Below are 226,224 nucleotides of genomic sequence, written 5' to 3' on the forward strand. Positions count from 1 at the left end.
GGCACGGAAGCCAGCGCCGCCAGCTTGCCGGGGCGCTGCACGCCTGCCGCCCAGCCCGGCAAGGCGGCACCGGCCGAACCTGCGGCCAGGTACTGCAGCCAGGCCCGGCGCTGCAGGTAGCTCGCCCGGGGCGTGATTTCGCTGCCTTGCGGATGTTGGAAGCCGTTGTCGTGGGAGCGGATCAGCATGGGAATCTCCGAAAGTGCCTGCTGCGGCAGGGGCGCCGGGCGGCATGACGATTGGGAGCCTTGCAGGCCCGCGCAAGTTCCATGCTACGCCCCAGCCTCAACTGCCATGAAAAAGAGCCGGATACAAAAAGGGCTGCATGCGCGCCGGCGCATGCAGCCCTTTGTTCGGCGGCGGTCCGAATCAGCAGCGGATCACAGCTCGCCGTAGCTGTGCAGTCCCGACAGGAACATGTTCACGCCCAGGAAGGCGAAGGTGGTGATGGCCAGCCCGCCCAGCGCCCACCAGGCGGACACGGTGCCGCGCAGCCCCTTGACCAGGCGCATGTGCAGCCAGGCCGCGTAGTTGAGCCAGACGATCAGCGCCCAGGTCTCCTTGGGGTCCCAGCTCCAGTAGCCGCCCCAGGCCTCGGCCGCCCACAGCGCGCCCAGCACGGTGGCGATGGTGAAGAAGGCAAAGCCCACGGCGATGGACTTGTACATCACATCGTCCAGCAGCTCGAAGCTGGGCAGCCGCTCGGCGATGCGCTTGCGCGCCAGCAGGATGCCGGCCACGATCAGCGCCGAGACGCCGAAGTACACCATCCAGTAGCTGCCGCCGTTGTCGGTCGCACCCTTGCGGAAAACGATGGGCTCGAAGCACAGCACCACGCCCAGCATCCACAGCGGCGCGAGCTTGTACCAGCGCGTCTCCGTGGCCTGCTGCTTGATCAGGTAGGCGAAGGAGACCATGGCCGCCAGCGCGAAGGTGCCGTAGCCGATGAAGTTGGCCGGCACATGCAGCTTCATCCACCAGCTCTTGAGCGCCGGCACCAGGGGCTGGATCTCGTGCGCCTCGCGCACCAGCGTGTACCACAGCAAAAAGCCCACGGCCGCGCTGACCACCAGCATCACGAAGCCACCCAGGGCGCGCGTGTCGTAGTGCTGTTCGTAGTACAGATAGAACAGCGCCGTCATCCAGCAGAACATGACGAACACTTCATAGAGATTGCTGACCGGGATGTGGCCCACATCGGGGCCGATCAGATAGCTCTCGTACCAGCGCACCATGGTGCCCACCAGCGCCAGCGTCACGGCCAGCCAGGCCAGGCGCGAGCCCAGCAGCGACAGCGCCGTGCCCTCGCCCCGCGCAAACATGCCGATCCAGTAGAAGACGGTGCTGATGAAGAACACCATGCTCATCCAGAGGATGGCCGACTGGCTGGACAGGAAGTACTTGAGGCCGAACACCGTGTCCGAGCGCGCCAGCTGCGCCCCCTCCGGCCCCTGGTACAGCGCAATGGCCAGCAGCGACAGCCCGGCCACCACCAGCATCAGCGCCCGCAGCGAGCGCCAGAACCAGCCCAGCCAGATGGCCGCGGGAATGGTGCCGACCAGGATGCACTTCTCGTAGACATCCATGTACTCGCCATAGCGCTGCAGCGCATAGAGCAGCCCCGCCGCCACGAGGGCCGCGAACACCCAGTCGAACCAGTTGCGGCGGGCGAAGAAGCCCTCGTTGAGCGTCAAAGTCGTCGTGGTGGCGGTGTTCATGCGGAACCTCCGGGGGGTTTCTTGTGGATGGGCTCGGCGCCTATCAGCTTGCCGGCCAGCATGGCGAATTCTCTATCACCATCGAGCGTTTTGCGATTGGTGGACAAGGCCATTTCGGCATGGCTTTGGCCATCGCGAGGCGTGAGCCAGATCCAGATGCGGCGGTCGCGCACGTACAGCATGCAGAACACGCCGATGATGAGGAACAGGCAGCCCAGATACACCACGTTCTTGCCCGGCGCACGCGCCACCTGGAACACGCTGGCCTGCACCTGCTTGAAGTCCTGCAGCATGAAGACCATGGGCACGGGGTAGAACTGCGAGTCGCTGAGCGAGAACACGGCCTGTGTCATGAAGGACTGCGTCTGCTCGCTGGGCTCCAGCGGTGCCTGGCCGGCCTGGGCCCGCACGATCTGGGCCATCTCGAACAGCACGCCATTGAGAATGCGCACCAGCACCTCGCCCGCGCGTTCACGCTCGGCCGCGGGCACATTGCTTTCCATGAAATCGGAGATGGCCTGCAGCCCGCCCAGCGGCTTGCCATCGGGACCCTTCTTGTCGGTCTGTCCCGCGAACAGCTCCAGCGCCTTGGTGGCCGACTGCGCCAGCGCACCGCTCAGCTCGGAGCGCGAGGAATCGATGGCCTTGGCCACATAGGCCCGGGCCGCCTGCTCGCGCAGTTTGGGATCCTGCAGCGCGCTGCGCAGGCGCAGGAAGGTGTCCATTTCGCTTTCGGGGTCGGCGGGAATGCGCAGATAGCGCATGGCGTCGGCCTGGTTGTCGCGCACGCCCAGCAGGAACACGCGCTGGCCGTCGCCCGTGTCCACGGGCAGCATGTAGTTCTGGAACTCGCGCGCCTGGCCCGCGGCATCGCGCAGCTTGTAGCGGATGCTGGGGCCGATGTTGCGCAGTTCCTTCTTGGTCACGGTCTTGTGGGCCGCGCCCAGGCGCTCGTCGATGGCCTGCTTCAGGTCCACCTTGCGCACATCGGTGGCGCTGCCACTGGCGCCGCCCGCACCGCCGAAGTTCTCGACGTTGATGGTGCGCAGCTCGGCAAACTCCAGCGTCAGCGCCTCGTCCTTGCCGTCGGCGAGCTTGCGCGTGAACTGGCTGGAGCCGCCAATCACGCCTTCGACATCGAAGGGCTTGGTCCCGGCCTCCAGCGGCACGGCATGCAGCTTCACCGACGAGCCGCCGTCATCAAAGCTGGACTGGTAGATCTCGATGCCGCGGTAGCTGGCCGGGTGGTTGACCTCGATGCGCTTTTCCAGCTTCTCGCCCGTGGCCTTGTCGTGGATGACGACCTCGCTGGCAAACAGCTTGGGCATGCCCGTGGAGTAGTACTCGACGATGAACTTCTTGAGCTCCACCGCAAAGGGCAGCTCCTGCAGCAGCACGCCATCGGACTGCGACAGGATGGCCGTGCCCGCCGTGCCGCCCTCGGTCACCAGCAGGTTGCCGCGGAAGGTGGGGTTGCGTTCGCTCAGCCGGTGCTGCTCGGACACCTCGGAGATCAGGCCACCGCCGGTATAAGGTGTTTTGCCTCCCAGCCACATCTGCGCACGCACGATGAGGTCACCGTCGAACAGCCCCCCCAGGCAGATCAGCACGATGGCGCCATGGGCGGCGATGTAGCCCAGCTTGTGGGCCGCGCCCGCCTTGGCGGCCAGCATCCAGCCCGTGCCGGGACCGGCCGCCGTATCGCGCTGCTGCAGCCGCACCTTCCAGCCGCCCGACACCAGCTGCTGACCCAGGCGCCTGGCGGCTTCCTCGGTGCTGCCGGGCACCACGTTCTGCGCACGGTGGCCGAAGGCCTTGAGGCTTTGTTCGCGAACGTTTTCCTTGTAGCTGCGCAGATCGGCCAGGTACTTGGGCGCATGGCGTGCCACGCACAGCGAGGTGCTGATCACCAGAAAGGCCAGGATCAGCAGGAACCACCAGGCGCTGTAGACCGCATTGAGCTTGAGCGCAAGAAACAGCTGGGCCCAGAACGGTCCGAACTGGTTGACGTAGTTGCCCACCGGCTCATGCTGCTTGAGCACGGTGCCGATCACCGAGGCAATGCAGATGACCGTCAGCAGCGAGATCGCAAAGCGCATCGATGCCAGCAGCTCCAGCATCGCGCGCGCGGCCTGCGGGCGGGGAGAGGCAAGAGCGGCACCGGAAGAGTTGTCTGACATGAAGAGCGAAAAACCAAAACCCGAATGAAAAAAGCGGGACCATCTGCATTCATGCGATGGACCCGCCTGGCTTGGGGCGTCTATAGGGCAATAGGTTCCCGGTGATTACCCTGGGAACCGCATCGGTTCCGGGAGCACATCAACGCAGGCCAGCGATGTAGTCTGCCACGGCCTTGATTTCGCGATCGTTAAGCTTGGCAGCAACCTGCGTCATCTGAATGCTATTGCCGCGCTTGCCGTCACGGAAGGCCGTGAGCTGGGTGGTGGTGTAGTCGGCGTGCTGGCCGGCCAGACGCGGGTACTGGGCCGGGATGCCGGCGCCGTTGGGGCTGTGGCAGCCTGCGCAGGCGGCGATGTTGCGCTCCTGGATGCCGCCACGGTAGATGCGCTCGCCCATGGCCACCAGGTCCTTGTCCTTGGCAAAGCCGTCCTTGGGCTTTTGCGCATGCAGCCAGGCGGCGATGTTCTTCATGTCAGGCTCGCTGAGCATGCTGGCAAAGCCCTTCATCACCGGGTCCTTGCGCTTGTCGTCCTTGAACTCCAGCAACTGCTTGACCAGGTACTCGGGATGCTGGCCGGCCAGCTTGGGCTGGATGGGCACCGTCGAATTGCCGTCGGCCGCATGGCATGCCGCGCAGACGGCGGTGTAGCTGGCCTCGCCCTTCGCCAGATCGGCCTTGGCCGCCTTCGGCTGAGCCGGGGCAGCAGGTGCCTCGCCAGCGGAGAAAGCGGGAAAGGCGGGGGCTGCAGCAAGAATGGCAGCCGTCAGCAAAGAGGCAAGCAACTTCATATCGAGGGCGTGGTTCTGTTGTTGAAAGCGCAAAATTCGGCGGATTCTACAATGGGGCCCCCTGTGATTGATATCGTCAGGAACCCTGCTTTCGCCCCTGCGCGCAGAGGAAGACACATTCCTTGATCGTGGTCACAAACTGGCCACGGATCCGGTGCGGAACATGTGTTTTTCGCAACCCAGCATATCGATCTGTGCCAGCGCGGCAATAAGGGCTCTACCCATGTGGCGCGCAATACCACACCCCTTCTTTCCCGGATTCCAGGTCCCTCGCCCGCCTCAGCCCGCGCCGAAGCGGCTTTCGGCCTGCCTGCGGAATTCCGAGGGCGTCATCCCCTTGATTTCAAGGAAGCGCCGGTTGAAGTTGGCCAGATTGCTGAAGCCGACCTGAAAACAGATATCGGCGATGAAGCAATCGGTCTGCATGAGCAGATGGCAGGCACTGTTGATGCGCACGCGGCTGACAAAGTCGGTGAAGCTGTTGCCTGTGGCACGGCGAAAGAAACGGCTGAAGCGGCTTTCGCTCATGCCCAGTTCGGCCGCCACGTCCGCCAGGCTCAGCGGCTCGTTCACGCGCGCCATGATGCGGTTGACCACCTCGTTGATCTGGTCCACCTGGGCCTCGGCCTGCACGCCCTGCATCTGCACGGCCGACAGCAGCCGGTAGTCGGTGCATTCGGAAAGATCGGACAGCAGATCACAAAAGGCCGCGAAGCGGCGCATGCCGCGCGCACCCCGGACCGCCTCCCAGTGCACGCGCGCTGCCTCGGCCATGCCGAAGAACTCGATGCCGTGGCGCGCGCGGTCCAGCAGCTGCAGCACCTCGCGCATCTCGGGGATCTGCTCGGCCGCACGGGCAATGGGATCGTGGTTGAACAGGATGACGAGATCGCGTTCGGGCGCGCCGGCCTCGGGCACGTCGAACGATATCCAGTTGTGCGGCAGGCGCGGCCCGCACAGCACGAGGTGGCCCGGCTCGAACGGCCCTATCCAGTCACCCACGAAGGCACGGCCCGAGGTGTGGGTGATGAGATGCAGCTCGTACTCGTCATGGAAATGCCAGCGCACCAGCGGACTCGGGAAACCATGCGCCAGGCAGCGCACCAGGCCACTGCCCTCCACGTCTTCATAGCCCAGGGCGGGCGTGCGGACAAAGTCGCGCTCCAGTTCGGGATGGCGCTGGCGCGGCGGGCGGCGGCGTGTGCTGGGCATGGCAGTCGGTCAATCAGGGACGATGGAGACGGGCACAGGGCGCACGGTAACACCGGCGGCCGCTACGCCCTGTGGTGCTGCTGCGCCTGCGCAGCATCCAGGCCCGCAAGCGCGGCATCCAGCTCCGCACGCCAGGGCGGCTGGGCGCCGGCGCGCGTGCAGTTGAGCGCGGCAGCCGTGGCCGCAAAGCGCAGCACCTCGCGCCACGCGGCATCTGGCAGGGACTGCAACTGCTGCGCCTGCTCCACGCCGCGCTCGAGCAACGCCACGGACAGTGCCGCGCCAAAGGTGTCGCCCGCGCCGATGGTGTCCGCCAGCGGCACTGCAGGCGGGCGCACCGACAGCGGAGCGCGGCCTGCACGCAGCAAGGTGGCGCCCTCGGCCCCCTGCGTGAGCACCACGGCCCTGGGCCCGCGCGACAGCCAGCTCCCGGCAGCCTCCAGCACCGGCTGACCGGGCGCGATGAAGGCCGCATCCTCGTCGCTGAGCTTGACCAGGTCGGCCAGGGCCAGCCAGGCCAGGCAGTCGCGCCGGAAGGCCTGCGCATCGCGGATCAGCGTGGGGCGCACATTGGGGTCGAAGACGATGAGGCGCCGACCGCGCTGCGCGGCCACCAGATCCAGGATGCGCGGCCCCGCCGGCGCATGCAGCAGCGCGATGGAGCCGAACTGCAGGATGCGGCATTCGTCCGGCAACTTCGGCAGCTCGGCAGGCGCCCACAGCGTGTCGGCCGTGCCCTGCATGTAGAAGGCATAGCGGTTGGTGTGTTCGCCGCGCTCCACAAAGGCCAGCGTGCTGGGCGCGCTGCAGCGCTGCACCAGGCGCATGTCCACGCCGTTGCGCTGCAGGTGCGCGAACAGGCGCTCGCCAAATAGGTCCTCCGAGAGCTGCGAGACAAGGCCCGTGGCCTGCCCCAGCCGTGCCGCCGCGATGGCGCCATTGGCGGGCGCCCCGCCCTCATGGCCCTGGAAGGCCAGGCCACCCGTGGCGGTGAAATCGATCAGGGCCTCGCCCACGATGGCTATGCGCATGTCAGCTCCGCCTTGTGCATGTTTCGGTTCTGTCCACAAATGCCCGTACCCGCTCCGAGGCCCGGCGCACCGACTCCACCAGCTGCGGATGGCCTGCCACCTCGCCCCACAGCAGCGGCTCGGCGCACAGCGAGGCCACGGGATCGGGCGCCGCGCAGATGGCATGCGCCACCGCCGGGTCCATGGCCTGGTCCTGGTACGCATAGGGCAGTGTGCCCCGGTGCCAGCGCTGCAGGAAGGCCAGGAACAGCGCTGGCAGCATGGCCGCGGCATCGATGGCGGCGTTGTCCTCCAGCCGCTCGCGCAGCGTGGGCGCGATGAAGCCGGGGATCTTGGCAAACCCATCGGCCGCCACGCGCTGGTTGGTGTCGCGCAGGGCCGCATTGCCAAAGCGCTCCAGCACCGTGTCACGGTAGGCCGGCAGGTCCAGCGGGCTGGGCCGGCCCGGTGCGCAAAGGCAGGCGATCACATCCCGGGTCACGTAGTCCCAGGCCATCTGGCGTATCGCGGGCACGGCGCAGCCTTCGTGGATATGCTCCAGGCCCGCCAGCGTCCCGGCCCAGGCGATGCAGCTGTGGCTGGCGTTGAGGATGCGGATCTTGGCCTCTTCGTAAGGCGCCACCGAGGGCACCAGCTCCACGCCCACGGTCTGCCAGGCGGGGCGCCCGGCAATGAAGCGGTCCTCGATCACCCATTGCGTGAAGCGCTCGGCCATCACCGCGGCCTCGTCGTCGCGGCCGGTGGCGGCCAGCACGCGCGCGCGCAGCTCCGGTGGCGGGCGGGGAGTGATGCGATCGACCATGGCGTTGGGGCAGCTGGTATGCCGCTGTGCCCAGTCGGCCAGCCCATGCAGCTGTGCCTGGCGCATGAAGGCCAGCAGGCCGGCGCGCAGGCGGTCGCCGTTGTGGCGCAGGTTGTCGCAGCTCAGCAGCGTGACGGGGCCGGCATCGGTGGCGCGGCGCGCCTGCAGGATGGCGCAGAGCACGCCATAGAGGGTGGTCCCCGCCTCGCCCCGGCGTGCGCGCTCCAGGTCCTGCGCCAGATCGGGATGCGCGGCGTCGAGCGCTCCCTGACCATCCAGGCAGTAACCGGCCTCGGTGACCGTGAAGGAGATGATGCGGGTGGCCGGCCAGGCGCCCCGCTGCACGACGGCGGCCAGCCCGGGCGCGTACGGAATCACCTCGCTCAAGGCATCCATCCACTGGTAGTGCACCGTGCCGTTGGGCGCAATCGTCTCCAGCGTGTAGGCACCGCCTTGGCGCACCAGGGCGTGCAGCGTCTGCGCCATGTCAGGGCGCAGATTGGCGCCCACCAGCGCCCACTGCGTGTCGCCCGCATCCATCAATCGCTGCTGGTAGGCAGCCTGGTGCGCGCGATGGAAAGAGCCCAGTCCCAGGTGCAGCACCGTGGGGCGGGAAAGGGAGGAGGCAGTCGCGTTCATGGTGTCCCGGACAAAGGGATGGGAAGAGACGGAAAGAAGAAGGCAGGGCTCGGCCGCCAGGCTCAGCAGGCCGCCAGCGCACGGCCATCGCGGTCGAACAGATGGAGCATGCAGCCCGGGTCGAGGCACACCCTCACCCCATCGCCCACGGCCAGCGGCATGCGCTCGGTCTGGCGCGCCACCAGCGGCACGCCGGCCACGTCCACATGGACCAGCGTGTCGGCACCTAAGGCTTCGATCAGGTCCACGCGCCCCTGGACGCCAGCCCCATCACTGGGACCTGCATCTGCCCGGGACAGGCGCAGCGCCTCGGGGCGTATGCCCAGCGTGCCGTCCCGCGGCAAGCGCCCCTGCGTGCTGGCCGACAGGCCCGGCACGGCATGGGCCGCCAGCAGGTTCATCGGCGGCATGCCGATGAACTGCGCGACAAAGCGGTTGGCCGGGCGGTCATAGAGCTCCAGAGGAGAGCCCACCTGCTCGATGGCGCCGTCGCGCATCACCACCACGCGGTCGGCCAGGGTCATGGCCTCCACCTGGTCGTGCGTCACATAGATGGTGGTGGCGCCCAATGCACGATGCAGCTTGAGGATTTCCACGCGCGTGTTGCCGCGCAGCGCCGCATCCAGATTGGACAGCGGCTCGTCGAACAGGAAGACCTTGGGCTCGCGCACGATGGCGCGTCCGATGGCCACGCGCTGGCGCTGCCCGCCCGACAGATCGCCCGGGCGGCGCTCCAGGCAGGCCGTGAGATTGAGCGTTTCTGCCGCCCGGCCGACCTTGCGCAATATCTCCTTGCGCGGCACGCCCGCCAAGCGCAGCGCAAAGGACATGTTGTCGTACACGCTCATGTGCGGGTACAGCGCATAGCTCTGGAACACCATGGCCAGATCGCGCCGGCCCGAGGGCGCGTGCGTGATGTCGCGCCCATCGAGCAGCAGATGGCCCGCGCTGACGGACTCCAGCCCCGCGATCAGGCGCAGCAGCGTGGATTTTCCGCAGCCCGAGGGGCCGACGAAGACGATGAACTCGCCGCGCTCGATGGCGAGGTCCACGCCACGGATGATGTGCGCCTCGCCAAAGCTCTTGCGCATGTCTTGCAGTTGCAGATAGGCCATGGTTTTCTTGGTTTGAAGAGCGGCTACTTGACGGCGCCGAAGGTCATGCCCTGCACCAGTTGCTTCTGACTGAACCAGCCGAATACCACGATGGGCGCGATGGCCAAAAGCGAGGCGGCCGAAAGACGGGCCCAGAACAGCCCCTCGGGGCTGGAGTAGGAGGCGATCAGCGTGGCCAGCGTGCCGGCGCGCGCGCTGCTGAGGTTGAGCGACCAGAAGGCCTCGTTCCAGCTCAGCACCAGACACAGCAGGCCCGTGGAGGCAATGCCGCCCAGCGCCAGCGGCAGCACCACATGGCGGAACTCGGCCCACAGGCCGGCGCCATCCATGCGCGCGGCTTCGAGGATCTCGTGCGGGATGTCCTTGAACGCGCTGTAGAGCATCCACACCATGATGGGCAGGTTGGACAGCGTGAACACCACGGTCAGCACCGTGAGCGTGTCCAGCAGGCCGGCGCCCTGGGCCAGCACGTAGATGGGCAGCAATGCGCCCACGGCGGGCATCATCTTGGTGGACAGCATCCACATCAGCACATCGCGTGTGCGCCGCGTGCGAAAGAAGGCCATCGAGTAGGCGGCGGGCACGGCGATGGCCAGGCCCGCCAGGGTGGACCCCAGGCTGGTGACCAAGGAGTTGCGCGCGTGCAGCAGGTAGTTGCTGCGCTGCTGCACCTCGCCGAAGTTGGCCAGCGTGGGCTCGAACACGAACAGCGGCGGCACGGCAATGGCCTGCAGCTCGGTCTTGAACGCGGTCAGGAACAGCCAGCCCAGCGGAAAGAACAGCAGCAGCGCCAGCGCCCAGGCCGCGGCGGCACGCAAGGCGGTGGAAAGTGAAGGGGCCGTCATGCGCTCAGTCCAGGCTCTTGCCGACGATGCGGATCAGGAAGACGGCAACGATGTTGGCCAGCACCACGGCGAACAATGCCCCCGCAGAGGCCACGCCCACGTCGAAATGCATCAGCGACTGCTTGTAGATGAGATAGGTGAGGTTGGTGCTCTCGTTGCCCGGGCCGCCCGCCGTGGTGATGGCGATCTCCGCAAACACGCCCAGCAGGAAGATCATCTCGATCATCACCACCACCGCCATCGGTCGGGCCAGATGGGGCAGCGTGAGGTGGTGGAAACGTTGCAGGGCATTGGCGCCGTCCATGCGCGCCGCCTCCATCTGCTCGCGGTCCAGCGACTGCAGCGAGGTGATGAAGATCAGGCAGGCAAAAGGCAGCCACTGCCAGGACACCATGATGACCACGGACAGCAGCGGCACCTCGGTCAGCCAGTCCACAGGCTCCAGGCCCAGCGCCCTGCACAGGCTGGCCAGCACGCCGTAGATGGGATTCATCATCATGTGCTTCCACAGCAGCGCGTTGACGGCGGGCATCACGAAGAAGGGCGAGATCAGCAGCACGCGCACCATGCCGCGGCCCGGAAATGGCTCGTTGACCAGCAGCGCCAGCAGCACGCCCAGCACCACGGTGATCGACACCACGCTGGCCAGGAACACCAGGGTCTGGCGCACGGCGGGCATGAAGTCCGGGTCGGTGACGAAGAACTCGTAGTTGCGCAGGCCCACGAAGGGGTGGCCGCCCGGCTGCATGAGGTTGTAGTCGACGAACGAGAAATACACCGTCATCAGCAGCGGCACCAGCATCCAGCACAGCAGCACGGCCACGGCGGGAGCCATGAGCGCGCGGGGCAGCAGGCGCGTCATGGGCGCGGGGCTTGGTCGAAGCATCGAGGCAGCCATCACTTGTAGTAGCCGCTTTTCCTCATCTCGCGGTCCGCCAGGGTCTGCGAGGTCTTGAGCGCCTGCTCCACCGTGGCCTTGCCCGACAGCGCCGCACTGACTTGCTGCCCCACGGCAATGCCTATGGCCTGGAACTCGGGGATGGCCACGTACTGCACGCCGATGTAGGGTGAGCGCGGCTCGGTCGCATCGCTCAGGCTCACGCTGTCGATGGCGCTTTTCTCGGCGCCGGCAAAGTCCGCGACCTTCTGGAACTCGGCGCTCGCATAGGTGGACTGCCGCGTGCCCGTGGGAACGGCGCGCCAGCCATGCTCGCGCGCCACCAACTGCACATACTCCTTGGAAGTGGCCCATTTGATGAAGGCCTGGGCCGCATCCACCTTCCTGGAGCTGGCGGGAATGGCCAGGTTCCAGGTCCACAGCCACGTCGCCCCCTTGGGCGTGGAGGCCACGGGAGCGGCCGCATACGCCACCTTGGACTGCCGTGGATCGCCCACGAACGAGGCCGCAATGCTGGCATCGACCCAGGCCGCGCACTTGCCCTCGTTGAACAGCGCCAGGTTCTCGTTGAAGCTGTTGGCCGATGCGCCGGGCGGCCCGTAGGCCTTCAGCAGCTCCACATAGAAACCCACCGCCTTCTTCCAGGCCGGTGTGTCCAGCTGCGGCTTCCATTGCATGTCGAACCACTGGCCACCGTGGGTGTTGACCATGGTGGTGACCAGGGCCATGTTGTCACCCCAGCCCGGCTTGCCGCGCAGGCAGATGCCGTAGACGCCAGCCTTGGGATCATGGGCCTTGGCGGCAAATTCCCGCACCTGCTCCCAGCTCGGCTGCGCGGGCATGGTGAAACCCGCCTTTTCGGCCAGATCACGGCGGTACATGAGCATCGATGCCTCGCCATAGAACGGCAGGGCGTGGAGCCTGCCTTCGTGCGACAGGCCCTTGCGGATGGAAGGCAGCAAGTCGTCTGCGTCATAGGCGGCATCGGTGGCAATCGGCAGCAGCCAGCCATTCCTCGACCAGATCGGCACCTCGTACAGGCCCACCGTCATCACGTCGAACTGGCCGCCCTTGGTGGCGATGTCGGTGGTCACGCGCTGGCGCAGCATGCCCTCTTCCAGCGTGACCCATTTGAGCGTGATGCCGGGATGGGCCTGCTCGAAGCGGGCAGAGAGTTTCTGCATCTCGATCATGTGGCCGTTGTTCACGGTCGCAATCACGAGTTCGGTGTCGGCCTGTGCGCCGGCGGCCGATGCGGCCACCGCCAGCGCCGCCCCCGCCCTGAGCAAGCTGTGCATGTCTGTCTCCTTCGCAATGAATGCTGTGGTCTTCGCGGCCCATCCCTGCCGCTGGTGACCGATTGTGGGGACAGGCCTGCGGGTGCATTGGTACGGGCAGCCCGGCCGCTGATACTTCTATGCACATGCCTGGCTAGAGATATCCCTGATCTGCGCAACACACTATCTGCGAGCAGCGGTCTGGCGGGAGCCGCTCCTAGAATGCTGGCCATGACTTCCAGCGAGCAGACCATGGCCATGCAGATCGCCCCGGTTCCTCCCAGCGCCCTGGGCGAATCGCCCTTCTGGCACCCCGCTGATCGCCGGCTCTACTGGTGCGATATCCAGGGCCTGCGCATCCATGCCTGGGACCCGGCCAGCGGCCAGCAGCAAAGCTGGGCCACGCCCAGCGAGCCCGGCTGCTGCGCGCCTACGGACCAGGGCCGCATCGTCATCGGCCTGCGAGACGGCTTCGGCCTGCTGGATCCGGCCACCGGCCACATCACCATGCTGGCCGGCCTGGACCACGATCCACGCCAGTTCCGCCTCAACGACGGCCGCTGCGACCGAGCCGGCCGCTTCTGGGCCGGCTCCCTGTTCGCACCCAAGACCGCGCCCGAGGCGGCACTGTGGTGCCTGCGCGCGGTGGACAACGGCGGCTACGCGGTCCAGCGCATGGCAGGCGACTGCACCACGGCCAACGGGCTGGCCTTCAGCCCCGACGACGCATGGCTGTACTGGGCCGACACGCCCGCACACCGCATAGACCGCTTTGCCTTCGACCTGGATACCGGCACGCTGGGGGCCCGCGCACTGTGGAAGGCCTTCGCGCCCCGCACGCAAGGGCGCCTGTACGGCGGCCGGCCCGATGGTGCCTGCGTCGACACCCGGGGCCACTACTGGGTGGCCATGTACGAAGGCGGCTGCGTGCTGCGGCTGGACCCGCAGGGCGAAGTCGTGCAGCGCATCGAGACGCCCGTGCGCTGCCCCACCATGGTCTGCCTGGGCGGAGAAGACCTGCGCACGCTCTATATCACCTCCGCCTCGCACGGCCGCCCCGAGGAAGAACGCCGGGCCGCCGTGCCTGCCGGGGCGCTGATGCATTGCCGCGTCGAGGTGCCAGGGCTGCCGGTCAACTGCTTCCGGGAGGCGTAGAGCGGGGCCAGGCCATCAGGCCCGCAGCCGCTGCAGCAGGCCGGCGGTGGAGGCGTCCAGCCCCGCCATGTCGCCATTGCCCAGGCGCAGCTGAAGGTCACGCGCCAGCAGCTTGCCCAGCTCCACCCCCCATTGGTCGAAGCTGTTGATGCCCCACAGCGCGCCGGCCACGAACACGCGGTGCTCCTGCAGCGCAACCAGCGCGCCCAGCGCCGCAGGCGTGAGCGCGTCCAGCAGCAGGAAGCTGCTGGGACGGTTGCCGGGGAAATGGCGGTGCCCGTCCTCGCTGGCGCGCCCCTGCATCAGGGCCTGGGCCTGGGCCAGCGCGTTGGCCAGCAACTGTTCCTGGTGGCCTGGCAAGGTGTGCGAAGCCTGCTTCACCGCAATGATCTCCAGCGGCACGATGTCGCTGCCCTGGTGCAGCATCTGGAAGAAGGCATGCTGCCCATCCGTGCCGGGCTCACCCCAGAGCACGGGTGCCGAGCCCAGCGCCAGCGGCCGGCCCTGCCGGTCCACGCGCTTGCCGTTGCTCTCCATCTCCAGTTGCTGCAGATAGGCCGGCAGGCGCCGCAGGCCTGCGTGGTAGGGCGCGATGCAGCGGCTGCCAAAGCCCAGCAGATTGCGGTACCAGACGTCGAGCAGGCCCAGGCGCACGGGCAGATTGGCCTGCAGCGGCGACGTGCGGAAATGCATGTCCATGGCGTGCGCACCGGCCAGCATGGCGCGAAACGCGGCAGCGCCTACGGCAACGGCCACCGGCAGTCCGATGGACGACCACAGCGAATAGCGCCCGCCCACCCAGTCCCAGAAGCCGAAGGTGGTGGTGATGCCCATCTGCGCCGCCGCAGCGGCATGGGTGGTCAGCGCGACGAAATGGCGGGACACCTCGCTGCCGCCGTTTGCGTGGAACCAGTCGAGTGCGCTGCGCGCATTGGTCAGCGTCTCCTGCGTGTTGAACACCTTGGAGGCCACGATGAACAGCGTGCTGCGCGGCTGCAGGCCCACGAGCACGGCCTGCAGCGCGTGGCCATCCACATTCGAGACGAAGTGCATGCGCCGGCGCGCATCGCCCAGGCCTTGCAGCGCCTGGACCGCCATCTGCGGACCCAGACCCGATCCGCCTATGCCCATGCACACCACGTCGGTGATGTCCTCGTCCGCACGTACGCGCTCGGCATAGGCCAGCATGGCATCCAGCGTCTCATGCACCTGGGCCAGCGCCCAGGCCAGGCCCGGCGGCGCATTGCCGGGCGGATGGCGCAGCAGCGTGTGCAGCACCGCACGCCCCTCGGTGGAGTTGACGGCCTCGCCCGCGAACATGGCGTCGCGCTGGCGCTCCACCTCGCAATCGCGGGCCAGCTGCAGCAGCAGGTCTTCGGCCTGCGCGTCCCACAGATTCTTGGACAGGTCCGCAAAGCAGTGCGGAGCCTCCTGGCTGAAGCGCGCGAACCGGGCGGGGTCAGAGGCGAAGGCACCGCGCAGGTCGAAATCGGGCATCACGGCCCGGGCGTGGTTTTGCAAAAGAGGCCAGGCGAGGGCGTGATCGCAACGGATAAGCATGGGGTTCACCGACAGGGCTGCTTGCAGAGAAGTAATCAAATTACAACAATCATCATCTGAAGCTTCAATCAAATGACGTGGTGCCTCTATAATTTATTCGATTCCCTCAAAAATTGGTAACTCAGTTACCAAAATATTCACCTCGGGAGGCAACATGAGTTTCGATCTGGTCTTGTTTGGCGGCACGGGCGATCTGGCATGGCGCAAGCTCATGCCGGCGCTGTTCCAGGCGTTTCGCCACGGCACCCTGCCCGAGGGCGGCCGCATCCTGTGCGTGGCCCGCGATGACCTGAGCGACGACCAGTACCGCGCCCTCATCCAGTCGCGCTTTGACGGCGTCGAGCTGTCCAAGCGCCCCAGCCCCGAGGAATTCGCCCGCTTCGCAGACCTGCTGCACTACCTGCGCATGGACCTGTCGCAGCCCGCCGACTACGGGAAGCTGGCACAGGCGCTGGCCGCGCGCGACGCAGAAACGGTGGTGATGTACGTGGCCACCGCCCCCAGCCTGTTCACCACGGTCTGCGAGCAGATCGCCGCCGTGGGCCTGAACGGCCCGCGCACCCGCGTGGTGCTGGAAAAGCCTCTGGGCCACGACCTGGCCTCCAACCAGGCCATCAATGCCACGCTGCGCAAGGTGCTGCGCGAAGAGCAGGTGTTCCGCATAGACCACTACCTGGGCAAGCCCTCTGTGCAGAACCTTCTGGCGCTGCGCTTTGGCAATGCGCTGTTCGAGCCGCTGTGGCGGCGCGAGACCATTGCCAACATCCAGATCACCATCGCCGAGGAACTGGGCGTGGAAAGCCGGGGCGCGTTCTACGACCAGACCGGCGCGCTGCGCGACATGGTGCAAAACCATGCGCTGCAGCTGCTGTGCGCCATCGGCATGGAGCCGCCGATCAACGCATCGGCCCATGCCATCCGCGACGAAAAGCTCAAGGTGCTGCAGTCGCTCAGGCCCTGGACGCCGGAAACCCTGAGCCAGCACGTGGTGCGCGGCCAGTACCTGGCCGGCGCCAGCCAGGGCCAGCCCGTGCCGGCCTACCAGCAGGAAAAAGGCGTGGCGGCGGGCAGCCAGACCGAGACCTTCGTCGCCCTGCGCACCGAGATCTGCAACTGGCGCTGGGCCGGCGTGCCCTTCTACATCCGCACCGGCAAGCGGCTGGCAGGAAGGGACGCGCGCATCGTCGTGAACTTCCGGCCCGTGCCCCACCCGATCTTCCGCTCACCCCTGTCCGAAGCCAATCGCCTGGTGATCAATCTGCAGCCCAAGGACGGGCTGGAGCTGCACCTGCTGGCACAGGGCGCCACCCAGCAGCAGGCCGAGCCTTCGCTGGCCCCCGTGCACCTGAACCTGGACTTCGACCAGCGCTTCGGTGCCAAGCGCGTGGGCGCCTACGAGCGTCTGCTGCTGGACGTGATCGCCGGCAGGCTGAACCTCTTTGTGCGCAGCGACGAGCAGGAGCAGGCCTGGCGCTGGGTGGAACCCATCCTCCAGCACTGGCGCAGCGACACCTCGGGGCCGCGCGGCTATGCGGCGGGCAGCTGGGGGCCCAGCGCAGCCAGCGCCATGATTGCGAGGGATGGTTTTTGCTGGAGCGAAGAGGTTTAGGCTCCCCCTGAGGCGCTTCGCGCCTTCCCCCTCTCTGCCCGCTTCGCGGGGAGGGGGATGACAGCTTCGCGGCGGGGCGGCCCTTGCTCGCTGTCTCCGACTTTGGAGTGCGCCAGTTTCATGCGCCACGCTTTGTCAGCACCGTTGCCTATAGCCCGCTGGGCGCGCCGGTTCCATGGGGGAACCTACAATGAGGCCCCGAGAGACTGACCACACCATGAACCCTGCTGCGCCGGCTGGCGATGCCGCCCCCACTTCCTCCCTGATCGATCCCAAGCTGGCCATGGGCTGGATGCACACGGCGCGCTTTTTGACGACAGCTGCGCAATTGCACCATCTTCCCAAGGTCGATGTGCCCGAGATCGCGTTCGTGGGCCGCTCCAACGCCGGCAAGTCCACCTGCATCAATACGCTGACGCAGCAAAAGCAGCTGGCCTTCGCCTCCAAGAAGCCTGGCCGCACGCAGCACATCAACCTGTTTTCCCTGGGCAAGCAGGGCGTGACCGACGCCGTGCTGGCCGACCTGCCCGGCTACGGCTATGCCGCCGTCTCGCGCACGGACAAGCAGCGCTGGCAGCGCGTGATGCTGAACTATCTGGTCAGCCGCGAGAGCCTGTCGGCCATCGTGCTGCTGTGCGATCCGCGCCTGGGCCTGACGGAGCTGGACGAAGCCCTGCTCGACGCCATGCGCCCGCGCGTGCAGGAAGGCCTGAAATTCCTCGTGCTGCTGACCAAGGCCGACAAGCTCACGCGCGCCGAGCAGGCCAAGGTGCTGTCCATCACGCGGCTCAACGCCGGTGGTGGCGAAGTGCGCATGTTCTCCGCGCTCAAGAAGCAGGGCGTGGACGAGGTGGCCCAGCTGCTGTGGCACTGGAGCCATCCCGAAGGCCTGAATCCGCCGGCGGCCACGGACGAGCCCGCCGACGTCGCGAACGTCGCAACTGCGACGCCCGCCGCGACCGACAGCCCCCAAGATTAGCGCCTGGAGGCGCTCGTGTAGCCAGCGCCCCGCAAGGAGCGCAACATGGTGAACACCTGCATTCGCGAGCTGCCTCACGGCATCCATCTGCACTGCCGCGTCAGCGGCGAACCCGGCCAGCCACTGCTGCTGTTCCTGCACGGCTTTCCTGAAGGCAGCTTCATCTGGGAAGGCATGCTGGAGCAGTTCGGCACGCAATGGCGTTGCGTCGCACCCGATCTGCGAGGCTTTGGCCGTTCCAGCCAGCCGGCCGGCGTGGAGCAGTACAAGGCCAAGCACCTGCTGCAGGATCTGGCGGCGCTGATCGCCATCGAAAGCCCTGGCGCACCCGCAGCCTGCGTGATCGCCCACGACTGGGGCGGTGCCCTGGCCTGGGGCCTGGCCAACCGCCATCCCGGGCTGATGCAGCGGCTGATGATCCTCAACGCCCCGCATCCGGGCGCCTTTCTGCGCGAGTTGCTGCACAACCCCGTGCAGCAGGCCGCAAGCCAGTACATGCATTTTCTGCGCCGACCTGATGCGCCCGCCCTGCTGGCCGAGAACGACTGGCAGCGCATGCTGGGCTTTTTCCGCACGCCGCAGGGCGAGTTGCCCGGATGGCTCACGCCGCAGTTGCAGCAGCGCTACCGCGAGCACTGGGACCTGGGAGTGCAAGGCTCCTGCCACTACTACGGCGCCAGTCCCCTGGTGCCGCCCCGGCCCGAAGATCCGGACTCAGCCGACGCACTGCGCAACCTGAGGCTGCCGCCCGAGATGCTGGACATCGGCGTGCCCACGCATGTGCTCTGGGGCGACAGCGACCCGGCGCTGCAGCCTGCCCTGGTCGAAGGCCTGGAGCCGTGGGTGCCGCGCCTGACGGTGCAGCACCTGGCCGGCACCTCGCACTGGGTCGTGCACGAGCAGCCCGATGCGGTGCGGCAAGCGCTGGAGCAGTTCCTGTCCCGCCCCCTTCAGTAGACCGAGGGCTCGCCCTCGGGCCGGGTCTTGAAGCGCCTGTGCACCCAGTAGTACTGGTCGGGCATGGTGCGGATGGCCGCCTCCAGCTCACGGTTCATGCGGGCCGTATCGGCCTCGACATCGTCGGTGGGGAAATCCGTCCAGGCCGGCGTGATCTCGGCCACATAGCCCGTGGGCGTCATGCGCGTGTACATGCCCAGCACCTTGGCCCGGCCCAGGCGCGCGAAGCGCGACAGCGAGGGAATGGTGGCCGCATTCACGCCGAAGAAAGGCACGAAGACCGAGTCGTTGCGACCGAAGTCCATGTCGGGCAAAAGGTACAGCAAACCGCCCTTGCGCAGGCTGGAGATGATGGGCTTGACCCCGTCGGCGCGGTTGAGCATGCGCACGTCGCCAAAGCGCTGCCGCCCCGACATGAACCACTCATCGACCGCCGGGTCCGGATGGGTGGAGAAGATCGAGGTGAAGGGCCGCGTGGTGTGCAGCGGCAAGGCCAGCCCGCCCGCGTCCATGCTGTAGAAATGCGGCGCGAACAGGATGGTCGGGGTGTCGCCATCGAGCTCATGCACGGCGCCCTGCAGCTTCACGCGCTCGGCCACCACCTCGCGCGGCGCCGCCCACAGCCAGCTGCGGTCCAGCCAGGTCTGGCAAAAGACGATGAAGTTGCGGCGCGCCAGATCCACGCGCTGCGCCTCGGTCAGCTCGGGAAAGCACATCGCCAGATTGCGCAGCGCCACCTTGCGGCGCGGCGCTGCCAGCACGAACAGCAGCCGCCCCAGAAACGCACCCAGCCCCCGCAGCCACGGCAGCGGCATCCACGCCAGCGACCGCATCAGCCACACGCCGATGCGCCCGCTCATGCACCCACCTCGCCGGCAGCTGCTTCACGGCGCGGCTGCTTGTAGCGCGCATAGCCCCACAGGTACTGCTGCGGGCATTGGCGGATGGTGTGTTCCATCGCCTCGTTGATCTGCTGCACCGCAGCTTCCAGATTCTCGGACAAGGGCACGGGCAACTCCTCAAGATACAGCGCATAGCCCCGCCCCCAGGACAAGCGCTCACAACGGGCCACGATCACCGCGGCCCCCGTCTGCAACGCCAGGCGCGCCGCCAGCGTCATCGTATAGGCATCACGGCCGAAGAACGGCGACCAGACGCCCTGCCCCTCGGGCGGAACCTGGTCGGGCAGCAGCCCCACGGCCATGCCCTTGCGCAACGCCTTGATCATCTGGCGCACGCCAGCCAGCGTGGTCGGCACGGCCTGCACGCCGGGGCGGTTGCGCGCCGTCTCCATGACGCGGGCCAGCCAGGGCTGGCGCGCGGGCCGGTAGAGAATGGTGATCGCGCCATGCTCGGCCGACCATTGCCGTGCCGCATGCTGCACCGACAGCTCGAAGCAGCCCAGGTGGGGCGTCAGAAAGATGATGCCGCGCCCGGCAGCGTAGGCCCGGTGCACGCATTCCTCGTTGTGCATCTGGCAGCTCGGCTGCCTGCCCATCCACATGCGCGGCAGCTCCGCCACCATGCGCCCCGCGTGCCCCACGGCCGGCGCCACGGCGCCGAAGCCGTAGCCGGCCTGGCGGGCATTGGCCAGAAAGCGGCGCCGGTACGTGCCGGAGGCCACGAAAGCCACCCAGCCCATGAGCGCGCCAAGGGGGTGCAATAGCCACAAAGGCAGTGCAGCAAACAGTCGGAACAAGGAAGGCATTAAAATGTGCGGGTCGCTGAGTTAACTGAGCAACTTGCAGAGCGACGTAAAACAAGTCTGCTAAAGCGTTCGCCAGGGCTCCTGCAGCTTGGGCAACGCCCATCAAAAAAAGCTGCAACCAAGGAGTTTATTCACATGGCGAACGATTTTCTTTTCACCTCGGAATCCGTCTCTGAAGGCCATCCGGACAAGGTGGCCGACCAGATCTCTGACGCGATCCTGGACGCCATTTTCGCCCAAGACCCGTACAGCCGCGTGGCGGCCGAGACACTGACCAACACGGGCCTGGTGGTTTTGGCAGGTGAGATCACCACGGGCGCCAACGTCGACTACATCCAGGTCGCACGCGACACCATCAAGCGCATCGGCTACGACAACACCGACTACGGCATCGATTACAAGGGCTGCGCCGTGCTCGTGGCCTACGACAAGCAGAGCCAGGACATCGCCCAGGGCGTGGACAAGGCCAGCGATGACGAGCTCAACACCGGCGCCGGCGACCAGGGCCTGATGTTCGGCTACGCCTGCGACGAGACACCCGAGCTGATGCCCGCGCCCATCTACTACGCGCACCGCCTCGTCGAGCGCCAGGCCCAGCTGCGCAAGGACGGCCGCCTGCCCTTCCTGCGCCCCGACGCCAAGAGCCAGGTGACCATGCGCTACGTGGACGGCAAGCCCCACAGCATCGACACCGTGGTGCTGTCCACCCAGCACAGCCCAGACCAGTCGGAATCGGCCACCAGGATGAAGTCCAGCTTCACCGAAGCCATCATCGAGGAAATCATCAAGCCCGTGCTGCCCTCCGAGTGGCTGCAGGACACCAAGTACCTGATCAACCCCACGGGCCGCTTCGTCGTGGGCGGCCCCCAGGGTGACTGCGGCCTGACCGGCCGCAAGATCATCGTCGACACCTACGGCGGTGCCTGCCCCCACGGCGGCGGCGCCTTCAGCGGCAAGGACCCAACCAAGGTGGACCGCAGCGCCGCCTACGCCGCGCGCTACGTGGCCAAGAACATCGTGGCCGCCGGCCTGGCGCGCCAGTGCCAGATCCAGGTGGCCTACGCCATCGGCGTGGCACGCCCGATGAACATCACGGTCTACACCGAAGGCACGGGCGTCATCCCCGACGCCCAGATTGCCAAGCTGGTGGCCGCACATTTCGACCTGCGTCCCAAGGGCATCATCCAGATGCTGGACCTGCTGCGCCCGATCTACAGCAAGACCGCCGCCTACGGCCACTTCGGCCGCGAAGAGCCCGAGTTCACCTGGGAGCGGACGGACAAGGCAGCGGCGCTGCGTGCTGCGGCTGGCCTGTAGGCAAAATGCCAGGGGCGTTCACGCGCCCATCTAACGAACGGCCTCCGGCCCCATGTTGCGCTATGCCGCAGCGTGGGGCTTTTTTCATTACAGCCTTCTCACAACACTCACGCCAAACTGGCGCAGCAGGCAAAGCAACTGGCTCTATCGGCCGATAAACTGAATCCACCTCTCCCCCAGAGAGGCCATTTGCAAGGCGACCTCAAGCTCTGCCACATCCAAGACAAGGCAAAAAGCGATGTCTGCCTCCTACAAAGCGATTTACTGCTTCAGTGCCCTTCTTTTGCTGGCCATATTGGGGGTGTATCTGCCCGGCCTGAACAACGGGCTGCTGTTCGACGATATGCGCCTGACGGATGGAACGATTTTCGGCAACTACGGCAGCCTGCTGGACTTCAAGCAGCGCACGCTGTCGTATGGCAGCTTCGTCTGGATCGAACAGATTTTCGGAGACGGCTGGTGGAAGCAGCGCGTCTTCAATATCGCCTTGCATCTCGCGACCGTGGCGGCGCTCTATGCCTTGTTCAAGGCACTGCTGACACAGACGCGCTTTCCGCACGACATCGAGGAGCAACCCCACTTCCACGCGTCGCGCGATGCAGCCCTGCAACTGGGCCTGGTCCTTTTCGCGCTCAACCCCGTCGCGGTCTACGCCGTTGGATACCTGGTGCAGCGATCCATCGTCATGGCAACGCTCTTTGCCGTTCTGGCATGCTGGGCCTTTGTGCGCGGGCTTCAGAGCGGGCGAGCCCTCTGGCATATCGCGGCATTGATCTGCTATGTGCTTGCCGTACTGTCCAAGGAGCATGCCTTTCTGACGGTCGCCATGGTGGTGCCGCTCTATATCTTTGTGCGGCGCCCCGGCCTGAAGGCTGCCATGGTCATTGTGGGAATGGCCTTGCTGCTGCTGGCCGTTGCCTCGGCGGCAGTCTTTCATTTCTTCGGCAGTCTGGTGGGCCAGATTTTCGATGAGCAATCCCAGGGCTATGCAAGGCAATTGGAAGCCCTTGAGCCTGGCATCACCTCTTGGATCTATCCCCTGAGCATCCTCAACGAGGCAGCCCTTTTCTTTGCCTATGGTTTCCTGTGGATCGTTCCCTATGTGGGCTGGATGTCCATCGATCTCAGACCGGCATTCCCTCTCAGCTACGGATCAATCTGGCATCTAGCCGGCGCGCTCGGTTACCTGGCCTTGCTGGCCTGCTCGCTCTGGGCCTTGCTCAAGCGCCCCGGTGTGATCGGCCTGGTCGCGCTCTGCCTCCTGTTTCCCCTGCTCTGGTATGCGACCGAATTCGCCACGGTCTGGCTGCAGGACCCCTTCGTGCTGTATCGCAGCTACCTGTGGGCTGTGGCCATCCCGGGATTGGTGGCCATTGCGCTGACGGGGGTCAAGCCACGCACCCTCTACATCGTCGGCATCGTCATCGGCATGGTGTTCGGGGCCCTCGCTTTCGAACGCGTGCTCTCTCTTCAGGATGTAGGCACATCCTGGGCCGATGCCGCTGAAAAAATCGACAAAAAAGCCCCCGCCAATGCCGTGGGACGTGGCCGTGCCTTCCTGAACGTAGGAACAGCACACGCAGACAAGGGCATGCTCGACCAGGCGCTGCAAGACTTCTCCACGGCCAACGCACTTGGAGACTTGGGCGGTAATGCGCTGTTCAATATGGGTGCCGTTCTGTCCCAGCAAAAGAAATTCCCCGAAGCCCTCAATGCCTTTGCCGCAGCCCAGGCCAAAGGCTTCAATGGCCAAGCCCTGTACTACCAGAAAGCCGAAGCGTTGATGGCCACAGGCCAGTTGCGCGCAGCATTCGAGGAATACTCGCGCGCCCTGGGCGAGCCCACTGAAGACAGTGCCAACGCCGAGCAAATGGAGCAGACCCTGCGCCTGAAACGCGCAGAGGCGGCCATAGGTGCGCAGCAATACAAAGTTGCAGCTGACGACTTCCGAACTCTGCTGCAGACCTCGCCAAACGCTCCCCGCCTGATCGTCGGATTGGGGCTGGCCCTTGTAGGCCAGGGCGAAAGCGCTCAAGCCAAGGAACTGCTGGACCCGCTGGTTGCCCGCAGCCCCAGCGCGCCCGCTTTCTACGGGCGTGCAATGGCCTATCACGGCCTGGGCAACCTGCCGGAAGCACTGAAGAGTCTGGACCAGGCCATACGCCTGGAGCCGCAGAATCCGCAGTATCTGCAGGTCCGCAATCAGCTGAGCCCGGCTACCGCAAAGCCTCAGACGACGAAGTAGGCGCTGTCCGCCATGACCCTGCGCATACTTCACGTCGGTAAATTCTTCCCTCCCTACCGGGGCGGCATGGAAGTCTTTCTGGCCGACCTGATACACGAGCAACGACGCCAGGGTGTCGATGCCCATGCCCTGGTCCATGGTGATCCGGAGCCGGATGATCCCGCCTGGCTGGAACGCGTACCCGTTCAATTCAATCTGGTCTATGCCCCCATGGCCATGGGATTCCGGCGCGCACTGGGCCGCGCCATCGAACGCATTCAGCCCGACGTACTGCACCTGCATCTGCCCAACAACTCGGCGCTTTGGGCGCTCACCTTGCCCATCGCCCGGCGCGTGCCCTGGGTCATCCACTGGCACTCCGATGTGGTGGTGTCCAACATCAAGTGGTCCGTGGCATTGGCCTACATGCTGTACCGGCCGTTCGAGCAGGCCTTGCTGGAACGCGCCCAACAGGTATTCGCAACGTCGCCGCCCTATCTTGAGGCCAGCAATGCCCTGCGTACCTGGCGCAGCAAATGCGAGATCGTTCCGCTGGGCCTGAACCTCGAAACCATTCCTGCACCAGCACCGCTGCAGCACGGCCAAGGCTGGCGCCCCGACACCCGGCTGCGCCTGTTGTCCATCGGTCGGTTGACCTACTACAAAGGCTTCGAAACCTTGATCCGAGCTGTCTCGGCCATGCCTGGCGTGGAGTTGCTGATTGCGGGAGAAGGCGAGCTGCGTGCATCCCTTGAAGAGTTGATACGCCAATGCACTCCTGAGGGCAGACAGGCCAGTGTGCGACTGGTGGGCGCGGTGTCGGACGAGGAAAAACATGCCTTGTTTGCAGGGTGCGACATCTTCTGCCTTGCCTCACGCGAACGCACGGAAGCTTTCGGCATCGTATTGCTGGAGGCCATGCTGCACGGCAAGCCCTGCCTGGTCACCGACCTTCCCGGTTCGGGCATGCCCTGGGTGGTCGCCCACTCGCACGCTGGCCTGCATGTACCGTTTGAAGACATTGATGCCTGGCGCAGCAGCATTGCTCGCCTGCAGCACGACACGTCCCTCAGGCAACGGCTGGGCCAATCGGGTCACAAGGCCTTGCATCGGTTTTTCAGCATTGGCCCCTGTGAACGCAGCGTGGCGCGCCACTACCGCAGCCTGGCTCCCGACACCCGCCCGGCAAGAGCACGCCAGGACTTGCTGATTGTCATTTCCACGCGCAACAACGAAGCCGAGATTGCGCACCTCATACGCCGTGTGCATGCATTGGTCGAGGCCAGCGTGCTCGTCGTGGACAACAGAAGCACGGATGCCACCTGCCATGAAGCCGAGCAATGGGGCGCAAGGGTACTGCGCCCCTTGCTGGCTATGACCAATTGGGGCAGCCTGCAGACCGGCCTGCGCTACGCGCAGACCCATGGGTTCCAGACCGTCGTCACCATCGACGCTGAGGGTCGCTATGAGGTGGAAGAGCTGCCCACGCTGCTGGCACAACGGCAGCAGGCGGACATGGTCATAGCCTACTTCGCCGAGCGCAACAGTCTGGTGCGCCGCATCGCGTGGCAATGGTTTCGCTGGTTGACGGGTTTTGGCCTGCGCGATTTTGTGTCCGGGTTCCGGTTGTACAACCGTCCAGCATTGGAGGTCGCAGCCTCTACGGAGGCCACCATGCTTGACTATCAAGACGTCGGCACGCTGCTGCTTATGCGCAGACAGGGACTACAGGTTGCAGAGGTCGCTCTGCCACTACATACTGCGAAATTCAATCGATCAAAAATCTTCAGATCATGGGGCAATGCAGTGAGATATGTAGCTGTATCTTCATTACTGAGTATTGCACATGGCAGGGATACGTGAAATCCACTTCATCCCTCCCGCTGATTTATTGAACCAATTGAGCCACCTTGGCATAGATTTCTATTGTTCGCTCAGAGCATTGAGCCCAAGACATTTGACCAGATCGCGCCAACCCTAAGGTTCGCGCCTGCCTTTGCCAGTGTTCATCAGTCAGGCAGGCCTGAAGGCCAAATAACATTTCTTCCAGATTCAAGGGATTCACCAGTCTAGCGGCACCTCCGGCAATCTCTGGCATGCAGGAAACGTTGGATGTGAGCACTGGGGTGCCACTCGCCATTGCCTCCACAATAGGTAATCCAAAACCCTCATAAAGTGATGGATAGACCATCAATCGCGCCCCAGCATACAATGCCGGAAGCCAACTTTGGTCAACATAAGATATGTATTGCAACCAACCCTGGGCCCGTGCTTTTGCAAGGCACAAGTGAATCGCACTAGAGTTCCAGCCACTGCCCCCCGCAATCACCAAAGGCCAATTGTGCCGCACCTCTTTGGGTAGCATTCCATACGCCTCAACAAGGCGTTGGATATTTTTCCGTGGCTCTATGGTACCGACAAATAGGCTATACCTCCCAGACTTAAGCCCCAACGCATTCAGTACAGAGTCTAGCATCTCTGATGTATAAGGTCGAAAATCACTACCCGCCGCCAAATGTATAGCGGTCACTTGTTCTGGTGACATCAGTCCATGCGCCAGCACTTCCTGGCGAACAGTCTCGGATACCGTAATTACATGATCTGTCCTCGCCAAACTTTCACCCAAAGCAATATTCATATATTCAACACGAGCCTGGGGATGAAAATTCGGATAAAGGATATGAGATAGATCGTGTATCGTGCTTACAGTCCTACCACTGAAATTCGGAACAATATAATTAGGCGAATGATATACACACCCCTCATTTCCACGCAGCCGCCATCCAAAAAGGGCAGGAGTGATCCTTTTGTGTAAACGAACAGCCAATCTACTTCCCGCAACCCTATCCCGCAGCGCCGCTTTGGTCTTAATCAAGGACAATTTCAAAGGGGCGAGGGTTTCTAAAGCGGCCATGGGATCATCAACCCACCGCCCGGAAGAAAAATACCGTAATCTATCAATACCCTCATGACAACTCAGCCGCTTCGCCAGCTCATAGGTATATCGCCCTATACCAGTCAGTGGTGGGCGAAGCGCATCAGTAGCAAAAATTACATCAAGTCCCATAAGAGCATTATCTGACGCCAGAATATATTAAAAATCCATTACCCCATCAGAGCAATCAGTGTCAATGCAATATTTCTTTCAATAGTTCCTCACAGGTGCGAGCTCGATGACTCCAAGAATGAGCCTTAATAACATCTTCTTTTCGCCCATCAGTCAGTTGCTCTGGATTATCCGTCCATTGCCTATACATATCTCTTAGCACAGCCTCAATTTGGCTGCTGCAATTTTTCACAACAATCCCTGAACCTGTCTCTTCCAAAAGTTCGACACCAGGGTCAAAATCTTCAGCAGTCTTTATGTGTAGTATGGCCTTCTCAGCACCCAGATATTCATATATTTTTCCTGGAATCTGGTAGCTTTGGACATTTCCAATATTCACTAGTACATCTGCCTGTCTTTGCAACTCAAGACACTCAAAATGACTTTTTTTCCCGACAAATTCAACACCGGAAATCCTTTGAAACATGGGCTCAAATTCAGAATTATCCCCAGCAATTAAAAAAGATATTGCCAGATCCTGTAATCCAAAAAGCGCCTTTGCCAACTCTATCGGATTCCTGAAATCTCTGTAGAAATTTCCTGTAAACACCAGAAGAAAGCGTTGTTCATCCTCTTTAGTTTTCCGACCTACTCGCCTATACGAAAAACCCTGAGGCAATACCGATATTTTTCTCTCGACACTGGCACCATGACGACTTATCAACAAGTCCAACACACTGCCAGCCGTAACCCAGATGGAAGAGGCTGAGTGAATAACCTTTCGCTCCACTTTCAGATCAATTCCTCGCCTCCATTTTGGCGAGTATGGGGTTAGCAATGGATCACCCATGTCAATAACCCAAGGAATCCCCAATTTACGGGCATAATTTCCAACAAAAATATCAACACCCGGCTCATGTGAGCTTATTACGGCATCGAATTTCTCATCCCTCAACAACTTCTTTATCTTTCGAAGTGCGAAAGGATACCATTCAGACCTCACATCCGGATAAAAAATAGCATTCAAAATCGATCGGACTATTCGATAAACCTGAAATAGCCGAGATGGCTTTGATTCATTTCGGCCATTCCCAGCTTTACTATTTCTCCAGACATTTCCTGCCAATCTCTGGCTAAATCCGATAAAAGGCCCTGGCCAGACTCGATGGATAGTAATACGCGCATCCATATCCATGGGAAACGCGTTTTCTGTCGAAATATCTGGACATACGACATGGATGTCTACACCAATATCGACTAGCTCATTAGACAAATAAAACCAGCGCAATGCCTGGGCAGCCAATATTGGAGGAAACTCATATGCAATAAGCAATACTTTCACTAAGCTTGCTCTCTCAGAACGGCAACTATTCTTGCAGCGGCCTTTCCATCCCCGTATGGAGAAACACCTCGCGCCATTTTCTTGTATTCCGTTTCATCATCCAGCAAGCGCTGTACTCTTTGAACAATATATTCACTATCCGATCCCACCAATTCCACAACTCCTTCAGCAACGGCTTCTGGGCGTTCTGTTTCCTCACGCAATACAAGTACAGGCTTGCCAAGTGCAGGAGCCTCTTCCTGAACACCTCCGGAATCGGTCAAGATCAGCACTGACCTCTTCATTGCCGCAACAAAAGGTGCGTAGTCCAATGGCTCGCAAAGAAGGAAGTTGGGTTCTTGACCCAAAAACTCGTAAGCAATATCTTTTACGTTTGGATTTGGATGAACAGGAAAAAGGAATTGAACCTCAGGATTTCTTCGAGCCAATATCTTCAAGGCACGACAAATACCCCTAAATGGTTCACCAAAATTTTCTCTGCGATGCGAAGTAACAAGCACAACACGTTTCTCAGGATCTACAGGTAAACCCATCTCCAATTTCTTTTCAGCGGTCTCCAACAGTGCATCGATGACCGTATTGCCTGTCACGATAATATCGTTATACGCGATCCCGTCCCTAAGAAGATTCCGTCTTGATTCTTCTGTTGGAGCGAAATGCCAGCGGGCAAGTTTTCCAGCAATTATACGATTTGCTTCTTCTGGGAAGGGGCTCCGAATATCCCATGTACGCAGACCGGCCTCAACATGTCCAATTGAAATTCCATGATAAAAACAAGCCAGGGAAACAGTCATTACCGTAGTAGTATCCCCTTGGACCAGTACGACGTCGGGCTTCTCTTCTTTTAGCACTACATCCAACTCCAAAAGCAAACGCCCCGTGAGTTCTGTTAGCGCTTGATTTGGCCGCATAATATTCAAATCAATATCAGGCTTCACCCCGAAAAAATCCAATACCTGATCTAGCATCTGGCGGTGCTGTGCCGTAGCCAATACGCGGACCCGTGCCCACGGCTCTTTTTTAAGAGCAATGATAACTGGGGCCATCTTAATAGCTTCCGGACGAGTTCCTACGACACAAAGAATATTCTTTTTTGACGCATTAATATTAGACAATCTCACTCGATGTAATCAATAAAAAAATCGCTTCGATGCTTCCACTTCTCTCTGAAATAGTCAGCATTTCTTTTAAAGAGATTTGCATAAAAATCAGAGCTAGCACTGGCATTGGTAGTTTGATGGGGTTGATGACGAATGCCCGTCAGGTCGCGATAACAAATATCCAGACCCAGTTGCTTTATTTGGAGTGAAATGTCTGTATCTTCAAAGCAAGTTGGGTCGTAAGCGGTATCAAACCCTTGGGTAGATCTAATCACAGCCGTTCGCGTAAAAAATCCTCCAGTACCCAAATATGCAACATCTGATCGATAGCCTTCACGAATAGCCTTCTCATTCATGGCACGATTCGGGCAGTAGTCCGTGATCATGCCACCAAAATCCGTTCGACTAGCATCAAACCAACCTGCAGCCCATCCAACAGCACCAATATTGGCGTCACGATTCAGAATAGAGAGCGCCTCTTCAAAGCAGCTTGACGACGTAAACCACTGATCAGAATCAAAGAAGGAAATATACTTTCCGCTCGCAGCCGCGACTCCTAAATTACGTCCGGATGCACAACCATTCACTGGGTTCGGAATGACTCGTATCGAGGGGAATTTTTCTCGAACAAATTCAGCTCCATTGTCAGTACTGCAGTTGTCTACAACAATCAATTCTTTGATATATGCAGAGCAATGGTATAGCAAAGAAGTTAGTGTCCGTTCGATGATTTTTCGATTGTTATGTATAAGAATGACAACGCTAACTGAATGCCGAAATTTTGTAACTTCCGGCTTTGCAGTGATGGCATCAAGCCGAGAAAACCATGAATTCTCCCAAACAAACCGATCCCCATGCTCCTTGAACACACATTCATCCAGATGCATGACTTTAGCGCAAGCCAGGGCAAAATCTTCTGGATTTTTCTCAATCATCAATCCAGGGTATCCATTTATTTCCGGTAAATCAGTGGAAATAACAGGCTTACCCGCAAACAAATACTCAAAGACTTTAATAGGAGATACAGCATCAGAGATCTTCCCCGGAGTAAATGGAAGCAAGCAGAAATCCGAGTACGCCAAATATGCAGGCAAATCCTCAATGCGCTTAGAACCCAAAAGGTAAATGTTTTCTGGAAGATTCTCTCTTTGTGGACGATCACCGATCAGCACAAAGTTGATACTGGGGTTTTTGCGCGCCGCTTCTTCAAGGAAATCCCAAGCAAACCACTCACCATAAAGCGATCCAAAATATAGTCCTACACCTCCATTTCTAGGAAGATCATCAGGGCATGCATAATTTTTATACCGGTCGAAAATATATTCATTCGCAGCGTTGGGCAGATACAAGGCATCGCCACGACCCAGATTATTGAGGCGATAAACCAAGAGCTTTGCAGTACCAACCACAATTTGAGATTTATTTACAAAATCGCAGTAAACATCCCGATTAAACCAATCACCGCCAAGACTTGTCTCCCAATCATCTATTAATTCAAATACGGTGCGCATACCGCAGATGTTGAATGTATTAAGATATTCCAAAGCAGCATAGTGAGGCAACTCCACCAAAAGAGTTGCATTACTGGAAATATTTTTAAGCAATGCATCTGGAGAAATGTCTTCTATGTGCACATGATTCAATCCATAAAGAGAAATATCGGATTCAACATAGGCATTGAATTCAAAGTCAAACTTCTTATAGATATATATATAGGTGACTCGGCGCCCAGTTTTCAAAGCACAGCGAGCCAGTTGTGCTGAACGCTGCCCGCCACCGATATCATCAAAAGGCACCCCAGCAATGATAACCAAATCATCCTCTAAAAGGGCTTGATCTGCTATATAACACCCCTTGTGGTTCTGCTTTGGATACCTTGAAAGAACTGACGTGGATGCCGTTGCGAACGATATCTGCTGCTGTTGATCAATAGGGTGCGCTGTTGGATTGATCTTATGCAAGATATTGCGCCTGATATCCGGAGGTAACTTGAGAAGAAATGGCGTCCCTAGTTTGCTAATATTTGAATAAATCGCTCGTAATGGCCGGGTAATACGCCAAGAAGCAGATGTCCTGAAATTTCGGAGTTCCTTTTGCAGTTTCTCAATTTCGGCATCACATGAAACAAGACACTTTTGCAATTCATCATTGGCTTGGCGCATCGCTTGATGCGTCTCCTCTGCAGCTAAGGCTGTGGAATTTATCTCTATTTCATGATTCGCAACTATTTTTTGATATTTCTCAGATTGATCTAAGTGTTCAACGATGGATTTTTCAAGTATTTCGATAGTAGCTTGTGCACTTTTACTGGTATGGGTCGCATTCATTAACCGCCTCTCAAGTTCAGCTTGTGCTTCTTGACTGATGTGGATGACATCAGCCAATCGCCTTTCAGCTTCGGCCTGTGCGCGTTGGCTACTTTCTTCAAGATTTTTTAAACGCTGCTTCAGTTCAGCAATTTCTTCGTAATGGCGGTATATTTCATCGTTTGGATTATTTACATTATTCTTATCTATAAAAACATCATGTAGCGTCAGCTTCTGCTCGGCAATCCATTGGTCTTGCCCGTAAATTAATAGTATTTGTTCCCCTGCCCAAAATTGATGAGGACCAGAAACCTTACTCCACACCAGCGAGAAATCGTTAGGCAGCTTATTTGGGATATTTTTCGCAAGAAAAGTGAACTCATGCTCTTCAATCCTATGGACCTCCTGGTAAGGAAGTAACAGCACCACAGCTTTTCTGGCTCTCTCAGTTAGACGCCGCAATACATCATAGGGATCCGAGAAATGCTCCAGCGTATTCGATGAAAAAACGATATCGTAAGTTTCGAAAGAGTCTTGGTTCGAGCTGAGCCAGTTCTCGCATTTAAAATTGATGGAAGGATATCTCTTGCATGCCTGTTCTATCGCGATAGCAGAAAAATCCACTCCGCAGATATTTGCCACCGGCATATGGCTCGCCCATACATCAGTACCATCTCCTTGTGCACACCCCCAATCTACAAATGTCATAGCATCTCGGTGCAAGGCAAGAAAAATCCATTCCGGTATTTTTTTTACAGCAAGCCAAGAAAACTCTCTTGATTGGGCAGGACCGCTCATTTGTTCCCAGTCAGTGGAAAAACGTATATCCCAATAAGGTTGAGAATTTATTTTCTCATCTGTAGTCATGGTGCTAGCTGGATGGACGATTGTGTAACAGATGGCTGAAATACCCCAAATAGGCGCCGATCCGATTCGGAGGCAAAGTACTGCACTCCCTCTATATATTCATAGTAGTGAATATCTTTGTTTTCCCTATCTTCCACGGCCACAACCAAGAGATACTTTCCCGCGGTAAGGTGATTGATAAAATCAAAAGATACCCTAAAGCTTTCTCCTGTTGAGAAATCAAGCTTGGTGAAATCATGCGTGGTAGACACGATCAAGTCTGTTCCTTTCAGATCCTTGATCGAAAATGCCAAGCTGATATTATTTTTAGGCAAATGAGAAGGTAGCGCTATTTCTATAACAACCTTGAGTGACTCGCCCCAGGTATAAACATTCTTTCTTACTTGACTGGCACCTAGAAGTTCTGCGTATTTCACAATACCGACCTCGGAACCCCAATGGTTGATGGGCTTTAGACACTCATCTTTATTGAACCCTGGAAGGTCTATCTGATTTGATAATTTAGCCATGCCTGCAGAAACACCTTCATCCTGCATTTTTTTTTGTTCTTCAGTCACATCATCGCGAAACATGTAGGCCATATACTGGCCAGTAACTGAAAAAACATCACCTTCATCTATCAGCTTACCCTGGTTGATCCAAATAGCTCGCTGGCACAGGTTTCGAACAGAGCCAACATCGTGGCTGACAAACAAGATGGAAGCGCCTTGCTCTTGTATATCTTTGATGCGACGAATGCATTTAGCAATGAAGCGGGCATCGCCCACAGCCAACGCCTCGTCGACAATCAAGATTTCAGGATCCACATGGATAGCAACGGCAAAGGCCAAGCGTGCGTACATGCCACTGGAGTAGGTTTTGACTGGTTGCTCAAGGAAATCCCCTAGTTCCGAGAATTCCAGAACATCTTGCATTCGCGACTCCATGGCCTCACGAGGGATTCCCAGAATTGCCGCATTCAAATATGCATTCTCGCGCCCAGTAAACTCCGGGTTAAATCCGGCACCCAGTTCCAACAGCGCAGCAATTCGGCCATTTACTTTAATGCGGCCACTGGTTGGTTTTAATGTGCCGCAAATCAGTTGCAACAAGGTAGATTTTCCACTGCCATTCTGACCAATAATACCAACCGTTTCACCTTTGCCAATTTTAAAAGAAACATCTTTCAGAGCCCAAAACTCACGATAATGTTTTTTGGCAGGACATAGGCTAATAGCCTCCATTCCTAATGCGGCATATTGCTTCAACCGATCAACTGGTTTCTTATAGATCTCGTAGCACTTGCTGACATTTTCAATTTCGATGATGGATTCAAAGGACATCAGAGAATCCTCCCTTGGTTTTCTGAAACCAAGCAAATCCCAACCAAAACAAGAATGCTGACACCAAAGTTTGCTGAATCCATGTCACCCATTTAATGGATTTACCCCACAGCATCACGTCACGAGCAGTTTCTATTGAGAACGTCAGCGGATTTATTTCTAGTAATTTCCTATACTCAGCGGGAATTGAAGCAGTCGAATAAAAAACAGGAGATAGGAACATTAATACAGTAACCATGACGACAACAAACTGCGGCGTGTCTCGGATATAGACCCCTAGTGATGCAAGCGTCCACGAGACCCCTAAAGTGAGAAATATCAATGGCAAAAGAGCAATGGGCAACAGCAAAATACTTGCGTGCGGAACTCCCAAGAAAAGCACATAAAATATCAGCCAAACCAAAGTGCTCACCAAAAATTGAAAAAATGCCGAGACCAAAGCAATATATGGCAATATCTCAATTGGAAAAATTATCTTCTTTACGTAATTTATATTTCCAACAATAAGCACTGGTGCACGACTGATCACTTCCGAGAATAAACCAAATATTATCAACCCAGCAAACAGCACCAATGCAAACTCTGTTTTTGTACCATTACCGCCTGGCCATTTAGATTGAAATACCATGCCAAATACAAAGGTGTAGACAGCCAGCATCAATAGTGGATTCAGAAAAGACCAAAGCAAGCCTGCAATCGACCCTTTGTAACGACCAACCACCTCCCTCTTAGCCAGATCCACAATAAGCGCTCGATTATTTAATAGTATTTTTATGGGGGCTAGCATATCGATATTTTCTGTACGCATATATTGCCAAGTCAATTTTCTATTGCCAGGCTAATATTCGCTTTGAATACGAACAATATCGTCTTCGTCCAAATAGGCGCCCGATTGTACTTCGATGATTTCAAGCGGTAGTTTCCCTGGATTTGCTAGAAGGTGAACCTTGCCAAGAGGGATGAAGGTAGACTCGTTTTCTCCCAACAAGAAAGTCTTGTCTCCATTGGTCACTTCGGCAGTCCCCTTCACTACGATCCAATGCTCAGCCCGGTGATAGTGCATCTGAAGACTGAGCCTGGCTCCTGGGTTGACAACGATGCGCTTGACTTGAAAACGCTCACCGCGGTCTATGCTGCCGTACCAACCCCAAGGACGATGCACCTTACGCCGCGAGGTGCCGAGCTGACGCTTCTGGGCCTTCAATTCTGTGGCGATCTTTTTCACATCCTGACTCCTGCGCTTGTCAGCCACTAGGATGGCATCTGGAGTCTCTACAACGATAAGGTTGTCCACTCCAACGGTAGTCACGAGGCAGCTCTCCGAGAAGAGAAGGCTGTCATGAGTATCAATGGCCAGCGTGTGGCCTACATGGGCATTGCCGCACGCATCACGAGGCAACGCGTCCCATAAAGAGTCCCAGGCCCCCAGGTCGGACCAGCCCGCATCCATCGGAACCACCGAAGCAAGAATCCCCAGAGCTTTGTTGCCTGGTAGATGTTCCATTACTGCGTAGTCGATCGATTTGGAAGGGCAACTGGCGAAGAGCTCGCCATGGGGACGGATAAAGTCCATATCTTGGCTGCTCTGGATTAACGAGGCTTGGCAAGCATGCAGCATCTGCGGCTGCAGCTCTGCGACAGCCTTGAGCCATTGGTCTGCCCGCACCATGAAAAGGCCGCTGTTCCAAAGATAGTCGCCGCTTCGCAGATAATTTTCGGCCAATTCACGGCTGGGCTTTTCAGTAAAGCTGCGTATCGCGAACGCGCCGCAATCGACGGCTTCTGCTTTCTGTATATAGCCATACCCAGTCTCTGGACGGCTGGGTGTAATGCCAAACGTGACCATGGCGCCATCCTTGGCAAGTTGCCAAGCCACAGCCACGGCCTTGTGAAAGTCCGATAGCCTGGCAATGACGTGATCTACAGGCATGGCCAGCATGACGGTTTCAGGCTCTGCGACCAGTGCCGCCAGGGTCAAGGCCGGGGCAGTGTTTCGACCAACGGGCTCCAACACCAGCTTGGAGCCTTCTATTCCGGCCTCCTGCAGCTGTTGCGCCGCCAAAAAGCGGTGCTCGTTATTGCATATCACGACGGGAGCAGCCTTCGGGATATGTTCGGCCATGCCATCCAAGCGCCTGGCAGTTTTCTGCAACATGGAGATTCCGTCCCCGTGGAGCGCCAGATATTGCTTTGGGTGGCTCTCACGGGACAGTGGCCACAGGCGGGTTCCAGATCCGCCACAAAAGATGACGGGAAGCAAGGGTGTGCTCATGACGGGGTCTTGTTGGAAAGAGGCTGGTGCAAATCCTCAGCATCAGCCTCCACCATCGCCAACCGCTGATTCAACCGCCGCACATCGCGCTCAATGCGGGTGTTGACCATGTCGGCATGCAGGGCCTTGATGAGCAGGACGATGCTGACCAGCAGCAGCAGCATGGCTGGTGGATAGCTGATGCCCAGCACCGCTGCCAGGCGGTTGATCATCCCGGGCCAGACGCCCAGCACGACGGCAGCCACGGCAACGACCACCCAGAGCAGCCCGTGCATGAGGTAGAGATGGTCGCGCCGGATCAGGTACAGAATCAGCGCAGCCAAACCCATACCCATAAAAGTTGTTGTTACCTGAAGGGATGCCATATTGATAATCAAGAGCCACCGAATGAGTCTGTTCGGTTGAAGCAGGGCACGCCTGAAAGCAGCGCAGTGGCGGTCTGAGACAAGCCAAACCATTCGCGAAATACGTGAAACCTCCTATTGCAGCTCTCTGCATCATGTTCGGAACAAACGGGCCCTGCTTGCCCCGCCTTGCCCCATGACAGGGAATCGCGGCATTCCTTCGCCAAAAAACCAGACATCCAGGATCACAGCCTTGAATGCAGACGGGGTTCTGGCAGCACTACACTGAAGCACTCACCTGATACATGTCCGCGCTGTTGCTTTCGTGCACTCACCCATGCCATCTGCCACCACCCAGCTCCTGGTCATAGACCCCCAGAACGACTTCTGCGATCTGCCTGAGGACTGGTGTCCTGGCGGGCAACGTCCCAGCCTGCCCGTGGCGGGCGCCCATGCCGACATGCAGCGGCTTGCCGGTTGGATACGGCGCGACGGGGCGAGAATTGACGCCATCACGGTGACGCTGGACTCGCACCAGCGCTACGACATCGCCCATCCGGCTTTCTGGCAACAGGGTGACGGCGGCGATGTGGCACCGTTCACCGCGATCACGGCGGCGCAGGTGCGGGCGGGGGTGTTCCGGCCGCGCAACGCCGGGGCGCTGGAGCGCTGCCTGGCCTATCTGGATGCGCTGGAGGCCCACAGCCGCTACACGCTGATGGTCTGGCCCGTGCACTGCGAGGTGGGCAGTTGGGGCCACGGTATCCATGCCGATGTGCTGGCGGCCTGCGGCGACTGGCAGCAGCAGCGCCAGCGCGCCGTGTACAACGTTTTCAAGGGGCTCAATCCCTGGACCGAGCACTACAGCGCGCTGCAGGCCGAGGTGCCGGACCCTGCCGACCCGGCGACCCTGCTGAACACCGGCTTGCTGGAGCGGCTGGGCCAGGCAGACATATTGGTGGTCGCGGGCGAGGCGAGCAGTCACTGCGTGCGCTCCACGGTCGAGCATCTGGTCGAGCACCTTCCCCATCCTGAACGCATCGTGCTGATGCATGACGCCATGAGCCCGGTGCCGGGCTTCGAGTCTGCGCACCATGATTTCCTGGCAGCCATGCAGGCCCGCGGATTGCGGCTGGCCTCCAGCCAAGAACTCCACCTGTAGGGGCCAGGCCTCCTTCCTGCGCGCAGCCCCCTTTCCTGTTTCCCCAGCATCGCACCATGGCTCCCATCATCACCAGCCTGCTCGACACCGATCTCTACAAATTCACGATGTGGCAGGCCATGCTGCACCGCAATCCCCAGACCGAGGCCGAATACGAATTCGTCTGCCGCACGAAGACGGCCTTCCCGCTGGCCGAGCTGCTGCCCGAGGTGGAGCGCGAGCTGGACGCCCTGTGCGCGCTGCGCTTCACGCCCGAAGACCTGGCCTACCTGGGCGGGCTGCGCTTCATGAAGAGCGACTTCATCGACTTTCTGCGCATCTTCCAGTTCCAGCGCGCCTTCATCCGTGCCTGGGCCGATGGCGACACCCTGCACATCGAGGCCAAGGGCCCCCAGGTCCATGTGATGGGCTTCGAGATCTATGTGCTGGCCATCGTCAACGAGCTGTATTTCCGGCGTTTCGACGCCGAGGCGGCGCTGGCCGAAGGCCGAAGGCGCCTGGCCGGCAAGATCGAGCGCCTGCGCCACCTGGCCTGCGAGGCCAGGCTGCGCAATCCCTTCGAGCTGTTCGACTTCGGCGTGCGCCGGCGCTTCTCGGGCGCCTGGCAGCGCGAGGTGGTCCAGGCCTTTGCCACGCAGACGGCGCAGTGGTTCAAGGGAACGTCCAACGTGCTGCTGGCGCGCGACTTCGGCATCGTGCCCATAGGCACCATGGCCCATGAGTACCTGCAGAGCTACCAGGCCCAGGGCGTGCGCCTGCGCGACTTCCAGATCGCCGCGCTGGAGGACTGGGTGCAGGAGTACCGGGGCGACCTGGGCGTGGCCCTGACCGACACCGTGGGCATGGATGCCTTCCTGGCCGATTTCGACATGTATTTCGCCAAGCTCTTCGACGGGCTGCGGCACGACTCGGGCGACCCGTATGCCTGGGGCGAGAAGGCCATCGCCCACTACCAGAAGCTGCGCATAGACCCGCAGGCCAAGCGCCTGGTGTTCTCCGACGGGCTGGACCTGGACACGGCCCTGGCCCTGTACCAGCGCTTTGCCGACCGCATACAGCTGGGCTTCGGCATCGGCACGCGGCTGACCAACGACATGGGGCTGGAGACCATCAACATCGTGATGAAGCTCACCCATGCCAACGGCCAGCCCGTGGCCAAGATCTCGGACTCGCCGGGCAAGACGCTGTGCAACGACGAAACCTATCTGGCCTATCTGCGCCAGGTCTTCGGCCTGGCCCAGCCTGTCGCCGTCTGACACCGCCTGACACCGCCAAGGCTCCATTCATGCTGCGCATCACCATCGCCCAACTCAACCCCACCGTCGGCGACATCGCCGGCAACGTGGCCCGCATGGCCGAGGCCGCTGCCCGCGCCGCGCACGCGCAGGCCGACCTGCTGGTCTTTCCCGAGCTGTCGCTGTGCGGCTACTACCCTGGCGACCTGCTGGACGAGCCCGCCTTTCGCGAGCGCCTGGAGCAAGGCTTGCAGCAGCTGCTGCAGGCCACGCGCCAGTGGCCGCAATTGCACTGGGTCATCGGCGCGCCTACGCGCGCCAGCGGGCCGGGCAAGCCGCTGCACAACAGCCTGCTGGTGCTCAAGGACGGCGCCGTGCGCCTGCGCTACGACAAGCAGCTGCTGCCCACCTACAACATCTTCGACGAGCGCCGCCACTTCGAGCCCGGCCCCGACGCGGCCAAGGTGCTGCGCATAGGCCAGGCCCAGGTGGGCTTTCTGGTGTGCGAGGACGGCTGGAACGACGCCGGTGCCGACTACGCCACCAACCCCTTCGCGCGCATGGCCGACGCCGCGCCCGACCTGGTGGTCAGCATCAACGCCAGCCCCAGCCACCTGGGCAAGCGCGAGCAGCGCCACGAGATCTTCGGCCAGGCGGCCACGCGCCACGGCCTGCCCATCCTCTACGTGAACCAGATCGGCGGCCAGGACCAGATCGTGTTCGACGGCGCCTCGTTCGCGGTGGAGCCCGGGCGCGGCGTGGTCTTCGAGGCCGAGCGCTTTGTCGAAGACCTGCGCACGCTGCAGTTCGACGACGGGCGCTTCCTCGACGCAGCCGGCCAGCCCTGCATGAGCGTGACGGCCGAAGGCCTGCCCACCATGGAGTTCTACCGCCGCCAGATCGTGCTGGGCCTGCGCGACTATGCGCGCCGCTGCGGCTTCACGCGCGCCGTCGTCGGCAGCTCGGGCGGCATCGACAGCGCGCTGACACTGGCCCTGGCGGCCGAGGCCCTGGGCGCGGACAACGTGGTGGCAGTCACCATGCCCTCGCGCTTTTCGTCAAGCGGCTCGGTCGATGACTCGGTGGAACTGTGCCGCAACCTGGGCATCACGCTGCATGAGCACCCGATCCGCGAGCTGGTCGACGGCTATGCGCGCCAGTTCGAGTCCAGCTTCGGCCAGCCGCTGCAGGGCCTGCCGCTGGAGAACTTGCAGGCACGCATCCGCGGCACCACGCTGATGGAGTACTCCAACGCCTTCGGCCACCTGCTGCTGACCACGGGCAACAAGTCCGAGATCTCGGTGGGCTACTGCACGCTGTATGGCGACACCAACGGCGGCCTGGGCCTGCTGGGCGATCTGTACAAGACCGAGGTCTTCGAGCTGTCGCGCCACATCAACCACAGTGCGGGCCGAGAGCTGATTCCCCAGGCCATCATCGACAAGCCGCCCTCGGCCGAGCTGGCGCCCGACCAGAAGGACGAGGACAGCCTGCCGCCCTATGCGGTGCTGGACGAAATCCTCAAATACGCCATCGAGGGCCGGCACCTGTCCACCGCCGAATACGGCACGGCCGAGCGCTTTGTGACCCAGCTGCTGGGCCAGCCCGGCGGGGCCGAGCTGGTTGACCGCGTCAAGCGCATGATCTTCCGCAGCGAGTACAAGCGCCGGCAGGCCCCGCCCATACTGCGCGTGCGCCCGCGCGCCTTCGGTACCGGGCGCCAAATGCCCATTGCCGCCCACTACGAATGAAGCCAGAGTGAAGCCACCGAGCCTGTTTATGCAAGAGACTGCCGCCATGGACGCCCCCACCGAAACCCCGGCCACCAGCGAGCGCGTGCACACCGCCGTGCTGATCGGGCGCTTCCAGCCGCTGCACAACGGCCACATGGCCCTGCTGCGCGCGGCGCTGGGGCGTGCCGAGCAGATCGTCGTCGTGCTGGGCAGCGCCTGGCAGGCGCCCAATCCCAAGAATCCCTTCAGCTGGCAGGAACGCGCGCAGATGCTGCGCGAGGCGCTGCCGCCGGCCGACGCGGCCCGCCTGCACTGCGTGCCCGTGCGCGACTACTACAACGAGCCGCTGTGGGTACAGGCCGTGCAGCAGGCCGTGCAGTCCTGCGTGCCCGAAGGCGCCAGCGTGGCCCTGGTCGGCCATTTCAAGGACGCGACCAGCGGCTACCTTGCGCGCTTTCCGCGCTGGCAGCTGATCAGCCTGCCGCGCCTGGGCCAGTTCGACGCCACGCCGCTGCGCGACATCTACTTCGGCGAATCCGGCGTGGACTTCGAGGCCCTGGCCGCCCAGGTGCCGCCCGCCACCCTGCAGTTCCTGCGGCATTGGGCCACCACGCCCGCCCATGCGCAGATGTGCGAGGAATGGCGCATGCTGGCCCGGTACCGCCAGGCCTGGGCCGCGGCGCCCTACCCGCCCGTCTTCGTGACCGTGGACGCACTGCTGCGCTGCCGTGTGCCGCACGAAGACGCGCAACAGGACCACATCCTGCTGATACGCCGCGCACATGCCCCGGGCCTGGGCCTGTGGGCGCTGCCGGGCGGCTTCCTGGAGCCGCGCGACACGCTGTGGCAGTCCTGCCTGCGCGAGCTGCGCGAGGAGACCTGCTCCACGCTCAGCGAGGCCGACCTGCAGGCCGCCCTGCAGTCCGTGCAGGTCTTCGACCACCCCGACCGCAGCCTGCGCGGGCGCACCATCACCCATGTGCACTATCTGGACCTGGGCGTGCTGCCCTCGCTGCCGCCCGTGCAGGGCGGCGACGATGCGGCACTGGCGCGCTGGGTGGCCGTCTGCGACCTGCCTGCCATGGAAAGTGCGTTCTTCGAGGACCACTTCCAGATCCTGCGCCAGTTCCTGCCCCTTCCGGTGCAACAGCCCCTGGCGGACACGGCCGTGAAAATCGGCTAAAACCGGAGATTGCGGCGCCATCTTGCGCCGCAATACCGTTTTTCCGGGCTCCCCGTGTCCCCCCGCGTTTGAATGACTACCACCCTACAGATCCGACCCGCCACCCCCGATGACGCCGAGCTCATCGTCCGCTTCGTGCGCGAACTCGCCGTCTATGAAAAAGCCGAGCATGAAGTCCTGGCCACGCCAGAGCATGTGAAGCGCACCCTGTTCAGCGACAACCCCGCCGTCTTCGGCCTGATCTGCCTGCATGGCGACCAGCCCGTGGGCTTTGCGGTCTACTTCTTCAATTACTCGACCTGGCAGGGCCGCCACGGCCTGTACCTCGAAGACCTCTACGTCACGCCCGAAGCGCGCGGCCTGGGCGCTGGCACGGCGCTGCTGCGCCGCCTGGCGCAGATCGCCGTCGAGAAGGACTGCGGCCGCTTCGAGTGGAGCGTGCTCGACTGGAACCTGCCCTCCATCGAGTTCTACGACCGCCTGGGCGCCCTGCCCCAGACCGAGTGGATCCGCTACCGCGTGACCGGCGACACCCTGCTGGAGATGGCGCGCGAGCCGGCCTGAGGCCGGCCCCCTTCGTCTGCCTACTCGGGCTCCACGCCCTGGCGCACGGCCTGCTCGACCACCTCGCGCGTCAGCGTGGGCACGAAGGTCTCGATGAAGGCATAGGCATAGCCGCGCAGCCAGGCGCCCTTGCGCAGGCCCAGCCGCGTGGTGTTGACCTCGAACAGGTGGCCGGCGTCCAGCGTGCGCAGGCCCTGGTCGCGCTCGGCATCCAGCGCCACCGAGGCGACGATGCCCACGCCCATGTCCAGCTCCACATAGGTCTTGATCACGTCGGCGTCCATGGCCGTGAGCACCACGTCGGGCTCCAGGCCCTCGCGCGCAAAGGCCTCGTCGATGTGGGCGCGGCCCGTGTAGCCCTGCTCGTAGGTGATGATGGGAAAGCGCGACAGCGCCTCCAGCGTCAGCGCCTGCTGCGACTGCAGCAGCGGGTGGCCCGGCGGCACGACCACGCCGTGCGTCCAGCGGTAGCAGGGCAGCGCCACCAGGCCTTCATAGCCGGCCAGCGCCTCGGTGGCCACGCCGATGTCGGCCTCGCCGCTGCGCAGCATCTGCGCCACCTGCTCGGGCGAGCCCTGGTGCAGGTGCAGGCGCACCTGCGGATAGCGCTGGCGGAAGTCGCGCACCACATGGGGCAGCGCATAGCGAGCCTGGGAGTGGGTGGCGGCAATCGACAGCCGGCCCTGCTCGCTGGCGCTGAAGTCGGCGCCCACGCGGCGCAGGTTGTCGGCCTCCAGCATCAGGCGCTCAACGATGGGCAGCAGCGCCTCGCCGGGCGGCGTCAGTCCGGTCAGCCGCTTGCCTGCGCGGATGAAGATCTCCACGCCCAGCTCTTCCTCCAGTTCGCGGATCTGACGGCTCACGCCGGGCTGGGAGGTGTGCAGCGTGTGGGCCACCTCGGTCAGGCTGTAGCCGCGGCGCACGGTTTCGCGCACATAGCGCAGTTGCTGGAAGTTCATGGGCAAGGCTCCGCCCGGGGCCGGTGCGGCCCGGGCCTGTGGAATGCAAAAGCAGGAAGGAAAGAGAGAGGGGGACGGCGAGAGGCTTCAGGCCGAACAGGCCACGGCCGGCTCATCCGGGGCATCGGCCGCTGCCTCGCGGGGCAGCTCCAGCAGCTCGATCAGATTGCCTGCGGGGTCGCGCGCATAGCAGCGCCGGCCCTCGCTCACGGGCGCCACCTCCAGCGCCAGGCCGCCGTGCACCAGCAACTGCTGGCGCAGCGCATCCACGTCGCTGACCGTCAGCGCCAAGTGCACAAGATTGCCCGCAGCGCGCTCGGTGCCGCCGGACTGCCCCTTGTAGGGCACCAGATCGATGCGCTGCCCGCCGGCCAGAAAGCTCAGGCCCGGACGCCCGGCAACGGTCAAGGCAGACAGGCCCAGCACTTCGCCATAAAAGCGCTCCATGGCCGCCTGGGCGCGCGCCGGGAAGGACAGCTGGACATGGTGGACGCCACAGACGATGGCCACGCCCGGCTTCATGGCAGTGCGGCCGGCAAGAGGGGAAGGCCAGGCGGGGCGTGTGGTGTGGGTCATCGAAGCGTCTCGGAAAAGAATCAGCAGACCGAATGCTGCTGCAGGCCATTGTCGAGACAAGTCGAAAAAACCAAAAATAATAAAAATTCAGTCTGTTATTTCCAAATCATCTCAAGAGATCGAACGCCGGTGGTCGGCACGGCGCGCCAGCCATTCGCCGCCGAACTGCAGCACCGACACCAGGGCCACCAGGATGACGATGACCTCGAACATCACGCGCGTCTCATAGCGCTCGTAGCCGTAGCGGATGGCCAGGTCGCCCAGGCCGCCCGCCCCCACGGCGCCCGCCATGGCCGAGGCATTGACCATGGCGATCACGCTCACGGTCATGCCGCCGATCAGGCCCGGCAGCGCCTCGGGCAGCAGCACCTGGCGCACGATCTGCGGGCGGCGCAGGCCCATGGCGCGCGCCGCCTCCACCAGGCCGCCGTCCACTTCGCCCAGGCTCACCTGGGCGATGCGCGCAAAGAACGGAATCAGGTTGGCCGACAGCGGCACCACCGCCGCCCAGGTGCCCAGCGTGGTGCCCACGATGGCGCGCGTCACCGGCAGCAAGGCCACCAGCAGGATGATGAAGGGAATGGCCCGGCCGATGTTCACCGCCGCCGACAGCCCCCGGTACAGCCGCGGCCTGGCGTAGAGCCCGCCCGGCGCCGTGGTGTGCAGCACGATGGCCAGCGCCAGCCCGGCAACGATGGCGATCAGCGAGGACGCGCCCGCCATCAGCAGGGTTTCCAGAAAGGCCTGCAGGTATTTATCGAGCGGGGGCAGGGACATGGCCAAGCAGTTGCAGTGAATCGGCGCCCAGCGCCTGTTGAAGGGAAGACAGCGCGGCCGGCGAGAGCGGGGAGAGCGACGAGGGCAGATCCTGCACCGGCACGCCCACCAGCAGGCGGCCCTGCGAACGCCCGCGCATGCAGTCCAGCCCGCCCTGCAGCAAGCGGGCACGCGGGCCCAGCACCTGGAGCTGCGCCAGCGGCAGGCCCTGCTGGCTGCCGCCGTCGGCCCATCCGATGGCCAGCACGGCAACGGCCTCCGGGCCATCGGCCTCTGCCACCAGTTCCAGGTCGGCCGCCAAGGCCTGCCGCAGCGGCCGCAGCAGCGCACGCGCAGCCTCCGAGCGCGGCGCCGCAAACAGCTTCCAGACCTCGCCGATCTCCTGCAGCCGGCCCTGGTCCAGCACCAGCACGCGGTCGCAGACCTCGCGGATCACGGCCATGTCGTGCGTGATGAGCACGATGGTCAGCCGCAGCTTGCGGTTGATCTCGCGCAGCAGCTCCAGGATGGACTGCGTGGTCTCGGGGTCCAGGGCCGAGGTGGCCTCGTCGCACAGCAGGATTTCGGGCTCGTGCACCAGCGCGCGCGCAATGCCCACGCGCTGCTTTTGCCCGCCCGAGAGCTGGGCCGGATAGGCGCCGCTCTTGTCCGCCAGCCCCACCAGGGCCAGCAGCTCGTCCACCCGCGCGCGCACGAGCGCGGGCCGCCAGCCCGCGGCCTGCAGCGGCAGGGCCACGTTCTCGTACACCGTGCGCGAGGACAGGAGGTTGAAGTGCTGGAAGATCATGCCGATGCGCCGGCGCAGCGCCACCAGCGCGTCCTCGTCCAGCGTGGCGACATCGGTGCCGTCCACCAGCACGCGGCCGCTGCTGGGCCGCTCCAGCGCATTGATGGTGCGCAGCAGCGTGGATTTGCCGGCGCCGCTGCGGCCGATGATGCCGAACACCTCGGCACGCGCCACCTCGAAGCTCAGCGCCTGCAGCGCGTGCACGGGCTCGCCCGCGCCCCTTCCCGTGCCCCTTCCCGTTCCCGGGTAGTGCTTGCGCACGCCCTCGAAGACGATGTGCGGCCGCTGCAGCGCATCGATTGCATGGGGCTCGCCGGCCGCCGCCTGTTCCACCTTCATTGCCTTACACGCCTCAGAAGGCCGGCAGCACCGAGCCCTGGTACCTGCTCACGATGAACTGGCGCACGGGCTCGGACTGGTAGGCGCGCAGCAGGGCCGCGACCCAGGGTGCAGCGCGGTCGCGCTCGTGCACGGCAATGATGTTCACGTAGGGATTGCGCTCGCGCCTTTCGACGGCAATGCCATCGCGCGTGGCGATCAGCCCGGCCTGGTAGGCAAAGCTGTTGACGATGGCCGAGGCATCGAGATCGTCCAGCGAGCGCGCCAGCACCACCGAAGCGGCCTCCACCAGCTGCACCTTCTTCTGGTAGCTGGCGATGTCGGCCAGGCCCGCCGTGCCCTTGAAGGGGTCGAAGCCCTCGCGCAGCTTCAGGATGCCCTGGTCCTGCAGCACCACCAGCGCGCGCGTCTGGTTGCTGGGATCGTTGGGAATGCCCAGGCGCGCGCCAGCGGGCAGGTCGGCCAGGCGTTTGTGCTTTTTCGAATAGAAGGCGATGGGCGAGATGTAGGTGTCGCCGGCCGCCACCAGCCGGTAGCCGCGCTGCTGGTTCTGGTCGCGCAGGAACGGCACATGCTGGAAGGAGTTGGCCTCGATGTCGCCGTTGTTCAGCGCCTCGTTGGGGCTGGCCGCGCCGCTGATGACCACGGGCTTGACCTGCAGCCCCTGCTCGCGTGCCACGCGGGTCACCACCTCCCAGATTTCCTCGTCCACGCCGCCGCGCACGCCCACGCGCAGCGGGCCGGCCTGCGCGGCGCGGATGGCGCCTGACATCGCCGCCACCGAGGCCCCCGCCGCCAGTCCCCGCAGAAATACTCGCTTGTCCATCGCACAGTCCTTTCAAGAATCAACAGGCACCGATCAACAGGAATCGATCAATAGGCACCGGGGTGCAACTCACGGCCGGCCGCGCGGGCCTGGGCCTGCAGGCGGGCGAAATGCTCGGGATAGAAGCGCTGGGCCACATCCAGGTGGGAGCGCACGCGGCCCTTGAGCGCGTTCTCGCCCACATGGCTGAACAGCGGGTTGTCCGGGTCGCTCTGCGGCCCCGTGGCCAGCACGGCCAGCTCGGGCGGCAGGGTCAGCAGCGGAACCTGGCCCAGGTCCAGGCGCGGCGCCAGGAAGTAGGCGATGGAGTAGCGCTGCACGCCCGCGCGCGGCACCAGCACGCGATGCACGTTGGCGCGCAGATAGCCGTTGGTGGCCAGCTCCAGCATCTCGCCGATGTTGATGACGAAGGCCCCGTCGCGCGGCGGCACATCGACCCAGCCGGCCGGCGTCTCCACCTGCAGCCCGCCCACCTCGTCCTGCAGCAGCAGGGTCAGCAGGCCGCCGTCCTTGTGCGCGCCCACGCCCTGGCCTGCTGCGCCCAGCTCGCTGCCCGGGTAGTGGATGATCTTGATGCGGTGCGCAGGCAGGCCGCTGACCAGAGCGTCCAGCGCGCCCTCGGGCAGCTGCAGCGCGGCCACGAAGTGGCGCAGCAGCTCCAGCGCCACGCCATGCGCTGCCGCCTGCCAGGCCAGCACCTCCTCGCGGAACCCGGGCAGGGCCTGCGGCCATTGGTTGGGGCCTTGCAGCCCCTTCCAGTCCGGCACGCCGGGGCCTGCGGGAATCTCGGGCGATTCCTCGCCCAGGTCGATCTGCTCGCGCTGGTCGGGCCGTTGGCGCGTGATCTCCATGCCCACGGCCGTATAGCCCCGGAAGTGCCGCGTGTTGGCAATGGCCAGCGCCTGCTTGTCGGCCAGCGGCTGCGCAAAGAATTCGCGGGCGCGCCGCTGTATGCCCTGCCATGCGTCCCGGCCTATGCCGTGCCCTTCCAGGTAGAAGAAGCCGGTGTCGCGTGCCGTGCGCGCCAGCTGGCGCAGCGCCTGGGCCTGCGTGGCCGGGTCGCGCAGGGCCTGCAGATCGATGACGGGCAGGGCCGGGGTTGCCGCTGTAGCGGCGGGCGCGTCGAGGGTGGATGCTGTCAAGGTGCTCATGCTGTGCTGCCAGGGAAGGGGGAAGGAAGGGGCGCTCAGGCCGCCAGGCGCTGATCGCGGTCTTGCTCGTGGTCTTGCTCGCGGTTTTGTTCGCGTTCGGCAGCCAACACCGCATGGCCCTGCGCCTGCTCCAGCGCCTGCGCCAGGTCGGCCAGCAGGTCCTGCGGGTGCTCAATGCCGATGGACAGGCGCACCAGCCCGGGCGCAATGCCCACGCGTGCCAGCTCCTCGTCGCTGAGCAGGCTGTGCGTGGTCTCGGCAGGAATGGCGGCCAGCGACTTGCTGTCGCCGATGTTGACCAGGCGCAGGAACAGGCGCAGCGCGTCATAGAAGGCGCGCGCCGCCGGCCGGCCGCCGCGCAGCTCGAAGCCCAGCAGCGCCGGCACATGCCCGCCGCGCAGCTGGCGCAGGGCCAGCGCGTGGTCGGCGTGGCTGCTCTGGCTGGCGTGGTGTATGCGCTCCACCAGCGGATGGCGCTGCAGGAAATCGATCACGGCCAGCGTGTTGCGGCTGGCGCGCTCCTGGCGCAGGCCCAGCGTCTCCAGGCCCTGCAGCAGCAGGAAGGCGCTGTGCGGCGCCAGCGCCGCGCCGCAGTTGCGCAGCAGCACGGCACGGGCCCGCGCGATGAAGGCGCGGTCGGGAAATTTCTCGGTGAAGACAAAGCCCTGGTAGGCCGGCTCGGGCGCGCTGAACTGCGGGTAGCGCCCCGCGTGCGCCACCCAGTCGAAGCGGCCGCTGTCCACGATCAGCCCGCCCAGCACATTGCCGTGTCCGCCAATGGCCTTGGTGGCCGAATGCACGACGATGTCGGCGCCCCAGTCGAAGGGCCGCAGCAGCAGCGGCGAAGCCACGGTGTTGTCCACCACCAGGGCCACGCCCGCCGCATGGCTGATATCGGCCAGCTGGCGCAGGTCGGCAATGCCGCCCGATGGATTGCCCACGGACTCCACGAACACGGCCTTGGTGCGCGGCCCTATCGCCCGGCGCAACGCCTGGAAATCATCCTTGGCCACGGCCGTGCTCTGCACGCCGCGCGAGGCCAGCACATGGGCGATGAAGTTGTGCGTGCCGCCATACAGCTGCGAGGCCACGACCACATGGTCGCCCGCACTGGCCAGCGTGGCCAGAGCCACGTCGATGGCGGCCATGCCCGAGGCCAGGGCCAGCGCGGCCACGCCGCCTTCGAGAGCCGCAATGCGCTGCTCCAGCACCGCCAGCGTGGGGTTGGCCGTGCGCGAGTACACATCGCCCTCCTCCACCAGGCCGAACAGGTTGGCGCCGTGCTGGGCGCTGTCGAACACGAAGGAAGTGCTCTGGTAGATGGGCACGGCAGCGCTGCGCTGCTGCTCTCGCCCCCGGTAGCCGGCGTGCAGGGCCTGGGTGTCCTGCTGCCACAGCGCATCGCTGGCTGCGTCGTGCGGGGCGGACTCGGTGCCGGTCGCTGAGGTCATGCATGGACTCCGTATGAGTGGTCGATGCAGCCCATTATTCGAAGCCCGCGCCCTGCGCACTACGAAGAAAAACGCGTTCGCTTATTCGGTTTGCGCATGTCGCCGGGCCGCGCCCTTCCTAGTTGCCACGCACATATGGATGCGCGTTCTGCGTCGTTGAAAACACGGCACTCAGCGGACAGCATCGGCAGTCCCGAAACTGCTTTGGAGGGAGTTCCATGACCCGCAAGACCCAGACCGAGATCGACAGGACCCAGGACAGCCGCTGCGCCCATGGCGCCGATTGCGGTGCTTTCGGGGCGCTCGATGCTCCCGAGGCATCCGAGCCCTCGCTCTCGCGCCGCGCCCTGATCCGCGCCGGCGCCGCAGCCGGCGCGCTGGGCTCGGCCGCCTGGTTCAGCGGCCGCGCCGGGGCGCAGCCGCGCAAGAAGATCACCTTTGCCTGGAGCCAGGCCAGCTTCTGCCATTCGCCCATTCCCGTGGCGCTGGAGCGCGGCTTCTTCGAGCGCAACGGCCTGGACGTGGAGCTGCTGAACTGGGGCGGCTCGGCCGACCAGTTGCTGGAGGCGCTGGCCACGGGCAAGGCCGATGCGGGCGCGGGCCTGATCCACCGCTGGATCAAGCCGCTGGAGGCGGGGCTGGATGTCAAGCTCATCGGCAGCGTGCACGGCGGCTGCCTGCGCCTGGTCGGCCTGAAGTCGGCCGGCGTCACGCTGGACCCCAGCACGCTCAAGGGCAAGACCATCGGCGTGGCCGATCTCAACAGCCCGGCCAAGCAGTTCTATTCCATCCACCTGGCCAAGCGCGGCCTGGATGTGGACAAGGACATCGAATGGCGCGTCTACCCGGCCGACCTGCTGGATGTGGCCGCCAAGAAGGGCGAGATCCAGGCCATTGCCGACGGCGACCCCAATCTCTACCTGATCGAGAAACGCAATCCCGGCACCTTCCTCGAACTGGGCAACAGCGCCAAGAACGAGTACGCCGAAAGCATTTGCTGCGTGATCGGCGCAGGCGCAAAGTTCGCCCGGGCCAACAAGCCCGCAGCGGCCAGCGTGGTGCGCGCGCTGACCCAGGCCTCGGACTACATCGCCGAGAACCCCAACGAAACGGCGAAGATCTTTGCCAAGTACTCGCCCAAGGTTCCCGTCGAGGACCTGCAGCGCCTGCTGGCCGAGCTGACCTTCAAGCACCATCCGCACGGCAAGCCGCTGCGCGACGAGGTCCAGGCCTTTGCGGCCGACTTCCGCACGGCCGGCGTGCTCAAGAAGCAGACCGACCCTGGCCGCTTTGCCAGCCACATCACGCTGGACGTCCTCGCATGAGCACCGCAAGACCACGCTGGCGCCTGGGCGCCACGGATGCCGCACCCGGCCTGGAACGGGAACAGGCGCAGGGCACGCGCAAGGCCGGCCCCTGGCGCACCGGCCTGCTGGCCGCCGCCGCCTGGGCCGGCCTGGGCATGCTGACCCTGTTGTGGCCCAACAAGGAGATCGGCTTCAGCGAATGGGCATTCACGCAGGAATTCGGCATTGCCGCCCTGGCCGTGGCCCTTTTGCTGCTGGCCTCGGCCGCGCTGCCTGTGCGACCCGTACGGGCAGCACGGCGCATCGACCGCTGGCTGCGCCCGGCCGGTGCCTGGCTGGTGGCGGCACCACTGCTACTGGCGCTGTGGGAGACGCTGACGGCCAAGCTCGGCGCGCTGCCGCCGCCGTTCTTCGCGCCACCGCAAAGCCTGATCGACGTGGTGCACGAGGACTGGCAGCGCCTGGGCCTGTCCACGCTGTATTCGCTGCGGCTGCTGCTCAACGGCATCGTGTTCGGCGCGGTGATCGGCTTTCTCACGGGCGTGTGGATAGGCTGGTCGCGCATCGCGGGCTACTGGGTGCATCCGCTGCTGCGCTTCCTGGGGCCGGTGCCGGCCTCGGCCCTGCTGCCGCTGGCCTTTTTCTTCGCGCCGTCGAGCTACTCGGCAGCCGTGTTCCTGGTGGCGCTGGCCACGTTCTTTCCGGTGGCCGTGCTGACCTGGTCGGGCGTGGCATCGGTCAGCAAGAGCTACTACGACGTGGCGCGCACGCTGGGCGCATCGCCCTGGTTCCTGGTGCTGCGCGTGGCCATCCCGGCCGCCCTGCCCCAGGTCTTCGTGGGCCTGTTCATGGGGCTGGGCGCCTCGTTCTCGGTGCTGATCACGGCCGAGATGATGGGCGTGAAGGCCGGCCTGGGCTGGTATCTGCAGTGGGCCCAGGGCTGGGCAGCCTACGCCAACATGTACACGGCGCTGCTGGTCATGGCCGTGCTGTGCTCGGGCCTGATCACGCTGCTGTTCACCGTGCGCGACCGCACGCTGTCGTGGCAGAAGGGAACCGTCAAATGGTGATTGCCGCAGAACACGCCGCCAACGCCGCAGCCACGCCCGCCATCGCAGGGGCGGCCCTAGCAGGGGCGGCCCTAGCAGGGGCGGCCCTAGCCGGCGCGGCCATCGATGTGCAGGCCGTCAGCCACTGGTTCGGCCAGGGACAGGGCGCGCTGCAGGTGCTCGACGAGGTCAGCCTGCAGGTGCGGCCTGGCGAGTTCGTGGCCCTGCTGGGCCCCAGCGGCTGCGGCAAGTCCACGCTGCTGCGCCTGGTGGCCGGGCTGGACGCGCCCACGGCCGGTGCCGTGGCGCAGGACGGCACGGCCATCACCGAGCCCGATCCCTCGCGCATCGTCGTCTTCCAGGACCCCACGCTGTTTCCCTGGCGCACGGTGCGCGGCAACGTGGCCCTGGGCCTGCAGGCACGCGGCCTGCTGGACAGCCAGGCCCACCGCATCGACGAGGCCCTGCGCCTGGTGGGGCTGGAGGATTTCGCGGACAGCCATCCCCACCAGCTGTCGGGCGGCATGGCCCAGCGCGCGGCCCTGGCGCGCGCCCTGGTCAACGACCCGCGCCTGCTGATCCTGGACGAGCCGCTGGGCAAGCTCGACTCGCTGACGCGGCTGGCCATGCAAAGCGAGATCCTCAAGATCTGGCAGCGCGCAGGCTTTTCCGTGCTGCTGGTCACCCACGATGTGGAAGAGGCCCTGTTCCTGGCCCACCGCGTGCTGGTCTTCAGCCAGCGGCCCGCCCGCATCGTGGCCGAGATCGATGTGGACCTGCCCTACCCGCGCCAGCGCGGCCATGCCCGCCTGTCCGAGCTGCGCCACGAGGCCCTGCGCCACCTGGGCCTGGACCAGACCTGGTAGCGCCCGCCTCCGATGCAACGCAGCGACTCCCCCGACTGGCTCAACCCCTTGATCGGCGCCATGCAGCAGGCCCAGGTCGGCCTGCTGCAGCTGCTGCATGGCCTGGGCCTGGCCGGCACGGTGGACGGCCAGCCTGCCTGGCCCTGGGCCCTGCGCCTGTCCGGCGAAAACCTGGTGATCGACCTGGGCCAGGCCCGGGGCCTGCTGTGGTCGCTGGCGGCCGTGGCCACCGCCATCGTTTTGCTGTTGCTGGCCCTGGCGCTGGCCCTGGTTCTGCGCCGCATCCGCCTGCCGGCCCTGGTGCTGACCGCGCTGGCCGCGCTCGCCCTGCTGCTGGCCCCCTGGCCGCGTGCCGACCTGATCCTGGTGCCCGCGCATGCCACCAGCTTCCATGCCTCGCCCACGGGCTTCAGCGTGGAGAGCATTGCGCGCGGCGGCGCGGTCTATGCCCAGCACTGCACGGCCTGCCACGGTGCCGATGGCCGGGGCCACGGCCCGCTGGCCGCCAGCCAGCCGGTCTGGCCCCCCAACTTCACCAGCCCGCTGCTGTGGCGCCGCGCCGATGGGGAATTGCTCTGGGCCATCCTTCATGACCGCCGCCCCGTGGAGTCTGGCGACGGCGCACGGGCACACGGCCAAGCCGACCGGCTGTCCAGCGACGACGCCTGGGCCCTGATCGACTTCATGAAGGCCCGCGCCGCAGGCCAGATGCTGCAGATCGCCGGCAGCTGGCCCTATCCCGTGGGACTTCCCGACATGGCCGTGCAGTGCGCAGGCCAGCCCGCACGCCGCCTTAGCACCTGGCAAAGCCGCCAGCAGCGGCTGAGAGTGGTGGCAGGCAGCGGCCCGGTGCAGGAAGACCCGCGCCTGGTCAGCCTGCAGCTGTCGCCCGATGGCGGCAACCGCGCCGCCAGCGCCCTGGACTGCACCGTCAACGACCCGCGCGCCTGGCAGGCCATGGCGCTGCTCAGCGGCTCGGAGCAGCTGCAGGGCATGCAATGGCTGGGCGACCGCAGCGGCTGGCTGCGCGCGCTATCGCGTCCGGGCGCCCAGGGCTGGTCGGAGGACGACCTGGTCTGCCGCACGGACACGGCGGCCAAGACCACCTCCGGCGCTGGCGCCGTGGCCGACGGCCTGGGCGCGCTGATTGCACGCATGGACGCCGAGCCCGTGCGGTTCATCAAGGGTGGGTTTGTGCATTGAGTTGTGCATTGATCAGGGCCATCCCGGCCTGGCATGCAGTTATCGTCACCGCGCTGGCGGCCACTGGCGCGCGGTGTGCACCAGGGCCAGCACCCAGACCGTCGTGCCATCGATCTCATAGACAAGGCGATAGCTTTCATGGGGGATCAGCTCGCGCGTGCCGGCAATCCTGCCCGCTTTGCCCATCTTGGGATACGCGGCCAACCGGGCCGCTGCGTCGCTGAAAAGCAGGTCCATGCGCAAGGCTGCGCGAGGATTGTCAGCTGCGATGTAGTCCCAGATATCGGCGCGATCCTGCTGCGCCTGCGGCGTCCAGATGACTTTCACGCACGGTCTGCCGCAACCTGACGGCGCCGGGCAGCGAACTCGGCCTCGACTTCCTCATTCGAGCGGCCAAGTCCAGCGCGCATGGAGGCACGTCCCTCCTCGACCTTGCGCTGAAGATAGCCGTCATATTCGCGGGCCTTGCGGCGCTGCTCAATGTAGCCGCGCATCAACTCCCGCATGACCTGGGATGCGGGCCGGTCCTCGCCTGCGGCTTCGGCCATGAAGTCTTCGCGCAGCTCGGCTTCCAGTTTCATGGTGAAAACGGCTTCCTTGGGCATGATCCACTCCTGTGAAGATACCAACAAAGTATATACAACGTCAGTACCAAACACTCCAGAAACTCAACCGCTCCGCCCCATTCGCAACTTGCACTTGCCAATGCATCAATCAAATCAGGACTAGTTGCAAGCAAGGCCTCTTTCTATATTCGCGCCTCGACGGCGCCCGGCTTCCATGGGCCGCAGCTGCGCACGACACTACTGCGGGGACCCCACCCCTGCCTGACTGACCCACAACAAGGAGAGACTGCGATGACCGATCTCACCATCAACGGCAAGACCGTTTCCATGGACCTGGACCCCGAGACGCCCATTCTGTGGGCCCTGCGCGACACGCTGGAGATGACCGGCACCAAGTTCGGCTGCGGCGCGGCGCTGTGCGGCGCCTGCACGGTGCACATGAACGGCCAGGCCATACGTTCCTGCGTGACGCCGATCTCGGCGGCCGCGGGCCAGAAGATCACCACCATCGAGGCCATGACCTCGGGCTCCGATCGCGTGGGCACCGCCGTGCGCGATGCCTGGGTACGCCATGACGTGGCCCAGTGCGGCTACTGCCAGAGCGGGCAGATCATGAGCGCCACGGCCTTCCTCAAGTCGCTGCCCAAGGGCAAGAAGCCCAGCGGCGAGGAGATAGACGCGGCCATGGCCGGCAACATCTGCCGCTGTGGAACCTATGCACGCATCCGCACGGCCGTGGCCGATGCCGCGCGCACCCTGGGCTGAACGGAGAACGCCGCATGCTGACCACCTTCAACCCCGCCGAACTGCCGCGCGCCCTGCAGCACATCCTGGACCGTGACGAGGCCACCGCTGCCATCGCCGACGCGCCCACCCTTGCACAGATCCCCCGCCGCAGCTTCCTCAAGATCGCCGGTGCCGGTTCGCTGGCCCTGGGCGTGTTTCCCGCCATGGCGCAGGCGCCGGGCAAGGGCGAGGCCGCCGGCCTCAAGCCCACCGAGCAGCCCGCCTCCTTCGTGGAGATCTCGCCCAGCGGCGAAGTCACCGTGGCCATCAACCGCCTGGAGTTCGGCCAGGGCGTGCACACCGCCTTGCCCCTGGTGCTGGCCGAGGAGCTGGACGCCGACTGGAGCAAGGTCCGCGCCCGCCTGGGCGGCAACGATGCGGCCTATGCCGATCCGCGCTACGGAATCCAGATGACGGGCGGCTCCACCGCCCTCAAGCACAGCTACACCCAGTACCGCGAGCTGGGCGCCCGTGCGCGCGCCATGCTGGTGGCCGCCGCCGCCGCGCAGTGGAAGGTGGACGCCGCCACGCTGCGCACGCGCGAGGGCTTCGTGCTCGGCCCCAACGGCAAGAAGCTGTCGTATGGCGAGCTGGCCCAGGCCGCCATGGCCCAGCCCGTGCCGGCCACCGTCGTGCTGAAGAATCCCAAGGACTTCCGCCTGATCGGCAAGCCCACGGGCCGCATCGACGCCCGGGCCAAGAGCAGCGGCCAGCAGAGCTTCGGCATCGACATGCACCTGCCGGGCCAGCTGACGGCGGTGATTGCACACCCGCCCGTGTTCAAGGCGCAGCTGGCCTCGCTGGACGACGCTGCGGCGCGTGCCGTGCCCGGCGTCAAGGCCGTGCTGCGCGTGCCCGTGGACGGTGGCGGCGAAGGCGTGGCCGTGATCGCCACCGGCTACTGGCCAGCGCGCAAGGGCCGCGAGGCGCTGAAGGCGCAATGGAACACCGACGCCGTGGAGAAGGTGGACAGCGAACGCCAGCTGGCCCAGTACCGCGAGCTGGCCACGCAGCCCGGCGCACGCCACTTCGACGCCGATATCTCGGCGCTGGACAAGGCGCCGCGCCATATCGAGGCCGAGTTCAGCTTCCCCTACCTGGCCCATGCGCCCATGGAGCCGCTCAACTGCACGGTGCAGATGGGCGAGACCGGCGAGGCGGGTGCCGACCTCTACCTGGGCACGCAGTTCGCGGGCGTGGACGGCATGGCCGCCGCGCGTGTGCTGGGCCTCAAGCCCGAGCAGGTGCGCGTGCACGTGCAGATGGCCGGCGGCGGCTTTGGCCGCCGGGGCGTGGGCACCAGCGACTACGTGGTTGAGGCCTGCCAGGTGGCGCTGGCCGCGCGCCGCGCCGGCCTGAGCGCCCCCGTGCGCATGGTCTGGAGCCGCGAGGACGACATCAAGGGCGGCTACTACCGCCCCATGCACCTGCACCGCGCCAGGATCGGCTTCGACGAACGCGGCAAGGTGCTGGCCTGGGACCACGCCATCGTGGGCCAGTCCATCACGGCGGGCACCATGTTCGAGGGCGGCATGATCAAGAACGGCATCGACGCCACGGCCGTGGAGGGCATGCGCGAGCCCTATCCGCTGCCCATGCGCCTGACCGTGCACCACCCCAAGGTCAACGTGCCCGTGCTGTGGTGGCGCAGCGTGGGATCGACCCACACGGCCTTCGTCATGGAAACGCTGATCGACGAGATCGCGCGCAGCAGCCGCCAGGACCCCGTGGCCTACCGCATGCAGATGTTCGGTGACAAGCACCCGCGCCATCGCCTGGCCCTGCAGCTGGCCGTGGACAAGAGCGGCTACGGCAAGCGCCAGCTGCGCGCGGGCCGCGCCTGGGGCGTGGCCGTGCACGAGTCTTTCGACACGGTGGTGGCCTATGTGGTGGAGGCCTCGGTCAAGGACGGCCGCCCGGTGCTGCACAAGGCCACGGCCGGCGTTCACTGCAATCTGGCCGTGAACCCGCGCACCATCGAGGCGCAGGTGCAGGGCGCGGCGCTGATGGGCCTGTCCATGTGCCTGCCCGGCGCGGCGATCACGCTCAAGGACGGCGTGGTGGAGCAGAGCAACTTCGGCGACTTCGCCGTGCCGCGCATCACCGACATGCCCGAGATCGCCGTCCACGTCGTGCCCAGCGCCGAGCCGCCGACGGGCATGGGCGAGCCCGGCCTGCCGCCGCTGGCCCCGGCCTTCGCCAACGCCGTGGCGCAGCTCACGGGCAAGCCCGTGCGCAAGCTGCCGTTCGACCTGGCGTGATCGATCTGGCGTGATCGATCTGGCCTGAACGGCCGGACCTGATCCCGGTCAGCCCCCGGAAAGGGCGGCGGCACCTGCGGCCGCCGCCCTTTCCAGTTCTTCCATGGTCAGCAGATAGTCCGGGCAGTCCTGCAGCCGCTGCACGGCCAGGTCGATGAAGGCACGCACGCGCCGGGGCAGCGCGTCGCGGCTGCCGTAGTAGACATGCAGGCCGATGTGCTCGCTGACATGCTCCAGCAGCACGGGCACCAGGCGCCCCGCGCGGATGTGCGCGGCCGCGCAGATGTTGGACAGCTGGCCCAGCACCTGGCCGGCCAGCACGGCATGCAGCTCCAGCTCGGCATCGTTGGTGGACAGGGCCGGCTGCAGGTAGCGGTGCGTGAGCTCGCCATCGACCGGCAGGTACCAGGGCATCACCGTGTCCGTGGCCGCATGGCGGAACATGCTGCAGCGGTGCGCGGCCAGCTCGTCCAGCGACCGGGGCACGCCATGGCGCTGCAGGTACTGCGGCGCCGCGCAGACGATGAGCTGCACGGGAAACAGCCGCCGCCCGATCACGCTTTCATCGGGCGAGGCGCCGATGCGAAACCCCGCATCGACCCGGTCCAGCACCCAGTTGCCTATGCCGTCGTCCAGCCGCACATCGGGGACGATGCCCGGGTGCAGGCGGCAGAACTCATCGAGCAGCGGCATCAGCACGGGCGCAAAGCAGGACTTGGGGCCCACGATCCGCAACGGCCCCGCAATGCCCTCGCGGCTGTCGCGTGCCAGGTTCAGTGCGCGGTCCAGCGCGGCCAGCGCCGGCTGGGTGTCCTGCAGGAAACGCTGGCCCTCCTCGGTCAGCGCCAGGCTGCGCGTGGTCCGGTGCAGCAGGCGCACGCCCAGGTGCTGCTCCAGATGGGCCACCGCCTGGCTGGCGGCCTGGGGGCTCACGCCCTGGGACAGCGCCGCCTGGCGCAGGCTGCCCAGCTCGACCGCCTTGGCAAAGGTGGCGATGGCGCGCAGTTCATTGATGGGCATGGTGCGGGAATCCGGTATTCGAGGGCTGACAGTGCCGCAGTATCCCGCCTTTGCGCATGCCCTGCCCGCGGCTTGCGGGGCAAGCTAGCGCCCCTGGCGCGCCAGCCACACGCCGGCTGCCGTCAAGGCCATGCCCGCCAGCGCCAGGCCGCCCAGCGTCTCGCCGAACATGGCCCAGGCGATCAGGGCCGTGGCCGGTGGCGTCAGGTAGAACAGGCTGGCCACGTGCACGGCGCCGCCCCGGCGTATCAGCAGGTTGAGCAGGCTGACTGCGCCCACGGACAGCACCAGCACCAGCCAGCCCAGCGCGAACAGGAACTCGCCGCTCCAGCGCACCTGCATGGTTTCGGTGGCCAGGGCCAGCGCCCCCGTCGCCACCAGGCAGGGCAGGTACTGGATGACCGAGCCCGTGCGCAGATCAAACGATGGGCAGAACCGCTTCTGGTACAGCGTGCCGGCCGTGATGCCGGCCAGCGCCACCACGGCCGGCACCAGCATGGCCAGCAGGGCATGGACCGGCACCGAGGCGATCTTGCCCGCCACCACCAGGGCCACGCCCGTGAAGCCCAGCGCCAGCCCGGCCCACTGCCGGGGCCGCACGGACTCGCCCAGCAAGGTGCCGGCCACCAGCGCCGTGATCAGCGGCTGCAGCCCCACCACCAGGGCCGTCACGCCCGAAGGCAGTCCATGGGCGATGGCCGTGAACACGCCGGCCAGGTACACGCCATGCACGAACAGCCCTGACACGCCAATGTGCAGCCTCTGGCGTGCCGACCGTGGCCAGGGCGCGCGCAGCACCAGGGCCACCGCCGCCATCAGCACCAGGACGATGGCATAGCGCAGCGTCAGAAAGGTCAGCGGCTCCACATAGGGCAGGCCGAACTTGGCGCCGATGAAGCCCGTGCTCCACAGCAGCACGAACAGCCAGGGAAGCAAGGCGGCCGCCATGGCGGGCGGCGAGGTTTTTTGGGTCATGGAGCGGATGCGGAAAAGGGCGGCGGCAGGGGTTGGGGCGGCGCCAGTGTGTCATGCCCCGTGCGCCAGGGGCTGCGCGTGGCAAACCACCGCACCAGGCAGTCGCGCAGCGCCGCCATGGCCGCGCTGCTGAACGCCGCCGAGGGCCGCACGAAGTAGATGCCAGAGGCACCATCCAGGCGCCATTGCGGCAGCACCCGCACCAGCCGGCCTGCGGCCATGTGCTCGCTCATCAGCCAGTCGCCGCCGGCCAGAATGCCCACGCCCATGACGGAGGCCGTGAGCAGGGCCTCGCTGTCATTGCTGACCATGGGGCCGCGCACCAGCACCGTGTGCCGGGCCTGGCCCTGCGGCACATCGCCCGATGCGCCACCGTGCACCAGCTCCCATTGCGGAAACGACTGCAGCCCCGTGAAGCCCAGGCAGCGGTGCGCCGCCAGGTCCTCGGGGTGCGCCGGCGTGCCGTGGGCCTGCAGGTAGGCGGGCGCGGCGCCCAGGATGCGCTGGTGCCCGCCCAGCCGCAGCGCCACCAGCCGGCTGTCCGCCAGCCGGCCTATGCGCACCGCCCCGTCGAAGCGCTCGCCCACGATGTCCACGAAGCGGTCCGCATACTCCACCTCCAGCACGATCTGCGGATGGGCCAGCGCAAACTCGGCCAGCAGCGGGCTGAGCCAGCGCCGTCCCATGGCGGCCGGCAGCGACAGCCGCAGCCGGCCCCGCGCCTGCGAGGCGCCCTGGGCGGCCTCCTTCTGGGCATCGGCGATCAGGCCGGCCGCCTGGCGTACCTTGTCCACCAGGCGCAGGCCCTCGTCGGTCAGGTGCAGATGGCGTGTGCTGCGCTCCACCAGCCGCACGCCCAGCCGGGTCTCCAGCGCGTTCAGGCGTTTGGACAGCACGGACGGATGGCGCAGCAAGGCCCGCCCCGCCGCAGCGAAGGAGCCTTGTTCATGCAGCGCCACCAGGGCCGCCAGTTCATCGGCGTGCTGGCTGTCCAGAAGGTTCATGGGGTCAGGATGATCGCACCTTGGGAGCGTCCCTGCTCCAGATCGCCATGCGCCTGCGCCACCTCCGCCAGCGCATACCGGCGCCAGACGCCGGGCACGATGATGCCGGCCGCCACGGCGGCCAGCACGTCCCGTGCGCGCTCCTGGTACTCGGCCGCCGTGGCCGTGTGCGCGGCCAGCGAGGGGCGCGTGAGGAACAGCGAGCCCTTGGCATTGAGCGTGGCCACCGAGATGGGATCGGGCAGGCCGGAGGTCGCGCCGAAGGACACCAGCAGGCCGCGCGGGCGCAGGCAGTCCAGCGAGGCGCCCAGCGTCGTGCGGCCGATGGGGTCGTAGACCACGTCGGCCTTCAGGCCCCCGGTGGCCTGCAGCACCTGGCCCGGCAGCGTGTCCGCATCGAACACGAAGACCTCGTCGCAGCCGGCCGCCCGCGCGCGCTCCACGCTGGCTGCCTTGGACACCACGCCGATCACCAGGGCGCCCAGGTGCCTGGCCCAGGCGCACATCAACTGGCCCAGCGCACCGGCGGCGCCATAGATCACGATGCGGCTGCCGGGGCCCACGGCATGGGTGGTCTTGAGCAGGTACTGCGCCGTGATGCCCTTGAACAGCACGGCCGCCGCCGCGTCTTCAGGCAGCGCATCGGGCAGCTTCACCAGGCGCTCGGCCGGATACAGGCGGGCGCTGGCATAGGCGCCCAGCGGCCCCGTGGCGTAGCCCACGCGCTCGCCCACGGCCACATTCGTCACGCCCTCGCCCACGGCGGCCACCCGCCCCGCGCCCTCCAGCCCCAGGCCCGAGGGAAAGTCGATGGCGACAGCGCCCTTGCGCTGGCTCACGTCCAGCGGATTCACGCCGATGGCGGTCTGCTCCAGCCAGACCTGGCCGGGGCCGGGCGCCTGCACCTCGACCGGCTCCAGGCGCATGGCGTCGGGGGTGCCTGCGGCGTCCATGCGGACCTTGATCAATGGGTTCATCTCGCTGCTCCGTGAAATGGGTGCAGCGTAGAAGAAGCGATTGACGGCAGCAATAGGCCGGCGTGCAGTTCACTGCTGCATGGAGTGCAGCAATGACCACGAACCAGCGCGCACGCCGCCCACGCTGCCCGTCAGAAGTCGTGCCGGATGCCCAGCTCGAAAGCCGTGGAGGCGCGCCCGCCAAAGTAATTGGCCGCGGCCGGATTGCCGCTGACTGCCGCCCCCCCGGCTATGGCGAAGGCCGCCCCATTGCGGTTGGACATGCGGGCCGCATGCGCGTACAGCGCCGTGCGCCGCGACAGCGAGTGCACATAGCCCAGCGCCCACAGGTCGGCATCGCTGGCGCTTTGCGCCGCCGTTGCGCCCGTCTGGTCGGCCTTGACATAGCTGAGCTTGACCACGCCGCTGCCCACGGGAACGCTCATGCCCACCAGGGTGTTGACCGTGCGGTCCACGCCATGGACCCAGCGGCGCTGGGCCAGGCTGGCCTTGAGCCAGCCGAAGTCGTAGGAGACACCGTAGCTCTGGTCCTTGAAATGGATGCCGCTCAGGGTGTTGCGTGTGGTGAACTGCGCGCCCGCCACGTTCCAGCCCGCGCCCGCCCAGCCCAGCCGAAAGCCGTTGCCGCGCGTCTGGCCTGCCGCCGTGGCGCCCTTCTCGCCCAAGGTGGCGATCAGGCTGCCGGACACGCCCTGCAGCCCGCCCAGGCCGGCCGGCAGGAAATACTCCACCGCATTGCTCACGCGCAGCGTGGGATTGGCAGCCTGCGACTCCGGCGCCGTGCCGAAGGCCTGGCCCAGCGCGCGGGAAGCCGTGAACGAGCGAAAGCCATTGGCGCTGCCGATGCCCAGCGTGGCAAACGGATCGAAGCCGCTCCACACCAGGTGCGTGGGCACCCAGTCACGCCCCAGCCGCAGCTCGCCCCATTGCCGCGAGGCCAGGCTGACCGTGGAGCGCCGGTCCCAGAACGGGCCGCTGGCGCCCATGGCGCCGGTGTCGGCCAGCAGGCTGCCGTCCAGGTAGAAGCCCGCGCTCAGGCCGTCGCCCAGGTCCTCCTGCCCCCGCAATACCAGCTTGCTGGTGGAGTTGGCGCCGCTGGCCTGCGAGGTGACCGTTCCCAGGCCCTGGTTGCGCACCTGCCTGACGCTCACATCGACGGTGCCCGAGATCGATACCGAGGACTGCGCGCCCGCATGCGCGGCGGCCAGCCCCAGCGAGGCGGCCAGGGCCTGGCGTATGAAAACCTGCATGTTGTCTCCTTGTGGTTTTTTGCTTTGCTTTGCTCTTTGCTCTTTGTTTTTCTCGGGCGTGTGCCGGTGTCTGCCCGGCTACTCGGGCTTGAAGCCCGCGCCCTTGAGCAGCGCGGCGCTCTGCGCCACATCGGCGGCGATGAAGCGCTTGAACTGCTCGGTGCTCTCCGAAACCGTGTCGATGCCCAGGCTCGCGAAGGCGCCGGACCTGGCCAACTCGGCCACCGCCGCGTTGGAGGCCTGGTTCAGCCGCTGCACCCGGTCGGCCGGCGTGTCCTTGGGCGCCCACAGTCCGTACCAGGAGGTGTAGGCAAACCGCGGCAGGCCGCCTTCCTGCATGGTGGGCACCTCGGGCGCCAGCGGGCTGCGCTTGCCGGAGGTGATGGCAATCGGCCGCACCTTGCCGGCCTTGGCCAGCGGCAGCACGGAGACCATGGAGTCGAGCAGCAGGTCCACATGGCCGCCGCCCACATCCACCAGCGCGGGCTGCGTGCCCTTGTAGGGCACGTACTCGAGGCGCATGCGGCCCTGCTGGGCCAGCAGCAGCGTGGCCAGGTGGCTGGGTGCGCCCACGGCGGGAATGGCCGCCGTCCACGTGCTCTTGGCGCCTGCGGCCAGCACCTCGCCCAGCTTGCTGTGGGGCAGCTGTGGCGAGATCACCAGCATCAACGGCGCCTCGCCCACGCGCGCCACGGGGACAAAGTCGGTCTGCGGGTCATAGGGCGGATGGGCCAATACCTGCTTGGCCAGCACATGCGTGGCGGCCGAGAACAGCAGGGTGTAGCCATCGGGGGCAGCCGCCAGCACCGCACGGCCGCCCACCACGCCACTGCCGCCCACGCGGTTCTCGACGATGACCGTCGTGCCCAGCTGCTTGCGCAACTGCTCGGCGAACAGCCGCGCCGCGCTGTCCACGCCACCGCCCGCCACGAAGGGGACGATGACCTTGACCATCTTGCCCGGCTCGGGAAAGGCGGCGGGCACACTGGACGAGGCCATGCAGGCGATGGGCAAGGCAGCCAGCGCACCAAGTAAGGCGCCCAGCACCGGCCCCTTCAGCCGTGTCAGAGTTTTCATGCTTTGTCTCCTGTTTCTTTTGAAAATGGGCCGGCCGTTGCGTGGCTCAGCCCGGGTCCTGATTCGGCGCGCGCCGCCTGTGCCTGCGCACCAGCACGCTCAGCGTGTCGTCCAGGGCCTGGGCATCCAGCCCCCGCGTGATGAAGACGATGCGCGTGCGCCGGTCGGCACCCGGCCAGCGGGGCAGCGTCTGCGGCGGGGCGAACAGGTGCTGCACGCCATGGATGACCAGGGGCTGGTCCGGGTGCTCCTGCAGGTGCACGATGCCTTTGACGCGCAGCAGGTCATCGCCGCGCATGGCCGTGACCCAGTCCATCCATTCGCCGAACGCCTGCGCGGGCAGGGGCTCGTCGCGCTGCAGCACAAAGGACGAGATGCCGTCGCGGTGCGCGCCTGCCGGCGCTGTCACCGGAGCCATGGCCCGGTAGCCGGGCGTCTGGAGCATGCCCGCAGCGGCGTCCTCCTGCCCCGTCGCGCCTTCCGACATCAGCCGCTGCAGCAGCGCCACATGGTGGCCGGGGTCCATGCCTTGCGGCGCCTCGCCGTTGATGGCCTGCACCTGGGCCAGCAGTTGCGCAGCGGGCTGTGCGCCGCCCAGCAAATCTGTCTTGGTCAACAGCACCAGGTCAGCCACAGCCAGCTGCCGCACGGCTTCGGGATAGCCTGCCAGCGTGGCGCTGCCCAGCACGGCATCGACCGTGCAGGCCACGCCGGCCAGCGCATAGCGCGCCCGCACGGCGGGCTCGCCCAGGAAGGAGCGCAGTATCGGCCCCGGGTCCGCCAGGCCGCTGGTTTCGATCAGCACGCGGCGCGGCGCGCCCTGTTCGCGCAGAGCCAGGCGCTCCAGCGCCTCCACCAGATCGCCGCGCACGCTGCAGCACAGGCAGCCATTGGCCAGCAGCACCGTGTCCTCGCAGGCCAGGCTGGTCAGGTCCTGGTCGATGCCGACCGCACCGAACTCGTTGACGATGACGGCCGTCCCGTGCAGGTCCGGCAGCGCCAGCAGCCGGTTGAGCAGCGTGGTCTTGCCGCTGCCCAGAAATCCCGTGAGCACGGTGACCGGAATGCGCTGGCCCGCCGCTTCGGGCAGGGCCAGCAGGCTGGAGAAATGCCCGCTCATGACGCCACCCCTCCATGCACCTCGGCGAACGAGCGCAGCGTGCGCTCCAGCCGCGCCAGCGCCCACTGCGCCACGGCCTGCGGCACCTCGTCCGAGCCCAGCGCATCGAGCAGGCCGCGCAGCGGCTGCGCACCCTGCACGACTGCTGGCCGGGCACGGAACCAGGCCGCCACCTCGGGCTGCTCGCAGCGCTCGCCCCCGTCCTGCAGGTAGTCCACGATGTCCAGCTCGAAGTCCTCCAGCCGCAGGCTGATGCCGCCCGCCCCGCAGGCGCAGGCACCGCCCAGGGCGACATGGCGCAGCGCCAGGGCGCACCACAGGTCCCAGAGCCGGCCGGCCTGCAGGGCGTGGTCGGAGGCCATGGCCGTGCTCACTGCCCGTCCCAGGCCACGGCGGCAGCCGCTGCACCGGATGCACCGGGCACTCTGGGCGCACTGCGCAGCGCCTGCGTGCCCTCGTGATCCACCTGTCCCTGGCCATCCAGCGCCACGCGGTAGACCTCGCGGGCCACCTGGGCGCTCACATAGCCTTCGCGCACGTCCTCGGCCACCTTGTCCAGTTCGCGCGCCAGCGGGTCGCCAAAGCCCCCGCCGCCGCCCGACAGCATGCGGTAGGCATCGCCGCGCTCCAGGCGCACGTTGAAGATCTTGGCGTTGGCATGGTCGGTCTTCCACTCGCCCTTGTGGCGCACGGCCAGGCCGTTGCCCATGGCGTCGCCGCCGCCCTCCAGGCCCCAGGGCTTGCAGTGCACGCGGTCGATGCGCGTGGTGACGGTGAAGGGCGACAGCGCCTGCACCACCATCTCCGCGCCCAGGCCGCCCCGGTACTGGCCCGCGCCGGCCGAGTCCTGTCGGATCTCGTACTTCTCCACCAGCACCGGGTACTTGGCCTCGAGCTGCTCGGTGGGGCTGTTGTGGGTGTCGCCGTCATTGATGCAGACGGTGACGGACACGCCGTCCTCGCGGCTCTTGGCGCCCCAGCCGCCGCCCAGCGGGCCGATGCCGACGATGAACAGCCGCCCGTCCTCGGGCGAGATGCCATGGATGTTGGGAAACACCAGGTCCGCGTGGTGGCCCGCGATGGAGCGGTCGGGAATCGCGGGCGCCAGGGCCTTGAAGATGGTGTCGATCACCGTCATGGGGAAGGTCATCCACACGCGCATGGGATACGGCCTCTCGGCGCTGATCACCGTGCCCATGGGCATGATCACCTTGAGCGGCCGAAAGCTGCCGTCGTTGACCGGGTAGTCGGTCGGCGTGGTGAGGCATTTGTAGGCCACCTGCGCGCAGGCGATGCCCGTGGTGAAGCCCGAGTTGTAGAAGCCGCGCACCTGCTTGGAGACATCCGACAGGTCCACCGTCATCTCGTCGCCCCGCACCGTGACCTTGACGCGGATGGGAATGCGCTTGCCGATGTCCAGCCCGTCGTCGTCCATGAAGGACTCGGCCTCGTACACGCCATCGGGAATCGACAGCGTGTTCTTGCGCGCCACGGCCTCGCTGGAATCCATGATCTGCGCGATGGCCCCGTTGACCGCATCCACGCCATAGCGCTGCAGCAGTTCCACATAGCGGCGCTCGCCCGTGGTGATGGCCGTGATCTGCGCGCGCAGATCGCCCAGGGCCCGCTCGGCCAGGCGCACGTTCATCGCGATGATGTCGATCAGGTCCTGGTTGACCTCGCCCTGGCGCTGGTACTTCATGATGGGGATCTGTATCCCTTCGCTGAAGATGTCCGTGGTGACGTTGCCCAGCGTGCCGCCCACGTCCAGCCAGTGGGCCATGCAGCAGGTGAAGCCTTCGAGCCGGCCCTCATGGAACACCGGCATGGTGAACGTGAAGTGGTTCAGGTGGCTGCCGGTGGTATAGGCATCGTTGGTGATCAGGATGTCGCCGGGCAGGATGTTCTCGTAGCCGAAGTGGCGGATCTTGGCCTTGACCGTCTCCGACATGCCGCGGATGAACATGGGCAGGCCCAGGCCGATGGACACCGTGTCGCCCTCGCGCGTGAACAGGCCGACCGTGAAGTCCAGCGCCTCGTAGATGATGAGGTTGTAGGCCGTGCGCGTCAGGTTGGTCTTCATCTCCTCCGTGACGGCGTACAGGCCGTTGCGGATGATCTCGACGGTGACCGGATCGACGGGCCTGGAGTCAGTGGGGTGGTTCATGTGCGGTCGCTCCCGATGTCGATTTGCAGATTGCCCAGTTCGTCCACGCGCAGCCGGTCGCCGGGCTGCACGACGGTGGTGGATGCGTGTTCCTCGATCAGCGCGGGCCCCGCGATCTCGTTGCCCGCCAGCAGGCGCTCGCGCAGATGCACCGGCGTGTCCACCCAGCCGCTGGAGCGGAAATAGACGGGCTTGACCGTGCGCACGGAGGCACGGCTGGGCTCGGCACTGCCGCGTTCCACGCTGTGCCTGGGCGGTTTCTTCATCGTGCCCAGCACGGTGACGCGCAGGCTCACGAGGTCGGCCGGCTCCTGCGGGGCCGAGGTGCCGTAGCGCACCTTGTGCAGCTCGTCGAACTGGCGCTTGATGGCCGAGCGGTCCCTGCCCTCGAAGAAGGCCATGGGCAGGTCCACGGTCACCGCATGCTCCTGGCCCACGTAGCGCATGTCGGCGGCGCGCTCGATCACGATGCCGTCCGGCGCGATGCCGGACTGCGCCAGCGCGGCGCGGCCCTCGTCCTCCATGCTCTGGTAGGCGGCCTCGATCTCCTCGAAGGAGACCTCGCCCAGCTTGCGGAACACCGAGCGCACGTAGTCGTAGCGCAGGTCGGAGAACAGCATTCCGTAGGCCGAGAAATAGCCGGGCGCATAGGGAATCAGCACCTTGCGGATGCCGATCTCGCGCGCAATGGCCGAGGCGTGCAGCGGCCCCGCGCCGCCGTAGACGACCATGGTGAAGCTGCCCGCATCCAGGCCGCGCTCGGTGGTCACGGCCTTCACGGCATGCGACATCTGCGTCACGGCGATGCGCAGGATGCCGTCGGCCGCCTCGGTGGGCTCCAGGCCCAGCGGGGTCGCCACGCGCTCGGCCATCTGGCGCTGGCAGGCATCCATGTCCAGCTGCAGCTCGCCGCCCAGGAAATGCTCCGCGTCCAGCCGGCCCAGCACCAGGTTGGCGTCGGTCACCGTGGGCTCCAGCCCGCCACGGCCATAGGCCACGGGGCCGGGGATGGAGCCGGCGCTCTGCGGGCCCACGCGCAGCGCGTTGCCCGTCTCCACGCGGGCGATGGAGCCGCCGCCCGTGCCCACTTCGTGGATGTCCATCATCGGGATCTGTATCGGCAGGGCCTGCTCGTAGCCGCCGATCAGCGCCGAGCCCGTGGTCAGCGGCCGGCCTTCGCTGATCACGCCGGCCTTGGCCGTGGTGCCGCCCATGTCGAAGGCGATGGCATCGCCCATGTCCAATTGCGCACAGATGGCCTGGGCGCCGATCACGCCGGCCGCCGGACCCGATTCGAGCATGCGCACGCAGCCCACCTTGGCATGCTCGACCGGGAACAGGCCGCCCGTGGACTGCACGATGTAGAAGTCGCCCTCGAAGCCCTTGCCGCCCAGGTGGTTCTCCAGCTGGCCCAGGTACTGCGACACGCGCGGCCCCACATAGGCATTGGCCACGGCGGTGGACACGCGCTCGAACTCGCGGTACTCCTGCGACAGCTCGTGCGAAGCGCAGACAAAGGCGCCCGGCATCTCTTCCTGCAGGATCTGCTTGACGCGCTGCTCGTGCGCCGGGTTGCGGTAGGAGTGCAGCAGCAGCACGGCCACGGCCTCCACGCCCTGCCCTGCCAGCTCGCGGGCCAGCTCGCGCACGGCCGCCTCGTCCAGCGGCTTGTGCAGGCTGCCGTCGGCGCGCAGGCGCTCGGACACCTCATGGCGCAGCGAGCGCCGCACCAGCGGCTGGTGCTTGTTGAAGAACAGGTTGTAGGCATCGGGCCGGTTCACGCGGCCGATCTCGTAGATGTCGCGAAAGCCCTCGGTGATCAGCAGCGCGGTGTGGGCGCCGTTGCGCTCCAGCAGCGTGTTGATGGCAATGGTGGAGCCGTGCAGGAACAGATGGCCGTCGCGCCAGTCGATGCCCGCGCTGTCTATCGTGGCCTGGATGCCGTTGACCAGCTCGCCATGCGTGGACAGGGCCTTGCCGAACAGCAGCCGGCCGCTGGCCTCGTCGAACGCCGCCATGTCGGTGAAGGTGCCGCCGATATCGACGGCAATGCGCAGCCGGGGCCGCTGCGAAATCGCTTGTTGGTTATCCATGAAATTCTCCAGAGACAGTTATTCACAGCGCCATGCGCCGCCCACAGTCCTTGAAACCGGCGTGCCCCAAAGCGAGGGACACCGAGGAAGGGCCGCCCCGCACCGAGGGTGTCGTCCCCCTCCCGCGAAGCGAGAGAGGGGGAAGGCGCGAAGCGACTCAGGGGGTGTCATCTCAGACATCAGTGCCGATACGGTTGCTCAGCACGCCCAGGCCCGTGATCTCGACCTCGACCACATCGCCGTGCTTCATGTACAGGGGCGGCTCGCGGCGGTCGCCCACGCCGCCCGGCGTGCCCGTGGCGATCACGTCGCCGGGCGACAGCGGCGTGAAGCGCGACACATAGGCCACGATGGTGGGGATGTCGAAGATCAGGTCGCCCAGGCTGGCCTGCTGCATCACGCTGCCGTTCAGGCGGGTCTGCAGCGCCAGGCTGCGCACGTCGGCCACCTCGTCGCGCGTGACCAGCCAGGGGCCGAAGGGCGCCGTGCCGGGAAAGTTCTTGCCGGGCGTGAACTGGTGCGTATGGCGCTGCCAGTCGCGCACGCTCACATCGTTGAAGCAGGCATAGCCGGCGATGTGCTCGAAGGCATCTTCCTTTGCAATGTGGCGCCCGCCCCGGCCGATGACGAAGGCCAGCTCGCCCTCCCAGTCGAAACGCTCCGAGAAGGCCGGGCGCAGCAGCTCGTCTCCATCGGCGGCCAGGCTGTCGTTGAAGCGCAGGAACAGCGACGGGTGCTCGCTGTCGGCGCGCTGCGTCTCGGCCACATGGGTCTTGTAGTTCAGGCCCACGCAGATGAGCTTGCCGGGGTTGGGGATGACGGGCAGCGCCTGGGTCTGCGCCGCATCGACGGGCACGGCGCCGGCCTGCAGGGCCTGCTCCAGCTCGCCCAGCGCCTGTGCGCGCAGCACGGACAGCAGGTCGGGATGGCGGGCGAGAAAGTCGGCGGGCGGCAGCAGGAAGCGCTCGGCCAGAACCTGCCCGTAGCGGGGCTGTCCGGCATGGATGAAGCTGGCGAGTTTCAACGGATTTTCCTTAGGTTCGGTGTCTGGAAAACCTGCCACGGCAAGGCCGCTGGCAAGGCATGACTGCACTGTAGAAATCCGTTTGATATCTGGATAGATAGAATTTCAGGCTTTCAGAATTGCCTCATCAGGCATACCTCAACCGGGTAACCACCATGCACCTGCCCAGCGTCAAGCTCTTCCTCGAGGTCTCCGAAGCCGGCAGCATCAGCAAGGTCGCGGCACGGCGGCACACCGTGCAGTCGCACATCAGCCGGCAGATCAGCGAATTCGAAGCGTCTCTGGGCGGCCCCTTGCTGCGGCGCACGGGCCGGGGCGTCACGCTGACGCCGCTGGGGGCGCGGGCCGCGCTGCGGCTGCGCAGCTGGCTGCAGGAAACCGAGCAATTGCAGGAAACGCTGCGTGCGGACGCAGGCCAGCTATGGGGCGAGGTGCGGCTGGGCATCGTGCCCTCGGCCGCGCACCCGCTGATGACGCATGTGTTCGACTGGCTGCAGCGCGAGCACCCTGGCATACGCCTGAACATCACCGAGGCCCAGGGCACGGAGCTCGACGCGCTGCTGGACAGCGGCGCAGTGGACCTGGCCATCCTCTTTCGCTTCGCGCGCCCGGCCGGCGGCGACGAGCGGCTGCTGAGCACCGCGCACAGCTATCTGGTGTCGCGCCCAGGCGACCCCTTGACCCTGGCGCCCACCACGGAGTTCGCCGCGCTCGACGGCCTGCAACTGGTGCTGCCGCGACGCCCCAGCCATTGGCGCGATGCGCTCGATGAGGCCGCGCACAGCCACGGCTTTCGGCTCGCCGCAGCCGCCGAGGCCGACTCGCTGACCGTGCAAAAGGAACTCGTGGCCCACGCGCCCGGCCTCTACTCGGTGATCGGCCCGTATTCCATCGATGCCGAACTGCGCCAGGGCCGGCTGCAGGCCAGCCGCCTGGTCAACCCCGGCCTGGTGCGCCATGTGACGCTGGCCCTGCCCCGGCACGGCAAGCTCACCCAGGCCTGCCGCGTGGTGGGCGATGCCATCGAGGCATTGACGCAAGCCTGGGGACAGCAGCTGTCGCCGGGGCCGCTGAGCACCTCGGGACTGCTCGGCGGTTGAAGGGATCAGATATCGGCCCCATCGGCTCCAGTCGTCGGCCATGCACGCCGTGGCCAGGCCATCGGACCAGAACGGCCGCAACCATGTCAGCGGGCCTGGCCATCACGCACGGCTGCAATGGCCTCGATCTCGATCATGGCCGCCGGGTCGTACAGCGCCTGGATCTGGGCAATCGTGTCGGCCGGATAGGGGGCGCCGAAGAACTCGCGGCGCAGGGCAACCACCTCGTCGAAGTGGCCCATGTCGGTAACGAAGATGGTGACCTTGATCACGTCCTTCAGGCTGGAGCCGCCCGCCTCCAGCGCGCGGCGCAGATTGGCAAACGCCTGCCGGCCCTGGGCCAGGAAGCCGCCCGGCACGATGCGGCCATCGTCTCCGGCGCCGGCCTGGCCGGAGATGAACAGCAGCTCGCCAAAGCGAATGCCTTGCGACAGCAAAAACGGCTCGTAGGGGTCGGGTTGCGTGGTGACACGGTGCAGCATGGTTTCATTTCCTTCATCCATCCCCGGCAGGATCGCGCTTGGGGCATGGGTGGACGATAGGGAAGCCGGATGATTGCGACAAAGGTTCATTTGTCAGGCATAAGATGAGTTTTCCTCACCCCATTCCTTACCCGACCCTTGCGTCCTCCAGCCCTCATGCAACGCAACCAGCTGCCGCTTTCCGCACTGCGCGCCTTCGAGGCCGCCGCCCGCCTGGGCAGCTTCAAGCAGGCCGCCGACGACCTGGCCGTGACACCCACGGCCATCAGCCACCAGATCCGCGCGCTGGAGGAACAGCTGGGCCTGGCGCTGTTCGATCGCCAGGTACGCAAGGTGGTGCTGACCGAGGCCGGCGCCCAGCTCTATCCGGTGCTGCGCGACGGTTTCGACGCCTTTGCCGCCACGCTGGAGCGCCTGCTGCAAAAGCGCCTGCGCGCCCAGGTCAGCATCTCGGCCACCAATGCGTTCACCGTGAAATGGCTGGTGCCGCGCATGGCCAGCTTCCGCGCGATGCACCCGGAGGTGGACCTGCAACTGCAGGCCTCGGACGATGTGGTGGACCTGCGCTCCCATGCCGTCGATATCGCCGTGCGCTACGGGCGCGGCCCTTATCCGGGCCTGGTGGCCGAGCCCCTGTTCAGCGACCGCTTTGCGCCCGTGGCCAATCCCCGGCTGGACGTGCTGGGTCCGGCCGACTTGGCCCGCCTGCCGCTGATCCGCTTTGACTGGAAGACGGCGCACGCCAGCAATCCCACCTGGGAGCGCTGGTTTGACGAGGCAGGCCTGGCCTGGAATTCACCGGCGGGGCAACTGCGCTTTTCCGACGAGGGCCATGCCATCCAGGCGGCCATTGCCGGTCATGGCATTGCCCTGGTGAGCCTGGCCCTGGTGGCCGAAGACATTGCGGCCGGCCACCTGCTGCAGCCCTTCGGCCCCTCGATCACCGGCCATACCTACCATCTGGCCGTGGGCGAGCAACGGGAGTCGGGCCCCCATGTGCGCGCCGTCATGGACTGGCTCAGAAGCCAGTCCATGACCGTGCCATAGCCGTACCGCAGCCGCCCTCAATAGCCCCGCGCCGCGTCCACCGCCTGCGGCAGCTCGCCGCTGGCACGCCAGCGCCGGATGTTGCCCGCCACGATGGCCGATGCCGTCGCGCGGTCCGTGGGTGCCGAGATGTGGGGCAGCACGGTCACGGCGGGGTGCGCCCACTGCCAGGACGATTCTGGCAGGGGCTCCTGCTCGAACACGTCCAGCACGGCATGGGCCAGGCGGCCGCCGTCCAGGGCGGCGCGCAGCGCGGCATCGTCCACGATGGGGCCGCGCGCAAAGTTGATCAGCGAGGCATGGGCAGGCAGCGCGGCCAGCGCCTGCGCGCCGACGATGCCGCGCGTCTGCGGCGTGAGCGGCAGCAGGCATACGAGGATGTCGGTCTGCGCCAGCATGGCGGGCAGCTCGGCATCACCCGCATGGCATTGCACGCCTTCCATCTGCCTGGGCGTGCGGCTCCAGCCGCGCACCTTGAAGCCTGCCGCCAGCAGCCGCCGCGCGCTGGCTTCGCCCAGTGCGCCCAGGCCCAGCAGCGATACCGTCCTGTCCTGCGCGCGCACGCCGTCATGCGCCAGCCATTGGCGCGCGGCCTGCTGGCGGGCATAGAGCGGCATGTCGCGGTGCAGGTACAGGGTCCAGGCCAGCACGGCCTCGGCCATGGTGTCGGCCAGTTGCGGGTCCACCAGGCGGACGATGCGCAGGTCGGTATCGCCCAGGTCGGCCACCAGGCGCTCCACGCCGGCCCAGACGCTGTGCACCCATTGCAGGCGCGGCAGCGTGCGCAGGTCGGCAGGCTGGGGGTTGGCGACGATGGCGACCTCGCAGGCCGCGCGCTGGCCCGCATCCAGCGTATCGAGCGCCACCACGCGCTCCTCTGGCAGGGCGGCCTGCAGGGCCTGCAGCCAGGCCTGGGCGGCCGGGTAGCCGGGTGCGCAGACGAAAGGAAGCGGGGGGAGCGGGGGGAGCGAGGCGCGAGGAGACAGCGAACCGCTCATTTGGCGAAGACCTTGTCCAGGTCGGCGAAGCCCTTGACCTCGATGGGATTGCCGCTGGGGTCGCGGAAGAACATGGTGGCCTGCTCGCCAGGCTCGCCCTCGAAGCGGATGCCGGGCTGCAGCACGAAATCCACCACGCCGCCGGACAGCCGCGCGGCCAGGGCCTTCCAGTCGTCCATGGCCATCACCAGGCCCAGGTGGGGCATGGGCACCATGTGGTCGCCCACGCGGCCGGTGTTCGTGACCGGGAAGGGCTCGCCCAGGTGCAGCGAGATCTGGTGGCCGAAGAAGTCGAAGTCCACCCAGGTCTCGGTGCTGCGGCCTTCCTGGCAGCCGAGCAGCGTGCCGTAGAAGGCGCGCGCTTCGTCCAGATCGCGGACATGGTAGGCAAGGTGGAAGCTGGTGCGCATGGCTGATCCTTTGGTTGTGCTTGTGGTGCAGGCAGGCTCGCAGGCCGTGGCCTGCCGTGGGTGGCGCGAGCCTAGCAGAGGCTTTTCGAAAGTGATAGCGTTGATTTCTTTGCAATCCCCAAGGAAATCTTTTGGAGACCCGCTATCTCAAGAGCCTGATCGCCGTGGTGGACAGCGGCTCCATCGCCGATGCGGCGCGCGCCGAGCACCTGACCGCCGCCGCCGTGGGCCAGCGCGTGCAGGCGCTGGAGCGCGAGCTGGGCTTTGCCCTGCTTTCGCGCAGCGGCCATGCGGCCCGCCCCACCCAGGCCTGCCTGGCCCTGCTGCCGCGCGCGCGGCGCCTGGTGCGCGAGGCCGCGCTGCTGGGCAGCGATGCCAGCGCCGATGGGCTGGCCGGCACGCTGCGCATCGGCGCCATCTCGACCGCGCTCACGGGCATGCTGCCGGCCGCGCTGCGCAAGCTCACGCAGGCGGCGCCACAGTGCCGGCCCGTCATCGTGCCGGGCACCTCGCGCGCGCTGTTCCAGATGCTGCAGGCCGGCGAGCTCGATGCCGCCGTCATCGTGGCGCCCCCTTTTGAACTGCCCAAGGCGCTGCGCAGCGTGCAGCTGCGCCGCGAGCCGCTGGTGCTGCTGGCCCCGCCCAACGCACGCGGCCGGCCTGCCGCGCTGCTGCGCAGCCTGCCCTACATACGCTACGACCCCGATGCCTGGGGAGGCCGCCATGCGGCCGACTGGCTGGCCGACCAGGGGCTGGAGCCTGCGGTGCTGTGCGACCTGGACGCGCTGGAGGCCATTGCCATGCTGGCCGCCGACGGCATGGGCGTGGGCCTGGTGCCGCACTGGACAGGCCTGGAGCGCTTCATGGGCGACTGCCGAATGCTGCCCATTGCGGGCGCCGCCTATGAGCGCGCCATCTGGCTGGTGACCAGCGCCGATCCCGACCTGCCGCGCATGGCCGAGCTGCTGGAGGGCGCACTCGCGTAGGTTGCGGCCTTCGCTCTCAATCCGCCTGCACGTAGCCCGTGACGCGGATCATTTCGCGGTACTTGGCGATCTCGCGCGCATAGGCGGCCGCCGCATCGTCCAGGCCCATGGGCTTGGCGACATCACGGCCGTCGGCCTCCAGCTTGGCGATGACCTGCGGGTCCAGCAGGGCCTGGCCGATGGCCTGGTTCAGGCGCTGTTTGACGTCCTGCGGCGTGCCGCGCTTGACGAAGTAGCCCGCCAGGCTGGCGTACTCGAAATCGCGCAGCGCCGGCACTTCCGTGATGCTGGGCACGGCCGACAGCACCGCAGGCCGGTTGCGCGACAGCACGGCCAGCGCCCGGAAGCGGCCGGTGCGGATCATCTCCAGCATGGACGCCTGGAACGGCATGATGCTGAAGTCGATCTGGCCGCCGGCCAGGTCCTGGATCACGGGCGCCGTGCCCGCATAGGGCGCGTGGGTGAACGGCACCTTCACCACCTTGCCCATGTACTCGGTGATCAGGTGGTAGAGCGAGCCCACGCCCACCGAGCCGTAGGTCAGCGAATTGCTTTCGTTGCGCGAGCGTGCCAGCGCCAGGAACTCTTGCATATTCCGGGCCGGCAGGCCTGAGCGCACCAGCAGCACCAGGTGGGTGACGGTGATGTACTGCAGGTTCTCGAACGCATCGGGCTGGTAGCGCACGGCCTTGTTGGTGAGCGGCGGCAGGATGAGTTCGTTTTGCGTGCCCTGGAAGAACATGCTGCCGTCGGCCCTGGCGCCCAGCACTTTGGATGCGGCAATCGTCCCCGTGGCGCCGCCCAGGTTTTCCACGATCACCTTGGCCGCCAGTCCCTCGCCTATGGGCTTGCTCAGGATGCGGGCGCTGACGTCGCTGGGCCCGCCTGCCGGGTAGGGCACCATCAGGCTGACCGGGCCGGGCGCCGAGGCCGCGGCAGGCTGCAGCAGCAGGGGCGCCAGCGGCAGGCCGGCGGCGATTTTCAGGAGCGAGCGGCGTGTGGGCAAGGCAAGTGGATTCATGGAAGTGCACCAGGCAGTGGCTTGAGGGGGAAGGCGGGAATCAGGCGCGCCCTACCACCGGGCGTGGGGCAGGCGCGCAATGGTGTGGAGCACCGCCAGGCCGCGCGGGACGATGGTGTCCACCTCGCAGTACTCGTCGGTGGTGTGGAACTTGCCGCCCACGGGGCCGGTGCCGCACAGCGTGATGGCGCCCAGGCTGGAGGTCACGCCCGAGTCCGCGCAGCCGCCGCTGAACTCGCCCTCGGCCTTGTGGCCCAGCGCGCCCAGCTCGGCCTGGTACAGCTCGAACAATTGCTGCGACTGCGGCGTGGGAACGAAGGGGCGGAACTCGCCGGTGATGTTCAGCGTGGAGCGCGTGCCCTGGATGAAGGACTTGTCGCAGATGCAGCGGATGCGGCCCACCAGGGACTCGCGCTGGTCCAGGTCGAAGATGCGCAGGTCGATGGCCGCCTTGGCCGACGGCGCCGACGTGTTCACCGACAGGCCGCCCGACACCAGGCCCACGTTGACGGTGACGCCCTTGTCCAGGTCGGTGAGCGCGTCCAGCGCCACCACCTTGTGCGCCAGCTCCGAGATGGCGCTGATGCCCTCGGCGAAGTTGGCGCCCGAGTGCGCCGCCTTGCCCTCGATCTCCACGCCGAAGAACACGCCGCCCTTGCGGCCCGTGACCACGTTGCCCGAAGGCCGGCCCGGCTCCGCATTGAAGACAAAGCCCGCCTTGCGCGCAAAGGGCTCGATGACGGACTTGCTCAGGGGGGAGCCGATTTCCTCGTCGCAGGTGAACAGGCCCGTGACCTCGGGCGCAGGCTCCGCGCTGTGGGCCAGCGCAGCCAGCAGGAAGGCGTTCATGACGATGCCCGACTTCATGTCGGCCACGCCCGGGCCGTAGGCCCTGCCGCCTTCGATGCGGAACGGCCTGCGCGCGGCCTCGCCTTCAGGGAAGACCGTGTCGCAGTGCCCCATCAGCAGCACGGGCCTGCCCACGGTGCTGCCCGCGTTCACGGTGACCGAGATCGCGGCCTCCACGCCATCGACGAAATGCGGGCTGACCTGCAGCCCCTGGCCCAGGAAGAAGGCCTCCAGGCGCCGGAACACGCGCGCCACGCCAGGCTTGTCGAAACTGCCCGAATCGATGTTGACGATGTCGGCCAGCAGCGAAAGCATGTTCTCCCGCTGGTCCTTGATCCACTCCGACGCGCCGACCGCCCGGTCCGCACTGACAATGGCTTGCTGTGGCATCCGCTGCCTCCGTATTTTTCAATACTTGGTATTGTTATTTAATACTTCAGATTCACAATCAGGTAAAACGATGATCGAAAACGCGTTGTATGTGGGTTCCGTGGGCAAGGCATTCCGCGTGCTGGACTGCTTCAAGGGCGCGGCGGGCGACCTGAGCCTCACGGAAATCATGGAGCGCAGCGGCCTGGACAAGAGCGCCGCCCAGCGCTACGCCTACACCCTCAGCGCCGAGGGCTACCTGCAGCAAAACAGCCAGACCCGCCGCTACCGGCTGGGCCCGGGCGTGCTGGACCTGACCTTCCACTTCCTGCGCACGCATGCGCTGGCGGAGGCGCTCAACCCCCTGCTGCTGCAGCTGTCCAAGGACACGGAGCAGAAGATCAGCCTGTCGCTGCGCGACGGCGACTGGCTGGTGCACGTGCTGCGCCACCAGACCAGCACCGAGCACTACCACGCCTCGCTCGTGGGCCGGCGCGTGCCCCTGCAATGCACGGCGGGCGGGCGCGCCGTGATGGCACGGCTGGACGAGGCGCAGATGGAGCAGCTGCTGGCCCCCGGCCGCCTGGTGGCCAGCACGCCCCGGACGCTGACCACGGCCAAGGCCGTCCAGGCGGAACTGAAGAAGGTGCGCGAGCGCGGCTACGCCATGGTGGTGGATGAATTCATCATGGGCGAGGTCGCGCTGGCCGCCGCCGTGGTCGACGCCGACGGCGTGCCGCTGGGCGCCCTGCACCTGAGCGGATCGTCAAGCCAGTGGAGCGGCGCCGACTACGCGAAGAAGTTCTCGCCCCTGCTGCTCAACGCCATCGCCCAGTACGAGCGGCGCAACGCGTAGCGCCTGCCGTCCAGCGCGGATCCCGCTATACTGCGCCCCTTCTTTCTTGAACGAGCTGCTGCAGGAAAGACGTTTTTCGGGCCTTTGCCGCCCGGGTGTCTTTCATCGTCCGTACACCCAGCGGACGCGGCGAGCGCCAACCAGGCCTCGCGGATCTGCAGCCATGAGCACTCCTCAACGACTCCAGCGTGCCTTTGCACGCACGGGCATCTCTCTCGACTATCGCGACGGCATCTACCACGTGCGCGATGGCCAGGCCGAGGCCCACATTCTTCTTCCCGACAGCCTTCCCCTGGAGGACAAGGCCGTGCGCCAGCTGCTGGCCTTTGCGGCCGTGCGCCGGCATGACGGCCAGGGCAGCCACGGCGCCGTCTGCCGCGCCTGCGCCACGCCCGACTTCCATCCGGGCACGGTGGCGCCCGTGGGCAGCGTGGTGGCCACGCCATCGGACTTCGTCATTCCGGCCGCCATCGGCACGGACATCAACTGCAGCGTGCGCCTGCTGACCACGGGCGCCCGGCTGGACCAGCTGGCGCCGCACAAGGGCCGGCTGGTGGACTTGCTGACCGCCAGCCTGCTGGGCAGCGGGCGCGACGTGCCCGTGACCACGGCCGCCTTCCGCGCGCTGTTCGACCACGGGCCGGCCGCCTTTGTGGACCGGCTGAGCGGCCAGGGCCTGTGGGGCCATGTCGACAGGGAGCGCCTGCACCGCGAGCTGGCCGCCTGCATCGGCCTGGACAGCTTCGCTGGCAGCGCCCGCCACGCGCCCCATGCCTATCTGCAGGAGCGCCATGCCGTGTTCCGCGACCCGTGCCTGGGCACGGTGGGATCGGGCAACCATTTCGTGGAACTGCAGGTGGTCGACGAGGTGCTGGACCGCCACGCGGCCTACCGCGCCGGCCTGCGCGCAGGCGACGTGGTGGTGATGATCCACAGCGGCTCGCGCGACCTGGGCTTTTACGTGGGCCAGGCCTGGATGGACCGCGCCCGGGCCGAGTGGCCGCAAGGCGTGAAGCACCCGGCCAGCGGCCTGTACGGCCTGTCGGGTCCGCTGGCCGGCGAGTACCTGCAGGCCATGGGCGTGGCGGCGCGCTATGCCTGGGCCAACCGCGTGGTGCTGGCCGAGCTGGTGCGCAAGGACCTGGAGCAGATCGTGGGCGCAGCGGATTCGCGCCTCGTGGTCGATGTGCCGCACAACGTGGTCCTGCAGCAAGGCGGCATGAACATCCACCGCAAGGGCGCCACGCCAGCCAACGAGGGCGACTTCGCGCTGATCCCGGGGTCCATGGGCGATGCCTCCTACCTGGTCACGGGCCTGGGTGCGGCCGACTGGCTCTGGTCCTGCAGCCATGGCGCGGGGCGGCGCATGCGCCGCCAGGCCGTGCGCGCGCTGCGCCCCGAGGCACATGCGGGCCGTGCGGGCGAACAGGGCTGGCAATGCGTGACGCTGCGCGAGGAGCGCCGCATCGAGGAGGCGCCCGAAGCCTACAAGCCCATCGGCCCGGTCATCGAGTCGCAGGAGGCCGCCGGCCTGATCCACGCCGCCGTGAAGCTCAGGCCCTGGATCACCTTCAAGGCCTGAGCACCGGCAGGCGCCTCACTGCAGCCGCAAGCCGTCCGCCGCACGGTCCTGGGCCAGCTTGCGGTACAGCGTCTGGCGGCTGATGCCCAGCATGCGCGCGGCCTGGGTGACATTGCCCCGGCAGTTCTCCAGCGCCTGCCGCACGGCCGAGCGCGAGAGTTCATCCAGGCTCTGCGGCGCAGCGTCGAGCCGGGGGCCGCTGCGGGCGGTCTGCGCCAGCTCGGCCTGGAAGTCGTCGGGCAGGTGCTGCCACTGCAGGCAGTCCTCATGGGGATCGAGCATGGCGCAGGCCGTTCTCAGCACGCTGGCGCACTGGCGCAGATTGCCGGGCCAGCCATGGCCGGCCAGCTGCGCCAGCAGGGCCGGTGCCATGCGCAGCGGGCGCGCGGGTTCGATGTCGGCCAGCATGCGCGCGGCCAGCGCCTCGAAGTCGCCGCGCTCGCGCAGCGGAGGCAGCTCCACGGCCAGGCCGTTGATGCGGTAGTACAGGTCGGCACGAAAACGTCCCTGGTCGGCATCCTCGCGCAGCCTGCGGTTGGAGGCGCTGACCAGCGCGAAATCGACCGCAACGGGCGTGCCACCGCCCAGCGGCACCACCTGCCGCTCCTGCAGCACGCGCAGCAGCCGGGTCTGCAGCGACAGCGGCATGTCGCCGATCTCGTCCAGGAACAGGGTGCCGCCGTGCGCCTGGCGCAGCAGGCCCGCCTGTCCTTCGCGCCGCCCGCCCGTGAAGGCGCCCTGGCGGTAGCCGAACAGCTCGGCCTCGATCAGCGACTCGGGCATGGCCGCGCAGTTGATGGCCACGAAGGGGCCGTCGCGGCGCGGCCCGCTGTCGTGGGCCGCGCGCGCAAACCATTCCTTGCCCACGCCGGACTCGCCCTGAATCAGCAGCGCAATCGGCTTGCCCAGCACGCGCCGGGCCTTGTCGGCCGCCGCACGCCAGCGCGCATCGCCCGTGTCCAGCCGCGCCAGCGCATCGCGGGGGGACTGCCGTGTTTCCCCCGCTTGCCGCGCTCCCAGCGCCTCCTGCACTGTCTGCGCCGCCGCCCCCGCCATGATGGTGCGCCGATCCGGCACCAGCTGGCCGAACAGCGCCGTGCCGTCATGGCGCCGCAGCGGCTGGGCCGCATCGGGCTGGCGGTGCTGGCGTGACAGCAGCTCCTGCAGGCTGGCGTCCAGCACCTGGTCCAGCGCCACGCTGCCCAGCTGCGCGTGCGACAGGCGCAGCAAGGCCAGCGCGGCGCGGTTGGCACCCACCACCCAGCCGTCGCCCGAGATCAGCGCAATGCCTTCGCCCACCGTGCCAATGCCTTCGGGCCGCGCGTGCAGGTGCAGGCGGATGTGGCGCTGGCCGTCGCAGGCCATGAGGCGGTTTTCGATCATGCGGGCCGCCGTGCCGACCAGGCCCAGCGTGTGCGGGCTGCCCCGGCCATGTTCGCTGGAGATGTCCAGGATGCCCAGCAGTTGGCCCGTGCCCGACAGGATGGGCGCGGCCGCGCAGGTGAGAAAGCCGTTGCGCTCCAGGAAATGCTCGCCGCCCTGGATTTCGATGGAGTCCATCTCGGCCAGTGCCGTGCCGATGGCATTGGTGCCGCGCTGCGCCTCATGCCAGGACGCACCGCTGGCCAGGGCCACGCGCTCGGCCTTGCCCAGAAAGAAGGGGTCGCCGCAGGTATCCACCAGGGTGCCGCAGGGGCCGGCCAGCACCACCACGCTCTGGCTGCCGCGCACCTGCTCGGACAGGTATTCCATGACGGGCCGTGAATGCGCCAGCAGCGCATGGTGGCGGCTGCGCAGCACGCCCAGCGCGTGCTGCTCCAGGTTGTCGGCGGCGCCCAGGCGCCCGGTGGGACGCAGTCCCTGCTCGATGCAGCGCTGCCACGAGCGCGCCAGGCGCTCGTCCACCAGGCCGCTGGGGCAGCGGCCCGACTCCATCAGGCTGTGACGGGCCTGGCGCAAGGCCACAAGGGAGGCTCTCGATTGCATGCTGTCTCCTGCTCGGGCGTCATTGCGCCGCGTTGCGGGCCAGTATGCGGGGCCGGCGGGCACCGGGCAAGCCAAGTGGCAGGCCAGGCGCCCGACTGTTCCATTTCTGGACAGTTGTCCTGTTGCGCAACGTCACGGCACAGGGCGAACGCGCACGGGAATACCCGCAGCAGCCACGTCCCGCGGGCCTTTGCGGGCACCTGCCCTGCGGCCTGCGGGCTGGCACGGCTTTTGAATCATGTCTGCCGTCCGGCCATGGCCGGATATCCCGATCCACACCCGATCACAACAGACCCATAAGCATCCTCAGGAGACAAGCAGCATGACCGTCTACGCAGCACCCGGCGCCGCTGGCGCCAAGATCGCCTACAAGGCCCGCTACGACAACTTCATCGGCGGCAGGTTCGTACCTCCGGTCAAGGAGCAGTACTTCGACGTGGTCACCCCCATCAGCGGCAAGGTCTACACCCGCGCCGCGCGCTCCACGGCCGAGGACATCGAACTGGCGCTGGACGCCGCCCATGCCGCCAGCGACGCCTGGGGCCGCACCAGCGCGGCCGAGCGTGCGAACGTCCTGCTGAAGATCGCCGACCGCATCGAGGCCAACCTGGAGCTGCTCGCCTATGCCGAGACCGTGGACAACGGCAAGGCCATCCGCGAGACGCTGAATGCAGACATCCCGCTGACCGTGGACCATTTCCGCTATTTCGCGGGCTGCGTGCGCGCCCAGGAAGGCGCGCTCAGCCATATCGACGAGACCACGGTGGCCTATCACATCCAGGAGCCGCTGGGCGTGGTGGGCCAGATCATTCCCTGGAACTTCCCCATCCTCATGGCGGCCTGGAAGCTGGCGCCTGCGCTGGGCGCGGGCAACTGCGTGGTGCTCAAGCCGGCCGAGTCCACGCCCATCAGCATCCTGATCCTGGCCGAGCTCATTGCCGACCTGCTGCCGCCCGGCGTGCTCAACATCGTCAACGGCTTCGGCCGCGAGGCCGGCATGCCGCTGGCCACCAGCAAGCGCATCGCCAAGATCGCCTTCACGGGTTCCACCTCCACGGGCCGCGTGATCGCCCAGGCCGCCGCCAACAACCTGATCCCTGCCACGCTGGAGCTGGGCGGCAAGTCGCCCAACATCTTCTTCGCCGATGTGATGGACAAGGACGATGCCTTCCTCGACAAGGCCGTCGAAGGGCTGGTGCTGTTCGCCTTCAACCAGGGCGAGGTCTGCACCTGCCCCAGCCGCGCGCTGATCCACGAAAGCATCTACGACCGCTTCATGGAGCGCGTGCTCCAGCGCGTGGCCGCCATCCGGCATGCCAACCCGCTGGACACCGACAGCATGATGGGCGCGCAGGCGTCCAAGGAGCAGCTCACCAAGATCCTGTCGTACCTGGACCTGGGCAAGCAGGAGGGCGCCGAGGTGCTGGCCGGCGGCGGCCAGGCCCATCTGGGCGGCGACCTGGAAGGCGGCTACTACGTGCAGCCCACGCTGTTCAAGGGCCACAACAAGATGCGCATCTTCCAGGAGGAAATCTTCGGCCCCGTGCTGGCCGTGACCACCTTCAAGGACGAGGCCGAGGCCCTGGCCATTGCCAACGACACGCTCTACGGCCTGGGCGCGGGCGTGTGGAGCCGCAACGGCAACGTGGCCTACCGCATGGGCCGGGCCATCAAGGCCGGGCGCGTGTGGACCAACTGCTACCACGCCTATCCGGCGCACGCGGCCTTTGGCGGCTACAAGGAATCGGGCATCGGCCGCGAGACCCACAAGATGATGCTGGACCACTACCAGCAGACCAAGAACCTGCTGGTCAGCTACAGCGAGAACAAGCTGGGCTTCTTCTGAAGTTCTTCCCAGGTGAATGCGGCCGGCGGCGCGCAGCGCGGCCGGCCGTCCAGGAAAGGACCACCCCATGGTTGACAAAGTGATTGCCACCGAGGCCGCGCTGGCGCTGATCGCCGACCTGCAGGCGCAGCACGGGCCGGTGTTCTTCCACCAGTCCGGCGGCTGCTGCGACAACAGCGCCGCCAACTGCTACCTGCCCGGCGAGCTGACGATAGGCGCCCAGGACGTGCTGCTGGGCCACGTGGGCGGCGCGCCCTTCTATATCGGCAAGTCGCAGTACGAATACTGGAAGCACACCCAGCTCATCCTCGACGTGATCGAGGGCCAGGGCGGCACCTTCTCGCTGGAGGGCAGCACGGGCAAGGCCTTCCACACACGCTCCAGGCTGTTCACGGACGAGGAATACGCCGAGATCCTGGCCAGCGAGGGCAACGGCCCCTGACAGGGGCCGCGCGACGGGCTACTTTCCGGTCAGCCGCTTGACCGCGGCCTCGGTCTGGCGCACATGCTCGTCCGGGTCCGAGCCCATGTGCACGAAGCGGACCTTGCCGTCCTGGCCGATCACGTAGGAGATGCGGTCGGCGCGCTGGGGGTCGGCGGCGGCCGAGGCGTCGTAGGCGCGGATGGTCTGCGCCTGCGGGTCCGATGCCACGGCGAACTGGTCGCGGCAGGCCTCGGTGGAAAAGCGCTTGAGCGTATCGATGTCGTCATGCGACATGCCCACCACCGTGGCGCCCATGGCCGCGAAGCGCGGCGTGGCCTCGGCAAAGGCGTGGGCTTCCATGGTGCAGCCCTGGGTGAAGGCCTTGGGGAAGAAATACAGCACCACCGGCCCCTTCCTGAGCGTGGCGGCCATGTCGAAATCGAAGGCCTTGCCCGCCACCGCGGCCGGCGTGGTGAAGCGCGGCGCGGTGTCGCCCACCTTGAGCGCGGCCTGGGCCAGCGGCGACAGCAGCAGCGCCGCCAGCACGGGTGCGGCGGCGCGCGCGCAGCGGCGGCCCAGGGATGCGCGTGGGTGGATGGAATCGCCGCAGCGGATATCGGACATGCATGGCCTCCTGAGCCTGGAACGGGATGCGCCATTGTGGCCAATCGGCCCGGGCCGCTGGCGCATTTGCCGTGGATCAGCGCGGGGATTCGCCGGGCCTGATCCTGAACCAGATCGAGTACATGGCGGGCAGGAAGACCAGCGTCAGCACCGTGCCGGCCAGCGTGCCGCCGATCAGCGTATAGGCCAGCGTTCCCCAGAACACCGATTGGGTCAGCGGGATGAAGGCCAGGATCGCCGCCAGCGCGGTCAGGATCACGGGCCGGGCGCGCTGGACGGTGGCCTCCACCACCGCCTGGAACGGCGCAAGCCCCTCCTGCTCGTTGTGCTGGATCTGCCCGATCAGGATCAGCGTGTTGCGCATCAGGATGCCCGACAGCGCGATCAGCCCCACCAGTGCATTGATGCCGAAGGGCTGCTGAAAGACGATCAGCGTCGGCACCACGCCGATCAATCCCAGGGGGCTGGTCAGGAACACCATGACCATGGCCGATATCGACCGCACCTGCAAGATGATGATGATCAGCGTGATGGCGATCATGATCGGGAACAGGGGCAGCATGGCCGTCATGGCCTTGCCGGATTCCTCGATGGAGCCGGCCTCGTCGATGCGGTAGCCCGCAGGCAACGCCTTCCTGATGGGCTCCAGCTGCCGGGTGATGGCCGCAGAGACATCGGGCGGCTGCAGGCTGTCATCGATGTCTCCGCGGACCGTGATGGTGGGCATGCGGTCGCGGCGGCGCATGACGGGCTCCTCCATCTGCACGGTGACCTCGCCCAGCTGCGACAGCGGTATGCGCTGGCCAGTGGCGTTGGTGAGCGTGAAGTCGCCGACCCTGGCCACATCGTGGCGGGTGCCGCCCGCAGAACGCGCCATCACCTGCACGGTGCGGATGTCCTCGCGCACGGTGGTCACGGGCACGCCGCTGAGCAGGAATTGCAGCTGCTGCGCGACTGCCGCGGAGGTCAGGCCCATGGCCTGCAGCCGGTCCTGGTCCAGGGTGAAGCGCATGACGGGGGTGCGCACGCCCCAGTCGGAGTTCACGGTCCGCATCATCGGGCTGTCGTGCAGCACCTGGTGCACCTGGCCGGCAATGTCGCGCAGCCGCTGCGGGTCGGGGCCGGAGACGCGATACGCCACGGGGAACGGGGAGTACGGCCCGAACACGATCTGCGATGCGCGCACCTGCGCCTGCGGAGCCAGTCCCTGGGCGATGGCCTCGCGCAGCCTCAGCTTGAGCGCGTCGCGCTGCGCCTGGTTGGCGGTGCGCACGACGATCTTGGCGAACGACGGGTCGGGCAGCTCAGGCGAGATGGCCAGAAAAAAGCGCGGTGCGCCCTGGCCGATATAGGCGGTCACGATCTCCGATTCGGGCTGCTGCAGCAGCCAGGCTTCCACCTTGCGGGTGGTCTCGCTCGTCTGGCCGATGGAGGTGCCGTAGGGCATCTGCACCTCGACCATCACCTCGGGCCGGTCGGAGATGGGAAAGAACTGCTTCTTCACGATGGACATGCCCAGCACGGAAGCCACCATGAGCCCGCCCACGACTGCGGCCACCATGCCCTTGCGGGCGATCACCTTGCCCAGCACGCGCCGCAGGCGCTCGTAGCGGGGCGTGCCATACATCGCCGCATGTCCGCCTTCGACCTTCTTGAGAAGGGGCAGCATCTTGACGCCGAGATAGGGCGTGAACACCACGGCCACCACCCAGGACGCGATGAGCGCGATGCCGACGATCCAGAACATGTTGCTGGTGTACTCGCCCGCCGTGGAGCGTGCGAACCCGTTGGGCATGAAGCCCACCGCCGTCACCAGCGTTCCGGACAGCATGGGCGCCGCGGTATGGCTCCAGGCGTAGGCGGACGCGGCCACGCGGTCGTAGCCCTCTTCCATCTTCACCACCATCATCTCGATGGCGATGATGGCGTCGTCCACCAGCAGGCCCAGCGCAAGGATCAGCGAGCCGAGCGTGATGCGGTCGAAATTCTTTCCCGTGGCGGCCATGATGATGAACACGGCCGCCAGCGTCAGCGGCACGGCCGCAGCCACCACCACGCCAACGCGCCAGCCCATGCTGGCGAAGCACACCACCAGCACGACCAGCAGCGCGGCCAGGAACTTGAGCATGAACTCATCGACGGAGGCGCTGATGTTCACGGCCTGGTCCGTCACCTTGGTCAGGCCCATGCCCAGCGGCATGTCTGCGTTGATGGCGCCCACCTCCCGGTCCAGCGCCTTGCCCAGGTCCAGCCCGTTCCAGCCGTCGCGCATGACGACGCCCAGCAGCAAGGCAGGCTCCGCACCGTTGCGGATGATGAAGGTCGAGGGGTCTTCGTAGCCTCGCTGGACGGTGGCGATGTCGGACAGCTTGACCGTGCGGCCCTGGGCCACGATGGGCGTGTCGCGGATCTTTTGCAGCGCGTCGAACGCCCCGTCGATGCGGATGAACACCTGCGGACCCTGTGTCTCCACCGACCCGGCAGGGGTGAGGGCGTTCTGGTTGTTCAACGCAGCGAAGACGTCCTGCGGGCTGATGCCCAGCGTGGCCAGGCGCTCGTGCGAGAACTCCACGTAGATCCGCTCGGATTGCTCGCCGACGATGTTGACCTTCTTGACGCCCGGCACATGCAAAAGACGCTGGCGCAAGGCTTCGGCATCGCGCACCAGCGCCCGGGGCTCCTCGCCGCGCGCCTTGAGGGCGTAGATCGCAAAGGTCACGTCGGCGTACTGGTCGTTCACCATCGGGCCGATCACGCCCGCCGGCAGGTTGCGGGCTTCGTCACCGAGCTTCTTGCGGGCCTGGTAGAACTCCTCCTGCACCTCGCCGGGGGGCGTGGAGTCGAGCAGGGTCAGCGTGGTGAAGGCCAGCCCCGGCCTGACGAAGGTTTCGGTGCGGTCATACCAGCGCAGCTCCTGCAGGCGCTTTTCCAGCTTCTCTGCCACCTGGTCCTGCATTTCCTGCGGGGTGGCGCCAGGCCAGGCCGTGATGATCGTCATGACCTTGACGGTGAAGGCCGGATCTTCCGCCCGGCCCAGCTTCAGGAAGGCAAAGACACCCGTCAGCGAAATCAGCAGGATCAGGAACAGCGTGATGGAGCGCTCACGGACGGCAAGCGCCGACAGGTTGAAACGGCCTTCACTCACGGGACGCTCCCGTGGACACGGAGGACGCCGTGGACGTTGTTGCCGTTGTTGCCGTTGAAGGCGCCGGCGCCTCGCTGTCCAGCCGCACCTGCGCCCCCTCGCTCAACAAATGCGCGCCGAGCGCGACGATCCGCTCCCCCTGGCCGAGCGCACCCGCCACCTGGGCATTGCCGTCCTGTACCTGAACCACGGTGACGGGCTGGCGCCTGACCTGATCGCCCTGTACCACCCAGACAGCGGCGCCCTTGCCCTCGTCGAGGATGGCGCCGATGGGGACCTGCAGGGTTGCCTTGCCCGCTGTCGCTGTCGCTGTCGATGTAGATGTCGATGTCGCTGTTGCTGTCGATGTCCCGCCAATCCTGAGCGTGACCGTGCTGCCCAGCGGAGCGCTGGCCGCCGCGCCGGCGTCCAGCACATAGCGGGCCTCAAAGGTGCGGGTGGCCCGGTCGGCCACATCGGACAGCTGGCGCAGTCTGGCGGGGACGGCCACATCCTCCCTGCCGAACAGGCGGGCCTGGGCCGCCGAGCCCAGCGCGGGGCGCAGTGTTTCGGGCAACTGGACGACCGCTTCGCGCCTGCCGGCATGGGCGAGGCGCACGACCACCTGGCCGGCACTGACGACCTGGCCAGGCTCGGCAAGTGTTTCCATCACGATGCCATCGGCATCGGCCAGCAGTTCGGCGTAGCGGCTGGCGTTCAGCGCTGCGGCGGCCTGCGCTTCGGCCGCCCTGAGCTGGGCGCGGGCGGCATCCGCGGCCGCCTTGATCTGTTCATGGGCCAAGGCCGAAACGGCACCCGTTCCCTGCAGGTCACGGTAGCGCTGCTCCTCGTCGCTGGCCTGCTGGGCCCGTGCCCTGGCGGCTGCGACGGCCTCCTGCTGGGCATGGGCGGCCAGCTTCAGGTCCACCGGGTCGAGGCGCAGCAATGCCTGGCCGCGCCTGACCGCCTGGCCTGTATCCACCAGGCGCTCGAGCACCTTGCCGGCCACGCGAAATCCAAGATCGCCCTGTACCCTGGCCGCGATGGTGCCGGTGAAGACGCGCTCGGAAGAATGGCCTGGCGCTACCAGGGTGGTGCGAACGAGGGGTGGCTGGGTGCGCGGATCCGGCGGCGTGCTTTTGCCGCAGGCTGCGAGTGCAAGTGACAGTGCGCCGACAGCGGCGATGGACAGATGGCGGTGCCGAAGCATGAGGGGGTCCCGATCAATGAGCAGGACCCGATTCTGTGATTAGTGACCATTTATGTCAATGGTCACAACTGCAGGATTTAGGGCGACAGGCTTCTCAGCACCAATCCGGCCAGTTGTGCGGGCGCCTCGTCCGCATGGTCGAGGCTGTGCTGCAGCATCACCGGGTTCAGATAGGGGAGCATGACCAGGAAGATGGCGCGCCCGGTTTCATCCAGTGGCGTCTTGCGCTCGAAGTCGCCCCGCTGGCGCCCGGCATCGAGTATCTGCAGCAGCAGCTGATGCATGCGTTCCTCATAGGCCTGCGCTGCCTGCCAGCGCTCTGCCGACGCGGAAATGGCGATCTCGTACAGCTTGCGGTCTTCGGAGAAAAGCCGCAGCGTGGCAGCGACGATCGCCTTGAACAGGCGCCGCAGCTGCTCGGGAGGCGTATCCGTGCTGGCGACGGCCTGGCGGATCTCCGCCTCCATCTCCATCAGGCAGTTGGAACAGATCATCTCGCCGATGACCTGCTTGGACTCGAAGAACTTGTAGATGTAGGCCTTGGAAAAGCCGATGGCCTTGGCAAGGTCGGACACCGTGGTTTTCTCATAGCCGTAGCGGCTGAAATGCTCTTTCGCCGCAGTCACGATCTGTTGCCGGACATCGTGTTCGACCGGGCCGCGCGCAGAGGTCGGATAGACGTTGGTGGTGCTCATGCGGCCTAGCTTACTCCATCAAAAAAATACTATGCAAGTGACCATTTTGGAATATAGTCACAGCGTCACCACGCTTCTGACTGTTGAACATGCCGCGTCTTGCCGCCCCCGTCTTTCTGATGCTCGCCAGCCTCTGTGCAGGGTGTGCGGTAGGCCCTGACTACCAGCCACCCGCCACGGCCCTGCCCCAGGCCTACATGGGCAGCCGCGTTCTGGGTGAGACCAAGCCGCCCTCGCCGGCCTCCTCCACTTACCTTGCAGCCTGGTGGGCAGCCTTTGGCGATCCGCAGATGGCGCGCCTCGTCACGGCGGCACTGCAGCAAAACCTGGATGTTGCCCAGGCCGCTGGCCGCGTGCTTCAGGCACGCGCCGGGCTGGATGCGGCGGCCGCTGCGTTGCTGCCGTCGGCCCAGATCTCGGCGCAAACGGCCAGGAGCTATCAGTCGGTCGAGACTCCGCTGGGCCGGGTGCTCGACTCCATGCCGGGGTTCGATCGCTACGGCAGCGCCCAGGAGGCCAACCTCGGGGCCAGCTGGGAGCTTGATCTCTTCGGCGGCCTGCGCAGGGCCAGGCAGGCCTCCCTGGCCGAGTACCAGGCATCGGAAGCCGGCGCCACTGCCGTGCGGCTCGCGGTGGCCGCCCAGACTGCGGACATCTATATCCAGATTCGCGGCCTGCAGGCGCGGCTGGCAGTGGCACGCTCGCAGGTGCGGACCCAGCAGCAACTGCGCTCCATCGTCGAACTGCGGTTTGGCAAAGGACTGGCACCGGAGCTTCAATTGCGCCAGGTCGAGGGGGCACTTGCGCGGGCGCAAGCGACCATCCCGCCGCTGGAGAACGCGCTCGAGGCCGCGCTCAACGCCATGGACGTGATGCTTGCCACGGCACCCGGCACGCACCGGGCAGAGCTGGCCGAATCCCGCCCGGTCCCCGTGCTGCCAACCCTTTCCCTGGCGGAGGCACCCGGCGATCTGCTGCGGCGACGCCCGGACCTCATCGCGGCGGAGCGGCGCCTGGCAGCGTCGAACGCACGCATCGGCGTGGCGATCGCCGAGTACTACCCGAAGCTGTCGATCAGCGGCCTGATCGGCAGCGCCACCTCCATCTCCGCGGGCAATCTCTTCAGCGCCGGCGCATCGCAGGCCAGCGTTGTGGGCGGCCTGCGCTGGCGGCTGTTCGACTTCGGTCGCATCAACGCACAGATCCAACAGGCGCAGGCACAGGAGGCGGAAAGCCTTGCCGCCTACCGGCAGTCGGTACTGCGCGCCACGGAAGAAGTGGAGAACGCCCTGGTCTCGCTGGACAAGCGGCAGGAGCTGATGGCCGTGCTCGCCAGGGGCGCGGATGCGCTCACGCGGGCCCGGCAGGCCGCAGGCGCCGCCTACGACAAGGGCGTGGTCAGCCTGATCGAGGTACTGCAGGTGGATGAAAGCCTGCTGGGCGTGCTCGATGCACAGGCGCTGGCACGGACGGAGTCGGCGCGATCGACGGTCGCGATCTTCAAGGCGCTGGGCGGCGGCTGGACGCCGGAGCCTTCCAGGGCATTGGCAGCCGCCAGCCACGGTCTTCCCGCCAGCGTTGCCCCCTGAACCTGCCACTTCCCGAAAGGAGCCCCCTTTCCACACAGCAAAGAAACCGAACACCCCTGCGGGACATGCGGCCCAGGCGACCTGCCGACGCGGGCGGCCGAAGCCATGGCCCGGCTCCACCCACCCCCATCCGTCAAACCATGCCAAACACACCCCCCTCCCCCACCGTTGCTGCAGCCGCACGCATCCTGAAGCCGGCGCTTGCGGCCATAGCCTTCTCGACCTGCTTCGCAGCCCATTCGCAGCCGCAAGACGCCTCGGCAGCCACATCGGACGCAGCGCTTTCCCGCGCCGAAGTCATCGCCGATCTCGCACTCTGGCGCCGCGCCGGATTGGACCGCCATGCGGAGATATCGATCTCCTACGGAGTCGAAACGCAGGAATATCGGGCCGCATACCAGGAGTACCTGCGCCTTCGCAACAGCGAGGCGTTCCAGGCGGAGGTCCGCAAGGCGCTGAGTCGGTAAGGCGGAGCGCCTTCCCGCCCAGGCCATCGCGGCAGCGGCTGGCTGCCTGGGGACGTGGCCCGGGGCTTTGCCTACAGGCCCAGGTCGGACAGACCGGGGTGGTCATCGGGGCGACGCCCCAGCGGCCAGTGGAACTTGCGCTCCGATTCCTGGATGGGCATGTCGTTGATGCATGCGAAGCGCCGGCGCATGAGACCGTCGGCCTCGAATTCCCAGTTCTCGTTGCCGTACGACCGGAACCAGTTCCCGGCATCGTCGTGCCACTCATAGGCGTAGCGGACTGCGATCCGGTTTTCCGCGTACAGCCAAAGCTCCTTGATCAGCCGGTAGTCCAGCTCCTTCTTCCACTTCCTCTCAAGAAGGGCCTGGGCCTCGGCGCGGCTGTTGGCGAACTCCGCCCGGTTGCGCCATTTCGTGTCGGGGGTATAGGCCATCGCGACCTTGGCCGCATCGCGTGTGTTCCATCCATCCTCGGCCAAACGGACCTTTTGGACGGCGCTTGCGAGAGAGAACGGGGGCAGGGGTGGGCGAGTTTCCATGATGTGACCTTTGAAAAGATGTAGAACGATCTGTCTACATGCACCACTCTAACGGAGGTGGAACGATCTGTCTACAATGTCTTCATGAAAACTTCCCAGCCATCTCTCGAGTCACTACCACCCCGCGAGCGCATCCTGGTGGCAGCCCATGGCCTTTTCTACGCAGAGGGCATCCGGGCCACGGGCGTGGACAGGATCATCGAGCGGTCGTCGGTCAGCAAAGTCACCTTCTACCGCCAGTACGCCAGCAAGGACGACCTGATCCGGGCGTACCTCGACTACCGCCATGAACGGTGGATTTCCTGGTTCCAGGCCAGCCTGGCGCAGGAGGCCGCCGGGGGCTCGTCAGCGTTGGATGCCCTGTCCACCACCCTCAGGAGCTGGTTCGGCCAGCCCGACTTTCGGGGCTGCGCCTTTCTCAATGCCGCTGCCGAACTGGGCTCGTCCGACCCTGAGATCCTGGCGACGGTCCGGCGGCACAAGCAGGAAATGTCGTCCGTGCTGGATCGCCTGTTCGGTGGCCATCCCCTGTCCGTGGGCGCTGCGCTCACCCTGGTGGCGGACGGCGCCATCGTCCATGCGCAGATGGGTCAGCCGATCGATGAAGTCATGGCGAACTTCAAGGCAGCGGCCGAAGGGATCGTGAGCCGCCCCGGGTGGTGAGCAGGCTCAGGAGCGGGGCGCCGCTGAGGCTTCGGCGCGCCACAGCGGCAGGTCGTTGCTGCCTCGCCACCTTTGGCCACGCAGGGGCCGGATCTGGCAAGTCAGTGCTTTGCCACACGCTGCCCTGCCGCGTCGATGACGGCTTCGCCGTCCTCCTTGGAGAATGCCCCTTGCTGGGGACGCGGCAGTATGTCCAGCACCACCTCGGATGGCCGGCACAGGCGCGTGCCCAGTGGCGTCACCACAATGGGGCGATTGATGAGGATAGGGTGCCGGAGCATGGCGTCGATCAGCTGGGCATCGGTCCATTCCGGGTCGCCCAGGCCCATCTCGTCATACGGCGTACCTTTTTGCCGCAGAACCTCCCGCACAGGCAGGGCCAGGTCCGCCAGCAGCCGCTCCAGCGTGGCCCGGTCGGGCGGTGTCTTGAGGTATTCGATGACGGCGGGCTCCTCGCCGCTGTTGCGGATCAGGGCCAGCACGTTGCGCGATGTGCCGCAGGCGGGGTTGTGATAGATCGTGATGGTGCTCATGGCAGATGGGTTCTGTGAGGGAATTCAGGCAGCCACGCTCAGGCGCAGCGCAAGGGCGGAAAGCGTGATGAGCAGCACGGGGGCCGTCAAAACCGTACCCACCCTGAAGTAGTAGCCCCATCCGATGGTCATGCCTTTGCTGGCCAGCACATGCAGCCACAGCAGCGTGGCCAGGCTACCGATGGGCGTAATCTTCGGGCCCAGGTCGCAGCCGATCACGTTGGCGTAGACCATGGCATCCCTGACCACGCCGGTGGCACTGGAGGCATCGATCGACAGCGCACCCACCAGAACGGTGGGCATGTTGTTCATCACAGACGACAGCAGGGCCGAGAGCACTCCCGTGCCGATGGCTGCGCCCCAGACGCCGCCTTGGGCAAAGCGGTCCAGAACGGATGCGATAGAGGTGATCAGCCCGGCATTGCGCAATCCGTAGACCACCAGATACATGCCCAGCGAGAACACGACGATCTGCCACGGCGCGCCATGCAGTACCTTGCGGGTGCTGATGACGCAGCCGCGTGCCGCCACGGCCAGCAGCAGGGCGGCACCTGCGGCCGCGACCGCGCTGACAGGCACGCCCAGCGGCTCCAGCCCGAAGAAGCCGACCAACAGCAGGACCAGGACCACCCAGCCCGCGCGAAAGGTCGCCGGATCGCGGATCGCATCGGCCGGGCGCCTGAGCTGGGCCAGGTCATAGGTTGCGGGAATGCCGCGCCGAAAGAACAGCATCAGCATGGCGAGGCTGGCCAGCACCGAGGCGAGATTGACCGGCACCATTACCGAGGCGTATTCGTTGAAGCCGATGTTGAAAAAGTCAGCCGAGACGATGTTGACCAGGTTGGAGACGATCAGCGGCAGGCTGGCCGTGTCGGCGATGAAGCCTGCCGCCATGACGAATGCCAGCGTGGCGGAGGGCGAAAAGCCCAGCGCCACGAGCATGGCCATCACGATGGGCGTGAGAATCAGGGCGGCGCCGTCATTGGCGAACAAGGCGGACACAGCCGCACCCAGCAGCACGATGAACGCGAACAGCTTGCTGCCCCGGCCGCCGCCCCAGCGTGCGAAGTGCAGCGCGGCCCATTCAAAGAAGCCGGCCTCGTCAAGCAGCAGGCTGATGATGATGACGGCTACAAAGGTGGCGGTCGCATTCCACACGATGCCCCAGACCACTGGAATGTCGGAAAGATGCACCACGCCGGCCAGCAGGGCAACGACCGCGCCCAGCGAGGCGCTCCAGCCAATGCCCAGGCCGCGCGGCTGCCAGATAACCAGCACAAGGGTGGAGATGAAGATCAGGACTGCCATGAGCATGGTGCTGGGAGATTCGGGTTTCAGAAGGCGCGCATTCGTGGACGAAGGGGGCGTCAGTGGGAGGCCAGTTCGCGGGCGGTGCCCTGTAGCCTTGCCTTTTCCAGCTTGTCGTCGGGCAGGTTGACCAGCAGCTCCAGACGACGACGCATCATGTGCAGAGTCTGTCGGAATGCTTCCAGCTTGACCTCTTCAGATGCGTCTCCCTGCGAGGGATCGGCGTATCCCCAGTGGGCGGTGGCGGGGTGGCCGGGCCAGATCGGGCAGACCTCGCCAGCTGCGTTGTCGCAGACGGTGATGATCAGGTCCATCTGCGGCGCCTGCGGGGCCGCGAACTCATCCCAGCTCTTGCTGCGCAGCCCCTGCACAGATACGCCGGCACGCTGCAGCACCTGCAAGCTCAAGGGATTGGGCTGCTGATTCGCGCGGGGGCTGCTGCCGGCCGAATACGCTTTGAAGCGCCCATTGCCCATGTCGTTGAGCAAAGCTTCGGCCAGGATGCTGCGCGCCGAGTTGTGAGTGCACAGGAACAGGACATTCAGGGGGGTGATGGAATCAGACATGGTGGCTTAGCAGCAGGACGTGGAGGAAGAGGCAGCTACGGTGCCTGGGGCGCAGCAGGCAGATGCGGCCGCCTGGCGCGGGGCCGTCGGCGCGCAGCACGCGCCGCTGGCTCCGACAGCTGCATCAGGGGCCTCGTGAAACACGGGAATGTTCTCCAGCGAATGAAAGTGCTCCCAGGCAATCCCCTGGGGATCGGTGATCCAGTGCTTGTCGCTGCGTGCATAGCAGCAGGTGGTGGCGCCTTCGTCGAGCATCGCCAGGTCGGAGGCCCTGGCGCGTGCCTTGAGCGCATCCAGCTCCTCGGCCTCATCCACTTGGAAGCCCAGGTGGTCCAGGCCGGCTTTCTCGCCTCGCGTCGAAATGGCGAAGTTCACCCGGGGCTCGTCCAGCATCCACTTCGCGTAGTCGCTTTCCACGCGGGCGGGCTCGGCACCAAACAGCTGGGAATAGAACGCGATGTTCTTGGCCAGATCGTCGACGTGCATATGGACATGGAAGCGTTTCATCGTGGACTCCGTTCAGCAGTTGCAGGGCAAGGCATCCACCGTGGCGCATGCGGCGCCCTGGCAGCAGTTTTCGGTGAGGTAGGCGAGCAGGTCGTTCATCGCCGCAAAGGACGCCCGGTACAGCACATTGCGGCCCAGGCGCTCCTGGCTGACCAGCTCGGCATGGGACAGCTCCTTGAGGTGGAACGACAGCGCGTTGGGTGCGATACCCAACTGTTCGGCCAAGGCGCTGGGCGTAAGCCCCGCAGGGCCGGCGACTACCAGGGCGCGGAAAACGCGCAGGCGCGCTTCATGGGCCAGGGCCGAAAGCGATCGGATGACTTGGGTTTCTTGCATTCATCAATAATACAACTATTGTTGAATTGTTGTTGAAAAAAGTGAAGGCGATCGTGCGGCGCCATTGCGCAAGCTCCGTGCGGAACGCCACTGAACACGCAGCGCGTCACGCAGATAACTCGTTGATTTCTCACGTCCTCGCAAGCCATGCACCATCGATCCTTAGAGAGATGCGCCACTGAACTTTCGTCTGTACGGAAAACGCGCCACTGCACTTTAGTTTTTTGGCCAGCAAGGCTGAGGAGCGAGCTATCGGCCGAGGCGCAAGGGCTCAGGGCCGATGTGCGGCGGCGTCGCGGGTTGCCATGGGCTCTTGTGTGGCAGCTACCCGTTGCCGTCGTTTGTCGCAGGCCTGTCGGTGTCGGCTTTGCCTCGGCAGCTGCCGCCCCCCCGCAGCCGGGCGAACTCACGCTGCATGGCGCCAAACAGTCCTTAGCCCCTGCGACAAGCGCTGGCCCAAATGGTGGGACTACTCGAAGGCTAGGGCATTCTCCGGGCGCTCGCCCCGTGCCAGTGATCGTCTCACCCCCACTCAAACTTGCAGTCCCGAAACACGGATGGACGGCCAGGCTCGCCATGACACCCTGACAGCTCTACCCTCGCAAACATCGCCATCAACGGCGGACAGCACATCCACTGATGCTGACGACGTTCACACGGGGCGCAGCTGAAAACATTTCAGAACTTCATAGACACCGCCACGCGCATATTCCGCGCCTCCCCGTAGTACGACGAGGTCGAAACCCCTTGGTACTTGCGGTCGAAGACGTTGTAGAGGTTGGCCGAGACCGTGAGCTTCGGATTGATGGCGTATTGCACCATCAGGTCGGCCACAGCATAGCTTTTCTGCTCGACACGGCTGACGTTGGGCAGGCCCAGGAAGGAGAGGTCGCTCCAGGTGCCGCTTTGCCAGCGCACGCCGCCGCCCACGGTCAGGCCGTGGCCTATGTGAGGCAGGCGGTAGGTGGTGAACAGCTTGAGGGTGTTGCGCGGGATTTCGGGGTTCAGGCGGTTGCGCTCGGCGTCGCGCGCGATGTTGCGGGCAAAGCCGACGGAGGCGTTCCAGTGGCGGCGGATTTCGCCGGTCATCTCCACCTCGAAGCCATGCGTTTCGGCGCCCTTGACGGCACGGTAGGCCTGCTCGCCATTGGGCGCGTAGCTGCCCGTGATGGCCTGGGCCACGTTGTCCTGCAGCAGGCGGTAGACGGCGGCGCCCACCTGCAGGCGCTTGTCCAGCAGCTCGCCCTTGAGGCCCAGCTCGTAGCTGCGGCCCAGGAGGGGATCGAGCTTTTTGCCGTGGATGTCCAGGCTGCTCTGCGCCTGGAAAATATCGGTATAGCTGGCATAGGCCGACCAATCGCGGCCCACGTCCAGCACCAGGCCGGCGAAGGGCGTGAGCTTGCCGTTTTCGGCCATGGCGCTGCCGCTGGTCTCGCCGCTGGCGAAATCGGTGTAGCTGTCGCGACGCTTCCAGTTCGTGATGCGTGCGCCCGCGATGACGGACAGCCGGTCCGTGGGGCGCAGCTGCAGCGATCCGTAAGCACTGCTGCTGCGTTCCACGGCCGCGCTGCGGCCTAGTACCGGGTTGTCGGGCTGCACCGGCGTGCGGCCATCCCAGGTGAAGAGGTTGTCTATGGTGTTGTCCCAGCCGGGGAAGGCCCAGCGGCCATGCGAGCCGCTGTCGTTGCGCGTGCGTGCCACACTGGCGCCGAAGGCGGCCTGGTGCTGGCGTCCCAGCAGCTGGAAGGGACCGGAAGCCGTGAGGTCCAGCGTGTCCTGCCGAGGCCGCCCCGTCCACCAGGCGGCCCACAGGCCGGCACCTGCGCCGGTGGTGCGGTCCACAGGCTGTTCATTGGTCCAGCCCGGAATCTCGTCATAGCTGCTGCGGTCGAGCGTGTAGATGGCCTTCAGGCGCCAGTCGCTGGCCATGCGGTGTTCGAGCGAGGCGAAGACGCTGCGGTAGTCCCGCCGTGCCGAGGCCCAGCGCGCGCCCGAGGACGCGGAGCGGCTCCAATCGATGCGCGTGCCATCCGTGTAGAAGAAAGGCCGGCCCCCACGGCCTACGCCAGAAGCGTCGTAGTCCTGCGCGGAAAAGCCCACGGTGGCCAGCGTGGACGGCGACAGGTCAGCCTCCACCACGCCGTACAGCGAGCGGCTGCGGTCCTGCTCGTAGTCGACCTTGGAATGGCGGTTCTGCGATACGGCCACGATGCGCCCGCGCACCGATCCGGAGGCGTTGAGCGGCGATGACAGATCCACCTCGGCACGTGCGAAATCCCAGGAGCCTGCCGTGAGCCTGGCGCTGCCCTGGAACTCGGCCGTGGGCAGCTTGCGCACCAGGTTGATGGTGGCGCCGGGCGTGCCCGCGCCGCTCATCAGCCCCGAGGCGCCGCGCACGACTTCGACGCGGTCGAACATGGCCATGTCGCTGGTCTGGAAGATGGCCGGGTAGTCGCTGAACAGGCGGTTGACGCCATCGACCTGGAAGTTCTTGATCTGAAAGCCCCGCGCGAAGAACTGGTTGGTGTCGCCGCCCGTGGGACCGTACTGCGCATAGCTCAGGCCCGTGGTCTGGCGGGCGATGTCTTCCTGCAGCACGATGCCCTGGTCGTCCATGCGCTGGCGCGTGATCACGCTGACCGACTGCGGCGTCTCGCGCAGCGACAGGGACAGGCCCGTGGCGGCCCGCGATTCGCTGGCGGCGTAGGACTGCGTGCCCTCGGTGACGGCGCTGCGCTCGACCTGGGCGGTGACGCGCACCTCGGCCAGCGTGGCCGCGCCGGTGGGCGTTCCCACGGCCAGGGACGGTCGCACCACAAAGCCGCCGCCCTCGCGCGGCAGGGCCTGCAGGCCCGTGCCGGCCAGCAGCGCGGACAGGGCCTGGTCCACGGTTCGATCACCCTGCACGCCGGGGCTGGTCCTGTCTGCGGTCTGGGCGGTGGAGAAGGACAGCAGGATGCCCGCCTGGGCGCCAAAGCGATTGAGCGTGGCGGTCAGCGGCCCGGCAGGAATGTCGTAGCGCTGCACTGCCTGGGCGTGGGGCTGTGCCTGTGCGTGGGCCTGCGCCGGGGCAAGCACCGCCACCAGCGGCAGTGCCAGAACGGCGGGGCGCAAGGCCTGCCGCAGTTGAAATGCCAGTCGTGTGGCGCGAAAAGTCGGGTGATGGCCCATGGTGTGCGTGTCCCTCGGTCCTGGATGGTTGGCAATGGAATGCGGGCGCAGGAAAAAGCGCTTCATCTCCATTGCCCCGCGAGACGCGAAAAGCGATCAGCCAGGATCGACAAGAGCCAGGAAATCAGGCCGGCTCGACCACCACCCAGTAGCGCGTGGCCGTGCGCAGGCGCACCGGCAGGGTGGCCAGCAGCATGGCCAGCACCTGGTCGGTGTCGGCCAGCGGATAGGTACCGCTGACGGGCAGCTGCGCCACGGCGCCATCGCAGCCCAGGTGGCCGGGCCGGTAGCGCGACAGCTGGTCCAGGAACTCGGCCAGCGGCATGTCCTGGGCCACCAGCATGCCGCGCGTCCAGGCTGCCAGGGCCGGATCGGCGGGCCCGGCCGGCGTGGTGGCCTGAGCGTCGAACTGCGCCTGCTGGCCTGTTTGCAGCAGATGGAGGTGGCCGGGCCGTTCGCGGGGCGCGATATCCGTGGCGCCTTCAAAGACCGCAACCCGGCTGGGCCCCTGGCCGCGCTGGCGCACGACGAAGCGCGTGCCCAGGGCACGTATGCGGCCATGGCGGGTTTCGACGAGCAAGGGCGGCGCACTATCCTTCAGGCCCTGGGCCGTGGCCACCTCGATGTCGCCGCCGCGCAGGCGCACCAGGCGCTGCTGCGGGCTGAAATCCAGGTCGACCGCGCTGTCGGCATTCATCTGCAGCTGGGTGCCGTCCGGCAGGCGCAGGCTGCGCCGCTGGGCCGTGCCCGTGCGCAGGTCCGCCCCCAGGCTGGCCAGCCAGTCGCCCGAGGATGCCGGACCTCTCCATGCCACGGCACAGGCACCCGCGCCCGTGAACAGCAGCACGGCCAGGCTGCGCACCGCCAAGCGCCGCCCGCGCCCGCGTGCCGTGCGCGCGGCCTGGGCCAGGGCCACGCTGGCCGGCGTACCGGACAGCGGCTGCAGGCGTGCGCCCATGGCCTCTATGCGCAACCAGGCGCGCTCATGGTCGGGATGGGATTCGCGCCAGTGCTGCAGGCGCTGCACCAGCATCTCGCGCGTGCCGGCGCTGTGATCATCGGACTGCAGCTCCACCAGCCATTCGGCGGCCTGCTCGCGCACCGCAAGAGGAATGGGCAGGCTCATGCGCCGTCGTCGTCCAGAAAGCAGACTTGCACCACGGCCCGCGCGATATGGCGGCGCACGGTGGGCACGGAAAGGCCCAGTTCAGCCGCGATGTCGGCCTGCCTCATGCCGTCGATCTGCGACAGCAAAAAGGCCTGGCGCACGGGCAGTGGGAGCAGGGCCAGCAGGCGGTCCACCTCGACCAGGGTCTGCAGCACGATGGCGCGGTGCTCGGGGGACGGGGCCACGGCCTCGGGCATGAGGGCCAGGGCGTCCAGATAGGCCTGCTCCACGCAGCGCTTGCGGTAGAGGTTGGCGGCCAGACCCTGGGCAATGGTCATCAGCAGGGCACGCGGTTCGCGAATGGCCTGGATCTCGGCGCCGCTACGGCCCAGCAGGCGCACATAGGTGTCCTGGGTCAGATCGGCCGCATCAAAGGCATTGCCCAGGCGCTTGCGCAGCCAGCCCAGCAGCCAGCCGTGGTGGTCGGAGTAGAGAGTGGCGACATCGGGAACAAGGGCGCGGTCGGCGGCGGGCATGGGAAAGCGGCACGAGTGAAGCAGGAGGAAAGGCACCGGGGCAATATGCAGCGGCAAACAAGAATGCTTCTTATTTTCATTGTATCCAAATCCTACATCGTCATTGCACCAACCTGCGCACCAACGCCTGAGTGCGGACGCTCGGCGCGAACACCATCGTGGGCTGATTCCACCTTCGTTGAAACCAGTCGGAGCGACGGCATTGAGTCGACAGGAATCAGCGGTGCAGCGCGAAATGGGGCCTTCGAGGCGAAGCACGGCGCACCGAAGAATCGACTGGCCACTTCCAAACGGTGAAGCGGTCGTCCAACAATGGAAGCCTTCAACGGCCGGTGTTGGTCGTCCCTGTCACTCTCGCTTTGCACAGTGAAGGGCGTAGATCAGCCTGAGGCCATCGTTAGAAAGTCTGCAGTTGCCAACTGCTCCGCAGCGATTGCTGCTGCTCACGGCCACCTCGTGACCTATCAGTTGCAGCCACATGGTGGTCATCCAAGCTTCAGGGCTGGCGGCATCGCCAGATGCTTCGCTCCTCATCCGCACCCGACCTGGTGAAGCTCCCCTTTAGGACTGGCCCGTCATCGTGCCACGAAGGCGGAGCTTTTCTCCCTCTGACCTCAGAGGTCACCAGACGTGGCTTCGGTCTCGTTCGCGCCTGATCAAGGACAGTCACTCTGCACGGCTGGCTGATCTTGGGTGCGCTCAGCACCACGGCCAGGGCGCCTTCGATGCGACGTCAGGTCACAGCCCGCAAGGCTGCATGGTGATTCAGCGACAGCCTTTCGCCGGAAGTTCTGTGTGCTCCTGCAGGCTGCGCTTCGCCGCTGGCCAGCGCGGGCGCGCCCCGAAAAAACTAAAGATCAGTGGCGGAAAAGCTAATGGGTAGTGGCGTTCCGCACTCCGCGCCGGATGTGCCGTCTTGCGGCACATCCGGCCCTACCCCTTGAAACCTGGCCGAATTGCCTTATTATTAGCACTCGTTGGGTATGAGTGCTAACAATCCTCTGTCCCACATTGCTTCGAATGCCGGCCCGCCGGGCCGGCAAGTCTTTGTTTCAACTTTGTTGATGATTTAGGAGTTGGTATGAACCTGCGTCCCCTGCACGATCGCGTGATCGTCAAGCGCCTCGAAAACGAAACCAAGACGGCTTCGGGCATCGTGATCCCCGACAACGCCGCCGAGAAGCCCGACCAGGGCGAAGTGCTGGCAGTGGGTCCCGGCAAGAAGAACGACAAGGGTGAAGTGATCGCCCTGAACGTGAAGGTCGGCGACCGCGTTCTGTTCGGCAAGTACAGCGGCCAGACCGTCAAGGTCCATGGCGACGAACTGCTGGTGATGAAGGAAGACGACCTGTTCGCGGTCGTCGAAAAGTAATCCACGCGCTTCGAAACCGCACTTTCCAACTGAATCCGGAGAATTGAAATGGCAGCAAAAGACGTAGTTTTCGGCGGCGAAGCACGCGCCCGCATGGTTGAAGGCGTGAACATCCTGGCCAACGCGGTCAAGGTCACGCTGGGCCCCAAGGGCCGCAACGTGGTGCTGGAGCGCTCCTTCGGCGCCCCCACCGTGACCAAGGACGGCGTGTCGGTCGCCAAGGAAGTGGAACTCAAGGACAAGCTGCAGAACATGGGCGCCCAGCTCGTGAAGGAAGTGGCCTCCAAGACCAACGACATCGCCGGTGACGGCACGACCACCGCCACCGTGCTGGCACAGGCCATCGTCCGCGAAGGCATCAAGTACGTGGCCGCCGGCCTGAACCCCATGGACCTCAAGCGCGGCATCGACAAGGCTGTCGCCGCCCTGGTGGAAGAGCTGAAGAAGCAATCCAAGGCCACCACCACCTCCAAGGAAATCGCCCAGGTCGGCTCGATCTCCGCCAACTCCGACGAATCCGTGGGCAGCATCATTGCCGAAGCCATGGACAAGGTCGGCAAGGAAGGCGTGATCACCGTTGAAGAAGGCAAGTCGCTGGCCAACGAACTCGACGTCGTCGAGGGCATGCAGTTCGACCGCGGCTACCTGTCGCCCTACTTCATCAACAACCCCGAAAAGCAGGTTGCCCTGCTGGACAACCCCTTCGTGCTGCTGTTCGACAAGAAGATCAGCAACATCCGCGACCTGCTGCCCACGCTGGAAGCCGTGGCAAAGGCCGGCCGTCCCCTGCTGATCATTGCAGAAGACGTCGAAGGCGAAGCCCTGGCAACGCTGGTGGTCAACACCATCCGCGGCATCCTGAAGGTTGTGGCTGTCAAGGCTCCTGGCTTCGGCGACCGCCGCAAGGCCATGCTGGAAGACATCGCCATCCTGACGGGCGGCAAGGTCATCGCTGAAGAAGTGGGCCTGGCGCTGGACAAGGTGACCCTGGAAGACCTGGGCCAGGCAGTGCGCATCGAAATCGGCAAGGAAAACACCACCATCATCGACGGTGCTGGCCAAGCTGCTGAAATCGAAGCCCGCGTCAAGCAGATCCGCATCCAGATCGAAGAAGCCACCAGCGACTACGACCGCGAAAAGCTGCAAGAGCGCGTGGCCAAGCTGGCCGGCGGCGTGGCCGTGATCAAGGTCGGCGCTGCCACCGAAGTCGAGATGAAGGAAAAGAAGGCCCGCGTTGAAGACGCCCTGCACGCTACCCGCGCTGCTGTGGAAGAAGGCATCGTGGCCGGCGGCGGCGTGGCTCTGCTGCGTGCCAAGCAAGCCGTGGGCGAACTGAAGACCGGCGACGCCGAGCAGGACGCCGGCATCAAGCTGATCATGAAGGCCATCGAAGCGCCCCTGCGCGAAATCGTGGCCAACGCCGGTGGCGAGCCCTCGGTGGTGGTCAACGCCGTGCTGAACGGCTCGGGCAACTACGGCTTCAACGCCGCCAACGACACCTACGGCGACATGCTGGAAATGGGTATCCTGGACCCGACCAAGGTGACGCGTACGGCCCTGCAGAACGCCGCTTCCGTGGCATCGCTGCTGCTGACGACCGAAGCCATGATCGCCGAGTCCCCCAAAGCTGAAGGCGCCCCCGCCATGCCCGACATGGGCGGCATGGGTGGCATGGGCGGCATGGGCATGTAATTGCCCGCCGCAACCGGGCAGGCCTTGCGCCATACCCGGTTTGCCCCGCAAGAAAAAGGCCGCCCTCGGGCGGCCTTTTTCATTGCATGAACGCTGTTGCCGATGTCCTCAGGACACGGCCTGGCCCCAGGCCCGGCCCAGGCGCGCCACGGCCTCGGTGATCTGGGGCACGGTGGGCGCCGCATACGACAGGCGCATGCACAGGCCGGCCTGCTGCGCCGCCTCGGCCGGGAAGAAGGCCTTGCCTGGCACATAGAGCACGCCCTGCTCCACAGCGGCCGTGAACAGCGCCCGGGCCAGGGCCTCGGGCTCGCCCGCATGCCGTTGTGGCGGCAGCAGCTGCGCCCAGACGAACATGCCGCCCGCAGGCCGCACGAAGCGGATCTGCTCGCCCAGGGCCGACTGCATACCCGAGCACAGCGCATCCATGCGCGCCGCGTACTCGGCGCAGGCCTGGGCCAGCTGGGGTGCATAGCGGCCCGAGCGCAGATAGTGCGCGGCGATCATCTGCGCCAGCGGCGAGGTGCACAGGTCGGCCGTCTGCTTGGCGATGGTGCAGCGGCGCAGCAATTGGGCGTCGGCCAGCATCCAGCCGATGCGCAGCGCCGGTGCCACGGTCTTGGACAGGCTGGACAGGTAGACCACGGGGTTGGACTGGGCGCCGCACTGCGCCAGGCCTGTTTCGTAGATCGACGGCTCGCGCTGGCCGGTAAAGCGCAGCTCGCCATAGGGATCGTCCTCGACGATGGCAAAGCCGTGCTGGCGCGCCAGCGCCACCAGGGCCTCGCGCCGCGCCGCGGGCAGCAGCGTGCCGCCCGGGTTGGAGAAGTTGGGCACGGTGTAGAGCAGCTTGGGGCGGCGCGCATGGGGCCACTGCGCCAGCAGGCTGGCCAGGGCACCGGTGTCCAGGCCGTGTTCATCCGTGGGCACGGCCACGACCTGTGCCTGGGCCAGCTTGAGCGTCTGCAGCGTGGCCGGGTAGGCGGGCACCTCGACCAGCACCGGATCGCCAGGCTCCACCAGCACCTTGACCAGCAGGTCGAAGGCCTGTTGCGAGCCCGTGGTCACGATCATGTCGGCCGGCGTGCAGGCAATGCCGCGCGTGGCGCACAGCGCGGCCAGGGCTTCGCGCAGCGGCAGCTGGCCTTCGCTGGCGCCGTACTGCAGGCTGGCGGCAGCGTCCTGCTGCAAAGCGGCCATCGCGGCCTGTTGCAGGCCTTCGGCATCGAACAGGCTGGGCGAGGGATAGCCGCCCGCCAGCGAGAGCATGCCGGGGCGGCTCAGATAGGGAAACAGCTCGCGTATGGGCGAGCCTTCGGGATGTGCGAACAGCGGGTTGAACAGATGGGCGGTGGGCGACTGAATGCCCAGGTCTGCAGTGCTCATGAAGGCCTCTTGCGGCTTTGCAAAAAACAAAGGGGCGCGTGCACAGGCCTGGCGCCTGCGCATGCGCCCCGGGAAAGGGGATACAGGGTGGATGCCGGCCAAAGCCGGCATCCAGGCAGCCGGTCAGGCCACAGCCTGGGCGGCCTGGGTGCGCAGCGCGCTGCGCAGCTGGTCGATGGAGCGCTGCTGCGCCTGCTCGTACAGCGTGATCTCGTCATGCACGCGGGCACCCAGGTCGGCCTCGAAGGCCTGCTGGGCCGCATGGGCCGCGTACTGCTTTTGCTCTTCGCCGCCCAGATTGGACTGGAAGATGCCGGCCGCGCTCACGGGCAGGAAGTCTTCATAGACGATGGGCTCGGCCTGGGCCAGGCCACGGGCGATCAGGGCGTCCAGGTCCGAGGCGGCGGCCGCGGCGGCCTCGCCTGCGGCCAGGGCGGCTCCCTCGTCGCTCAGCGTGAAGCGGTAGAAGGCCAGGTCCTGGCGGCGCAGTTGCTCATGGGTGTCGGGGAAAGCCTCGAAGACCTGGGCCAGGCGGCTGCCGTAGTCGGGTGCGGCACTGCCCGCGCTGCCCATGTCGCGCACCTGGGCCAGCAGCTGGTCGTAGAGCGCGCGGCCCTTGCGCGTGAGCGCAACGCCGCGCTGCTCGATCTCGCCGAAGCGCGCCGTGTGCGAGCCTGCGCCCGTGGCATCGCCGGCAAAACGCACGGTCTCCTTGAGCGCCTTGAAGCTGGTCTGGCGCAGCAGGATGGGGCAGGCACGGCGCGGCGGGCCTTCGACCACGTCCTTGGCGTCCATGCCGCGTGCGGGCATGGCGGCCTGGGCTGCATCGATGTCCAGGGTGCGCGGCGTCAGGTGGTTGATGTGCGGGCCCTTGAAGCAGACCACGTCGGCGATCAGGCGGTGGGCCTTGTGCAGCGCGTCGTAGGTGGTGCCGTCCACGGTGGACTCGCTGTGCCAGCGGAAGGTCTCCAGCGCCTCGCCGACGAATTCATCGGCCTCGGCATCGGTGAGGCCGCCGTTGGCCTCGGACTGGGCGATCAGCGCCAGCGCGCGCTCGGTGAAGATGTTGCGGCGCGCCAGGATGGCGGCGGCCTGGGCGCGCAGCGCCTCGTCGGCGATCAGGTCCAGGCGCAGCAGCGAGGTGAAGACGCGGAAGGGATTGGCCAGCAGCGCGGCATCGCTGACGGGACGGAAGGCCGTGGAGTGCACAGGCACGCCGGCCACCGACAGGTCGTAGTAGCCCACGGGCTCCATGCCCATGATGGCGAACAGGCGGCGCAGCATGGACAGCTCGGCGGCCGTGCCCACGCGGATGGCGCCGTGGCGCTCCACGCCCAGGCGGGCCAGCTCGCCACTGCGCTGCATCCGGGCCAGCAGCTCAGGCTCGGCCTGCAGGGTGCGCTGGTTGATGTCGGCCACGAGCTCGATCAGCGTGCCGTACTGGGGCACTTCATCGCGGTACATCTCGGACATGGCGCTGGAAAAGCGCGCGCGGATCTCGTCGGAAGGCACGAAGGCGTTGGCGGACGTAGAGGACATGGTGCTCGTGGGGACTGATGGTGGGGCCGCAGATCAGCCTGCGGCATGGTGAATTCCTGGCATGCATGCTAGGTCTGCGCCTTGAGCCTGGTCAAACGATAATCGGGCCCATAGGTCATTCCCAAACAGAATGCCCCTCCCACGATTGCCCCACCGCTCCCTGCCATGCTGCTGTCCCGCCGTTTCCTGCCCCCCATGTCCCTGCTGTGCGCCTTCGAGGCGGCGGCCCGGCACCAGAGCTTCACGGCAGCTGCGGCCGAGCTGCACCTGACGCAAAGCGCCGTCAGCCGCCAGATCCGAGCGCTGGAGGAGCGGCTGGAGGCAGAACTCTTTGTGCGCGAGCGCCAGACCGTGCGCCTGAGCCCGGCCGGCCAGGCCTATGCGCAGGAAATCCGGGGCGCGCTGATGCGCATCTCCACGGCCACGCTGGGCTTTCGGGCCAACCCGCGCGGCGGCAGCCTGAACCTGGCCATCCTCCCCACCTTCGGCACGCGCTGGCTGGCGCCGCGCCTGCCGCAGTTCTTCAGCGCCCACCCGGGCATCACCATCAACCTGACGACGCGGCTGTCCCAGTTCGACTTCCAGCTCGAAGCCGTGGACGCCGCCATCCATTTCGGCCTGCCGCACTGGCCGGGCGCCGAGCTGGCCTTTCTGATGAGCGAGACCGTGGTGCCTGCCTGCAGCCCCGCCCTGCTGGCCCAGCATGGCTTTGCCCAGCCCCAGGACCTGCTGCAGGCGCCGCTGCTGCACCTGGCCTCGCGCCCCGATGCCTGGCAGCGCTGGCTGTCCGTGCACCATGCGCCCATGGCCGAGGGCCAGGGCATGCTGTTCGACCAGTTCGCCACCGCCGCCCAGGCCGCCATCGCCGGCGTGGGCGTGGCCTTGCTGCCGCGTTTTCTGATCGAGCGGGAACTGGCCCAGGGCGATCTGGTGCGTGCCCTGCCCCATCTGCCCGAGATGGAAAGCGCCGAGCGCTACTACCTGGCCTGGCCCACGAGCCGCGGCAACTACCCGCCGCTGCAAAGCCTGCGCGAGTGGCTGCAGCAGGCAGCCCAGGATTTCATGCGGGACGGCCCGCAGCCCTGACGCCTGCAGCGCCTGCCACCAGCGCCTGCAGCGCGGCCACCGGAAGCTGCCCGGCCAGGCCGATGGCCACGATGGCGGGCACCTGCTGCTGCGCGGGCGCTGATGCGGCACGCAGCCGGCCGCTGCGCCCGGCAAACTGAAGCTCGCTCCACTGGCCCGCCCCGGTCTGCACCACGCCCTTGAGCCGCAGCACGCCAGCCGGCATGGCCTGCAGCCACGCCTGCAAGGCCGTCTCGCACAGCCCCCCGGGCGGCTGGCAGGACCAGGTCTCGAACTGCCGGCCATGCAGGGGGCGCGCAGTGCTGGCACCCCATGAGACCTCCCGCGCACCACGCAGCAGGGCTGCGCCACTGAGCAGCTCCACGGGCACCCGGGCTTCGCGCACATCGCAGCGTTGCGCGGCTGGCGCGTGGCTGGCTATCCAGCCGTGCACGCGCTCCAGGGTCCGGGCATCGGCCAGATCGGTCTTGTTGACGATGACCAGATCGGCACGGGCCACCTGGCGCTGCAGCGTGTCGGCCAGCAGCGGGTCGGCCGCCTGCCCGGGCAGGGCAGCGGCATCGACGACCACGATGACGCCGTCCAGCGCCAGTGCGGGATCGGCCAGGCCCAATTGGGCGATGCGCCAGGGGTCGGAGACGCCGCTGGCCTCGACCACCACGGCGTCGAAGCGCTCGCGTTGCTGCAGCACGCCGATCAGGGCCATGGACAGGTCATCGCCGATCTGGCAGCACACGCAGCCATTGGTCAGCGCGATGGTGTCGCCGCTGTGGTCCTTGATCAGGCCTGCATCGATGTTGAGCGCGCCGAAGTCGTTGACCAGCACGGCCAGCCGCTGGCCATCCGCATGGCGCAGCCAGTGGTTGAGCAGCGTGGTCTTGCCGGCGCCCAGGAAGCCGCCGATGACCGTGAACGGCAACCGCTGTCCCATGTCATGCCGCCTTGAAGACGCGCCCCGACAGCACCGTGCCCCAGACTCTGAGGTCCTTGAGCACCATGGGGTCCAGGGACAGCGGATCGTCCTCCAGCACGCAGAAGTCGGCGCGCTTGCCGCATTCGATGCTGCCGATCTCGTGGTCCAGCTTCAGTGTCCAGGCCGCGCCCAGCGTGACGGCATGCAGGGCCTGGGCCACGGTCAGGCGCTCGGCCGCGCCCAGCACGCGGCCTTTGGGCGTGATCCGGTGGACCGCGCACCAAGCGGTGAACAGCGGCCCCAGCGGCGTGACGGGCGCATCCGAGTGAATGGCCAGCGGCACGCCGGCAGACAGCGCGCTGGCGCAGGCATCGAGCCGCATGGCGCGGTCCGGCCCCATGGTCATCTCGTAGTGCTGGTCGCCCCAGTACCAGAGGTGGTTGGCGAACAGGTTGGCGCACAGGCCCAGCGCCGCCATGCGGCGAAACAGCGGCGCATCGATCATCTGGCCATGCTGCAGCGTGTGGCGATGGTCGGGCCGGGGGGCGCGGGCCAGCACGCGGCCTATGGCGTCGATGGCGGCCTCGCTGGCCTCGTCGCCATTGGTGTGCGTATGGATGAGCAGGCCTGCGCGGTGGTAGGTCTCGAAATCGGCCTCGTACTGCGCGGGCGCGGTGACCCAGATGCCATTGGGCGCGCCGTTGTAGTAACCGGGCCAGCGCAGGCGTGCCGAAAAGCCCTGGATGGAGCCGTCCAGCATCATCTTGACCAGGCCGTAGCGCAGCCGGTCGGTGTTGCGCGCCATGAGCGTGCGCACATGCTCGGCACCGGCCTCGGCGCCATGCGTGCCGTGGAAGGCCTGGAAGGCGGGCAGGATGCGGATGGGCACCTGGTCGTCGCCCAGCGCGGCCTCCAGCACGCGGCAGTCCTGCTCGCCCAGCCTGTTGACCAGGTCGGTGGCCGTGGTCACGCCCTGGCGGCAGGCCAGGCGGGCGAAGGAGCGCACGCCCGCCTCGGTCATGGGCGCCAGCAGCCCGGCGTTGCCGATCTTGCGCAGCACCAGGAACATGGCGGCCGGTTCCTGCAGCTCGCCCGTGGGCTCGCCGGCCAGGGCGTGGCCGGGTGCAAAGCGCACCACGCCCTCGACCTCGTTGTCGCGCGTGATCTCGGCCAGGCGCAGCATGGCGCTGTTGACGTTCATCAAATGGCCGTTGGCATGCGAGATCACGACGGGACGGCCTGCGGCGGCCCGGTCCAGGTGCTCCACCGTCATGCGCTCGCCGCCGAAGTAGATGGGATCGAACCCCCAGGCGATCAGCGGCTGTCCGGCCGGCAGGCCCTGCGCATCCATGCGCGCCGCCACCTCGGCCAGGCGGTCCACCACGGCATCCATGGAGCGCAGGCCGGGCCAGGTCTTGCCATCGGGGTCTCGCCGGTCGAACCAGCCCGTGTATGTCCAGTCCCACATGCTGCCCTCCTTGAGGTGGCAGTGGCCCTCCACCAGGCCGGGCAGCAGCACCTGGTCGGCAAAGCGCTCGTCGATGCGGCATTCGCCCCAGGCCGTGCAGCGCGCGAGGTCCCCGACCGCGAGGATGCGCCCGTCGCGCACGGCCACGTGCGTGGCCTCGGGCTGCATGGGGTTCATGGTGATGATCTTGCGGGCGGCGTAGACAGTGATGCTCATGGTGACGGGTGCTCCGGGTTCACAGGGCCAGCGGCGCGCGCGGCACGCCATCGATGTGGTCCACGCGGATGCAGCGCACCCAGTGGCCGGGGGCGGCTTCGCGCAGCGGTGGCGTCTCGGCCGAGCACGCAGGCACGGCCACGGGGCAGCGCCCGGCGAAGCGGCAGCCCGCGGGCGGGTCGATGGGACTGGGCGGGTCGCCGGCCAGCCCGATGCGCCGCGCCGCGCGCTCACGCCCGCCGCGCACCGTGGGCACGGCCGACATCAGGGCCACGCTGTAGGGATGCAGCGGCCGCGCGAAGAAGGCCTGGCGCGGTGCGCGCTCCACGATCTGGCCCAGGTACATGACGGCGATGTCGTCGCAGATGTGCTCGACCACGGCCATGTCGTGCGAGATGAACAGGTAGCTCAGGCCCAGCTCGCGCTGCAGCCGCGCCAGCAGGTTGAGGATCTGGGCGCGGATGGCGATGTCCAGCGCCGACACGGGCTCGTCGCAGACCACGAGTTCGGGCCGCGTGGCCAGGGCGCGCGCGATGTTGATGCGCTGGCGCTGGCCGCCCGAGAACTGGTGCGGGAACAGCTGGCGCTGCTCGGGCCGCAGGCCGACCTGGGTGAACAGCTCGGCCACGCGCGCCTCGCGCTCGGCCGGCGTGCCCACGTCCATCAGGTCCAGCGGAGCGCGCACCGCATCGCCCGCGCGCTGTCGCGGATTCAGCGAGGAGAACGGGTCCTGGAACACGATCTGCATGCGCCGCCTCGCCTGGCGCAGGGCCTCGCCCGACAGGCCGCCCAGGTCGGTATCGCCCAGCTGCATGCGGCCCGCCGTCACGGGCGCCAGGCGCATCACGGCCAGCGCCGTGGTCGTCTTGCCCGAGCCCGACTCGCCCACCACGGCCAGCGTGCTGCCGCGCCGCAGGCTGAAGGACACGCCGTCCACGGCCTTGACCACCTCGGGCCTGCCGAACAGGCCCTTGCCCGGGCGCGGAAAGTGGACCTGGAGATCGTCCACCTGCAAGAGGGTATCGTCCATGCGTGCGTTCATGCCAGGGCCTCCGTATGGGCTCGGATGCGGGAAGCGGGAGCGTGCAGCCAGCAGGCCACGCCGTGGGATGGATCATCCAGCGCGACCAGCGGCGGCGCCTCGCTGGCGCAGCGCGGCTGGGCCTCGCGGCAGCGCGCACGAAAGGCGCAGCCGCTGCCCAACTCCCAGATCGAGGGCACGACGCCGGGGATCTCGGGCAGCTCGGTGCGCCCGCCTGACTGGCTGCTGCCCAGCTCGGGCAGGCAGGCGATCAGGCCGCGCGTGTACGGATGGGCGGGCGCTGAAAGCACCTGCTCGCAGCGGCCCTGCTCGATCACACGGCCCGCATACATGACCATGACACGGTCAGCCATCTCGGCCACGGCTCCCATGTCGTGCGTGATCAGCACGATGGCCGTGCCCTTGTCGCGCTGCAGCTCGCGCAGCAGGTCGAAGATCTGCGCCTGCACGGTCACATCCAGCGCCGTGGTGGGCTCGTCGGCGATCAGGATGTCGGGCCGGCAGGCCAGGGCCATGGCGATCATCACGCGCTGGCGCATGCCGCCCGACAGCTGATGCGGGTACTCGTGCACGCGCCGCTCGGGTGCGGGGATGCCGACCTGCCGGAGCATCTCCACCGCGCGCTGGCGCGCGGCGCCCGCGTCCAGGCCAGCGTGCAGGCGCAGCGGCTCGGCGATCTGCTCGCCCACGGTGAGCACCGGGTTCAGCGAGGTCATGGGCTCCTGGAAGATCATGGAGATGCGGTTGCCGCGCACCTGGCGCATATGGGCCTCGCCGGCGGCCACCAGGTCCTCGCCCTGGAAGCGCACCTGCCCGCCCGTGATGCGGCCCGGAGGCGAGGGAATGAGGCGCAGCAGCGCCAGCGCCGTCATGCTCTTGCCGCAGCCGGATTCGCCGACCACGCACAGGGTCTCGCCCGCGCGCAGATCGAAATCCACGCCGTTGAGCACCGTGGCCTGGCCGCGCCAGCCCTGGAAGGCCACGCGCAGGCCGCTGACTTGCAACAGGGGGGTGTCGGTGTCCATCAGCGCTCCCTCAGCTTGGGGTTGAGTGCATCGTTGAGGCCATCGCCGATCAGGCTGACGGCCAGCACGGTGACGAAGATGGCGGCACCGGGAAAGGCCACGGCCCACCAGCACGACAGCAGGTATTGGCGGGCCGACCCGATCATCAGGCCCCAGCTCATCTGGTTGGGGTCCCCCAGGCCCAGGAAGGACAGGCCGGCCTCGAACAGGATGGCGGCGCCCACGGCCAGCGTGGCCGACACCACCAGCGGCGGCAGCGCATTGGGCAGGATCACCTTCCAGATGATGCGGCCGTGGCGCGCGCCGATGGCGCTCTCCGCGCGCACGAATTCAAGCTGGCGGATGCGCATGAACTCGGCCCGCGTGAGCCGCGCCGTGGCCGGCCAGCTCACGCTGCCGATGGCCAGCGTGACCGTCACCAGCGAGGGCGAGAACAGCGTGACCACCACCATGGCGAACAGGAGCGCAGGCAGCACCTGGAAGAACTCGGTCACGCGCATCAGCAGCGCATCGACGCGGCCGCCGTAGTAGCCCGCCATCGCCCCCAGCGTCACGCCGATGCACACCGACAGCAAAGCCGCGAAGGCGCCCACCATCAGCGTGGCGCGGCCGCCGTGGATGATGCCCGTGAGCACGTCGCGCCCCAACTGGTCGCTGCCCAGCCAGGCCTCCTCGCTGAACGGCGGGCTCAGCGGCATGGTGCGGATCTCGAACGGGTCCGCAGGCCAGATCCAGGGGCCGGCAATGGCCACCAGCAGCACGATGAGCAGCATGGCCATGCCGGCAATGGCCGAGGGGTTGCGCAGGAACATGCGCAGCGCTTCGCGCGCCGGGTGCTCGGCATGGGCTGCGGCCTGCGGCGCCGCGACGCTCGCCACGGACACGGAAGGTGGTGTGATGGCATTCATGGTCTCAGGCCGCCTTGATGCGGGGATCGATCAGCCGGTAGCACAGGTCGGTGACGAGATTCATCACGACCACGACGATGGAGGAGAACAGCAGCACGCCCAGGATGGTCGGGTAGTCGCGCCGCAGCACCGAGTCGAAGGCCAGCCGGCCCAGGCCCGGCCAGTTGAAGACCGTCTCCACGATGATGGCGCCGGCCATGACGTTGCCGAACTGCAGGCCCAGCATGGTCACCACGGGCAGCAGCGCGTTGCGCAGCGCATGGCGGTAGAGCACCACATGCTCGGCCAGCCCCTTGGCGCGCGCCGTGCGGATGTAGTCGGCGCCCAGCACGTCCAGCATGGACGAGCGTGACAGCCGGCTGTACTGCGCCAGGTAGACCAGGGCCAGTGTCAGCGCGGGCAGCACCAGGTGCCGGGCCACGTCCAGCAGGTCGGCAAGGCCTGCGCCGCCTGCGGCATCGGCCGAGCGCATGCCCGACACCGGCAGCACGGGCCACCAGGAGGCAAAGGCCAGCACCAGCAGCATGCCGGTCCAGAACACGGGCGCCGCAAAGCCCACCAGGGACAGCACGGTGATGCACTGCGACAGCAGGCCGTTGGGCCGGCGCGAGGACAGCACGCCCAGCAGCGTGCCCACCACGAAGGCCGTGAGCACGGCGGCCAGCACCAGCAGCAAGGTGGCGGGCACGCGCTCGGCAATCATCTGCGCCACCGGCAGGTTGAAGAAGTAGGAGTAGCCCAGATCCCCGCTGGCCACGCGCGCCAGGTAGATGCCCAGCTGCACGGGCAGCGGCCGGTCCAGCCCGTAGCGTGTGCGCAGCTCGGCCATGAGCTCGGGCTCCATGCCGCCGCTGGCGCCGGCAATGGTCTCCACGGGATCGCCGGGCGCCGCATGCACCAGCATGAAGTTCAGCACCACCACGGCCAGCACCAGCGCCAGGCCCTGCAGCAGCCGCTTGAGGAGTGTGCGAAGAAAAGCCATGGACTGCACTCCCCGACTACTTCAGAAAGATCTCGTCATAGGGCGAGGCCGGCCCCCAGACCGTGGTCGGCAGGTTGCCCACATTCTTGCGCGCGGCCGTGTGGTAGGGCGAGTTGTTGATGAAGATCACGGGCAGCTCGTCCGTCACGGTCTTCTGGAAGGCCGCATAGAGCTTCTTGCGCTCGGCCGTGTCCAGCGTGCTGCTGGCCGTGTTCAGCAGCTCGTCCACCTTGGGATTGCGGTAGGACTGGGTGTTGGTCCAGACCACGGGCTTGATGTTGGTGGACAGGTAGCTGCGGTGCACGCCGATGACCGGATCACCCCAGTTGAAGACGATGTCCATGGACAGGTCGAAGTCATGCGTGGCCAGGCGCCGGGCCCAGGCCGGGAAGTCGGCCGAGGCCCGCACCTCGACCGCGATGCCCACCTTCTTGAGCTGGGCGCGCACGTACTCGGCCACGTTCTTTTGCTGCTCGTCCGTGCCCGGCAGGTAGTCGATGGTGATCTTGAAGCGCTCGCCGTTGGCGCCGGGCTTGAGGCCGGCCTCGTCCAGCAGGGCCGCCGACTTCTTGAGGTCCAGCGGATAGCGCACCAGGTCGGCCGAGGCAAAGGGGCTGGCCGCCACGATGGGGCCGTCGGCCACGGTGGCAAAGCCGCCCATCAGCGCCTTGGTGATGAAGTTCTTGTCGATGGCATGCGCAATGGCCTTGCGCACACGCACATCGTCCAGCGGCTTCCTGTCGGTGTTGATGGCCAGCCAGTTGATCGAGCCTATGCCCTCGAAGCCCTTGCCGGTCAACGTGATCTGGGGATTGGTGGACAGGCGCTTCAGGTCGATGGAGGCCTGCAGGTAGGGCACCATCTGCACGTCGCCGCGCTCCAGGCTCAGCAGCAGGCTGGAGGAGTCGGGCACGATGTTGAAGACCAGCTTGTCCAGGTAGGGCCGGCCGGGCAGGAAGAATTTGTCGAAGCGTTCCATCACGATGCGCTGGCCCGCGCGGAACTCGGTCAGCTTGAACGGCCCCGAGCCCACCACGTCGGCGCTGTTGCGCGCATGGGTCTTGAGGTCGCTGCCGTCGCCATAGATGTGCCTGGGCAGTATGGGCGCCAGCGCCGGGCTCATGGCCAGCAGGATGGCCGGATGCGGCGCGCTCATGCGGATGATGGCCGTGTAGGGGTCGGGCGTGTCCACCTTCTCCACGGGCCCCAGCATGGTCTGGAACGGATGGTTGGCCTTGATGGCCATGATGGAGAAGGCCACGTCGGCCGAGGTGATGGGCTTGCCGTCGTGGAACACGGCATTCCTGCGCAGGTTCAGGGTCAGCGACTTGCCGTCCTCGGCCAGCTTCCAGGACTCGGCCAGGTAGGGCTGGGGCTTCCACTGGTCATCGAAGCGCAGCGGGCTGGCGAACAGCTGGGTGGAAGGCATGGCCGTGGCAATGCCCGATTGCACGGCGCCGTTCAGGTGCCGTGGCACCTGGGTGCTGCCCACGATCAGGGTGCCGCCGCGCTGCGGCTCCTGGGCCTGGGCCTGCAGCGGCGTGGCCGCCAGGCCCGCCAGCGCGCCAGCCAGGGCCAGGGCCGCCAGGGCGCGGCGTCGGAAAGTGATGGTGTGCATGGACTGTCTCCCTCGTTGGATCGCCAGGCCGCGCGGCTCGCTGCCTTCAATCCAGAATACGCAACAAGGGCGCGGGCCGCGGGGGCCACAGCCGTCCAAACGTAGGAGCCAGAGGCCCGGTGTTTACCCGCGTCGGCCGGCCCAAACCTTTACTTGCCCGCACCCGCACCGCAACATGGCGCCGACCGCGCGCCCTCTGCACGGCCGCGCCAAGCACGCCCCCCGATTGCCTCCGTTGCGCCATGAGCACCCCTTCCGCCACAGACCCACGCCACCAGTGGGCCCGCCTGTTCGCGCTGCCCGAGCAGCCCGGCCTTCCCCTGAAGGACCGCCTGCGCCTGGCCCTGGTCCAGCCCATCCTCGAAGGCCGCCTGCCGCCCGGCGCGGCCATGCCGCCCTCGCGCGAGCTGTCGCGCCTGCTGGAGGTGTCGCGCAATACCGTGACCACGGTCTACGAGCAGCTCGTGGATGAAGGCTTTCTCGAGGCCCGCCCGCGCAGCGGCGTGTTCGTGGCCCGGGATTCGCGCCTGGCTGGTGTGGACGGCGCCCTGGCCCTGCCTGCGGCAAGTCCCGGGGAGCCCGCACCAGACTGGTCTGCACGCGTGCTGCGCTCGCTGACGGACAGGCACACGCTGTCCAAGCCGCTGCAGTGGCGCGAGTACCCCTACCCCTTCGTATACGGCATGCACGATCCCGCGCTGTTTCCCACCGAAGGCTTCCGGGAATGCTGCACGCGCAGCCTGGCGCGCGCCCAGCTGCCGCACTGGACGCCGGACTTCGAGACCGACGACGTGCCCGACCTGATCGAGCAGATCCGCCTGCGCCTGCTGCCCCGGCGCGGGGTGTTCGCGCTCAAGGAAGAGATCCTGGTCACCGTGGGCGCGCAGCAGGCCTTCTACCTGCTGGCCGACGCGCTGCTGGACCCCTCGCAGCGCCTGGGCTTCGAGGAGCCCGGCCACCCGCATGCGCGCAACACCTTTTCGCTGCGCCGCCCGCACTGGGTGCCCGTGGCCGTGGACGAGGAAGGCGTGGTGGTCGAGGGCCTGCCGCCGCTGGACTATCTGTTCGTCACGCCCTCGCACCAGAGCCCCACCACCGTGACGCTGAGCCTGCAGCGGCGCGAGCAACTGCTGCGCCGCGCCGAGCAGGGCGATTTCGTGATCATCGAGGACGACTACGAGGCCGAGAACCTCTACCATGGCACGCCCATGCCCGCGCTCAAGAGCCTGGACAAGGGCGGGCGTGTGATCTATGTGGGGTCGCTGTCCAAGAGCCTGTCGCCCGCGCTGCGGCTGGGCTATATCGTCGCGCCGCGCGCGCTGATCGACGAGTTGCGCGTGCTGCGCCATGCCATGGTGCGCCACCCCAGCGCCTTTCTGCAGCACGCCTATGCGCTGTTCCTGTCGCTGGGCCACCATGAGGCCCATGCGCGCCGCGTGAACCAGGCCATGCTGGAACGCGTGGCGCAGGTGGACCGCTCGCTGCGCGCGCACCTGCCGGATTTCATCTTCCGCCAGCCCCAGGGAGGCGCGTCGCTGTGGGTGCAGGCGCCGGCCTGGCTGGACGCCGATGCGCTGGCCGCCGTGGCGCGCCGCCACGGCGTGCTGATCGAGGCGGGCAGCGCGTTCTTTGCGACGCCGCGCCAGCCCTGCCCCTTTTTCCGGCTGCGCCTGTCCTCCATTGCCACCGATCAGATCGATGCAGGCATTGCGGCACTGGCACAGGCGGTGGCCGAACTGGCCCGGTCGCGATGACCGGGTCCGGGCCCGTGGTCACTGCTGCGCGTAGGACTCCAGCGGCTTGTCGTTGGGCTTTTGCAGCAGCTGCTTGAGCATGTCGCTCATGGGCAGGTTCAGCGGGGCATTCTTGGGCGGAATGGGCTGCACGAACCACTTGTCGTAGATCTTCGCCACTTCGCCCGAGGCCATCATGCCCACCAGCACGTCGTCCACGGCCTTCTTGAAGGCGGGATCATCGCGGCGGAACAGGATGGCGATGGGCTCGGAGCCCAGCACCTCGCCCACGATCTTGAAGCCTGCAGGGTTCTTGGAGTTGGCGATGACGCCGGCCAGCAGGTTGTCGTCCAGCACGAAGGCATCGGCACGGCCCGATTCGAGCATCAGAAAGCTTTCGAAATGGTCCTTGCCCAGCGAGGTGGGCAGGTTCACGCCATTGTCGCGCCCGTACTTGCGCAGCAGCTGCACTGCGGTCGTGCCGGCCGAGGCCGCCACGGGCTTGCCGTCGAGCTGCTTGAAGGAGGTGATGCCCGAGTCGGCACGCACGGCCATGCGCACCTGGCTCACGTAGGTAGTCACGGCAAAGGCCACCTGCTTTTGGCGAGCGAGGTTGTTCGTGGTCGGGCCGCAGCCGATGTCCACGGTGCCGTTCTGCACCAGGGGCATGGTGTTCTGCGAGGTCAGGGCCATGTACTCGATCTTGGCCTTGGGCACGATCTGGGCCAGCACCTTCTCGCACAGCTCCACGTGGTAGCCCACGTACTTCTGCGTGGTCCCGAAGGCATAGGCCATGGGCGCCGAGCTTTCGCGCACGCCCATCACCACCTTGCCTGTGCTCTGGATCTTGTCCAGCGTGCCGGCCGCCTCCTGTGCATGGGCAGCGCCAGTTGCCGCCACCACACATGCCATCGCCACATGGGCCAGTACGAATCGCATCGAGGGTCTCCTTGGATAGTTGTTGCAGGTCCGAAGGCGCGCTGCGCCTCCACCCTGCCGAGCCGCCGTCACTGGCTGCATGCAAGCAGGGCCGCCGTCAAGGCGATTGCATCAACTATCGAGCAATCAGGCGCCTGTGCATAACGATGAAATGGAAGAAGGTCATGCTCCACCCACATGACCCGGCACCCTGCTGGTGCGCCGCGGGGGCCACAGGCCCGCAGCGCCCGGTCAGCCGGCCGACCCTGCCGCAAGCCGGTGCATGAGGCCCTGCGTCGAGGCATCGACGCCCTGCCAGTCGCCGCTGTCCTGGCGCGCATGCAGCTGGCGCGCCAGGTGCTTGCCCAGCTCCACGCCCCATTGGTCGAAGCTGTTGATGCCCCAGACCGCACCGGCCGAGAAGACACGGTGCTCGTACAGTGCGATCAGGGCACCCAGCGATGCCGGATCGAGCTGCTGCAGCAGCAGGAAGCTGCTGGGCCGGTTGCCCGCGCAATGGCGCTCCGCACCCTCGCCGTGGCGCCCCTCCATCAGGGCCTGGGCCTGGGCAATGGCGTTGACGACCAGGCTCTGGTGATGGGCGCCCAGGTATTTGCCGCCGTCGCGCAGCGCGATGAATTCCACGGGAATCACGTCCTGGCCCTGGTGCAGCATCTGGAAGAAGGCATGCTGGCCATTGGTGCCGGGCTCGCCCCATATCACGGGCGCCGTGCGCACGGGCAGTGCCTGCCCGTCGCGCGTCACGCCCTTGCCGTTGCTCTCCATCTCCAGCTGCTGCAGGTAGGCGGTCAGCCGCCGCAGGCCATGGCTGTAGGGGGCAATGCAGCGGCTGGAGAAGCCGCAGAAATCGCGGTACCAGACATCCAGCAGGCCCAGGCGCAGCGGCAGGTTGCCCTCCACGCCGGAGGAAAAGAAATGCGCGTCCATGGCATGGGCGCCGTCCAGCAGCGCACGGAACTGCGCCGCCCCGATGGCGATGGCCACCGGCAGGCCGATGGCCGACCACAGCGAAAAACGACCGCCCACCCAGTCCCAGAATCCCAGCGTGCGGCGGATGCCGAAGTCGGCTGCGGCCTGCACATTGGTGGTGAGCGCCACGAAGTGCCGGTCGATGGAGCACGCGGCCAGCGGGTCCTCGCTGCCGCCCTGCTCCAGAAACCACCGGCGCGCCGAGTGCGCGTTGAGCATGGTCTCGGCCGTGGTGAAGGATTTGGAGGCGATCAGGAACAGCGTGCTGTGCGGGCGCACGCGGCGCAGCACATGGCCCAGCTCATGGCCATCGACGTTGGAGACGAAATGGAAATTCTTGCCCGCATCGACCCAGTCCTCCAGCGCATTGACCACCACTTCGGGGCCCAGGTGCGAGCCGCCGATGCCGATGTTCACGATGTCGGTGATGCCCTCGTCGCCACGCACCTGCTCGGCCAGGGCCAGCATGGCATCCAGCGTCTCGTGCACCTGTGCCAGCGCCTCGTGCATGGCCGGCTGCCACTGCTGCACGGTGGCGCAGTGGCGCAGCTGGCCGCCGTCACGCGGCATGCGCAGCAGCCAGTGCATGACGGCGCGGCCCTCGGTGCAGTTGACGGGCTCGCCGGCCAGCATGGCGTTGCGCTGGGCCAGCACGCCGGCCTGCTGCGCCAGCTCGCGCAGCAGCGTCTCGGTGGCTTCGGTCCAGAGGTTCTTGGACAGGTCGGCGAAGACATGCGGGGCCTGCTGGCTCAGCGCGTCCAGCCGGCCCGCGTCCGCGGCAAAGGCCTGGCGCAGATCCAGGGACCGGATGTCTTCGTTGAAATGGCGTTCAAGTACCGACCAGGCCGGCAAGGTGTTGCACAAAACGGGCAAGATCTTCATCCAATCAGTCTGCGGCCTGCTGCATCAATGCTTCGAGCTTGCGGGTGTCGGCAGCGAAGGCGCGTATGCCTTCGGCCAGCTTCTCGGTGGCCATGGCGTCCTCGTTGAGGGCCAGGCGGAAACCGGCCTCGTCGTAGTGCACGGGATCGAGGGCCAGGGTCCGCGCGGCCTCGGGGTCCAGGGCGCGCGCCAGGGGCGCATCGCTGGCGCCCAGCTGGGCCAGCAGTTCGGGGGCGATGGTCAGCAGGTCGCAGCCCGCCAGCGCCACGATCTGGCCCGTGTTGCGAAAGCTCGCGCCCATGACCTCGGTGGCGATGCCGAAGTGCTTGTAGTGCTCGTAGATGGCGCGCACGGAGCGCACGCCGGGATCGTTGGCGCCGGCCATGGCGGCCTCGTCCCACTGGGCGCCGGCCTGCTTCTTGTACCAGTCGTAGATGCGGCCCACGAAGGGCGAGATCAGCTGCGCCTTGGCCTGTCCGCAGGCCACGGCCTGGGAGAACGAGAACAGCAGGGTGAGGTTGGTGTGGATGCCGCGCAGCTCCAGCTGGCGTGCGGCCTCGATGCCTTCCCAGGTGGAGGCGATCTTGATGAGCACGCGGTCGATGTGCACGCCTTCGGCCTGGTACAGCTCGATCAGGCGCTCGGCACGCGCCACGGTGGCCGAGGTATTGAACGACAGGCGCGCATCGACTTCAGTGGAGACACGGCCCGGAATAGTGTTCAGGATCTCGCAGCCGAAGCGCACCAGCATGCGGTCCATGACCTCGTCGAGGCTGCGGCCCTTGTACTGGGCCACGGTGGCGCGCATCAGCGGCGCGTACTCGGGCTTTTGCACCGCCTTGAGGATGAGCGAGGGATTGGTGGTCGCATCCCGCGGCTGGAACTGGGCCAGTTGGTGGAAGTCGCCGGTATCGGCCACCACGGTCGTGTACTGTCGAAGCGCATCAAGCTGGTTCATGGAACATCCTTTGGGCGGGAGCCTGGCGAGGGGCGGCATCGCACCAGGGCGGTGCGGTTGTACCGGCAAATCCTTCGAGTGTATGCGCCCGCATGGTTTGCATCGGCGTCAGGAAAGTAAGCGAAGGCTGCCGCTCATGCAAAATGCGCGCTGGACCTGCCTTGCGGCAACCGCTTCCCTTTACCCATAGAACAACGCCCACCGCCTAATGCTGGACCGCATCACCGCCTCGCTGCCCTCGCTTGCTCCCGCCGAACAACGCGTGGCCCGCCTGGTGCTGGCCGATCCACGGGCCTTCGCACGGCAGCCGGTGCGCGAACTGGCCGAGCGTGCCCACGTCAGCAAGCCGACGGTGGTGCGCTTTTGCCGCAGCATGGGCTACGACGGCCTGGCCGACTTCAAGCTCAAGCTGGCCGGCAGCGTCAGCGAGGGCGTGCCCTTCATCCACCGCAGCGTGGACACCGACGACAAGACCAGCGACGTGATGGTCAAGGTAGTGGACAACGCCGTGGCCGCCTTCCTGCAATACCGCAATGCCGCCAGCACCACGGCCATAGAGCAGGCGGCGCAGGCCATCGCCTCGACCTGGCAGACGGGGCGACGCATCGAGTTCTACGGCGCAGGCAACTCGGGCATCGTGGCGCAGGACGCGCAGCACAAGTTCTTTCGCCTGGGCGTGACCAGCCTGGCCACCAGCGACGGCCACATGCAGGTGATGAGCGCCACCCTGCTGGGACCCGGCGACTGCGCGGTGATCATCTCCAACTCGGGCCGCACGCGCGATCTGATGGACGCCGCCGACATCGCGCGCAAGAACGGCGCCACCACGATTGCCATCACCGCCAGCGGCTCGCCCCTGGCCTCGGCCTGCCACATCCATCTGGCCGCCGACCATCCCGAGGGCTACGACCGCTACAGCCCCATGGTGTCGCGCCTGCTGCACCTGCTGGTCATCGACGTGCTGGCCACCTGCGTGGCGCTGCGCATCGGCCCGGCCCTGCAGCCTGCGCTGGAGCAGATGAAGAACAACCTGCGGGCCAAGCGCTACACGTAGCACCGGCCCCCAGGCCCACCCGCCTCGTTCAGCCCTGCCAGCGCCGGAGCACCAGCGAGGCGTTGACGCCACCAAAGCCGAAGCCGTTGACCAGGGCATGCTCCATGGCCCAGGGCCTTGCCGCGCCGGCGATCAGGTCCAGCCCCTGGGCCAGGGGATCGGGCTCCACGAGATTGCGCGTGGCCGGCGCCATCTGGTCGCGCAGCGCCAGCACCGTGAAGATGGCCGCCACCGCGCCCGCCGCGCCCAGCAAATGGCCCGTGGCCGACTTGGTGGAGCTGATTGCCACGCCGCTGCCCTCGCCAAACAGGGAGCGCATGGCTGCCAGCTCGCCCCGGTCGCCCACGGGCGTGGAGGTGGCGTGGGCATTGAGGTACTGCAACTGATCCGGCGACAGCCCGGCCATGGCCAGCGCCTGTGCCATGCTGCGGCACGCGCCGTCGCCATCTTCCGGGCCCGAGGTGATGTGATAGGCATCGGCACTGGTGCCGTAGCCCACCACTTCGGCCAGCGGCACAGCGCCACGCGCCAGGGCGTGGTCCAGTCCCTCCAGCACCAGGGCGCCCGCGCCCTCGCCCATGACAAAGCCGTCGCGGCCCGCGTCGAAGGGGCGTGAGGCCTCTTCGGGCCGGTCGTTGTATCCCGTGGAAAGGGCCTTGGCCGCCGCGAACGCACCCAGGCTCACGCGGTCGATGGCCGCCTCGGCGCCGCCGCACAGCGCCACATCGGCCTCGCCCGAACGGATCATGCGCAGGCCGTCGCCCAGGGCCTGCACGCTGGCTGCGCAGGCAGTGACCGGCGCACCCAGCGGGCCCTTGAGCCCATGGCGTATCGACACATGCCCGGCCGCGAGATTGACCAGGAAAGACGGTACGGTGAAGGGCGACAGGCGCGACACCCCCCGGCTGTCCGTGGTGCGCACGGCCTGGGCAATGGCGCCAAAGCCGCCGATGCCCGAGCCAATGATGCAGGCCGTGCGCGTGCGCTCCTGCTCGCTGGCCGGCGGCCAGCCGGCCTGGGCCAGGGCCTGGTCCGAAGCGTCCAGCGCCAGCGGGATGAAGCGGTCCATCTTGCGCTGGTCCTTGAGCGAGACCACGGCATCGATGTCCCAGCCGCCTTCCGGGTCGCAGGCCAGGTCGGGCACCTGGCCTGCCACCTGACCCGGCACATCGGGCGCCAGATCCTCGGGCAGCCGGCTCAGGCCCGATGCGCCGGACAGCAGCCGGCGCCAGGCCAATTCAGTGCCCCGCCCCAGCGGCGAGACCATGCCCATGCCCGTGATGACCACGCGGCGTGCGAGAGGACCCGTGCTCATGAACGCTCCCTGATGGACCATGCAGAGACTGCAGCGCGCACGGGGCACAGGCTGCTCGGGATTGAAGAGGCGTTCATCGGTTCTTCCCTGTAGAGTGCACAGCCCCTGCCGCAGATGGTGAGCATTGCCTGCAGGGACGGACTTATGATGATGGTCGTCATCATAAACGCATTTTGATGACAACCATAATCATTGGACAGTGCACATGAAAGTCACGAAAGCCCAGGCCGCGCAGAACCGGCAGGACATCCTCGAAGCCGCTGCGCGGCTGTACCGCGAGCACGGGCTGGACGGCGTCGGCGTGGCCGAGGTGACGCGCGGCGCGGGGCTCACGCACGGCGGGCTCTATCGCCACTTCGAATCCAAGGACGCGCTGGTGCGCGAGGCCTGCGCACGCGCCTTCGACTGGTCCATCGCGCCGCTGGACGGCCTGCAGGGTGAACAGGCCGGCAGCCTTGCCGCGCGCGTGCAGTCCTATCTGTCGCCGCAGCACCGCGACAGCCCCGGCGAGGGCTGCCCCGCTGCGGCGCTGGCCGTGGACGTGGCTCGGGCAGGTGGTGATCTTTCAGCGGTGTTCGCCGAAGGGGTGGAGCGCAACATCGGCAGGTTTGCGCGCGTGATCGGCACACTTGGCGACGATCAGGCACCCGATGCCGCACAGCGCGCCCAGGCCATGGCCATGCTCAGCAGCATGGTGGGCGCCCTGGTCCTGGCACGTGCCACGGTCGCCGCCAATCCAGCCTTGTCCGACGAGATCCTGGAAACGGTAAAGGCCCACCTTCTTGCGATCGAGGGACAGCCCCGCTGACCGGCTCCGCCTGCGCTATACGTCCTGCGAAGGCAGCGGCATGGCCTGCTCGATCAGGCTGGCGTGCAGGGCAGCGCCCAGCGGCAGCACCTCGTCGTTGAAGTCATACCGGCTGCTGTGCAGCGGCACCCCGGGCTGGGCGCCCGTGGATTGCCCCAGGCGCAGGTAGGCGCCGGGTTTGTGCTGCAGCATGAAGGAAAAATCCTCCGCACCCATGCTGGGCTCCAGCTGCCGGTCCAGGTTCTCCACGCCCACCAGCGCCTGGGCCACGTCGGCCGCAAAGGCGGCCTCCGTGGGGGAGTTGATGGTGGCGGGATAGATGCGCTCGTAGTTGACCTTGGCCGTGGCACCCAGCCCCAGCGCCACCGCGCTGCACAACTCCTGCAGGCGCTGCTCGACACGGTCTTGCACGGCGGGATCGAAGGTCCGCACGGTTCCCACCAGCGTTGCCGTGCCCGGCATCACGCTGAAGGCGCCCAGGTCCCCGGCCTGCACGGCGCACAGGCTGATGACGGCGCTGTCGATGGCGCGCACATTGCGCGAGACGATGCTCTGCACCGCCGTGGTGATGTGCGCGGCCGCCAGCACCACGTCCACCGTCTGATAGGGATGGGCGCCGTGGCCGCCGCGCCCCGTGATCTCGATGGTGATGCGGTCGGCCGCCGCCATCATCGCGCCCATGTTGATACCGACGGTGCCGGCGCGCATGGCGGGCCAGTTGTGCATGGCGTACACGGACTGCATGGGAAAGCGGTCGAAAAGCCCGTCATTGATCATGGCCCGCGCGCCGCCCCGTCCTTCCTCGGCAGGCTGAAAGACCAGCACGGCCGAGCCGTCGAAACGCCGTGTCGCAGCCAGGTAGCGGGCGGCGCCCACCAGCATGGCCGTATGGCCGTCATGCCCGCAGCCGTGCATCAGCCCCTGCTTGCCCGATTTCCAGGGAAATTCGTTGTGCTCGACCATGGGCAGTGCATCCATGTCGGCACGCAGGCCCACCATCGCTCCCGAGCTATGCCCCTGGCCACGGATCACGGCCACCAGGCCCGTGGTGCCCAGGCCTTCGTGGATCTCGTCCACGCCGCATTGCCGCAAGGCCTCCTTGACGCGCGCCGCCGTGAAGCGCTCCTCGAACCCCAACTCAGGATGCGCATGCAGCTCGCGGCGCAGCGCCGTCAGCTCGGGGTGGTACTGAGCGATCTGGGCAAAGACCCGACCGCCTGCCCTGTATCGAGTGGCTTCCATCGCCTTGGTTCTTTCGCTTCATTGGCCTGCGCATTACCTTAACGCAGGAAATCGCGCCCGCCCACCGTCAGCCCATCGACAGGAAACAAAAAGGCCTCCCGAAGGAGGCCATCCGTTGCGCAGACGCCGCGTGTTCAGAAGCGATGGCGCAGGCCGACGGTGAAACCCGTGCGCTTGGTGGCGCCATTGGCGTCGAGCATCACGCCCGAGCCACCGCTGGTCTTGGTGTGGTCCAGGGCCACATAGGCATCGGTACGCTTGGAGAAGGCGTAGTCGACCACCGCCACCAGGAAGTCCGCCTTGCCATTGAAATTGCCCGTGCCCGAGCCCGACTGCTTGGCATGGTAGTAATGCGCGCCCACATTGATCTGGGGCGTGATCTGGTAGCCGAAGCCCATCTTATACATCTGGCGCTTGTTGGCGTCGCCGGCCACGAAGCCGCCGTTGGACGAACCCGTCCAGAAGGAGTTGAGGATGGCCTGGTCGAATCCACCGCCTGCGGTTGCCGCCGGGAATGCGTCCTTGCGCTTGTTCAGGCCGTAGCCCAGGTTGACGTACCAGGGACCCACGCGGTAGGAGCCGCCCAGGGTATAGGCATCGACCTTGGTGCCGGCCGGCAGCGTCGTGCCCAGGTAGCCGGCGCCTGCGGAAATGCCGCTTTGCGAGTAGCGCAGATAGCCGCCGGCCGTCTTGATGGCGCCACCGGGCACCACGCCAGTGCCGACCTTGTCGAAGGTGTTGTTCTCGTCGAACGAATACTGCAATGCGCCGCGCACGGGGCCGAACTCGGCCAGGTACTTGACCATGTTGCTGGCGCGCGCGCCCATGGACATGCCGATTTCAGGCTTGTAGGCCTCCATGTACGGCGAATACGGGAAGGAGGCATAGGTGGACGTCACCAGATCGAACAGCATGTTGTACTGGCGACCCAGGGTGATCTGGCCGAAGCTCTTGCTGCGCAGGCCCACCCAGGATTGCTGGAAGTAGCTTGCCGCAGCCTGCTCGCCGGTGTCGGTGAGGAAACGGGCTTCCAGGTTGGCAATGGCTGCCAGACCGCCGCCCAGGTCCTCGGTGATGTTGATGCCCCAGCGGCTTTGCGACATGCCGCCGCCGATCATCTGGGTCTTGCCGCTCTTGGTCGGGCCTTCATTGGTGGTGTGGCGCACGCCGGCATCGACGATGCCGTACAGCTGCACGCTGCTTTGCTGGGCGAATGCTGCCAAGGGTGCCGTTGCTGCCAACACCGCCAGTGCCACGCTCTTTTTCACGAATGAAGAATTCATTGTGTTGTCTCTCTCTTGTTAACGATTGGTTGGTGGAAATTTCATTCTAGAAACGCTTTTCCCGCCTCGTCACCGTTGGCACAAGCACAACACAGGTCTTTCCCTAGCACAAAACAAAAGAGCCAGTCCGAAGACTGGCTCTTTTTTGCTTCAAATGGCAACTGGCTTACGCCAGCCGTTCATTAGAAAGCGTGGCGGATACCGACTTGCACGCCAGTCTGGCTTTCGCCAGCGGCAACTGCGCCGTTGTACACGCCCTTGGCTTGCAGACCCAGAGTCGAAGAATCCTTGTTCTTCAGGAATGCCAGGTTGCCGTACAGAGCAGTGCGCTTGGACAGGTTGTGGACATAGCCCAGGGTGATCTGGTGAGCCTTGGAGTCGATGGCCTTCTGGTCGTACAGAGCGTATTGCAGCTTGACTTCGCCCACGCCGCCCACGGGAGCGGAAGCACCCAGCATGTAGGAGTTGAACTTGCCGCTATCGCCCAGAGCCTTGTACTTGGTCTGCTGAATCAGGCCAGACAGCTTGGCGACGCCAAAGTTGTACGAAGCGCCCAGAGTCAGCTCGTCACGGTCAGCAGCAACGCGGGGGATTGCGATGGCGTTGATCGTACCGCCGCCCAGGAACGTCTTTTGCTGAGCCAGGCCCAGGCTCACGCTCAGAGGACCATTGTCATAAGCGACGTAGCCACCAATGTAGCGACCCACGTTGCTGGCAGAACCAGCGACGTTGTTGCCGTTCACGACAGCAACGGTGTTCTTTTCATCAAATGCGTAGCCGATACCTGCATTGAAACCACCGAAGTTCGGGGTGTAGTAGGCGATCAGGTTGTTAGCGCGGATGCCGTTGTCATCGCCAACGGTCGGGCTTTGGCTACCAGCAACGTTGCCCCAGTTACGGAAGCCCATGAACTGGCCGATACCGGTGGCGCTGAACAGGTCGTAGCGGGTCAGCTTTTGGAAGGTCGGCACTTGATCGCGGCCCAGGCGCACTTCACCGAAGTTGCCAGACAGGCTCACGGTCGAACGACGCTTGAAGTCGAAGCCGCTGCCACCGGTGTCACCGAAGATTTCGCCTTCCAGCCAGAAGCCGGCCTTCAGGCCGCCACCCAGGTCTTCCGTGCCACGCAGGCCCAGACGGCTCGTGGAAGAGCCGCTGGTGCCCAGGCCGTACACGCTGTCGCCCGCTTGGTTCTTGTTCACGTAAGCAACGCCAGTGTCGACGATACCGAACAGGGTCACGGAGGATTGAGCCATTGCGGCGCCGGAAGCAGCCAGCACTGCCAGGGCAATCAGAGATTTTTTCATTACGAGTTACTCCAAGGTTTAGAAGGGCGCCGGTCGTGAGGAAGAGAGGCTTGGCCTGAGGCTCCACCGGTTTCCCGCGCCAACCTCCTGGTGGGGAAGTTAGGGCCTATTGCACCAGACCGCCGCTGCCCATGCAAAGAAATTCACCCACAAACGGGCTTGAACCCCCGTTTTTCGTTGCACTGCCGCAACAAACCTGCAGACCAACACAATCAGGCCCAACCCGAACATCGCGCCGGCCTTGTTGCGCTCGCACAAAGAGAGGGCATGTCGTCCTGGTGTACCGTTCAGACCCTGAATTTGCCAAGATTTTCCGCTCTAGGGACCGCCCATGGACAAGATACTGACTGCCGCCGATGCGGCGCTTCGCACCCTGTTTGCACAGCCTTCCGCGGCCGAGCGCTCTCCCGCCACCGGCATCGCGGAGGGTGAGCTGACCGAGGCACAGCGCCGCCTGTCGGGCGCCTTGATGCGCGTCAATCATGTCGGAGAGGTCTGCGCCCAGGCGCTGTACAACGCCCAGGCCATGGTGACGCGCGACATGGTGCTGCGCGAGCATCTGCTGGAGGCGGCCCGCGAGGAAACCGACCATCTGGCATGGACCCGCGACCGGCTCAACGCCCTGGGCGACCGACCCAGCCTGCTGAACCCGCTGTGGTTCGCCGGGGCATTCGCCATCGGCGTGGTGGCCGCCAAGATCAGTGACGCCGCCAGCCTGGGCTTCGTGGCGGAGACCGAGGAGCAGGTTTCCGCCCACCTGGAATCCCATCTGGGCCGTCTGCCTGAGGAGGACCGCCCTTCGCTGGCCGTGGTGGCCCGCATGAAGGACGATGAGGAGCGCCATGCCGCCGCTGCGCGTGAAGCCGGCGCGCTGGAGCTGCCGCCGCCCGCCCGCGCCTTGATGCGCCTGGCCGCCAAGGTCATGACGACTACCGCTCACCGCATCTGAGATCCGAAGCTTCTGAAACGACGGGAGCTGCATCCAGCCAAAAAAGAAGCGGGCCCGGCCCGCTTTCTTCATTCTTGCCGAGTCCCTGTCGAGGCACGGACCCAAGCACCAGATACCTCAGGCCTCGACGATGTCGAACCCCGTGGTGATCTCGGCCGTCTTGCCCAGCATGATGGTGGCCGAGCAGTATTTGTCGTGGCTCATGGCAATGGCCCGCTCCACCGCACCCGCTGGCAGGCCGGTGCCGCTGACGGTGAACTGCATGTGGATCTTGGTGAACACCTTGGGATCGGTGTCCGCGCGCTCCGAAGTGAGCTTGACGCTGCAGCCTTTGACCGCGTGCCTGCCGCGCTTGAGGATCAGCACCACGTCGTAGGCCGTGCAGCCGCCTGCGCCTGCCAGCAGCATTTCCATGGGGCGGGGTGCCTGGTTCTGGCCTCCATTGGCAGGATTGGCCGCATCCGGCGCCCCGTCCATATTGACCACATGGCCGCTGCCCGTTTCCGCCACGAAGCCCATGCCCGAGCGCATGCCGGTCGTGCCGCCTGTCCAACTCACTGTGCATTCCATTGTTGCGTCCTCAAAAAACTGTTGCTATTTTGCATCAACTACACAAAAACCCTGATTTTGTTGCAACGCAGCACCTGCCGTGCATACAATGCACCCAAGCGTTATCTGAAGGGTTAACCCGGACACCCCTCCAGATGGACTGCAGATTGTGAACCAACTTCACCCTGCATCGCACCAGTTGTCTCCTCCACCTCCTCTATTGGTGGATTCAGCCCCCGGCTTTACAGCCTGGGGCTTTTTTTTGCCTTTGTCGTCCCTGGCCCAGCCTGGACGCTGCACTGCAGCATGAGTCACAAGCGCCTATGATGGCCGCCTGACACCGACGGGCCGCCTCCCGGCCTGCTGCTCTCCAGCCTTTCGCCGACGATGAACCACCCCCTGACCCCTGCCGACTACCTGACCAAGATCCTTACCGCGCGCGTGTACGACGTGGCCGTGGAGTCGGACCTGGAGCCCGCCAAGGCGCTGAGCCGCCGCCTGCACAACAAGGTGCTGCTCAAGCGCGAGGACCAGCAGCCGGTGTTCAGTTTCAAGCTGCGAGGCGCCTACAACAAGATGGCACACCTGTCCGCCGAGCAGCTGGAAAAGGGCGTGATCTGCGCCTCGGCCGGCAACCATGCGCAAGGCGTGGCGCTGGGCGCACGCAAGCTCGGTTGCCGCGCCGTGATCGTGATGCCCACCACCACGCCGCAGGTCAAGATCGATGCGGTACAGGCGCTGGGCGGCGAGGTGGAACTGGCCGGGGAAAGCTATTCCGACGCCTACAAGCACGCCGTCAGGCTGCAAAAGGAAAAGGGCCTGACCTTTGTGCACCCCTTCGACGATCCCTATGTGATCGCCGGCCAGGGCACGATTGCCATGGAAATGCTGAGCCAGCTGCAAAAGCTGGGCAGCCCGCGCCTGGATGCCGTATTTGTCGCCATCGGCGGCGGCGGCCTGATCTCGGGCGTGGCCAACTACATCAAGGCCGTGCGCCCCGACGTGAAGGTGATCGGCGTGCACACCAAGGATTCGGACGCCATGCTGCAGTCCGTGCGCGCTGGCCGCCGCGTGGAGCTGGCCGATGTGGGCCTGTTCGCCGACGGCACGGCCGTCAAGCTGGTGGGCGAGGAGACCTTCCGCATCGCCCAGGGCCTGGTGGACGACTACGTGGTGGTCGATACCGATGCCGTCTGCGCCGCGATCAAGGACATCTTCGTGGACACGCGCTCCATCGTCGAGCCGTCCGGCGCCCTGGCCGTGGCGGCGATCAAGCAGTACGTCGCGAAGAACAAGACCAGGGGCGAGACCTATGCCGCCATCCTGTGCGGCGCCAACATGAACTTTGACCGGCTGCGCTTCGTGGCCGAGCGTGCCGAGGTGGGCGAGGAGCGCGAGGCGCTTTTTGCCGTGACCATCCCCGAGGAACGCGGCAGCTTCAAGCGCTTTTGCGAAGTCGTGGGCAAGCTGCCTGGCGGCCCGCGCAACGTGACCGAGTTCAACTACCGCATCAGCCACGAGAACAAGGCCCATGTCTTCGTGGGCCTGACCACGGCAGCGCGCGGCGAGTCCGAGAAGATCGCCAGGAACTTCGAGAAGCAGGGCTTCGAGGCGCTGGACCTGACCTTCGACGACATGGCCAAGGAGCATCTGCGCCACATGGTCGGCGGCCATTCGCCGCTGGCGCAGGAAGAGCGCCTGCTGCGCTTCGTCTTCCCCGAGCGCCCCGGCGCACTGTTCAAGTTCCTCAGCCTGATGGCGCCGACCTGGAACATCTCGCTGTTCCATTACCGCAACCAGGGCGCGGACTACGGCCGCATCCTGGTCGGCATGCAGGTGCCCGCCAAGGATGGCCGTAAATTCGACGCCTTCCTGAGCAATCTGGGCTACCCCTGGGTCGAGGAAACCGGTAACCCTGCCTACCAGCTCTTCCTGAAGTAGGCCCCGCCTCGGCTGTCCAGACATGCAGCCCATACGCCATTTCCTGCTGGCCCTGCAGTTCTTCAGCCGCATTCCGGTCACCGGGCGGCTTGCGGCCTGGGCCGGCTGGAGTCCGGCAATGCAGCACGCCAGCGTGGCCCATCTGCCGGGCGTGGGCTGGCTGGTTGGCGCCTGGGGCGCGGCGTGGCTGCTGGCCGCAGGCTGGCTGCTGGCACCCAGCCCCTGGATGCCTCTGGTGGCTGCCGTGCTGTCCACCGTGGCCACGCTATGGATGACAGGGGGCTTGCACGAGGATGGATTGGCCGATGTGGCCGACGGCCTGGGCGGCTTTGTCCCGCCCCAGCGCGCGCTGGAAATCATGAAGGATTCGCGCCTGGGAGCCTACGGCGCCATGGCGCTGGTGATGGCGCTGATGACCAGGATCTCCCTGGTCGCGCTGCTGGTCGACATTCGCGTGCAATGGGCGGCCTTGCTGCTGTGCAGCATCCATGTGCTGTCGCGCATGGCGCCGCTGGCCCTCATGCAATGCCTGCCCTATCTGGGCCAGGCCGCCCACTCCAAGGCCTTGCATGCGGCTGGCAGGCCGTTGAGCGCCAAAGGCCTGGTCACGGCAATGCTCTGGAGTCTCCCCGCCCTGGCGCTGCCGGCGTGGCTGGCGGACCTGCCGCTCGTCATCGGCCTGGTCCTGCCCGGCGCCCTGGTCACGGCCGCCATGGTGCGCTGGCTGCGCCGTCGCCTGGGCGGCATGACGGGCGATTGCCTGGGCGCCGCCCAGCAGGTCTGTGAACTGGCCATGCTGCTGGGCGCCGCCGCTGTGCTGATGCGCATGCAATGAACGCTCTCCCCACGCCGCGCCTTTGGCTGGTACGCCATGCCCGCCCCCTGGTGGAGCCCGGCACCTGCTATGGCCGGCTCGACATGGAGGCCGACGCCCAGGCCACGGCCGATGCAGCGCAGGCCCTGCACCTCGCCCTGCCTGCGGATTGTCTGCTGGCGCATTCGCCACTGCGCCGATGCCATCAATTGGCACGGGCCCTGCAGGCACTGCGGCCCGGCCTGGCATCGGCGGCGGACAGCCGCCTGCTGGAGATGGACTTCGGCGAGTGGGAAGGCCAGCCATGGGATGCGCTGGACCGCAGCGCCATCGATGCCTGGGCGGCAGACCTTGCCGGGCACGCGCCGGGCCGGGGAGAGTCCCTGGCCGCCATGCTGCGCAGGGTGGACGAGGCCTTGCAGCAGGCAAGGATGTACTCGAAGGACGACGGCGCCGGGAGCGACATCGTCTGGATCACCCATGCCGGCGTGGCGCGCTGCGTGCAATGGCTGATGCGTGAAGGCAACGCCCTGCCTCAGGCGGCCCAGTGGTCGCTGCCGGCGCCTGACTTTGGCGGCTGGCTGGTATTGGAACTGCAGCCGCCGCACTGACCGGACTCAGCGCTTGTCGGGCAGGGACAGCTGCAGCGTGATGGAGGCGGGGCCATCGACGCTGGGCCCCAGGCGCGCCTCGCGGCCCGAGACCGACTGCAGCACCACGCCCTCTTCCACGGCACGCCCCACGCGAAACGGCTTGGCCGGCTGGTTGCCCACGGCGATGACCGCCGCGCCGCCGCCGCTGTCGCGACCGGCCAGCACACCCACCAGCGCATAGCGCGAGACCACAGGCGCCGCGACCGGCACAGCAACACCCTGAGCAGCGGCCACGCCCCCCAGGGCCTGCGCCAGCGCGGGCGCATCGACCTGCAGTGCCTCGGGGGGAGCCGGTGGCACGGGCGCCCCCGCGCCGCCATTGCCCAGGCGCATGGCCCAGAAAGCCACGATGCCGGCCGCCAGCAGCCAGAGCACGAATGTGGCCGCCTTGACGTGCCAGGTCCGGGCCTGGCCCCGGTTCAATGAAAGTGTCACCATCGCGCGATTATGATGGAGCGATATGTCCAATTTGCTGCACCGTTCCATGACCAGCCTTCCCCGCCGTCCGCTGCCTGCCCTGCGCACCGCCGTCCAGCGCGGCTTCACGCTGATCGAGCTGATGGTGGTCCTGGTCATCATCGGCGTGCTGGCGGCCCTGATCGTGCCCAACGTGCTGGACCGCGCCGACGATGCCCGCGTCACGGCTGCACGCACCGACATCACCAACATCTCCCAGGCGCTCAAGCTCTACCGCCTCGACAACCAGCGCTATCCCACGGCCGAGCAGGGCCTGCAGGCGCTGATCATCCGTCCCACGAGCGGACCGCTGCCCAACAACTGGAAGCCCTATCTGGAAAAGCTGCCCAACGATCCCTGGGGCCGCCCGTACCAGTACCTGAATCCGGGCATCAAGGGCCCCATCGACATCATGTCCTTCGGTGCCGACGGCCAGGCCGGCGGAGAGGGCAAGGATGCCGACATCGGCAGCTGGCAGTAAGTCGATGGCCCGGGCGATGGCCCGCAAGCGCCGCGCTGCACCGCACCACAGGCCCGCACTCCCGGCGGGCCTGCCTGCTCTCATGCCCCACCAGACGGTTGCGCCCACCCTGACCACTCCTTCGCGCGGCTTCACCCTGCTGGAACTGCTGGTGGTCATCAGCATCATGGCGATTGCCGCTGCCGGCGCAAGCCTGTCTCTGCGCGACAGCGGGCAGGCCCAGCTGGAACGCGAGGCCGAGCGCCTGGCCGCACTGCTGGAATCGGCCCGCGCACAGGCACGAGCCAACGGCGTTCCCGTGCGCTGGCGGCCCATGCCGCAGGGCTTTCGCTTCGAGGGACTGCCGGCCAGCGCGCAATTGCCTTCGCAATGGCTGCAGCCCGGGGTGCAGGCACAGCCGGCGACGCCGCTGATCCTCGGCCCCGAGCCACTGATTCCTCCCCAGTCCGTCACGCTGACGCTGCGCGACTCCAACAGCCCGCCGCTGCGCGTGGCCACGGATGGACTGCGGCCCTTTGCCGTGCAATCCCTGCCATGACAGGCATCCACGGACCACGCCGCAGGCACGGCGCGCCAAGGCGCCTGCCGCACGGCTTCACGCTGATCGAGGTCCTGGTGGCCCTGGGCATCGTGGGCATTGCCCTGATGGCAGGCCTGCAGGCCACATCGGCCCTGACTCGCAATGCCGAGCGCCAGTCCGAGGTGCTGCTGGCCCAGCTGTGCGCGCAAAACGAACTGGTGCGCCTGCGCCTGTCGCGCCAGATGCCGCCCGTGGGCGACAACAGCTTCACTTGCGAGCAGGGCAGCCGGCAGCTGCAGGTCCAGCTCAGCGTGCGCCCCACGCCCAACCCCAGCTTCCGCCGCGTGGATGCCCTGGTCGTCACGGCCGAGCATCCGGTGCTGCGGGTATCGACCATCGTGGGCCGCTTCTAGATGCGTTTGCGCCCTTTCTCCCGCGCGCAAGGCTTCACCCTGGTGGAGCTGATGGTGGCCATCGCCGTCATGGCCCTGCTGGCCCTGGTGAGCTGGCGCGGACTGGACAGCATGGTGCGCTCGCAGGAGACCATTCGCGCGCGCAACGAGCAGCAGATCGTGCTGCAGACCGTGATCGCCCAGTGGAATGCCGACCTCGAAGCACTGATGCCGCTGGAGCACGCCCAGGTCATCGACTGGGATGGCCAGGTGCTGCGCATGACCCGCAAGAGCAGTGCCGCCGTGGACGATGGCGCCGTGGTCGTGGCCTGGGCCCGCCGCCAGACAGCCGGACGCGACCAGTGGCTGCGCTGGCAGTCGCCACCGCTGCGCACGCGCGCCCAGTGGCGCGAGGCCTGGAACCAGGGGGCGCAATGGGGACGCAATCCTTCGGACGACCAGCGCCGCCGCGAAACCGTGCTGCTGCCCCTGGACCAGTGGCGCCTGTACTACTACCGTGACAACGCCTGGAGCAACCCGCAGTCCAGCGGCTCGGACAACGGCACGGGCACGCCCAATCCACCATCCGGCGGCACCAACAGCAGCGCACAGCTGCCCGCGATTCCTGACGGCATACGCGTCGAACTGACCCTGCCGCCCGACAGCGCCGTCCCCGGCCGCGTCACCATGGACTGGGTCAACCCCCTGCGATCCAACAGCCGATCATGATGCGCGCACCCCGCACCCTGCCCGTCCGCCGCCGCCATCGCGGCGTGGCCCTGCTGGCCGCCATGCTCACGGTCACGCTGGTCGCCACCTTTGCCGCCACCGCGCTGTGGCAGCAGTGGCGCAGCGTGGAGGTCGAGACCGCCGAGCGCAACCGCATGCAGGCCGCCTGGATTTTGCTGGGTGCGCTGGACTGGTCGCGCGTGGTGCTGGCCGAGGATGCGCGCACCAGCCTGCAGGTGGACCACCTGGCCGAACCCTGGGCCGTGCCGCTGCAGGAGGCGCGCCTGTCCACGTTTCTTGCGGCGCAGAACAACGTCAGCCAGGTCGATGACGGCATGGCCGACATGCAGGACGCCTTTCTCTCGGGCCAGATCATCGACCTGCAGTCGCGCCTGAACCTGCGCAACCTGCTGGGCGCGCCCGACAAGCCCGAAACCCTGCGCCCGCTGGCACGCCTGCTGGAACGCCTGAACCTGCCGCCCGCCTATGCCGCCCAGATCGTCCAGGCCCTGCGCGCAGCGGCCACCGCCGGCGAGGGCGCGCAGTTCCTGATGCCGCGCACGCTGAGCCAGTTCGGCTGGCTGGGATTGCCGCCCGAGGTCGTCTCGCGCCTGGAGCCCTACATCACCCTGCTGCCCGAGAACACGCCCGTCAACCTCAACACCGCCAGCGCCGAAGTCATCTGGGCCAGCGTGGAGGACCTGACCTGGTCCCAAGCCAGCCAGCTGGTGCAGCTGCGCGCATCGCGCCCGCTGCGCAGCCTGGCCGATGCCTCTAACGCGCTGGGCCTGCCTCAGAAATTCGAGGGACAGAACCTGTCGGTCGCCACCAGCTTCTTCGAGGCGCGTGGCCGCATGCGCCTGGGCGAGATCGTGGCCAGCGAACGCTCCATGTTGCGGCGCAACAACATGACAGTCACTACCATCTGGCGCGAGAGGGGGGACTGGGGATTGCCCGAAGCTCCCGCGCCGTGACAGATGCCTGTCACACTCGGCCCCTACAATGCCCGCTTCCGTCCATGAGCACCTTGATTCTTCATCTGCCTGCGGGCCCCGCTGGCGAATACGCCTACGCACTCAGCAGCGACGGCCTGCGCGCCGACCGGCATGGCCACGCCGCAGCAGGCCTGCTGCCCGATCCTGGCCGCACCGGCCAGACGGTTGCCGTGGTGCCGCACCAGGCCTTGTCCTGGCATCTGGTCAGCCTCCCCCATGGCGTGCCTACGGGGAGCCGGCGTGGACATGTGCGCCTGCGTGCCGTGCTCGACGGGCTGCTGGAAGAGCGCCTGCTCGACGACCCCTCCCAACTGCATCTGGCGCTGCAGCCTCAGGCACGCGCGGGCGAGCCCTGCTGGGTTGCCGCCTGCGACAAGGCCTGGCTCCATGCCCATCTGCAGGCCCTGGAGTCCGCAGGCCGGCCCGTGGGCCGCATCGTGCCCGAATGCCCGCCCCAGTCCACGCCCCAGCTGTGGGCCGTGGGCACGCCTGAATCGGCCTGGCTGCTGGCCACCGGCCTGAGCACGGCCCCGCAAGGCATGGACTCGCTGGCCTGCCTGCCGCTGCGCACCGACAGTGCCGACCCCGCCATGCTGGCCGCCCTGCTGCAGGCCCTGCCCCCCGACACCCCGATCCAGGCGGACCCGGCGCTGGCCCGCGCCGCCGAGGCCCTGCAGCGCCCCGTCAGCCTGCTGACGGACGCCCAGCGCGGCCTGGCGGCCCGCGCACAAAACTGGGACCTGGCGCAGTTCGACCTCGACCTGGGCGGCGGCAGCCGCACCCGCCGACGCATGCTCGACGGCTGGCAGAGCTTTCTGCGCGCGCCGCAATGGAAGGCCGCGCGCTGGGGTGCCGCGCTCGCACTGCTGGCCCAGGTGGTGGGCCTCAATGCCTGGGCCTGGACCGAAAACCGCGCCATCGCGGCCAAGCAGGTCCAGGTGCGCTCCACGCTGGCCACCAGCTTTCCGCGCGTTCCCGTCATCGTCGATGCGCCCGTTCAAATGCAGCGCGAAGTCGCCACGCTGCGCCAGAGCGCCGGCGCGCTGACGCAGGGCGACCTGGAACCCCTGCTGGCCGCCGCATCCCGGGCCCTGCCTGCCGGCCAGTTGCCGCAGGCCATGGACTACCAGGACCGTCAGCTGCGCCTCAAGGGCGTCTCGCTGGAGGCCGAGGCACTGGAGCAGGCACAACAACATCTGGCCGGCAGCGGCCTGCGACTGCAGCGCGACGGTGCCGACCTGCTGCTTGCCCAGGAGGCCCGGCCATGAACATGCGCGCATCCCGCCAAAGCCTGGCCCCACTGCGCGCGCGCTGGAATGCCCTGGCGCCACGTGAACAGAACATGACGCTGCTGGCCGGTGGCGTGGTGGCACTGGCCCTGCTGTGGTGGCTGGCCCTGGCCCCCGCCCTGCACAGCCTGCGCACCGCGCCCGAACGCCATGCCCAGGCCGACCGCCAGTTGCGCCAGATGCAGCTGCTGCAGGCCGAGGCCGAGCAGCTGCGCAGCAACGCACGCCCCGTGGTCGGCGATGCCAAGGCGCTGCTGCAAAGCTCGCTGTCCGCCGAACTGGGCGCCTCCGCCCAATTGAACTGGATGGGCGACCGCGCACAGATCACGCTCAAGGCCGCACCCGCCGCCGCGCTGGCGCGCTGGCTGGCCCAGGTCCGCAGCAACACGCACGCCGTTCCGGCCGAGATGAAGCTGGCCCGCAGTGCATCTGCAAGCACTGCCGCCGCCTCCGGCGCGGCAGGCGGTGCCGATGCCGTGCGCTGGGATGGCAGCCTGGTGCTGGACCTGCCCGTCGATCCGTCGCGGGCGCCTTGAGCATGCAACGCAAGCCCCGCTCCCAGCCTGTCCTGCGCTCACCGCGCGGGTGGGCGCTGGCAGGCGCCCTGTGCGGCCTGGTGGCCACCACCGTCGTCTGGGCGCCCGCCGCCTGGCTGGCACGCGGCGTGGATTCCGCCACACAGGGCCAGGTACTGCTGCTGCAACCGCGCGGCACGCTGTGGAACGGCTCGGCCTCCCTGGCCTTCACCGGAGGCGCCGGCAGCCGCGACCGCACGGCCCTGCCCACGCGGCTGGAATGGACGCTGCGCCCGCGCCTGGACGGCGCCCGCATTCAGCTGCGCAGCGAATGCTGCACACCCACGCCCGTGGTGCTGGACCTGCTGCCGCGCTGGCAGGGCCTGAGCGCCGTGGTGCACGACAGCGACACGCGCTGGCCTGCCTCGCTGCTGTCCGGCCTGGGCACGCCCTGGAACACGGTGGACCTGCAAGGCCAGCTGCGGCTGGCCACGCAGGCCCTGCAACTGCAATTGCTGTGGCAATCGGGGCGCTGGCGCAGCGACGGCAGCACGCGGCTGGAGGCGCTGGCCGTATCCTCGCGGCTGTCCCCTCTGCGCCCGCTGGGCAGCTACCGGCTCGACATCCTCGGGGGCGACAGTCCGCAGCTGCAGCTCAGTACCCTGACCGGCGACCTGCGCCTGAGCGGCCAGGGCCAATGGGTAGGCCAGCGGCTGCACTTCCAGGGCGAGGCCTCGGCCAGCCCCGAGCGCGAAACCGCGCTGTCCAACTTGCTCAACATTCTGGGACGGCGCCAGGGGCCCCGGTCCATCATTTCCTTTGGTTGATCCATGACTCAGCAGCACACGACCCCGTTCTGGCGCAACACCCTGCACACGCTGGCCGTCAGCGCCATGCTAGCCTGCACCGCTGGCACCGCCCAGGGCCAGCAGACCAATGCACCGGCCGGCGCCACGCCCAGCCTGCGTCCGGGCGAGCCTGTGACGCTGAATTTCTCGGGTGCCGACATCGAGGCCGTCTCGCGTGCCATCGGCGCCATCACCAACCGCAACGTGGTGGTCGACCCCCGCGTCAAGGGCCAGATCACGCTGCTGACCGACAAGCCCGTGCCGCCCGCCACCGCCTACCAGCAGTTCCTGGCCGCGTTGCGCCTGCAGGGCTTCACCATCGTCGAATCGGCCGGCCTGTACAAGGTCATCCCCGAAGCCGACGCCAAGCTGCAGGCCAGCGAGGTGGCCGTGGGCGCGGGCCGCAGCAGCACCGGCAGCCAGATCGTCACCCAGATCTTCAAGCTCAACTACGAGAACGCGGCCAACCTGGTGCCTGTGCTGCGCCCCCTGATCAGCCCCAACAACACCATCAACGTCAACCCGGGCAACAACTCGCTGGTCATCACCGACTACGCAGACAACCTGCAGCGCATCTCGCGCATCGTGGCGACCATGGATGTGTCCAACGCCACCGATGTCGAAATCATCCCGCTGCGCCATGCCGTGGCCACCGACATGGTGGCCCTGGTCTCGCGCCTGATCGAAGGCGGCACGGCCAGCCCCGGCGGCCTCACCGTGACCGCAGGCGGCGCCAATATTCCGGGACAGAGCGACAACGCCTTCAAGACCTCGCTGATGGCCGAGCCGCGCAGCAACTCCATCGTGCTGCGCGCGGCCAACCCGGCACGCCTGGCCCAGGTGCGCTCGCTGATCGCGCGGCTGGACCAGCCCGCCATGAACGGCGGCGGCGACCAGGGCAACATCCACGTGGTCTATCTCAAGAACGCCGACGCCGTGGCGCTGGCCGCCACCTTGCGCGCCGCCATCGGCGCCCAGGCCACGGCCGCCGGCACGGCCAGCGGCCAGCCCGGTGCGGGCGGCACCCTGCCGCAGGGCGGCGGCATGTCCTCCATCCCCACCTCGCAGCCCGTGGTCTCGCGCGACTCCAGCGGCACGGCATCCATGGGCATGGGCTCGTCCTCGGGCCTGGGCAGCGGCGGCGGGGGCGGCGCGCTGGGCGTGGCCCAGCAGCCCTCCACGGGCGGCATGATCCAGGCCGATCCTTCGACCAACTCGCTGATCATCACGGCACCGCCGCCCGTCTACCGCCAACTGCGCGCCGTGATCGACAAGCTCGACGGCCGCCGCGCCCAGGTGCTGATCGAAAGCCTGATCGTCGAAATCAAGGACAACCGGCTGGCCCAGTTCGGCATCCAGTGGCAGGCCATGCTCAGCAACAACGGCCGCGTGATCGGCACCCTGGGCACGAACTCCAATGTGGCGGGCGCCAACATCCTGAACCTGCTCGGCCTGGTCAAGGATGGAGGCCTCGACGGCAGCGCCATCACGGGAGACACGTTGTCCAGCCTGAGAGGCACCAACCTCGGCTTCACGCAGCGCGTCAACGGCAAGGACACGCTGGGCTTTCTGGCCAACTTCCTGCAAAACAGCGGTGACGCCAACATCCTGTCCACGCCCAACCTGATGACGCTGGACAACGAGGAGGCGCGCATCATCGTGGGCCAGAACGTGCCCATGGTCACGGGCTCGTACGCCAGCAACTCCACGGGCGGCACGGTCAACCCCTTCACCACCGTGGAGCGCAAGGACGTGGGCCTGATGCTGCGCGTGCGCCCGCAGATCAACGAGAACGGCACGGTGAAGCTGGCCGTGTTCCAGGAAGTCTCCTCGGTGGACGAGTCCACGCGCAAGGACACCAACGGCCTGACCACCAACAAGCGCTCCATCGAGTCCAACGTGCTGGTCGAGGACGGCAACATCGTCGTGCTCGGCGGCCTGATCGACGACAACTACTCCCAGGCCGAGGACCGGGTGCCTCTGCTGGGCGACATTCCCGTCGTGGGCAACCTGTTCCGCAACACCAACCGCAAGCGCAACAAGACCAACCTGATGGTCTTCCTGCGCCCCGTGGTGATGCGCGATGCGACTGCGACCAACCAGGTCTCTTCCGAGCGCTACGAAGCCATCCGCGCGCAGCAACAGAGCCTGCAGCCCGAGCCCAGCGCCCTGCTGCGCTCGGTCAATGCCGCGCCCGTGCTGCCCACGCTGACGCCGCAGCCGGACCCCGGCTCGTTCACCAACCCGGCCGCCATCGTCAACGTGCCGGGCGCCAGGCCCGAGCTGATCGACTTCACCCAGCCGCAGCCCGCCGCGCCCGCCCCCGTGCCGGCCGCTCCCGGCGCGCTCTGAGGCAGGAAGGCCCCATGCGCTACCCCCTGCCCTATGCGTTTGCGCGCACCAGCCAGCTGCTGATCGAGGACGACGGCCACGAGCCCCTGCTCTGGCACGGCCCCTCGCCCGACTGGCAGGCCCTGTCCGAAGTCCAGCGCAGGCATGCGGTGCAGCGCTGGCAGATGCTGGACGCGGGCACGCTGGCCCACCGCATCAGCGCCGCCTACTCGCAGGGCGAGTCCAGCGCGGCCCTGGTGGTCAGCGAGGTCGAGTCCGACGCCGACCTCTCGCGCATGATGCAGGAGCTGCCTGCGGTCGAGGACCTGCTGGAGACGGCCGACGACGCGCCCATCATCCGCATGCTCAACGCCCTGCTCACGCAGGCCGCGCGCGACGGTGCCAGCGACATCCACATCGAGCCCTACGAGCGCCATTCCAGCGTGCGCTTTCGCGTGGACGGCGACCTGCGCGAAGTCGTGCAGCCCAACCGCGCACTGCATGCAGCGCTGATCTCGCGACTGAAGATCATGGCCGACCTGGACATCGCCGAAAAGCGCCTGCCCCAGGACGGCCGCATCAGCCTGCGCCTGGGCACGCGCGCCATCGACGTGCGCGTCTCCACCCTGCCCAGCGCCCACGGCGAGCGCGCCGTGCTGCGCCTGCTGGACAAGAGCGAGAGCAAGCTCAGCCTGGAGGCCGTGGGCATGCAGGGCGAGACGCTGAGGCGATTCACCCACCTGACGGCCCAGCCGCACGGCATCGTGCTGGTCACCGGCCCCACGGGCTCGGGCAAGACCACCACGCTGTATGCGGCACTGTCGCGCATGGACGCCAGCCACAGCAACATCATGACGGTGGAGGACCCCATCGAGTACGAGCTGGCCGGCGTGGGGCAGACCCAGGTCAACGCCAAGATCGACCTGACCTTCGCCAAGGCCCTGCGCGCCATCCTGCGCCAGGACCCGGATGTGATCATGATCGGCGAAATCCGCGACTTCGAGACCGCGCAGATCGCCATCCAGGCCTCGCTGACCGGCCACCTGGTGCTGGCCACGCTGCACACCAACGATGCCTCCAGCGCCGTCACGCGCCTGATCGACATGGGTGTGGAACCCTTCCTGCTGTCGTCCTCCCTGCTGGGTGTGCTGGCCCAGCGCCTGGTGCGCAAGATCGACACCACCGAGCCCAGCGGCTACCGGGGGCGCACCGGCATCTTCGAGATGCTGGTGGTGGACGACACCATCCGCGCGCAGATCCACCGCCAGGCCAGCGAGGCCGAGATCCGCGACACCGCGCTGGCCGCGGGCATGCGCCTGATGCGCGACGACGGCGAGCGCCTGGTGCGCGAGGGCATCACCACGCCCGAGGAAGTGCTGCGCGTCACGCGCGACTAGGCGCAGGCGCCCACGCCCGACCCTGCGCAGCACGGGGCATCCCTGTTTGCCACAATGGTCGGCATGTTGGAATCCCTACGCGCCTGGAGCGCTCCCTATGGCGGCGACCTGTTCCTGTGGGTCGCCACGCTGAGCCTGATCAGCTACATCGCCCTGTGGTGGTTCAAGTCACGGCTGTCCACCAGCCAGCTGCGCCGCGTCATCCGCCTGTCGGCGCTGGTGGCGCTGCCGCTGTCCTGGCTGGCCATCCAGCAGGGCGAGAACCATCTGGCGGCAGCCATCCTCCCCCTGGTCTGGTGCGTGGTGCTGGGCATCACCTGCGCGCGGGAAATGTCCAGAAGAAACTGAGTGCGCGAACGCGCACCAGGAATGCCCTGGCGCGGCAAGGCCCGCGCCGCCCCCACCCACCGTGAACTGGAAGTTGGAACCTGCCATGACATCATTCAATGAAGTCCGTCTGTCCATGCTCGACCTCGTGGCCGTGCGCGAAGGCGGCACCGTCGCCGAGGCCCTGGACATCGCGCTGGCCACGGCCCGCAAGGCCGAGGCACTGGGATTCGAGCGCTACTGGCTGGCCGAGCACCACAACATGCCCGGCATCGCCAGCTCGGCCACGGCCGTGCTGATCGGCCACATTGCAGGCGGCACCTCGAAGATCCGCGTGGGCTCGGGCGGCATCATGCTGCCCAACCATGCCCCGCTGGTGGTGGCCGAAGCCTTCGGCACGCTGGCCGAGCTGTACCCGGGCCGCATCGACCTGGGCCTGGGCCGTGCGCCCGGCACCGATGGCGCCACCATGCGCGCACTGCGCCGCGACCGCGTCGAGACCGAGGAAGACTTCCCGCGCGACGTGATGGAGCTGCAACGCCTGCTGGCCCCGGCCACGCCGGATCAAAAGCTGGTGGCCACGCCCGGCGCGGGCACCAACGTGCCGATCTGGCTGCTGGGCTCCAGCCTGTTCTCGGCCCAGCTCGCAGCCCATCTGGGCCTGCCCTACGCCTTTGCCTCGCACTTCGCGCCGCGCATGCTCTACCAGGCCGTACAGCTGTACCGCAGCCTGTTCAAGCCGTCGGCCCAACTGGCCAAGCCCTACGTGATCGTCGGCGCACCCGTGATCGCCGCGCCCACCGATGACGAGGCCGAGTACCTGGCCAGCAGCACCTACCAGCGCGTGCTGGGCATCATCACGGGCCGGCGCGGACTGCTGCCGCGCCCCATCGAGAACTACGCGGCCCAGCTCGGCGAGCAGGAGCGCCGCGCCATCGGCGACTTCCTGGCCGTGGCCTCCATCGGCGGCCCGGACAAGGTGCGCACGCGCCTGCAGAAGCTGCAGGCCGACACCGAGGCCGACGAGCTGATCCTGGTCAGCGACGTGTATGACCGCGACCTGCGCCTGCGCTCGCTGGAGATCACGGCCGGCGTCATGGGCCGCTGAAGGCATGAGCCGCTCCGCCCGGCTGCTGCAGCTGATCGACCTGCTGCGCCGCGCGCGCCTGCCCCAGGCCGGGCCGGTGCTGGCCCGGCAGCTGGACGTGAGCCTGCGCACCCTCTACCGCGACATCGCCACCCTGCGCGAACAGGGTGCCGCGATTGCGGGCGACCCGGGCGTGGGCTACGAGATGCGGCCCGGCTTTCTGCTGCCGCCGCTGATGTTCACGCCCGATGAGCTGGAAGCCCTGCTGCTGGGCGCGCGCTGGGCCAGCCGCCAGGCCGACCCCGAGCTCGCCCAGGCCGCCACCGCCGCGCTGGACCGCATACGCAGCGCGCTGCCGCTGGAGCTGCGCATCGAGGTGGACACCAGCGGCCTGCTGGTGCCGCCCATCTGCCACGAATCCGTGACCGAGCCCTGGCAGACCGCGCTGCGCCTGGCGATACGGCGCCAGCACCGGGTGCTGCTGCACTACACGGATGAGAAGGGCCAGCCGACCGAGCGCCGGATCTGGCCTTTTGCCATGGCCTTCTTCGACCAGCGGCGCATTCTTGCGGCCTGGTGCGAACTGCGCCAGGACTTCCGCCATTTCCGCGCCGACCGCGTGCGCTCCGTCACCGATCTGCAGGAACGCTATCCCGACCACCGCAGCGGCCTGATCGAACGCTGGTCGCGGCAACTGGGCTACACGGTCCGCTGACACCACTGCTGACAAAAACTGTCAGCATAGCCTCCTACAGTCGCTCCCATGGCCTTCTCGCCATGCATTCAAACCACTGGGAGCCTTCATGAACGACTCGATCAAGCCGCTGCGCTTTTACTTCCACCCCCGCTCGCGCGCCGTCATCGCGCGCTGGATGCTGGAGGAATGCGGCGCCCGCTATGAGCCCGTGCGGCTGGAATACGGCAGCACCATGAAGGCTGCCGACTACCTGGCTGTCAACCCCATGGGCAAGGTCCCCGCCCTGGTGCACGGCGAGACCGTGATCACCGAACAGGCCGCCATCCTTGCCTATCTGGCCGACATCTTCCCCGAACGAAGGCTCGCACCGGCCGTGGACAGCCCGCTGCGCGGCGTCTACCACCGCTGGATGTTCTTCCTGGCCGGCCCCGTCGACGCCTTGATGACAGCCAAGAGCCAGGGCCACCTGGAGCAGCAGACGGCCGACCAGGCCATGTCCGCCGGCTATGGCCGCTATGACGACGTGGTGCAGACGCTGCGCCAGGCCGTGGCCGGCAGGCGCTACCTGTGCGGCGACCAGTTCACCGCCGCCGACGTGCTCATGGCCAGCTACCTGCGCTGGGGGACGATGATGAAGCTGCTGCCCGCGCTGCCCGAGTTCAGCGACTACGGCCAGCCGCTGATGGAACGCCCGGCCTCGCTGCGCTCCATCCAGCTCAACGAAGCGGACCTGGCCGCCCAGCCGGCATAGGCACCTCCGGGACCTGGGGACGAGGCCCGAGACGGCCTCGCCATCCAGCCGTCACCGGCAGCGGCTACCATCGGGGGTTGGATCGCCGCCTGGCGTTTCCTGAACGCCATCCTTCCCCAGCCCCTCCCGACTCCCGCCGCGCATGCCTGCCTTTTCCTTCGAAGCCCTGGATGCACAAGGTCAGACCCGCAAGGGCACGATCGAAGCCGACAACGCGCGCGCCGCGCGCAGCCAGCTGCGGGCCCAGGCCCTGGTGCCCATGGCCGTGGAGATCGTGGCCTCGGGTTCCGCGTCCGGCCCGCAGGGCGGCGCCTCGCGCTGGCTGACCCGTCCCGTCCTTGGATCCACAGGGCTCACCGTGTGGACGCGCCAGATGGCGGGTCTGGTCGGGTCAGGTCTGCCCATAGAGCGCGCCCTGGCCGCACTGTCCGAAGAAGCCGACGACCCGCGCCAGCACCACCTGGTGGCCGCGCTGCGCGCCGAGGTCAATGCAGGCTCCACCTTTGCCCGGGCACTGGCCCAGCATCCGCGCGAGTTCTCCGACATCTACTGCGCCGTGATCGGCGCCGGCGAGGCCAGCGGCAGCCTGGGCCCGGTGCTGGAGCGGCTGGCCGACGACCTGGAATCGCGCCAGGCACTGCAGTCCAAGCTCATTGGCGCAGCCCTGTATCCGGCCATCGTGACCCTGGTGGCCATCGTCATCGTGCTGTTCCTGGTCAGCTACGTGGTGCCGCAGGTGGCCAGCGTGTTCGCGGGCACCAAGCGCGCCCTGCCCTGGCTCACCGTGGCCATGCTGGCGCTCAGCGACTTTGTGCGCAGCTATGGCTGGGCCGCGCTGGTCGCCCTGGTGCTGGGCGCCGTGGGATTCCGGCTGTCCATGAAGAACCCCGTGCTGCGCGAGCGCTTCGACGCCTGGTGGCTGCGCCTGCCGCTGATCGGCCGGCTGGCGCGCAACTACAACGCGGCACGCTTTGCCGGCACGCTGGCCATGCTGGCGGGCGCAGGCGTGCCCATTCTCAAGGCCTTGCAGGCCGCCGCCGAAACGCTGGGCAACCGCGCGCTGCGCGCCGATGCCATGGACGCGCTGGCCCTGGTGCGCGAGGGCGCGCCGCTGGCCTCGGCCCTGGCGCAGAAAAAGCGCTTCCCGGGCCTGATCTCCATGTTTGCCCGCCTGGGCGAGCAGACCGGCCAGCTGCCCGTGATGCTGCAGCGCGCGGCCAACCAGCTGTCCACCGAGGTGCAGCGCCGCGCCATGCACCTGGCCACCATCCTGGAGCCGCTGCTGATCGTGGCCATGGGCATGGTCGTGGCCCTGATCGTGCTGGCCGTGCTCATGCCCATCATCCAGCTCAACCAGTTCGTCAAATAGCGACAAGCGCCAAGCCATGCCCGTGACCCTGCAAGACAAGCTGGTCGTTGCCATCTCATCGCGCGCACTGTTCGACTTCGAGGAAGAGAACCGGCTGTTCGATGCGGGCGACGAGCAGGCCTACATGCGCCGCCAGCTGGACCTGGTGCACCAGCCGGCACGCCCGGGCATCGCCTTCCCGCTGGTGCGCAAGCTGCTGGCCTTCAATACGCCCGAAGTGCAGCGCGTGGAGGTGATGATGCTCTCGCGCAACGACCCGGCCAGCGGCATGCGCGTGTTCGCCTCGGCCAAGGCGGCCGACATGCACATAGAGCGCGGCGTGTTCACGCGCGGGCGCGATCCGTTTTCCTACCTGCGGCCGCTGGGCGCCCACCTGTTCCTCTCGGCCAACGAGGTCGATGTGCGCAGGGCCCTGTCCATCGGCTTTCCCGCGGCGCGCGTGATGGTCGACTCCACGCCCGCAGGCGACCGCTACCCGCAGGAAGTGCGCATTGCCTTCGACGGCGATGCCGTGCTGTTCTCCGACGAGGCCGAGCGCATCTACCAGCAAGGCGGGCTGCCGGCCTTTCTGCGCCATGAGGTCTCCCATGCCGCCACGCCCCTGGGAGAAGGGCCGTTCAAACCCCTGCTGCAAGCCCTTCACCGGCTTCAGCAGCAGGCGGACTCGTCCCAGACCATGCGCATTCGCACGGCCCTGGTGACGGCGCGCAGTGCGCCGGCGCACGAGCGCGCCATCCGCACATTGCTCGATTGGGGAATCACCGTGGACGAGGCCATGTTCCTCGGCGGCCTGGAAAAAGGCCCCTTCCTGCGCGAGTTCGAGCCGGATTTCTTCTTCGACGACCAATCGGGCCATGTCAGCTCGGCGGCCCGCCATGTGCCCGCAGGCCATGTGAACAGCGGCGTCTCCAATCCGGACGCCGATCCGCTGAAGTAAACAATTGCAAAGGGCGCACAGCCCTGGCTTGCAGACACCGGTTCCATGCCCAAATAGGTGCCATGCATTTTCCCCTCATGAACCGCTCCGCCCTGCTGCGCCGGCCGCCTGTGCTGCAGGCCGCCGCTGCCGTCCTGCTGACCAGCGCCTTCATGCTGCCCGCCGCGCGCGCGCAGGCGGCCGAGACGGCCGACAAGGCGTCCACCGGACAGGCCTCGGCCAGCCCGGCGCCATTGACCAAGGGGGAAATCAAGGCCCAGCGCGAATTCAAGATGCTGGACTTCAACAAGGACGGCAAGCTCAGCCGCACCGAAGTGGCGCTGTTCCCGCGCCTGGCGGCGGCCTTCGACGAGGCCGACACCGACAAGGACGGCTACGTCTCCTATGCGGAAGTGCAGGCCTTTGCCGTCAAGTACCGCGCCGAGCGCGACAAGGCGAAGGCCAAGGCGCAGGCCGAAGAGGCAAAGGCCGCCGAGCATGCCGCAGCCGTGTCCGCTGCCAGGGACACGAAGGAAGGCGAAGGCTCAAAGGACTGAGCCTGCGCATTCAGCCACTGACACTCAGAGTCCGCCGGTACGCTTGACCTTGGGTTCCGAATAGGTCAACGGCTCCTCGCGCACCTGCAGCTTGTTGCGGGCCACTTCATCGGCCTTGCTGACCTCCTGGGCCTGCTCCACGGCCATGGCGCTGGCGCGCCACATGGACTGGATGAACTCGATGAGCTGCTTGGAAATCGGCTCCTTGGGCGGCTCCTCGACCTCTTCCTTCTGCTTGATCTCCTCGGCCAGCGTCCAGTCGCGGTTTTCTTGGTCCACCACGGACGGTTTTTCAGGATCGCGAATCACACGGCCTTCGCCGATGCGGTCCGTGGATTCGACAGGATTGGCAGCGTTCACGGGACGCACGGGCACCGCGCCCGACGCGCCGGTGGAGTACAGATCGGCGCTTTGCGGGCGCCACGGTATGGGCGATCGGTCAACAGGTGGAATTGGCATGGCTCGACCCTCTTGCTGGATGTGTGCTGTGGGCGGGAATTTCCCGCCGTCGCCTCATCATCGACAGAACCTGAAAGAACTGAAGCGCTTTTTTTGAAAGACGCCCAGGCCTGCCTCAAACCAAGGGTAAACCCCGAAACCACCCTGACCAGGCGCTAGAGGAAGCGCTCCAGCATCTTGCGCGAGGCACGGTCCAGCGCCGTGCTGTCCGGCACGCTGAACTGCACGCCGTCCTGGCTGGTGATCATCAGGTGCGTGCGGCCCGACAGGCGGCGGATATCCTCCTCGGCCTTGAGCACGAGCTGCGCGGGACCGCGGTCGGTCTCCAGGTCCCAGGTGCTGGGCGTGGAATAGCTGGACACCTTGCGGATGCGCTGGATGACGGGCACGAACTCGCGCACGGCCAGATCCTGCTCGATCAGCGTGCGGGCCTGCGCGGGCAGGTGGTCCATGTGGTCCACCCAAAGCGCCTCCTTGCCATCGGCACAGACGAGGGACAGGCCTTGCAGCGGCGCGGCAATGGGAAAGGCGCGCACGGGCACCACGGATTCATGGCGCGTGCCGTCGGCCAGGATCAGCACCAGGCGGCCATGGGCGTTGCGCTCCACGCGTACGCGGCTCAGATCGGCGCCGGCGGCGCAATGTTGGGCAGTGGACATGGCTTATTCCTCGATGGTGGTTGCGACCAGGGTCAGGCCTGCGGCCTGGGCATCCTCTTCGGCGCGCCGCGCCTGGGCCTGGTACAGGCGCCAGTAGGCGCCCTGCTTTTCCATCAGTTCGTCGTGCGGACCCACTTCCACGATCTCGCCCCGGTCCATGACCACCAGGCGGTCTGCCTTGCGCAGCGTGGACAGGCGGTGGGCAATGGCAATCGTCGTGCGGCCCTGCACCAGGTTGTCCAGCGCCTTCTGGATTTCCTTCTCGGTCTCGGTGTCCACGGCCGAGGTGGCCTCGTCCAGGATCAGGATGCGCGGGTCGATCAGCAGCGCGCGCGCGATGGAGATGCGCTGGCGCTCGCCGCCCGACAGGCCCTGGCCGCGTTCGCCGACCAGGGAGTCATAGCCGTGCGGCAGGCGCAGGATGAATTCATGGGCATGGGCCGCACGCGCGGCCGCCACGATTTCCTCGCGCGTGGCGTCAGGCTTGCCGTAGGCGATGTTCTCGGCAATGGTGCCGAAGAACAGGAAGGGCTCCTGCAGCACCAGGCCGATGTTGCTGCGGAAGTCCGACACCTTGAGCCGGCGGATATCCACGCCGTCGAGCTGGATGGAGCCTTCGCTCACGTCGTAGAAGCGGCTGATCAGGTTGACCAGGGTGCTCTTGCCCGAGCCGCTGTGGCCGACCAGGCCGATCATTTCACCCGGGCGAATCTGCAGATCCAGGTTCTTGATGACGGCGCGGCTGCCGTAGCGGAAGGTCAGGTTGTCCAGCGTGATGGCACCCTGCACGCGCGGCAGCTTGACCGGGTTGACCGGGTCGGGCACGTTGCTCACGTGGTCCAGGATGTCGAAGATGCGCTTGGCGCCGGCTGCCGCCTTCTGTGTGACCGAGACGATGCGGCTCATCGAATCCAGGCGGCTGTAGAAGCGGCCGATGTAGGCGATGAAGGCCGTCAGGATACCGACCGTGATCTGGCCGCCCGCCACCAGCCAGATGCCGAAGCCCCAGACCACCAGCAGGCCGATCTCGGTCAGCAGCGTCACCGTGGGCGTGAACAGCGACCAGGTCTTGTTGACCTTGTCGTTGGCCTGCAGGTTGACCAGATTGGCCTGGGCGAAGCGGTCGGCCTCGCGCTTTTCCTGGGCGAAGGCCTTGACCACGCGGATGCCGGGAATGGTGTCGGCCAGCACATTGGTCACCTCGGACCAGACGCGGTCGATCTTCTCGAAGCCCGTGCGCAGGCGGTCACGCACCAGGTGGATCATCCAGGCGATGAAGGGCAGCGGCACCAGGGTGACCAGGGCCAGCCATGGATTGATGGAGAACAGGATGACCGAGGTCATCACGATCATCAGCACATCGGTCGCAAAATCCAGCGCGTTCAAGGATAGAAACAAATTGATGCGATCTGTTTCCGCCCCGATGCGCGCCATCAGGTCGCCCGTGCGTTTGCTGCCGTAGTAGTCCAGCGACAGCGTCAGCAGGTGGTTGTAGGTGGTCGTGCGCAGGTCCGAGCCAATGCGCTCGGAGACCTTGGCCAGCACGAAGGTGCGCGCCCAGCCCAGGCCCCAGGCCACCAGGGCCGCAGCCAGCAGGCCGCTCAGGTAGAAGACCACCAGGCTGCTGTCGATCTGCTGCCCGTTCTGGAACGGGATCAGGATCTTGTCCACGATGGGAATCGTCAGGTAGGGCGCCACCAGGGTGGCGCCCGTGGAGGCCAGGGTCAGCAAAAAGCCCAGCAGCAGCTGGTGCCGGTAGGGATGGGCAAAGCGCCACAGGCGCAGCAGCACCCAGGTGGAGGTCTGCGGACCCTGCTGGCGCGCGCAGGCCGGGCATTCGTCGGCCTCGGGCGGCAGCTCGGTCTGGCAGGCCGGGCAGCGGGGCACATCGTCCTCGGGCCCGTCGAAGTCCTCGCCACGCGCCATGCGCTCACGCTGGTGATCGAACTGTTGCAGCAGGCGCAATACGCCCGCCTGGTGGCGCAGGGTGAAGCGCCACAGCGCCAGCCGAGCCGCAGGACCATGCAATTCGAGGTTGCCCACGCCGCCGTGGTCCAGCGTACGCAAATTCTGATCGACCGAGAGTATCCACTCACTCCATCGCTGATCCTCAGGATCACAGGCGATGAGGCGCTGGTTGGTCAGGACAACCCAGCCTTCGCCGAAGCGCATATCCAGGGTCAGGTCAACCGTGGCGAGGGCCAGCACGTTTTCATTGGAAGCGAGCCTGGCTCGCAGCTCAGCCCCGCGGGGGCTGGCAAGGAAGGCCGAAACGTCCACAGAATGGTGTTCTTGCATGTTGAGTTGTTTTTCCCGCCCCTGGCGGCTCCTGGTGTCATGCGGGCAACCGCAGCTCCCCGGTGGATATCCCGCGCGTTGCACGGCATACCCTGCTCAACGCGCCAACCCTGGTTTAGGCTGACAAAACTGCGCATGGGTTTTCTGGGCGCACAATCCTCTCCCATTCTCCGGCGATCCGAATCCGGGTCGTCGTTCACGCTTACCCGTTGACCGACATGGCGAAATTCAAAGACATCCAACTCTTGCGCACCACCTACCTGCGTGGACCCAGCGTCTGGACCTACCGTCCCGTGCTGGAGGTCTGGCTGGATCTGGGCGAGCTGGAGGACTATCCCTCGAACAAGCTTCCCGGTTTCAACGAGCGCCTGACGGCCTGGCTGCCCGACCTGGTCGAGCACCACTGCGGCGTGGGCGAGCGCGGCGGCTTCATCCAGCGCCTGGAAGGCGGCACCTGGTGCGGCCACGTGCTGGAGCACATCATCATCGAGCTGCTGAACCTGGCGGGCATGCCTGCCGAGTTCGGCCAGACCCGCGAGATCTCGCAGCGCGGGGTGTACCGCATGGTCTTCCGCTGCCCCGAGGAAACCGTGGCGCGCACGGCCCTGGCTCATGGCCACAGGCTGATCATGGCCGCCATCAATGACGAGCCCTTCGACCTGAAGGCCGCCATCAAGGCCATCAAGACCGAGATCAACGACCGCTACCTGGGCCCGAGCACGGGCTGCATCGTCGATGCGGCCGGCGAGCGCCGCATCCCCCACATCCGCCTCAATGACGGCAACCTCGTGCAACTGGGCTATGGCGCCGCGCAGCGCCGCATCTGGACCGCCGAGAGCGACCAGACCAGCGCCATCGCCGAGGGCATTGCCCAGGACAAGGACTTCACCAAGCGCCTGCTGGCCGCCTGCGGCGTGCCCGTGCCCGAAGGCCAGATCGTCCACAGCCCCGAGGAAGCCTGGGAAGTGGCGCAGGACATCGGCTTTCCCGTCACCGTCAAGCCCTCGGACGGCAACCACGCACGCGGCGTGACGCTGGACCTGCGCGACGAGGCCGACATCAAGGCCGCCTTCGCGCTGGCCCAGCCCGAAGGCTCGGACGTCATCGTCGAACGCTTCATCGACGGCACCGAGCACCGCATCCTGGTCGTGGGCGGCAAGGTGGTTGCCGCCTGCCGTGGCGAGACCGTGAGCGTGGCCGGCAATGGCAAGTCCACGGTTCGCGAACTGGTCGCCGTGGTCAACCAGGACCCGCGCCGCGGCCCCGAGCAGGAATACCCGCTGGACTGGATCAACCTCGAAGCCCCGGCCGTGAAGCTGGAACTCAAGCGCCAGAACGTCACGCCCGACACCATTCCTGCCCAGGGCACCAGCGTGCTGCTGCAGCGCAACGGCAACATGGCCATCGACTGCACCGACGAAGTCCATCCCGAAGTGGCCTACATGGCCACGCTGGCCGCCAAGATCGTGGGCCTGGACATCGCGGGCATGGACATGATCCTGCAGGACGTCTCGCGCCCCATGAAGGAGCAGGGCGGCGCCATCCTCGAAGTCAACGCCGGCCCCGGCCTGCTGATGCATCTGAAGCCCACCAGCGGCGCGCCGCGCCCCGTGGGCATGGCCATCGCCGACCACCTGTTCCCGCGCACCGAAGAGGGCACGGGCGCCGGCCGCATCCCCCTGGTCGGCATTGCCGGCACGCGCAACAACGGTTTCACGGCCCGCCTGGTGGGCTGGCTGCTGCAGTTGTCGGGCAAGCTCACGGGCGTGGCCAGCAGCGAAGGCATGTTCCTGTCCAACCGCCAGACCCAGAAGACCAATACCGCCAACTGGGCCGGCGCCCACCGCCTGCTGACCAACCGCCTGGCCCAGGCCGCCGTCATCCAGACCACGGCCCGCTCCATCCTGGAGGAAGGCCTGGCCTACGACCGCTGCCTGGTCGGCGTGGTCACCGACATGGACGGCTTCGAGCAGTTGCCCGACCATGACGTGCACGAGCAGTCGCAGATGACGCGCGTGATGCGCACCCAGATCGACGTGGTGCTGGACGAAGGCGCGGGCGTCCTCAATGCCGACATCGAGCAGGTGGCCGACCTGGCCCGCCTGTGCGACGGCGAGGTGCTGTTCTATTCGATGCAGGCCGACAGCCCCGTGGTCGCGGCCCACCGTTGCGAGAGCGAAGGCCGTGCCGTCTTCGTGCGCGGCAACCAGGTGATCCTGGCCACGGGCGCCGCCGAGCGCGTGCTGGGCACGCTGGACGCGCTGAGCCTGCCCGGTGGCCTGCGCCCGGACACGCCGGCCCTGCTCGCTGCCATTGCCGCGGCGTGGTCCATGGACATTGCCCCCGACCTCATCGTCGCCGGCATCAAGACCTTCGACTACACGCCGGCCGCCGCTGCAGTTTCCACCGCCGCCGCCTGAGCCCGACCACACGATGACATGCAGGCAGGCCCGGCGACGCGGGCCTGCCCTCCGAAAGAAGACACTATGCAGATCACCCGCATCCGAGCCCTGCGCGGCCCCAATCTCTGGACCCGCAGCACCGCCATCGAAGCCATCGTGCAATGCGAGCCCGGCGACTGTGACTACTCGGCCCTGGCAGGGTTCGAGGACCGGCTGCGCGCACGCTTTCCCAAGATCGGCACGCTGCAGCCGCACGGTGCCGACCAGCGCCTGTCGCTGGCCCATGTGCTGGAAGTGGCGGCCCTGTCGCTGCAGGCCCAGGCCGGCTGCCCCGTGACCTTCAGCCGCACGCACGAGACCGTGGAAGCCGGCACCTACCAGGTGGTGGTGGAGTACACCGAGGAATCCGTGGGCCGCCTGGCCATGGAACAGGCCGATGCGCTGCTGCAGTCGGCACTGGCCGACACGCCCTTCGACGCCGACAAGGTGGTGGCCGAGCTGCGTGAACTCGACGAGGACGAGCGCATCGGCCCCTCCACAGGCTCCATCGTCGATGCGGCCGTGGCGCGCGGCATTCCCATCCGCCGCCTGACCTCGGGCTCGCTGGTGCAACTGGGTTGGGGCTCCAAGGCCCGCCGCATCCAGGCCGCCGAGCTGGACCAGACCAGCGCCGTGGCCGAGTCCATCGCCCAGGACAAGGACCTGACCAAGCGCCTGCTGCACGCCGCCGGCGTGCCCGTGCCGCTGGGCCGCCCCGTCAAGGACGTGGAAGAAGCCTGGCTCGTGGCCCAGGAAGTGGGCCTGCCCGTGGTGGTCAAGCCCCAGGACGGCAACCAGGGCAAGGGCGTGGTGGTCAACATCACCACGCACGAGCAGCTCAAGGCCGCCTTCGCCACCGCCTCGGAATTCGGCGACGACATCATGGTCGAACGCTTCCTGCCGGGCCACGACTTCCGCCTGCTGGTGGTCGGCGGCCAGCTGGTGGCCGCTGCGCGCCGCGAGCCGCCCCAGGTGCTGGGCGACGGCCAGCACACCATCCGCGAACTGGTCGAGCTGGTCAACCAGGACCCGCGCCGCGGCTCGGGCCACGGCACGGCGCTGACCAAGATCCGCCTGGACGACATCGCCATCGCGCGCATCGCCACCGAAGGGCTCACGCCCGAATCCGTGCCGGCCCAGGGCCAGCGCGTGGTGCTGCGCAACAACGCCAACCTGTCCACCGGCGGCAGCGCCACCGATGTGACGGACGACGTGCACCCCGACATCGCCGCGCGCGCCGTCGAGGCCGCCCAGACCATCGGCCTGCACATCTGCGGCGTGGACGTGGTCTGCGAGACCATGCTGCGCCCGCTGGAGGAGCAAAACGGCGGCATCGTCGAAGTCAACGCCGCGCCGGGCCTGCGCATGCACCTGGCGCCGTCCTTCGGCAAGCCCCGCAACGTGGGCGTGCCCATGGTCGATGAGCTGTTCGCACCCGGCCAGGATGGCCGCATCCCGCTGGTGGCCGTCACCGGCACCAATGGCAAGACCACGACCACGCGCCTGATCGCCCACCTGTTCACCTCGCATGGCTGGCGCACGGCCATGACCAATACCGACGGCGTCTACGTCAACGGCCGCCAGATCGACAGCGGCGACTGCTCGGGCCCGCGCAGCGCGCGCAACGCCCTAGCCCACCCCGAGACCGATGCGGCCGTGCTCGAATGCGCGCGCGGCGGCATCCTGCGCGAAGGGCTGGGCTTCGACCGCTGCCAGGTGGCCGTGGTCACCAACGTGGGCGCGGGCGACCACCTGGGCCTGAACTACATCACCACGGTGGAAGACGTGGCCGTGCTCAAGCGCGTCATCGTGCAGAACGTGGCCGCCGACGGCTATGCCGTGCTCAACGCCGCCGACCCGCTGGTGGCGGCCATGGCCTCCACCTCGCCGGGCAAGGTCATCTATTTCGCGGCCGACCGCCACCACCCCGTGATGGCCACGCACCGCGCCCAGGGCAACCGCGTGGTCTACGTGGACGGCGACAGCATCGTTGCGGCCGAAAGTTCGTGGCGCGAGACCATCGCCCTGCGCGAGATCCCCATCACGCGCAACGGCACCATCACCTTCCAGGTGGAGAACGTCATGGCCGCCATCGCCGCCGCCTGGGGCGTGGGTCTGCCGTGGCAGACCATCCGCCGCGGGCTGGCCGGCTTCGTCAACGACAGCGACAACGCCCCCGGACGCTTCAACGTCATGGACTACCGTGGCGCCACGCTGATCGCCGACTACGGCCACAACCCCGACGCCATCCGCGCCCTGGTGCAGGCCGTGGATGCCATGCCGGCCCAGCGCCGCAGTGTGGTCATCAGCGGCGCGGGCGACCGCCGCGACCAGGACATCACCGAGCAGACCCAGATCCTGGGCAAGGCCTTCGACGACGTCATCCTCTACCAGGATGCCTGCCAGCGCGGCCGCGCCGACGGTGAAGTCCTGGCCCTGCTGCAGCAAGGCCTGCAAGGCGCACCGCGCACCGACTACGTGACCCAGATCCAGGGTGAGTTCAACGCCATCGACCATGCGCTGGCGCGGCTGACGCCCGGCGACCTGTGCCTGGTGCTGGTGGACCAGGTCGAGGAAGCCCTCGAACACCTGCGCCGCCATGTGGCGGGTGAGGCCTGATATGAACGGCCGCGCCTTGCTCACGGCCGCTCTGGCCACGCTGCTGCTGGGCGCCTGCGGTGCGCGCGCCGAGCAGGTGGGCGCGGTGGACACGGTGTTCAAGTTCATAGGCCCGGACCACAAGATCGTGGTCGATGCCTATGACGATCCCAAGGTGGCGGGCGTGACCTGCTATGTCTCGCGCGCCAAGACCGGCGGCATCAAGGGTGGCCTGGGCCTGGCCGAGGACCGCGCCGAAGCCTCGATCAGCTGCGTGCAGACCGGACCCATCCAGATCCCTGCGCCGCTCAAGCAGCAGGACGAGGTGTTTACCGAACGCATCTCGCTGCTGTTCAAGCGCCTGCGCGTGGTGCGCATGGTCGATGCGCAGCGCAACACCCTGGTCTACATGACCTACTCGGACCGCGTGATCGAAGGCTCGCCGCAGAACAGCGTCACGGCCGTGCCCGTGCCGCGCAACACGCCGATACCGCTGCAAAAGTAGCCTGGGCTCATTCCTGCGCCTGGGACCTGCAGGCCTGCACGAAGGCCGCCAGCGCCGGCGAGCGGCGCTTGCCCGCCCGCTGCACCAGCGAGAAATCCCGCCACATGCGCGGCAGCGTGGTCGGCAGCACGGCCAGCTCTCCCGAGGCGACCAGGGCCTGCACCAGCACGCGCGACAGGCAGCTGACACCCAGGCCCTGCGCCACGCAGCGCGCAATCGCCTCCGAACTGCCCAGCGTGGCGGCGGCCGGCAACTGGTGCAGATGCGGCAGCAAGGCATGCTCCACCATCTCGCGCGTGCCCGAGCCCGGCTCGCGCAGCAGCCAGCGCGCACCGCGCAAGGCGGCCACGCCCAGCGGGCGCTGGCCTGCGGCCTGCACCAGCGGGTCCTGTGCTGCAGCCACGATGACGAGTTCGTCACGCATCCAGGGCTCGACCTCCAGCCCGGGCCAGTGGCTGGTGCCCTCGATCAGGCCCAGGTCCACGTCCAGCGATTCCACGGCCTGGCCCACCTCGCGCGTGTTGGCGATCTGCAGGTCCACGCTCAGGTGCGGATGGCTGCGCGCCAGGTGCGCGAGCACGGCCGGCAGCGCATAGGTGCCTATGGTGGTGCTGGCTGCCACGCGCAGACGCACGGGCAGGCTGGCGGCCCGCACCGAAAACGCCTGCTCTATGCCCCTGGCCTGCTCCAGCAGCGCCAGCGCCTCGGGCAGCAGGGCGCGCCCCGCGTCGTTGAGCGCCAGCCGCCGGCCCACGCGCTCGAACAGCTGGGCGCCCATGGCCTGCTCCAGCTGCTGCAGCGCGGCGCTGGTGGCCGACTGCGACAGGGCCACGGCATCGGCCGCCGCCACGGTGGAGCCGGCCTGGGCAACGGCGCAGAAGATTTCGAGCTGTCGCAGGGTGAGGTGCAGCATGGCGTGCAGTCTGGACGAGGCATCAACCTGTTTCCCCGGTTGATGCTACAAAAACTATTCGTTATACGAATATAGCCAAGAAATCTAAAGTGCCTCCCATGCACCGCGCTCCTGACGCGGCGCGCAGGCACCATGAACACCACTTCCCTCCCACGCTCCTCCCTCCCTGGCTGGCTTCGCCATTTGACCGAGCTTGCGCCCGGCCTGCTGCTGGCAGGCGCCATTGCCGCAGCCGCCACCTGGGGCGCACGCCAGCCCCTGCTGGCCGGCTCGGGCCTGAGTGCACTGACGCTGGCCATCTGCATCGGCCTGGTCATCGGCAACACCGTCTATCCGCGCCTGGCGCCCAGCTGCCATGCCGGCGTGGGCCTGGCCAAGCAGCGCCTGCTGCGCGCGGGCATCGTGCTCTACGGCCTGCGGCTGACCTTCCAGGACATAGGCCATGTGGGCATGGCCGGCGTGGTGGTCGATGCCCTGGTGCTGGGTAGCACCTTCTTGCTGGCGCAGTGGCTGGGCCGCCGCGTCTTCGGGCTGGATGCGCGCACCACGGTGCTGATCGGCGCGGGCAGCTCCATCTGCGGCGCCGCTGCCGTGCTGGCCACCGAACCCGTGATCAAGGGACGTGCCGAAGACGTGGCCGTGGCCGTGGCCACCGTGGTGGTCTTCGGCACCGTGGGCACCTTTCTCTACCCCGCGCTGTTCCACTGGAACGCCGCCCACGGCTGGCTGGACATGTCGCCCGCGCAGTACGGGCTGTACGTGGGCTCCACCGTGCATGAGGTGGCCCAGGTCGTGGCCGCCGGCGAAGCCATTGCGCCCGAAGCCGCCGACGTGGCGGTGATCTCCAAGATGGTGCGCGTGATGATGCTCGCCCCCTTCCTGCTGCTGCTGTCCATGGCGGTGGCGCGCGGCAACCGCAGCAGCCAGATGAGCGACGGCCAGCCGCGCCGCATCACCATTCCCTGGTTCGCGCTGGGCTTCGTCGCCATGGCCGGCGTGAACTCGCTGGGCGTGCTGCCCGCTGCCGTGGTGCAGGTGGGCGTGCAGCTGGACAACGCGCTGCTGGCCGTGGCCATGGCGGCCCTGGGCCTGACCACCCATGTCCGCGCCGTGCGTGCCGCAGGCACGAAGCCCCTGCTGCTGGCCGCCTTGCTGTTCGCATGGCTTCTGGTGGCGGGCCTGCTCTTCAACCGCTGGGTGCCCGGCCTGCTCTGAAGCTGCCAGCATCCATCGACCGGCCCTGCGAGGCATCGTCTCGCAGGGCCTTTTTCATGGACGGCCTGCCTTCCAGAACAAGGGAATACCCTTAAATCAAATGCAGGCACAATTAATTTGCAATGCAAATTAATTGAACTACAAAGATAATCGAGGCATGTCCTTTGCCTCTGCCCCTCCCCGCGCCCGTCTCGGCTTTCTCATGGTCACCCTGGTACGCCAATGGCGCCGCCAGGTCGAGGAACAACTGCTGGCCGACGGCCTGACCGACGCCACCTGGGCGCCGCTGATCCACCTGCGCGCCTGGGGCGATGGCGTCACGCAAAAGGAACTGGCCGAGCGCGTGGGGCTGGATGGCTCCAGCCTGGTGCGCCTGCTCGATATTCTGGAAGGCCATGGATGGGTGGAGCGCCGCGCCGACCCCGGTGACCGGCGCAGCAAGCGCATCTTCCTGACCGATGAAGGCAACGGCGCCGTGGACCGCGTGCGCGCCACCATGCTGCAGGCCGAGCTGGCCATGCTGCAGGACCTGGACGATGCCGAGGTCGAGGCCATGCTGGCCGGCATGGCCAAGATCCAGGCGCGCATGGGCGCGCTGCGCACGGAAGGCGCGCCATGAGCGCCCTCCACGATGCCTATGGCCGCCTGCTGCAGGCCTCGGCCCGCTGGGGTTTCGACCCCGTGCGCCTGCGCCAGCACCTGCGCACGGCCTTCGCCGCCTGCCTGGCCTTGCTGGCCGCATGGCAGCTGGGGCTGGAGCATCCGCAGTGGGCCGCCATGGCCACCTGGGCCGCATCCCAGCCGCTGCGCGGGCAACTGGTCGAGAAAAGCTTTTTCCGGGTCGCAGGCACCGTGGCCGGCACGGCCGTCGGCGTGGGCCTGGTGCTGCTGGCCCAGGGCAATCTGCTGTGGCTGGTGCTGGGCCTGGCCGTCTGGCTGGGCCTGTGTGCGGGCGTGGGCAATCTGCAGCGCAGCTTCGTGGCCTACGGCACCATGCTGGCCGGCTATTCGGCAGCCATGGTGGCGCTGCTGGACTTCGCCCATCCCGAGCAGGTCTTCGCCCTGGGCTGGGACCGGCTGTTCACCGCGCTGACCGGCGTGTTCGCAGCCTTGCTCGTGGGCTGGCTGTTCACGCCCAAGGGCAGCGGCATTCCCGGCAATGCCGAGGTACGCCAGCTGTTTGCCCGGCTGCTGCGCGATCTGGCCGACAGCCTGCAGGCGCGCGGCCGTTCGTCACTGGGCTCGCAGGAGATCGCCGCCCGCCTGCTGGCCATGGCGGTGATCGAGGAGGGGCTGGACCCGCACGCCGCAGGATCGCAGCGCTCGCGCGAGGCCGTGCACGCGCTGCGCCGACTCATGAATGCCCAGATCTCGGCCCTGCTGTGGCTGCGCGATGCACCATCGCAGGAGCCGCCTGCGGCCTTTGGCGACGCGCAGGCCCTGGCCGCCGCGCAGGCGCTGCGCGAAGCCGCTGTGGCACTGGAGACGCGCGTGCAGTTGCACGAGGCCGCGGCGGCCCTGATACGCGCACGCGAGTCCGCCGTAACCTGGCCCGGCGCGGCCGACATGCTGGCCCCGATGGGCTTTGCACTGCAGGCCCACCTGGCCGCCACCCACGACGTGGCGCTGCCGCCCGGCCACCGCGCGCGCCAATGGCCCGTGGTGCTGCACAGCGACTGGCTGGGCGCGCGCCGCGCCATGCTGCGCGCCAGCGCGGCCATCGCCATCGTGGGCCTGCTGTGGGTGGCCTCGGGCTGGAGCGGCGGCGCCTACATGCTGCTGGGCATGTCCATCATGCTGACCGTGTTCTCGGGCTTCGAGAACCCGTCGGCCACCATGCGCCATGTGACCCTGGGCCAGGCCATGGGCGTGCTGGTGGCCCTGGCCTGCCAGTGGCTGGTCTGGCCGTTCGCCAGCAGCCAGGCGGGCCTGGTGTGGCTGATGCTGCCCTTCGTCTTCGTGGGCGCGCTGCTGTTCTCGCACCAGCGCACCGCGCTCTCGGGCTATGACTGCAACATGGTGCTGCTGCTCCTGCTGCAGCCCCACTACCCGCAGACGGCCAGCTTCGGCCATGCGCTGGCCCTGGGGCTGGCGGTGGTGTCCGGGCCGCTGGCCGGCTGGGCTGCCTACCGATTCATCCTGCCGGTCACGCTGCAGGGACGGCTGCAGGGCCTGCGCTCCATGATGGTCCACGAGCTGCAGGACATGGCCGCCACGCCCGGCCATGCGCGCGATGGCCGCATCTGGCGTGCCCGCCTGTACCACCGGCTGCTGCGCCTGGTGCGCATGTCGGAGCAGGCCGGAGGGCAGCTGGGTGCGCAGGCAGCGGAGTGCGGCCTGGCCGCCCTGCATGTGGGCCGCGCCATCCAGGCGCTGCACCAGCTGTCCGGGGAAGCGGCCCTGGGCGACGGCACGGCCCGCGCCGTGCGCGCCGCGCTGCTGCGCCTGCAGCGGCTGCAGCAGGCGCCCGGCCAGTGCCCGCCGCTTTTGCGCGCGCTGGCGCAGCGCGTGGCCGAACGCCACCCCGACCAGGCCCGCCAGCTGCGCCATGCCGCGCACGAGATCGCGCAGCACGAAGCCTTCTTCCGCAATGCCGGCTGAAGCACGGACCCATGCCAGAATGAACGGCTAAGGCCAGCCCAGGCCGGCAGCGCCCCACGCTCCCTGTCCCCCTGTTGCAAGGAAAGCATCCATGTCGTGGAGCGACACCACCATCACCTCACAGCGCCTGGCGCTGCGCCCCTTCACTGCCGCCGATGCCGATGAGGCCTTTGCCTGCATCACGCCCACGTTGACGCGCTACCTGTCGTTCGAGCCGCCATCGGCGCCTGCCGATTTCGAGGCGGTCTGGCGCGGATGGCTGCGAGAGATCTCAGCCGGCACGGACTTCAACTTCACGCTGCGCGAGCGCGCGTCAGGCCGATTCACCGGCCTGCTGGGCCTGCACCGCGCGCGCGATGCCGAGCCCGAACTCGGCATCTGGATACGCGAGGACGCGCATGGCCAGGGCCATGGCCGCGAGGCCGTTGCCGCCCTGGCCGCCTGGGCCGCGGAAACCTTCGCCCCACAGTCCTTCAGCTACCCGGTGGCCGAGGCCAACACGGCCAGCCGGCGCATCGCCGAAGGATTGGGCGGAGTCGTCGTGGAGCAGCAGCAGCGGCCCAAGTACGCGGCCGTCATCTACCGCATTCCCGCGCGCAAGCCGCGCCCATGAAAAACGGCCCCCTCAGGGGCCGTTCATCGTTCAGCCGGTCATGATCACACGGCGGCAATGGACACGGCCTTGGAGACCAGGTAGGCCTCCAGCGCCTCGGGTCCGCCTTCGGAGCCGTAGCCCGAGTCCTTGATGCCGCCGAACGGCATCTCGGCCGAGGCCACGGCCGGCTGGTTGATCCACAGCATGCCGGCCTCGACCTGCTGCGCCAGCTGGTGAGCGGTCTTGATGGAGCGCGTGAACGCATAGGCGGCCAGGCCATAGGACAGGCGGTTGGCCTCGGCGATGGCATCGCCCAGATCGTCGAAGCCGCGGATGGCAGCCACGGGGCCGAAAGGCTCCTGGTTGAAGATCTCGGCGCTCAGCGGCACATCGCCCAGCACCGTGGGTGCAAAGTAGTTGCCCTTGTCGCCCAGGGAGCCGCCGCCCGTGAGCAGCTTGGCGCCCTGCTTTTGCGCGTCCTCGATGAAATGGGCCAGTGCGGTGACGCGGCGCGGATTGGCCAGCGGGCCCATCTGCGTGCCCTGCACCAGGCCATCGCCGACCTTGAGGCCTTCGGCATGCGCCACCATGGCGCGTGTGAACTCCTCGCGCACGCTGTTGTGCACCAGAAAGCGCGTGGGCGAGATGCAGACCTGGCCTGCATTGCGGAACTTGGCCGCCCCCGCCGCCTTGACGGCCAGCGCCACGTCGGCATCCTCGGCCACGATGACCGGCGCGTGGCCGCCCAGCTCCATGGTCGAGCGCTTCATGTGCTGGCCGGCCAGCGCCGCCAGCTGCTTGCCCACGGGCGTGGAACCCGTGAACGTGACCTTGCGGATCACGGGATGGGCGATCAGGTAGGAGGAAATCTGGGCCGGATCGCCGAACACCAGGCCCACCACCCCGGCCGGCACGCCGGCATCGACAAAGCACTTGAACAGGGCGGCAGGCGCGGCCGGCGTTTCCTCGGGCGCCTTGCACAGGAAGGAGCAGCCCGTGGCCAGCGCCGCGCCGATCTTGCGCACGATCTGGTTGACGGGGAAGTTCCAGGGCGTGAAGGCGGCTACGGGGCCCACGGGCTCCTTGATCACCAGCTGCTGCACCTCGGGACGGCGCGAGGGCACGATGCGGCCATACACGCGCAGCGCCTCGTCGGCAAACCATTCGATGATGCCCACGCCGGCCAGGATCTCGCCCTTGGCCTCGGCCAGCGGCTTGCCCTGCTCCTGCGTCAGCAGGGCGGCGATCTCGTCGGCCCGGTCCTTGAGCAGGGCTGCGGCACGGCGCATGGCGGCTCCGCGCTCATGGGCGGAGACCTTGCGCCAGGTCTCGAAGCCGCGCTGAGCGGCGGCCAGCGCACGGTCCAGGTCGGCCACGTCGGCATGGGCCACATGGCCGATGACCTCGCCGCTGGCCGGATTGCGCACGGGAATCTTCCTGCCGCTGGCGGCGTCCTGCCATTGGCCGTCGATCAGGAGTTGGGTGTCGGAGTAGGAGTGGCTCATGCTGGATCAGATCCTTGGTAGATGACAGGGGGCAGATGTGTGGGGCAGGCACGGCGCTCGCAGTGTCCGCACCCGGCTGCCGCTGCAGCGCAGCGACCATTCTAGGAAGCGCCGGACGGCCCTGCCGTCACCGGGCTGTCACGCACACAACACCTAAAATGCCCGGGTTTCGCAATATCCACCAATCCGTTGAGAGGGAGCTCATGACCGATCTTTTCGACACCACTGCGCGCAGGGGCTTGCGCAGCGTCGCGCTGGCGCTCGCCCTGGCCGGCAGCCTGGGGCTGGCATGGGGGCAGGAGGGCGCCACAGATGTGCCTCAGTTCATCCCCCGCATGAGCGTGGACTCGCGCGTCCAGCCGCAGGACACGCCTCGGGAGTTCCTGGCTTCGCGCAGCATGTCTTCCCCCGCAGCCGTCACCCCCATGCCGCTGCGCGTGGAACTGGGTCCATGGAAGGACGTACGCGCCGCCTCGGCTGCCGTGGGTGGCGCCCTGCAGGTCGGCGCACAGCGCCTGAGCAACCAGACAGGCAGCACACGGGCCCTGGGCGGGCAGTTGCAATGGAAGGCCTCTGCCGATGGAGGCATCACTGCCGCCGTCAGCGTGCGCTCAGAAGGCGCCTACGGCATCCGACTGGGCGTGGAAATCGACCAGTTGCCTGGCAGCGCACTGCTGCGCATCTATGCGCAGGGCGACCGCGCCAGCGCCTATGAAATTTCGGGCCAGCGCGTGCTGCAACTGCTGCAGGCCAACAAGGACGCCGGTGACGACACTGCCGAAGGCCGCACTTGGTGGACGCCTGACACGGGCGGTGACGAAGCAACGCTGGAGATCGATCTGCCCCCAGGTGTCCCGGCCGACACGCTGCGCATCGCCATCCCGCGCGTGATGCATGTGCATGAGAACCTCTCGCTTCCGCTGGAAGGCGAAATGCAGTTCTCGGCTCAGCTCAACGAGGCAGTGTCCTGCCACTTGGACTCCACCTGCTACGACGCATACAGTTCGCAGCGCAATGCCGTGGCCCGCATGTTGTACGTGAAGAATGGCGGGGGCTATTTGTGTACGGGTACGCTGCTCAATGACCAAGCCTCTTCCGGCACACCGTATTTCATCACGGCAAACCATTGCATCAGCAGCCAGACTGAAGCATCCTCCCTGGAAACCTCCTGGTTCTATCGCACTCCCTCCTGCAACAGCCGCACGCTGTCCTCTGCAAGCAAAGTGCTCAGGAACGGTGCCACCTTGCTCTATGCGACGGCGACCTACGACTCGACCCTGCTGCGCCTCAATGAAGCGCCTCCGGCTGGCGCCGTCTTTGCAGGCTGGAGCAGCAAGGTGGTGGAGCGTGGCAGCAGCATGGTCGGCATCCACCATCCTCGAGGCGATCTTCAGAAAATCAGCTTTGGAACAGTCTATGGATCCGTGGCGTGCGAACCATCCAGCGAAGGCAGGATGAATTGCTATGACCGCAGCGGCGGCTTCAACCTCGTGACATGGAACCGGGGATTGACCGAAGGGGGCAGCAGTGGCTCGGGCATGTTCCTGGATGGACGTCTGGTCGGCGTGCTCTACGGTGGCGACGACCAGACCTGCCCCGCTTCCGGGGGGACGTCGATCTATGGGCGCTTTGACCTGCTCTTCCCCAATGTGCAGAAGTGGCTTGCTGCAGACACGGGCACGGGCGGCGTCGGCACCGGACAGGCCCGCACCGCCATCTACCGCTTCTTCAACCGCCAGACCGGCGCTCACTTCTATACCGCCAGCGCCTCCGAGCGCGACTATGTGGTGGCCACCTACCCGGCCTTCCAGTACGAGAACGTGGCCTTCTATGCGTCCACCCAGCCGCAGCAGGGCCTGGACCCTGTGTTCCGCTTCTTCAACACGGCCTCCGGCGCACACTTCTTCACCATCAGCCAGCCTGAACGTGACTACGTGCTCGCAACCTATCCCAGCTTCAAGAGCGAGGGCACGTCCTGGTATGCCCAGACGGCCGCCGGCAATGGCACCGTTCCCATGTTCCGCTTCTTCAACGTGCAGACAGGCACGCACTTCTACACGGCCAACGCGGCTGAACGCGATTTCGTGATCGCCAGCTATCCCGTTTTCAAGTACGAAGGTGTCGCCTACTACGTCTGGAACTCGCAGTAAGCACAGCGCACTGCACTTGCTGCAGTGCCTCCCCAAGAAGAAGGCCCCGCACTGCGGGGCCTTCTTCTTGGGCAACAGCCGTCACCCCACCAGCACCAGCCCCGGCGGCAGGCTATCCCCAAAGCTGCGCTTCGCATCCTGGGCGTCCATCTGCTGGACCTGTTCCACCAGGTCGATCCAGCGCTGCGGTGCACCGGCGCCGCGCAACCGTTCCAGCACCAGGGCGCGCTGGACATCGGACAGGTCCAGCGCACGGTCGCCCGTCATGCGGGCCATCTGCACGGCAGCGAACATGGCGGTTTCATTGCGGCGCCAGTCCTGGGCCAGGGTGGCGTCCAGGAACTCCTGCGCAGCCTCGGGCGGCATGACGCGGTGGGCGTTGGCGGCCAGCGGCATGCGCGCGGCCAGCCGGCCTATGGCCCACCAGGTCTGCACGGATTCACCGGGGTGTTTCAGCCGCTGCAGCATCCACTGGCCCATTTCCTGGCGGTACTGCCAGGGCACAGCTTCCATGGCGGCGAACAGGCGCAGCATGTCGTCGTAGCTGCCATGGGCGGACTTGCCCTGGCTGCGCTGCGTGGACTGCTGCACGGCCTTTTGCATGTGGCCGGCAACCTCTTCCAGCAGCTCCATCTGCCGGGCCTCATCCAGGCCTGCGGCCACGCGGCGCCAGAACACCCACCATTCGGTGCGGTTGGCCGCCTCACCGCCATGGCCCAGGCCCTGGCCATGCAGTTGCCAGACCTGCTGCATGCGCCAGCCGTCCAGCTCGGCGCCCACGCCGGGGCGCAGGCACCAGCCTGCCAGGTTCAGCCAGACGCGCTCGTGCTCGGCCGTGCGGCGGCGGCGCCTGGCGCGGGCCAGCAAGGCGTCGAACAGTGCGCGCAGCAGCGGCAGGTCCCAGTCCTCGCGCGGGCCCAGCCGTCGCTCCAGCGACTGGCGCAGCTGGCGGACCTCCTTGGCCGTCACCTCCTGGGCCTGGCTGCCGAAGATGCGCTCGATCAGGGCCACGGCGTCCGCCAGCCGGCCCTGCCGGGCAGAACGATCGCCGGTGTCCTGCGCATCTGCGGCCAGCGCACCACGCACGCTGAACGGCAGCAGCCACTGGCGCTGTGCATCGTCGGCGGCCACGCAGCGCACCTCCAGCGTGCCGACCTCGGTCATGCAGGCCTGCAGTTGCACTTCGACCTGGGCCTTGTCCCGGCCTTCGGGCGCGGGCAGCACGGTGGACAGTGCGGGCAGCTCGACCCAGCCCTCGCCGTCGAGCGCCGCGATGCGGCCGGCCTGCGCAGGCGCGGCGGCCAGGCTGTTGGCCACCAGCGAAAAGCGCACGGCCTGGCCCAGGCGCAACGCAAAGCGCCGGCCGGAGAGCACGATGCGCACGCCCTCCTCCGTGCCGCGCGGCAGCAGGCAGATGCCCTGTGGTGCGGCACCCGCCTTCTCGGGCAGGACCAGCCAGTAGCTGCGCGGCGAGCCACCGCCGATGCGCGGTACCGGGGCGGGCACAGTCCGGGCATCTTCCGATTCCGGCAGATCCTCAGACGGACGGCTCTGGACATGCATGGCCAGGCCATGCGCCGCTGCGCCGCGTGCAACGGCCCAGTCGGGATGCGGGTTGTGCAGCAGGCGCAGCGGCTGGCCGCGCCAGGCCTGCAGCTGCGCCACCAGCCGCTGGGCCAGCGCATGGGCGTGGAAGACGCCGCCATTGAGCAGGACCGCATCGGGCAACTCCCCAGCCGCGTGCTGCGCGAGGAACTGCGCCAGGTGCCGTGTGATCGCCGCATCGGCAGGATAGGGCAGCCCCAGGCCGCGCAAAGCGCCCTGGCGCCGGGTGGGCAGATCCTGCAGGCCGGCCAACGGCATGAAGCCTTCGACCACGGCCTCGCGCACCTCGTCGCGGCGCAGCATGGCCGTGCGCGTCTGCGCCAGCAGCTTCGATCCGCCGCCCAGCAGGGTCACGGCCACGGACTCGGGCGCCTCGCTGGCCAGCAACTGTTCCTTGGCCATGCGGCAGCGCTGCACCAGTTGGGCGAAGCGTGCGGCGGGCAGACGCTCGCCGGGGGGGGCGAACTGCGGCTCCAGCCGATGGGCCAGCGCCAGGTCCATGTTGTCGCCGCCCAGCATCAGGTGCTCGCCCACGGCCGTGCGTGTCAGCACGGGCAGGCCTCCAGCTTCAGCGGGCTGCACGCGGATCAGGGTCAGGTCGGTGGTGCCGCCGCCCACATCCACCACCAGCACCAGGCGGCAGTGCGCCAGCTCGGCCGCCAGGCGTTCGCCCTGCAGCACCAGCCAGTCGTGGAAGGCGGCCTTGGGTTCTTCCAGCAATTGCACCGCAGGCAGACCGGCCAGCCGCGCGGCCTCCAGCGTCAGTGCGCGCGCGCCTTCGTCGAATGAGGCCGGCACGGTCAGCACGACCAGCTGGTCCCTCAGCGGCGCGCCGGGGTGCGTGCGGTCCCAGGCCTGCCGGACATGGTCCAGGTAACTGGCCGAGGCCTGCAGCGGCGACAGCCGGGCCACCTCTTCGGGCGCGCCCCAGGGCAGGATGGCCGCCGTGCGGTCCACGCCCGCGTGCGACAGCCAGCTCTTGGCACTGGCCACCAGGCGCGACGGCACGGCCGCGCCCAGATCACGCGCCCAGCGGCCATTGACGGCGGGCGCCTGCGCATCGGCGCCCAGTGCCGCCCAGGGCTGCTGCCAGGCATCGCCCAGTTCGCCGGGCGCCGCCTGGTAGCGCGCAGAAGGCAGCAGCACCTGGGCAGCGACCTCGCCAGCCGAGACACGCTGCGCCACGGGCAGCAAGGCGATGTCGGCCGCCGTGCCGCCCACGGGCACATGCGCCACCACGGTGTGGCTGGTGCCCAGGTCGATGCCCACGATGTGGGCGGCGTCGGGAGCGAAGGGGGTGGCGGAGGCGGGGGCGGCAGTATCAGGCATATCGGCAGTCATACAGGGCACGGTGCGCGGCCCGGACCGGGCCTGCCGCCGGGGCGGGCTACGCTACATCGGCCCGCACGTCGAACTCCACCTTCCAGCGTTCGTCACCGCCCACGGGCACGGCGTTGAGTTCCAGCGTGCCGATGTCGGTCACGCGCGCATGCAGGGTGACGGGCACGATCTCGCCGGGCGCACGGCCTTCGGCGGGCAGGTGGGCCTCGATCTCCTGCAGCTCGACCAGTTCCTCTGGGCCCCAGAAGTCCAGCACGGTGCCGACCTGGTCGGCGCGGCGCACGGAGGAGCCGAAAAAGCGCAGGCGCACGGGCTCGCCCACGACCAGGCCGAATTCCTGCGTGTCCAGCGCCACCTCGGTGCCCTCTTCCATGCCGAAGGGCGCCAGGCACAGGGCCGAGATGGGCGGCTCCATGCCGGGGATGGCGGGCATGTTGCTTTCCACGCCCACGTAATAGCTCTGCGCCGTGCCGCCACGGATGCGCACGCCACGGCCCGCAGCCGCCACATGGCCGAAGTAGGCGGCGCCGCGCGCCACGGCCAGGTCCAGGTTGGCGCCATCCAGCAGGCGCGCAGGTTGCGCGCCTTCGCCGGCCAGCCAGCCGTTGACGACTTCCAGGATGCGCTGCTCGATCTGCGGCGCCTTGAGCACGCCGCCGTTGAACAGGATGGCCGAGGGATGCAGGAAGGACGCGCCCTCGGGCTGCGTGCCCTGGAGGCCTTCGATCTGCTCGGTGGCGCCGGCCTGGCGTGAGAGGAAGGCCGCCAGGTGGCGCGTGACGGCCGCGTCCTGCGCATACGGCAGGCCCAGCTGGGTCAGCGCGGCGCGCGCGCGGGTCTGGGGCTTGTCGGAGACGGCTGCGCGCGGGAAGAAGCCTTCCACCAGCATCTGCAGCACCTCGTCACGCGTGACCTCGGTGCGGATGCTGCCGCCGATGAGCTTGCTGCCCCGGCTGGGCACGACCACGGGCACGGACTGCAGCGAGGCGTCGGCCAGCAGTTGCTCCTTGGCCTGGCGGCAGCCATGGGCCAGGGCACGGGTCTGCCAGGCGTCGAGCTGCTTGCCCTCCTGGGCCAGCTTGCGGGCCACGCCGTAGGCCAGGGCCAGGTCCATGTTGTCGCCGCCCAGCAGGATGTGCTCGCCCACGGCCACGCGCTGCAGCTCCAGGCCGCCGTCCTTTTCCAGCACGGCGATCAGCGACAGGTCGGTAGTGCCGCCGCCCACGTCCACGACGAGGATGATCTCGCCGCTTTGTACCTGCTTGCGCCACTGGCCGCCGCTGGCCTGGATCCAGCTGTACAGCGCAGCCTGGGGTTCCTCCAGCAGCGTGAGCCTCTGGAAGCCCGCGGCGCGGCAGGCCTCGGCCGTCAGCTCGCGCGCGGCCGGGTCGAACGATGCGGGAATGGTCACCGTCACATCCTGGGCGTCGAACGGCGCCTCGGGATGGGCCTGCTCCCAGGCCCAGCGCAGGTGCGACAGGTAGCGGATGGAGGCGGTCAGGGGCGAGACGCGGTGCACCTCCTCGGGCGCATCGGCCGGCAGCAGGGGCGAGCGGCGGTCCACGCCCGGATGGCACAGCCAGCTCTTGGCGCTGGAGACCAGCCGGATCGGCGTGGCCGCGCCGCGCGATCGCGCGAACTCGCCCACCACGAAGTCCTGGCTGGCGCCCCAGGGCAGGGCCATGTCGGCCGCAGTCAGCTCGCTTTCATGCGGCAGGTAGAGGAAGGATGGCAGCAGTGGGCGCGCCTCCACGCTGGAGGGGCCGGTGAGCTGGGGAATGTCCAGCACGCCCTGCTCCACCTTCTCGCCATCGCTGGCCTGGCGGTCCACATAGGAGAGCGCGCAATGCGTGGTGCCCAGGTCGATGCCGATGCTGAAACGGGCCTGGGAGGATTGAAGGGACTGGTCCATGCTTACAGCTCCACCTCGGCCTGGGCCACGATGGCGGCGGCCTTGTGATCGGTGAGCTGGGGCAGGCGGACATCGTCCACGCGCCAGCCGCGGTGGCCCAGCGTGCCCGTGAACGGCGCCTGGCCGACCACGTTGCCCGTCAGGCGCACGGCGGCGGCATCAAAGCCTGCGGCCAGCGTGACGCGGCTGCCTTCGGCCTCGGCACGCACGGGAGCGATGCTGAAATGCTCGCGCAGCACCTTGCGGCAGCCTTCGTGCACCACGCGGGCGGCGGCGCCGATCTCGGCGTCGGCATAGCCGGCCACGTCTTCCTGCACGAAGTCCACGAAGCGCGCCTCGCGCTGCAGCAGGCCCAGCAGTTGCAGTGCGGCGGTGCCAGCGGGTGCGGCCGGCTCCACGATGGTCTTTTCGACGATCTTCTCGACCGGCACCTCGACACGCTTTTCAACCACTTTCTCGACCACCTTCTCGACAGGCACCTCGACGCGGACCTCGACGATCCGGTCCACGGGCACCTCCACGCGCACCTCCTTGGGTGCGGGCGGCGGCACGTCGGCGGCCAGCGGCTCGCCGTCGCGCAGGCGGGACACATCAGCGGCCAGGCGGCCGTTGCCGAGGATGGCGAAGAAACTGCCGATCGCGATGGCGATGCGGCTCAGGAACGAGGGGGGAGTCTTGGAATTCATGGGCTTCTCTTGGCGAGAGGACCCTGCCGGGCCGATCGCCGCGCAGCAGGGCAACCGGGCGCCGATGGTCCTCCACCGGGCGCCCGCAGGGTCCGTGATGTTACCCAAAGCAACGAAGCCCCGTCCTGTACACGGCCCCATGCCCCCGTGCGCAAATGGCCTCGCGGCATAATCGCGGCTGCTCCTGCCCCTGTCCATGGCCCCTACACGCCTTTTCCGCCACGCCCCGACCCGCTGCACCGCCTTGCGCGCGCAGCGGCCGCAGCGCGTGCACGGCGTGCCCACGGCCTTCATCAGCCTGTGCGGCTTCACGGCCCTGCTTTCCGCCGCCGTGCGGAAAGCCTGAGGTCCACCCCCAGCTTCCCGCACGGCCCCCGCAGCGAATCCGCATGCAAACGCATGCCAGGAGCTGCCGGCCCACGCCCGCATCGCCCTGGCCTGCACGCCTTTCAGGCTGCGCCGCCGCATGGCACAGCCGCTGTGACCCAGGAGCTGACGATGGACATGGAACTCTCCCAAAACTTTCTGCGCGCCAAAAGCCCTTGCGCGGCGGGCTTTCGCTGGTTCGTGCGCAACCGCCATGACGGCAACGACTACCAGCGCGTGCTCGACGCCCTGGTGGGCGATGGCCGCGTCGAGGACGCGCGCTGGCTCATGAACCAGTTCGGCCCCACCGATGCCGTGCTGGAGGTCGATCACCTGGAGGCCGATGCCCTGGTGTTCTCGGGCAGCGTCGTCGTGCATGGCGAGCTGCGCGTGCCCGGCCTGCTGGCCGTGGGCCGCACGCTGCAGGCCGGCGCCGGCATCCACGCCGGACGCATCGAGGCCGGCCAGGACCTGCACAGCGGCGGCGCCATCTTCTGCAGCGGCCCGCTGCAGGCCGGCGGCCTGGTCAAGGCCGCCTGGAGCGTGGACGTGCACGAGGAACTGCGCGCCGAGGACGTGCGCGCCGGCTGGGAGCTGCGCTGCGGCGCCGACCTGCGCCTGGGCGGAGGGGCACAGGCCGGCCAGGACATCGAGGTGCAGGGCGCCATCCGCTGCGGCAAGGGCCTGCGCGCGGGCGGCAGCATCCGCGCCAGCGGCCTGATCGAGCTGGGCCACGGCCTGTACGCTGGCGCCGACGTGGAAGGCGGCAGCCACATCGAGGTGGACTGGGGCATGCGTGCGCTGGGCGACATCCGTGCGGCCTGCAGCATCCGCGCGGGCGAGACCCTGCATGCCGAAGGCGAGATCGCGGCCGGCCCCGGCTACGGCATCTATGCGGGCATGAACGTGCAGCAGGATGCCTGGCCGTCCTGTGCCTGGGTGCATGCGGCGCAGCGCCCTCCCGCCCTCCTCAGCGGCTGGTGGGAAGAGGCCGCGGCACCGGCCTGATGCCCGCAGGGACACGCCGGCCTGCGCCCCCGCAGCGCAGCGCCGCGATGCAAAATACCCGCTTCGCCGCCGACCGGGCGGCTCCAAGGAATCCCACATCGTGTTCACCGGCATCATCCAGGCCGTGGCAAGCATTGCCGCGCTGCGCGACCAGAACGGCCTGCGCACCTTCACCCTCGACTTTCCCGAAGGCTTCTGCCAGGACCTGGCCATCGGCGCCAGCGTCTCCACCGACGGCGTGTGCCTGACGGTGACGGAGATCCTCTCGCCCACGCGCGCCACGTTCGATGTGATGCTGCAAAGCCTGAACATCACCACGCTGGGCGGCTATGCCGTGGGCGGGCGCGTCAATGTGGAGCGCGCGGCAAAGGACGGCGCCGAGATCGGCGGCCATCCGCTGTCGGGCCACGTGGACTTCACCTCGCCCGTGCTGGAAGTGGCCTCCAGCGACACCAACCACCGCATCCGCTTCGGCATTCCCGAGGGCTTTCGCCACTACGTGTTCGCCAAGGGCTACATCGCCATCAACGGCGCCAGCCTCACGGTGTCCGAGGTGGACCGCCAGGCCGGCTGGTTCGAGGTCTGGCTGATCCCCGAGACGCGCCGCATGACCGTGTTCGAGTCCAAGGGCGTGGGCGACCTGCTCAATGTGGAGATCGACCGCAGCACCCAGGTCGTGGTGGACACGGTGCGCGAGACCGTGCAGCAAAGCCTGGGCCGCCTGCAGCCCGTGCTCGAGGCCCTGCTGAAAGAGAAGGGCCTGAGCCTGGACGACTTCATAGACGTCCCCAAGCTGCCCGGCTGACTGCCTTCGTCGTTCAACGCCCCGCCGCCAGCGGCGGATTGAAACGCCGCAGGCGCAGCGCGTTGCTGAGCACGAAGACGCTGGACAGCGCCATGGCCCCGGCCGCGAACACGGGCGACAGCAGCGTGCCGTTGACGGGGTACAGCAGGCCCGCGGCCACGGGGATCAGGGCCACGTTGTAGGCAAATGCCCAGAACAGGTTCTGGCGGATATTGGCCATGGTGGCCTTGGACAGCGCAATCGCATTGGGCACGCCGCCCAGGTCGCCTGACATCAGCACCACGTCGGCCGCCTCGATGGCGATGTCCGTGCCCGTGCCGATGGCCAGGCCCACATCGGCCTCGGCCAGGGCCGGCGCGTCGTTGATGCCGTCGCCCACATAGGCCAGCGTGCCGTGTTCGGCCTTCAGGCGCTTGACGGCATCGACCTTGCCGCCGGGCAGCACCTCGGCCACCACCTCGTCGATGCCCAGCTGGCGCGCAATGGCCTCGGCCGTGCGGCGGTTGTCTCCGGTGATCATGGCCACCTTCAGGCCCAAGGCGTGCAGCGCGGCAATGGCGGCCGGCGTGCTGTCCTTGATGGGATCGGCCACGGCGATCATGGCGGCCAGGCGGTCGTCCACGGCGGCATACAGCGGCGTCTTGCCTTCGTCGCCCAGGCGCGCGGCCTCGTCTGCCAGCGTGTCCACCTGCAGGCCCAATTCGCGCATGAAGCGGTCGGCACCGATCTCCACGCGCACGCCGTCCACCTGGGCGCGCACGCCAAAGCCTGTCACCGATTCAAAGCGATCAACAGCACCCAGCGGCAGATCCTCGGCCTTGGCAGCATCCACGATGGCGCGTGCAATCGGGTGCTCGGAGCGGTCTTCCACGGCCGCCACCAGCGCCAGCACGCGGCTGCGCTCGCCCTCGAAGCCCGGGGCCAGCACCAGGTCGGTCAGCTCGGGGCGGCCTCGCGTCAGCGTGCCGGTCTTGTCCACGGCCACCACGCGGGCGTCCTTGAGGGTCTGCAGGGCCTCGCCCTTGCGCAGCAGCACGCCCATCTGCGCGGCCCGGCCCGTGCCGACCATGATGGAAGTGGGCGTGGCCAGGCCCATGGCGCAGGGGCAGGCGATGATGAGCACGGCCACGGCATTGACCAGCGCAAAGCTCAGTGCGGGCGACGGCCCCCAGGCCAGCCAGGCGCCGAAGGTCAACAGGGCCACGGCCATCACGGCCGGCACGAACCACATGGTGACCTGGTCCACCAGCGCCTGTATGGGCAGCTTGGAGCCCTGGGCCTGCTCGACCATGCGGATGATCTGCGCCAGCAGCGTGTCCGCGCCCACCTTGGTGGCGCGAAAGGCCAGCGCGCCGTTCTGGTTCACCGTGCCGCCGACCAGTTCGGCACCCGGGGTTTTCTCGACCGGCACGGGCTCGCCGCTGATCATGGATTCATCGACGAAGCTGCTGCCCTCGATGACCTCGCCATCGACGGGAATGCGCTCGCCGGGCCGCACCTCGATGGTGTCGCCCGCACGCACGGCGGCGATGTCCACCTCCTGCACGGCGCCGTCCTTGCGCACGCGCGCCGTCTTGGCCTGCAGGCGCACCAGGCGGCGGATGGCCTCCGAGGTATTGCCCTTGGCGCGCGCCTCCATGAAGCGGCCCAGCAGGATCAGCGCCACGATCACGGCCGCCGCCTCGTAATACACATTCACCGTGCCGGCCGGCAGCCACTGCGGCAAGAAGGTGGCCACCAGCGAATAGGCAAAGGCCGCCGAGGTGCCCACGGCCACCAGCGAATTCATGTCGGGCGCGCCGCGCAGCAGCGCGGGAATGCCTTTCTGGAAAAAGCGCAGGCCCGGCCCGAACAGCACGATGGCCGACAGCAGGCACTGCAGGTACCAGCTGTTCTGCGTGCCGATGGCCTGCCCCACCCAGTGGTGGAAGGCCGGCACCATGTGGCCGCCCATCTCCAGCACGAACACCGGCAAAGCAAACACCGTGGCCACGATCAGCGAGCGCTTGAGCGAGGCCCGCTCGCGCGCCTGGCGCTGCTCCGTGCCGTCTTCGGCCGGCGACTGCGCAGCGCCGCCTTCACTGGCCGGGTTCGCGCTGGCGCCCAGCGGACGCGCTTCGTAGCCTGCCTTGTGCACAGCTGCCACAAGGGCCGCCACATCTGCGCTGCCAGCCAGCGTCACCACTGCACGCTCGGTGGCCAGGTTCACGCTGGCCGATTGCACGCCTTCCACCTTTTTCAGCGCACGCTCCACGCGGCCCACGCAGGAGGCGCAGGTCATGCCCTCCACTTCCAGTTCCACGCTGGACTGGGGCACTTCGTAGCCGGCCTTCTCGATAGCTGCAATGGCGGCGGGCAGATCGGCCGCGCCCTCGAAGCGGATGCTGGCCTTTTCGGTGGCCAGGTTGACCACGGCTTCCTGCACGCCCGGCAGCTTCTTGAGCGCGCGCTCCACACGCCCCACGCAGGAGGCGCAGGTCATGCCCTGAACGGGCAGGTCTATGGCCATGCCGGCCTTGGTCGATGCATTCATTGCCTGACTCCTTTGTTCTCGCATTGGAGGCACTTTAGAGATTGCCACCATGTCAAGGTCAAGCCCCCTGCAGGGCGCTTTCATCGCCATGTCATCTGCCTTGCCCAGCATCGGCGGCCGTGACAAACCGATACAGAGAGAACCCGTTCATGTCCTTGACCTCCCATCGCCCCGCCCTGCGCCCGCTGGCCGTGGCCCTGGCTGCCTCCGCCCTGATCGCCGGTTGCGGCGGCTCCGGCAACGACACGCCCGCAGGCCAGCCGCTGGAGCTGCGCATTCTGCACATCAACGATCACCACTCCACGCTGGAGTCCAAGAGCAAGACCCTGCAGCTGGACGCCGGCACGGGCAAGGCCGAAGCCGTGGCCGTGGACGCCGCAGGCTTTGCGCGCGTGACCCAGGCCATCGAGGAGCTGGCCGCGCAGTCGCCCAACGTGCTCAAGCTGCACGCCGGCGACGCGCTCACCGGCACGCTTTACTTCAACCGTGCAGGCGCCGACGGCGAGGCCGATGCCGCCCTCATGAACACCGTCTGCTTTGACGCCTTCACGCTGGGCAACCACGAGTTCGACAAGGGCGACAGCGGCCTCAAGTCCTTCCTGGACCGCCTGCGCGCCGGCACCTGCAAGACGCCCGTGCTCAGCGCCAACGTGCGCTTTGGCGCCAACTCGGCCCTGAACGCGGCCAAGGCGCCCGGCTATGTGAACCCCTCCACCGTGGTGGAGCGCGGCGGCCAGAAGATCGGCATCGTCGGCCTGACCATTGCGGGCAAAACCAAGGCATCGTCCAGCCCCGATGCCGACACCACCTTCGAGGACGAGGCCACGGCGGCCCAGCGCGAAATCGACGCGCTGCGCGCCAAGGGCATCAACAAGATCATCGTCATGAGCCACGTGGGCTATGAGTACGACCGCCAGATCGTGCCCAAGCTCAGCGGCGTGGACGTGGTCGTGGGCGGCGACTCGCACACCCTGCTCGGCCCCGACGTGCTCAACACCACCGGCGTGGGCACACCGGGCGGCGCCTACCCCACGCGCCTGACCGACAAGGACGGCAGCCCCGTCTGCGTGGTCCAGGCCTGGGAGTACGCCCAGGTCGTCGGCGACCTCAAGGTCCAGTTCGACGCCGACGGCCGCGTCACCCAGTGCACGGGCACGCCCCATGTGCTGATCGGCGACAGCTTCACCATCGCCGGCAAGGCCGCCACCGATGCGCAAAAGACCGCTCTCAAGGCCAGCGCCGCCGCCACCGGCGTGCTGCGCGTGACCACGCCCTCGGCCAAGGCCACGGCCGCGCTGCAGCCCTTCAAGGACAAGGTTGCCCAGTTCAACCTCAAGCAGGTCGCCACCGTGCCCCGGGAACTGTGCTCGCGCCGCGTGCCCGGCGGCGTCGGCACCATGAACTACAGCCAGTCCAGCGCCGCCTGCAATGCCGAAGGCAGCGTCAGCGTGCGCGGCGGCGACATCCAGCAGCTCGTGGCCCAGGCCTACCTGGAAGAAGCCAACCGCCACTACGGCGGCGCCGACATCACCCTGCAAAGCGGCGGCGGCGTGCGCATCCCGCTGCTGGGCCAGGTCACGGCCGCCCAGGTCATCCAGGTCCTGCCCTTCGGCAACAAGCTGTTCCGCCTGGACATCACCGGCACGGAAGTCAAGGGCATGCTCGAGGACGGCCTGCAGGCCGTGTACGGCCCCAGCGGCACGACCGGCCCCTACCCCTACACGGGCGGCCTGCGCTTTGACGTGAATGCGGCAGCGGCGGCCGGCCAGCGCGTGTCGGGCATCGAGGTGTATGACAACGCGAGCAAGACGTGGAAGCCGCTGGATACGGCACGCACGTACAAGCTGTTCGTGCTGAGCTTCAATGCCACGGGTGGCGACGGCTACAAGACGCTGGCGGCCGTGCCTGATGCGCGCCGTCTGGACATTGGCGTGCTCGATTCCGATGTGTTCTTCAACTACATCGAGAGGCAGCCTGTGGATGCGGTGTCTGGTCTGCCGCTGCTGTCGCGGCTGCCGGCGGATCTGTACAGCACGCGTAGTTTTCAGGGTGGGCGCTGATTAGTTCACGCTCTTTTTTGAGACCCTGCCGGGGGGTTGTTTTTCGAGGCCGGGTCTCGGCCCGGCGGCCGACCTACTTTCCTTTGTTTCGCCACCGGTACGCCGGCCGAAGGAAAGTAGGCAAAGCAAAGGCGACCCTGATGTCCGCGACCCCTCCGCTTCGCTGCGGGGCAACCTGCGTCGTGGCGGTTGCGGGGTTCGCTGCGGAACTCGCTTTGCGCTTCGCGCGCCGCTCAGACAACCGCAGCGAGTCAGATCACGAAGCAGTCCTGTCCTTCGGCAGGACTGCAACCCCGCAACCACCACGCCGCAGGCGCTGACATACGGGGAGTTTGCCCGGGCCGTCGCTTCGCTCGGCCTCTATGAGAAAACAGCCGAGCGCAGCGGTGGCGCGTCGGCTGTTTGCATTTCTGGCCTTTGGCATTTTGCTGTTGGCTGTTGGCTGTTGGCTGTTGGCTGTTGGCTACCCCAGCCTCTCCCCCTTCTGCCCAACGCAGGTCGCCCGCAGCGAAGCGAAGGGTCGTGGGCAGTTCGGGGCGCGCTTCTTTGCCTACTTTCTTATGGCCGGCACTCCGGTCGCGCGATAAGAAAGTGGGTCGCCTGCCGGGCCGAAACCCGGCTCCTGCCGCCAGAGGCACAACAGAATAAAAAACAGGTCAACCAGAAATCAGCCAATCCGAGCAATCACAGCCCCCAACACCTGCGCCTTCCCCGCCTCAGCCACCAAAGCCACCACCCCACTGCGATGCGCAGTCACCTGCATCTCCATCTTCATGGCCTCCATGACGGCAATCACATCGCCCTCCTGAACGGTATCGCCATCGGCCACCTTCCACGCATGCAGATTGCCTGCAATGGGTGAAGTAACGGCAGCGGGGTCCACGGCAGATTCGGCAGCGGGCGCGGCAACCACACCGCCGCCAGCCGATGCCAGCCCCTGCAGCAGCACCGCAGGCAGGCCCAGCGACACCCGTCGCCCGTCGATCTCGACCGCGCAGCGCACCAGGCTGGCGTCGGGCAGCGGCTCGGCGCGCACGGCGGCGGCCAGGGGTTCGGCGAAGTCGGATTCGATCCAGCGCGTGTGGACCTTGAAGCCGTCGTTACCCACGAAGTCGGCATGGCCGATGACGGCGCGGTGGAAGGGCAGGACGGAGGACAGGCCTTCGATGCGGAACTCGGCCAGGGCGCGGCGTGCGCGGGCCAGGGCCTGTTCACGCGTGGCGCCGCTGACGATGAGCTTGGCCATCAGCGAGTCGAAGCTGCCGGGCACGACCGAGCCGGTCTGCACGCCCGTGTCCAGGCGCACGCCGGGGCCCGAGGGCGGGTCGAACCGCACCACGGGGCCGGGCGTGGGCAGGAAGCCGCGGCCCACGTCTTCGGCGTTGATGCGGAATTCGATGGAGTGGCCCAGCGGCGCCGGGGTTTCGGTGATGGACAGGGGCAGGCCATCGGCCACGCGCAACTGCTCGATCACCAGGTCCACGCCCGTGGTCTGCTCGGTCACGGGGTGCTCGACCTGCAGGCGCGTGTTGACTTCGAGGAAGGAGATGGCGCCCGTCTGGCTCAGCAGGAATTCCACCGTGCCCGCGCTGACGTAGCCGGCCGCCGCGCAGATGTCGCGTGCGGAGCTGTGGATGCGGGCGCGCTGATCGTCGCTGAGGAAGGGCGCCGGGGCCTCTTCCACCAGCTTCTGGTTGCGCCGCTGCAGCGAGCAGTCGCGCGTGCCCAGCACGACCACGTTGCCATGGGTGTCGGCCAGCACCTGGGCCTCGATGTGGCGGGGGCGGTCCAGGAATTGCTCGACGAAGCATTCGCCGCGGCCGAAGGCGGTGACGGCCTCGCGCACGGCCGAGTGAAAGAGTTCCTCGACCTCGTCCATGCGCCACGCGATCTTCATGCCGCGCCCGCCGCCGCCGAAGGCGGCCTTGATGATGATGGGCAGGCCGTGCTGCTGGGCAAAGGCCAGCACTTCGCCGGCATCCTTGACGGGGTCGGGCGTGCCGGCCACCAGGGGAGCGCCGACCTGCAGGGCGATCTTGCGCGCCTCGACCTTGTCGCCCAGCTTGGCGATGGTCTCGGGCGTGGGGCCGATCCAGCGCAGGCCCGCATCCAGCACGGCGCGCGCAAAGGCTTCGCTTTCGGACAGGAAGCCGTAGCCGGGGTGCACGGCGTCGGCGCCGCTCTTGTGCGCGATGGCGATGAGCTTGGCGATGTTCAGGTAGGTGTCGGCCGGGCGCTCGCCGTCCAGGCCATAGGCCTCGTCGGCCATGCGCACGTGCAGGGCGTCGATATCGGCATCGGCGTAGACGGCCACGGATTTCACGCCGTAGTCGGCGCAGGCGCGGGCGATGCGGACGGCGATCTCGCCACGGTTGGCAATCAGGACTTTTTTCATGATCAGCTTCTTTCAGTTGCGGGCAGGCGCCACCGGGCGCTCCCCGCGTTCAGTTCTTGGAGCCTTGCGCGCCGGGGGTGTATTCCTCGAAGGCGCGGATGGGGTTGAAGCGGATCCAGGCGCCCACGGGAATCTGGCCGGCCAGATCCAGGTGGTGCGGCGCCACGCAGCCGATGACGGGATAGCCGCCCGTCAGCGGATGGTCGGCCAGGAACAGCACGGGCTGGCCGCTGGGGGGCACCTGGATGGCGCCCAGCGGCGTGCCTTCGCTGGGCAGCTCGCCGGCCACGGCGCGCGCCAGGGGCTGCTCGCCCGCCACGCGCAGGCCCACGCGGTTCGATTGCGGCGTGACCTGCCAGCGCTGCGCGGCCAGCAGGGCCACGGCCTCGGGCGTGAACCAGTCGGTGCGCGGGCCCAGCTCCACGTCCAGCACCACGTCCTGCCCGGCGATGGGCAGGGACTCGGGCGGCAGCTCGGGTGCGGACACGGCCGTGCGGTCCGCAGCCCGCACGGGCAGGATCTGGCCCACGGCCAGGGCGGCTGGGCCGACATTCGCCAGGGTGTCGGTGCAGGCGCTGCCCAGCACGGGCGTGACGGCAAAGCCGCCGCGCACGGCCACATAGCAGCGCGCGCCGGCCACGGGCTGGGCAATGGTCAGCAGGTCGCCATCGGCCAGGGCCACGGCCTGGTAGCGCGGCACGCTCCAGCGCTGGCCGGACCCGGTGGTCACGGTCAGGGGCGCATCGGCGCCCGTGATGGCGACCACGGTCTCGCCCTGGCTTTGCAGCGACAGGCCACCGCCCACGGTCTCCAGCACGGCCAGGTCGCTGGCATTGCCGACCAGGCGGTTGGCGGCCTTGAAGGCTGCCTGGTCCATGGCGCCCGAGGCCGAGACGCCCTGCCCGGCCTGGCCCAGCCGGCCCCGGTCCTGGAACAGCGTCATCAAGCCCGTGGCCTTGACGCGCAGCGCGTTGCCTTCATGCGGCGCGGCCTGCGCCACGGCGGGCGCGGGCGCGTCATCCACCTGGGCCATGCCGGCCGCATCGACAAAGCGCACGCGGTAGCCGGGCTGCAGCAGCGCAGGCAGCTCGCGCGCCAGGTCCCACATGCGGGCCGAGGTGCGGCCTATCAGTTGCCAGCCGCCCGGGCTGGCCTGGGGATAGACGGCGCTGAACGTGCCGCCCAGCGCCACCGAGCCGGCCGGCACGCGCGTGCGCGGCGTGGTGCGGCGCGGCACGTTGAAGATCGGATCGCCCCCGCTGAGGTAGGCAAAGCCGGGCGCGAAGCCCGTGAAGGCCACGGCGTACTCGCTGCCCGTGTGGCGGCGCACGACTTCCTCGGGCGTGATGCCCAGCAGCTGCGCCACATCGCCCAGGTCCTCGCCATCGTAGTGCACGGGGATTTCGACCAGCACATCGCTGCGCTCGGCGCGCTGGCTCAGGTCACGCGCGGCGATGCGGTTCACCAGCTCGGCCACGCCCACCTGGGCGGGGGTGAACTGCACAAGCACGGTGCGCGCGGCCGGCACCAGCTCCTGCACGCCATCGATGGGCTCGCGCTGCAGCGAGCCCAGCAGGGCCAGGGTTTCATCCAGATCGGCCAGCTCCACCATCAGGGCCTGCCGGTTGACGGGTAGAAAACGCATGGTGTGCCCTCAGCCCACGAAGGAGGAAATGCGCACGCCCTCCTGCTCGAAACGTTCGCGCAGGTGGCGTGCAATGGCCACGGCACCGGGGCTGTCGCCGTGCACGCAGATGGAGTCGGCGGCAATGCGCACCAGGCTGCCATCGACGGCCTCGACCACGCCGTCGCGCACCAGGGACAGCATGCGCGCGGCGATCTGGTCCACATCGTGCAGCACGGCGCCCGGATCGCGGCGCGAGACCAGGGTGCCCTCGGGCGTGTAGCCGCGGTCGGCAAAGGCCTCGGCCACCACGGTCAGGCCTGCGTCGCGCGCCCAGTCGATCAGGGGCGAGCCGGCCAGCGCCACCAGCACCAGGCTGGGGTCGATGGCGCGCATGGCCGTGATCACGTCGGTGGCCTGGCGCCTGTCGTGGGCGATGGTGTTGTAGAGCGCGCCGTGCGGCTTGACGTAGCGCACCTCGGTGCCGGCCACGCGGGCCAGGCCCTGCAGCGCGCCGATCTGGTAGATGACGCCGGCCACCAGGTCGGCGCTGGCCACGTCCATGTTGCGCCGGCCGAAGCCGACCAGGTCGGGATAGGACACATGGGCGCCGACGATGGCGCCGCGCGCGCGGGCGGCCTTGAGCGTCTCCAGGATGCCTGCCGGGTCGCCGGCATGGAATCCGCAGGCCACGTTGGCGCTGCTGACGATATCGAGCATGGCGGCATCGTCGCCCATGCGCCATCCGCCCAGGCTCTCACCAAGATCACTGTTCAGGTCAATTTTCATCGTTCTCTCCTCACCGGACTCGGTGCACGGGGTTCAGTGCAACTGGCCGGCGTTTTCCTTCAGATCCTGGGACACGGTCAGGGCCGTGCGGATGGTCTCGCGCACGGCAGCCACCTGGTCGGCCAGGCACATGCTGGGCATGCCCGGCTTGCGCGCTGCCTGCTCAGGCAGGGCCGGCACATGGATGAAGCCGCCCCGCGCACCCGGCGCAGCCTTGCCCTGGGCCAGCCAGTGCATGAGCGCGAAAAACACGTGGTTGCAGACAAAGGTGCCCGCCGTGTTGGAAACGGAAGACGGAATGCCCCGCGCACGCAGGTTGTGCACCACGGCCTTGATGGGCAGCGTGGAAAAGTAGGCGGCGGGCGCGCCCGGGATCACCACCTGGTCCACGGGCTGGCGCGCCGCATGGTCGGGAATGCGGGCGTCGTCGATATTGATGGCCACGCGCTCGGGCGTGAACTCGCTGCGGCCGCCGGCCAGGCCCAGGCTGATGACCAGCACCGGCTGCAGCTGCGCAAGCGCCTCCTGCAGCTGGCGCAGCGATTCGCCGAACACGCAGCGCAGCTGCAGGCCGTGGACGGTGGCGCCCTCCACGATCTCGCCATGCAGGGCACGCGCCACTTCCCACGAGGGATTGACAGGGTCCTGCTCGAACGGCTCGAAGCCGGTCACCAGGATGCGCGGGGAAGTGAAATCGGTCATGGCAACAGTCCGTCCTTTAACGGAACATCAGGAAATACATGAGGAAGACGTTGGCCGTCAGCAGGGCCAGGGCCGTGGGCACCTGGGCGCGGATCACGGCATTCTTGTCGATCTCCAGCAGCGCGGCGGGCACCAGGTTGAAGTTGGCCGCCATGGGCGTCAGCAGGGTGCCGCAGTAGCCCGAGAGCATGCCGATGGCCGCCATCACGGCCGGGTCGCCATGGTAGACGCCCACCAGAATGGGCACGCCCACGCCGCCCGTCATCACCGGGAAGGCCGCGAAGCCATTGCCCATCACCACCGTGAACAGCGCCATGCCGAGCACGTAGACGGCCACGGCCACGAAGCGGATGTCCATGTTGATATAGGTGGTGGTCACATAGGCCACGGCCTTGCCCACGCCGGCGTCCGAGAACACCAGGCCCAGCATGCCCAGCATCTGGGGCAGCACCAGGGCCCAGCCCAGCGCATCGGTCAGGCGGCGCGATTCGCGCATGCCCTGGGCGGGCGTCTCGCGGGTCAGCCAGCAGGCCAGGCCCAGCGCCAGCACACAGCCCACGCCCAGGCTCACCAGCGTGGTGGCCTTGGGGTCCAGCAGGGGCGTGCCGCCGAAGACCAGGTGCGAGGCGCTGAGCGTGCCCACCATGGTGATCAGCGGAATCGCCAGCGCCGGTGCGAACAGCTTGTTGCCCAGGCGCTTGGCGCTGGCCAGGTATTCGGCATCGCTGCGCGGCGCATGGCGGCCGCTGCCCACGCCGCCGAAGCCGGCGATCAGCGCCATGGCCACGGCGATCACGCCCACGACCACGGGCGGCAGTTCATTGCCCACCAGGAAGACGGCTGCATACAGCGCCCAGAACAGGCCGCTGGACCAGCGCTTGGGATTGCTGGCATCGCGCAGCGTCATCACGGCCGTGACGGCCAGGACGAAGCCGACCAGGTAGTACAGGTGTTGGATGGTCAGCGTCATTTCAGGCTCCCTTGGCTTGGGTGGCGTTGGCGTTGGCTGCGTCGGCCTCGACACCGGCCTTGTACTGGGCCAGTTCGCGCTCCAGCATGCGGTCCAGGCGGCGCAGGCGCCAGGCATGGATCACGAAGGCGCAGATGGCCGTGGGAATGCCCCACAGCGCGACGTGGATGGGCTCGACCTCGATGCCGGCTTCCTTCAGGAAGGTGGTCATCAGCACGATGGCGCCGAAGGCCACGAAGATGTCCTCGCCGAAGAACAGGCCCACGTTGTCCGTGGCGGCCGAGTAGGCGCGCAGCTTGTCGCGCACCTTGGCGGGCAGGATGCCGAAGCGCGACTGGGTCGCACCTTCGGCCATGGGCGCCAGCAGCGGGCGCACCATCTGCGGATGCCCGCCCAGGCTGGTCAGGCCCACGGCGGCCGTCAGTTGGCGTGCGGCCAGGTAGACGATGAGCAGGCGGCCTGCGGTGGCCGACTTGATGGAGCTGATCCAGTTCTGCGCGTGCTGGCGCAGGCCATGGCGCTCCAGCAGGCCGATCACGGCCAGCGGCAGCAGGATGATCAGCGGCAGGTTGCGCGTCTTGATGAAGCCCGTGCCAATGGTGGCCAGCACCTTGTCGACGGGGAAGCCCGCCGCCAGTGCCGTGCCGATGGCCGTGACGATCACGACCAGCATGGGATTGAAGCGCAGCACGAAGCCCGCAACGATGATGGCCACTCCGATAAGCGGCCAGAGATTGACGTCAGTCAGCATGTTGATTCCCCCTTCACACCCCGCGGTGCGGGGCGGCCGTCAAGCCGCCCCGCAGGCCCAACCCGGTGGCGTGGAGTGCGCAGCCAACCTGGTTTTGTTCAACAAAACAAAGAATTTGTCTTACAGAAACGAATTGTGAATAAGACAATCAGCGCATGCTGATAGTACAAACCCGCATATCGTTGCCCAAGGATTGAGCAAGCACGAGGTTTTCAAATGTCAAAAACTATCGAATATTGAACATCCATAGAAGGCATTAACACAACAATGCCCCTGCCCCGGTATCGCCTGTGACGAGGCCGCCTCCTACAATGGGCCGCCCTCCCGGCCTGCGGCGCACGCGTGGCAGTCGGCGTGAATGGCACCTTCCTGCTCCCATCCCTTTTGTCCGAGCTCTGAATCCATGCAACGCCGTCAACTTGTTTCCCTGCTTCCCCGTGCTGCAGCCATCGCAGCGGTTCCCGCGCTGGCGCCGGCCTTCGTGCGCAATGCCTTCGCCGATGAGGCAGGCCTGTCCGCCAAGACCATCACCATCGGCTGCTCGGCCGCCATGAGCGGCCCGCTGGCCGGTTTCGGCACCGACATCAAGCTGGGCACGGAAGCGGCCATGGCGCAGATCAACGCGCGTGGCGGCATCCAGGGCCGCACGCTGCAGCTGCAGATGGTTGACGACGGCTACGTGCCCCAGCGCACGGCCGACAACGTGCGGCAGATGCTCTCCAAGGGCACGGCCTTTGCCCTGCTGTCCTGCGTGGGCACGCCCAACAACGCCGCCGTCATCCCGCTGATCGAGGAAGCCGGCGTTCCCTATGTGGCGCCCTTCACGGGCGCCTCGTCGCTGCGCAAGGGATCGCGCAACGTCTTCCATGTGCGCGCCAGCTACACCACCGAGGTCCGCCGCCTGGTCCAGCGCCTTGCGGGCATGGGGCTCAAGGGCATTGGCATCGTCTACCTGGACAACGCCTACGGCCGCGAAATGCTGGAGGACGCCACGCACGCCCTGGAGGCCGAGAAGATGGCTCCCGCCGTGCAGGCGGCCATCGCCACCGATGGCAAGAATCTGGCCGATGTGTTGAACAAAGTGGACGCGGCCCACCCCTCGGCCGTGCTGCTGGCCACGGCTGGCACGGTGTCGGTCGATCTGGTGCGCGGCCTGCGCAAGAGCGCGCCCGGCGTGCTGCTCACCGGCCTGAGCGTGACCCTGCCCAACGACAGCCTCAAGCCGCTGGGCGAGGACGCCCGGGGCATTGCCCTGACCATGGTCGTTCCCGCGCCGCACCAGGCCAAGCTGCAGGTGGTGCGCGACTACCAGGCCGCCATGCGCGCCCACGGGCAGCAGGAGTTCTCGCTGGGCACGCTGGAAGCCTATGTGAACACACGCGTGCTGGCCGAGGGCCTGGAACGCGCAGGCCGCGACCCCAGCCAGGCCAAGCTGCGCTCGGCGCTGGCCGGCATCCGCAACTGGGACATGGGCGGCTTCGTCATCGACTACAGCGGCCAGACGCCCCATGTCGGCTCCAGCTTCATCGACCTGGGCGTGCTGGGCAATGCGGGGCGCTTCATCGGTTGATGAAGGCGGGTGGCTTGCGGGCCAGGCCGCTGGCGGATCGGCCCATCGTTTCTTCCTGTCGCTGCACCAAGGAGCCTTCGCCATGCCTGCCGAACGTCACCCACTTCCGCACCCCGCCTTGCACGCTGCCTTGCACCCTGCTGCACGTCCCGCTTCCCACCGGGGCCTGCAGCGCCGCCTGCTCATCCTGGCAGCGGCTGCCCTGCCCGGCCTTGCGCTGGCGCAGAAATGGCCTGCGCAGCCCGTGCGCATCGTCGTGCCCTACACGGCCGGAGGCGGCTCGGACAACATCGCCCGCGCGCTGGGCACGGAGCTGTCGCGCGAACTGGGTCAGCCCGTGGTCGTGGACAACAAGCCCGGCGCCTCGGCCATGCTGGGCGCCGAGCTGGTGGCACGCGCCGCGCCCGACGGCTACACGCTGCTCCTGGCCGACATTCCGCACACCATCACGCCCAGTCTCTACAAGACACCGTACGACGCGCTCAAGGACTTCACGCCCGTGGCCCTGATCGGCTCCTCGCCGCTGGTGCTGGCCGTCAATCCCAAGCTCAAGGCGCAGAGCGTGAAGGAATACATCGCGATGGCCAAGGCACGGCCCGGCCAGATCAACTTCGCCTCGGGCGGCACGGGCACGGCCACGCATCTGGCAGGCGAGCTGTTCAAGCAGCAGACGGACACCTTCATCACCCACATTCCCTACAAGGGCTCGGGCCAGGCCGTCGCCGACGTGGTGGCCGGCCATACCGAGAGCATGTTCTCCTCGGCCCCCACCGTGATCCCCCATATCAAAAGCGGCGCGCTGCGCGCCCTGGCCACCACGGGTGCCCAGCGCTCGCCGGCCCTGCCCCAGGTGCCCACGATGGCCGAAAGCGGCGTGCGCGGCCTCACCGTGCTGCACTGGTTCGGCCTGCTGGCGCCTGCCCGGTTGCCCCCCGGCATACAGACCGCGCTGCATGATGCCGTGGCCCGCGCCATGGCCACGCCCGCGCTCCAGGCCAAGCTGCAATCCCTGGGGCTGGAACTGACGCCCCGCACTCCAGCGGAGTTCGGCGCCCAGATGGAGACCGACGCCGCACGCTGGGCCCGCGTCATCAAGGAACGCAACATCAAGGCGGACTGAATGCCCTCCCTGCACCATCACCACGACGCCGTTGACCTGCGCAGCGACACCGTCACGCGCCCCACGCCGCAGATGCTCGAAGCCATGGCCTGCGCCCCGCTGGGCGACGACGGCCTGGACGGCGACCCGACGGTGCGTGCGCTGGAAGAGACGGCCGCCCAGCGCTTTGGCAAGGCCGCAGGCCTATTCGTGGCCAGCGGCACCATGGGCAACCTCGTGGCCGTGCTCGCCCATGGCCGCATGCCCGGCGAGGTGCTGGCCGAGGCCGACAGCCATCTGCTGAACGCCGAGCGCGCAGCCGCGGGCCTGACCGGCATGCACTACCGCAGCCTGCCCGGCGACGGCGGCCTGATCGCCCTGCCCGCGCTGGAGGCGGCGCTGGACACCTCGGCATCCGCGCGCTGCCCCAGCGCCCTCGTGGCCGTGGAGAACACCCACAACGCACGGGGCGGCAGCGTGGCGGCGCCCGAGTCGCTGGCGGCCCTGCATGCCCTGGCCGCCCGCCATGGCGTGCCCGTGCATACCGATGGCGCGCGCCTGTTCAATGCCGCCGTGGCACTGGGCCTGTCCTGCCGCGAGATCGCCGCGCACACGGACTCGGTCACCGTCTGCCTGTCCAAGGGCCTGTCGGCTCCGGTGGGTTCGGTGCTCATGGGACCGGCCGACTTCATCACGCGGGCGCGTGGCATACGGCGCATGCTGGGCGGCACCATGCGCCAGGCCGGCGTGATCGCGGCGGCGGGCCTGGTGGCGCTGGAGCACATGGTCGATCGCCTGGCCGAGGACCATGCACATGCCCGCCGCCTGCATCAGGGCCTGCGTGCCATCCACCCGGCATGGTGCGCGGCCGAGCTGCCGCAGACCAACATCGTGCAGGTGCGCGTGGGCACCAGCGCGGCCGATGCGCGCCTTTGGGAGGCACGCCTGGCCGAAGCCGGCGTGCTGGTGCGCACGGGCAGCGCGGGCCTGCTGCGCCTGGTCACGCACCGCCACATTGACGACAAGGCCGTGGACAGCACCCTGCAGACCTTCACGCGGCTGCATCACGACAACTGAGCACCGCGCGAGGCCGGCAGGAGTGCCGGCCCTGGCTACACTGCCCATCGACCCTTGCATCCCCCATCACCATGACCCGCAGCACCGATATCCTCAACCTGACCGACCGCGTGACCGAGCAGCTGCGCAGCAAGCTCATCGATGGTGCCTGGGAGCCCGGGCAGAAGCTGTCGGAAGCCTCACTCAGCGAAAGCCTGCAGATCTCGCGCAACACGCTGCGCGAGGCCTTCCGGCTGCTGACCAAGGAGGGGCTGCTGGTGCACGAGCCCAACAAGGGCGTGTCGGTGGCGGCGCCCAGCATCGCCTCCATCATCGACATCTACCGCGTGCGCCGCATGGTGGAGTGCCAGGCCCTGGCCCAGGCCTATCCCATGCACCCGGCGCGCAGCCTGATGCGCGAAGCCGTGGAAGCGGCCCAGCGCCACCGCGAGGCCCAGGACTGGTCCGGCGTGGGCACGGCCAACATGAGTTTCCACAAGGCCGTGGTGCAGCTGGCCGACAGCGAGCGCCTGGACACCATGTTCGAGCACCTGCTGGCCGAGCTGCGGCTGGCCTTCGGCCTGCTGCGCGACCCGCACTTCCTGCATGCGCCCTATGTGGACATGAATGCGCGCATCCTGCAGCAGTTCGAGGACGGCAAGCCGGCCGAGGCCGCTGCCGCACTCAATGACTACCTGGTGCATTCGGAGCGGCTGATCCTGGCCGCCTACGCCCGACGCCTGGCTGAAAAAGGCATCAAGGTGTGAAACTGGCGGCACCCCCTGAGCGGCTGACGCCGCTTCCCCCTCTCTACTCGCTTCGCGAGGGAGGGGGACGACACCCTCGGGTCGGGGCGGCCCTACCTCGGTGTCCCCGGCTTTGGGCAGCGCCGGTTTCATTGGCAGTGTTCAGTGCACAACACTGGCTCGCATTCAACGCCGCGCGTCCAGGCTCCAGCGCGCCACGGGCGCCAGCATCAGTTGCACGAATCCGCCGGCAATCGCCAGGTTCTTCAGGAACTGCACCAGCTGGCCCTTGTCGCCGAACTGGTTGTGGAACATCAGCGCCGACATGACGCTGAACACGGCCATCACGGCCGCGGCCTCGCGGGTGCGCCAGCCCAGCAGCAGGGCCGTGGCCACGCCCAGCTCCACCACCAGCGCCATGGCATACGACAGCATGGGCAGCGGCAGGCCCGCCTTGGCGATATAGGCCATGGTGCCCTCCGGCCCCATCAGCTTGCCGATGCCGCTGTAGATGAACAGCAGGCTCAGCAGCACCCGGGCCAGCAGCGGTGCGAAGTCGGCCCAGGGCGATGCTGCGGCGTGGGCAGCGCGATGAGTGGCGGCGCGCGTCATCGCATCAGCCCGGGACACGGCCGGAACCCTGGCCTTCGGCCGCCTTCACCGAGCCACCCAGGCGCTGCACTTCGGCCAGGTACTCGGGGCCGCTGCGCATGCGCTGGTACCGGGCCAGGCGCTGCTGGTAGTCGGCATCCCAGTGGTTCACGTCGGACTCGCGGTAGACGTTGAGGCCGGCGCGGTTCCACAGGGCCAGGTCGGCCTGCACTTCGGCGCGCGACAGCGCGGGGCCGGAGCTGGCGGGCTCGGCGCCGAACCAGGTTTCTGCAGATACCGTGGCGGCCGGTGCGGCCGAGGCCATGCCCGGCCACAACGCGGAGGAAAGGGCGGCAGAAAGGGCGGTGATGGCGAAGAGGGTCTTTGCGTGCTTCATGGCGAATCCTTTGTCAAATCCTGCAGCGCGTGATTGCGTTCTGCATGGCTGCAGTCTCGTCTTCGCCCGCCTGCACGTCAGTGCCTAAACGCACAGCTTTGCGCAAACTCTCCAGCTCCCACGCTCACCATCCACCCTCAGGGCCACTGCAGGCCGGGCCGCGCCACATGCAGGGCCTGCAAGGACTCGGAGCGCCCGCGCACCTGCACCTGCCGGACTTCGCCCAGGCCATCGGCCACGCCCGCGCGGCGCGCCACCTCCAGCGACAGCACCAGCCGGGCCTGGGCGCTCTTGGTGTATTCCTGCAGGCGGCTGGCCGTGTTGACCACCTCGCCCACGGCCGTGAAGGTGGTGGTGTGCTCGAAGCCCACGCGCCCCACGGCAGCGCGCCCCGCGTGCAGCCCCATGCCGAAATCCACCGGCTGGCCGAACTGCGCCTCGAAGCTCGCGCTCCACTCCTGCATGCGCCGGTCTATCAGGGCACTGGCCTGCACGGCCTGGCGGCAGGCCGTGTCCAGGTCGGTGTCCAGGCCGAAGATGGCCATCACGCTGTCGCCGATGAACTGGTTGGCCATGCCGCCGCTGTCGTGCACGGCCTGGCCCACGCGCTCGAAATACTGGTCCAGCACCCAGGACAGGTCCACGGGCCATTGCCGCTCGGCCAGGCCGGACCAGCGGCGCAGGTCCACGAACAGGATGGCCACCTCGCGCACTTCGCGGACCTCGCGCTCCTGGCCCGCGCGCCCGGCCTGGGCGGCTGCCGGCGAGCGGAACAGCGGCGCCACCTGCACATCGCCCGTGGGCCGCAGCTGGCAGGCCAGCCGCACATCCTGCGGCGCGCCCACGCGCTCCAGCGTGAGGCGCTCGTCCCGCCCCGGCGCAGGCAGGTGGGCCGCCGGGCCGGACACGCGCACCCGGCAGGTGGAGCAGCGCGCCCTGCCGCCGCACAGCGACAAATGGGCAATGCCATGCTCGCGGCTGGCTTCGAGCACGCTCATGCCCTGGGGCACCTGCACCGTGCGGCCCGGATAGTGCAGCAGCACCTGGCGGACGCCGCGCAGGCGCATGCGCCGCCACAGCCAGGGGCCGGCCAGCAAGGCAGCCAGGCCGGCCAGCCAGCCCTGGCGCAGCCCCGATGTCAGATCGCGCAGCAGCTGCGCCGCCTGCGGCGAAGGCCCGGCCGGCGCGGGCACACCGGCCGCCGCGATCTCGCGCGCCATGGAGACGATTCCCAGCGCCGCCAGCACGGGCAGCAGCACGGCGGCCGTGAGCAGCAGCGGCTGCCAGCGCCGCCACCAGCCGCGTGCACGCAGGGCCATGTGCAGGCCCATGCAGCCATGGGTCCAGGCGGCCGCCATCAGCAGCAGCTGGATGGCCATGCTGGACGGATTCCAGGAAGAACGCACGATGCGCGCATACGAGGGGTCCACGCCCCAGGCCTCCTGCGCCAGCCGCGTGGCCGGCACGTGCAGGGCCAGCAGCAGCGGCAGGCCCAGGCCCAGCAGCAGCCGCACGGCCTCCAGCGCCGGCATGCGCAGGCTGCGCCGCCGCGCCAGCGCCTGCAGCGCCAGCCCCATGTGCGCGGCCAGCGCGCCGTAGAGCAGCAGGCTGCCGGGCAGGGATCGCCACACGCCGTGGATCACCTCGCGCACGGCCTCGGCCGTGGCCAGCGAGACCAGGCCCAGGGCATGGTTGGACAGGTGCAGCGCCGCATAGGTCCACAGCACCAGGCCGGTGGACCAGTGGAGACTGCGCAGGGACAGAGGAAGGACACGGGCCATGGAAACGGATGATGCGCCCGACGGCAGGACAAGACAGGAACAATGGCGGCTTGAAGGAACTTGGGACAGCGCAGCCCGATCCAGAATCTTTGTACATTCCGCCCGCTATTGGTTCCATGGCCCACCCTACCCAGCCTTCCAGCTTCGCCCTGCGCGGCATCACCCTGTTCGAGGGCCTGGGCACCGCCAGCCTGGACCGCATCGCCGCCGACTGCGAATGGCGCCCGCTGCAGGCCCGCCAGCCCGTGTTCAACCGCTGCTCCACGGGCAGCGACGTGTTCTTCCTGGTCAGCGGGCGCGTGCGCATCACCACCTATTCGCCGGGCGGGCGCGAGGTCAGCTTCCGCGACTACGGGCCCGGCGAGCACTTCGGCGACCTGGCGGCCATTGACGGCCAGGCCCGCTCCACCGATGTGGTCACCCTGGAATCCTCGCTGCTGGCCAGCCTCTCGCGCCAGGACTTCCTGGCCCTGCTGGCGCGCGAGCCCGCCGTTGCCCTGCGCATGATGGAAGGCCTGGCCGGCCTGGTGCGGCGGCTGACCGACCGCGTCATGGAGCTGAGCACCCTGGGCGTGCCCACGCGCCTGCACAGGGAGCTGCTGTGCCTGGCCCGGGAGGCGGGCGTCTCGCCCGAGCACACGGCCCTCATCAGCCCCGTGCCTTCGCACTCGGTGCTGGCCAGCAAGATCAGCACCAACCGCGAGCAGGTCACGCGCGAGCTGGGAGCCCTCACCCGACGCGGCCTGCTGCGCAAGGAGGGGCGCCAGGCGCTGCTGGTGACCGACGTGAACGCACTGCAGGCGCTGATAGCGCAGGAAAGCTAGGCGGGCTCCATTCGCCAGCCCTGCGGCGACCACACCAGGCGGTCGGTCAGCCCGATGGCCTGCAGAAAATCCTCGTCATGCGAGACCACGACCAGCGTGCCGGCGTAGCCGCGCAGCATGGCCTCCAGCGCCTGCAGGGAAGGCAGGTCCAGGTGGTTGCAGGGCTCGTCCAGCAGGAGCAGGGGCGCGGGCGGCTCGGCATGCAGCGCACAGGCCAGGGCGGCCTTGAGCTGCTCGCCGCCGCTGAGCCGCCCCGCGGGCTGCTCCACCTGCCGGGCCGCCAGCCCGAGCCAGGCCAGACGCGTGCGCAGCACATCCACGGGGGTGCCGGGGCAGGCGTCCTGCAACTGCTCCATCACCGTGCGCCCGGGCTGCAACAGGGACAGGCGCTGGTCCAGGTAGGCACAGGCCTGCATGCGGCGCACCTCGCCCGCCCGGGGCGCAAGGCGGCCCGCCAGCACATCGAGCAGGCGCGTCTTGCCGCAGCCGTTGGGACCGGTCACGGCCAGGCGCTGGCCGCCGTACAGAGACAGGTTCAGGCGCGGCCCCGTGGACAACGAAAACGGCAGCAGCACATCGTCCAGCAGCGCCACCACGTCGCAGGCAGCGCCTACCGGTGGCGGCGCCTGCATGCGGATGCCGGCCTGCAGATCGATCTGGCGCGCCGCCTCGCGCACGCGCTGGTCCAGCGCCTCGCGCGTGTCTGCATGCTGGCGGCGCAGGCGGCCGGCCGACGCCTGGCTGCGCTCCTTTTGCCGGTCCAGCAGAATGCGCGCCTGGTTGGCCTCCTGGCCCTGGCGGCGGCCGCGCGCCTCGCGGCGCTGCTGGCGCTCCTGCTGCTCGCGCAGCTGCTGCGTTTCGCGGCGCCGCTCCAGCTTGCGCTGCTCCAGCAGTTGCACCGCCGAGGCCATCTCGCGCGCCTTGGCTTCGGCATAGAAGGCGTAGCCGCCGCCGTAGCTGCGAAGCCCCTGCGGCGACAGCTCCACGATGCGTTCCATGCCCTGCAGCAGACTGCGGTCATGGCTGACCACGACCAGGCCACCGGGCCAGCGCTGCAGCTGCGCGGCCAGGGCCTGGCGGCTTTCGCGGTCCAGGTGGTTGCTGGGCTCGTCCAGCACCAGGTGGTCGGCGCCCGACAGCAGCGCGCCCGCCAGGGCCGCGCGCATGGCCTCGCCGCCGCTGAGGGCGTGGCCCGGCGTATCGGCACGCAGATGGCCCAGGCCCGCCAGCTCCAGCTGGGCCTGCAGGCGCTGGCGCAGGTCCCAGCGGTCGGCCAGCAGCTCGAAGTCGCGGGGCTCGCAACTGCCGCCCTCGATGCGCGCCAGCGCCTCCAGCGCGGGCTGCAGCCCGGCCAGCGCCGCCACCGAAGGCTGGCCGTGCCAGTCCGTGCGCTGGGCCAGGTACAGCACCTGCCCCGAGCGCAGGCAGCGGCCCTGCGAGGGCGCATCCAGCCCGGCCAGGATGCGCGCCAGCCGCGACTTGCCCACGCCGTTGCGCCCCACCAGGCCGGTGCGGCGGTGGTCCAGGGTTTCGGAAAGATCGGAGAAAAGGGGGCTGCCATCGGGCAGCACGCAGGAAACGCCGTCGAGCGTGATCGTGGTATTCGTCATATCGCGGTTCATGGATGCCAACGCAGTTCCTTGCCGCTTTGCATGCATTGCGCATGCCGTGGGCAGGGTCGGGAAAAGCGGGCCGCTGGGACAGCGGCAGCATCAATGGCGCATGGGACGAATACCTCCTGCAATGGCGAACGAAGCCGCCATTATAGAAATCATGGGACGGACGTGCTGGCCGTGCCGGAGGGGGCGCCATCGGCGCCGTCGGGGCCAAGGGGGCCGGCATGCGCACCGGCGTTTGCACGCGGCGGCTCGGGTCCGGTGGGCCCGGCCTGCCGCGCGGGGGCTGCAGGCGCCGATGGCGCGCAAGGGTTCGAAGACTGTGCCGGCGGGCGGCCCTGAAAGCACAGGGCGTTGAGCGCGATCCAGAGGGGCATGTGTTTATGTTCCGGGGTCCGCAGCGGGCGGCGGCCGGCGCGCGCTGCCGCGCGGCCCGGCGATGCGCCGCTGCCATTCAAGGACGAAGACGAAGAAGACGGGCACGAAGAACACGGCCAGCACCGTGCCGCTGACCATGCCGCCGAACACGCCCGTGCCGATGGCGTGCTGGGTCTCGGCGCTGGCGCCCGAGGCCAGCATCAGCGGCACCACGCCCAGCGCAAAGGCCAGCGAGGTCATGAGGATGGGCCGCAGCCGAAGGCGCGCGGCCTTGATGGCGGCCTCGCGCAGATCCTGGCCTTCCTCGCGCAGTTGCTTGGCGAACTCCACGATCAGGATGGCGTTCTTGGCCGACAGGCCGATGATGGTGATCAGGCCCACCTTGAAGAACACATCGTTGGGCATGCCGCGCAGCAGCACGGCCGCCACCGCGCCCAGCAGGCCCAGGGGCACGACCAGCATCACCGACAGCGGGATGGACCAGCTCTCGTACAGCGCGGCCAGCACCAGGAAGACCACCAGCATGGACAGGGCCATGAGCAGGGGAGCCTGCGCCGCCGACTGGCGCTCCTGCAGCGACTGGCCGGTCCAGGCCACGGCAAAGCCGGGCGGCAGCTGGGCCACCAGCCGCTCCATCTCGGCCATGGCCGCGCCGCTGGATGTGCCGGGCGCAGGCGTGCCCGAGATGCGCGACGCCAGGAAGCCCTGGTAGCGCACCAGCTGCAACGGCGTCTCGGACCACACGGGCGTGGCGAACTCGGCCAGCGGCACCATGCCGCCCGCAGCGTTGCGCACGTTCAGCCGGAGCACATCATCGATCTGCATGCGCGCGGGCGCGTCGGCCTGCACGATGACCTGCTGCATGCGTCCGGCGTTGGGGAAGTCGTTGACGTACAGCGAGCCCATGGCCGTGGACAGCGTCTCGCTGATGGCGGCAAAGCCCACGCCCAGGGCCTGGGCCTTCTGGCGGTCGATCTCCAGCCGCACGCTGGTGCCCGAAGGCAGGCTGTCCTGGTAGGCCGAGCCCAGCACGCTGCTGCTGCCGGCCAGCGCCAGCAACTGGTCGGTGGCCGACTTGAGCGCGGCATGGCCCTGGCCCGTGCGGTCCTGCAGGTACATGGTGAAGCCCGAGGAAGTGCCCAGCTCGTCGATGGCCGGGGGCTGCAGCACCATGATGGCGCCCTCGGGCGCGTGTTCCATGGCCTTTTGCGCGAGCGAGACTTCCTCGCCGGCCGTGGCGCCGTTGCGCTGGTCCCAGTCCTTGAGCGTGGTGAAGGCCATGGCCGCGTTCGGGCCCGAGCCCGCGAAGCTGAAGCCCAGCACCGAGATGCTGGAGGCGATGCCGGGGCGCTGCGCCACATGCTCCTCATAGCGCTTGACCACGTCCAGCGTGCGCTCGGCCGTGGCATCGGCCGGCAGCTGGATGGAGGTCATGAAGTAGCCCTGGTCCTCCTCGGGCAGGAAGGCCGAGGGCAGCTGGCGCAGCGCAAACACCAGGATGGCCACGATGGCCGCGAACAGCAGCATCATGCGGCCCGTGCGCCGGACCAGGCCCGTGACATGGGCCTCGTAGCGGTTCGTCAGCCGCTCGAAGCCGCGGTTGAACCAGCCGAAGAAGCCTTTCTTCTCATGGTGGCCTGCCGCCACCGGCTTGAGCAAGGTGGCGCACAGCGCCGGTGTCAGGCTCAGGGCCAGGAAGGCCGAGAACAGGATGGACACGGCCATGGACAGCGTGAACTGCTGGTAGATCACGCCCACCGAGCCGCTGGCGAACGCCATGGGAATGAACACCGCCGTCAGCACCAGGGTGATGCCGATGATGGCGCCCGTGATCTCCTTCATGGCCTTGAGCGTGGCATCGCGCGGCGACAGGCCTTCCTCGGCCATGAGGCGCTCCACGTTCTCCACCACGACGATGGCGTCATCCACGATGATGCCGATGGCCAGCACCATGCCGAACATGGTCAGCACGTTGATGGAAAAGCCCGCCACCAGCATCACGGCGAAGGTGCCCAGCAGCGCCACGGGCGCCACGATGGCCGGGATCAGCGTGTAGCGCAGGTTCTGCAGGAACAGGTACATCACCAGGAAGACCAGCACCATGGCCTCGACCAGGGTCTGCACCACCTTCTCGATGGAGATCTTGACGAAGGGCGCGGTGTTGAACGAGATGGTGTGCTGCATGCCCTGCGGCAGGATGGAGGCCAGCTCGGCCATGCGCTTTTGCACGGCAGCGGCCGTGCGCACGGCATTGGCACCGGGCGACAGCTGCACGGCGGCACTGGTGGCGGGCTTGCCGTCCTCGCGGTTGGAGAAGGCATAGGACTGCGCGCCCAGCTCCACGCGCGCCACGTCGCCCAGCACCAGGCGGGAGCCGTCGGCATGGGCGCGCAGCACGATGGCCGCGAACTGCGCGGGCGAGGTCAGCTGGCCCTGCACCGTCAGCGGCGTGGTCACGCGCTGGCCCGGCGCGGTCGGCGCATCGCCCACGCGGCCCGGGGCGATCTGCATGTTCTGCTGCTGTATGGCCTGGGTGAGGTCGCCCATGGACAGCCCGTAGGAAATCAGCTTGGCCGGATCGACCCAGACGCGCATGGCCTGCTCGGTGCCGAACAGCTGCACGCGGCCCACGCCCTCGATGCGGCGCAGCTCCTCCACGATGTTGCGCGCCATGTAGTCATTGAGTGCCAGCTCGTCGAACTCGCCGCCCGGCGAGATCAGGCCCACCAGCAGCAGAAAGCTCGACGTGGCCGACTCCACCTGCAGGCCGTTCTGGCGCACGGCCTGCGGCAGGCGCGGCTCCACGGCCTTGATGCGGTTTTGCACATCCACCTGGGCCAGCTCGGGGTTGGTGCCGGGCTTGAAGGTGGCCTTGATCTCGGCCGAGCCCGAGGTGTCCACCGAGGACTCGAAGTACAGCAGGTGGCGGACGCTGGACAGCTCGCGCTCGATCAGCGAGACCACGGAGTCATTGAGCGTCTTGGGCGTGGCGCCCGGATAGGTGGCATACAGGCTCACCGTGGGCGGCGCCACCGTGGGATAGCGCGATATCGGCAATTGCGGGATGGCGAGCACGCCCAGCAGCACGATGAACAGCGCGATGACCCAGGCAAAGACGGGCCGGTGAATGAAGAACTGTGGCATGGACGCGAGGTCTGGTTTTCAATGCGCGCCAGGGCGCGCTGCGGAAAAAATACGGCGCCTGGCGCCGAATCATCTGAGGGGCCATCCGGATGCAAATCCAGATTGCCAGGAGGCATGGGGATGAAGGAAACTCCTGCCGGTGCGGCTTCGGCCTGCGGCGTGTTGCCGCAAGGGCCATTCACTCAGGGAGCCGCTGCAAAAGCTGACCGCTCCACCCGCTCATACGGCACTGCCGCTGTGACTTCATATTCATCGCTTTGTTTCGCATGCCGGCCAATGGCGGCGGCACAGGGAAACAGCTTGCGTTCTTTCGATGGCATTTCGGCCCGGGAAATGTGGAAGAACGATGGAGATGAACACAGCCGCCGCCGCGACCCAAAATGGCTTCTATCATTGCCCAGCCCTTGCCTTTCCAGCCATCGACATCGCTCATCCTCGTTGCCGAGGACGAGCCCGAGATCGCAGACATCCTGTGCGCCTACCTGGCCCGCAGCGACCTGCGCACCGTCCATGCCGCCGATGGCCAGCAGGCCCTTGAACTGCACCACCACTTGAAACCCGATCTCGTTCTTCTCGACGTGCAGATGCCACGCCTCGACGGCTGGCAGGTGCTGTCCGAAATCCGCCGGCGCGGCGACACGCCCGTCATCATGCTCACCGCCCTCAACCAGGACGTGGACAAGCTCATCGGCCTGCGCATTGGCGCGGACGACTACGTGGGCAAGCCCTTCAATGCGGCCGAGGTCGTGGCGCGCGTGCAGGCCGTGCTGCGCCGCTGCGGCCAGGGCCGGCTCCGCGATACCAAGCTGCTGCAGGCCGGCCCCTTTCGCGTGGACCTGGACAGCCGCGAGGTCAGCGTGCAGGTGCAGGGCGCCACGCATGTGCCCGAACTCACCGTGACCGAATTCAACCTGCTGGCCAGCCTGGTGCGTTCGCCCCGGCGCGTGTTCAGCCGCGCCGAGCTGCTGCTCAGTTGCCTGCCCGAAGGCCACACGCTGGAACGCACCGTGGACAGCCACATCAGCAAGCTGCGCAAGAAGCTCGAAGGCCTGGGCCTGCAGGGCATGCCCGACAGCGTGCGCAGCGTGGGCTACCGGCTGGGGATGGATCCATGAGCGCAGTGCCGGGCCTGCGCCGGCAGGTGGTGCTGACCATGTCGGCCGTCACGCTGGCCGTGGTCGTGCTGTGCGTGCTGGGTTCGTACGCCTTCTATGCACTGCTGCTGACCTTTCACCCGGCCAGCGTATCCGACGGCTGGATGCCCTCCAGCGTGGAGCTGGCCTGGGTGCTGCTGACCCTGGTCATCGCCCTGCTGATCGCCATCTTCGTGGCCACGCGGCTGTCGCGGCGCATCCTGCCCTCGCTGGACTCGGTGGCCATCAGCCTGCGCCAGCTGGCCCAGGGCGACCTCTCGGCGCGCGCGCACACCGACGACAGCGCGCTGCACGAGGCCGCCCAGCTGGTGCACGACTTCAACAGCCTGGCCCAGCGCCTGGAAGGCATGGCGCAGGAGCGCGCCTTCTGGAGCGCGGCCATCGCCCATGAGCTGCGCACGCCCGTGACCATTCTCAGCGGACGGCTGCAAGGCCTGTCCGATGGCGTCTTCCTGCCCAGCAAGGACATGCTGGCCAGCCTGATGACCCAGGTCGAGGGGCTGACCCGCCTGATCGACGATCTGCGCCTGCTGGGCCTGCAGGACAACGGCCACCTGCATCTGGAGCTGCGCCAGACCTGCCTGGCCGGCGAGGTGCGATCGGTGACCCTGGCCGTGGGGCCGGCGCTGGAGCAGGCGGGCCTGCAACTGGCGCTGGAGCTGGATGAGCAGCCCGTGGTCTGCGACCCCGTGCGCATACGCCAGGCCCTGCTGGCCCTGCTGGAGAACGCCATGCTGTATGCGCAGCCCGGCCCCCTGCTGGTGGCCGCGCGCGTGCGCCAGGGCCTGTGCACCGTGCGCGTGGAAGACAGCGGCCCCGGCGTGGCGGCGGACCTTGCGCCGCGCATCTTCGACGCCTTCCAGCGCGGCGAAGGCGCCCGCAGCCGCAAAAACGCCGGCGTGGGGGCCAGCAAGGGCAGCGGACTGGGCCTGGCCGTGGTCCAGGCCATTGCCCAGGCCCATGGCGGGCGGGCGCAATGCCTGCCGGGCGAGCGCGGCGGCGCGCTGTTCGAGCTGAGCTGGCCGGCCTGACCTCGTCAGAGCCGCAGATCAGCCTGCGAAATCATCGGCCCGCACATGGCGTGCGTCCCAGGCGGCGGCCAGCGCAGCCGCCCGGCCCAGGCGCACGCGGCCTGATTCGAAGTCAACGATGCCTGCCTCCTGCGCCGCCGCAGGCCGCGCGGGCCGCTCGCGCGTGCGGCCGTCGGTGAGCAGCCACAGCCAGCCCTGGCAGGAGGCCTCTGCGCCGCAATGGCGCTGCAGCAACTGGCCCGCCTGCTCCACGGCCGCCTGCAGCGGCGTGCCGCCGCCCCCGCCGATGGGCGCGATCCAGTCGTCATTCCAGGCCGCAGCCTTGCGCGGCGGCAGGCGCAATTCCACGCGCGTGCCCGCAAAGCAGATCAGCGCCACCTGCTCGCGGCGGCGGTAGGCCTCTTCCATCAGCGACAGCAGCACGCCCTTGGCCCGCGCCAGTGCGCCGCTGGCGGCCATGGAGGCCGAGCAATCGAGCACAAAGCAATGCAGCCGCGTGGCCTGCGGCGGCTCACGGCGGCGCTGCAGATGTTCGGGCGCCAGCGCCTGGGCGCCGCGCGCGGCCAGCGTGCGCGGCCAGTCCCAGCTGCCGGTGGGCGGCCCGCCTTGCGCCTGGGCCAGCCGGGGCTGGCTGGCCGCCTGCTGGCCCGCCCTCGCATCCCTTGCCTGTGGCGCGGGGCCGCGAGGGCTCAGGCTTTTTTTGCGGCGGGCGCTCCGGGCTTTGCGGCCTCGCGGGCCAGCAACGAAGGCACGGCGACACGCAGCAGGCCCACGGGCTCGGGCGGCATGGCGCCCCAGTCGGCCTCGGAGGGTTGGCTGCCGCTTTCGCCGTTGGCCGTGGCCTGGGCAGGCGGCCGGCTTTGTGCCGCCGACTGCGAAGGCGGATTCGGTGGCGCCTGCTGTGGGGATGGCTGCTGCTGCGGCTGCTGCTGCGGCGCCCCCGGCTTGCGGCGGTGCACCAGCACCAGCTCGGCCACGGCCTGCACATGGTCGGGCGTGACCTCGGCATCGCCCAGCCAGGCGGCCCAGGCGCGTGCGGCACGCAGCAGCACCAGGTCGGCGCGCAGGCCGTCCACCTGGGCGGCAATGCACAGCGCGCCTGCGGCCTGCAGCACCGCGTCGGACCAGGGCAGCGCGCCGGCCGGCTGCAGGCGCTCGCGTGCCGTGCGCAGCTGCGCGGCCAGCGCGGCCTGGGCGTCTGCATGGCGGGCGCGGAAGGCTGCCGGGTCGGCATCGAACACCAGGCGTGCACGCACGATGGCCTGGCGCTGGGCCGCATCCTGCACATTGGCCAGGCGCACGCACAGGCCCAGGCGGTCCAGGAGCTGCGGGCGCAACTGGCCTTCCTCGGGGTTCATGGTGCCCACCAGCACGAAGCGCGCCGCGTGGCGGTGGGAGATGCCGTCGCGCTCGACCACGTTGACGCCGCTGGCGGCCGCATCCAGCAGCACATCGACCAGGGCATCGGGCAGCAGGTTGATCTCGTCCACATAGAGCACGCCGCCATGGGCGCGTGCCAGCAGGCCGGGCGCGAATTTGAGCGCATGGCCGGCCATTGCCTGGCCCAGGTCCAGCGAGCCGGCCAGATGCTCCAACGAGGCGCCCAGCGGCAGCGTGACGAAGGGCGCGGCATCGATGAGCTCGGCCAGCCCCCGCGCGGCCGTGGACTTGGCCGTGCCGCGCGGCCCCTCGATCAGCACGCCGCCCAGTTGCGGGTCGATGGCGGCCAGCAGCAGCGCCTGGCACAGCAGGGGCTGGCCGGCAATGGCGGCAAAGGGAAACAGCGGCGGCAGCGCGGGCGGGGCGCCGCTGCCCAGGTCAGGAGATGCGGTCATGCGCGCAATCCTTCGAGATGGTTTTCATGTTCCAGCAGCAGGTCTTCCAGCTGCTGGCGATAGTCGCCGGGCTGCTCCCACAGGCCGCGCTGCATGGCTTCGAGCAGGCGCTCCAGCATGTCGCGCAGGGCCTGCGGATTGTGCTGCACGAGAAAGTCGCGCGTGGCCGCGTCCAGCACATAGGCGTCGGCCACCAGGGCGTACTGGTGGTCGCCCACCTGCTGCGTGGTGGCGTCGAAGCCGAAGAGATAGTCCACCGTGGCCGCCATCTCGAAGGCGCCCTTGTAGCCATGGCGCTTGGCGCCGTCCATCCACTTGGGATTGGTGACGCGCGAGCGCACCACGCGCGCAATCTCCTCCTTGAGCGAGCGCACGCGCGGCTGGGCCGGGTTGGCATGGTCGCCGTGGTAGAGCGCGGGCTGGCGGCCCGAGAGGTGGCGCACGGCCGAGGCCATGCCGCCCTGGAACTGGAAGTAGTCGCCCGAGTCGAGGATGTCGTGCTCGCGGCTGTCCTGGTTGTGGGCCACCACGTCGAGCTCGCCCAGGCGGCGGCGCAGCGCATCGCCTGCGGGCACGCCCTCGGCGTCCTGGCCGTAGGCGTGCTGGCTCCAGCCCAGGTAGGCCTGGGCCAGGTCGGCATCGCCCTGCCAGTCGCCGCTCTGGAACAGTCCGCCCAGGCCCGATCCATAGTGGCCGGGCGGCGCGCCGAACACGCGCCAGCCGGCCTGCAGGCGGGCCTGCACGGCGTCCATGCCCTGCGCCTGCAGCTGCTCGACCTCGGCCAGGATGCGCGCGCGTATGGGGTTGTCCTCGGCGTCCTCGTCCAGCGCGGCCACGGCCTGCACGGCCGCGTCGAACATCTGCACGGCGCCGGGGAAGGCATCGCGGAAAAAGCCCGAGATGCGCAGCGTCACATCCACACGCGGCCGGCCCATGCCCACGCGCGGCACCACCTCGAAGTCCACCACGCGCTGGCTGCCGGGCGCCCATTTGGGGCGCACGCCGATCAGCGCAAAGGCCTGGGCGATGTCATCGCCGCCCGTGCGCATGGTGGCCGTGCCCCAGACCGACAGGCCCAGGGTGCGCGGGTACTCGCCATGCTCCTGCAGATAGCGCTCCAGCAGCCTGAGCGTGGCCTGCTGGCCCAGCTCCCAGGCCGCCTGCGTGGGAATGGCGCGCGTGTCCAGCGTGTAGAAATTGCGCCCCGTGGGCAGCACGTCGGGCCGCCCGCGCGAGGGCGATCCGCTGGGCCCGGGCGGCACGAAGCGGCCCTGCAGGCCGCGCAGCAGCTGGCGCAGTTCCTCGCCGCCACAGGCATCCAGCGCGGGCGCCAGCACGGCATGCACCTGCGCCAGCGCGGCGCGCGTCTGAGGCCAGTCACCGGCCGGGGCCTCACCTTCCAGCAGTTGCTGGGCCAGCAGCTCCAGGCGCTCGCGCGTGTCTCCCTCATGGCGCCAGGGCTCGTCGCTCACGGCCTGCAGGGCGGCGGGGCGCGCGCCGGTCCAGGGGCGTGCGGGCTCCATGCGCAGCGGGTCGAACCCGGGGCTGTCCAGCAGGTCGGCGGCCAGCGCCTGGATCAGGCCCTGGCCTTCGTCCGACGGGAAGCGCGCCAGCGCCAGCAGCGTGTCGCGGCGCTGGCGCCCCTGCGGCGAGGCGCCGAAGACATGCAGGCCATCGCGGATCTGGGTTTCCTTGAGCTCGCACAGGTAGGCGTCTATGCGTTCGAGCACGGCATCGTCGTCCTGCGCGGCACCGGGCGCCAGGTCCAGTTCCTGGTCCAGGTGCTGGCGGCGCACGATGTCCAGGATCTGGCGGCGCAGCAGCGCGCCGCGCCGCGCATCGACCAGCAGCGCGTCGTAGTACTCGTCCACCAGGCGCTCCAGGTCCTGCAGCGGGCCGTGGTTTTCGGCGCGCGTCAGCGGCGGCATCAGGTGGTCGATGATCACGGCCTGGCTGCGGCGCTTGGCCTGGGCGCCTTCGCCGGGATCGTTGACGATGAAGGGGTACAGGTGCGGCAGCGGGCCCAGGATGGCATCGGGCCAGCACGCGCCCGACAGCGCCAGGCTCTTGCCCGGCAGCCATTCGAGGTTGCCATGCTTGCCCACGTGGACCATGGCGTCCACGGCAAAGCGGTCGCGCAGCCAGAAGTAGAAGGCCAGGTAGCCGTGGGGCGGCACCAGCTCGGCATCGTGGTAGCTCGCATAGTCCTGCACGCCCATGCCTTTACCGACCAATGCACGCGCCGGCTGTATGCCGACAAAGACATGGCCCAGGCGCAGGCCCGCGATCATGAATCGGCCCTGGCGCAGCAGCGGGTCGGCCTCGGGCGCGCCCCAGCGCGCCGTGATGGCGTCGGCCATGCCGTCCGGCAGCGCGGCCAGGCGTGCCAGGTACTCGTCCAGCGCATAGCTTTGCCAGGCCGGGCGCAGCGGCCACTGGGCCGGGTCGTTGGCAATGCCCTGCTGCAGGGTGTGCATCAGCGCCTGGCCATCGGCGGGCAGCTGCGCGGGGTCGCCCAGCTCATGGCCTTCGGCCGCCAGGTGCTGCAGGATGGCGATCACCGAGGCCGGCGTATCCAGCCCCACGCCGCTGCCGATGCGGCCTTCGCTGCCCGGATAGTTGGCCAGCACCAGGGCCAGGCGCTTGTCGCGCGCGGGCAGGCTGCGCAGGCGGCACCAGCGCCAGGCCAGGTCGGCCACGAAGTCCACGCGGTCGGGCTCGGGCTGGTAGGCCACCACGTCGGCCTGGGTGAAGGCGCAGCGGTGGGACAGGCCCTTGAAGCTGATGGCGCGCGTGATGATGCGGCCATCCATCTCCGGCAGCACCACCTGCATGGCGATGTCGCGCGGGCGCAGGCCCTGGCTGTCGGCCCACCAGTCCTCGCGGTTGCCGCCGCTGGCGATCACCTGCAGCACGGGCGCATCGCCGGCCAGGGCCGTGCCCGTTTCCAGCGCCGAGAACGCCGTGGTGTTGAGCACCAGCTGCACGGCATGGTCTTCGCAGAGCTGGCGCAGCGTGGCCAGGCACAGCGGGTCCTTGAGCGAGTCCAGCGCCACGGGCAGCGGGTTCATGCCGCGCTGCTGCAGCGACAGGGCCATGGCGTCGAAGGCTGCCGTGTTGCCCGCCAGCAGGTGGGAGCGGTAGAACACCAGGGCCACCGTGGGCGCGCCCGGCGTCCAGGCGCGCTGCAGGTCGTCGATGCCGGCCACCTCATGGGCATGGACCTGGGCCTGGACCTGGGCATGGCTCCTGGCAGCGAAGAGCGCCGGGGGAACGTGGACAGCCGCCTGCGGCAGGGTGCGCGGCGGCAGCGGCGCATCGCCCCGGTCCAGCCCGTGGTAGACGGTGGCCTTGAGGAACTCGCGCGCATTGGCCGCGCCGCCCGAGCGCAGGTACTGCCACAGCTGGCGGCAGGCGGCGGCCGGCAGCGTGCTGCGCGCCAGCAGGTGCGGGTCTTCCTGCAGGTCACCCGAGAACATGGCCAGGCGCTGGCCCTTGCGGCGCGCCAGCGAGCCGATCTGCTCGATGCCGTAGGGCCAGGCCGATTCCGAGCCCAGGTGGTCCACGATGACCACGCGCGCATGGCGCAGCACCTCGTCCACATACAGGTCCAGCGAGGCCGGCTGGCGCAGGTACAGCAGATTGGCCAGCCGCACCGAGGGAAAGTCCGCCGACGCCCCGGCCAGCGCGGCCACGGCCGAGGACAGCAGGGCCAGCGTGGTGTCGGCCGAGCTCAGGATGACGATGTCGGCCGGCGTCTGGTCGAGGCGGGTGACGATGCTCTCATCCTCGACAAAGCCGCCGGGGCGCGTGGACAGCAGGTGCATGGAACAGGTTTCAGTACGGAATCGGAAGGTCAGGCGGCCACATTCTCCAGGCCCTTGCGCAGCGCTGCTTCGTCAAGGTCTTGCCCGATGAACACCAGGCGCGTGCCGCGTGCCTCGCCCTCGCGCCAGGCGCGGTCGAAGTGGTGGTCGAAGCGGCGGCCCACGCCCTGCAGCAGCCAGCGCATGGGCTTGCCCGGAATGTCGGCAAAGCCCTTGACGCGCAGGATGCTGTGCTGCTCCACCAGCGTCTCCAGCGCAGCCAGCAGGCGGTCGCGGTCCACGGCGGGCAGGTCGATCACGTAGGAGTCGAAGTCGTCGTGGTCATGGTCCTCGTCGTGGTCGTGGTGGCTCACGCGCTGGTCGATGGTGGTCTCGGCCGCCTTGGCCAGGCCCAGCACCACGTCCAGCGGCAGGCGGCCCTGGGACGATTGCACGATCTTGACCTCGGGCGGCAGCTCCTCGCGCACCAGGGCGGTCACGCGCGCCAGGGCCTCGGCATCGGCCAGGTCGGTCTTGTTGAGCACCACCAGGTCGGCCGCGCCCAGCTGGTCCTCGAAGAGTTCGTGCAGCGGCGATTCGTGGTCCAGGTTGGGGTCGGCGCGGCGCAGCTCGTCCACGGCCTGGGGATTGGCGGCGAACTGGCCGCTGGCGGCCGCCGGCGTATCCACCACGGTGACCACCGCGTCCACGGTGAACACGTTGGCGATCTCGGGCCACTGGAAGGCCTGGACCAGGGGCTTGGGCAGGGCCAGGCCCGAGGTCTCGATGATCACGGCGTCGATCTGGTCGCGGCGCTCGGCCAGCGCGCGCATCACGGGGAAGAACTCTTCCTGCACCGTGCAGCACATGCAGCCGTTGGCCAGCTCGTACAGCGCGCCTTCGCGCTCGTTGCCCTCGTCGTCGCAGCCGATGCCGCAGCCCTTGAGGATCTCGCCGTCGATGCCCAGCTCGCCGAACTCGTTGACGATGACGGCAATGCGCCGGCCGCCCGCGTTGTCCAGGATGTGGCGCAGCAGCGTGGTCTTGCCGCTGCCCAGAAAGCCGGTGACGATGGTGGCGGGAATCTTGGCGGTTTGCATGGAAGGTTCTCCAGAAAAAAGAGGAAGTCAGACGGTGGCGAAAGGCACGGCGCTGCGCAATGAAGGAAGAACCTCCTGCGCAAACAGTTCCATGCCGGCGAGGGCCTGGGCATCGCTCCACAGGCCGTTGGCGTTGAAGACGCAGCGCAGCTGGCCCATGCCCGTGCGCTCGCGCAAGACGGCGATCTGCGCATGGCACTGCTCGGGCGTGCCATGGATGAATTGCTCGGCCAGCACGCGCGTCACATCGATGGGCAGCACCTGGTCGGCCGGCACGCCGCGCTTGCCCGCAAAGTACACGCGCCGCTGGTACAGCTGCGGCCACAGCGTGGCCAGCTGGGCCTGCACGGCGGCCTCGTCGGCACCGATGCAGACATAGCGCGCCAGCGATGAACGCGCACGCAGCGCGGCGGCATCGCGCCCGCGCTCCCGGGCAGCGGCCTCCAGGCGCTCCAGCTGCATGCCTTCGGGCGGCTCCAGGCTCAGCAGCAGGGGCAGATTCTGATCGACGGCAAAGCCCAGGGTCTCAGCCGTGGAGCCGGCCACATACAAGGGAGGGGGCGGGCGCTGCACGGTCGAAGGCAGGGCGGGCCGGTCCTCGAAGCGCCACGGCCCCTGCCCCGCTGCGACGGGCTTGCCGGACAGCGCCTCCACCAGGATGCGGCAGGACTGCTCGAAGCGCTCGCGCGTGCTGTCCGCATCGATCTGCAGGGCGCGCAGCGCGGCCGGCTCCGTGCCCCGGCCCACGCCCACGTCGATGCGGCCGGCGCTTTGCAGGTCCAGCTGGGCAATCTCCTCGGCCAGCATCAGCGGATGGTGCAGCGGCAGCACCAGCACCGAGGTGCCCACGCGCAGCCGCTCGGTGCGCGCCAGCACGGCGGCGGCCAGCAGCAGGGGCGAGGGATAGGGCCAGGCGGTATCGGGCACGCGGAATTCGTTGAACCACACGCCCTGGAAACCCAGGCGCTCGGCGCGCTCGAACAGCGCCAGGAATTCACGGTGGTCGCCGCGCGTGGCGTCGCGCGTCCAGCCGGCCAGATCGATGCGCATGGGGTCAGTTCTCCTGTTTCAGCCGCGCGCGCAGCAAGGTTTGCGGGGGTGCGTCGATGCGCTCGAAATCCACGCCGAACACGGCATCCAGCCCCGGCGCATGCAGCAGCTCGGCAGGGGCTCCATCGAGCGCAATGCGCCCCTGGTCCAGCACGATGACGCGCCCGAAGTGCGCCAGCGCCAGGTCCAGGTCATGCATGACCACCAGCACCAGCCGCTCGCGCCCGCGCTGCGCCAGCGCCTGCACCAGGGCCAGGCGGTGGCGCACGTCCAGCGCGGCGCCGGGCTCGTCGGCCAGCAGCACGGGCGGGTCGGTGGCCAGCACGGTGGCCAGCAGGGCACGCGCCTGCTCGCCGCCCGACAGCGTGGACCAGCGCCTGCGCGCGAAATCCTGCAGCCCGGCGCCTGCAATGGCCGCCTCGACATCACCCCGGCCCGCCAGCCGCATGTGCATGAGCTCGGCCAGCGTCAGGTCCCAGTGCGGCGCAAAGCGCTGCGGCATGTAGCCCACGCGGCGCGCGCGCTCGGCCACGGGCAGGGTTGCAATGTCTTGCCCGTCCAGCAGCACGCTGCCGGATGCGGGCGCCTGCAGCCCCGCCAGCAGGGACAGCAGGCTGGACTTGCCCGCGCCATTGGGCCCCACCAGGGCCACGGCGCCGCAGGCGGGCAGCTGCAGCGAGACAGCGTCCAGCACGCTGCGGCCACGGTGGCGCAGCGTGAGGGACCGGGCTTGCAGGCTTGGCACGGCGTCGTCCATGGCTTGATCGTTCATGCGGACCTCAGCCTGCGCGCCAGCAGCACGATGAAGAAGGGCCCGCCGGCCACGGCCGTGACCAGACCCAACGGGATTTCGGCCGGCGGCAGCACGCTGCGCGCAATCGCATCGGCCAGCGTGACGATGATGGCGCCCGTGAGCGCCGACGCCGGCAGGGCTGCGCGGTGCAGCGGTCCCGCCATCCAGCGCGCGATGTGCGGCGCAGCCAGACCCACGAAGGCCACCAGCCCGCCATAGGCCACGGCCACGGCCACCACCAGCGAGCCGGCCAGCACGGCCAGCGGCGTGAAGCGCGCCACGTCCAGGCCGAAGCCCTGGGCCGCATCCTGCCCCAGGCCCAGCAGGTCCAGCCCGCGCGCCAGCGCCATGGCCCCGGCCAGGCAGGCCAGGGAGGCACCGGCCAGCAGGCCCAGCCCGCTCCACGACGGCGTCTGTATGCCGCCCAGCACCCAGCTGAGCACCACCTGCAGGCTCACCGTCTCATCGGACAGCGCCAGCATCAGGAACGAGCGCAGCGCGCCCAGCACGGCCGCCAGCGCCACGCCGGCCAGCAGCATGCCGGCCGCATCGGTGGCACCGGCCACGCGCGAGACGGCCAGCACCAGCACGGTCGAACCCCAGGCGCCCGCAAAGGCCAGCACGGGCAGCGTCCAGGCCTGGGGCAGGCCGAACAATAGATGCATCGGAACCAGCAGTGCGACAGTCGCCCCCAGCGCCGCGCCGCCCGAGGCGCCCAGCAGATAGGGCTCGGCCAGCGGATTGCGGAACACGCCCTGGAAGATGGCGCCCGACAGGCCCAGCAGCGCGCCCACCAGGGCGGCTGCCAGCACGCGCGGCACGCGCCACTGCAGCAGCAGCCGGCTGCGCAGGCTGTCTTCGCCGCCCAGCGCGGCCAGCAGGTCGGCCGGGCTGGCCCACTGGTGGCCCGCGCAGGCGGCGATCAGCAGGCTGGCCAGCAGCAGCAGGACCGCACCGGACCAGGGGCGCCACGCAGGTGGATGTGAAAGGGAATTCATGCGGCCTCCCCGGCCCAGGCCGCAGGGTGCAGCCAGCGCGAGAGTTTTTCCACGCCGCCAAAGGTGCGCGGCCCGGGAATCAGGAACTCGGCACGCGCCACCGTGGTGGCCCGGCCGCCGCGCACGGCACGCAGGTCGCGCCAGCCGCGCTGGCCGATCAGGTCCTGCATGGCCTCCTGCGTGCCTGCGAACAGCAGCACATCAGGGTCGGCGGCCAGCACGGCCTCGGGCGAGACCTGGGGCACGGTGCCCAGGCCGTCCAGCGCGAACGCGGCGCCCGCGCGCACCATGGCCTCTCCCGTATAGGTGCCCGGCCGGGCCGCCAGCAGCATGCCGTTACCCAGCCGGCCCGTGACCATGAGGGCACGCGGCCGGGGCTGGCCGGCCACCTGCCGGTCCACGCGCAGCAGCCGCGCTTCCTGCGCCGTGGCCAGCTCCTGGCCGCGCGCCTGCACGCCCGTGGCGCGGGCCACCAGGCGCAGGTTGTCCATCACCTCGGCCAGCGAGCGGCTGAGCAGCACCATCACCGGCACGCCGATGCGCTCCATGGGATCGACCAGCTGGTGCGCTGCCTGGCGCGCGGGCGTGACGATGACCAGGTCCGGCTGGCGCGCCACCACGGCGTCCACCGAAAACCCCAGCCGCCCGCCCACCTTGGGAATGCGCTCCACGCCCGGTGGAAAGCGCGTGAAATCCTCCACGCCCACCACGCGGTCCAGCAGGCCCAGCGCGGCCACCAGCTCGGTGTTGGAGGCAAAGATGGAGACGATGCGCTGCGGCGGCGCGGCAATCTCCACGCGCCGGCCCAGCGCATCCTGCAGCACCACCGGACCGCCTGCAGCGACGGTGTCGGCCCAGGCCGCGGGCAGGCCGCAGCCCAGGGCCGCCGCCGCGCCCTGGCGCAGCAACTGGCGGCGTGGTGTGCAGACAGCCTTCATCTCAGTGTTCCATGACGCAAGGCGCCGTACATGACCTATGAAACCGGCGCAGTCCAAAGCGAGGGACACCGAGGAAGGGCCTATGCCGGCCGCGCCGCCCCGCCCCGAGGGTGTCGTCCCCCTCCCGCGTAGCGAGAGAGGGCGCCGTGCACACGGGGGAAGGCGCGAAGCGACTCAGGGGGTGCTTCATCAAAACTCTGCCTGCAGGCCGACCATGAGTTCGCGCCCCGCCATCGACGTTCCGCAGCCGCCGTTCTGGTACGCCGGGTTGGCGATGCAGGGCGCACGGTCCAGCGCGATGAAGATGGGATGGCGGTTCAGGTCGAACAGGTTGTTGACGGCTGCGAACAGCTTGACGCCGCGCGACACGCGGTAGTCGGCCCGCAGGTTCCAGATGGTGAAGGCGCCCTTGCGGTGGATGAAGGTGCTGCGGGGCTCGCCCTGGGGGATGAGCAGCGCCTCTTCCGTGTCGTACCACATGGGACCGCGCAGCAGCGTGGACAGCTGCAGGCTCCAGTCGCCCTGCAGGCGCCCGCTGCCGCGCCCGTAGCGCACGCCGGCCGAGGCCTCGTAGCGGTACATGCGCTGCACCTTGTCGGTATTGGCCGAGGCGGCCGAGCCCTTGTCCCGCATGCTGAAGTGGTAGTAGCCGCCAGCCCAGGCCTTGAGCTGGTGGCCCGTCAGGTTCAGCGCCCGCGCCAGGTCCATGTCGGCCTGCATTTCCAAGCCGCGCGCCACGATGTCGGCCGCGTTGTTGGCGTAGTCCGAGGTATTGGTCGTGGCCCCGCGCGAGACGGTGATGATGCGGTCGCTGATGGTGTTCTGGAACAGGGCCGCATCCACGCGCCAGCCGGGCTGCTGCAGCGCGGCGCCGACCTCGATCTGGCGGCTGGTCTCGGGCTTGAGGTTGGGGTTGCCGAAGGTGCGGCCACCGCCGACGGCCGTGAAGTCCGAGGCCAGCTCCGTGGCCGTGGGCGCGCGGAACCCCGTGGAGGCCGCAGCGCGCAGCGTGAGCCGGTCCGTGGCCTTCCAGGTGGCGCCGGCCGACCAGGTGTGGTTGTCGTAGTCGCGCGTGCTGGCCTGGGCCAGGGCCAGGTTGGGCGTATCGTCGAAGCGTGTCGTGCCCCAGGTCTTGCGCAGGCCGGCGCGCAGGGTCAGGCGGTCGTCGAACAGGGTCTGCGCGTCCTCGACGTACAGCGCGTGCACCTGCTCGGTCTGGTTGTTGTCGTAGGGCGCGACCTGGCCCGCCGGGCCGCCCGGCATGGCCACGCGCAGGCGGTCGGAGCGCAGCTTGCTGCGCTCCCAGTCGAAGCCCATCAGCAGGTCATTGGTCTGGCTGACACGCAGGCGCGGCTGAAAGCGCAGGCCCGTGGCGTCCAGCTGGCGGTGGTTGTAGTCGCGCGCCGTGCCGGGCACGGCACTGTTGCCCGAGCGGATCACGGGCGATGCCCAGTTGAACTCATCGGTATCGACCAGGCTGTAGAGGTGGGTCGTCCAGCTCAGGCGCTGGCCGGGCAGTGCGCCCTCGTAGGTCAGGTCCAGCGAGCGGTTGCTGCGGTTGTCGCGGCTGTAGATGTTGGCGCCCGATCCGCGAAAGCCCGCGTTGTAGATGCCGTCCGTGCGCAGCTGCAGCTCCACGCGGTGCAGCTCGTGCAGCTGCCAGCCCAGGGCGCCGCTGGCGCCGCGCCGCTTCCAGCCCGTGTTCTCCATGCGCGTGCCGCCGTCGCCCGAATCGTAGTCGCCGCGCCCGCCTGCGCTCACGCCGAAGTACCAGTCGAAGCGGTCATTGGCGCCGGCCGTCTGCGCATCGGTGCGCCACAGGTCCCACGAGCCGGCCTGGACCTGGGCACGCGTGCCGGGCGCCGTAGCCCCCGTCTTCATGATGATGTTGACCACCCCGCCCATGGCCTGGCTGCCGTAGATCACCGAGGACGGGCCGCGCACGATCTCGATGCGCTCCACATCCGAGGGGCTGAGCTTGGACAGGTTGGCCGTGCCCGCGCGCCGGCCGTTGACCAGCACCAGCACCTGGCTGCGGAAGTCGCGCCCCTGGCCGTCGGTGGAGGCGCCGCGCAGGTTCATCGAGGTCTGGGCCGCCGTCCATTCGCTGAGAAAGCCCACGGCGTTCTCGGCCAGCAGGTCGGTGACCGAGCGCGCGCTGGAGCGCTCTATGGCCTCGCGGTCGATGGTCTGCGTGGTGCCCGCGATGCGGCTGCGCGCCTCGGGCCGCGCCGTGGCGGTCACGAAGACGGCGTCCAGCGCATCGTCGGCGGATGCACCGGCTTTGCCGGCCGCCGGTTCCTGTGCGGCGCCGGCCGCCGCGGCGCAGCAGGCCAGCACGGCCGCAGCGGTGGCCGGGCGCAGGAAGGGAGGAAGGGGAAAGGGGCCGGAACAATCGGCGGCCAAAGAAGCGAAGCGCATGCGTTGAATCCAACTGCCCCAGTCACCCGTGGGGCCTATCGTCTGAACCATGCCGCACGGCGCGCACGCCGGAGCCGGCCACGCCAGCGCAGGCTGGGGCCGGACCGGACAGGCGCACTCCCGCGGCGTCCGAAAGCAATGCAGAAGGCCGGTATCCGGGCTTGCGGAACGCTGCGGCGCGCAGGGTGGGCGCGCTGCAGCAGGCATCCCCGCCTTCCCATGTCCGTCCAGACACAGTGGCTTGCGGCGCGCAACCGGTGGGTGGCGCGCCAGCGTGGGGAGTTGTATTCCGCTGACCGTTGCGGGGGCAGCGCAGGCATTGCGAGCGGCCACCTCGATGGCATCGCGCACCTGCTTCCCGTTGAACCCCTGGCCGGCAAGCGGCATGGGGCACCTTCAGCAACAGCGCACCGCCACGGCCCAGGGGCTGCGGCGGTGCGCCAGCGGCGGATTATCGCTGATGCGGTCTAGGCCCAGAAGCCCGGCACGCGGGCCAGCGCACGCAGCGCGCGGCGGCTGCTGCGCGCGCTGGTGGCCAGGCGGGCCTGCAGGTAGCCGGCGGCAAACCAGGCGCGCGGATCCGTGCCGGCCTCGTCACGAAAAAGCGCGGCCGCCACGGCCATGTCGTTGTGCAGGCCCAGCGCGTCCTGGGCGGGCACCAGCGCCTCGGCAAAGCGCCGGCCCTTTTTGCCGGGCCACATTCCGGGCGCGAATTCCCGCGCAAAGTCCGCCAGGTAGCGCAGGCGCTTGAGCCGCTTGCGCACGCGGTGCTGCTGCGCCAGCGGCAGGCGGTCGAACTGCCGGCCGTCGCGCAGCACCTGGCGGTGCAGGCGCGCCAGCCGCCGTGCCAGGTACTTGCGCGTGCCTGCGGCGGACAGGCTGACCAGGCCGGGCTGCCGCTTGCCTGCAGGCGCCTGCGCCAGCGCATGGATCTCGGCCAGCGTTTGCAGGAACTGCGGCTCGCGGACCGCAGCGGCCGCGTCCGCGTCGGCCTGCCCGGCATCCGGCACGGCCCAATCGCACAAGGGCGCATCGGCGTCCTGCAGCAGCAGCCGCACCACGTCGGCCAGGGTGCCGGCATCGCGCAGCGTGCCCAGGCGCGCAAAGGCCAGGGCCAGCGGGGCATCCCATTCGGCGCGCATGCCGGGCGCCAGCCCTGCGCATTCGCGCAGCAGGGTGCGCAGGCGCCGCAGGGCCACGCGCAGCTGGTGGATGCGTTCGGCCTCGCCGCTGCCGGCATCCACGACATCCATATGCGACTGCACCTGGGCCAGTGCGGCAGCCAGCGCCGCACGCACAAAGCCGGCCGCATCGGGCCGGTCGGGGAACTGCCTGGCAGGGGTGGTCATGGTCAGGAAAGGATGTGCGGGCGTTGCTGCGATTGTGGGCACCGCCCGGCCCCCGGGTCAATCGGCGCCATCCCCGCTCAGGCTGTGCAGCGCGGGCCGGGCAATGCGCACATAGTCGGCCGAGTCCAGCACGATGGAGCGGTCCAGCCGGCCCGCATTGAAGGCGATCTCGGCAAAGCGCTCCACCAGTGCCGGGTCCACCACCAGGCGCACCTGCGGGTTGAAGGAGAACGGCGGCACCGATCCCATCACGCAGCCGGTGGCGGCCTGGGCCTCCTCGGGCGAGGCCAGCGTGGCCTTGCGCACGCCCACGGCCTGGGCCAGGCGCTTGAAGTCCAGCTTGCGGTCGCCGGGCAGCACGGCCAGGAACAGCTGGGGATCGCCCGCACCGGACGCATCGCGGCTCTTGCAGAGCATGGCCTTGGCACCCTGGCCGGGTGCCGTGCCCCGGATTTCGGCGACGAGGTCGGAGCGGCCCTCGGCAGGGTGCTCGATCACGCGAAAGCGCGCGTCCTGGGATTGCAGCAGGTGAACAAGGGTGTCGAACATGGCAGGGAGCACAAGAAACGGACAAGAAGGCAGGTCGCCTGGGTTTTGACATTTTGTCCAATTCAAAACAAAATGTCCAATATGACACAACGCACTCCCGAGCAGCGCCAACTGCTGGAACAGGTGGCCAAGATCGCCGAAGGCCTGGGCCAGACCCTTGCCCCGTTCTGCGAGGTGGTGGTGCATGACCTGCTCGACCCGTCCCATGCGGTGCTGGCCATCCACAACAATCTCTCGGGCCGCGAGGTCGGCCAGGGCGCGACCGAGCTGGGCCTGGCCCGCATCCAGGACCCCGGCTACGAGCAGGTCATCGCCAACTACCCCAACCAGTTCGCCGATGGCCGCCAGGCCAAGAGCACGTCCATCGGCATCCGCGACTCCGAGGGCCGCTACATCGCCGCCCTGTGCATGAATGTGGACCTGACGATGTTCCAGGGCTTCCAGGGCATGCTCAACCGCTTTGCCGCCGTCAGCGGCGACACGCCGGCCCGCGAAATGCTGGCGCCCATGGGCGCCGGGGCCGGTGCCGACACGGTGCGCGCCCGCATCGACCAGTTCGCGGCGCGCCTGGCGACCACGCCGCGCGCCCTCAAGCCCGAGGAGCGGCGCGCCCTGGTCCGTGAACTCAAGGGCGACGGCCTGCTGGACCTTCGCCGCTCCATGGAGACCATTGCCGCCCACCTGGGCGTGTCGCGCGCCACGGTCTACAGCTACGCCAAATAGCTCCCGGCACCCCGCCGGTCTGCAACCCCTTCTCTCCCGTACCGATGACAAGCCTTCCCACCTATGACGACGTGGCCGCAGCGGCCCAACGCATCCAGGGCCATGCCCACCGCACGCCCGTGCTCACCTCGCGCACGCTGGACGAGGCGCTGGGCGCCCGCGTCTTCCTGAAGTGCGAGAACCTGCAGCGCATGGGCGCCTTCAAGTTCCGCGGCGCCTTCAACGCCCTGTCTCGCTTCAGCCCGGCGCAGCGCAAGGCCGGCGTGGTGGCGTTTTCCTCGGGCAACCACGCCCAGGCCATTGCACTGGCTGCCAGGCTGCTGGAGATTCCCGCCACCATCGTCATGCCGCATGACGCGCCCGCCGCCAAGGTGGCGGCCACCAAGGGCTATGGCGGCCAGGTGGTGGTCTACGACCGCTATACCGAAGACCGCGAGCAGATCGGCCGCGACCTGGCCGAGCGCCACGGCCTGACCCTGATCCCGCCCTACGACCATGCCGACGTGCTGGCCGGCCAGGGCACGGCCGCCAAGGAACTGTTGGAGGAAACCGGCCCGCTGGACGCCCTCTTCGTGCCGCTGGGCGGCGGTGGCCTGCTGTCGGGCACCGCCCTGTCCACACGCGCGCTCAGCCCCGACTGCGCGCTCTACGGCGTGGAGCCCGAGGCCGGCAACGACGGCCAGCAGTCGCTGCGCGCAGGCCGCATCGTCCACATAGACACCCCCAAGACCATTGCCGACGGCGCCCAGACCCAGCACCTGGGCGGCATCACCTTCCCCATCATCCAGCGCGACGTGACCGACATCCTCACCGCCAGCGATGCCGAGCTGGTCGATGCCATGGGCTTCCTGGCCTCGCGCATGAAGCTCGTGGTCGAGCCCACCGGCTGCCTGGGCCTGGCCGCCGCGCGCCAGAAAGGCGAGGAGCTGCGCGGACGGCGCGTGGGCATCATCCTCAGCGGCGGCAACGTGGACATGCAGCGCTTTTGCAGCCTGCTGGGCGCCTGATCCTGATCCTGGCCCTGATCGAAGGCCGTCCTCACCCCCGCGGGCTGAAGGTGCGCGGAAACACCACGGGCGCGCTGCGGTCGGCCAGGCGGTAGCCCATGGCGGGGCGGCGTGACGTGCCCTCCACCTGGCCGGCCTCCACCAGAAAGCCGGCCGCCATCATGCGCGTGCGAAAACCGCTCTTGTCCACGGGGCGGCCCAGCACCACCTCGTAGGCCTGCTGCAGCTGCGGCAGCGTGAAAGGCTCGGGCAACAGAAAGGCCGGCAGCGAGGTGTATTCCACCTTGCCCCGCAGCCGCTCCACCGCTGCGCGCAGGATCTCGCCGTGGTCGAAGGCCAGCGCAGGCGCGCGCAGCAGTTCATCGACGGCAAACCACGACACATCGGCCGCATTCGCGCCCTTGGCCAGGATCAGGTCATGGCCCGGGATCAGCGCGAAATACACATGCGTGGCCGACCAGCCACGCGGGTCGCGCGCCGCGCCGCCCCAGCTTCCCAGCTGCTCCAGGTAGGGGCTGTCCACACCCGTCTTGTCCAGTAGCTTGCGCCGCGCGCAGGCCAGCAGGTCCGCGTCCTGGCGCACATCCACAAAGCCGCCGGGCAGCGCCCACAGCCCCGGGAACGGCTCGCTGCCCGCCGTGGGGCGCTGCACCAGCAGCACCTGCAGGGCATCGTCTGCCACCGTGAAGATGACCACGTCCACCGTGGTGAAAGGGCGCGGGAAGTCCAGCACGCCCTGCGGGGATGGGGAATTTTTTTCAGCCATGGGATGGATTGTGCTTGACGTGCCTGATTTTAAGTTGCACTATGCAACCCATACGAGTTGTACAGAACAACTTAAAAGGAGAAGCACCATGTTCGGCATCCGTTTCATCAAGTCCCAATCCACGGTCCACCTCATGCAGTTCCGCGCCGGCAAGGTGGTGCGCGAGGGTGCGGGCCAGTCCTTCTTCTACTACGCCCCCACCACCACCCTGGTCGCGGTGCCCGTGGGCAGCCAGGACTGCCACTTCATGCTGGAGCTGGTGACGGCCGACTTCCAGAGCGTCACCGTGCAGGGCCAGGTCACCTACCGCATCAGCACACCGCGCCAGACCGCCACGCTGATGGACTTCTCCCTGGCGCGCGACGGCCAGAAATACCTGTCCGAAGACCCGCAGCGCCTGGGCGACCGCGTGACCATGCAGGCCGAGGTCATCATCCAGCAGGCCGTGCAGGCGCTGGAGCTCAAGCAGGCGCTGCGCTCCTCGGCACTCATTGCGCGCACGGCCCAGCAGGAGCTGGCCGCCCAGCCCGAGATCGAGGCGCTGGGGCTGGAGATCCTGGGCGTCTCGGTCATGGCCGTCAAACCCACGCCCGACATCGCCCGCGCCCTGGAGGCCGAGGCGCGCGAGTCCAACCTCAAGGCCGCCGACGACGCCGTCTATGCCCGCCGCATGGCTGCCGTGGAAAACGAGCGCGCCATCCGCCAGAACGAGCTCGATACCGACGTGGCCGTGGAAAAGAAAAAGCGCCAGATCCGCGAGGCCCAGCTGGAAGCCAAGGCCGCCCAGATGCGCAAGGAAAACGAGCTGCGCGCCGAACAGATGTCTGCCGACGTGGCGCTGGAGACCAGCCGCCGCGACTTCGTCGAAGGCCAGGCCGCCAACAGCCGCACCCTGGCCGAGGCCGAGGCCTACCGCGTGGGCGCCGTCATGCAGGCCCTGGAAAAGGCCGATCCGCGCATCGTGCAATCGCTGGCCGCCGTGGGCATGCAGCCGGGCCAGCTCATCGCCCAGGCCTTTGGCGGCATTGCCGAGAAGGCCGAGCGCATCGGCCAGCTCAACGTCTCGCCCGAGCTGCTGCAGTCGCTCATGGGCGCCGGTGCAGGCCATGCAGCTGCCGTGGCCGATACCGAACCCGCAAGGAGCCGCCGTGAACGCCAATGAACGCAAGACCGTGCTGGTAGTGCGGCGCACGCGGCTCGATGAGCTGGTGGCCAGGTACCACACGCTGTCCCAGGCGCGCTTCTACATCGAGCACCTGGGCGCCGACTTCGGCGACTACCTGCGCGAAAGCGCCGCCTACGCCACCGCCCTGCAGGCCGTGGTGCAGGCGCTGGAGGCGCGCGGCCGCTACCAGATCGTGGACCGCGCCCTGGTGCCCAACTTCGTCTTCGGCGCCGACGACATCGTGGTGGCGCTGGGCCAGGACGGCATGGTGGCCAACACCATGAAATACCTGGACGGCCAGCCGCTCATCGGCATCAACCCCGAGCCCGCGCGCTGGGACGGCCTGCTGCTGCCCTTCGCCCCCGCCGACCTGGCCGCCCTGCTGGGCGACGTGGCCGCCAACCGCCGCCCCACGCGCGCCGTCACCCTGGCCGAGGCACGCCTGAGCGACGGCCAGGTGCTGCGCGCCGCCAACGACCTGTTCATCGGCCCGCGCAGCCACACCTCCGCCCTGTACGACATCGCGCTGGGCGACCGGCAGGAATCCCAGTCGTCCTCCGGCCTCAGCGTCGCCACGGGGCTGGGCTCGTCGGCCTGGATCAAGAGCATCGTCACGGGATCTATGGGCATTGCCCGCGCCGTGCGCGGCGCGTCCACCGACTTCGACTACCAGCCCTTCGCCTGGGATGCGCCACGCCTGGACTTCGCCGTGCGCGAGCCCTTTCCCAGCCGCTCCTCCACGGCCGAGCTGGTCTACGGCCAGGTCACCGCCGGCCAGCCGCTGACCCTGCGCTCGCGCATGCCCGACCATGGCGTCATCTTCTCGGACGGCATGGAGGCCGACTACCTGCAGTTCACGGCGGGCATGCAGGCCACCATCGGCCTGTCGGATCGGCAGGGCTGCCTGGTGGTGTGAAGCCCGAAGCACGGACAATCATCGACACAACAAGAAAATCCATGGAAATGGACCGTATGAACAACAAGAACACACTGACATCGACCAGCAAATTCATGAGCCTGGTCCTGCGCCACAACCCCGGCCGCGCCGGGCTCGCCCTCGACGCCCAGGGCTGGGTCTCCATAGACGCATTGCTGCGCGGCGCCCAGGCGGCCGGCCGCAACATCTCGCCCGCACTGCTGATGGAGGTGGTGCAAAGCTGCCCCAAGCAGCGCTTTGCCATCAGCGCCGACGGCCTGCGCATCCGCGCCAGCCAGGGGCATTCCGTGCAGATCGACCTGGGCCTGCAGGCCAGCGTGCCGCCGCAGCGCCTCTACCATGGCACGGCCACGCGCTTTCTGGACTCCATCCTGCGCACCGGCCTTGACCGGCGCAACCGCCACCACGTGCACCTGACCGACAACCTGGCCACGGCCCGCTCCGTGGGCCAGCGCTATGGCCGGGTGGTGCTGCTGGAGATCGATGCGGCGCGCATGCATGCCGATGCCTGCCTGTTCTACCGCTCGGACAACGGCGTCTGGCTCACGGACAGCGTGGCACCGCACTACCTGCGCGTGCTGGCCGAAGAGGAACACGATGAAACCCATCATTGCCCTTGACGCCGATGGCGTGCTGCTGGACTACAACAGCGCCTATGCCGGAGCCTGGGAGCGTGCGTTCGGCCAGCGCCCCGCCGAGGCCGACCCCCATGCCTACTGGGCCATGGACCGCTGGGCCGTGCAGGCGCTGGACGGCGAGCGCCTGCAACAGTTCAGGGCCTGCATGGACGATGCCTTCTGGCGCAGCATTCCCGCGCTGGGCAATGCCTTGCAGGCCTGCCACGACCTGCAGGGCGCCGGCTACGAACTGGTCTGCGTGACGGCCCTGGCGGCGCGCTTCGAGCAGGCCCGCCTGGGCAACCTGCGCGACCTCGGCTTTCCCATCGACCGCGTGATCGCCACGGGCCGGACCACCGGCATGCGCAGCCCCAAGGCAGACGCCCTGCAGCGGCTCGGCCCGGTCGCCTTCGTGGACGACTATCTGCCCTACCTCCGAGGCATTGGCCCGGGCATTCACGCGGCCCTGGTGTGCCGTGGCCCGAACGGCACGCCCAACACCGGGCCGGACCTGGTCCACGCCCACTCGCAGCACGCAGACCTGATGGCCTTCAGCCAGTGGTGGCTGCAGCAAGCTCCATCGCATTCCTGAAACGGCACACACGGCAACGAGACAGCCCATGACCACCACAGACCACATCGCCTCCCTGCAAGACCTCCAGCACGCCATGGCCCAGGGTCTCACCCCGCGCTTCCTGCCGTTCTGGGGCCACCAGCCTGCGGCCGATGGCTCCATCGGCAAGACCTGCATGAGCCAGTGGTTCGAGGCAGGCTTCGAGGTCGATGGCCAGCACTACCCCACGGCCGAGCATTTCATGATGGCGGGCAAGGCGCGGCTGTTTGGCGACGAGGCGGCGCACGCGGCCATCGTGCGCTGCCGCACGCCGGGCGAGGCCAAGAAGCTGGGGCGTGGCATCCAGGGCTTCGATGAAGCGGCCTGGGTGGCAGCGCGCATGGGCATCGTGGTGCGCGCCAACCAGGCCAAGTTCTCCCAGAACCCGGCCCTGGCCAGCTATCTGCTGAACACGGGCGACCGGGTTCTGGTGGAAGCCAGCCCCGTGGACGCCATCTGGGGCATCGGCCTGGCTGCCGACGATGTGCGCGCCACCGACCCCGCGCGCTGGCAGGGCCTGAACCTGCTGGGCTTTGCCCTCATGCAGGTGCGCGCGCGGCTGCGCAGCACCGCTCCCTGACCGACCATGATCAAGAGCACAGGCATGGCCATGGACACGCTGGACCGATACCGTGGTGCCCTGCTGGGCCTGGCCTGTGGCGACGCCGTGGGAACGACGCTGGAATTCCAGCCGCGCGGCAGCTTTGCGCCGCTGACCGACATGGTGGGCGGCGGCCCCTTCTCGCTGCCCGCAGGCAAGTGGACCGACGACACCTCCATGGCCCTGTGCCTGGCCGAAAGCCTGCTCCAGCGCGGCGGCTGCGACCCGCACGACCAGATGACGCGCTATGCCAACTGGTACGAATGGGGGTACTGGAGTTCCACCGGCAACTGCTTTGACATCGGAATGGCCACCAGGGCGGCCATCCAGCGCTTCCTGGCCACCGGCGATCCGCTGGCCGGGTCGCCCGACCCGGACCAGGCCGGCAACGGCTCCCTGATGCGGCTGGCGCCCGTGCCCATGTTCTTCGGCCCCGACGAGGACCTGGTGCAGCGCATGGCTGAACTCAGCTCACGCACGACCCACGCGGCACCTGAATGCCTGCAGGCCTGCCGCCTGTTCGCCGTGGCGCTGTGCCGGGCGCTGCAGGGACTGCCCCGGTCGCAGGTTCTGGACCTGGGCGGCGTTCTGCAAGACGGCGCCAGCCCGCGCCTGCGGGAGATTGCCCGTGGCGACTATCGCGACAAGCCGGCCGCACAGATACGCGGCAGCGGCTACGTGGTGGACAGCCTGGAGGCGGCCCTGTGGTGCTTTGCGAGGCATGACAGCTTTGAAGGCGCGGTACTGCAGGCCGCCAACCTGGGCGATGACGCCGACACCACGGCAGCCATCACGGGCCAGTTGGCCGGAGCCTTCCACGGCGCCAGCGGCATTGCGGGCCGCTGGCTGGAACGCCTGCACCTGGCCCCTGAGATCACAGCCCTGGCCGATGCGCTCTGGCAAGCCGCCAGAGGTGCCAGGGACGCTTCTCCGACCGCACCTCTCAGCACCTGAGCGGCCTGGTGCGCTCACGACAGTCGCCGGGGCCGCGAGCGGACTGAACCAGGCTTGTCTGCGCGACAACCCACACGCCCGAGCTGCGTGACACGCGGGCCTTGCTCTTTACGAATGGCGTGCATGGGCGGCTTTTGACTGAGCCACGCTCCATTTTCAGAACAATCTGATTGCATCAACTCATATCTTCGGCGTAGAGTGTGAAATACCTAAGAGGCCACACATCGAATGATTCGATGCTTTCATTTCCACCCCCTCCTTAGTCACTCAAAAGTTCGATAAAACTATTGCGTGATATTTTCGAGAATCATACTTCAGCAATGGACCGAATCAGTATCATGCATTCTTCTTTCATTCCCTCATTTTTCTCGCAAGTACGCCGCCTTGCATTGATCGCCCTTCCATTTCTCATCGCCTTTTCAGCGGCAACGATGAACACCAATGCCTTTGCCGGCGGCGTATTCTCCCCCACCAGCTCCAACATTTCACTGCCCGAGGAAATAACAGTACCCGGAAATTACGCCAACGGATCGACGCTATGGAAGTCTACGGTAACCGTATTTAATCTGCGAGCAGTGCTGAACACGGCATTCGAGTACGATGTTGAAAAAGCCGTTGTAGCTGCCAATGTTCAATCCGGAAGCAAGACGCCCGGATACAATAATGTCTACAGCACCAATATTCCCGGCATTGGAATCCGCTGGTGGGCCACATGGCGCGGCCCCGGCGCTCCCAGTGGCAGAACCATGCCCATTACCACCGAATCAGAAAATAATTCGGGCGCGCTGGGTTATTTCTGGAATGCTTCATCCCGCCAGGATGTCTGGATCGAGCTGGTGAAAACCGGCAACGTTTCCGCTGGCACGCTAACGGGCTCCGGGATGAACGTCGAGATGCGATTCCAGTGCCCCGGCTGCACCGCAGGATACGCCAACCTGTCCGGCCGTACCAGGGTGGTGGTCGGTCCCTCCTGCTCGGTGGCCGCCTCGGCCATCTCCGTACCCATGGGCGCTGTGCCCATCCTGCGATTCACGGGCCTCCAATCCACCTCCATCCCCCAGCACTTCGACATCACGCTGGAATGCAAGGGCGGCGCGCCCGCAAGCGTTCTGCACCCCCACGTCACGCTCACCGATGCCAACGACACCAGCAATCGGAGCACCATCCTGACCTTGAGCCAGGCCACGTCAGGCGGCAAACCGGTTGCCACCGGAATAGGCATACAGATACTGAAGGATGGCACCGCACTCGCATACGGCCCCGACTCCAACGTGCCTGGCAACACCAACCAATGGAGTGCGGGGACCATCGTTCAGGGCGTTGCCCAGTTCAAGATCCCGCTGACTGCCAAATACGTGCAGACCGCTGCGGCAGTCACGACGGGGCAGGCCAACGGCAGGGCCACCTTCACGCTGAACTACCAGTGAGCAGCGTCCCCGCCCTCAGGGCTTCTTGTCCAGCTGCATTTCCCAGGACTTGAGCTGCTTGGCGCGGGCGCGGGCGAAGTCGCTCCAGCAGTTGGCGCGCGTATCGTCCTTGGCAAAGCTGGCCGAGTTGAATTCAGAGAGGAACTCGCAGGCACTGCGCGCGTACTGCCCCCAGTTCCTCTGCGCCACTTCCAGCTCTTCCGACGCCTGGGGCATGCGGGCCTTGAGCTTGAGCGACAGCGAGACGTAGGCGGCATTGACCAGGGCCACGTTCTGCTCCTGCAGGCAGGCGCGCACCTCGGACATGTTGGTGGAGCTTTCCTCGCAATTGCCAGAACTCGTGGGATTGGCGGCCCGGGCCACGGGG

The 226,224-nt window shown here is 67.5% G+C and carries 195 protein-coding genes and 1 riboswitch (2 of these 196 running past the window's edge); of the genes, 83 read left to right on the forward strand and 112 right to left on the reverse strand.

What is annotated here, in order from left to right:
• The 11 genes from msrP to ACF8ME_RS02935 all read right to left on the reverse strand — a co-directional run.
• A protein-coding gene (msrP, locus tag ACF8ME_RS02885; protein WP_016445533.1) for a protein-methionine-sulfoxide reductase catalytic subunit MsrP crosses the window boundary here: on the reverse strand, nt 1–188 show its 5' portion. It extends 793 nt beyond the left edge of the window; only the first 188 of its 981 coding nucleotides appear in the window; the start codon lies at nt 186–188; the stop codon falls past the left edge of the window.
• A gap of 192 nt (nt 189–380) precedes the next feature.
• Nucleotides 381–1,718, reverse strand: a complete 1,338-nt coding sequence (gene ccsB, locus ACF8ME_RS02890; protein WP_016445532.1) for a c-type cytochrome biogenesis protein CcsB — start codon at nt 1,716–1,718, stop codon at nt 381–383.
• A complete protein-coding gene (locus ACF8ME_RS02895) occupies nt 1,715–3,898 on the reverse strand; it encodes a cytochrome c biogenesis protein ResB (RefSeq protein ID WP_047217117.1) in 2,184 nt (727 codons plus the stop codon). The genes ccsB and ACF8ME_RS02895 overlap by 4 nt, the downstream gene beginning before the upstream one ends.
• A gap of 139 nt (nt 3,899–4,037) precedes the next feature.
• Entirely contained in the window at nt 4,038–4,688 is a 651-nt protein-coding gene (locus ACF8ME_RS02900) for a cytochrome c (protein ID WP_016445530.1), read from the reverse strand.
• Between the two features lie 279 nt (nt 4,689–4,967).
• Nucleotides 4,968–5,900, reverse strand: a complete 933-nt coding sequence (locus tag ACF8ME_RS02905; RefSeq protein ID WP_016445529.1) for an AraC family transcriptional regulator — start codon at nt 5,898–5,900, stop codon at nt 4,968–4,970.
• 62 nt (nt 5,901–5,962) lie between these two features.
• A complete protein-coding gene (locus tag ACF8ME_RS02910) occupies nt 5,963–6,931 on the reverse strand; it encodes a carbohydrate kinase (RefSeq protein WP_016445528.1) in 969 nt (322 codons plus the stop codon).
• Between the two features lies 1 nt (nt 6,932).
• Nucleotides 6,933–8,372, reverse strand: coding sequence for a D-arabinitol 4-dehydrogenase (gene dalD / locus ACF8ME_RS02915; protein ID WP_392415147.1), 1,440 nt, complete (start codon nt 8,370–8,372; stop codon nt 6,933–6,935).
• Nucleotides 8,373–8,434: 62 nt separating this feature from the next.
• The gene (locus tag ACF8ME_RS02920) at nt 8,435–9,487 is read right to left on the reverse strand and encodes an ABC transporter ATP-binding protein (protein WP_392415148.1); all 1,053 of its coding nucleotides are present in this window, start codon (nt 9,485–9,487) and stop codon (nt 8,435–8,437) included.
• 23 nt (nt 9,488–9,510) lie between these two features.
• Nucleotides 9,511–10,332: a carbohydrate ABC transporter permease gene (locus ACF8ME_RS02925; protein ID WP_026062016.1), complete on the reverse strand. Its 822-nt coding sequence runs from the start codon at nt 10,330–10,332 to the stop codon at nt 9,511–9,513.
• A 4-nt stretch (nt 10,333–10,336) separates the two neighbouring features.
• A complete protein-coding gene (locus ACF8ME_RS02930) occupies nt 10,337–11,194 on the reverse strand; it encodes a carbohydrate ABC transporter permease (RefSeq protein ID WP_016445524.1) in 858 nt (285 codons plus the stop codon).
• A gap of 35 nt (nt 11,195–11,229) precedes the next feature.
• On the reverse strand, nt 11,230–12,528 hold the full coding sequence (locus tag ACF8ME_RS02935; protein WP_392415150.1) for an ABC transporter substrate-binding protein: 1,299 nt from the start codon (nt 12,526–12,528) through the stop codon (nt 11,230–11,232).
• 231 nt (nt 12,529–12,759) lie between these two features.
• Here ACF8ME_RS02935 and ACF8ME_RS02940 point away from each other — a divergent pair, with 231 nt between their 5' ends.
• Nucleotides 12,760–13,662 (forward strand): SMP-30/gluconolactonase/LRE family protein, encoded by a 903-nt coding sequence (locus tag ACF8ME_RS02940; RefSeq protein ID WP_193726230.1) that lies wholly within the window; start codon nt 12,760–12,762, stop codon nt 13,660–13,662.
• A gap of 15 nt (nt 13,663–13,677) precedes the next feature.
• On the opposite strand, the gene pgi (ACF8ME_RS02945) is transcribed toward ACF8ME_RS02940, so the two are convergent.
• Nucleotides 13,678–15,222 (reverse strand): glucose-6-phosphate isomerase, encoded by a 1,545-nt coding sequence (gene pgi / locus ACF8ME_RS02945; RefSeq protein ID WP_392415151.1) that lies wholly within the window; start codon nt 15,220–15,222, stop codon nt 13,678–13,680.
• A gap of 154 nt (nt 15,223–15,376) precedes the next feature.
• Here pgi (ACF8ME_RS02945) and zwf point away from each other — a divergent pair, with 154 nt between their 5' ends.
• The 3 genes from zwf to ACF8ME_RS02960 all read left to right on the forward strand — a co-directional run bounded on the left by zwf (nt 15,377) and on the right by ACF8ME_RS02960 (nt 18,767).
• Complete coding sequence (gene zwf, locus ACF8ME_RS02950; protein ID WP_392415153.1) at nt 15,377–16,831, forward strand: glucose-6-phosphate dehydrogenase; 1,455 nt, start codon at nt 15,377–15,379, stop codon at nt 16,829–16,831.
• A 217-nt stretch (nt 16,832–17,048) separates the two neighbouring features.
• Complete coding sequence (gene yihA / locus ACF8ME_RS02955; RefSeq protein WP_047326503.1) at nt 17,049–17,810, forward strand: ribosome biogenesis GTP-binding protein YihA/YsxC; 762 nt, start codon at nt 17,049–17,051, stop codon at nt 17,808–17,810.
• A 45-nt stretch (nt 17,811–17,855) separates the two neighbouring features.
• Nucleotides 17,856–18,767: an alpha/beta fold hydrolase gene (locus tag ACF8ME_RS02960; protein WP_046238834.1), complete on the forward strand. Its 912-nt coding sequence runs from the start codon at nt 17,856–17,858 to the stop codon at nt 18,765–18,767.
• On the opposite strand, the gene ACF8ME_RS02965 is transcribed toward ACF8ME_RS02960, so the two are convergent.
• Nucleotides 18,761–19,627, reverse strand: coding sequence for a lysophospholipid acyltransferase family protein (locus ACF8ME_RS02965; RefSeq protein WP_017403955.1), 867 nt, complete (start codon nt 19,625–19,627; stop codon nt 18,761–18,763). The two genes, ACF8ME_RS02960 and ACF8ME_RS02965, sit on opposite strands and share 7 nt — an antisense overlap.
• Complete coding sequence (locus tag ACF8ME_RS02970; protein ID WP_126310932.1) at nt 19,624–20,475, reverse strand: lysophospholipid acyltransferase family protein; 852 nt, start codon at nt 20,473–20,475, stop codon at nt 19,624–19,626. The genes ACF8ME_RS02965 and ACF8ME_RS02970 overlap by 4 nt, the downstream gene beginning before the upstream one ends.
• Nucleotides 20,476–20,610: 135 nt before the next feature.
• On the opposite strand from ACF8ME_RS02970, the gene metK reads away from it, so the two are divergent.
• The 3 genes from metK to ACF8ME_RS02985 all read left to right on the forward strand — a co-directional run bounded on the left by metK (nt 20,611) and on the right by ACF8ME_RS02985 (nt 25,879).
• Entirely contained in the window at nt 20,611–21,792 is a 1,182-nt protein-coding gene (gene metK, locus ACF8ME_RS02975; protein ID WP_016445515.1) for a methionine adenosyltransferase, read from the forward strand.
• 238 nt (nt 21,793–22,030) lie between these two features.
• Nucleotides 22,031–24,037 carry a tetratricopeptide repeat protein gene (locus ACF8ME_RS02980; RefSeq protein WP_392415156.1) on the forward strand — a complete coding sequence of 669 codons (2,007 nt, stop codon included), beginning with the start codon at nt 22,031–22,033 and terminating at the stop codon, nt 24,035–24,037.
• Between the two features lie 12 nt (nt 24,038–24,049).
• Nucleotides 24,050–25,879 carry a glycosyltransferase gene (locus tag ACF8ME_RS02985; RefSeq protein ID WP_392415157.1) on the forward strand — a complete coding sequence of 610 codons (1,830 nt, stop codon included), beginning with the start codon at nt 24,050–24,052 and terminating at the stop codon, nt 25,877–25,879.
• 25 nt (nt 25,880–25,904) lie between these two features.
• Here the strand turns inward: ACF8ME_RS02985 and ACF8ME_RS02990 are convergent, their stop codons facing one another.
• From ACF8ME_RS02990 to ACF8ME_RS03025, 8 genes are all read right to left on the reverse strand, one after another.
• Entirely contained in the window at nt 25,905–27,083 is a 1,179-nt protein-coding gene (locus tag ACF8ME_RS02990) for a glycosyltransferase family 4 protein (RefSeq protein ID WP_392415159.1), read from the reverse strand.
• Between the two features lie 61 nt (nt 27,084–27,144).
• The gene (locus tag ACF8ME_RS02995) at nt 27,145–28,404 is read right to left on the reverse strand and encodes a glycosyltransferase (RefSeq protein ID WP_392415160.1); all 1,260 of its coding nucleotides are present in this window, start codon (nt 28,402–28,404) and stop codon (nt 27,145–27,147) included.
• The gene (wecB, locus tag ACF8ME_RS03000; RefSeq protein WP_392415494.1) at nt 28,404–29,519 is read right to left on the reverse strand and encodes a non-hydrolyzing UDP-N-acetylglucosamine 2-epimerase; all 1,116 of its coding nucleotides are present in this window, start codon (nt 29,517–29,519) and stop codon (nt 28,404–28,406) included. Before wecB ends, ACF8ME_RS02995 begins: the two co-directional genes overlap by 1 nt.
• 2 nt (nt 29,520–29,521) lie before the next feature.
• Entirely contained in the window at nt 29,522–32,677 is a 3,156-nt protein-coding gene (locus ACF8ME_RS03005; RefSeq protein WP_392415162.1) for a glycosyltransferase, read from the reverse strand.
• A complete protein-coding gene (locus ACF8ME_RS03010) occupies nt 32,674–33,999 on the reverse strand; it encodes an ABC transporter ATP-binding protein (RefSeq protein ID WP_392415164.1) in 1,326 nt (441 codons plus the stop codon). Before ACF8ME_RS03010 ends, ACF8ME_RS03005 begins: the two co-directional genes overlap by 4 nt.
• Entirely contained in the window at nt 33,989–34,807 is an 819-nt protein-coding gene (locus ACF8ME_RS03015; RefSeq protein ID WP_392415166.1) for an ABC transporter permease, read from the reverse strand. Before ACF8ME_RS03015 ends, ACF8ME_RS03010 begins: the two co-directional genes overlap by 11 nt.
• 30 nt (nt 34,808–34,837) lie before the next feature.
• A complete protein-coding gene (locus tag ACF8ME_RS03020; RefSeq protein WP_392415168.1) occupies nt 34,838–36,271 on the reverse strand; it encodes a mannose-1-phosphate guanylyltransferase/mannose-6-phosphate isomerase in 1,434 nt (477 codons plus the stop codon).
• Nucleotides 36,268–36,636 (reverse strand): DUF2304 domain-containing protein, encoded by a 369-nt coding sequence (locus tag ACF8ME_RS03025; protein ID WP_199135816.1) that lies wholly within the window; start codon nt 36,634–36,636, stop codon nt 36,268–36,270. Before ACF8ME_RS03025 ends, ACF8ME_RS03020 begins: the two co-directional genes overlap by 4 nt.
• A gap of 316 nt (nt 36,637–36,952) precedes the next feature.
• On the opposite strand from ACF8ME_RS03025, the gene ACF8ME_RS03030 reads away from it, so the two are divergent.
• The 5 genes from ACF8ME_RS03030 (at nt 36,953) to ACF8ME_RS03050 (ending at nt 42,492) form a co-directional block, all read left to right on the forward strand.
• Nucleotides 36,953–37,777, forward strand: coding sequence for a cysteine hydrolase (locus ACF8ME_RS03030; protein WP_392415170.1), 825 nt, complete (start codon nt 36,953–36,955; stop codon nt 37,775–37,777).
• Nucleotides 37,778–37,833: 56 nt separating this feature from the next.
• Nucleotides 37,834–39,033 carry a nicotinate phosphoribosyltransferase gene (gene pncB, locus ACF8ME_RS03035; RefSeq protein ID WP_012207404.1) on the forward strand — a complete coding sequence of 400 codons (1,200 nt, stop codon included), beginning with the start codon at nt 37,834–37,836 and terminating at the stop codon, nt 39,031–39,033.
• Between the two features lie 29 nt (nt 39,034–39,062).
• Complete coding sequence (locus ACF8ME_RS03040) at nt 39,063–40,763, forward strand: NAD+ synthase (RefSeq protein ID WP_392415171.1); 1,701 nt, start codon at nt 39,063–39,065, stop codon at nt 40,761–40,763.
• Between the two features lie 46 nt (nt 40,764–40,809).
• Nucleotides 40,810–41,928, forward strand: coding sequence for a bifunctional nicotinamide-nucleotide adenylyltransferase/Nudix hydroxylase (locus tag ACF8ME_RS03045; protein ID WP_392415173.1), 1,119 nt, complete (start codon nt 40,810–40,812; stop codon nt 41,926–41,928).
• A gap of 72 nt (nt 41,929–42,000) precedes the next feature.
• The gene (locus tag ACF8ME_RS03050; RefSeq protein ID WP_183019493.1) at nt 42,001–42,492 is read left to right on the forward strand and encodes a GNAT family N-acetyltransferase; all 492 of its coding nucleotides are present in this window, start codon (nt 42,001–42,003) and stop codon (nt 42,490–42,492) included.
• Nucleotides 42,493–42,512: 20 nt separating this feature from the next.
• Here ACF8ME_RS03050 and ACF8ME_RS03055 read toward each other — a convergent pair whose 3' ends face one another.
• The 7 genes from ACF8ME_RS03055 to ACF8ME_RS03085 form a co-directional block, all read right to left on the reverse strand.
• The gene (locus ACF8ME_RS03055; protein WP_013800726.1) at nt 42,513–43,451 is read right to left on the reverse strand and encodes a CysB family HTH-type transcriptional regulator; all 939 of its coding nucleotides are present in this window, start codon (nt 43,449–43,451) and stop codon (nt 42,513–42,515) included.
• 87 nt (nt 43,452–43,538) lie between these two features.
• Nucleotides 43,539–44,027: a VOC family protein gene (locus ACF8ME_RS03060; RefSeq protein ID WP_012207409.1), complete on the reverse strand. Its 489-nt coding sequence runs from the start codon at nt 44,025–44,027 to the stop codon at nt 43,539–43,541.
• A 111-nt stretch (nt 44,028–44,138) separates the two neighbouring features.
• Nucleotides 44,139–44,804 (reverse strand): methionine ABC transporter permease, encoded by a 666-nt coding sequence (locus ACF8ME_RS03065; RefSeq protein ID WP_013800725.1) that lies wholly within the window; start codon nt 44,802–44,804, stop codon nt 44,139–44,141.
• Nucleotides 44,782–45,930, reverse strand: a complete 1,149-nt coding sequence (locus ACF8ME_RS03070; RefSeq protein WP_392415175.1) for a methionine ABC transporter ATP-binding protein — start codon at nt 45,928–45,930, stop codon at nt 44,782–44,784. Before ACF8ME_RS03070 ends, ACF8ME_RS03065 begins: the two co-directional genes overlap by 23 nt.
• 13 nt (nt 45,931–45,943) lie before the next feature.
• Nucleotides 45,944–46,756 carry a MetQ/NlpA family ABC transporter substrate-binding protein gene (locus ACF8ME_RS03075; RefSeq protein WP_012207412.1) on the reverse strand — a complete coding sequence of 271 codons (813 nt, stop codon included), beginning with the start codon at nt 46,754–46,756 and terminating at the stop codon, nt 45,944–45,946.
• A gap of 47 nt (nt 46,757–46,803) precedes the next feature.
• The gene (locus ACF8ME_RS03080; RefSeq protein WP_047326487.1) at nt 46,804–47,907 is read right to left on the reverse strand and encodes an isopenicillin N synthase family oxygenase; all 1,104 of its coding nucleotides are present in this window, start codon (nt 47,905–47,907) and stop codon (nt 46,804–46,806) included.
• Between the two features lie 35 nt (nt 47,908–47,942).
• The gene (locus tag ACF8ME_RS03085) at nt 47,943–49,358 is read right to left on the reverse strand and encodes an O-acetylhomoserine aminocarboxypropyltransferase/cysteine synthase family protein (protein ID WP_392415177.1); all 1,416 of its coding nucleotides are present in this window, start codon (nt 49,356–49,358) and stop codon (nt 47,943–47,945) included.
• Between the two features lie 218 nt (nt 49,359–49,576).
• Here ACF8ME_RS03085 and ACF8ME_RS03090 point away from each other — a divergent pair, with 218 nt between their 5' ends.
• From ACF8ME_RS03090 to ACF8ME_RS03105, 4 genes are read left to right on the forward strand one after another with little or no spacing between them, the layout of a single operon-like run.
• Nucleotides 49,577–50,683 carry an ABC transporter substrate-binding protein gene (locus ACF8ME_RS03090; protein WP_374006790.1) on the forward strand — a complete coding sequence of 369 codons (1,107 nt, stop codon included), beginning with the start codon at nt 49,577–49,579 and terminating at the stop codon, nt 50,681–50,683.
• A complete protein-coding gene (locus tag ACF8ME_RS03095) occupies nt 50,680–51,735 on the forward strand; it encodes an ABC transporter permease (protein WP_392415179.1) in 1,056 nt (351 codons plus the stop codon). The genes ACF8ME_RS03090 and ACF8ME_RS03095 overlap by 4 nt, the downstream gene beginning before the upstream one ends.
• Nucleotides 51,729–52,580 (forward strand): ABC transporter ATP-binding protein, encoded by an 852-nt coding sequence (locus ACF8ME_RS03100; RefSeq protein ID WP_267178070.1) that lies wholly within the window; start codon nt 51,729–51,731, stop codon nt 52,578–52,580. Before ACF8ME_RS03095 ends, ACF8ME_RS03100 begins: the two co-directional genes overlap by 7 nt.
• Before the next feature lie 12 nt (nt 52,581–52,592).
• Nucleotides 52,593–53,783 (forward strand): c-type cytochrome, encoded by a 1,191-nt coding sequence (locus ACF8ME_RS03105; protein WP_392415181.1) that lies wholly within the window; start codon nt 52,593–52,595, stop codon nt 53,781–53,783.
• Nucleotides 53,784–53,828: 45 nt separating this feature from the next.
• On the opposite strand, the gene ACF8ME_RS03110 is transcribed toward ACF8ME_RS03105, so the two are convergent.
• Both ACF8ME_RS03110 and ACF8ME_RS03115 read right to left on the reverse strand, forming a co-directional pair.
• Nucleotides 53,829–54,110 (reverse strand): type II toxin-antitoxin system mRNA interferase toxin, RelE/StbE family, encoded by a 282-nt coding sequence (locus ACF8ME_RS03110; RefSeq protein WP_074921506.1) that lies wholly within the window; start codon nt 54,108–54,110, stop codon nt 53,829–53,831.
• On the reverse strand, nt 54,107–54,388 hold the full coding sequence (locus tag ACF8ME_RS03115; protein ID WP_016445493.1) for a hypothetical protein: 282 nt from the start codon (nt 54,386–54,388) through the stop codon (nt 54,107–54,109). Before ACF8ME_RS03115 ends, ACF8ME_RS03110 begins: the two co-directional genes overlap by 4 nt.
• 252 nt (nt 54,389–54,640) lie before the next feature.
• On the opposite strand from ACF8ME_RS03115, the gene ACF8ME_RS03120 reads away from it, so the two are divergent.
• On the forward strand, nt 54,641–55,114 hold the full coding sequence (locus ACF8ME_RS03120) for a (2Fe-2S)-binding protein (protein ID WP_012207419.1): 474 nt from the start codon (nt 54,641–54,643) through the stop codon (nt 55,112–55,114).
• Nucleotides 55,115–55,128: 14 nt separating this feature from the next.
• Nucleotides 55,129–57,396 (forward strand): molybdopterin cofactor-binding domain-containing protein, encoded by a 2,268-nt coding sequence (locus ACF8ME_RS03125; RefSeq protein WP_392415183.1) that lies wholly within the window; start codon nt 55,129–55,131, stop codon nt 57,394–57,396.
• 48 nt (nt 57,397–57,444) lie between these two features.
• Here the strand turns inward: ACF8ME_RS03125 and ACF8ME_RS03130 are convergent, their stop codons facing one another.
• The 11 genes from ACF8ME_RS03130 to ACF8ME_RS03180 form a co-directional block, all read right to left on the reverse strand.
• The gene (locus ACF8ME_RS03130) at nt 57,445–58,416 is read right to left on the reverse strand and encodes a LysR family transcriptional regulator (RefSeq protein ID WP_016445491.1); all 972 of its coding nucleotides are present in this window, start codon (nt 58,414–58,416) and stop codon (nt 57,445–57,447) included.
• Nucleotides 58,417–58,500: 84 nt separating this feature from the next.
• On the reverse strand, nt 58,501–59,391 hold the full coding sequence (locus ACF8ME_RS03135; RefSeq protein WP_392415185.1) for a DMT family transporter: 891 nt from the start codon (nt 59,389–59,391) through the stop codon (nt 58,501–58,503).
• Complete coding sequence (locus ACF8ME_RS03140) at nt 59,388–60,395, reverse strand: LysR family transcriptional regulator (protein WP_392415186.1); 1,008 nt, start codon at nt 60,393–60,395, stop codon at nt 59,388–59,390. The genes ACF8ME_RS03135 and ACF8ME_RS03140 overlap by 4 nt, the downstream gene beginning before the upstream one ends.
• Nucleotides 60,392–61,372, reverse strand: a complete 981-nt coding sequence (locus ACF8ME_RS03145) for a quinone oxidoreductase family protein (protein ID WP_392415187.1) — start codon at nt 61,370–61,372, stop codon at nt 60,392–60,394. The genes ACF8ME_RS03140 and ACF8ME_RS03145 overlap by 4 nt, the downstream gene beginning before the upstream one ends.
• Nucleotides 61,373–61,503: 131 nt before the next feature.
• Complete coding sequence (locus ACF8ME_RS03150; RefSeq protein WP_016445488.1) at nt 61,504–62,622, reverse strand: porin; 1,119 nt, start codon at nt 62,620–62,622, stop codon at nt 61,504–61,506.
• Nucleotides 62,623–62,700: 78 nt separating this feature from the next.
• Nucleotides 62,701–63,699: a Bug family tripartite tricarboxylate transporter substrate binding protein gene (locus ACF8ME_RS03155; protein WP_392415188.1), complete on the reverse strand. Its 999-nt coding sequence runs from the start codon at nt 63,697–63,699 to the stop codon at nt 62,701–62,703.
• A gap of 46 nt (nt 63,700–63,745) precedes the next feature.
• Nucleotides 63,746–64,819 carry a CobW family GTP-binding protein gene (locus tag ACF8ME_RS03160; RefSeq protein ID WP_392415189.1) on the reverse strand — a complete coding sequence of 358 codons (1,074 nt, stop codon included), beginning with the start codon at nt 64,817–64,819 and terminating at the stop codon, nt 63,746–63,748.
• Nucleotides 64,816–65,181: a hypothetical protein gene (locus tag ACF8ME_RS03165; RefSeq protein ID WP_392415191.1), complete on the reverse strand. Its 366-nt coding sequence runs from the start codon at nt 65,179–65,181 to the stop codon at nt 64,816–64,818. The genes ACF8ME_RS03160 and ACF8ME_RS03165 overlap by 4 nt, the downstream gene beginning before the upstream one ends.
• 8 nt (nt 65,182–65,189) lie before the next feature.
• The gene (locus ACF8ME_RS03170; RefSeq protein ID WP_392415192.1) at nt 65,190–66,986 is read right to left on the reverse strand and encodes a hydantoinase B/oxoprolinase family protein; all 1,797 of its coding nucleotides are present in this window, start codon (nt 66,984–66,986) and stop codon (nt 65,190–65,192) included.
• On the reverse strand, nt 66,983–69,079 hold the full coding sequence (locus tag ACF8ME_RS03175; RefSeq protein ID WP_392415194.1) for a hydantoinase/oxoprolinase family protein: 2,097 nt from the start codon (nt 69,077–69,079) through the stop codon (nt 66,983–66,985). The genes ACF8ME_RS03170 and ACF8ME_RS03175 overlap by 4 nt, the downstream gene beginning before the upstream one ends.
• A 172-nt stretch (nt 69,080–69,251) precedes the next feature.
• A complete protein-coding gene (locus ACF8ME_RS03180; protein WP_392415196.1) occupies nt 69,252–70,103 on the reverse strand; it encodes a fumarylacetoacetate hydrolase family protein in 852 nt (283 codons plus the stop codon).
• A 155-nt stretch (nt 70,104–70,258) separates the two neighbouring features.
• Here ACF8ME_RS03180 and ACF8ME_RS03185 point away from each other — a divergent pair, with 155 nt between their 5' ends.
• A complete protein-coding gene (locus ACF8ME_RS03185) occupies nt 70,259–71,203 on the forward strand; it encodes a LysR family transcriptional regulator (RefSeq protein WP_013800697.1) in 945 nt (314 codons plus the stop codon).
• A gap of 86 nt (nt 71,204–71,289) precedes the next feature.
• Here ACF8ME_RS03185 and ACF8ME_RS03190 read toward each other — a convergent pair whose 3' ends face one another.
• A complete protein-coding gene (locus ACF8ME_RS03190; RefSeq protein WP_016445482.1) occupies nt 71,290–71,685 on the reverse strand; it encodes a RidA family protein in 396 nt (131 codons plus the stop codon).
• Between the two features lie 156 nt (nt 71,686–71,841).
• Between ACF8ME_RS03190 and ACF8ME_RS03195 the strand changes: the two genes are divergently transcribed.
• Nucleotides 71,842–72,732, forward strand: coding sequence for a LysR substrate-binding domain-containing protein (locus ACF8ME_RS03195; protein WP_392415198.1), 891 nt, complete (start codon nt 71,842–71,844; stop codon nt 72,730–72,732).
• Nucleotides 72,733–72,749: 17 nt separating this feature from the next.
• Here the strand turns inward: ACF8ME_RS03195 and ACF8ME_RS03200 are convergent, their stop codons facing one another.
• Together ACF8ME_RS03200 and ACF8ME_RS03205 are read right to left on the reverse strand one after the other, a co-directional pair.
• Nucleotides 72,750–73,730 (reverse strand): 2-hydroxyacid dehydrogenase, encoded by a 981-nt coding sequence (locus ACF8ME_RS03200; protein ID WP_392415200.1) that lies wholly within the window; start codon nt 73,728–73,730, stop codon nt 72,750–72,752.
• Nucleotides 73,727–74,140, reverse strand: coding sequence for a VOC family protein (locus tag ACF8ME_RS03205; protein WP_012207434.1), 414 nt, complete (start codon nt 74,138–74,140; stop codon nt 73,727–73,729). The genes ACF8ME_RS03200 and ACF8ME_RS03205 overlap by 4 nt, the downstream gene beginning before the upstream one ends.
• Nucleotides 74,141–74,271: 131 nt before the next feature.
• On the opposite strand from ACF8ME_RS03205, the gene ACF8ME_RS03210 reads away from it, so the two are divergent.
• Nucleotides 74,272–75,126, forward strand: a complete 855-nt coding sequence (locus ACF8ME_RS03210) for a LysR substrate-binding domain-containing protein (RefSeq protein ID WP_392415202.1) — start codon at nt 74,272–74,274, stop codon at nt 75,124–75,126.
• A gap of 16 nt (nt 75,127–75,142) precedes the next feature.
• Here ACF8ME_RS03210 and ACF8ME_RS03215 read toward each other — a convergent pair whose 3' ends face one another.
• Nucleotides 75,143–76,147, reverse strand: a complete 1,005-nt coding sequence (locus ACF8ME_RS03215) for a tripartite tricarboxylate transporter substrate binding protein (RefSeq protein WP_016445478.1) — start codon at nt 76,145–76,147, stop codon at nt 75,143–75,145.
• A gap of 51 nt (nt 76,148–76,198) precedes the next feature.
• Complete coding sequence (locus ACF8ME_RS03220; protein ID WP_016445477.1) at nt 76,199–77,386, reverse strand: M20 family metallopeptidase; 1,188 nt, start codon at nt 77,384–77,386, stop codon at nt 76,199–76,201.
• Between the two features lie 70 nt (nt 77,387–77,456).
• Between ACF8ME_RS03220 and ACF8ME_RS03225 the strand changes: the two genes are divergently transcribed.
• On the forward strand, nt 77,457–78,221 hold the full coding sequence (locus ACF8ME_RS03225; protein WP_392415204.1) for an IclR family transcriptional regulator: 765 nt from the start codon (nt 77,457–77,459) through the stop codon (nt 78,219–78,221).
• A gap of 163 nt (nt 78,222–78,384) precedes the next feature.
• Nucleotides 78,385–79,803, forward strand: a complete 1,419-nt coding sequence (locus ACF8ME_RS03230) for an RtcB family protein (RefSeq protein ID WP_392415206.1) — start codon at nt 78,385–78,387, stop codon at nt 79,801–79,803.
• Between the two features lie 15 nt (nt 79,804–79,818).
• Here ACF8ME_RS03230 and ACF8ME_RS03235 read toward each other — a convergent pair whose 3' ends face one another.
• Nucleotides 79,819–81,789, reverse strand: a complete 1,971-nt coding sequence (locus ACF8ME_RS03235) for a sigma-54-dependent Fis family transcriptional regulator (RefSeq protein ID WP_392415208.1) — start codon at nt 81,787–81,789, stop codon at nt 79,819–79,821.
• Nucleotides 81,790–82,111: 322 nt separating this feature from the next.
• Here ACF8ME_RS03235 and ACF8ME_RS03240 point away from each other — a divergent pair, with 322 nt between their 5' ends.
• Nucleotides 82,112–83,635: an aldehyde dehydrogenase family protein gene (locus ACF8ME_RS03240; protein ID WP_012207447.1), complete on the forward strand. Its 1,524-nt coding sequence runs from the start codon at nt 82,112–82,114 to the stop codon at nt 83,633–83,635.
• A 67-nt stretch (nt 83,636–83,702) separates the two neighbouring features.
• Nucleotides 83,703–84,077 (forward strand): DUF779 domain-containing protein, encoded by a 375-nt coding sequence (locus ACF8ME_RS03245; protein WP_392415210.1) that lies wholly within the window; start codon nt 83,703–83,705, stop codon nt 84,075–84,077.
• Between the two features lie 18 nt (nt 84,078–84,095).
• Here ACF8ME_RS03245 and ACF8ME_RS03250 read toward each other — a convergent pair whose 3' ends face one another.
• The 4 genes from ACF8ME_RS03250 to ACF8ME_RS03265 form a co-directional block, all read right to left on the reverse strand.
• Nucleotides 84,096–84,683: a peroxiredoxin gene (locus tag ACF8ME_RS03250; RefSeq protein ID WP_392415212.1), complete on the reverse strand. Its 588-nt coding sequence runs from the start codon at nt 84,681–84,683 to the stop codon at nt 84,096–84,098.
• A gap of 76 nt (nt 84,684–84,759) precedes the next feature.
• Entirely contained in the window at nt 84,760–87,828 is a 3,069-nt protein-coding gene (locus ACF8ME_RS03255) for an efflux RND transporter permease subunit (protein ID WP_392415213.1), read from the reverse strand.
• Nucleotides 87,821–89,017 carry an efflux RND transporter periplasmic adaptor subunit gene (locus tag ACF8ME_RS03260; protein ID WP_392415215.1) on the reverse strand — a complete coding sequence of 399 codons (1,197 nt, stop codon included), beginning with the start codon at nt 89,015–89,017 and terminating at the stop codon, nt 87,821–87,823. Before ACF8ME_RS03260 ends, ACF8ME_RS03255 begins: the two co-directional genes overlap by 8 nt.
• A 77-nt stretch (nt 89,018–89,094) precedes the next feature.
• Nucleotides 89,095–89,712 (reverse strand): TetR/AcrR family transcriptional regulator, encoded by a 618-nt coding sequence (locus tag ACF8ME_RS03265; protein ID WP_071956814.1) that lies wholly within the window; start codon nt 89,710–89,712, stop codon nt 89,095–89,097.
• Nucleotides 89,713–89,801: 89 nt separating this feature from the next.
• On the opposite strand from ACF8ME_RS03265, the gene ACF8ME_RS03270 reads away from it, so the two are divergent.
• The gene (locus ACF8ME_RS03270; RefSeq protein ID WP_392415217.1) at nt 89,802–91,301 is read left to right on the forward strand and encodes an efflux transporter outer membrane subunit; all 1,500 of its coding nucleotides are present in this window, start codon (nt 89,802–89,804) and stop codon (nt 91,299–91,301) included.
• A gap of 140 nt (nt 91,302–91,441) precedes the next feature.
• Nucleotides 91,442–91,768 (forward strand): hypothetical protein, encoded by a 327-nt coding sequence (locus ACF8ME_RS03275; protein WP_392415219.1) that lies wholly within the window; start codon nt 91,442–91,444, stop codon nt 91,766–91,768.
• Nucleotides 91,769–91,839: 71 nt separating this feature from the next.
• Here the strand turns inward: ACF8ME_RS03275 and ACF8ME_RS03280 are convergent, their stop codons facing one another.
• Nucleotides 91,840–92,307, reverse strand: coding sequence for a nuclear transport factor 2 family protein (locus ACF8ME_RS03280; RefSeq protein WP_016445466.1), 468 nt, complete (start codon nt 92,305–92,307; stop codon nt 91,840–91,842).
• Nucleotides 92,308–92,391: 84 nt separating this feature from the next.
• Between ACF8ME_RS03280 and ACF8ME_RS03285 the strand changes: the two genes are divergently transcribed.
• Nucleotides 92,392–92,970, forward strand: a complete 579-nt coding sequence (locus tag ACF8ME_RS03285; RefSeq protein WP_374006768.1) for a TetR/AcrR family transcriptional regulator — start codon at nt 92,392–92,394, stop codon at nt 92,968–92,970.
• 101 nt (nt 92,971–93,071) lie between these two features.
• Here ACF8ME_RS03285 and arsC read toward each other — a convergent pair whose 3' ends face one another.
• From arsC to ACF8ME_RS03325, 8 genes are all read right to left on the reverse strand, one after another.
• Complete coding sequence (arsC, locus tag ACF8ME_RS03290) at nt 93,072–93,503, reverse strand: arsenate reductase (glutaredoxin) (RefSeq protein WP_016450895.1); 432 nt, start codon at nt 93,501–93,503, stop codon at nt 93,072–93,074.
• A gap of 24 nt (nt 93,504–93,527) precedes the next feature.
• Nucleotides 93,528–94,817, reverse strand: a complete 1,290-nt coding sequence (locus tag ACF8ME_RS03295; RefSeq protein WP_392415221.1) for an arsenic transporter — start codon at nt 94,815–94,817, stop codon at nt 93,528–93,530.
• A 53-nt stretch (nt 94,818–94,870) separates the two neighbouring features.
• Complete coding sequence (locus ACF8ME_RS03300) at nt 94,871–95,377, reverse strand: arsenate reductase ArsC (RefSeq protein WP_016445462.1); 507 nt, start codon at nt 95,375–95,377, stop codon at nt 94,871–94,873.
• A gap of 6 nt (nt 95,378–95,383) precedes the next feature.
• On the reverse strand, nt 95,384–95,884 hold the full coding sequence (locus ACF8ME_RS03305) for an ArsI/CadI family heavy metal resistance metalloenzyme (protein WP_392415222.1): 501 nt from the start codon (nt 95,882–95,884) through the stop codon (nt 95,384–95,386).
• A gap of 12 nt (nt 95,885–95,896) precedes the next feature.
• Nucleotides 95,897–96,220, reverse strand: a complete 324-nt coding sequence (locus tag ACF8ME_RS03310) for a helix-turn-helix transcriptional regulator (protein ID WP_016445460.1) — start codon at nt 96,218–96,220, stop codon at nt 95,897–95,899.
• Between the two features lie 678 nt (nt 96,221–96,898).
• On the reverse strand, nt 96,899–99,334 hold the full coding sequence (locus tag ACF8ME_RS03315) for a TonB-dependent siderophore receptor (protein WP_392415223.1): 2,436 nt from the start codon (nt 99,332–99,334) through the stop codon (nt 96,899–96,901).
• Nucleotides 99,335–99,515: 181 nt separating this feature from the next.
• Nucleotides 99,516–100,517 (reverse strand): FecR domain-containing protein, encoded by a 1,002-nt coding sequence (locus tag ACF8ME_RS03320; RefSeq protein ID WP_392415225.1) that lies wholly within the window; start codon nt 100,515–100,517, stop codon nt 99,516–99,518.
• Nucleotides 100,514–101,035, reverse strand: a complete 522-nt coding sequence (locus ACF8ME_RS03325; protein ID WP_392415227.1) for a sigma-70 family RNA polymerase sigma factor — start codon at nt 101,033–101,035, stop codon at nt 100,514–100,516. Before ACF8ME_RS03325 ends, ACF8ME_RS03320 begins: the two co-directional genes overlap by 4 nt.
• A 1,081-nt stretch (nt 101,036–102,116) precedes the next feature.
• On the opposite strand from ACF8ME_RS03325, the gene groES reads away from it, so the two are divergent.
• Both groES and groL read left to right on the forward strand, forming a co-directional pair.
• Nucleotides 102,117–102,407: a co-chaperone GroES gene (groES, locus tag ACF8ME_RS03330; RefSeq protein ID WP_016445456.1), complete on the forward strand. Its 291-nt coding sequence runs from the start codon at nt 102,117–102,119 to the stop codon at nt 102,405–102,407.
• A 48-nt stretch (nt 102,408–102,455) separates the two neighbouring features.
• A complete protein-coding gene (groL, locus tag ACF8ME_RS03335; RefSeq protein WP_016445455.1) occupies nt 102,456–104,099 on the forward strand; it encodes a chaperonin GroEL in 1,644 nt (547 codons plus the stop codon).
• Nucleotides 104,100–104,207: 108 nt separating this feature from the next.
• Here groL and ACF8ME_RS03340 read toward each other — a convergent pair whose 3' ends face one another.
• Nucleotides 104,208–105,485, reverse strand: coding sequence for a PLP-dependent aminotransferase family protein (locus tag ACF8ME_RS03340; protein WP_034364479.1), 1,278 nt, complete (start codon nt 105,483–105,485; stop codon nt 104,208–104,210).
• 123 nt (nt 105,486–105,608) lie between these two features.
• On the reverse strand, nt 105,609–107,024 hold the full coding sequence (locus ACF8ME_RS03345; protein WP_392415228.1) for a VOC family protein: 1,416 nt from the start codon (nt 107,022–107,024) through the stop codon (nt 105,609–105,611).
• Nucleotides 107,025–107,189: 165 nt separating this feature from the next.
• On the opposite strand from ACF8ME_RS03345, the gene ACF8ME_RS03350 reads away from it, so the two are divergent.
• Nucleotides 107,190–108,110: a LysR family transcriptional regulator gene (locus tag ACF8ME_RS03350; RefSeq protein ID WP_012207461.1), complete on the forward strand. Its 921-nt coding sequence runs from the start codon at nt 107,190–107,192 to the stop codon at nt 108,108–108,110.
• Here ACF8ME_RS03350 and ACF8ME_RS03355 read toward each other — a convergent pair.
• The 7 genes from ACF8ME_RS03355 to ACF8ME_RS03385 are packed head-to-tail and all read right to left on the reverse strand — an operon-like array spanning nt 108,085 to nt 116,282.
• Entirely contained in the window at nt 108,085–109,041 is a 957-nt protein-coding gene (locus ACF8ME_RS03355) for a CobW family GTP-binding protein (protein ID WP_392415230.1), read from the reverse strand. The two genes, ACF8ME_RS03350 and ACF8ME_RS03355, sit on opposite strands and share 26 nt — an antisense overlap.
• Nucleotide 109,042: 1 nt before the next feature.
• On the reverse strand, nt 109,043–110,707 hold the full coding sequence (locus ACF8ME_RS03360; RefSeq protein WP_392415232.1) for an amidohydrolase: 1,665 nt from the start codon (nt 110,705–110,707) through the stop codon (nt 109,043–109,045).
• Between the two features lie 19 nt (nt 110,708–110,726).
• Nucleotides 110,727–111,749: an ABC transporter ATP-binding protein gene (locus ACF8ME_RS03365; RefSeq protein WP_392415233.1), complete on the reverse strand. Its 1,023-nt coding sequence runs from the start codon at nt 111,747–111,749 to the stop codon at nt 110,727–110,729.
• Nucleotides 111,746–112,774, reverse strand: coding sequence for an ABC transporter ATP-binding protein (locus ACF8ME_RS03370; RefSeq protein WP_392415235.1), 1,029 nt, complete (start codon nt 112,772–112,774; stop codon nt 111,746–111,748). Before ACF8ME_RS03370 ends, ACF8ME_RS03365 begins: the two co-directional genes overlap by 4 nt.
• Nucleotides 112,774–113,682, reverse strand: coding sequence for an ABC transporter permease (locus ACF8ME_RS03375; protein ID WP_047218859.1), 909 nt, complete (start codon nt 113,680–113,682; stop codon nt 112,774–112,776). The genes ACF8ME_RS03370 and ACF8ME_RS03375 overlap by 1 nt, the downstream gene beginning before the upstream one ends.
• A gap of 4 nt (nt 113,683–113,686) precedes the next feature.
• The gene (locus ACF8ME_RS03380) at nt 113,687–114,664 is read right to left on the reverse strand and encodes an ABC transporter permease (RefSeq protein ID WP_012207467.1); all 978 of its coding nucleotides are present in this window, start codon (nt 114,662–114,664) and stop codon (nt 113,687–113,689) included.
• A gap of 16 nt (nt 114,665–114,680) precedes the next feature.
• Complete coding sequence (locus tag ACF8ME_RS03385; RefSeq protein WP_392415237.1) at nt 114,681–116,282, reverse strand: ABC transporter substrate-binding protein; 1,602 nt, start codon at nt 116,280–116,282, stop codon at nt 114,681–114,683.
• Nucleotides 116,283–116,524: 242 nt separating this feature from the next.
• Here ACF8ME_RS03385 and ACF8ME_RS03390 point away from each other — a divergent pair, with 242 nt between their 5' ends.
• Nucleotides 116,525–118,036, forward strand: a complete 1,512-nt coding sequence (locus tag ACF8ME_RS03390) for a PLP-dependent aminotransferase family protein (RefSeq protein ID WP_392415239.1) — start codon at nt 116,525–116,527, stop codon at nt 118,034–118,036.
• 18 nt (nt 118,037–118,054) lie between these two features.
• Here ACF8ME_RS03390 and ACF8ME_RS03395 read toward each other — a convergent pair whose 3' ends face one another.
• The 3 genes from ACF8ME_RS03395 to tal form a co-directional block, all read right to left on the reverse strand.
• Nucleotides 118,055–118,954 carry a transporter substrate-binding domain-containing protein gene (locus ACF8ME_RS03395; protein WP_016448714.1) on the reverse strand — a complete coding sequence of 300 codons (900 nt, stop codon included), beginning with the start codon at nt 118,952–118,954 and terminating at the stop codon, nt 118,055–118,057.
• 231 nt (nt 118,955–119,185) lie between these two features.
• The gene (pgi, locus tag ACF8ME_RS03400) at nt 119,186–120,805 is read right to left on the reverse strand and encodes a glucose-6-phosphate isomerase (protein ID WP_392415241.1); all 1,620 of its coding nucleotides are present in this window, start codon (nt 120,803–120,805) and stop codon (nt 119,186–119,188) included.
• Between the two features lie 4 nt (nt 120,806–120,809).
• The gene (gene tal / locus ACF8ME_RS03405) at nt 120,810–121,763 is read right to left on the reverse strand and encodes a transaldolase (RefSeq protein ID WP_392415243.1); all 954 of its coding nucleotides are present in this window, start codon (nt 121,761–121,763) and stop codon (nt 120,810–120,812) included.
• 208 nt (nt 121,764–121,971) lie between these two features.
• Here tal and ACF8ME_RS03410 point away from each other — a divergent pair, with 208 nt between their 5' ends.
• On the forward strand, nt 121,972–122,817 hold the full coding sequence (locus ACF8ME_RS03410) for a MurR/RpiR family transcriptional regulator (protein WP_016448717.1): 846 nt from the start codon (nt 121,972–121,974) through the stop codon (nt 122,815–122,817).
• Nucleotides 122,818–122,845: 28 nt separating this feature from the next.
• On the opposite strand, the gene fabF is transcribed toward ACF8ME_RS03410, so the two are convergent.
• Nucleotides 122,846–124,132, reverse strand: coding sequence for a beta-ketoacyl-ACP synthase II (gene fabF / locus ACF8ME_RS03415; protein ID WP_392415245.1), 1,287 nt, complete (start codon nt 124,130–124,132; stop codon nt 122,846–122,848).
• A 205-nt stretch (nt 124,133–124,337) separates the two neighbouring features.
• On the opposite strand from fabF, the gene ACF8ME_RS03420 reads away from it, so the two are divergent.
• Nucleotides 124,338–124,940 carry a TetR/AcrR family transcriptional regulator gene (locus ACF8ME_RS03420; RefSeq protein ID WP_016448719.1) on the forward strand — a complete coding sequence of 201 codons (603 nt, stop codon included), beginning with the start codon at nt 124,338–124,340 and terminating at the stop codon, nt 124,938–124,940.
• Nucleotides 124,941–124,955: 15 nt separating this feature from the next.
• Here the strand turns inward: ACF8ME_RS03420 and ACF8ME_RS03425 are convergent, their stop codons facing one another.
• The 3 genes from ACF8ME_RS03425 to ACF8ME_RS03435 all read right to left on the reverse strand — a co-directional run bounded on the left by ACF8ME_RS03425 (nt 124,956) and on the right by ACF8ME_RS03435 (nt 128,772).
• On the reverse strand, nt 124,956–126,182 hold the full coding sequence (locus ACF8ME_RS03425) for a M20 aminoacylase family protein (protein ID WP_392415246.1): 1,227 nt from the start codon (nt 126,180–126,182) through the stop codon (nt 124,956–124,958).
• Between the two features lie 134 nt (nt 126,183–126,316).
• Entirely contained in the window at nt 126,317–127,465 is a 1,149-nt protein-coding gene (locus ACF8ME_RS03430; RefSeq protein ID WP_392415247.1) for a porin, read from the reverse strand.
• Nucleotides 127,466–127,647: 182 nt separating this feature from the next.
• Nucleotides 127,648–128,772 (reverse strand): porin, encoded by a 1,125-nt coding sequence (locus ACF8ME_RS03435; RefSeq protein WP_392415249.1) that lies wholly within the window; start codon nt 128,770–128,772, stop codon nt 127,648–127,650.
• Between the two features lie 331 nt (nt 128,773–129,103).
• Here ACF8ME_RS03435 and coq7 point away from each other — a divergent pair, with 331 nt between their 5' ends.
• Nucleotides 129,104–129,721 (forward strand): 2-polyprenyl-3-methyl-6-methoxy-1,4-benzoquinone monooxygenase, encoded by a 618-nt coding sequence (coq7, locus tag ACF8ME_RS03440; protein WP_392415251.1) that lies wholly within the window; start codon nt 129,104–129,106, stop codon nt 129,719–129,721.
• A 117-nt stretch (nt 129,722–129,838) separates the two neighbouring features.
• Here the strand turns inward: coq7 and ACF8ME_RS03445 are convergent, their stop codons facing one another.
• Complete coding sequence (locus tag ACF8ME_RS03445) at nt 129,839–130,291, reverse strand: OsmC family protein (protein ID WP_016448724.1); 453 nt, start codon at nt 130,289–130,291, stop codon at nt 129,839–129,841.
• A 366-nt stretch (nt 130,292–130,657) separates the two neighbouring features.
• Here ACF8ME_RS03445 and ilvA point away from each other — a divergent pair, with 366 nt between their 5' ends.
• Genes ilvA through ACF8ME_RS03460 form a run of 3 tightly spaced genes read left to right on the forward strand, consistent with a single transcriptional unit; the run spans nt 130,658 to nt 133,636 of the window.
• Nucleotides 130,658–132,211, forward strand: coding sequence for a threonine ammonia-lyase, biosynthetic (ilvA, locus tag ACF8ME_RS03450; protein WP_392415253.1), 1,554 nt, complete (start codon nt 130,658–130,660; stop codon nt 132,209–132,211).
• A 22-nt stretch (nt 132,212–132,233) separates the two neighbouring features.
• Nucleotides 132,234–133,046: an adenosylcobinamide-GDP ribazoletransferase gene (locus ACF8ME_RS03455; RefSeq protein WP_392415255.1), complete on the forward strand. Its 813-nt coding sequence runs from the start codon at nt 132,234–132,236 to the stop codon at nt 133,044–133,046.
• Nucleotides 133,043–133,636, forward strand: a complete 594-nt coding sequence (locus tag ACF8ME_RS03460; RefSeq protein WP_392415256.1) for a histidine phosphatase family protein — start codon at nt 133,043–133,045, stop codon at nt 133,634–133,636. Before ACF8ME_RS03455 ends, ACF8ME_RS03460 begins: the two co-directional genes overlap by 4 nt.
• A gap of 6 nt (nt 133,637–133,642) precedes the next feature.
• On the opposite strand, the gene ACF8ME_RS03465 is transcribed toward ACF8ME_RS03460, so the two are convergent.
• Nucleotides 133,643–134,116, reverse strand: a complete 474-nt coding sequence (locus ACF8ME_RS03465) for a type II secretion system protein N (protein ID WP_016448728.1) — start codon at nt 134,114–134,116, stop codon at nt 133,643–133,645.
• Nucleotides 134,117–134,138: 22 nt separating this feature from the next.
• Here ACF8ME_RS03465 and gspG point away from each other — a divergent pair, with 22 nt between their 5' ends.
• The 17 genes from gspG to ACF8ME_RS03550 all read left to right on the forward strand — a co-directional run bounded on the left by gspG (nt 134,139) and on the right by ACF8ME_RS03550 (nt 149,335).
• The gene (gene gspG / locus ACF8ME_RS03470) at nt 134,139–134,615 is read left to right on the forward strand and encodes a type II secretion system major pseudopilin GspG (RefSeq protein WP_016448729.1); all 477 of its coding nucleotides are present in this window, start codon (nt 134,139–134,141) and stop codon (nt 134,613–134,615) included.
• Between the two features lie 82 nt (nt 134,616–134,697).
• Complete coding sequence (locus ACF8ME_RS03475; RefSeq protein ID WP_016450872.1) at nt 134,698–135,153, forward strand: GspH/FimT family pseudopilin; 456 nt, start codon at nt 134,698–134,700, stop codon at nt 135,151–135,153.
• The gene (gene gspI, locus ACF8ME_RS03480) at nt 135,150–135,548 is read left to right on the forward strand and encodes a type II secretion system minor pseudopilin GspI (protein ID WP_016448731.1); all 399 of its coding nucleotides are present in this window, start codon (nt 135,150–135,152) and stop codon (nt 135,546–135,548) included. Before ACF8ME_RS03475 ends, gspI begins: the two co-directional genes overlap by 4 nt.
• Nucleotides 135,549–136,256 (forward strand): prepilin-type N-terminal cleavage/methylation domain-containing protein, encoded by a 708-nt coding sequence (locus ACF8ME_RS03485; RefSeq protein WP_043790035.1) that lies wholly within the window; start codon nt 135,549–135,551, stop codon nt 136,254–136,256. It begins immediately after the preceding gene.
• The gene (gspK, locus tag ACF8ME_RS03490; RefSeq protein ID WP_016450870.1) at nt 136,253–137,230 is read left to right on the forward strand and encodes a type II secretion system minor pseudopilin GspK; all 978 of its coding nucleotides are present in this window, start codon (nt 136,253–136,255) and stop codon (nt 137,228–137,230) included. Before ACF8ME_RS03485 ends, gspK begins: the two co-directional genes overlap by 4 nt.
• A gap of 44 nt (nt 137,231–137,274) precedes the next feature.
• On the forward strand, nt 137,275–138,519 hold the full coding sequence (gspL, locus tag ACF8ME_RS03495; RefSeq protein ID WP_043790034.1) for a type II secretion system protein GspL: 1,245 nt from the start codon (nt 137,275–137,277) through the stop codon (nt 138,517–138,519).
• A complete protein-coding gene (gene gspM / locus ACF8ME_RS03500; RefSeq protein WP_392415259.1) occupies nt 138,516–139,076 on the forward strand; it encodes a type II secretion system protein GspM in 561 nt (186 codons plus the stop codon). Before gspL ends, gspM begins: the two co-directional genes overlap by 4 nt.
• Nucleotides 139,077–139,078: 2 nt before the next feature.
• Nucleotides 139,079–139,882: a type II secretion system protein N gene (gene gspN / locus ACF8ME_RS03505; protein WP_392415260.1), complete on the forward strand. Its 804-nt coding sequence runs from the start codon at nt 139,079–139,081 to the stop codon at nt 139,880–139,882.
• A gap of 3 nt (nt 139,883–139,885) precedes the next feature.
• Nucleotides 139,886–142,255 carry a type II secretion system secretin GspD gene (gene gspD, locus ACF8ME_RS03510; protein WP_392415261.1) on the forward strand — a complete coding sequence of 790 codons (2,370 nt, stop codon included), beginning with the start codon at nt 139,886–139,888 and terminating at the stop codon, nt 142,253–142,255.
• A 14-nt stretch (nt 142,256–142,269) separates the two neighbouring features.
• Nucleotides 142,270–143,631: a GspE/PulE family protein gene (locus ACF8ME_RS03515; RefSeq protein WP_016448738.1), complete on the forward strand. Its 1,362-nt coding sequence runs from the start codon at nt 142,270–142,272 to the stop codon at nt 143,629–143,631.
• 63 nt (nt 143,632–143,694) lie between these two features.
• Nucleotides 143,695–143,979, forward strand: coding sequence for a hypothetical protein (locus ACF8ME_RS03520; protein WP_223275171.1), 285 nt, complete (start codon nt 143,695–143,697; stop codon nt 143,977–143,979).
• Between the two features lie 85 nt (nt 143,980–144,064).
• Entirely contained in the window at nt 144,065–145,066 is a 1,002-nt protein-coding gene (locus ACF8ME_RS03525) for an LLM class flavin-dependent oxidoreductase (RefSeq protein ID WP_016448739.1), read from the forward strand.
• A gap of 4 nt (nt 145,067–145,070) precedes the next feature.
• Complete coding sequence (locus ACF8ME_RS03530; RefSeq protein WP_016448740.1) at nt 145,071–145,760, forward strand: YafY family protein; 690 nt, start codon at nt 145,071–145,073, stop codon at nt 145,758–145,760.
• Nucleotides 145,761–145,848: 88 nt separating this feature from the next.
• Complete coding sequence (locus tag ACF8ME_RS03535; protein WP_209671120.1) at nt 145,849–146,493, forward strand: glutathione S-transferase family protein; 645 nt, start codon at nt 145,849–145,851, stop codon at nt 146,491–146,493.
• A gap of 142 nt (nt 146,494–146,635) precedes the next feature.
• Nucleotides 146,636–147,862: a type II secretion system inner membrane protein GspF gene (gene gspF, locus ACF8ME_RS03540; RefSeq protein WP_013800646.1), complete on the forward strand. Its 1,227-nt coding sequence runs from the start codon at nt 146,636–146,638 to the stop codon at nt 147,860–147,862.
• A gap of 16 nt (nt 147,863–147,878) precedes the next feature.
• Nucleotides 147,879–148,799: a 5'-nucleotidase gene (locus ACF8ME_RS03545; RefSeq protein ID WP_203400404.1), complete on the forward strand. Its 921-nt coding sequence runs from the start codon at nt 147,879–147,881 to the stop codon at nt 148,797–148,799.
• A gap of 62 nt (nt 148,800–148,861) precedes the next feature.
• Nucleotides 148,862–149,335, forward strand: coding sequence for an EF-hand domain-containing protein (locus ACF8ME_RS03550; RefSeq protein ID WP_016448744.1), 474 nt, complete (start codon nt 148,862–148,864; stop codon nt 149,333–149,335).
• 24 nt (nt 149,336–149,359) lie between these two features.
• Here the strand turns inward: ACF8ME_RS03550 and ACF8ME_RS03555 are convergent, their stop codons facing one another.
• From ACF8ME_RS03555 to ACF8ME_RS03565, 3 genes are all read right to left on the reverse strand, one after another.
• The gene (locus ACF8ME_RS03555) at nt 149,360–149,794 is read right to left on the reverse strand and encodes a hypothetical protein (RefSeq protein ID WP_047218877.1); all 435 of its coding nucleotides are present in this window, start codon (nt 149,792–149,794) and stop codon (nt 149,360–149,362) included.
• Nucleotides 149,795–149,949: 155 nt separating this feature from the next.
• Complete coding sequence (locus ACF8ME_RS03560; RefSeq protein WP_016448746.1) at nt 149,950–150,453, reverse strand: DUF1854 domain-containing protein; 504 nt, start codon at nt 150,451–150,453, stop codon at nt 149,950–149,952.
• A gap of 3 nt (nt 150,454–150,456) precedes the next feature.
• Nucleotides 150,457–152,751 carry an ABC transporter ATP-binding protein gene (locus ACF8ME_RS03565; RefSeq protein WP_016448747.1) on the reverse strand — a complete coding sequence of 765 codons (2,295 nt, stop codon included), beginning with the start codon at nt 152,749–152,751 and terminating at the stop codon, nt 150,457–150,459.
• A 218-nt stretch (nt 152,752–152,969) separates the two neighbouring features.
• On the opposite strand from ACF8ME_RS03565, the gene cphA (ACF8ME_RS03570) reads away from it, so the two are divergent.
• The 3 genes from cphA (ACF8ME_RS03570) (at nt 152,970) to ACF8ME_RS03580 (ending at nt 158,295) form a co-directional block, all read left to right on the forward strand.
• A complete protein-coding gene (cphA, locus tag ACF8ME_RS03570) occupies nt 152,970–155,171 on the forward strand; it encodes a cyanophycin synthetase (protein WP_016450863.1) in 2,202 nt (733 codons plus the stop codon).
• 66 nt (nt 155,172–155,237) lie between these two features.
• Nucleotides 155,238–157,811 carry a cyanophycin synthetase gene (cphA, locus tag ACF8ME_RS03575; RefSeq protein ID WP_392415264.1) on the forward strand — a complete coding sequence of 858 codons (2,574 nt, stop codon included), beginning with the start codon at nt 155,238–155,240 and terminating at the stop codon, nt 157,809–157,811.
• 1 nt (nt 157,812) lies between these two features.
• Complete coding sequence (locus ACF8ME_RS03580; protein WP_016448750.1) at nt 157,813–158,295, forward strand: CreA family protein; 483 nt, start codon at nt 157,813–157,815, stop codon at nt 158,293–158,295.
• 7 nt (nt 158,296–158,302) lie between these two features.
• Here ACF8ME_RS03580 and ACF8ME_RS03585 read toward each other — a convergent pair whose 3' ends face one another.
• Nucleotides 158,303–159,208 (reverse strand): LysR family transcriptional regulator, encoded by a 906-nt coding sequence (locus ACF8ME_RS03585; RefSeq protein ID WP_016450860.1) that lies wholly within the window; start codon nt 159,206–159,208, stop codon nt 158,303–158,305.
• Nucleotides 159,209–159,340: 132 nt separating this feature from the next.
• Between ACF8ME_RS03585 and ACF8ME_RS03590 the strand changes: the two genes are divergently transcribed.
• The 4 genes from ACF8ME_RS03590 to ACF8ME_RS03605 all read left to right on the forward strand — a co-directional run bounded on the left by ACF8ME_RS03590 (nt 159,341) and on the right by ACF8ME_RS03605 (nt 163,637).
• Entirely contained in the window at nt 159,341–160,423 is a 1,083-nt protein-coding gene (locus tag ACF8ME_RS03590) for a YeiH family protein (protein ID WP_026062025.1), read from the forward strand.
• 157 nt (nt 160,424–160,580) lie between these two features.
• Nucleotides 160,581–161,042: a MarR family winged helix-turn-helix transcriptional regulator gene (locus ACF8ME_RS03595; protein WP_016448753.1), complete on the forward strand. Its 462-nt coding sequence runs from the start codon at nt 160,581–160,583 to the stop codon at nt 161,040–161,042.
• On the forward strand, nt 161,039–163,024 hold the full coding sequence (locus ACF8ME_RS03600) for an FUSC family protein (RefSeq protein WP_392415267.1): 1,986 nt from the start codon (nt 161,039–161,041) through the stop codon (nt 163,022–163,024). Before ACF8ME_RS03595 ends, ACF8ME_RS03600 begins: the two co-directional genes overlap by 4 nt.
• A gap of 91 nt (nt 163,025–163,115) precedes the next feature.
• Nucleotides 163,116–163,637: a GNAT family N-acetyltransferase gene (locus ACF8ME_RS03605; RefSeq protein WP_392415268.1), complete on the forward strand. Its 522-nt coding sequence runs from the start codon at nt 163,116–163,118 to the stop codon at nt 163,635–163,637.
• Between the two features lie 44 nt (nt 163,638–163,681).
• Here the strand turns inward: ACF8ME_RS03605 and ACF8ME_RS03610 are convergent, their stop codons facing one another.
• Nucleotides 163,682–165,124: an NAD-dependent succinate-semialdehyde dehydrogenase gene (locus ACF8ME_RS03610; protein ID WP_016448756.1), complete on the reverse strand. Its 1,443-nt coding sequence runs from the start codon at nt 165,122–165,124 to the stop codon at nt 163,682–163,684.
• A 203-nt stretch (nt 165,125–165,327) separates the two neighbouring features.
• Here ACF8ME_RS03610 and ACF8ME_RS03615 point away from each other — a divergent pair, with 203 nt between their 5' ends.
• Nucleotides 165,328–167,274: a trypsin-like peptidase domain-containing protein gene (locus ACF8ME_RS03615; RefSeq protein ID WP_392415270.1), complete on the forward strand. Its 1,947-nt coding sequence runs from the start codon at nt 165,328–165,330 to the stop codon at nt 167,272–167,274.
• Nucleotides 167,275–167,355: 81 nt separating this feature from the next.
• On the opposite strand, the gene ACF8ME_RS03620 is transcribed toward ACF8ME_RS03615, so the two are convergent.
• From ACF8ME_RS03620 to ACF8ME_RS03630, 3 genes are read right to left on the reverse strand one after another with little or no spacing between them, the layout of a single operon-like run.
• A complete protein-coding gene (locus tag ACF8ME_RS03620; protein WP_392415272.1) occupies nt 167,356–170,208 on the reverse strand; it encodes an Hsp70 family protein in 2,853 nt (950 codons plus the stop codon).
• A 58-nt stretch (nt 170,209–170,266) separates the two neighbouring features.
• Nucleotides 170,267–172,132 carry an Hsp70 family protein gene (locus ACF8ME_RS03625; protein WP_392415274.1) on the reverse strand — a complete coding sequence of 622 codons (1,866 nt, stop codon included), beginning with the start codon at nt 172,130–172,132 and terminating at the stop codon, nt 170,267–170,269.
• Between the two features lie 2 nt (nt 172,133–172,134).
• A complete protein-coding gene (locus tag ACF8ME_RS03630; protein WP_043782922.1) occupies nt 172,135–172,818 on the reverse strand; it encodes a DUF2760 domain-containing protein in 684 nt (227 codons plus the stop codon).
• Nucleotides 172,819–173,014: 196 nt separating this feature from the next.
• Between ACF8ME_RS03630 and ACF8ME_RS03635 the strand changes: the two genes are divergently transcribed.
• The 3 genes from ACF8ME_RS03635 (at nt 173,015) to ACF8ME_RS03645 (ending at nt 174,997) form a co-directional block, all read left to right on the forward strand.
• Nucleotides 173,015–173,164 carry a hypothetical protein gene (locus tag ACF8ME_RS03635; RefSeq protein WP_164474686.1) on the forward strand — a complete coding sequence of 50 codons (150 nt, stop codon included), beginning with the start codon at nt 173,015–173,017 and terminating at the stop codon, nt 173,162–173,164.
• A 152-nt stretch (nt 173,165–173,316) separates the two neighbouring features.
• On the forward strand, nt 173,317–174,192 hold the full coding sequence (locus ACF8ME_RS03640; RefSeq protein WP_026062924.1) for a hypothetical protein: 876 nt from the start codon (nt 173,317–173,319) through the stop codon (nt 174,190–174,192).
• Between the two features lie 100 nt (nt 174,193–174,292).
• The gene (locus tag ACF8ME_RS03645) at nt 174,293–174,997 is read left to right on the forward strand and encodes a riboflavin synthase (protein WP_012207520.1); all 705 of its coding nucleotides are present in this window, start codon (nt 174,293–174,295) and stop codon (nt 174,995–174,997) included.
• Nucleotides 174,998–175,010: 13 nt separating this feature from the next.
• Here ACF8ME_RS03645 and ACF8ME_RS03650 read toward each other — a convergent pair whose 3' ends face one another.
• The gene (locus tag ACF8ME_RS03650; protein ID WP_392415276.1) at nt 175,011–177,530 is read right to left on the reverse strand and encodes a heavy metal translocating P-type ATPase; all 2,520 of its coding nucleotides are present in this window, start codon (nt 177,528–177,530) and stop codon (nt 175,011–175,013) included.
• Nucleotides 177,531–177,679: 149 nt separating this feature from the next.
• Here ACF8ME_RS03650 and ACF8ME_RS03655 point away from each other — a divergent pair, with 149 nt between their 5' ends.
• Nucleotides 177,680–179,590, forward strand: coding sequence for a bifunctional metallophosphatase/5'-nucleotidase (locus ACF8ME_RS03655; RefSeq protein ID WP_392415277.1), 1,911 nt, complete (start codon nt 177,680–177,682; stop codon nt 179,588–179,590).
• Between the two features lie 667 nt (nt 179,591–180,257).
• Here ACF8ME_RS03655 and ACF8ME_RS03660 read toward each other — a convergent pair.
• The 6 genes from ACF8ME_RS03660 to ACF8ME_RS03685 are packed head-to-tail and all read right to left on the reverse strand — an operon-like array spanning nt 180,258 to nt 186,821.
• Nucleotides 180,258–181,985: an acetyl/propionyl/methylcrotonyl-CoA carboxylase subunit alpha gene (locus tag ACF8ME_RS03660; RefSeq protein ID WP_392415279.1), complete on the reverse strand. Its 1,728-nt coding sequence runs from the start codon at nt 181,983–181,985 to the stop codon at nt 180,258–180,260.
• Nucleotides 181,986–182,034: 49 nt separating this feature from the next.
• A complete protein-coding gene (locus tag ACF8ME_RS03665) occupies nt 182,035–183,630 on the reverse strand; it encodes a carboxyltransferase domain-containing protein (RefSeq protein WP_392415281.1) in 1,596 nt (531 codons plus the stop codon).
• A gap of 9 nt (nt 183,631–183,639) precedes the next feature.
• Entirely contained in the window at nt 183,640–184,398 is a 759-nt protein-coding gene (locus ACF8ME_RS03670; protein ID WP_034397115.1) for a LamB/YcsF family protein, read from the reverse strand.
• A gap of 33 nt (nt 184,399–184,431) precedes the next feature.
• On the reverse strand, nt 184,432–185,100 hold the full coding sequence (gene pcp / locus ACF8ME_RS03675; RefSeq protein ID WP_392415283.1) for a pyroglutamyl-peptidase I: 669 nt from the start codon (nt 185,098–185,100) through the stop codon (nt 184,432–184,434).
• Nucleotides 185,101–185,116: 16 nt separating this feature from the next.
• Nucleotides 185,117–186,070 (reverse strand): DUF979 domain-containing protein, encoded by a 954-nt coding sequence (locus ACF8ME_RS03680; protein WP_392415285.1) that lies wholly within the window; start codon nt 186,068–186,070, stop codon nt 185,117–185,119.
• Between the two features lies 1 nt (nt 186,071).
• Entirely contained in the window at nt 186,072–186,821 is a 750-nt protein-coding gene (locus tag ACF8ME_RS03685; protein ID WP_012207528.1) for a DUF969 domain-containing protein, read from the reverse strand.
• Nucleotides 186,822–187,224: 403 nt separating this feature from the next.
• On the opposite strand from ACF8ME_RS03685, the gene ACF8ME_RS03690 reads away from it, so the two are divergent.
• The 4 genes from ACF8ME_RS03690 to ACF8ME_RS03705 all read left to right on the forward strand — a co-directional run bounded on the left by ACF8ME_RS03690 (nt 187,225) and on the right by ACF8ME_RS03705 (nt 191,313).
• Complete coding sequence (locus ACF8ME_RS03690) at nt 187,225–188,391, forward strand: ABC transporter substrate-binding protein (RefSeq protein WP_392415287.1); 1,167 nt, start codon at nt 187,225–187,227, stop codon at nt 188,389–188,391.
• An 82-nt stretch (nt 188,392–188,473) separates the two neighbouring features.
• On the forward strand, nt 188,474–189,511 hold the full coding sequence (locus ACF8ME_RS03695) for a tripartite tricarboxylate transporter substrate binding protein (protein ID WP_392415288.1): 1,038 nt from the start codon (nt 188,474–188,476) through the stop codon (nt 189,509–189,511).
• Entirely contained in the window at nt 189,512–190,567 is a 1,056-nt protein-coding gene (locus tag ACF8ME_RS03700) for a threonine aldolase family protein (protein ID WP_392415290.1), read from the forward strand.
• Between the two features lie 71 nt (nt 190,568–190,638).
• Entirely contained in the window at nt 190,639–191,313 is a 675-nt protein-coding gene (locus ACF8ME_RS03705; RefSeq protein ID WP_012207532.1) for a GntR family transcriptional regulator, read from the forward strand.
• Between the two features lie 165 nt (nt 191,314–191,478).
• On the opposite strand, the gene ACF8ME_RS03710 is transcribed toward ACF8ME_RS03705, so the two are convergent.
• The 3 genes from ACF8ME_RS03710 to ACF8ME_RS03720 all read right to left on the reverse strand — a co-directional run bounded on the left by ACF8ME_RS03710 (nt 191,479) and on the right by ACF8ME_RS03720 (nt 194,061).
• Complete coding sequence (locus tag ACF8ME_RS03710; protein ID WP_227468487.1) at nt 191,479–191,922, reverse strand: DoxX family protein; 444 nt, start codon at nt 191,920–191,922, stop codon at nt 191,479–191,481.
• Complete coding sequence (locus ACF8ME_RS03715) at nt 191,909–192,280, reverse strand: DUF4148 domain-containing protein (RefSeq protein ID WP_392415291.1); 372 nt, start codon at nt 192,278–192,280, stop codon at nt 191,909–191,911. Before ACF8ME_RS03715 ends, ACF8ME_RS03710 begins: the two co-directional genes overlap by 14 nt.
• A gap of 137 nt (nt 192,281–192,417) precedes the next feature.
• Nucleotides 192,418–194,061 (reverse strand): adenylate/guanylate cyclase domain-containing protein, encoded by a 1,644-nt coding sequence (locus tag ACF8ME_RS03720; RefSeq protein WP_392415293.1) that lies wholly within the window; start codon nt 194,059–194,061, stop codon nt 192,418–192,420.
• Nucleotides 194,062–194,177: 116 nt separating this feature from the next.
• Between ACF8ME_RS03720 and ACF8ME_RS03725 the strand changes: the two genes are divergently transcribed.
• Nucleotides 194,178–194,885 carry a Crp/Fnr family transcriptional regulator gene (locus tag ACF8ME_RS03725; RefSeq protein WP_392415294.1) on the forward strand — a complete coding sequence of 236 codons (708 nt, stop codon included), beginning with the start codon at nt 194,178–194,180 and terminating at the stop codon, nt 194,883–194,885.
• Here ACF8ME_RS03725 and ACF8ME_RS03730 read toward each other — a convergent pair.
• On the reverse strand, nt 194,882–196,507 hold the full coding sequence (locus tag ACF8ME_RS03730) for an ABC-F family ATP-binding cassette domain-containing protein (RefSeq protein ID WP_392415296.1): 1,626 nt from the start codon (nt 196,505–196,507) through the stop codon (nt 194,882–194,884). The two genes, ACF8ME_RS03725 and ACF8ME_RS03730, sit on opposite strands and share 4 nt — an antisense overlap.
• 375 nt (nt 196,508–196,882) lie before the next feature.
• On the reverse strand, nt 196,883–200,023 hold the full coding sequence (locus ACF8ME_RS03735) for an efflux RND transporter permease subunit (RefSeq protein WP_016454400.1): 3,141 nt from the start codon (nt 200,021–200,023) through the stop codon (nt 196,883–196,885).
• A 380-nt stretch (nt 200,024–200,403) separates the two neighbouring features.
• Between ACF8ME_RS03735 and ACF8ME_RS03740 the strand changes: the two genes are divergently transcribed.
• Both ACF8ME_RS03740 and ACF8ME_RS03745 read left to right on the forward strand, forming a co-directional pair.
• Nucleotides 200,404–201,138 (forward strand): response regulator, encoded by a 735-nt coding sequence (locus tag ACF8ME_RS03740; protein ID WP_016448779.1) that lies wholly within the window; start codon nt 200,404–200,406, stop codon nt 201,136–201,138.
• A complete protein-coding gene (locus ACF8ME_RS03745) occupies nt 201,135–202,208 on the forward strand; it encodes an ATP-binding protein (protein ID WP_016448780.1) in 1,074 nt (357 codons plus the stop codon). The genes ACF8ME_RS03740 and ACF8ME_RS03745 overlap by 4 nt, the downstream gene beginning before the upstream one ends.
• 18 nt (nt 202,209–202,226) lie before the next feature.
• Here the strand turns inward: ACF8ME_RS03745 and ACF8ME_RS03750 are convergent, their stop codons facing one another.
• The 11 genes from ACF8ME_RS03750 to ACF8ME_RS03800 form a co-directional block, all read right to left on the reverse strand.
• Nucleotides 202,227–202,688, reverse strand: coding sequence for a VWA domain-containing protein (locus ACF8ME_RS03750; protein WP_084027467.1), 462 nt, complete (start codon nt 202,686–202,688; stop codon nt 202,227–202,229).
• 209 nt (nt 202,689–202,897) lie between these two features.
• The gene (locus ACF8ME_RS03755) at nt 202,898–204,043 is read right to left on the reverse strand and encodes an ATP-binding protein (protein ID WP_392415297.1); all 1,146 of its coding nucleotides are present in this window, start codon (nt 204,041–204,043) and stop codon (nt 202,898–202,900) included.
• The gene (gene cobN / locus ACF8ME_RS03760; protein WP_392415299.1) at nt 204,040–207,870 is read right to left on the reverse strand and encodes a cobaltochelatase subunit CobN; all 3,831 of its coding nucleotides are present in this window, start codon (nt 207,868–207,870) and stop codon (nt 204,040–204,042) included. The genes ACF8ME_RS03755 and cobN overlap by 4 nt, the downstream gene beginning before the upstream one ends.
• 29 nt (nt 207,871–207,899) lie before the next feature.
• The gene (gene cobW / locus ACF8ME_RS03765) at nt 207,900–208,949 is read right to left on the reverse strand and encodes a cobalamin biosynthesis protein CobW (RefSeq protein WP_047219594.1); all 1,050 of its coding nucleotides are present in this window, start codon (nt 208,947–208,949) and stop codon (nt 207,900–207,902) included.
• Between the two features lie 27 nt (nt 208,950–208,976).
• Nucleotides 208,977–209,999, reverse strand: a complete 1,023-nt coding sequence (locus ACF8ME_RS03770) for an LLM class flavin-dependent oxidoreductase (protein ID WP_392415300.1) — start codon at nt 209,997–209,999, stop codon at nt 208,977–208,979.
• A 4-nt stretch (nt 210,000–210,003) separates the two neighbouring features.
• Nucleotides 210,004–210,771, reverse strand: a complete 768-nt coding sequence (locus tag ACF8ME_RS03775; protein WP_392415302.1) for an ABC transporter ATP-binding protein — start codon at nt 210,769–210,771, stop codon at nt 210,004–210,006.
• A complete protein-coding gene (locus ACF8ME_RS03780; RefSeq protein WP_267178101.1) occupies nt 210,768–211,790 on the reverse strand; it encodes an iron ABC transporter permease in 1,023 nt (340 codons plus the stop codon). Before ACF8ME_RS03780 ends, ACF8ME_RS03775 begins: the two co-directional genes overlap by 4 nt.
• The gene (locus tag ACF8ME_RS03785) at nt 211,787–212,728 is read right to left on the reverse strand and encodes an ABC transporter substrate-binding protein (RefSeq protein WP_392415304.1); all 942 of its coding nucleotides are present in this window, start codon (nt 212,726–212,728) and stop codon (nt 211,787–211,789) included. The genes ACF8ME_RS03780 and ACF8ME_RS03785 overlap by 4 nt, the downstream gene beginning before the upstream one ends.
• A gap of 189 nt (nt 212,729–212,917) precedes the next feature.
• Nucleotides 212,918–215,149: a TonB-dependent receptor gene (locus tag ACF8ME_RS03790; RefSeq protein WP_392415305.1), complete on the reverse strand. Its 2,232-nt coding sequence runs from the start codon at nt 215,147–215,149 to the stop codon at nt 212,918–212,920.
• A gap of 128 nt (nt 215,150–215,277) precedes the next feature.
• Nucleotides 215,278–215,562: riboswitch (cobalamin riboswitch) on the reverse strand.
• Nucleotides 215,563–215,616: 54 nt separating this feature from the next.
• Nucleotides 215,617–216,498 (reverse strand): CHAD domain-containing protein, encoded by an 882-nt coding sequence (locus ACF8ME_RS03795; RefSeq protein ID WP_392415307.1) that lies wholly within the window; start codon nt 216,496–216,498, stop codon nt 215,617–215,619.
• A gap of 57 nt (nt 216,499–216,555) precedes the next feature.
• Nucleotides 216,556–217,047 (reverse strand): YbaK/prolyl-tRNA synthetase associated domain-containing protein, encoded by a 492-nt coding sequence (locus ACF8ME_RS03800; RefSeq protein ID WP_016454410.1) that lies wholly within the window; start codon nt 217,045–217,047, stop codon nt 216,556–216,558.
• An 81-nt stretch (nt 217,048–217,128) separates the two neighbouring features.
• On the opposite strand from ACF8ME_RS03800, the gene ACF8ME_RS03805 reads away from it, so the two are divergent.
• Entirely contained in the window at nt 217,129–217,770 is a 642-nt protein-coding gene (locus ACF8ME_RS03805; RefSeq protein ID WP_047327836.1) for a transcriptional regulator, read from the forward strand.
• A gap of 44 nt (nt 217,771–217,814) precedes the next feature.
• On the forward strand, nt 217,815–218,777 hold the full coding sequence (locus ACF8ME_RS03810) for a threo-3-hydroxy-L-aspartate ammonia-lyase (protein WP_392415309.1): 963 nt from the start codon (nt 217,815–217,817) through the stop codon (nt 218,775–218,777).
• A gap of 31 nt (nt 218,778–218,808) precedes the next feature.
• On the opposite strand, the gene ACF8ME_RS03815 is transcribed toward ACF8ME_RS03810, so the two are convergent.
• Nucleotides 218,809–219,543 carry an NUDIX domain-containing protein gene (locus ACF8ME_RS03815; protein WP_244387803.1) on the reverse strand — a complete coding sequence of 245 codons (735 nt, stop codon included), beginning with the start codon at nt 219,541–219,543 and terminating at the stop codon, nt 218,809–218,811.
• 88 nt (nt 219,544–219,631) lie between these two features.
• Here ACF8ME_RS03815 and ACF8ME_RS03820 point away from each other — a divergent pair, with 88 nt between their 5' ends.
• The 7 genes from ACF8ME_RS03820 (at nt 219,632) to ACF8ME_RS03850 (ending at nt 225,857) form a co-directional block, all read left to right on the forward strand.
• Nucleotides 219,632–220,705 carry an SPFH domain-containing protein gene (locus ACF8ME_RS03820; RefSeq protein ID WP_392415311.1) on the forward strand — a complete coding sequence of 358 codons (1,074 nt, stop codon included), beginning with the start codon at nt 219,632–219,634 and terminating at the stop codon, nt 220,703–220,705.
• Nucleotides 220,692–221,624: a sugar kinase gene (locus ACF8ME_RS03825; protein WP_392415313.1), complete on the forward strand. Its 933-nt coding sequence runs from the start codon at nt 220,692–220,694 to the stop codon at nt 221,622–221,624. Before ACF8ME_RS03820 ends, ACF8ME_RS03825 begins: the two co-directional genes overlap by 14 nt.
• A 56-nt stretch (nt 221,625–221,680) precedes the next feature.
• Nucleotides 221,681–222,265, forward strand: coding sequence for an RNA 2'-phosphotransferase (locus ACF8ME_RS03830; RefSeq protein ID WP_047327826.1), 585 nt, complete (start codon nt 221,681–221,683; stop codon nt 222,263–222,265).
• Nucleotides 222,243–222,854 carry an HAD family hydrolase gene (locus tag ACF8ME_RS03835; protein ID WP_392415315.1) on the forward strand — a complete coding sequence of 204 codons (612 nt, stop codon included), beginning with the start codon at nt 222,243–222,245 and terminating at the stop codon, nt 222,852–222,854. The genes ACF8ME_RS03830 and ACF8ME_RS03835 overlap by 23 nt, the downstream gene beginning before the upstream one ends.
• 28 nt (nt 222,855–222,882) lie before the next feature.
• Entirely contained in the window at nt 222,883–223,455 is a 573-nt protein-coding gene (locus ACF8ME_RS03840) for an NADAR family protein (RefSeq protein WP_209799985.1), read from the forward strand.
• Nucleotides 223,456–223,461: 6 nt separating this feature from the next.
• On the forward strand, nt 223,462–224,430 hold the full coding sequence (locus ACF8ME_RS03845; protein ID WP_392415317.1) for an ADP-ribosylglycohydrolase family protein: 969 nt from the start codon (nt 223,462–223,464) through the stop codon (nt 224,428–224,430).
• A gap of 338 nt (nt 224,431–224,768) precedes the next feature.
• Nucleotides 224,769–225,857, forward strand: a complete 1,089-nt coding sequence (locus tag ACF8ME_RS03850) for a fimbrial protein (protein WP_392415319.1) — start codon at nt 224,769–224,771, stop codon at nt 225,855–225,857.
• A 15-nt stretch (nt 225,858–225,872) separates the two neighbouring features.
• Here the strand turns inward: ACF8ME_RS03850 and ACF8ME_RS03855 are convergent, their stop codons facing one another.
• Nucleotides 225,873–226,224: the 3' portion of a lysozyme inhibitor LprI family protein gene (locus ACF8ME_RS03855; protein ID WP_392415320.1), read on the reverse strand. The gene runs 62 nt beyond the window's last position; the window shows 352 of its 414 coding nt (coding positions 63–414); its start codon lies beyond the right edge, outside the window; its stop codon occupies nt 225,873–225,875.

Source organism: Delftia sp. WSY_7, assembly GCF_043104845.1.
Lineage (GTDB): Bacteria > Pseudomonadota > Gammaproteobacteria > Burkholderiales > Burkholderiaceae_C > Comamonas > Comamonas tsuruhatensis.

Bases quoted from the DNA above. Each gene is read 5' to 3' on its own strand.
- ACF8ME_RS03660 (WP_392415279.1), bottom strand. From the start codon at position 181,985: ATGAAAAAAGTCCTGATTGCCAACCGTGGCGAGATCGCCGTCCGCATC.
- ACF8ME_RS03630 (WP_043782922.1), bottom strand. From the start codon at position 172,818: ATGAATTCCAAGACTCCCCCCTCGTTCCTGAGCCGCATCGCCATCGCG.
- ACF8ME_RS03325 (WP_392415227.1), bottom strand. From the start codon at position 101,035: ATGCCCGCCGCCGACCGCGCCCTTGTTCCCGATGTCGCCACTCTCTAC.
- ilvA (WP_392415253.1), top strand. From the start codon at position 130,658: ATGAACCACCCCCTGACCCCTGCCGACTACCTGACCAAGATCCTTACC.
- ACF8ME_RS02980 (WP_392415156.1), top strand. From the start codon at position 22,031: ATGTCTGCCTCCTACAAAGCGATTTACTGCTTCAGTGCCCTTCTTTTG.
- ACF8ME_RS03670 (WP_034397115.1), bottom strand. From the start codon at position 184,398: ATGAAAATTGACCTGAACAGTGATCTTGGTGAGAGCCTGGGCGGATGG.
- ACF8ME_RS03350 (WP_012207461.1), top strand. From the start codon at position 107,190: ATGCTGCTGTCCCGCCGTTTCCTGCCCCCCATGTCCCTGCTGTGCGCC.
- ACF8ME_RS03275 (WP_392415219.1), top strand. From the start codon at position 91,442: ATGCCAAACACACCCCCCTCCCCCACCGTTGCTGCAGCCGCACGCATC.
- ACF8ME_RS02970 (WP_126310932.1), bottom strand. From the start codon at position 20,475: ATGCCTTCCTTGTTCCGACTGTTTGCTGCACTGCCTTTGTGGCTATTG.
- ACF8ME_RS03300 (WP_016445462.1), bottom strand. From the start codon at position 95,377: ATGTCTGATTCCATCACCCCCCTGAATGTCCTGTTCCTGTGCACTCAC.
- ACF8ME_RS03320 (WP_392415225.1), bottom strand. From the start codon at position 100,517: ATGAGCCTGCCCATTCCTCTTGCGGTGCGCGAGCAGGCCGCCGAATGG.
- pgi (WP_392415151.1), bottom strand. From the start codon at position 15,222: ATGCTTATCCGTTGCGATCACGCCCTCGCCTGGCCTCTTTTGCAAAAC.
- ACF8ME_RS03360 (WP_392415232.1), bottom strand. From the start codon at position 110,707: ATGAGCATCACTGTCTACGCCGCCCGCAAGATCATCACCATGAACCCC.
- ACF8ME_RS03690 (WP_392415287.1), top strand. From the start codon at position 187,225: ATGCAACGCCGTCAACTTGTTTCCCTGCTTCCCCGTGCTGCAGCCATC.
- ACF8ME_RS03530 (WP_016448740.1), top strand. From the start codon at position 145,071: ATGAGCCGCTCCGCCCGGCTGCTGCAGCTGATCGACCTGCTGCGCCGC.
- ACF8ME_RS03085 (WP_392415177.1), bottom strand. From the start codon at position 49,358: ATGACCTCAGCGACCGGCACCGAGTCCGCCCCGCACGACGCAGCCAGC.
- cphA (WP_016450863.1), top strand. From the start codon at position 152,970: ATGGCGAAATTCAAAGACATCCAACTCTTGCGCACCACCTACCTGCGT.
- ACF8ME_RS03395 (WP_016448714.1), bottom strand. From the start codon at position 118,954: ATGCGATTCGTACTGGCCCATGTGGCGATGGCATGTGTGGTGGCGGCA.
- ACF8ME_RS03695 (WP_392415288.1), top strand. From the start codon at position 188,474: ATGCCTGCCGAACGTCACCCACTTCCGCACCCCGCCTTGCACGCTGCC.
- ACF8ME_RS03295 (WP_392415221.1), bottom strand. From the start codon at position 94,817: ATGCTCATGGCAGTCCTGATCTTCATCTCCACCCTTGTGCTGGTTATC.
- ACF8ME_RS03840 (WP_209799985.1), top strand. From the start codon at position 222,883: ATGACCACCACAGACCACATCGCCTCCCTGCAAGACCTCCAGCACGCC.
- ACF8ME_RS02910 (WP_016445528.1), bottom strand. From the start codon at position 6,931: ATGCGCATAGCCATCGTGGGCGAGGCCCTGATCGATTTCACCGCCACG.
- ACF8ME_RS03590 (WP_026062025.1), top strand. From the start codon at position 159,341: ATGAACACCACTTCCCTCCCACGCTCCTCCCTCCCTGGCTGGCTTCGC.
- ACF8ME_RS03060 (WP_012207409.1), bottom strand. From the start codon at position 44,027: ATGACCCACACCACACGCCCCGCCTGGCCTTCCCCTCTTGCCGGCCGC.
- ACF8ME_RS03150 (WP_016445488.1), bottom strand. From the start codon at position 62,622: ATGCAGGTTTTCATACGCCAGGCCCTGGCCGCCTCGCTGGGGCTGGCC.
- ACF8ME_RS02935 (WP_392415150.1), bottom strand. From the start codon at position 12,528: ATGCACAGCTTGCTCAGGGCGGGGGCGGCGCTGGCGGTGGCCGCATCG.
- ACF8ME_RS03780 (WP_267178101.1), bottom strand. From the start codon at position 211,790: ATGAATTCCCTTTCACATCCACCTGCGTGGCGCCCCTGGTCCGGTGCG.
- ACF8ME_RS03190 (WP_016445482.1), bottom strand. From the start codon at position 71,685: ATGCTGCACCGTGTCACCACGCAACCCGACCCCTACGAGCCGTTTTTG.
- ACF8ME_RS03390 (WP_392415239.1), top strand. From the start codon at position 116,525: ATGAGCACCCCTTCCGCCACAGACCCACGCCACCAGTGGGCCCGCCTG.
- ACF8ME_RS03585 (WP_016450860.1), bottom strand. From the start codon at position 159,208: ATGCTGCACCTCACCCTGCGACAGCTCGAAATCTTCTGCGCCGTTGCC.
- ACF8ME_RS03280 (WP_016445466.1), bottom strand. From the start codon at position 92,307: ATGGAAACTCGCCCACCCCTGCCCCCGTTCTCTCTCGCAAGCGCCGTC.
- ACF8ME_RS03620 (WP_392415272.1), bottom strand. From the start codon at position 170,208: ATGCCTGATACTGCCGCCCCCGCCTCCGCCACCCCCTTCGCTCCCGAC.
- ACF8ME_RS03725 (WP_392415294.1), top strand. From the start codon at position 194,178: ATGGCCCACCCTACCCAGCCTTCCAGCTTCGCCCTGCGCGGCATCACC.
- ACF8ME_RS03580 (WP_016448750.1), top strand. From the start codon at position 157,813: ATGAACGGCCGCGCCTTGCTCACGGCCGCTCTGGCCACGCTGCTGCTG.
- ACF8ME_RS03205 (WP_012207434.1), bottom strand. From the start codon at position 74,140: ATGCGCACCAGCTTCCACCTTGCCTACCATGTCCGCGATCTGGACGAA.
- ACF8ME_RS03565 (WP_016448747.1), bottom strand. From the start codon at position 152,751: ATGCAAGAACACCATTCTGTGGACGTTTCGGCCTTCCTTGCCAGCCCC.
- ACF8ME_RS02960 (WP_046238834.1), top strand. From the start codon at position 17,856: ATGGTGAACACCTGCATTCGCGAGCTGCCTCACGGCATCCATCTGCAC.
- ACF8ME_RS03040 (WP_392415171.1), top strand. From the start codon at position 39,063: ATGCTGCGCATCACCATCGCCCAACTCAACCCCACCGTCGGCGACATC.
- ACF8ME_RS03140 (WP_392415186.1), bottom strand. From the start codon at position 60,395: ATGAACCTTCTGGACAGCCAGCACGCCGATGAACTGGCGGCCCTGGTG.
- pgi (WP_392415241.1), bottom strand. From the start codon at position 120,805: ATGAAGATCTTGCCCGTTTTGTGCAACACCTTGCCGGCCTGGTCGGTA.
- metK (WP_016445515.1), top strand. From the start codon at position 20,611: ATGGCGAACGATTTTCTTTTCACCTCGGAATCCGTCTCTGAAGGCCAT.
- ACF8ME_RS03265 (WP_071956814.1), bottom strand. From the start codon at position 89,712: ATGAGCACCACCAACGTCTATCCGACCTCTGCGCGCGGCCCGGTCGAA.
- ACF8ME_RS03375 (WP_047218859.1), bottom strand. From the start codon at position 113,682: ATGAATGCCATCACACCACCTTCCGTGTCCGTGGCGAGCGTCGCGGCG.
- ACF8ME_RS02985 (WP_392415157.1), top strand. From the start codon at position 24,050: ATGACCCTGCGCATACTTCACGTCGGTAAATTCTTCCCTCCCTACCGG.
- ACF8ME_RS03410 (WP_016448717.1), top strand. From the start codon at position 121,972: ATGCTGGACCGCATCACCGCCTCGCTGCCCTCGCTTGCTCCCGCCGAA.
- ACF8ME_RS03235 (WP_392415208.1), bottom strand. From the start codon at position 81,789: ATGCAATCGAGAGCCTCCCTTGTGGCCTTGCGCCAGGCCCGTCACAGC.
- ACF8ME_RS03685 (WP_012207528.1), bottom strand. From the start codon at position 186,821: ATGCTGACTGACGTCAATCTCTGGCCGCTTATCGGAGTGGCCATCATC.
- gspN (WP_392415260.1), top strand. From the start codon at position 139,079: ATGCAACGCAAGCCCCGCTCCCAGCCTGTCCTGCGCTCACCGCGCGGG.
- ACF8ME_RS02925 (WP_026062016.1), bottom strand. From the start codon at position 10,332: ATGACGGCCCCTTCACTTTCCACCGCCTTGCGTGCCGCCGCGGCCTGG.
- ACF8ME_RS03135 (WP_392415185.1), bottom strand. From the start codon at position 59,391: ATGACCCAAAAAACCTCGCCGCCCGCCATGGCGGCCGCCTTGCTTCCC.
- ACF8ME_RS03810 (WP_392415309.1), top strand. From the start codon at position 217,815: ATGACAAGCCTTCCCACCTATGACGACGTGGCCGCAGCGGCCCAACGC.
- ACF8ME_RS03170 (WP_392415192.1), bottom strand. From the start codon at position 66,986: ATGAACCACCCCACTGACTCCAGGCCCGTCGATCCGGTCACCGTCGAG.
- ACF8ME_RS03560 (WP_016448746.1), bottom strand. From the start codon at position 150,453: ATGTCCACTGCCCAACATTGCGCCGCCGGCGCCGATCTGAGCCGCGTA.
- ACF8ME_RS03475 (WP_016450872.1), top strand. From the start codon at position 134,698: ATGCCCCACCAGACGGTTGCGCCCACCCTGACCACTCCTTCGCGCGGC.
- ccsB (WP_016445532.1), bottom strand. From the start codon at position 1,718: ATGAACACCGCCACCACGACGACTTTGACGCTCAACGAGGGCTTCTTC.
- ACF8ME_RS03105 (WP_392415181.1), top strand. From the start codon at position 52,593: ATGCAACGCAGCGACTCCCCCGACTGGCTCAACCCCTTGATCGGCGCC.
- ACF8ME_RS03705 (WP_012207532.1), top strand. From the start codon at position 190,639: ATGACCCGCAGCACCGATATCCTCAACCTGACCGACCGCGTGACCGAG.
- gspD (WP_392415261.1), top strand. From the start codon at position 139,886: ATGACTCAGCAGCACACGACCCCGTTCTGGCGCAACACCCTGCACACG.
- ACF8ME_RS03285 (WP_374006768.1), top strand. From the start codon at position 92,392: ATGAAAACTTCCCAGCCATCTCTCGAGTCACTACCACCCCGCGAGCGC.
- groL (WP_016445455.1), top strand. From the start codon at position 102,456: ATGGCAGCAAAAGACGTAGTTTTCGGCGGCGAAGCACGCGCCCGCATG.
- ACF8ME_RS03610 (WP_016448756.1), bottom strand. From the start codon at position 165,124: ATGAGCCACTCCTACTCCGACACCCAACTCCTGATCGACGGCCAATGG.
- ACF8ME_RS03305 (WP_392415222.1), bottom strand. From the start codon at position 95,884: ATGAAACGCTTCCATGTCCATATGCACGTCGACGATCTGGCCAAGAAC.
- ACF8ME_RS03755 (WP_392415297.1), bottom strand. From the start codon at position 204,043: ATGACCGCATCTCCTGACCTGGGCAGCGGCGCCCCGCCCGCGCTGCCG.
- ACF8ME_RS03455 (WP_392415255.1), top strand. From the start codon at position 132,234: ATGCAGCCCATACGCCATTTCCTGCTGGCCCTGCAGTTCTTCAGCCGC.
- ACF8ME_RS03665 (WP_392415281.1), bottom strand. From the start codon at position 183,630: ATGCGTTTTCTACCCGTCAACCGGCAGGCCCTGATGGTGGAGCTGGCC.
- cobN (WP_392415299.1), bottom strand. From the start codon at position 207,870: ATGCACCTGCTGTCCACGCGCCCCGGCGGCTTTGTCGAGGATGAGAGC.
- ACF8ME_RS03830 (WP_047327826.1), top strand. From the start codon at position 221,681: ATGAACAACAAGAACACACTGACATCGACCAGCAAATTCATGAGCCTG.
- ACF8ME_RS03775 (WP_392415302.1), bottom strand. From the start codon at position 210,771: ATGAACGATCAAGCCATGGACGACGCCGTGCCAAGCCTGCAAGCCCGG.
- ACF8ME_RS03700 (WP_392415290.1), top strand. From the start codon at position 189,512: ATGCCCTCCCTGCACCATCACCACGACGCCGTTGACCTGCGCAGCGAC.
- ACF8ME_RS03005 (WP_392415162.1), bottom strand. From the start codon at position 32,677: ATGACTACAGATGAGAAAATAAATTCTCAACCTTATTGGGATATACGT.
- ACF8ME_RS03735 (WP_016454400.1), bottom strand. From the start codon at position 200,023: ATGCCACAGTTCTTCATTCACCGGCCCGTCTTTGCCTGGGTCATCGCG.
- gspM (WP_392415259.1), top strand. From the start codon at position 138,516: ATGAACATGCGCGCATCCCGCCAAAGCCTGGCCCCACTGCGCGCGCGC.
- ACF8ME_RS03515 (WP_016448738.1), top strand. From the start codon at position 142,270: ATGCGCTACCCCCTGCCCTATGCGTTTGCGCGCACCAGCCAGCTGCTG.
- fabF (WP_392415245.1), bottom strand. From the start codon at position 124,132: ATGAGCACGGGTCCTCTCGCACGCCGCGTGGTCATCACGGGCATGGGC.
- ACF8ME_RS03270 (WP_392415217.1), top strand. From the start codon at position 89,802: ATGCCGCGTCTTGCCGCCCCCGTCTTTCTGATGCTCGCCAGCCTCTGT.
- ACF8ME_RS03160 (WP_392415189.1), bottom strand. From the start codon at position 64,819: ATGAGCGGGCATTTCTCCAGCCTGCTGGCCCTGCCCGAAGCGGCGGGC.
- ACF8ME_RS03650 (WP_392415276.1), bottom strand. From the start codon at position 177,530: ATGAATGCATCGACCAAGGCCGGCATGGCCATAGACCTGCCCGTTCAG.
- ACF8ME_RS03240 (WP_012207447.1), top strand. From the start codon at position 82,112: ATGACCGTCTACGCAGCACCCGGCGCCGCTGGCGCCAAGATCGCCTAC.
- coq7 (WP_392415251.1), top strand. From the start codon at position 129,104: ATGGACAAGATACTGACTGCCGCCGATGCGGCGCTTCGCACCCTGTTT.
- ACF8ME_RS03340 (WP_034364479.1), bottom strand. From the start codon at position 105,485: ATGAGCACTGCAGACCTGGGCATTCAGTCGCCCACCGCCCATCTGTTC.
- ACF8ME_RS02965 (WP_017403955.1), bottom strand. From the start codon at position 19,627: ATGAGCGGGCGCATCGGCGTGTGGCTGATGCGGTCGCTGGCGTGGATG.
- gspF (WP_013800646.1), top strand. From the start codon at position 146,636: ATGCCTGCCTTTTCCTTCGAAGCCCTGGATGCACAAGGTCAGACCCGC.
- ACF8ME_RS03605 (WP_392415268.1), top strand. From the start codon at position 163,116: ATGTCGTGGAGCGACACCACCATCACCTCACAGCGCCTGGCGCTGCGC.
- ACF8ME_RS03595 (WP_016448753.1), top strand. From the start codon at position 160,581: ATGTCCTTTGCCTCTGCCCCTCCCCGCGCCCGTCTCGGCTTTCTCATG.
- ACF8ME_RS03625 (WP_392415274.1), bottom strand. From the start codon at position 172,132: ATGGACCAGTCCCTTCAATCCTCCCAGGCCCGTTTCAGCATCGGCATC.
- ACF8ME_RS03195 (WP_392415198.1), top strand. From the start codon at position 71,842: ATGCAACGCAACCAGCTGCCGCTTTCCGCACTGCGCGCCTTCGAGGCC.
- ACF8ME_RS03655 (WP_392415277.1), top strand. From the start codon at position 177,680: ATGTCCTTGACCTCCCATCGCCCCGCCCTGCGCCCGCTGGCCGTGGCC.
- ACF8ME_RS03445 (WP_016448724.1), bottom strand. From the start codon at position 130,291: ATGGAATGCACAGTGAGTTGGACAGGCGGCACGACCGGCATGCGCTCG.
- ACF8ME_RS03355 (WP_392415230.1), bottom strand. From the start codon at position 109,041: ATGGGACAGCGGTTGCCGTTCACGGTCATCGGCGGCTTCCTGGGCGCC.
- ACF8ME_RS03535 (WP_209671120.1), top strand. From the start codon at position 145,849: ATGAACGACTCGATCAAGCCGCTGCGCTTTTACTTCCACCCCCGCTCG.
- groES (WP_016445456.1), top strand. From the start codon at position 102,117: ATGAACCTGCGTCCCCTGCACGATCGCGTGATCGTCAAGCGCCTCGAA.
- ACF8ME_RS03555 (WP_047218877.1), bottom strand. From the start codon at position 149,794: ATGCCAATTCCACCTGTTGACCGATCGCCCATACCGTGGCGCCCGCAA.
- ACF8ME_RS03030 (WP_392415170.1), top strand. From the start codon at position 36,953: ATGCCATCTGCCACCACCCAGCTCCTGGTCATAGACCCCCAGAACGAC.
- ACF8ME_RS03125 (WP_392415183.1), top strand. From the start codon at position 55,129: ATGCTGACCACCTTCAACCCCGCCGAACTGCCGCGCGCCCTGCAGCAC.
- ACF8ME_RS03020 (WP_392415168.1), bottom strand. From the start codon at position 36,271: ATGAGCACACCCTTGCTTCCCGTCATCTTTTGTGGCGGATCTGGAACC.
- arsC (WP_016450895.1), bottom strand. From the start codon at position 93,503: ATGAGCACCATCACGATCTATCACAACCCCGCCTGCGGCACATCGCGC.
- ACF8ME_RS03680 (WP_392415285.1), bottom strand. From the start codon at position 186,070: ATGACGCTGACCATCCAACACCTGTACTACCTGGTCGGCTTCGTCCTG.
- cphA (WP_392415264.1), top strand. From the start codon at position 155,238: ATGCAGATCACCCGCATCCGAGCCCTGCGCGGCCCCAATCTCTGGACC.
- ACF8ME_RS03815 (WP_244387803.1), bottom strand. From the start codon at position 219,543: ATGGCTGAAAAAAATTCCCCATCCCCGCAGGGCGTGCTGGACTTCCCG.
- ACF8ME_RS03485 (WP_043790035.1), top strand. From the start codon at position 135,549: ATGCGTTTGCGCCCTTTCTCCCGCGCGCAAGGCTTCACCCTGGTGGAG.
- ACF8ME_RS03430 (WP_392415247.1), bottom strand. From the start codon at position 127,465: ATGAATTCTTCATTCGTGAAAAAGAGCGTGGCACTGGCGGTGTTGGCA.
- ACF8ME_RS03380 (WP_012207467.1), bottom strand. From the start codon at position 114,664: ATGGCTTTTCTTCGCACACTCCTCAAGCGGCTGCTGCAGGGCCTGGCG.
- ACF8ME_RS02900 (WP_016445530.1), bottom strand. From the start codon at position 4,688: ATGAAGTTGCTTGCCTCTTTGCTGACGGCTGCCATTCTTGCTGCAGCC.
- gspG (WP_016448729.1), top strand. From the start codon at position 134,139: ATGTCCAATTTGCTGCACCGTTCCATGACCAGCCTTCCCCGCCGTCCG.
- ACF8ME_RS03070 (WP_392415175.1), bottom strand. From the start codon at position 45,930: ATGAAGGTGGAACAGGCGGCGGCCGGCGAGCCCCATGCAATCGATGCG.
- ACF8ME_RS03715 (WP_392415291.1), bottom strand. From the start codon at position 192,280: ATGAAGCACGCAAAGACCCTCTTCGCCATCACCGCCCTTTCTGCCGCC.
- ACF8ME_RS03550 (WP_016448744.1), top strand. From the start codon at position 148,862: ATGCATTTTCCCCTCATGAACCGCTCCGCCCTGCTGCGCCGGCCGCCT.
- ACF8ME_RS03385 (WP_392415237.1), bottom strand. From the start codon at position 116,282: ATGCACACCATCACTTTCCGACGCCGCGCCCTGGCGGCCCTGGCCCTG.
- ACF8ME_RS03185 (WP_013800697.1), top strand. From the start codon at position 70,259: ATGCACCTGCCCAGCGTCAAGCTCTTCCTCGAGGTCTCCGAAGCCGGC.
- ACF8ME_RS03785 (WP_392415304.1), bottom strand. From the start codon at position 212,728: ATGAAGGCTGTCTGCACACCACGCCGCCAGTTGCTGCGCCAGGGCGCG.
- ACF8ME_RS03600 (WP_392415267.1), top strand. From the start codon at position 161,039: ATGAGCGCCCTCCACGATGCCTATGGCCGCCTGCTGCAGGCCTCGGCC.
- pcp (WP_392415283.1), bottom strand. From the start codon at position 185,100: ATGACCGATTTCACTTCCCCGCGCATCCTGGTGACCGGCTTCGAGCCG.
- ACF8ME_RS03520 (WP_223275171.1), top strand. From the start codon at position 143,695: ATGTTGGAATCCCTACGCGCCTGGAGCGCTCCCTATGGCGGCGACCTG.
- ACF8ME_RS02990 (WP_392415159.1), bottom strand. From the start codon at position 27,083: ATGGGACTTGATGTAATTTTTGCTACTGATGCGCTTCGCCCACCACTG.
- ACF8ME_RS03100 (WP_267178070.1), top strand. From the start codon at position 51,729: ATGGTGATTGCCGCAGAACACGCCGCCAACGCCGCAGCCACGCCCGCC.
- ACF8ME_RS03545 (WP_203400404.1), top strand. From the start codon at position 147,879: ATGCCCGTGACCCTGCAAGACAAGCTGGTCGTTGCCATCTCATCGCGC.
- ACF8ME_RS03420 (WP_016448719.1), top strand. From the start codon at position 124,338: ATGAAAGTCACGAAAGCCCAGGCCGCGCAGAACCGGCAGGACATCCTC.
- ACF8ME_RS03635 (WP_164474686.1), top strand. From the start codon at position 173,015: ATGGCCCCTACACGCCTTTTCCGCCACGCCCCGACCCGCTGCACCGCC.
- ACF8ME_RS03145 (WP_392415187.1), bottom strand. From the start codon at position 61,372: ATGAACCCATTGATCAAGGTCCGCATGGACGCCGCAGGCACCCCCGAC.
- ACF8ME_RS03025 (WP_199135816.1), bottom strand. From the start codon at position 36,636: ATGGCATCCCTTCAGGTAACAACAACTTTTATGGGTATGGGTTTGGCT.
- cobW (WP_047219594.1), bottom strand. From the start codon at position 208,949: ATGCAAACCGCCAAGATTCCCGCCACCATCGTCACCGGCTTTCTGGGC.
- ACF8ME_RS03165 (WP_392415191.1), bottom strand. From the start codon at position 65,181: ATGGCCTCCGACCACGCCCTGCAGGCCGGCCGGCTCTGGGACCTGTGG.
- pncB (WP_012207404.1), top strand. From the start codon at position 37,834: ATGGCTCCCATCATCACCAGCCTGCTCGACACCGATCTCTACAAATTC.
- tal (WP_392415243.1), bottom strand. From the start codon at position 121,763: ATGAACCAGCTTGATGCGCTTCGACAGTACACGACCGTGGTGGCCGAT.
- ACF8ME_RS03095 (WP_392415179.1), top strand. From the start codon at position 50,680: ATGAGCACCGCAAGACCACGCTGGCGCCTGGGCGCCACGGATGCCGCA.
- ACF8ME_RS03045 (WP_392415173.1), top strand. From the start codon at position 40,810: ATGGACGCCCCCACCGAAACCCCGGCCACCAGCGAGCGCGTGCACACC.
- ACF8ME_RS03200 (WP_392415200.1), bottom strand. From the start codon at position 73,730: ATGAGCGGTTCGCTGTCTCCTCGCGCCTCGCTCCCCCCGCTCCCCCCG.
- ACF8ME_RS03740 (WP_016448779.1), top strand. From the start codon at position 200,404: ATGGCTTCTATCATTGCCCAGCCCTTGCCTTTCCAGCCATCGACATCG.
- gspI (WP_016448731.1), top strand. From the start codon at position 135,150: ATGACAGGCATCCACGGACCACGCCGCAGGCACGGCGCGCCAAGGCGC.
- ACF8ME_RS03075 (WP_012207412.1), bottom strand. From the start codon at position 46,756: ATGGACAAGCGAGTATTTCTGCGGGGACTGGCGGCGGGGGCCTCGGTG.
- ACF8ME_RS03230 (WP_392415206.1), top strand. From the start codon at position 78,385: ATGAGCACTCCTCAACGACTCCAGCGTGCCTTTGCACGCACGGGCATC.
- gspL (WP_043790034.1), top strand. From the start codon at position 137,275: ATGAGCACCTTGATTCTTCATCTGCCTGCGGGCCCCGCTGGCGAATAC.
- ACF8ME_RS03260 (WP_392415215.1), bottom strand. From the start codon at position 89,017: ATGCTTCGGCACCGCCATCTGTCCATCGCCGCTGTCGGCGCACTGTCA.
- ACF8ME_RS03435 (WP_392415249.1), bottom strand. From the start codon at position 128,772: ATGAAAAAATCTCTGATTGCCCTGGCAGTGCTGGCTGCTTCCGGCGCC.
- ACF8ME_RS03460 (WP_392415256.1), top strand. From the start codon at position 133,043: ATGAACGCTCTCCCCACGCCGCGCCTTTGGCTGGTACGCCATGCCCGC.
- ACF8ME_RS03115 (WP_016445493.1), bottom strand. From the start codon at position 54,388: ATGCCCAAGGAAGCCGTTTTCACCATGAAACTGGAAGCCGAGCTGCGC.
- ACF8ME_RS02930 (WP_016445524.1), bottom strand. From the start codon at position 11,194: ATGACGCGCCTGCTGCCCCGCGCGCTCATGGCTCCCGCCGTGGCCGTG.
- ACF8ME_RS03615 (WP_392415270.1), top strand. From the start codon at position 165,328: ATGACCGATCTTTTCGACACCACTGCGCGCAGGGGCTTGCGCAGCGTC.
- ACF8ME_RS02905 (WP_016445529.1), bottom strand. From the start codon at position 5,900: ATGCCCAGCACACGCCGCCGCCCGCCGCGCCAGCGCCATCCCGAACTG.
- yihA (WP_047326503.1), top strand. From the start codon at position 17,049: ATGAACCCTGCTGCGCCGGCTGGCGATGCCGCCCCCACTTCCTCCCTG.
- ACF8ME_RS03730 (WP_392415296.1), bottom strand. From the start codon at position 196,507: ATGAACCGCGATATGACGAATACCACGATCACGCTCGACGGCGTTTCC.
- ACF8ME_RS03720 (WP_392415293.1), bottom strand. From the start codon at position 194,061: ATGGCCCGTGTCCTTCCTCTGTCCCTGCGCAGTCTCCACTGGTCCACC.
- ACF8ME_RS03845 (WP_392415317.1), top strand. From the start codon at position 223,462: ATGATCAAGAGCACAGGCATGGCCATGGACACGCTGGACCGATACCGT.
- ACF8ME_RS03850 (WP_392415319.1), top strand. From the start codon at position 224,769: ATGCATTCTTCTTTCATTCCCTCATTTTTCTCGCAAGTACGCCGCCTT.
- ACF8ME_RS03770 (WP_392415300.1), bottom strand. From the start codon at position 209,999: ATGCGCATCGATCTGGCCGGCTGGACGCGCGACGCCACGCGCGGCGAC.
- ACF8ME_RS03525 (WP_016448739.1), top strand. From the start codon at position 144,065: ATGACATCATTCAATGAAGTCCGTCTGTCCATGCTCGACCTCGTGGCC.
- zwf (WP_392415153.1), top strand. From the start codon at position 15,377: ATGAGTTTCGATCTGGTCTTGTTTGGCGGCACGGGCGATCTGGCATGG.
- ACF8ME_RS02895 (WP_047217117.1), bottom strand. From the start codon at position 3,898: ATGTCAGACAACTCTTCCGGTGCCGCTCTTGCCTCTCCCCGCCCGCAG.
- ACF8ME_RS03050 (WP_183019493.1), top strand. From the start codon at position 42,001: ATGACTACCACCCTACAGATCCGACCCGCCACCCCCGATGACGCCGAG.
- ACF8ME_RS02920 (WP_392415148.1), bottom strand. From the start codon at position 9,487: ATGGCCTATCTGCAACTGCAAGACATGCGCAAGAGCTTTGGCGAGGCG.
- ACF8ME_RS03120 (WP_012207419.1), top strand. From the start codon at position 54,641: ATGACCGATCTCACCATCAACGGCAAGACCGTTTCCATGGACCTGGAC.
- ACF8ME_RS03175 (WP_392415194.1), bottom strand. From the start codon at position 69,079: ATGGATAACCAACAAGCGATTTCGCAGCGGCCCCGGCTGCGCATTGCC.
- ACF8ME_RS03245 (WP_392415210.1), top strand. From the start codon at position 83,703: ATGGTTGACAAAGTGATTGCCACCGAGGCCGCGCTGGCGCTGATCGCC.
- ACF8ME_RS03310 (WP_016445460.1), bottom strand. From the start codon at position 96,220: ATGCAAGAAACCCAAGTCATCCGATCGCTTTCGGCCCTGGCCCATGAA.
- ACF8ME_RS03220 (WP_016445477.1), bottom strand. From the start codon at position 77,386: ATGCCACAGCAAGCCATTGTCAGTGCGGACCGGGCGGTCGGCGCGTCG.
- ACF8ME_RS03745 (WP_016448780.1), top strand. From the start codon at position 201,135: ATGAGCGCAGTGCCGGGCCTGCGCCGGCAGGTGGTGCTGACCATGTCG.
- ACF8ME_RS03250 (WP_392415212.1), bottom strand. From the start codon at position 84,683: ATGTCCGATATCCGCTGCGGCGATTCCATCCACCCACGCGCATCCCTG.
- dalD (WP_392415147.1), bottom strand. From the start codon at position 8,372: ATGAACGCGACTGCCTCCTCCCTTTCCCGCCCCACGGTGCTGCACCTG.
- ACF8ME_RS03640 (WP_026062924.1), top strand. From the start codon at position 173,317: ATGGACATGGAACTCTCCCAAAACTTTCTGCGCGCCAAAAGCCCTTGC.
- ACF8ME_RS03795 (WP_392415307.1), bottom strand. From the start codon at position 216,498: ATGACCACCCCTGCCAGGCAGTTCCCCGACCGGCCCGATGCGGCCGGC.
- ACF8ME_RS03055 (WP_013800726.1), bottom strand. From the start codon at position 43,451: ATGAACTTCCAGCAACTGCGCTATGTGCGCGAAACCGTGCGCCGCGGC.
- ACF8ME_RS03065 (WP_013800725.1), bottom strand. From the start codon at position 44,804: ATGTCCCTGCCCCCGCTCGATAAATACCTGCAGGCCTTTCTGGAAACC.
- ACF8ME_RS03835 (WP_392415315.1), top strand. From the start codon at position 222,243: ATGAAACCCATCATTGCCCTTGACGCCGATGGCGTGCTGCTGGACTAC.
- ACF8ME_RS03155 (WP_392415188.1), bottom strand. From the start codon at position 63,699: ATGAAAACTCTGACACGGCTGAAGGGGCCGGTGCTGGGCGCCTTACTT.
- ACF8ME_RS03010 (WP_392415164.1), bottom strand. From the start codon at position 33,999: ATGTCCTTTGAATCCATCATCGAAATTGAAAATGTCAGCAAGTGCTAC.
- ACF8ME_RS03090 (WP_374006790.1), top strand. From the start codon at position 49,577: ATGACCCGCAAGACCCAGACCGAGATCGACAGGACCCAGGACAGCCGC.
- ACF8ME_RS03225 (WP_392415204.1), top strand. From the start codon at position 77,457: ATGATCGAAAACGCGTTGTATGTGGGTTCCGTGGGCAAGGCATTCCGC.
- ACF8ME_RS03800 (WP_016454410.1), bottom strand. From the start codon at position 217,047: ATGTTCGACACCCTTGTTCACCTGCTGCAATCCCAGGACGCGCGCTTT.
- ACF8ME_RS03130 (WP_016445491.1), bottom strand. From the start codon at position 58,416: ATGCCCATCAATGAACTGCGCGCCATCGCCACCTTTGCCAAGGCGGTC.
- ACF8ME_RS03425 (WP_392415246.1), bottom strand. From the start codon at position 126,182: ATGGAAGCCACTCGATACAGGGCAGGCGGTCGGGTCTTTGCCCAGATC.
- ACF8ME_RS03370 (WP_392415235.1), bottom strand. From the start codon at position 112,774: ATGGACACCGACACCCCCCTGTTGCAAGTCAGCGGCCTGCGCGTGGCC.
- ACF8ME_RS03015 (WP_392415166.1), bottom strand. From the start codon at position 34,807: ATGCGTACAGAAAATATCGATATGCTAGCCCCCATAAAAATACTATTA.
- ACF8ME_RS02940 (WP_193726230.1), top strand. From the start codon at position 12,760: ATGGCCATGCAGATCGCCCCGGTTCCTCCCAGCGCCCTGGGCGAATCG.
- ACF8ME_RS03820 (WP_392415311.1), top strand. From the start codon at position 219,632: ATGTTCGGCATCCGTTTCATCAAGTCCCAATCCACGGTCCACCTCATG.
- ACF8ME_RS03345 (WP_392415228.1), bottom strand. From the start codon at position 107,024: ATGTCCTCTACGTCCGCCAACGCCTTCGTGCCTTCCGACGAGATCCGC.
- ACF8ME_RS03790 (WP_392415305.1), bottom strand. From the start codon at position 215,149: ATGCGCTTCGCTTCTTTGGCCGCCGATTGTTCCGGCCCCTTTCCCCTT.
- ACF8ME_RS03365 (WP_392415233.1), bottom strand. From the start codon at position 111,749: ATGAACGCACGCATGGACGATACCCTCTTGCAGGTGGACGATCTCCAG.
- ACF8ME_RS03805 (WP_047327836.1), top strand. From the start codon at position 217,129: ATGACACAACGCACTCCCGAGCAGCGCCAACTGCTGGAACAGGTGGCC.
- ACF8ME_RS03465 (WP_016448728.1), bottom strand. From the start codon at position 134,116: ATGGTGACACTTTCATTGAACCGGGGCCAGGCCCGGACCTGGCACGTC.
- ACF8ME_RS03215 (WP_016445478.1), bottom strand. From the start codon at position 76,147: ATGAATCCACTTGCCTTGCCCACACGCCGCTCGCTCCTGAAAATCGCC.
- gspK (WP_016450870.1), top strand. From the start codon at position 136,253: ATGATGCGCGCACCCCGCACCCTGCCCGTCCGCCGCCGCCATCGCGGC.
- ACF8ME_RS03080 (WP_047326487.1), bottom strand. From the start codon at position 47,907: ATGAGCACCTTGACAGCATCCACCCTCGACGCGCCCGCCGCTACAGCG.